This window comes from Bradyrhizobium sp. ORS 86 (genome assembly GCF_045571475.1).
In the GTDB taxonomy this organism is placed as follows: domain Bacteria; phylum Pseudomonadota; class Alphaproteobacteria; order Rhizobiales; family Xanthobacteraceae; genus Bradyrhizobium.
Genome location: NZ_CP120699.1, coordinates 2,340,781 through 2,571,466 on the forward strand (window position 1 = coordinate 2,340,781; position 230,686 = coordinate 2,571,466).

The following is a 230,686-nucleotide window of genomic DNA, read 5'->3' on the forward strand; positions in this document are numbered from 1 at the left end:
AGCCGATGTTGACGATATGACCCGAGCGCTGCCGACGGAAATACTCGCTTGCGGCCTTGCAGGTCAAGAACACGCCGTTCAGATTGACGTTGATCACATTGGTCCACTCATCAAGGGTCAGATCCCAAAGCCGTGCTCTTGTTGAGCCCTCTCGCTTGGGCGAGATTCCTGCCGCGTTGACCAATAGATCAAGTCTGCCCTCCCGATCAAACAGTTGCGCGAAGGCCCCGTTGACCTGATCTTCTCTGCAAGCATCTCCCGGCAAGTAGATCACCTCATCGGAGGAACGATCCCGCGATGGGGGACGTCGATCGAAAACGGCTGTGCGATAGCCCTGATCCGACAATGCGTGCACGATACTTTGTCCGATATTGCCAGAACCGCCCGTGACGATTGCAACCTGCCGGTTAGCGAGCATTAAGAAATCTCCGTTTTTGTTCCAGGCAAGCCAAATGCGGTTGCATCTGCTTGGCTGAATGGTTTCTCGATAAATATGTCCGAGCCATCCCGTCGCGCTCGATCGCGCTTTGAGAGCGTCCATCGGCGCTGGGCCATTAGCGCCCGCCCGACACATGGATCAGTGAACCGGAGACATAGTTTGCCGCATCGCTCGCGAGAAACCCGACCAAGGAGGCGACTTCCATCGACGTCGCAATTCGGCCGATCGGGATCGTTGATAGGATGCGGTCGTAAGCGTCACGCGGCAACGCATCGGCCATTCGCGTTTCCGTCATCCCAGGCAAGAGCGCATTGACCGTTATGGCGTAGGAGGCGACTTCCTTTGCCAGGCTGCGCGTAAGCCCGAGCAAGCTTGCCTTGCTTGCCGCATAGGGGCTGCCATTGGGCAAGCCTTCTGTCGCGGCTATCGAAGAAATGTTGATGATGCGACCCCAGCGTGCTTCTTTCATGGCGGGAATGACAATTTTTGTCGCGAATACAACTCCAAACACGTTGGTCGAGAAGACGTCACTCCAGGTCTGATCGTCATGCTGTTCGAACGGGCTGACCGGGCAATGGACCCCGGCATTGTTGACCAGGATATTTGCATGTCCCCAACGGACCCTGAGCATGTCGAACGCAGAACTCACCGCATGGTAATCAGAAACATCCACGCGAAGCGTCAGGAGCCGATCGCGGTGCTCCCCAACATGTTCGCGCAGCTGCTTGGCAGCCTGCTCGTCACTATGAAAGAAAGCGCACACATTGGCCCCCTGTTCCAGAAAAAGCGATGTGATGGCGCCGCCTATTCCTTGCGTGCCTCCAGTCACGACCACGGTCTTGCCCTCAAACGCGGAATGCATCCTGTTACCCTCCTTTGCCGCGGCGACCCGCAAGGACACCGCCTCCATTCGAGCGTGTGCCGGTTGGCGCGAGGCAGGCACGCGGAGCAACGGGTCGGCCCAACGACATGGAGTCTTTGATTGCCTGTATGACAGACAATGTCGACGCGGCGTCTTCCAGGGTAATTGCCGGATTGCACTGTCCCTCGATCACGGCAAGAAAGTGCTCGACCTCGCGTAAAAGAGGATTGCACGAAGCATTGTCGGTCACGTCTGCAAAGATCGAGTGTTCAAGCCGCTCCGTCCATCCCTTACCGGGCCGCTTGGTCGACCAGATCTCTCCCGATGGAAAGCAAATCGTGCCGGTTGCTCCGAACAGGAGGTAACAGTCCTTGGGGTATCTGTGAAAGACGCCGTTCTCTGCAGCGTCGTTCTCATAGCTGAACGGTGAGGGGCTTAGGTCAGAGTGGATAAAGGTGAGGTGACAGGCGCCGCCCATCCTGTTCTCGATTTTGGCCGTGATCGTACATGAATGATCGAGTTCATCCCGAGTACGTATCGTCTCCTGACCGACAGCGCTCACCTCGCAGATCGGACCAAGAAGATGCTGAAACGTATCTATCTCGTGCACGATGTTGATCATCATCATGCCGCCACCAGCAGACGGTTCAACGCGCCAGGAACCAAAATAATCGTCTGGCTTGCGTACCAGCCAAAGCGCAACGGCGCGGTTGATTGATCCTACGATCTTTTCGTCGATGGCGCGCTTCAGCCATCCAATTTGATTTGAGAATCTGCGGTGATATCCGACAAGCACCGGCGTTCGACGCAATTTGACGGCTGATTGTAGGCGTCCAATCTCCGTCACGTCTCGAGCTCCTGGTTTCTCGAGCAGGACAGGAACGCCTCGTTCAATGCATCGCTCGGCCATCTCAACCAGGCTGTCAGTCGAGGCTGCGACGATGACGCCGTCCGGCCTGGCATTGTCAAGCAAAGCCGCGATAGAGTTATAGACTGGAGCTCCAAGGTATTCGGCCTTTTGCGCGTGTTTGGACGGATCTTTAACGCATAATCCTGCCAGCATCGCCTTTCTGGTCGCGAGAACCTGCTGCGCCATCACGAAGCCATGTCCCAGACCAACGACCCCGACCCGTAACCCGCCAGTGCACCCGGCCTCACTTGGCATGCTTTTCTCGTCCTCAAGCATCGTACCTGACGCCATTTGCTCCAGGCTCTTGACCATTTGTTCATCCGGCGAGCTTTTGTGATTTCGCTCGCGGCTTGCATTGATGCGAGTCACGATGGCGCTGACAAGCTATCCAACGTCACAGGCTTGCGCGACAATCAGCGTGCGTGGAGGCTGTGCTGTTTGAAGTTTCGCCGACAATGTTGTTCGGTCTCGCACAGAACGCGCGAATGCAATTGTCATCTCGAGCCGAAACTATCGGTCGAGTCTGATCTTACTCCAAGTGCCACCCAGTCTTTTAGTGCACCGTTGGACATGACTGGCTAATTGCCGCGGGCAACTGCAAACTGCCTCGGAGTTGCACGGGACTGTCGGACGATGTCACCGACGCGGTCCTGGAAGCGGGGCTATTCGCTATTCGCCAAGTGCGGCCCCGGCAGCCGGCATGCGGCATTGGCGCCTCGCCGAACCTGACTGCGCAGCCGTGCAAGACCGATTCAAGCGCGGGGACGTGACGCTGTCGATCCTTGACAATCTGTGGGTTACCCCTCGATGATAGCGCTATACTTCTCCTCGATCTCTTCGGATTCCGGGTCGATCCGGACACCCGGTCCTCCAAAAGCTCTCGCCTCCGGCGTCCTCAGAGCTTCACATTGAAGTTGGCGTGGAGGCTGTTCTGTGCGACGCCTGAGCCGAACTGACCCTGATAGGCGACGCCAAGGGTCGTGTTGCTGGAGAGCTGGAAGTCCACACCGGTTTCTACGAGTGCCAAGTCCCTGCCAATGGATAGGCCAGAAGCTGCAAAGGCGCTAGCAGGCTGTTGAAGAAGTCGGTAGCGAAGCGCTTCGTATCGTGATTCTCTAGGACGGGGATTCCATTGGGGACGCGATGCGGGGAAGTGACGAACGGTCCGGCTCGCTATTCAGTTATGTGGACCTGGAGGCCCGGGTTCGCATCGACCATCCGCTGCGGGTAATCCGCGACTTGGCGAATGCAGCGCTGTGCGACCTTTCTGGGGAGTTCGGCGAACTCTATACGGACTTCGGTCGCCCCTCGATCGCCCCCGAGAAGTTGCTTCGGGCGATGCTCCTCCAGGCGTTTTATGGGGTTCGCTCGGAACGGCATCTGATGGAACGGATGGAGTTCGATCTTCTGTTCCGCTGGTTCGTTGGGCTCGGGGTGGACGATGCGGTTTGGAACCATTCAACCTTCTCGAAGAACCGCGACCGGCTGCTCGAAGGCGAGATTGCGGCCAAGTTCCTGAACGCGCTTTTGGCGCAGCCAAAGGTCAAGCGTCTGCTATCGAACGATCACTTCTCGGTGGATGGTACGCTGATTGAAGCCTGGGCTTCGATCAAGAGCTTCCGGAAGAAGGATGGCAGCGACAAAGACGAGGATGGTCCGGGACGCAACGCCGAGCGAGCGCAGCTTCCACAAGGAGAAGCGATCCAACGAAACGCATGCGAGCACGACCGATCCTGAGGCGCGGCTCTACAAGAAGGGTGACGGCCAGCCAGCCAAGCTGAGTTATATGGGCCATGCTCTGATGGAGAACCGCAATGGTTTAGCGGTTTTGGGCAGAGTGAGCCAAGCGACGGGTACCGCCGAACGGGAGATTGCGCTTGCCATGATCGACAGGCAGAGGCGCGCGAAGCGGATCACTCTGGGAGCGGATAAGGCCTATGATGTCACGCAGTTCGTGCAGGACCTGAGAGATCGATCGGTTACCCCGCATATCGCGATTGATGGACATCTGAGCAAGACTGGCAAGCGGCGCAAGACGGCGATCGACGCACGTACCACGCGTCACAGCGGCTACGACGTCAGCCAACGCTGCCGCAAACGCATCGAAGAAGTCTTCGGTTGGATCAAGAGTTCCGCTGGCTTGGCCAAGGTCAAGCTGCGAGGCCGCGACCGCGTGGATGCCGCCTTCGTCCTGGCGCTTGCGGCCTACAATCTGATCCGGCTTCCTAAGCTTCTGGCGGCACCGGCATGAGCATTCGGGGCAGATGGCAGGTCGTCGAGACGCCGGGCTACGACATGGCCTTGGCGGGCGCCTACATTCTGTTCGACGAGGCCGGCGGCGAATTCGCCTTCGACTGCCTCACTGGCTCCATTCATGGAGCCTGCCACGCAGATACCATCGAGTTCGGCTGGCAGAGCAACGACGAAATGGAGCCAGCCGAGGGTGATGGTTGGGCCGAACTGCAAGATGACGGCTCACTCGAAGGGGAGATCTGCCTCCTCAACGGCGACAACGTCCCATTCATCGCGCGCCGTTCAAAAACTTCTTCAACAGCCTGCTAGAACCGGCAGCGAAGCTGCCTGTTGACAGTGGAATGTAGTCCGCAAAGGCATGGCGCCAGCCAAGGTCGGTTCGTACTGTCGAGGCTACGTGCCCAAGTTGAAGGCTGTTAGTGGCTCGGATGCCGAGGGTGGAGAGGGTGGTTTCTATTGTGTCGGCGCGCATATCAAGTGTCGCTCCGCTCCATCCCTTCTCGCTAAAACCGTCTGTGTTGCCCCGAACATAGGCGAGATTGGCGTAGGGCTCGACCAAGGAATGGTCGCTGACGTGAGCCGTGTAGCCCAGCTCTCCGAAGATCTGGAAGGTGCGTGCATCGTAATCGGAGCTCAGATTGTCGCTGAAGCCCGGGAAGGCAACGTTGCGGGTCATCTGCAGATCGTGCCATGTGAAGGCCAGGCCTGAGCGGAGCGCGATAGCTCCTTTTGGCACAGCCCACTCGGTGCCGCCGTAGGTACCGACAGTGTAGTCCTCGCTGCTGCCGGACGACCGAGGAAAATTAGCCATTAAGGTAGAGCGGCTGTAGCCTGCAAGAACGCCGAAACGCCAGTCGTCATCGACGGCCGTATCGATACCAGTTAGGAAACCGCCAATGGTGGATTTGGTCTTGGCGGCATTGCTCTCACCTGATTGCGTTGACCAGCCACCAAAGGCGAAGCCCCACGCCGCGTAACGCAGCAAGTCATCGGATGGAGCGCCGGGAGGCGTCTGTCCGATCGAACCGACAGCGGTGCCGGATTTGCCGGTAGCCTGCTCAGACCCATAAGTCATCACCGCAATCGGGTGGGATGGCGCGCCGCCGAAAGCCTGCTTCAGACGGTTGTAGACCGCCGAACGGGCATAGAAGCTGTTGTTGACCTGCTCGGCTGTGGCCGACGCATAGGCCGCTGGCGAAAGCTGACCCAGCGCAGATGTAACCCCTGTACCGTCCGGCGCGGAGAAGTCGAGTGCTCCGACGAGGGTGTGCAACCCTAAAGCGGCGTTGCCCGCGACTTGATCAAGTGCCGCTCCCACCTGCCGGCTGTTGGCATCGGCGGCATAGCGAGAGTAAGCCTCGGGTGGACGCGAGAACGTCACAGCGTACGTATTGTTGCCCTGAGCCGCGGCCACGGCTGTCAGGGTAGGTGATTGAAGAGATGTCGCCACGTTCGTGAATGAACCGGTGAGAGCTGTGGCGTTCAACCACTGATTGGATGCAAACTTGAAACCGCTGCCATACCAGCCACGCTGCGGCGCAATCGTGAACGTACCGTTGACAGCTGCATTGCCGTTCACCACGAGTCGGCTGAATGCGCCAGTATCGTTCAGTGCGACTTGCAAGCGGCCGCTAGAGGTCTGTAAGAAATCGCCTTTCACCGTTATGCTGTTGTCACGGCCATTGATTACCGGCGCGAACGTGCCGCTATTGATGAAACGGCCATCGGTGTTGAGCAGGTAACTGCCATTGCCACTAAGCGTTGCACTTTGCGCGACATTCGCGTCGTACACTTCGTGATGTCCGGTAAAAAAGAGCTGCCGCCCAGCAATTGCAATGACAGATTGTTGTGTTCGACGATATTGCCATGATAGCGAAATGCAAAGCTTGGGTCTGGTTGCCCTGTAGAGTAACCACTCGCATCGGGCGTCATGCCGAACGTCAACTTTGTTAGCCGCGGCGCACCGTTTGCATCAACCTGGGCGTAATCTGAACGGATGTCCCCTGATAGCACCGCCCCACGCATCACATTGATCTGGCCCACATAAGCGTTGTTCGACATGTACATCGCCGCATAGTTGCCAGCCAGACGTCCGGTCAGGTCGAACGTGCTGACCAGCGGACCATTGATTTCATCGAGAATTGGGGCCGGTTCATTGCGCGTGGTGTGAATGTACGAGCCACGATACTCGAAGCGATTCCCTACCACGTTGTTGCCGAAATCGAAGCTTGCGGCGATGCCATGGTTGCCGACAGCCTGCACGTCACCACGCTGGGTAAATGTGTGATCCTTGCCGTAGATGAACATGACGGCGCGCCCATTGGCGCCGTCCGCATAGACGCGAGTCCCGGGCAGGATTGTTATTGAATTGTTTCCGCCGTCGACGCGAATGCCGGCACCGCCGACGCCGCGTGAGAGCAGGTCGGCGCGCTGAACCACCGTATTATTGCTGCCATACACGTGCAATCCCAGCCCAAGCATGGCCGTATTGTAGGTATTCGGAAGGTAGGCGGTACCACCGGCGTTGCGGCTGAAGAAGGGGTTGTCGTTCACCATAGTCTGGCCACTGCCGTACAGTGAGTAGCCGAAGAAATTGCGCCGATCGATGGTGTAGCCGAGATCCTGGAGCGCTGCGAGCTCCGCCTCCATCAGATTGGTGTAGTTCCGGTATTTCTGATGGCTCATCAAACTGTTGTTGAGCTCGATATGCGACATGCCACTCGTCGATCGCAGCGGAACACCCGGCATGGCGCCGGCGAGCACTTCGCTCACGTGCCTCCCACCGAAATAGCCTTGATCGCGCCGGAGGTCGAAAACGTCGGCAGCTGGTGGGTTCAAGCATCGGGAACAATAAATCGTCTGCCCCGGCCGAGCCTGTTTGCCATTGTCATCGTACCAATGGCTCGTCCACCCATCTATCGTTTTGGAAAAAGACACCCAGTTAGTACCGTCGCCCAGCATGCCCAACGCATGTGCCATCTCGTGCACTACGACCGCTGGTAGATTCGTACTGGGTGTCATCGACACTTGGGACGGGATATACGGCTCGGATGAGAATCCCATCTGGCCGATTCCAATCACGCCATGCGCACCATCGTCAAGCTCGCCCGGATCCTGACCGGTGAGTGCCGCCTGCACCTTCGTGACGACCCCCTGATAAGCGGAAAAGCCAGACGCGTTGTCACTATGGTCTGCGACGATATTGATAATGGCCGGCGATTGACCAGGGACAACCTTGATGATTTCAGCCCAATACTGAATCCCGGCCAGCGCCTGATCTGTTTCCCATTGCGACAAATTCCGCACCGAGGACACCGGCTCCGCATTTTCGCAACAATAGGGGGCGTCGCCGGTACCGAATATTCGCGCCCGTATAAACGGCACACCGTTCGAATCCCTGACATCATAAGTTTCAATGGCCTGGCTGGGCGTGGCGAGCAACGCATAGGCCGCGACGGCCGTAGCCGTCCTTGCGAATTGTTTCGTTCTCAATTTATAGCCTCAGCTCGGGGGACCAATAGAAGCGCGCGTAGCTCAGCGTCGTCCGGAATTCGCAATTACGGGAGGCGCGTAGACATGCAGCTAGGGAGCAACAAAGCTCCGTCAGCCGCTCCCGCCTCTATCCAAAGCGGCGCGCCAGACGCTGCATATGCGTTTTGTTCGGATGCACCATGGCTGACAGGTTGGTCTTCACTGTTGTTCCTTCGAATGAGATGATCGCTCGTTGAGCTCGGGCGGCACCTGCCAAATCAAGACTCGTGCCGACTGCTGCGAAAGGCACCCCTGAAACCGTTCTGCATTTTATTCAGAGACTTAAGTGAGCGCGAAACAGCAAGGGTCGAAACACCACCTGTTGCGAACTCGACAAACCCAACAATAGTCGGCGCAGAGCTTTGAGGCGGGAGCGAACGAACGCTTCGGAGGTGACGCAGCGCAATGGCATCGGCCCGGACTGCTCACGGGAGGGCGCCGCCAGGTTGCGGCGCCGGCGGTCAAGACGCCGAGCTTCGTGCCGATCTAAATTGGTGTCGAGAGCCGCAGCGCAGCTGACGTGCGTATTTCATCGGCGAGGCCTTTGGACATCAGCGCGCGGCCGACGAAGGCCTGCGGGCTGGTCGAGATCGAGCTGAGTGCAGCGGATCGCGCCGGAGGAGCTGGCGTGGCTTTCGACCGCGGCGCTTCGGGCCATGCGTGGTTGCACTGAGCAACGAGCTCAACGTGGAGCTCGCGGCACAGTCGGTCGACCTTCGCATTCAGTGCAAGCGATCGAAATCTTTAGAGTTGAGCTTGGTTGCGCCTGAGGATGCGCGAGCCGGGCACGAGCGCGCCGCAGTCCAGCACTCTTCGATGACCCCCATTAAGCGTAGCTGGAACCGGCTCAGGTGCCCGGCGTGGGTGACGCGGAGCGCATTGCCGCGCTGGGGGAAGAGTCCGCCACCTCGAACGCGGACGTGCGCCCGGCACCTGCCCTGGGCGAGATCTCAATCGTGCGTCGAGATCGTCGAGCGGACTTCTGGCTAGTGCGTCAGATTGGTTGCGACTTGCGTGCATCGCTCCGTCGACGACAGTCGCGCATGCCTAAAAAGTACTTGGATGAGCCGGATACCAGTACCGCGCCCATAACGGTGAGTAGCAAAGCTGTGCCGCAGAACATGTGCCATCACCCGCTGATCGAGGCGGGCATGCTGCCAAGCTTTGCGGCAAGTCTCCTGGAGGTGGCAACGCTCACCAGATCGCCCAGATTGCATCCCGAAGACAGCCAATGGCGCGGTTTGGCAAGATACCAATAGGATCGCAGGATGATGAGCAGCCGCAGCGACAGCATCATGTAGCGATCGTTGCCGCCCTTGCGGGCCGTCATCAGGATCAGCATGCGCTTGCTGTCGATTGCGCTGGCGTCAGGCGGCCGACCTCGCCGACCCGTAGCCCCGGCAGCGTAGGCCGTCACCAACGCAATGCGGTCGCGCAGGATCGGGACAGCCTCCAGGAAACGGGCAACGTCCTCCGCACTCAGCGCCAGCGGTGCTTGATCGGATCGCTGGCCCATCATTGCGACGTGCCCAAGCTGCGTGAGCGCTATCGGTGTCGCGGGCGTCACGGTTGCGGCGAGTCGCCGGTCACGCGACGGACGCTGGTGACGCCACGGCGATGCTACCTTGCTTGTACTGTCTTGCTCATTCAATAGGTTGGCTCCGGATTGCGCTCTCCAGAACACCGATCTTTTGCTTTGTTGAGACGATCGTCTCGCCGCGGTCGCGTTCGCATCACCGGCGTCATGTCTATTGATAGAATGTTCTACTCGATAGCGCGCCACTCGAAATTGGTGAGAGCATTCTGGCTGCAAGGGAGGTTTCTCTTCAGTAATCGCGGCTATCGACGTCGTGCTGCGACGTTGAACTGTCTCGTTCAAGACGTCGCTTGGCTTAGGCGCGACAACAAGATGTCTGCATCCAGACAGTGCGGCGAGAGCTGTCCTTTCATCGAGAAAGCTCTCAAATGTCTTTGGCATGCCGGTTGCTTGAAGATGCGGCGAAATCCGTCGCGATCATGATCGTCGTCCAACCCTGATCGACATATTCAGATGAGACTTGCTCAATTGATCGCGGTCAGAGCTGTCCTGATGCGCTCGCGTCCAAAGCGCGCACCTGCCTCGCGACGTCTCTCATCTTCGGGTGGCGTTCAGTTTGTTGGCCGCTATCCAATTGCCCGGTACAAGGCATGGACGAATGGCGGGACTCAAAGAGATGGTGTGCACCATAGTCAAAACGTTATGCCACGAGGCAATCGACCGCGCGGCCGTTAACCTGAGGCTCAAGCGCAAGTATCGCATGGCGGCGAGATGCCGAACCTGTGTTCTTAAAGCTGACCGCCGGACACGCATCGGTAATTCTAGATAATAAGAAAGATGATGCAGGGCGATTGGGAGCTCGAAGAAATATCGAGGCGACGAGACGAGCTCAAGATAACACTCCTTCGCGCTCAATCGGTTGTAATCGAGTGCAAGGCAGAATTGGCGGACCTCGAGCAGAGGCTTGAGCGTGGGGAGGGCCTGTCGGCGCTCGGTGAACGCCAGAGCAGCGCTGCGGCAAGGGCTGCGGCACGGAGCGCGCGACCGCGCAAGCCTCGAACCGCCGCGGAGCCTATTGGCCCGCAAGCGGATGCCATGGCGTTGACGCCTCGATCGCGGACCGTTGACAGCGGCGGCCGCGCGCGTCGTCGGAGAAAGGTGGTGTCATGAGGCACAAACATCACGGAGCCATGCATCTTGGGCGCATCGCGTTGCGAACTCGGCGGCGGGATCGGGTCGGTCGCGGTGCTTGGCGATCACATGCGCGCGGATGGCAACGCAGATAGGGGTGCGATCGCCGCGTTATTTTATGGCGATGCGCCTGTTACGTGCTTTGGCTGCCTACAAAAATATGTTGTCAATCACGAATACAGAGCTATCCGCCCGGGGCAGGACCCGTTCGCTCGCGTAGATATTCTCCTTCGTTCGTGTTGCCCGCAGATGTGTTTGAATGTGTGCTCGCGAAGCGATTGTCCGCTGCGATGATCCGCTATGCGCTCTGCGGACAAGCAAGCTCTTCAAGCGACTGCCGCAGCAATGCCATATCGAATAGCGTCCTTGCGATACCTTCGATTGCACCGCAAAAATGCTGCAGCATCTTGATGACAAATGCCTGTTCCTGCCGAAAGAGGGAAGCGACCATTCGCAGGAAAGTCGCTACGCAAGGCTCATCGCCGAAAGCGGAGCATTGAATCCGCCGAGTTGGTTCGATAGGGCAACAACCGCCGTGCCCGCGCAAAGCGAACGTCCTCGGCGAACTCGCATCCTCCTTTACCGCCCTCAATGCCCCCTGCCTCGCGCGCCGTTGCGAGCCTCGGTGTCGTCTGTAGGACATCCGACATAGCGCTGTCGGAGTGGTCGTATTGCTCTGAAATGAGTTTCTCATTTGGCACGACGCCTGCAAGGCGATCCGCGAACGCGCTGTATCATGGACTGAGAACAACTCATCCCTTGGTCGGGCGCGCCGAACATACGGTTGTCAGCAGTGGCTGCGCTCCCGAGCCGACCCCGCGCATTGAGGGCCCAGTTGGAGACATCCGGCAACGCTTTATGAGGGATGCTCTTTGCGCGGGAACACGGTAGGGGCCGATAGAACGGAGCCGGTCGTCGCAAACGTGTACGCCGCATCGCGTCAATCCGTCAGGGATCGCCAACAATGCTTGTCACCTAAATCCGAGGAAAACATATGCTAATCAATCAAGGAGAACTTGCCAACCTCACTGATAAATTCCAGTGGGGGCACGCAGCGATCTCGTATGTTCTATCGAAGTTCAACAATGTGGCCGAAAACGGTCCTGGATTTCCATGTTTTTTCGGGCGGAGCGCGGTCAAGCGCGGCAAGTTGCGCTTTCTCCTCATTCCATACGATTACGGAAAATCACGGTACGAGCTTGATATTCTAGCTTGCGGCTTACGAACTTACATTGAACAGATTGATATCGACGCTCTCGATGTTAAGGGCCACCACCCACTCCTCGTGCTTTTTGAGCCAGTCGCCGCGCTCTCCACCACGGATCACTTCAAACAGGTCTTCATAGAAGCGATGCAGTTTCTCATCGATGAAGATCGGCGACCTTGGCCTGTGCACGTGGCCAAGGATCCTGCGCACCACACGTGGACGATGTGCTTTCACGGATGTGAACTCTTCGTGAATGTAAGTCATCCTGCCTACGTTCTTCGCAGAAGCAGGAACATGGGAGCCGGACTGGCCTTCGTTATCAATCCGCGAAAGATCTTCGACATTGCAGCTCCCGCCGATCAGCGAGGCAGAGCTATTACAGCGAAGATCAGACGCAGCATCGACATCTATGATGATGTCACACACAGCCCATTGCTAGGATCGTACGTTCTAGGGGAAGCGCAGTGGCCGCAGTACATGATCCCCGACAACAATGAGGACGCTCCACTCGAGTGCCCTCTGCACTTCAAGTGACTGGCGGCATATCAACGGCTTCCCTCCGTCCTTCTCTCCACCTGGATCTTGAGACCAATTTGGGTGTCAGGCAATGTGGCCGGTCGCGCTTCGCTTTTGTGGCCGTACAATGATTGAGCAGGGTCAATGGTCTTGCAAATGAGAGACGCAGCGGTGATGCCCGCTTGCGACATACTGTCGGTAGTACGCAGACGCACGACTCGGTGTGGTTACTACAGAGAATCTATTTCTCATTCCGAGGACTGGTGTGAAAGATGAAAGTCAAGGTGAGTTCAAGGGACACCTGGGACTTGCCTCAGGGATATTGCTTATAGTCACAATAATCCTTGGGTCCGGCATCCTCGTGCTCCCAGGACTTGTGTTCCAGAAAATCGGGCGGGATGGCATCTACGCTTGGCTCGCATGTTCGCTGCTCTCTGTACCGATCCTAACAACGATGGTTGTTCTCGGTAGCGCATATCCGAACACTGGCGGGGTTGCATACTATGCAAAACTTGCCTTCGGCCAGTACCCAGAGTTGCTCGTGGCACTGCTCTTTCTTGGAGCGACATTATTGGGTTTGCCATCGATCGCAATTGTGGGATCGGCCTACTTACAGAAATTAACCGGCTCCAGCGTGGATATTCATCTGCTTGCCGCGCTGTTGATTTTGCTTGCTGCCTTCTTTGCCCTGTCTGGCGGCGAGACACTCTCAAGTGGCGTGAGGCTGGTGGGCGGATCGTCGTTATTCCTTCTGGTAGGCGCTCTCGTTGCCCTCATCGTGCTAGCAGTGCGAGCCAGCGGTGTTGGGTTCAGTCGCCCCTCAGATTTCTTGTCGGTTGCGAGTCAGATCCCGTTGATCTTCTTCTCCTTCACGGGTTGGGAAATCGCGTCCCATTTGTCCGCGGATTTTCGGAATCCTAAGAATTTTGGCCGAGCAATGTTCTTCGCATTTGTTCTGGTTTGTAGTGCATACGTCGGCAGCGCGGCGCTCGTGCATATCGCTGATATTAAGGCGAATTTCAATACACCAATATTTCAGGCTGCGGCGCAAGTCGCGCCATTCGCACCAGGCTGGCTGGTTCCTTTGCTTGGTGTATCGCTGATCGTTGCCAATCTCTTCGGGTCAGTTGTGGCCGTCTCACGACTTGTTCTTTACCTGTCCGGTCGACGCTTCCTTCCTGCCAGCCTCGGATACTTGCGCGACGGTGCGCCCCGCAACAGTGTCTATTTCGTGGCTGCATCGCTGATCGTAATCGTGGTCTGCGACAAGATTGGGTTGCTCGATATTGAAATGATGTTCAGCTTGGCCGGAACGAACTTTATTGCCGTTTACGTGATTTCTGCGATTGCATTGGTTAGGCTCCGAGGAGGATTGGCTGCGTGGTTGCTCGCTGCTGCGATTTTGATTCCCTCCGGGTTGATCATATTCAGCGCCACGTCTTCTGTTTCTTATATCGCATCGACTGCCCTCATTGCCTACGTCTTAGTCCGAAACAATCGAACGAGATTGATATGAACCAGCTCCATATCAATGAGGTATTCAGGGCCATCTCGATCGAGGAGGGCCTGTTACCCGTGAAGGTCACGCCATTCTATGAAAGGAAGATCAAGGAAGAAGTTGGGGCGCTAGGCAATCATCTGGGACCGCTTCACCGGGTGTCCTTTCCAACGCGGGAAAGAATCTCATTGAGGGCCCCCAACGAGGTAAAGGACTTCGTCGACGACCGGTCAAATGCGTGTGGCCCCGCCAATAAGACCTCCGCCGTCAGAAAGTACGCCGATCGCGTGCTTTTCTTGACCACCTCGAGGTGCTTTGGGAATTGCCAGTATTGCTTCCGCACGGACGTACTTAGAGAGAACGCCGCCATTGACGGGCGATCTGAACTAGATGCAGATCTGCGTTATCTGCTCGAATACCTTCGTAGCCAACCAGAAGTCACTGAGGTGATCCTGTCGGGTGGAGATCCGTTGATCCTGCCAGGATCACGGCTGGAGGCAATCATTGAAGGAATTCGATCGGTTCCATCGGTGAAGTCAATCCGAATTCATACAAGGGCGATCGTGTATGAACCGAAGGCTTTCACTGCGGAGAAAATTGATCTCTTTGCGAAACATAACCTCCGTATCACCTTCCACATCGTGCACCCATACGAAATTTGTGACGAAGTGTCCGAAAAGATCGCAGAGCTTCGACAGCGCAAGCTTAGACTTTACAACCAATTTCCGCTGCTACGTAACACTAATGATCACCAGTTGGTCCTTTATCGACTCCTGGAAATGCTCGACGACAGGGGCGTGCGCAATCTGTCGATCTTCATTCCGGATCCCATCAACTTCTCCGCAGCCTTCCGCGTGCGTTTGAGTCGCGTCTGGCACATTTCTGATCGTCTTAACTTCATTTCACCATCATGGATCAATTCGACACGCTTTGTGTTCGATTCCAGTCGCGGGAAGGTAAGGCGAGAACATTATTCTGAAACGAATAGCGGGACTGATGTTGCCATCTTCGTACGAGACGGAAAGTCAGTTTCCTTTCCCGATTTTCCTGAGCATCTTGATGTCCCTGGCAAGATCGAATTTATGCTGTGGAAAGAAAAGTGGCCATAAGGGATGATATGTCGCCGGTTTGGCGGATGCCGATATAGGGTGATTTTCCGGCGCTCCCGCGGGTTCTTTTTGGCAAGCGGGGGGTACGATTGCTCACTTTCAGTCCAGCTTTATCGTTCGGCCGCGATCCGGGAATCTGTTCTGCAATGACGAACCCGCTTCTCCGGTGAGTTCGCGCTGGTGAGTGTTATCACTACGACCAAAAGTAAGCGTGGCGTTGAGGCCCTTGAGAATTTTGGTACTCAATCCTGAGAGCACCGCTAGAAGAGTCATCTTCTGCAAGGGTGCTCACAATGGACGACCATTCGGACGACATAAGACGACCGTTGTCACCGCGTATCGAAGTGTACGCAGGCGCAGGTCGAAAGCGCTGGCCGGACGATTTGAAGGCACAGATTGCCGCGGAAAGCCTCGAGCCGGGGGCGATTGTCACAGATGTCGCGCGTCGCCATGGGTGCCGACCCCAGCAGGTGCACGACTGGCGGCGCCGGGCGCGTTTGGGCCAGTTGGTGCTGCCGGCTTCGGCGGACACGCTGTCGTTCGTGCCGGTGGTGTCGGAATCGGCGCTACCAGCGGCCGCAGAGGCCACCGGGTCGCCGGAAGCAGCCGTAGTGACGGTTGAGCTCCAGGGGGCACGCGTGGAGGTGCGGGGGACGCCTGGCCTTGCTGTGTTGAGTGATGTTCTTGGCGCTTCGACGGACACGTTCATGCTGATGCCGCCCGCGAGCCTCATGATCTACGTGGCGACGCAACCTGTGGACTTCAGAAAAGGTGCGGAGGGCTTGGCGCTGTTGGCGAAGGAGACGCTGGGCCATGACCCGATGAAGGGCGTGGCGGTGGTGTTCCGTGCGAAGCGCGCCGATCGGGTGAAGATTGTCGTCTGGGATGGCAGCGGCCTTGTGATGTATTGGAAGCGGCTCGATGGCAGCGGCTTCAAATGGCCTCCCATCGTAGCCGGCGTGATGCGGATGAATGCCGCCCAGCTGTCCGCGCTTCTGGCCGGCATGGATTGGACGCGGATGCACGCGCCTCGAATCCTGCAGCCGAAAGCACTTGCGTAGGACGTAAAATCTTCGCTGCATCGGGGGCGCGAAGCATGGCAGACTTGGGCCAATGAGTGATTTGCCTGATGAGCTGCCGAGCGATCCGGCCGAGTTGCGTATCTTTGCCGCGGCTCTGCTGGATCGCTGCGCCAGGCTCGAGCGGTTGCTCAAGCTTGCAAAAGATGCGCAGTTCGGTCGGTCCTCGGAAAAGCTGGACGCTGATCAGCTCCAGCTTGTTCTGGAGGATATCGATCAGGCCGTCGCGGCTCTCGAAGCAGCCGAAGATAGTGCCAATCCCAAAACATGCGAGAAGAGAGCTGCCGAGCGCAGAGCCAATCGTGGTCAGTTGCCGGAGCATTTGCCGCGCATCGTCGAAACCCTGATGCCGGCTGCAACCTGCTGCCCGTGCGCCCTTTTTGAGATCGGTCACGATGAGAGCCAGAGGCTGGACGTCGTACCGGCGCAGTATCGCGTCATCGTTACCCGCCGACCCAGACTGGCCTGCCGCGCCTGTCATGGCGTCGTCCTCCAGCACGCCGCTCCCGAGCGATTGATCAGGGGAGGATTGCCCACCGAGCGGCTGGTCGCGCATGTGATCGATGCCAAGTATCATTGGCATTTGCCGCTTTACCGCCAGGCGCAGATGCTGGCGACGCACGGAATAGCGCTGGACCGTTCCACGCTCGCCTTCTGGGTCGGCTATGCTGCCCAGGAATTGAAGCCCTTGTGGCATCGTCTGCGCCAGCTTCTGCTCGTCTCTTCGAAGCTCTGTGTCGATGAGACCCCGGCGCCGGTGCTGGATCCGGGGCGCGGCAGGACCAAAACCGGCTATTTCTGGGCGCTCTCGCGCGATGACAGGCCCTGGGCCGGACCTGACCCCACCTGGGGTGATCTATGCCTATGCACCGGGCCGTGGGGCCGTTCATGGCTTGCGCTTGCTCGAGGGCTATCGCGGCATCATCCACTGCGACGGCTATCAGGCTTACAAGACCATGACCCGAGAGACGCGTGCGGACGCCCTGTCCGGGACGCTCGCCTTCTGCTGGTCGCATCTGCGGCGCCAGTTTGTGAAGATCGAGCGGGAGGCTGCGCCGGCGCCAGCTCCGGTTGCCCGCGAGGCTCTTGAGCGCATCGCCCAGCTTTACGCGGTCGAGAAAGCGCTCCGCGGCCGATCGGATGCCGAGCGCCGTGCTGGCAGGCAGACGCATGCCCGACCTCTGGCTGCAGCCTTGAAGCAGTGGTTTGAGGCCAAGCTTGATCACCTTGCACAGAAGAGCGACACGGCGAAAGGCCTTGCGTTACGCGCTGCGCCATTGGGACGGCCTGACACTCTATCTTGATGACGGGCGCATCGAGATGGACACGAATGCTGTCGAGCGTGCGATGCGGCCGATCAAGCTCAATGCCAAGAATGCCCTGTTTGCCGGGTGTGACGAGGGCGCCGAGAATTGGGCAGTCCTGGCTTCGTTAATCGAGACCTGTAAGCTCAATGGCGTCAGTGCCGAGCACTGGCTCGCTGATGTTCTCGCGAAGCTCGTCAATGGTTGGCCTGCGGCGCGACTGGACGAACTGCTCCCTTGGGCGTCGATCTACACGATGCATGCGCACGATCCGAGGCTGGCGGCATGAGCCTGAACACGACCGCGGTCCGGATCAAGGTGACCCTCAAGGACGTGAAGCCGGAGGTGATGCGATGCCTCGTCGTGCCGCTCACGCTGCGCCTTGATCGGCTGCATCTGACGCTTCAGGCGGCGTTTGGCTGGACGAACAGCCATCTCTTCGAGTTCCTGGCTGGCGAAGGACATTGGGGTATCCCTGATCCCGATGGAAATTTTGGCCCTCAGCCCATCGATGCCCGCAAGACGCGGCTCTCCAATATCGTTCAAGAGACCGACGCGAAGACGATCCATTATCTCTACGACTTCGGCGATAGCTGGGATCACGTGATCAAGCTCGAAAAGTGGTTCGACAACACGACAACAGAGGGACTTCCGTTCTTGCTCGAGGCCGCCGGCCGTTGTCCTCCGGAAGATGTCGGCGGTGCGCCAGGCTATGCCGAATACCTCGACGCCATCAGCGACCCCACCCATCCGGAGCACGAACATATGCGCCTCTGGGGCCCGCAGCAGTTCGATCCCAACGTCATCGACCGGAAGGCGCTTGCGGCCGCTGTCAATGCGTTGTCCGACATATGGAAGCCGCGCCCGCGCACCACGCGCTCAAAATAGACGTCAAGCGCCAATCAAATGGGCCTCAGAGCTACGCTTACGACCAAAACGCGAGCGTTGTCGATGCATGCGGGTCATAGGCGAATGCCGGCCTGGCCGCGTGATGATAGCGGTAGCCGTAATAGGCGAACGATAGGGGCTATGTCAGGATTACAACAACGTTCAGAGAGGGCAGTCCGCGCATCCATCAATTGCTTTCGCAGCCGCGCACCGACGCCCTGCAGGATCGCTCTTCCTCTCGCGAATAGAGTCGATCCAGCTCGACGAAAGGCACGGTGAGACGGGTCTACGAGAAAGTGCGCCCTCGCGATAGCCATCCTGAACGGGTGACCTCTTGCAGGAAAGTCTTTCTTCGCGCAGCGCTCCTGCGAGTTCGTCAAGTCCACGTCTGCTTTGCGTCTTACAATTGTCATCTTGCACGGGCCAGTGCGCCGAGCGGCGGTTGATCTGGTCTGCGCGCAGCCCCGACAGGGCAGGCCGCAAGGATGCACGCAGCAAAGCATGAAGAGGTCGATGACAAATCTGTTTCGCGACTGGATCTTGTTGTCCATAGTTGGCGTGATGACTCTTTGCCCCGCTGCCAGAGCGCAAGACCGCCGCGTGGTCGTCGAACCCGTTGCACCTCGTGCGGTCTGTGACCGGCCGGTGCCATCTGGCAACAACGATACGGCCAGGCTGCAAGACGCGATTGACCATTGTCCAGCCGGCGCAGCGGTCTATTTGGGGCGTGGTGAGTTCAGCTCGGGTCCACTCGAGATGAAATCGGGCGTAACGCTCTGGATCGGGCGTGGGGCCAGGCTTTTTGCCATTCCCGAACCAACTGCGTATGACAAGGGCTGGGGCCATTGTGGGCGCATCGCCGGCAAAGGTGACGGTTGCCGGCCGCTCATCAGCTTTTCCAAAACGCGTGGCGGCGGCATCTATGGCGAGGGCATCATCGATGGCCAAGGCGGCACAGCCATGGCCGGCAGTGCCGAAACCTGGTGGCAGCTTGCTCGCCGTGCGCAGGCAGAGGGCGGCCACCAGAACGCGCCGCGTTTGATTCAGATTGACCATGCACAAGACATTACTTTCCACGGCATCACCTTGCGCAATGCGCCCAATTTCCACGTTGCGATGAACCGCGTCGAGGGAGCCACCTTCTGGGACGTCACCATCGATACGCCCGCGGATGCCCGCAACACCGATGGCATCGATCCGGGCGCTAGCCAGGATGTCACCATCTCCCATAGCATGATCCGCACTGGAGACGACAATGTCGCGGTAAAGGCTGGCAACAACGGTTCGACCCGGTATATCTCGATCATCCATAATTATTTCGGATGGGGACACGGGATGTCGATTGGCAGCGAAGTGAACTCCGGTGTCAGCGACATCCTCGTGCGCGACCTGACCCTGGACGGCACGACATCAGGCCTGCGCATCAAGAGCGATGTCAGTCGAGGCGGCCTGGTGGAACGGGTGACCTATGAGAATGTGTGCCTGCGCGGCAACCGGTGGCCAATCATGTTCGATACAAAATACGATCCTCGCGCCGACGGTGATAGAATTCCGCTCTATCGCCAGATCGTTCTGCGTCATGTCCGCGGCGATAATGGGACGCTGTTGATGCGCGGGCTTGACCAGGCGCATGCTCTTCAGATTACGATGGACGACGTGCGCTTTGGCAAGTCAGCGGCTTGGCAGATCGAAAATGCCGACGTGACGGTGGGAAATTCCGGCGTATCGCCGCCCCTGCCGGGGCGACTGCCGGACCGCTAGCTATTGGATGGGAAGGCTGTTCGCAGACACTTCCCAATCACTAGGCCGTCGGAACAATCTGATGTCGGACGCATCCGGAAAGCGATCGCAACGCGCAAGCGGGCGTGAACCCTCGGCATCAGCGCACGGACGCGCTCAAACCCCGACTGCGACTATTGCGGCGGTTAGATGACATCTTGGGTCATCATCAACAGTAAGATTGTTGTGAGGATTTTCGCACTTTCCGCCGTCGTTCTGGCCGGATGCTTTGATCCCTCGCAAGCACATGCGCAACCACTTCTGGTCTCGCAGGTCGACGAAAACGCGTATCACTCCCTTCAAGCGGCGATCGACGCGTTGCCGGCGCGCGGCGGCGATATCCTGATAGCGCCGGGCACGTATCGCGAGAAAGTCAAAGTCGTCAAGCCTAGTGTTCATATAAGAGGCTCCGGCAAGAAGCCGGACGACACGGTTGTTGTCTACAACGACGCCGCGATCAATGTGGGGGGAACCTCCCATTCCGCGACCCTGGAGGCGTCAGGCGACGACTTTCGGCTCGACAATCTGACGGTCCAAAACGACTACTACCTGGACAAGGCCAATCCGCCCTCCCAAGCGGTGGCGTTATCCATGACCGGAGACAAGGACGTGATCACCCACGTCCGCCTGCTCGGCGCACAGGACACGCTGTTCGCCAATAAGGGGCCGAACGGCCGAATGTCGCGTCAATACTTTTCGGACTGCTACATCGAAGGGCATGTCGATTTCATCTTTGGCAATGCGAAGGCTTATTTCCATCGATGCGAGTTGCACGCCATCGCCCACCACACGGTCGTGTATACCGCGCAAAGCAAGGCCTCGCCGGACGAGGATAGCGCCTATGTGTTCGATCACTGCAGGCTGACGGCCGATCCTGCCGCGCGAGAGATCGCCCTCGGGCGCGCCTGGCGGCCCTATGCTGCGGTGATCTTCTTGTCGACTGAGATAGACGCGCCAGTGATCCCACAAGGCTGGCGCGAATGGACGCCCGGAAAGACTGACACACTGACAACGGCCTACTACGCCGAATACAAGTCCACCGGCATCGGATCCAATCCCGCAAGGCGCGAACCTTACTCCCGTCAACTGAATGGCAGCGAAGCCATGCAGTGGTCACTCAAGACGTTCTTTGCCGGCGAGACGGCGTGGCTGCCCCACTAGCCATCAAAATGGGACCCGGTGGCATATTCGAGGCTCGCCAAGATGATTCCAGACCTGCTGCTCGGTTGAGGCACGTCTCGGACGCTGTCAGCACGATCAATGTCCTCGTTGTCTGACTGCGGACAGGATTTGTCGGCATTCGTACATTGCGCGACGTCATGGCCGCTCTTCGGGAGAAGGACACGCGTGTCCTTGATCATGATCGCGTCGTCATCTATCGCGGCATGGCCCAACCATTGCAGGTAGAGCAAATGATGCAGTGGGAGATGTTCGCAAGCATGGTCATGTTCGGCCGTGATTTCACTTTGTTGAGCAGGGCTTGCGCAAGAGGAGGTCGCAGTGGCGGATAAATGTGTTAGTCACGCGCTCTGTTTGCTAGATCGAAATGAGCGAATGTGGGTAAAGCGCCTGTCGGGTCCCGTTCGGCCATGTTCGAGTCCTGCTGCCCACGGACAATCGAATTGACCCTGTTCGCCGCGCTGTTGATAGGCGTTGTCTCGCTGTTGTACGCGTCCACCGGCCTGGTCGGGGGGACAGCGTTTCTCGCTGTCATGGCCTTCGCAGGGCTTCCGGCCGAGCAGATGCGTCCGACGGCGCTTGTTTTAAACGTGCTTGCCGCCGGCTATGCGACTTTCGTGTTGCATCAGCACAAAAAGATTGAGTGGCAGCTGCTTTGGCAGCTCGCAATCCCATCGATGTTGACCGCCTTTGTCGGCGGATGGTTGGCGCTTGACGGGTCGCTGTACTGTGTCATGACCGGCGTTCTGCTGATCGCTGCCTCCATCCTGATGTTGCTCAAGCCTGGACTTGACGGCACCAGGCACCGCCAGGTGTGGCCCGCTCATGCCGCGTCGGTCGGTGCTGCCACGGGGCTGCTCTCCGGCTTGACGGGGATAGGTGGTGGTGTCTTTCTGATCCCATTGATCCTGGCGCTTGGTTGGGTCTCGCCGAGACAGGCAGCTGGACTCTCTCCTCCGTTCATCCTTGTCAATTCGGTGCTCGCACTGGCTGGAGTGCTGGTGTCCGGCCAATCGGTGAATTCCGAGGTCGCGTTCTATGCGATCGGTGCGGTATTTGGCGCAGTGCTGGGAACCTTCATTGGGCTGCGCTGGATGTCGAATTGGACCACTCGATATGTTCTGGCAACGATTTTGCTTTTTGCAGGCGTGAGATTGTTGTTGCGGTCCTGACGTTCGGCTTGGCTTGTCCGCGGCCGCTTTCGAACCAGTTGCGTGTTGCTCTCGGCAGAGCGCAATGTCGATTCGAGGGTATCGGCGATTGAGGGAACTCCGACTTCGAGATCGATGAGACGTTTGGGATGGCACCCGCGTTGCGCCAATCTCGCAATTGTTGTGTTTGGCGATCAATTCGACGGCGCTTCTATGGAGAGGCTTGATTTAAGAGGGCTTTCGCCATGAGTGCGCTTTACGCGATGCACACTTTGTTGGAAAGGGCGGAAGGGGTGGCGGTGCCGTTTATGTTGGTAATGGCAAGATCGTCGGGATCGATGTCGGAAACCTGCGCTATACAGGCACCTTTACGGAGCAGGGCGGCCGCTTGCAGGGCACTGTTGATCTTTATGCGCCGACCGGTGGCACGCTTGTAACCGACGCTCAGGTACCTGCGGGCAGCAGATGGAGCATCGCGCTCGATTGGCCGGACGATTTTGCTGATGGTAGCGTCCAGGCCCTTGTCGTCCAAGGGAGCCCAGTACACGTCGTATTTGAGAAGGTCGGGGATATCTAACGTCCTCATAGCTCGGCAGTTGTTAGCCGGCAGTCGTCATCGTTCTGTCGTTGTCCGTGCGATTGCGCCGGTGCGCCCGAATCACAATAGGCATGCCGGTTATGATAACCGATAGGGAAGCTATCCTGTTCGTACTCGCCATCTAAGGCGCGGCGCTCTCCAGTTGGAATCTGTAGAACGGTCTTTGCAATGATCGGCGCGCCGCGTCACCTTTGGTCTCGAAAATTCCGTCGACACGAGCTCGCTTAGCGCATGACGCCCGATGCTGCGGCCGAGCCTGCCGCGTGGGACATGAATGTCGACAAGCGCTCGCTGGCGGGTCGGCGTTAACAAACCTCCGGCGATCTAACCGCTGCCGGTGGACCGTGCGACGCGCTCAGGCAGCCATTGCGGGCTCGCGCCAGTTATTGGCGGCTCCTTCGAAGACGCGGGCGCGATCGCCGTTTCCGACTTGCGGCTCCCTACACTCGTCAGCTTCTCGAAAGCTAGCTCCTGCAAAAAGCACAATCTAGCTCTGACTGAAAACGCTGCTCGCTGGCACTCCAGGCCGAAGTGTAAGTCCAGATTGCGCAGCACCTACACCGTCAAGAGGAGAGCAGGATGGATCCAATCGACCCATTTTTCAATTCAGAAGCCTGGATACAGGAATACGCTGCCAGGCAGGAACGGCAGCGGGCGGGGCAGCAATCGGGCAACGCGAGCCAGCAAGGCGGCTTTGAGCAGCAGATGGAGAGTTTGCAACTCAGTTCACCTGATCGGAGTTCAGCCAGCTCAGCTTCGCCTGATGAAAGCCCCGCAGAGCGGACTGCACAGCACCAGCACGCTGGCCTCGGCGGTTCGATGCGGATGCCGCCGTATCCCCAGCTCAGGGACGAGTTATTCAGTAGCGCGCGCCACAGCGTGGACGTTCCCCGCCCTCGTCCTGGAAGTGCGGCCCAGCTGCCGCGCTCCAATTTGCGCGATAACGTGTTCAGCAGCGCGCGCTACACCTTGCCAGATGCAGAGCCTGCGATTCAATCTAAGAGCAGCAAAGGCCGCGGACTGTGGTCGCGCATCAAGTCAGGGGTCGGAAAGGCGTTCGGAGGAGGTCGCAGTGAAGGCTCGTCCGGCGCCACGATGCAGCAAGAGGCCCTTCCAACGTTTCGCGTGGATTACGCCAGGCAGCCCGGCCGGGCGCGCGGTGGCCCTGTCCCTGCGGCGGACGAGGCGCTCATGCAGGATTTCAGAAACAAAGCGGGAGGCAATCTCAGCGACGGCACCATCAAAAATGCGGCCGCAGATCTGCGTCATTTGAGCGCGCGCCTGAGCATGAACGGCAGGCCATCAATAGCAGACCGGATTCGCCGTGAGTTGGAAAACGCGCAATTGGAAAATCCGGAGGTGGACAACCATCAGCTGGAAGCCGAGCTCGATCAGGATGTGGACACCTATGCAAATGACCGCGGCAGGCGGATCAAGGCGGCCTTGAAAAAACTTCGTGAGGTTGGCGCCGGACGGGCCCTATCGGCCGATGTTCGCCGACTGAATCCCTATCCTGCAGACGCAACGCTTATCGACATGTGGGCTGCGGCGGAAAAGGCGACGCACAGGATCGAGCCGAAGACCGTCGACAGGCAGGTTCGTCGCCTTTACAGGCTGAGCGAGTGGCTGCAAGCCCGAAACCTGGAGCCCATCGCTGGCCGGCTCTTCACCGACGGGCTTTCTGGTGACGTCGAGGACTACAAGCGTGAAACACAGGAGACTAAAATTGGCCCTGATTTGATGAGGCTTGGCCAATACCAACAAGTCCTCGACGCGAATAGAGCGCTCGGGCTGTCTCCTGCCGCGGGTGCGCCCCCGTTCGCCAGGGAAGGTGCGCAGCGATCGGCGCCGCTGGAATTGCCGGCAACGCCAGCTACCCCAAGCGCGGGAGCCTGGAATTGGCTCGGGGAGCAGATCCATGGACCCTCATCATCGTCGTCCACACCGCAACGCGGCCCTCAAGGCAGCTTGTCGCAGGGCCTTCCCACAACGCCGGCCACCCCGAGCGCGGGAGCCTGGGACTGGCTCAGCGAGCAGATCCATGGATCCACGTCAGCATTGCCAGCGCCGCCACGGGACCGGCAGCCCAGTTTGTCACACGGGCTTCCGGCGACCCCAGCCACGCCGAGCACGGGAGCTTGGGATTGGCTCGGGCAACAGATGCACGAAGCCGCCTCACCATCATCTGTGAGGCGCCCGTCGTCAGACATCTACGGCAGTCTCGATCAATTGGTTAATCTGGATCCGCCCACGCCGTATGAACTGCGTGACGATGCCCAGTCCGTGCCTGCGCCTCGGTTCGCTGGACCGCCGTCGGTTGCTGGACCATCAGGGACACCGCAGGAACTACGGGACATCGGAACTATCGTTGGCGAGGACTGGCAGCACGGCTCACAACCGGCCTCAGACGTCCTGATCGACGTACTGGGCAATATCAATCTGCTGCCGAACCAATACGGGCCAAGCCAGTTTGCGATCAACGGTGAGCGCTACTCGGCTACGTTCGGACCGGGAGGACGCAGGGACGTTCGTCTCATCCACTATCCTGGCACCCGGCAGATCAATCAGTCAGCCGGGCCATCGCGGCAGCGCCATCAGCCGCCGCAGGTAAGCGACGCTGGGCCATCGCGCGAAGGCGTCGTGGATCTTGGTTATCTCATTCACGGAGGATGGCAGCACCGCGAACGCTACCTTCCGTCTTTCCTTGTCAGCGCACTGGAGGGCCAGAACCTGATGCCGGACGCCGAGAACCCGACGTATTTCAACATTCGCGGCGTGCCCTATAGAGGCGAATTGGAGGAAACAGGCGGCCGCCGGCGCGTTCGCATTCGCCCTGAACCTGGCTGAAGAATCCGCCTGGCCTGCAACCTCACAGGATCGCTGGCGCAGCTCACGCGAGCGGCGTTCTAGTCAGGCCCTAGCACGGGATCGCGATCGCTTCAGGATATCGTCAACAGCGCACGGGAGCAGCTCTTGGAGGTTCGCCACGCGTCGAGCCGGCCTTTGGCGCAATCCTGCGGTGATCGCGAGTTGAGGTCTCGCGCTTGAGCAAGAGATAGATGTCAAGATGGACCACCATCCGTGCTGAGTTAACCTTGATGCTACTCATCCTCCTCCAGGGCAGCTTTCATTTCCAGGAGGGCTTCCTTGAGCGGGCAGATCGTCCTTCACCGCCTTCCAGACAATCTGGCTATCGGCTCGCTGATACTCGTGCCGCAGGATGTTGCCGATGCTCGACTCTCGCTTTGGTTGTTTCGACGATGTCATCGTCCTTGCAGACGACGATCAAATCGAGGCCCACGCGGTTCACCGAACGTGTCGCCTTTCACGGTCACGAAAAGAGGGTGGCTTGCGCAAGAAATTGTCGAGTACGAGAAACAGACCAGCCTTTTCCGAACCATCCTACCAGAAAGCAGAGGTGCAGATTCAACGAACTCCTCTATAGGCTGCGCAGGGCGCGTTCAACCGGTCGAGCGACTTGGGCGGATCGGCCACTCGATCGGACAAGCTCGCGTGAGCGGGCTCGCCTCCGTTTTCTTCTCTCGCTCTGTTTGCGTCTCCGTCGCTGTCGTGCGGTAGATTTGATGAGTCTGGACCCCTGGCAGACTGCGTTTCGTTTACTCGGCCACCAGGGTTGGTACACGCTGCCGCGACCGGCGAAGGACATCGATGGCGAAACAGATACCCGCATTGACCGGCATCCGATTTATCGCCGCAGCAAGCGTGGCATTGTCTCACGGCGGCAGCCTGTTCCTGGAGGGCGCCAACCTGACACTCGATATCAGTATCGGGACGCTTGGCCTGCTTGGAATGTCGGTCTTCTTCGTATTGAGTGGTTTTGTTATCCAATACAACTACGGCACCACGATTGCCGACAGTCCGCGGAAAGCGATACCGGACTTCCTGGTGGCGCGCATAGCGCGAATCTATCCACTCTTTGTCGTTCTTTTCCTTGTTGAACTGCTGACCGGACCGATGGCCTGGCGCTGGCTTCTCGGAACGCCGGGACCGGCAGAGGGATTTTCGTGGCACATTGTGCCGTTTCAACTCGCAATGCTCCAAAGCTGGTTCTTCGCAAACGTCGCTGGTGTCGCGCCGATCTGGCAGTATGAGTCGATCGGAACAGTCAGTTGGTCGGTCAGCACCGAATGGTTCTTCTATCTCGCCTTTCCGATCGTTTGCCCGTTACTTTCGCGCATCAGAACCGTGCCTGACGCAATCCTGTGCGCAATCGGGGCGGTCACAATCGAACTGGGAATCGACGTTGCGATATTGACTTTTCAGAACCATATCAATCTGTTTGCGCTTCATACCTATGGGACGGAGACGGCTCTGCCGAATTGGAACAACAGCCCCATCCTTTGGCTCGTTTACTTCTCGCCCTTCTGCAGGGTATGGGAGTTTTTTCTCGGCTGCTCTTTGGCTAAACTTCACGAGCTGTGCCTGGCTCAGAATTTGAGACCATCTCGAGTTCTCCTTGACATCGTCGCAGCGATTGGTGTCGTCGCGGTAACCTCGGTGTTCTGGTTTACTGCTCATAAATCGCCATTTGGCTTGCAACTCACCCTGTTCGATATCGCGCGCTGCAACGTCGCCCTGACGGCGCCGGTTGCGTTGATCCTTGTTGCAGCCGCTCATCCCGTCAGCAGTGCAGGACGGTTGTTGTCGGCAAGATGGCTTGTCTTCCTCGGAGAAGCGAGCTTTGGCCTGTATCTTGTTCACTTCATCATCTACAAGCGCTTTCCCGTCGTGCATTGGCAGACGAGCAGCGAACTGTTCGCCCATCTCGGGGCGCTCGCATTGGCTTTCACGCTGGCTGTTTGCGTCGCCGTCCTGCTGCATTTCAGTTTTGAGGTGCCTGCACGAAGGCTGATTCGAGGATGCTTTCAAGACGCCACCGCTCAGCAGCGCAGGTCCGTGATTCGATTGTGCGGTGCAGGCTTTGTCACCCTTGCCGCCGCTGCCGTTGTGTATGCAGTCCAAGGTGCAACCGCATACGCCGTCACACAGCCGGGTATTTCAGTTGTCGCTGGCACTTATGGCGGTAATTGCCGCTGGATGTCAGCGCGCGGCAACGCCACGCGCGCGCTTGCCGCGGCCTGTAATGGCAAGAACGAGTGCACATTCCGGACAAGAATGGAGGATATTGGAGATCCGGCTCCAGACTGTGCGAAGGAGTTCACGGCAGCCTGGATCTGCAGGGGTGATCGATCGATCCGCTCTGGCTCGATTCCTGCCGGGGCCGAGCTGGGCTCGGCGCTGCAGATCTCTTGCGACCATTAAGCTCGCGCTTTTCCGCCGGAGCGCTGCGCAGGCCCTTTAGCAGAGGATCGCACGGTCAGACTTTCGCCGCAGATCGTAAACTGGACGGTCGGCGCCATCCGCCGGCGCCGTTACGAGAATTGGGACGCTGATTGATCTGAAGACATCGATGCGGATAAGTGGCCGCCATGCCGAGCAACCCGCGCTGGTACCCTTTGTCGGGCAGTCGGACATCAATGGTGGCATTGACTGATCCGGGAGCACCGACACCGGTTGAGGCCCCGACGATGCTGATTGTGAGCCGGTGCCGAACCTTCAACTGCCCCGCGGCTGGGTTGTCTACCTAGCCAGGGCCCATCATCAAGCGCCCGGACTTTGCCGATCTCGGGCCTCGGGCGACAATGGACGCCACAGTCCTCACATCGACGCCCGATCATCGAGATGTTGGATCATGTCTCGTTCCCAGTACGTCGCCATGATCTGTTTTCCAAGGTCAAGAAGCCAGCCGCAATTGCGCTATGTGAACATCGGCTTCGACCACCAGAGCAACCTTTCCGCGCGTAGTATAGGCCGGAGCCGTCACGAGGCGAGCTAACAACCTTGCCGGCCAACTACCAACCTTGGCAATTGATGGAGCAGACCGACGCATGGCAATCCTGCTCCATAAATCGTGAAGGAAGTCGCACCGGAATTGGGCTCAAGAATGAAAAAGGTCTTGCTGGGCGCCGTGGCTTTCATCGCGCTGGCCACTCCCGCCTCCGCCGCCGATCTGGAGGTGAGGGCTTCGCTGCACCGCTTGCCATGGCATGCCATCATGCGACAGGAGGCCCATTCGGCGACGAGATGGGCCTTGGTCGTCCGTGAGCTCTCGCGGGAATGGCCTCTGCAGGGACATCGACATTGGTTTGCTCCGTGCCAACGTCCACCGAAATGGCGCGGACGTCGTGACATACTGATCCTGGCATTGGATCAAGCCTTCCGCACAGCAAACAGAGGAACCGATGTCCAGAATTTTGGCTGTTGGGACGGCGCTACCGCCATTCCGACTTTCGCAGAGCGACGCCAAGCAACTGGCGGGGGGCCACTTCGGGTCCAGGGTACAGGCGCTTAAGAGGTATCTCAGCGTATTCGACCACGCGTTAGTCGATCAGCGTTTCCTTTGTGTTGCCCCCGAATGGCTTCTCCGCGAGCATCGGATAAGTGAAACAAATCAAATATATTTGGAGTGGGCAAAGCAGCTCGCGTACGAAGCGACAGTGCGCTGTCTCGACAGCGCCGGCATAAAGCCCGAGCAAGTCGATAGGGTCATATTCATTTCAACGAGCGGGATAGCGACCCCCAGTCTCGATGTGGATCTGATCTTGAAGGCAGGATTACGAACGGATGTAAAACGGACGCCCGTCTTTGGCCTCGGATGCGCGGGGGGCGCATCCGGGGTGAGTTTGGCAGGAGCGATCTGCCGCGCGGCGAACGAACGTGTTCTTCTTGTGGCTGTCGAACTGACATCGCTGACATTCCAGCCGAATGATCTCACACCGAAGAACGTTGTCGCTGCGAGCCTCTTTGGTGATGGCGCTGGCGCGGTCCTGATTGGCCCAGCTGAAATCGGTGTCGGCAAATTGGATATCGTGAGAAGTACGAGTTTGCTTTACCCCGAAACGACGTCTTTGATGGGCTGGCATTTTGGCGACACCGGATTTGAAGTCGTCGTCTCAGAGCGTATCCCATCAATGATCAGCGAATTGATGCCCAAGGCGTTGCGGTCGTTGCTAGGGGAGGATGGCATCCATCTTGATCAGGTGAAGAGCTTGATCTTTCATCCAGGCGGCAGGAGAGTCTTGGAGGTTTTTGAGCAGAGCCTGGGTAGACCGTCTAATGAATTCATGTCCAGTTATGAGACCCTTCGACGTCATGGAAATATGTCGAGCGCAACCGTATTGTTCGTTTTAGATCACGTGCTCGCGCATGCGGAGCAGGCGCCAGGATCATACGGAATCCTGGCTGCGTTCGGACCAGGGTTCTCGGCCGAACTGTCGCTACTGAAATGGGCTGAGGACGAAGGAGCCGGACGGCAGTAGCAGCTCGGCAGCACAAGATATGTTGAGCTCCGGCCAAGATGCCCTTCACTTTGGCCGGTAGCGCCGCGATGGCGTTGCAGCAAACGGAGCAACAGCAATCACCGACCAATTGTGAATCAGTCCATCAAGGATGGCGTTTGCCGCAACGGGACATCAGACGGTACGCAGTCGACCGCCCAACGGTCGTGATACCAGCATCCTGTCAAGTCATTGTCGGCGGCCGCTGCTGCGTAAGCGCGTAGGTCACCCCACGTAGCGGATGATGTTCGATTGTCGGAGAATCTCCTGGTGATTTGTCCCAGGAGTTCATGAGAGCGAACATATGTCTGATAGCAAGAATTTCGAAGTTATCACGGCTACAGCTGAGCGGCTTTCGGTCAGTCCTGGGCGGAGCTACCGCACTTGGTCGCGGGAGGAGAAGGAACGGATCGTCGGCGAAACGTTTGCACCGGGAGCGAACGTTTCGGCGATCGCGCGCTCCCACGGGCTCGATCCATCGCAGTTGTTTGCGTGGCGACGCAAGGCGCTGGCCTCGGGGCTGGTTGCGCCGGCGTCTGGGGCGCGAGCGCAAGCGGTCAAGTTCGCGCGGTTTGAAGCCGTGGCGGGCGAAATGGTGGAAATTGTCGTCGGCGATGTTGTGGTGCGCATTGGCGGAGAGGTGGAGGTAGAGCGGCTTGCCGCCGTGATCCGGACGGTTCGGCAGGCATGATCCCGGCGGGTGTTCAGGTTCACGTAGCCAGCACGCCAGTCGACTTCCGCAAGGGAGCGATGGGGCTGATGGCGCTGGTGCGGGATGGTGGCATCGATCCGTTCTCAGGGGCGCTCCACGTCTTCCGCTCGAAACGAGCGGACAAAATCAAGATCGTGTGGTTTGATGGAACTGGGGTTTGCCTTTTTGCCAAGACGCTTGAGGAAACAAAGTTCTGCTGGCCGAGGATTGCGCCGACCCGGGTGCAGCTGAACCATGCGCAATTGCTCGCGCTGATCGACGGGCTGGACTGGACGAAGGTCCGTCCGGTGGTTGTGAAGCGCCCGGAATCGGTGGGCTGACAAGCTGCGGCGAATTGAATCAGGGCGGCTGAAAGGTTTGGGAGATTGGCGGCGACTCTGCTGTGATGGCGGCGATGACGACGCCCGTTGCAGAGCTTCCGACGACCCTTGCCGAAGCCCATGCGCTGATCCTCGCTTTGGCGGAAGAGCGGGCGGTGATCGAGGCCGAAAACAGCCGCATCGCCTCTGAGATTGCAACACTGACGGCAGCCAACGCCGATCTTGCCGCGGTCAATCAGGCGGCCGACGGGCGGATCGTGGAGCTGACGGCGATCGTGAAGATGTTGGAGCGCACGCTTTACGGCACGCGCTCGGAACGCTTGCGTAGCGACACGCCGAGCGATGAGCAGATCGCCTTCGTATTTGACGAGATCGCCACCGGCGTGGCGGCCATTGAAGCCGAACTGGCCAAGGCGGGCGGCCGGGACAAATCGAAACGCGCGCCGCGGCCGCGCAAGGAGTTCGGCGCGCATCTGGAGCGGGTGGAGATCGTTGTCGAGCCCGAGGTGCCCCCTGGGTGTGAAGGGTTGGAGAAAGTCCTGATCGGCGAGGATGTGTCGAGGCGGCTGGACGTGACGCCGGCGAAGTTCCGCGTGATCGTCACGCGCCGCCCGAAATACGCGTATCGCAACCGCGATGGCGTGGCTCAGGCTCCGGCCCCCGCGCATCTGATCGAGAGCGGCCTTCCGACCGAAGCCCTTCTCGCCCAGATCGCGGTGGCCAAATATGCCGACGGGCTACCGCTCTACCGGCAGGAAGCGATCTACGCGCGTGACGGCGTCGATCTCGACCGGTCGTTGATGGCGCAATGGATGGGCAAGGTCGGTTTTGAATTGCAGCCGCTGGCCGACTATGTGCTTGAGAAGATCAAGCAGGGCGAACGGATCTTCGCCGACGAGACGACCCTGCCAACGCTCGCTCCCAGATCCGGCAAGACGCAAAAGGCCTGGTTGTGGGCCTATGCGCGCGACGATCGGCCATTTGGCGGCATCGGTCCACCGATGGTGGCTTATCGCTTTGAGGACAGTCGCGGCGGCGAATGCGTCGAGCGGCATCCGGCGGGCTTTGCCGGCATCCTGCAGGTCGATGGCTATGCCGCCTACAATCGGCTCGTCAGGTCAGCGGGTGCCAATGAGGGCGCGCGACTTGCGGCTTGCTTCGCGCATGTCAGGAGACGATTCTACGAGCTGCACGTCAATGAGAGCTCGCCCCTGGCGACGCAGACTGTCACGACTATGGCGGAGCTGTGGGCGATCGAAGCGGAAATCCGCGGCCTCGATCCTGACACGCGAGTGAAAGCGCGCCAGGAAAAAGTCCGCCGCGATCGTCGCGGCGCTCTTCGATCTGTGGGACAAGGGGCTGCCGCGCCTGTCGGGCAAATCCAAACTCGCCGAGGCGATCCGCTACGCCACATCCAGACGCGCCGCCCTCGAGCGCTTTCTAAGCGACGGCCGTATCGAGATCGACTCCAACACCGTCGAGCGGGCAATCCGGCCGCAAACCATTACAAGAAAAAATGCGCTCTTTGCGGGTAGCCATGGCGGCGGCCGGACCTGGGCGACCATCGCCACGCTTCTGCAGACCGCGAAGATGAACGATGTCGATCCGTACGCCTGGCTCACGCAAACTCTCGAACGGATCGCGCAGGGCTGGCCGATCTCTCAGATCGATGCTCTCATGCCCTGGCACTTCAAAGCATGAACGGCCTCAGCTTCGCGCTTACGCTGCTGCAACACCCATCCGCAGCGCATTCGCGTTCGAGGGGGCCGGCCCTACCACAAATTGGTCGAAAGCCGGCAGATGCGCGTCGAGCCCTGATTGGCCTGCCTTGCAGGCGAGATATTCGAGATGACGCAGGTCATGGGTCCCTGTAGGGAAGGTATTTCGCATTTCAGACGGGCCGTTAGAAGAATATAGATGTCGATACCAGGAGATTCAGGGCATGTCCTGTTTCTACCGCGTGCGTGATGCTTGTCGGGTTATGAATGTATGTCAGACCGACGCTTGCATAGATACCTGGTGCCAGATGCGCGGTATATGTTGCCGAGATCGCCGTAGTGTCGCGATGCGCAAGTTGCTGTTTGGTCAAGGCGGCATCCACTGCAAACTTGCTCCAGACCATGTTGGTGGCAACAAGAGCAATCTGATCAGTCGGCCTGCTATCAAACAGTCCCCTCGCATAAAGGCGAAGCTCGTAATACTGGCTGAGCCTACTCACGTCGGGCGGAGCGCCCATGACCGAGAAACCACCATAGATGCCATGAGATGGTGCACTCCGGGCATCACTTTGCCAGAGCTGTCTGTCGGCAGCGACATAATAGAAATGATTGTCGTTTGCCCTTGGTCGAGCCGGGTCCACGACGTTCCTGTAATGACTATTGTTGAAGCCAAAGCCTGCCCGCAGCCAAGTATCGGGTATGCCAGGAGCAGCTTTGGTCTTGTAGCCAATTTCATCGATGAGAAGAACGCCGGCGTTGGCCGTGCTCCAGTTTAAGCCCGTCGGGTTCTCGGTTATTTCCGCATATTGACCGTCCGGATTGAGCGAGCGTTGGATCGAGACTTTGTCATACAAGCGATCGTCAAAATTGTACTTCAGGTTGACGGCAGGCCTTGGCGCGGCATTGTTGCTCATGCCGGCCTGGTACAGGAGAAAAAGGGTCGCGCCCGTAATCGCTCCGGTCACTGCACCTGCGAACTCATTTTGATTCCTGAGATAACCGAGCTTGAGTTCGAGTTTTCTGTCGAAAAAGGTCTGATAGTAGGCCAGCGTATTGAGTCCCAGTCGATCCGGGCCTGGCCGCTCCCATGTCCAGTATTGCTGCTCGGCGCCCACGACAATCTGGCCATCTGAAATTCCAAAGCGGCTGAGATCGTAGGTTACGGTCACGATATTTGCGCTGTAGAACGTCGGATTCTGGCCCATGTAGAGCTGATTGGCGATGGTGCTTCGAGCCGCATTTGGAAGTTGATTGTCGACAATGGCGTTGAGCGTCCAGCCGGCGTAACCGATCCCGAGGTCGGCTAGCGCGGATCTAACGCCGCCAGTATCCTGATCTATCGTATCAGCGGGACCGGGTATATTGAGCCACATGCCTTTTTCACGAAGGTTCTCGAATTTTGCGAACGGATCGATCTGCTTTTGAGTTCTCTTCAAAGCAACGTCATGCGCGCCGTCGCGCTTTGCGGCAAGCATACTGGTGGTCGGTGCCAGCGCTAAGCTGCCGATTGGACGCGGTGCCTGGTTCAGCCGGCGGCGTCGGGGCGTCGTCGCCGGATTCGACGCCGTTTGAGCTTGTCTTTTGCTAGCTTCATGCAGAATGTCTGTTCCTGGGTTGAGCACGTTGACGCTTTGTGCCAGCGCGGGACTAGGAAGCAGACTTGCTGCCACAGACAATGCGACAACATGCGCTCGCTGTATCGGAGTCGATCGACGCTCGAGTACGGCTGCCGCAGCCGGATACATCAAAATCGATATAGCCACGAACAGGCGATCATGCATCGTGAACTCCGCGTCTGTACTGCTGGTCTTGAATGAATTGCGCTGCGGCTCGACTGGTCGTTGAGCTGCCCGGTGACTGAGGGCAGTCGGGATTTGACAGCACTTGGCCGACCAGCGAGCCGCAGCTCAGCCATCCCCGAGCTAGATCGCAGGCCGTTACGTCATGGCAGGCAAGGCGAGTACACGATGACGACCCGTTGGCGCGCATGCGGCGCGTTCCGCAGTGCTGGCCCTAAACATATCTCGTCAAAGACCTCTCCTTCGAACATATGCCAGTCGCCCAGAAGGAGGTCCTCGCCCGCCAGGACGGGACTCCAGGACGTGCCGGAGGCATCGTGTCGCCGAACGACCATGGGCCCGGAGACCAAGGACCTTTGACGCATGAGCGCCAGGCGATCGCGTCCGAATGTCCTATATGGCGTTCGAGCGGATCTGAAAGCTGCAGATGAGGAGTGGCAAACCCAACAGGTCCGTTGGTGCGGCCAGATTGATACTGCAATCCCAAGTTTCCTGACCTGTGATCCGTCCGGTATTCGCTGGCCACGATTGCCATGTCCCGGTCATCTCGATCAATTGCCAAGGTTGGCAGTTGACTGGTTCTCAAGGCGTCACCCGAGACCGTCGCGATCCCGCGCTTGGGTCGCGGCACAATGAGGAGATTCGGCAAGGCCGGCTCGTCAGTTACAAATCGAGTGTCAGTCACTCCAAAGTGCTGCTGGCTGACACCCGCTCTTATGCGCCGCTGTCTCGGCGAGGCGGCGTTGAACCGCAAAGTTCTGCATCGCGAACGCCGCGCTCTGCCGATCGAGGGCCGGATAGATAGACCCGCAACAAGCTGGTCGAGTCTGCAGTTCAGTCGAGCATCGAAGATCCGTGTCCGGGGGCGGTGAGATTGGCGAGTGATCCACATGATTGGTCTTGCGGGTTATGCCGGCTGCCGCGTTACTGCCGGGTGACCTGGCGTAAACCGGCGAGCAGCTCGTCGAGCAGCCGCGGTGCCCGATCAAGACTTTGCTGGCCATGCCAAGTGACGACGCCAGGCTGAGCTGCCGAACGGCAATCGAGGGAATTTCGGCTGGCGCGCATTCGAGCGCCCAAAAAGACGAAAGATAATCTGCAAGGTTCTTCTCAATGGCGACAAAATGCTGCGGCGGGGTCAATAGTGACGAGAACTGTTGCGTCGCGGTGGCGCTATGATGTAGAGGCGCGCGTGCGCAACGGTGTCGCATCGCGCTCCTCATCAAGTGCGCCTCATAGGGCACATGACCCAAAACGATGGGATAACGTTGCCGCTCAAGATGTTGTGGCGGCCGCGGTTCGCTGACCCGCTTCTGGGCGCGTCAACGGAGCCGATCCGGATCGGTGCGTCGGACGAGGGATGATGTAGATGATGGATCAAGCCGTGACGTCGGAGTTGCCGCCGATCTTGCGGAGGTCGTCCAGGCGCCCCCCTGTGTGTTCTGGTGCTCTTAGTGTTCTGCCTCGGGCTGGGCGCTGCGGGAGTTTATTTTGGGGCAAGCATCGAAGAGGTTGGCGAGGTAGCGGCCTCCCGTGAAGCTGTCGCACCGCTGGCCTTGTCTGGGCAGGACAAGGCAGCCCTGTCTGAAATTCAATCAGGACAACGCGAGGTCGGCGATGGGATCGCCGAGCTCAAGCTCAGCATCGATGCCCAACGGGCCGACCTAAAGCGAATCGCGGATCAGATCGCAGCCTTGGCTTTACGAATCGATTTGTTGCAGAAACTGACGTCCTCCGCTTCTTCTTCTTCTTCCTCTTTTGTTCCTCGTTCGCCAGACCAAGCCGTTGCGAACCCCGCCAAAAGAATGCCGCGGTCCGCCAAACCACAAGGGCCAGTTTCAGTCGGAGGGGCGCCGTTGACATCGAGCTCAAAGACAGACGAGCCTTGATGCTCTCAAGAGTGCGAACGGCGCAGTCCCGCCCGTGAAAGGCGCGAGAAATACACGTCGGACCGGTAGCTGATGCTGTTTGCCGGCCGAGCATCACGCGGCTTTCTACCATCAGATGCTTCGCGGGGAGCGGCACGCGTGGACTATCCCAAGAGTCATCGTGAGGTTTCTCGCGGCTCGCTTCGCTCAGTCAGCAGAGCGAATAATCAGCCGTGTGAGAGGAAGGTTGCAGCTCCATCGCACGCTTCGCCGGCAATGTTGAGCCGATGCTGTCAGCCGCACCACTGCAGAGGAGCGGTTGATGAATACCGAAGCGCCCGACCGAAGATGGAACGGAGCCGCAGCAGCCGCAATCTTATCCTGTCTGGCCCTGTTAATAGGGTGAGCGGCCGAGATAGGCGTCGAACGCGGAAGCAACCGCGCGAAGTACAAAGCGGTGCTCCTGCTTTACGCGGATGAAACCCTTATCGATGTCCACGAGGCCGTCCTCGGCGAGCATCTCCAGGCGTTCAGCCGAATCAAGAAAAGCGGCCGGGTCGAACCCGTGAGCGGCGCAGATGGCCGACACATCGACCTGCAAGTCGCACATCAGCCGCTCGATGATTGCGGCGCGGAGGCGGTCTTCGTCGGTGAGAGTGTAGCCCCTCGATATTGCCAGACGGCCGGCCCTGATGTGCTGGTTGTAGGAACCCGTCGCGATTTCGTTCTGGACGTAGCCATCACCAAGACGGCCGATGGCCGACGGGCCGAAGCCGATCACGGTCTTGCAGGTGTCAGCCGAGTAGCCCAGGGAGTTGCGTCGCAGCCGGCCGGCTTTCTGCGCCAGCGTAAGTTCGTCGTCCGGCAAGGCAAAATGGTCGAGCCCGATTTGACGGTAGCCGGCGGCAACCAGCGTATCGGCCACGGCCGCAGCTTGCTCGGCGCGAGCGGCGTTATCCGGGAGTGCTTCCTCGTCAATCAAGCGCTGTCGCTTCATATAGGACGGAACGTGCCCGTAGCCGAAAACCGCGAGCCGATCGGGGCGCATGGCAATCGCCGTTTTCGCAGACTGGACGCAGGACGGTACGGTCTGATTTGGGAGACCGAAGATCAGGTCGAAATTGATGCGGCGTATACCGTGTCGACGCAGACGTTCGACCGCGGTCGCCGTCTGAGCCTCGCTCTGGACCCGGTTGACCGCCTTTTGAACGATGGGATCGAAGCTTTGCACGCCGATGCTTGCGCGATTGACCCCGGCGGCTCCCAGGGTTTCGGCCATCTCAGCCGTCAACGCGCGCGGATCGATCTCGATTGCGATCGTTGCCATTTTGCTGAACATGAAGCAGCGGCGTAGAAGTTCCAATAGCTCCAGGAACGCCGTTGGCCCGATGCTGGTCGGTGTTCCGCCACCGAAGTGCACGTCACTCACCGGTAACGCCTGCGGCACGTGATCTGCCACCAAACGGATCTCTTCTCGCAGCATTGCCACAAAATCGAGGATCGGCTTATCCCGACACGTAAGCTGTGTCGGAAAGCCGCAGTACCAGCAAATCGATCGGCAGAACGGAACGTGGAGATAGAGCGATACAGGATCGTCACCAGGAAGACGCCTCAACCATCTCTCACAGGCGCCGGCGCTGACTGCCGCTGAGAACTCCGACACAGTTGGATAAATCGTGTACCAGGGCAGCCGAGCATCGCAGTATTTATCCAGGATTGAAGTCTGCAATGGTTTGCTGTCCCAGAGTTCTGTTGCCATTAACCTGTTCGCTGCGCGCGAACCTGTCTTTGCGCTATGTCAATCGGTCCGCCCTCGTTGCAAAGCCTGCGTTCCGTGATCTCCTTGCGAAGCGCGCGGCTTAGCGGCGGATCGCCGGCGAGGTGGCGTGAGACTAAATTTATCGATGATCAGCCTACATGCCGTGCCTACCTGCTAACCACCAACTCGACCCTGGTGTGATACGGCGCTCCTGCCAAATGGTTCACGCCGTGAATGACGCCGATCGAATAAGCCGGATCGCTCGATTAAGACACCTCTCGGACAGAGGCCTTGAACTCCACGTCGAGTTCCCGGGGTAATGAGTGCCTGAACGCGATCGTGCTCGGAGGACACCCAGCTTCGCCGCTGGAGGGTTTCGCGGAAAAAATATTTGAAAGCTTGAGGAGAGCGGACGCGTGAGGTCCGTTCTGCGGTGCATGACGACAGCGGCAATGTTGTGAGACGCTGACGATGAGAGCATCATGCCCTCCTTGATCGTTGTCGCAAGGCCCGCGCGATCACGAACGGGAAACTGTTGACGGAAGGGTGCGCCGAATTGGAAATCATACAACTTGACGCTACGTACGATTCAAGCTCCCGCACGGTTGCGCACGAATGTATTTTTGAACACCCGGGCTCACTCAAGCGCAGCGCGCCTCAATTCCGCCACGCTACTTGTTTCATTCCCGGCAATATCATCCGGATGTACTGATGATGTGGGGTGGACCCGGCGCACTTATTACCCGGCAAAGTGCGTCGGGGGCGCCTTGGTTCAGGGCCTTCGATGACCAGAGCCAAGCAGCTCATCTAGCTTTCATAAGAGTTTGGAACGTTCGATCCTGTCAGCACGCGTACGCGATGCGCTCTTGTGCGTCAGCACCTGCTGTCGTCTGCTCTCATGCAATCGCTTACTGCCCGTTAGGGCCGGAGCTTGTGTCATTCGCACAAAATCGCTCATGCTTTTCATCTCGGCATCGCGACGCCGAACATCGCCAAACGGACGTTCGATGGGTGGGACGCGCCAGGACGAACAGGCTCCCCAAGGGAGGCGAGGCGTGTGAAATGATATAGATACAATCTCTCGATGATCCAGCGCCGGTGGCGAGCGCCGGCCGATCGGTCGCCCTTGAACGCGTCCCGATTTTCGCTGTTTTGGAAACGAAGATTTGTCACGGCAGCCATGAATACTGGCCGAGCCAGTTTTGGGGCGGGGCGGTGAAGCGCGACATCGCCCCAAGCCGCCGGCTTGATCGCCAAGCGCCGTGCGCTCTTCCTAAGATCGTACTCACGTATGATTAAACTAACGGTTGCATATGGAACTGAGCGAAGGCCGACGGAAGATCGCCGCGATCAAGTTCGACCGGGATGGAACCAGGGCTCAATCACCACAATGTTGAGCAGGAAGCTGCTATTCTCACCGGAATAGGGGAGGGTCGGGTTGCTGATACCAACCTGATTCGAGGAACCACCGATGACCGATGAGATGATGAACCTCCGCACGCTCGTGGAGAAGACCCCTGATGCCGATCTGCTGCGCGAGATGATCGGCTTTGCCGCCCAGCGCCTGATGGAGCTGGAAGTGGAAGGCCAGACTGGGGCCGCCTATGGCGAGAAGAGCCCGAGCGCCTGGCGCAGCGCAACGGCTACCGCGACCGGACCTGGGAGACCCGCGCCGGCACGGTCGAGCTGCGTATCCCCAAGCTGCGCAAGGGTTCCTACTTCCCCGGCTTTCTGGAGCCGCGCCGGATGGCCGAGAAGGCGCTCACCGCCGTGGTGCAGGAAGCCTATGTGCAGGGCGTCTCCACCCGCTCGGTCGACGACCTGGTGCAGGCGATGGGCATGAGCGGCATCTCCAAGAGCCAGGTCTCGCGGCTGTGCGCGGAGATCGACGACAAGGTGAAGGCGTTCCTCGCTCGCCCGATCGAGGGCGATTGGCCGTATCTGTGGATCGACGCCACCTACGTGAAGGTGCGCCAGCAGGGGCGCATCGTGTCGGTCGCGGTGATCGTCGCGGTCGGCGTCAACAGCGATGGCCGGCGCGAAGTTCTCGGTATGGACATTGGTCCCTCGGAGGCCGAGACATTCTGGACGGCGTTCCTGCGCAAGCTCGCCCGCCGCGGCCTGCGCGGCGTCAAGCTGGTCGTCTCCGACGCCCACGAGGGCATCAAGGCGACCGTCGCCAAGGTGCTCAACGCCAGTTGGCAGCGTTGCCGCGTGCACTTCATGCGCAACGCGCTGGCCCATGCCGGCAAAAGCGGACGGCGTGTCGTCTCCGCCTTCATCGCCACTGCGTTTGCCCAGGACGATGCCGAAGCCGCACGAGCGCAATGGCGAAAGGTCGCCGATCAGCTCCGCCCCAAGCTACCCAAGCTCGCCGGCTTCCTCGACGAGGCCGAGACCGATGTGCTGGCCTACATGACGTTCCCGCCGCAGCACCGCACCAAGCTGCACTCGACCAACCCGATCGAGCGCCTCAACGGCGAGATCAAGCGCCGGACCGAGGTCGTCGGCATCTTCCCCAATGAGGACGCCATCGTCCGCCTCATCGGCGCGATCCTGCTCGAACAGAATGATGAATGGGCCGTCCAGCGCGCCCGTTACATGACGCTGGAAACCATCGCGCCGTTGAGCGATGATCCAACCGTCAGTCTCCCGGCTATCGCCAGCTGACCAGTCCGGCTCTTGCCGGCGAACGCGGTGTCCCACCGCCAGTTACACCACGCTCAGGGACACGATCCCGGGAAATCCAAGACATGGATGCCAAGGGCGGCCCAAGGCCGGCATGACGAGTTTGTGGAGTTATCCAACGTAAAAAGGGCGCATCGAAACCGCGGCACGAGCCGCATATGCGACAGCTCTGGGTAAAAGCGGGCGGCAGCCACCTAAACCGGCTGGCAATAAGAATAGTAGAGCTGCTGCGAATGAGTTGTCACAGCATCGCAGTGACCTTGGCATCGAGTAGTCTCTCGACGCGCGCTTGGGCTGAAATCCGGCCTGGAGGTGTCGTCTTACAGCGCCTTGCTTGATCGACGTCAACCAATGTCAGGCCGCACGAACGGCATTGTCGCATTTCCTCCTGATGTCGCGATTGCTTCAATCTGCAGTGCGCTGCAATCCTGGTCAAGTACTTGTCTTGATGGTCGATTTTCTCAGCTCCTGCGATTGGTACGACACTTGCTGCTGCCACCCCAGTTCTTCTCCCGCCTGGAGATGCGCATGCAAAGTGTCCTCTGCGTCAAGCAGGTCTCTCGGCTCCACGAGTGCCTGGGTAGCCCGGCCGGCATGCACTGGGGAAGCCGATCGCCATTGAGCCATACGATTTGTTCGCGCCGAACTGAGAGCTGCAGACGCCTCATAGTCGCGCAAGGAGCGCTCCATTCGCAACGATTAGGCCCGGCACCTCACCGATCGTGTGCTCGCCCGCAGCCACATACTGACGACCAGATGCGGGCCGGTAACGCCGATCTGCAGGATCGGGACGGGATATGACCCACTTGATTTCGTCTTCGCCGGCAAGCCGAGCATCAACCGCGCAACAGCCTTGGTGGTGTCCGGTGTCGCGAAGCGGGTCAGCACGCTGTAATTCACCAAAGTGGAGAACCTCGTCATCCCGGCTCTGGCCGAACGCTCCCTCGAGATGCAGCGAAGCGTCGTTGATGCCACGCCGCGACCTCGCAAGAGCAATTGTCGCCTCTAGCGACTTCCGAGGGTTTCCGGCACGCCCGGCGTGCTGTTTAAGCCTGGAAAAGCGAGCGTCGCCGCAGCGCTGCTGCTTGATCGACCCGCCCGCGATTTTGCACCTGCCGCAAAGAGTAACGGATCCGACAACAGCGGCTGCCACGGGCGGAGCGTCTAAGCGCGCAAAGAGTGGAGTCGGACAGTGCAGTTGATCGTACAGAACTTGCCTTCGCCCAGAGCAAGCTCAATAGAACGGCGCGAGGCTGACCGTTTGGCGCGCCCTCCAGAGGCGCCCATAATGGATCTTTTCAGCTTCACCGAATGCGCAAATCAAACGCAATCCCTCAGAGTGTTATTCGAGCTCCTGGTGAGCTGCGCGAGCAAGGAGGGATTCAGCGAAGTTGCCTACGGAGCGCTCAATTTCGTGGAGCCGCTTCGTTTTCCGGAGTATCCACCGCCCACAGTGGCCGTGAAATGGCCTGCAGATTGGTGCGATCGATATTTTAAACGCAAGTACCATACGATCGATCCAATCGTCCGCCGAACACCAATGCTTGCTCGGCCGTTTCTGTGGGATCAGCTCCCCGAGTACTATCAACTCCAGGCCGATGAAAGGCGGGTACTGAATGAAGCCAGAGAAGCGGGACTGAAGCACGGAATGAGTGTGCCATTGTTCGGGCCGCTTGGACGACTCTCGGTGGTATCGTTTGCATCGCCGTCCGACGATGTTGATCCTCGACATCGCATCAGCCATCTCAACGCGCTCGCTTGGCACTTTCACACCGCGTGCGTGGAGATCGTGCGTCCCTCCGACGACAGCTGCAATAGGAAAGTGACGCTCTCCGAGCGCGAATTAGAGTGTATGCGGTGGGCGGCAGAGGGCAAATCGTCGTGGGAAATGGGGGTAATATTGAAGATCAGCGAAAACACAGTTAACTTTCATCTCAAGAACGCGATGCGTAAACTGGGTGCGACAAGTCGGATCCAAGCCATCATTATTGCGATGCGTCTCAATCTTCTCTGAAACCAACTGCGTGGAAGTCGTGTTGAGCGAATGCAGATGTGACATCGGATCCTGACACGTCCAGGAAGTTGGCGCGGGACGTGTTGCAACGATCACAAAACGCCTCTGGGCATCGCGAACCAGAGTAGCCCATTGAGGACGATCGGTCCTGACGAGCCGAACCGGCTCGCCGGAAAAACGAGCCCGCGATCTCGAATCGGGGAGCTTGGAATGCGGCAGCCGCATGAATGATTGTTGCTCGCGACAGACGCACCAAAAGCAGGAGCCCCGACCAGAGGTCGGGGCTCCTCGATTCGTCGCCCCAAGCGCGCAGAGATCAGTACTTGGGCAATGCCGGGCCGAACTTGTAATTGAGCCGCGCGGTCACGAGATCGATATCCTGGCTGATACGATCGGTGGCGACCCCGCCAGCGGCCGTGGTGAAGGTGAGATTGCTGTCTGGCATGAACAGGTGGTCATACTCGACGCCAACCGACCAGCTGGGCGTCAGGCTGACTTCAAAACCGGCGCCGATCGTACCACCCCAACGAATATTGTCGCTCTTGGCAAGCTCGGTACCGGTAGACGCCGCGTTGATCTGATAGGTATTGCTGGTCACCGCAGCTCCGCCCTTTGCGTAGAGCAGAACGTTATTGAACGCGTAACCGATCTGACCGGTAAGCAGACCGAACGCATCGACCTTGGTGCGAATCGTATCTGCGGGGAAGGCAGCGCTCACATTGGAGCCGCTGAAGTCGGCCCAGTTACCTTGGGCTTCGAGACCGTAGACCGTGTTGAATATCTGCCAACGATAGCCGATCTGGCCACCGAGGGTTCCGCCAACCGCGTCATGGCAGCCCTCGGGTAGGATGCCCCCGGCGTCCCAGCAGTTGCGGCTCGAGCCCCAGCCGCCATTGATACCGATATAGTAGCCCGTCCAGTCATTGAGCGTGGCGGTTACGGGGGGCGGGGGAGCCTTGGCGATCGGCTGCGCAGCGAGGTCCGCGCCAAATGCAGGCGTCAACGCGCCAAGCGCGAGGATGCTTGCAGTCAAAAGCAGCAAATTCTTCATTCTGGTGTCGTTCCTTTCGATGTGCCCGGCGCTGCGCGTCTTAGCAAGATCGTCACGAATTGCTGTAACTTCAGCACAACATGTTTTCGGAAGAAATGGCTGCAATCGTACGCTGCGTCAGCTTGCAGAGTCGTCGTGATGATGCGTGATGACGACGGCAGCCGCTTCGTCCTGCCGCAGGCCATTGTCGAAAGCGGCAGGTGCGAGCTCCCACCGAGTATCATTTGTCGGGCGGGACGCAGGTCGTGTGCCCGCACTTACGACGTCATGATACTCGCCGAGCCGCGGACATTGGCGCGCCACCCGGATCTTATCGATCGCTCGGTCGTCGCTCGTTTTGATCTGGCAAAGAACGATCTCGACCGTCCAGTGGACTCGTGCCTCGATCATAAATGCTTATTCGGCGCTGGGCATTGCCAGACTGAGATCCTCAGACGCCCACCTTTAGTCCGGAAAGCGGTCGCTAACATCTCTCTATCCCCGCCTATCGTTTTGGTGGCCCCGCCAGTTCGGCACGTAGCTTTGCTATCGCCTCGTTTGCTAGCTTCAATGTGCTGCGTTCACCGCTCATAATTGAGCATTGCAGATGAGCTCGCAGTCGGCTGTGCAAAACTGTCTTGCGAGTGTGTGCCAAGATCGGATCGGCCTCGACAAAGCGCCACGCCTTATCAAATGCAGCGCTTACGAGAGCCTGCGGCGTTTGATCGGGCTTGGATAAAGTCTGGTCCATCTCAAATGCTCCTGCGACATGCTGATGCAGAGGGTGATGACCAATCCGGCTCCCCGATTTGCGTGCTCAGCGTGCCATAGTGGAGCATTGGATCCGTTGGCGGCATGCCCATTGAGGGAGAACGCGGCCGCTGACATTAATAGCAACGCTCGTTGAACTTGAGATGACCGCCGTCAGGTCTCGAAGTAATTTGCATTGCTTGTGGCCGAGTACTCTGCTTGCGGTGGCGGCCGTGCGACATGGACTTTGAAGTCGTAACCGGCTTTTGCGCTCTTCCGGTGCAGCGCTCCGATCGTTCAATTTAGCGCTTCCGAACTTTAGAGCGGCTTTCTGCAAATTTGTTTCCGGGACGCTCGTATTCGTGACATGCCCATCCGGATCGGGACTGTTGCCGAGGTGCCCGGATGCGGAAGTCCGGCGCGCGTGGCGCAGCGTTTGCTTCTCAGCGGAGCGAATCGTGCATGAGAGAGGAGTGGTGGTTCAATTGAGGCGATCATGCCTAGCAGCGCGGGCACGCTTGCCCGATTGTGGCTTCACGCAGCGTTCGACAGGTGCGGGGAGGTCGTTCTTGGTGGGTTGATGTAACCGTCAAAAGTTAGCGGTTCACCGGGTTGCATTGCATGCCGGCTCGCGTGCCCGCGCAAACGAACGATTCGCTGCCGTATCAGCTCTCGTCGGCACGCGGCCGTTGCGATAAGCATCTTGTCGTCGTAGCTCCGGCGGTCTGCAGCGTAAGCCAGGTCCCCGGTTGCTGCTCGGCTTTCGCTCGACAGCGGAAAGGATGCCGCTTAGTTCGTCGTCTGTGATGCTGGCCTCGCGCGACGGACGCATGGCGCCCGTGCGCCTTGCATCACGCCAGCAGGACAACGACGATTTGTGTCGAAGAGGAATTGCGGCAGGCCGGAAAGATGCTTGTTGGCAGCTCGCAATCTGAGAGAATAGTCTTCGGATAATGCGGCATCAGAGCATCTATGAACTGCACGCGCAAGGATTGGAGGTCGGCTTTATCAATCGGCAGGAGCAAAGGGCCGCAGGAGTTGGATCGGAAACATGCAGCCGACCCTCGGTAATCACGGCATGCGACAAAATGAACTTGGCGACTGTCGACCGGTTGGTTGGAGTTTGCAAGGCTTCTGGTAAGGCAGCGATCGCGAGGTCAAAAATTCTGCCGAGAAGCTGAAGGTCTTCCGGATAGTAGACAACGTTGGGTCCCTGTAATATTCGTCCGGTTTCCCGCTCGCCAACGCCATCGCTGGTTCTCGGCCTATCGAGGCTATCGCGCTCTGTTTCCGCCACTATCAGTGCGCTTGTCAGCGCGTTGAGCAACTGAATCGTTTCGCGAGCACCATTGTCTTCGCAAACGGGTCCTGCGCTGGCGTCTGCCAGCTGGTTGGCGCCGTGTTTGAAGCAGTGAGTGTTTGAATCGCAACGCTCGATGTCCACTGTATTTCTCCGGATTAATCGAAAATGAGTGATAAGTGCGGGAAGACGAGTCGTCTTCCCAATTCCGCTTGGTAGGTCTTGACCTCGCGCGGAAACCGCGGGCGGTGTCGATCAATGACCTGCGTCTTCGCAATCGACGTCCGTTGAAAGTCAGGCGCGTAGGTGCCGGACTCGGGGCCGCAGCGCCCTGGTCTTCATCATCGTTACAAATCGCACAACCTCCCCATGACGTTCCGGTATGATCGTGAACTGCTCTGATGCGCGGCGGGTGCACGGAGCGTATCTTGACGCTGAGATACGACGACATGAACCATTGGCGGGGGCGTGGAGAGCGATCACGTCATCGGACACTGGCGAACGGCTTTCCGACAAGCACACAGCGCTTGTCGCTTCCAAAAAATCGGCGAGAGCCGGGCATAAGACGCGAGCGAACTATCGGCCGTAGCGGGCAGGTCCACTGCGAGATTGCTTACTCATCGAGATTGCCAAGCAGGCGGCTTGAGAAGCGCTGTCATGAAAAGCACGAAAAAAACCGGACGAGCTGCGATGATCAAATGGCCGAACGTTCTGTCATTGGTCCGACGCAGAGGAGCAGATGCATTGCGTAAGAGCACAAACTCGTTTCGCCGGAGAGCAGCCCGGACTGATCGGCGGAAGGTGGCGGCCGTGCCGGTGGCCAGTCTGACGACCCGCGCAGGGCTGCACAAGGCGGTCCTGGCGATTGGCGACAGTTCGTTGGCTTGGCTCTCGCGCGGCGTACCCACGCGCACCAGCCGATCAAAGGAGGCGAGACCCAATCGTTCTGATTGCTCGCTTGGCGAAAGATGATTGTTATTGGCCGAGCGCGTGATCGGGCGAGGTGAACCGACTGCCACGGCTGCGCGATGATCGCAAGCTGACGGGCAGGGACCTCGATGTTGGGGCAACAGCTTGCTCGCAAAAGGTCGCTTCGGCCTGCAGGGACCGAAGATCTGGAATTGCTCGTGATGTGACATTCCGGGGATGCTTTTTAAGAATTGGCAGTTGAGTATGGGCGTTCGACTGGAACCGGTAAAATCCATTGTGTTTATGGAACGCATCCAGGCCACCGATCGGCCGTGGTCGATGCGCGGATAGCCTCATGCGTGTGCCTTGAGGCAAGTGCGGGATATGGGTCGATGGTCATGATTGGCGACTGCGTCCCTGAACCACGAGCACTCAGCATATATCCGTCATAGGTGCGATATGGGCGGACTTGGTCCGGCTTCTGCGCGCTTCGACATACGGACCGATCGTCTCAAAATCGAGGACCTAGGAGCTTGCCAATGACCAGGGCGGACTCGCCGAAGCGATAAGCAGATCCGAATCTGTATCGGCTTGGGCGAGGGAATAGCGTTGCGGGAATGTACCCCCATAGCGTCAGGCAGGCGGCCTCGGACCGGGTTTCGATGCCCTCGGCGACCGGGATAAGCGATACGAAAGCCCGCTACTGTACTGGACTTTCGGCTTCTGCAACGAGCAGGTGTCGTCAGTCCCGACATATACAAAGTGCGGCCCAGCCGGGACGATGACGATTGGTTGTGACGGTGACCATCTCCTCGAGGAGAGCGCTTGAACGTCAGCCTGCCGACGGAGCAAATTGACTTCGGCATGGAACATCGGAGAGTTGTTAATCGGACCGATCGGGAGACGAGCCCTACCAGAACTCGTAGTTGGTCCACTCTCGGGAATACGACTACCTGTGGGGCGGACTGTTCGAAGGCTGCCGAGGTTGGAGTGAAGCGTGGTCAAGGCAAAGTCGCGAGTTGAAAAGCCCACGCTCGCTGATCCAGACGATGATCCCTATCTGTGGCTGGAACAGATCGAAGGCAGAAGAGCGCTTGACTTTGTCGAGCGGCAGAAGAGTAGAACGCTGCAAGCGTTTGGCGGTGCGGCAACCGGCCGCGATCGCGACACGCTCACGGCGATCTACGACCGGCCAGACAATATTCCCTATGTCAGCCGGCGCGGTGGCTATCTCTACAATCTCTGGAAGGATGCTGACAATCCACGCGGGCTCTGGCGGCGAACCACTTTAAAGGAATTTCGCAAGCCGGAGCCGAGGTGGGAATTCCTCCTCGACATCGATCAGCTCGCCGCCGCCGAGGGTGAAGACTGGCTATTGAGGGCGACAGCCTGGCTGCCTGGGTCTCATTCGCGGACGATTTTGAGCCTGTCGCGCGGCGGCGGCGATGCGGTCACTCTGCGAGAGTTCGATACCGAGGCGAAAAGCTTTGTTCGCGGCGGCTTCCTCCTGCCGGAAGCCAAGAGCAGCGTCGATTGGCTCGACCCGGACACGCTGGTGCTGTCAAGCTCTTATGGAGACGGCATGGCGACGACCGCCGGTTATGCACGCACGGTGAGACTGTGGCGGCGCGGCACGCGAGCGAACCAAGCGACAGTCACGTTTGAGACCACAACCGATCATGTGGGCGTCCGTTGCGCAGTCGACCACACCGCTGCATCGCCAAGGATGTGGTACGTGGACGACGCGGACTTCTTCAATTCTGTCGTCTGGCTCGGCGATAGATCGGGCCCGACGACGAAGCTGGATCTGCCGAGCAGCATCCGGATACAGCCTCATCGCGACTGGCTTGCCATGAAGCCCCGCGAAACCTGGTCTCCGGCCAGGCAGACCTATGCCGCGGATACGGTCCTCGTCACCTCATTGGCGGCTTTCCTCGGAGGCAACCGTCAGTTCGACATTCTCTTCGAACCGGGCCCGCGCCGCGCGCTGCAGGGATTTTTTTGGAGCGCAGGCAGGCTTGTGCTCTCCATTCTGGACGAACTGCGGCCTGTCTTCGAAATAGCTACGCCGCACGCCGACGGTTGGACCCGCGAGCAGTTGCGTGGACTGCCCGATATCGGTGTCGCGGACGTCTGGCCTCTCGATCGCTATCCGTCCGAGAGCAATGGCGACTTGCTGGCCAACATCCAGGATCCGCTTACGCCTCCGTCACTGATGTTGATCGAGCAAGGTGTCGCCAGTCCGGCCGTGCTCAAGCGGGAGCCCAAAGCGTTTGCCGCGGATGGTCTTGTGGTCACGCGACATGAGGCCGTCTCGGTCGATGGCAAGCGCATTCCTTACGTAGAAACTGGTCCTGCGGACCAGACGGGCAAAGCGCCGGTCCATATGAGCGGCTATGGCGGCTTTGGGCTTTCGATGAAACCATATTACAATTCGGCGCTCGGCAAGCTGTGGCTGGAGCGCGGCGGCACCACGGTGCTGGCGAATTTGCGCGGTGGCGGTGAGTTCGGCACGCGCTGGCACGACGCCGGCCGCTTCGCCGGCAAGAGATTGTCGCACGATGATTTCGCAGCGGTCGCCGCCGATCTCGTCCGCCGCGGCGTGACACGGCCGAAATGCATCGTCGCCGAGGGCGGATCGAACGGCGGCCTCCTCATCGCCAACATGCTCACGCGATATCCTGAGCGCTTCGGCGCGCTGTTCTGCACGGTCCCGCTGATCGACATGCGTCGCTACACCAAGCTGCTCGCGGGAACGAGCTGGATCGCTGAATATGGCGATCCCGACAAGGCAGAAGACTGGAATTGGCTGAAAACCTATTCGGCCTATCATGCCGCAAAGCCTGGCCGGCCCTATCCGCCGATCCTGATCGCCACCACGCGGCGCGACGATCGCGTTCATCCCGGCCATGCCCGCAAGATGGTGGCGAAGCTGCAAGCGATGGGCTATGAGGCCTATCTCTACGAACTCGCCGCGGGCGGCCACAGCTATGGCAAGAACAACAAGGAGCGGGCCGGCTTTCAAGCGCTCGGTTTCAGCTTCCTGAAGAGCAAGATCGGCTGGCTGGATGATGAAAATCCAACGAGGCAAGTGTCCACGACCTCGTAAATGCCAGTGCGATTATTGAGCAATATTTCGGCAAGCTCGGCTTAGGACGAGCCAAATCTCTGTGCCATGTACAACGATGTCAGCCGCGGCCTGCGCTAATGGCCAAAGACAGGCAGAGTGCCTTCGAGGCGATATTGTTTGCCGCATCAAAAAAGGATGACAATCTGTCTGCAGAGATTGTCGCGCTACCATTTGTCGAAGTGACGATTGGAAATCTGGTCGGATCTCCAGGCGCCTTCTCTCACAGCGTAGCCTTCCAACGCGGCGGAGCGACAGCCTGGACCTCATCATTTCGCCGAACGCTGGGACCGACCTGGAGGCGCTCGTGGGGGGCGCGCAAGCGTCCTCCACGGACGTTCGTCGATTACAGGTTCATGTTCAGGATTTTTGTCAAAGACGCGGATGGTCCATGGTCACGCTCATGCTCGAACGCGGTGAAAAACCAGCGTGGCCGGAAAATCTATCCGAACGGGGCTGGAACTGAGGCTGCCCTGCCATACGATGTGATCCCAAGGGCCGCATGGCGGTCAGCATGCCCGAGCGATGATTTCGGATTGGATCGTGCTTGCGGTGTACAGCGAGACATCCAGCGGCAGATTCCCAAAAGCAAGCTGACAAAGCAGGTAGTTGGCACCTGCCTCCTCCATCTGGTTAAGAAGGTCCTGTCGCACGGAAGATGGCGTTCCGACGACGCACAACTCACTCTCAAGTGCCGCATCGAAGGTCAGCGGCAGGTTAGGTGGTGTGGGAATGGCATTGAGCTCATAAAGAAATTTGAAGCTCTCCAGCCATCGTTGGTAAGCCGTTGCCGCCAAGGAGTAGGCGTCCTGGTGGTCGCGCGCAATCACAACCATGCGGAGCAACCCAAGGAATGGCTCCCGATCGCTCGCCTCAGCGCTGTGCGTTCGATGAGCTCGGAAGGCGTCCGTGACTGTTCGCACGATTGAGGAGGGACCTACACATGCGAGATTGGCGCCGTTCGCGGCCGCCCAAGCCGCCGACTCGGCTCGATTGCTGGCGATCCATGTCGGCGGATTGGGACGCTGATGAGGCCTCAGCGTCACAGGGATGCCCCTGAGTTCAAAATGCTGCCCCTGATAGGACAGTGAATGCTGTTTCATCGCGCTCGCAAGGATTTCGCTGGCTTCGTCATAGCGGCTCGGCGCGACGTCGGCGCCAATACCGAAATAGCCCAACTCGATCGGCACCGAGCCTCGTCCGATGCCGAGCTCGAGCCGGCCGCCGCTCAATTGGTCCAACATACAGACTTCTTCAAACGCGCGTAATGGATGATAAAGATTGAGCAGCATGACCAGAGGACCAAGACGAAGGCGCCGCGTGCGCTGCGCGACACTTGACAGGAACAGATTCGGCGACGGACCTCTGCCGTGTGGGGTGCAGTGGTGCTCTGCCAGGTGATACGCGTAGAAACCAAGAGAGTCGCACTTCTCCGCCAATGTGAGACGGTCCGCGTATTGCTGAGCTGCGTCGCGGCCGTCGTCATCCAGATGGTCGAAGATGCCGCAGGTCAACTTTGAAGGAATGCCGTTGTTCATTCGAATTGTCTCCGATTGTAGGTTACTGCAGGCCGGCCCGATCCGCGCCGTCGAAGGAGCAGTGTTATCGACGTTCATGCATGCGACGGCTTGTCAGCATTCGTTGCCTCTTTGGCCGGTTGCACGATGCGCAAGCGCGAAGATGATCTCGGCCGCCCGCCGCCGTCACCCGGCGTTGGTTTCTACTTGTCGTCACTGTTTGCCGTTTGGACATCTGCACCCGCTGCATAACGTTCGCGCCTGGTTGCTGGCCGTCTTCAAGTGTGCGGAAATCGCGTGGACCGCGGCGAGAAACGCATCGATCTGGCTTGTTGTCCCGATACTAATGCGAATGCTGTTTTCCAGACCCTTGTCGGCAAAGAAGGCGACAAGGATCTTCTGCTTCTCCAGGGCTGCCTGCCACCATCTGCCGTCTTGTGGTCCCGGCACGCGGGCAAGCACGAAGTTTGCGTGGGACGGCGCCACGCAGAAGCCAAGCTGCGACAATTCGGCGCTAACTCTCTCCCGTTCTTGCTTGATATGCCGATGATTGGCTTCATAAGCGCTGCGATGTGCAAGAATGCTGATGCCAACCGCGTGAGCGATCACATTCATATTGAAGACGTTCTGGATGTTACGGAGTCTGCCAATGAGCTCGGGATGACCGATACCAAAGCCAACGCGAATGCCCGCGGCGGCATAGCTTTTCGAGAGCGTCCGCAGGATGAGAAGATTTGGATAACGGCTAAGGAGACGCAGGCCGTTGTCAGGAGCGAAGTCGACATAAGCCTCGTCCAGAACGATCAGGCGATCGGATTGGGCCAGCAGGCATTCGATATCGGCGATCGGAATGAAGAGTCCGGTCGGATTATTCGGGTTCGCCAACAGAAGAAACTTGGCAGCTGTTGCAGGCCCGGACAGAAGCTGTTCGATCGGCAAACGCTGAGGAGCTGCGCATTCGACCTCTATCAATTGGGCAGCTTGCAACATGGCGAGCTTGCGGTTGAACGTGAAGCCTGGGGCGACCATTGCGATGCGGTCGCCAGAGACAAGGAAAGCCTTGTAGATCAAGCCGAGAAGTTCAGATGATCCGTTGCCAGCGATCACATGATTCGTCGGGACGCCGTAGGCGTTGGCGGCCGCCTCCCTCAAGCGGAGGTTGTCATGCTCCGGATAGAGATGCTGCCGTTCAAGGGCCGCTAGCGCGCCTTGCATAACAATGGCGGGCATGGGGAAGGGATTCTCGTTCATATCCAGCTTCACGTAGCTTGTGTCTGGAGCCGCCCGGGCAGTTGGCAGAACTTCCAATCCGCACGCCACCGGGCTGAGGGCGGAAAGCACGCTTCGCAGTTTGTCGTCCGACATGGTGTGTTCTCCCTATGAATAGCCAAGTGCCGGCGCAGCGTATGCGGGTCGATTGAGCTGATGAGACGTTGCAGGAGATTGATGATTGTTATTCGCGGACGACGCTGCAGGTAACCAAAGCCTCGCAGCGAGGGGAGGTCGAACCAGGAGTCCTCGACGCGAAATGACCGATACCAGACAGACTGTGACGAGCTCGACTTGTCGGCGCGAAGCAAATCATGACTCGTTCCGCGAGGAAGCGCTTCCGCGCCTAATCAGCTTTGGCGTCAGTGTTCCGGGTGCGAATTCGTCGTTCGGCACATTGGCATCAGACAAGTCCGATAGCACGACAGCGAGCACAACGAACGCGATGATGATCGCGAACGCCACGACAATCGCGAGGATCGCAACGCCTAGGTCGAGAGGATGTCTCGTCATGCGATGGCCTTGCTCAATATCCAGGCGCTATTCGGATCGGGACGATCAGTTCTGCTCGGCGGCTTCGATGGCGTTATCGTGCCAGCGATAGACGACGAAGCCTGGAGACGCGTTGTCTCCATTGGGATCGAATCGGACCGGGCCGATCACCGTATCGATCGGCTGCGAACGAAGCGCAGCGGCCACCCGTGTCGCGTTGAAGGATCCGGACCGTTTCACCGCTTCGGCCCATGCTTGGACGGCTGCGTAGGCGTAAAGCGTGTAGCCTTCGACGGATGAATTCGAAGCTTTGAGCCTTGCCACGACGTCGGCTGCGCTCGCGTTCTTGGCGGGATCTGGCATGAAGGTGAACAAGGTACCGTTCCCAGCACTGCCCGTGATGGCCCAGAATTCAGAGGTCATCAGTGGATCGTTCCCCACCACCGTCAGGCCGGTACCAGCTTGTGCCGCCTGTCGCACAATCAGCCCGATTTCAGTGTGATAGCCGCCGATATAGGCAATCTGGATCCCGTCCTTTTTCAGTCTCGAGACGAGTGCCATGTAGTCCTTTTCGCCGGCCACATAGCTTTGCCGCACGACACTTGCGCTGCCGTCGCGAAGCCTTGCCTCGACAATATCGGCAATGCCCTTGCCAGCTGTACTCTTGTCGTCAAGGACAGCGATCGCCTTGTTCGGATAGTGCCGCAGGATGTATTCGGCTGCCACGATGCCTTGGTGGTCGTCGCGGCCGCAAATGCGAAAGACGGTCTTAAGTCCGCGCTCTGTCAGCCGCGGATGGGTGGATCCAGGCGAAATCTGAATAATTCCCGCCTCGGCGTAAACATCGGAGGCTGGAATCGACGAGGACGAGCAGAAGTGGCCGACGACCAGCCGGACCCGATCGATGATCAGCTTGTTTGCAACCGCGACGGCCTGTTTGGGGTCGCACGCATCATCGACGACACTCAATACGATCCTGGTGTCGGCAAGCAGGCCCGATGCGTTTAGCGCATCGACGGCCGCAGTGGCACCATCGCGCATCTGCTTACCGAATGCAGCGCTGCTTCCACTCATTGGACCAGCTACCGCAATGGAGACATCGGCGGCAGACGCTGCGGAAGCCAGGGCACAACACAGGATGGCTGCGCTTGCAGCGCAACGGGTATGCCAACTCGACATTGTGGAGCTCCCGATGTTTGCCTTGTGCTGTCAGCCTGGTCGCTCCGATCATGGGCTGGTCGGTGCGATGGGCCAGGGTTATCCCCGATCGTTCGTCGAAGACCGTGGGACCCGGGTTAGACCGTACAATTTGACGCTAGGTGCGTTTCAAGCCCCTTATCGGGAGCGCGCGATCAATAAGTCAAAAATTCGTCGGCTGATGAAGCTACAGTAGAAAGAGATATGCGATAGCTCGCTCACCCCCCCCCCGCGAAGGTCGGAAACCGGAGGTCAGTGACATCAGCATCAGGAGGCAGGTCGGCAGTCTCGTATGATCAGGCGGCGCCGCTCAGTACGGCTGATCCTCCAGGGCGGCGAGTGCGAGATCGAGATACTGCATGAGATTGGGATCCCAACCAGCAAGGCTCTGAGGCGCACTCAATCGCGCGAGCACTTTCAGGATTTTTGGGACGGTCGAATCGGCTCCTGCGATTTCGCCGATCAACTGGCGTGCCTCAAGAGCCACCGATCTTGTCCGCTCGCTGCATGGATGCTCGTCGCGATCCACACAGTCACGCAGTTCATCGCGGATTCGTCGCCACCGCTCCTCGCGATCCGCAGCCAGGGTGCACGTGCATGGTCGTGGCTCGGTGCGTTTCTCCACCCGCGCCATCGCATCCAGCGTGGCGGGCAACTCATCTACACTGACGCGAACTTCGCCATCGGTTGTCATATTGCGTAAGCGGTCTCGCAACAGAGTCGCACGAGCAACTTGCAGCTCGATACGCTCCAGATGCTTGCGCAACAAGTCAGTAAGCGAGGTGCGTCCCTCCATTGCTCTGCGGATCTCCTGAAGGGAGAAGCCAAGCTCGCGCAGCGCTCGAATCTGATGGACACGTTGCATGCTTTCGCGATCATACATGCGATGACCGCCATCCGTGCGCCCCGAGGCGGCAAGGAGTCCGGTATGCTCATAGTGATGCAGCGTGCGTACCGTTACTCCGGTAGCATCTGCAAGTTCGCCAATGCGCCATCGACGCCTTCGTTGTGTAGCTTTGGTCATGTTCTTTCGATTTCAAAGCCTACAACCTGACGTCACGTGAGATTCAAGCTATTTCAATGACCTAGCTGAATCTTCTTCCATTCCGGCGCAAGCAAGGGGACGATCTTAGGGTGCCGCTCGATCAAGCGGCAGGGGAAATAGCGTCCATCAAGCTGATCAGGGACGCCAAGCCAGCTTCGCTCGTCGCTGCTCGCTCCAGAATGAGCTTTGCGATTGCCGTTCGGTTTTCAGGAGTGCGCATCGAGGCGGGCAGCGCAGTGACGGCTTTGTCAAACATCGTTCCCAGGACTGATAGATCCTCGGGATCGAAGATACCATTGTGCTGCTGCAACGTCGGGCTCCCTATTTGTCATTGTGCGAGGCGCGCGCCCATGGCCAAGACGTTTGGCTGCGGTAGGGCCAAAAGGAGACGGGCTGGCGGCGTGCAGCGGCGATGATGCGGTATGCCCTCAAGTGATGCCGTCGAGCAACACAATCGTGCATCGCTTTGTCTTGATGTCTCGCGAGCGATTGAGCGAGCCGTTCTTCGCACAATCTATCAGCTGACGACATTGGAGTGGCCGAGCAAAGCGAGAATAGCACTATATTGCTGCCGTCGGATGTTGGGCTCTGTTTCCTGAGCAGACTCTATTGCCGGCTGAGCGCCGTTGCTCGGGCGGGCGGCTCGATAGCAATTTGCGACGGGCTGCACAATAGGGTGGTGCAAGTGGTCAGTCTGAAAGCTGTCGCGCGCGAGACGACAATAGCAATCGGCAGAGTCCAAATGTCAGGCGGTTGAGGTGGCCAAATCCGGCATCCGATTCACGGGTGTCGCGCGCTTTATGGAATTGCGCTCACGATGAATGGGAGTCCGCCCTCACGAAGTATTCGGACGGGCGCTGATTGGTGGGAAGAATGGCTGAAGCGAGGTGCCGACTGGACTTCGAGCGTTTAGATGCTCGCGCGACGTCACGAGGAGGGGACATGCATGACGCTTCCTGTAACAGTATGTCTCGCATCCATATGCTTGCTGGATCACTATTATGAAGAGCAGGCCACTGGACGGCTTCAGTGAATGCGGGAAGCGAGAACGGAAGTGTCACAATGCGCAGTGGCGTCGTTTTCTCGAAGTGCTTAACCAACCGTAGAGGCATCATTCCGATTCGGTCAGTACCTATCAGCATCGGTGGGATCATGCTGAAGCTTTGCACGACGAGGTCGACGCGGCGCTTGAGCCCATGTCTAAGCAAAAAATATTCTTCGATCGAGGGCTTTCGCGTCAGATCGCATCCAACGGCGACCTGCCCGATAGACATATATCTTTCGAGTGTAAGCCGACGCGATAGCCGCTTGTTCGTGTGACAGCCGACGCAGACGAGCCGTTCCTCGAATAGCGCTGCTTTAGGATGCCCGTTTGACATGAATGAATCCGGAAAAATCAGAAAGTCGACTTCCCCACGCCGGAGCAGCTGATCGTGGTCGTCGGCGACCGGCAGCAGTTCGAAGCTGACCGTGGGCGCTTCCTGCGCAACACGTTCCACGATCCGACGAAAAAACACCAGCGTGACGAAATCGGAAAGGCTGATCCTGAACCGGCGCTCCGATTGGGCTGGATTGAACGCCTCCCGCGAAATCACAGAAAGCTGGATGTGCAGCAAGGCCTCGCGAACGGGACCAGCAAGCGCTTCCGCTCGCGGTGTTGGGACAAGTGTTCGGCCGCTCATCGCAAACAAGTCATCGCGGAAATAGGCGCGCAGCCGGGCGACGGCAGCACTCATGGCCGGCTGACTGAGATTGATTCGGCGCGCTGCCGCGGTCAGGTTGCGCTCGGTCATCAGGGAATCGAGGGCGACGAGAAGATTCAGGTCAAGGCCCTTGAAACGCATATCTTTTCACCCCGCTGAAAGCGTTTGCGTTGCACTCCTTGAGCCGCAACGGTTAGGTCTGGAACGATCGCGCTAACCGTCCAGGAGGTCTCGATCTGGCGGCGCGATCGTGAGAAACAGCTCGCGTGTTTGGGCCAACAGGCTGATCGACCCGAGGTGGAGCGGGCGAGGAGCGTGTAACTCGGCGGTTTCGGACCTGATCGTTGCCGCACTCCGGCAACAACATCCCTCAGCGTGAAGACCATTCTAGGTAGAACGCTGGTGTTCACGCCGACAATGTCGCAAGTGCGCTATCGACATCCGTGTGACGGATCGTTGCTCACGATTGCCAGCCTACAACCTGACGCAGTGTAAGGTTCAAGCGTTTTCGTTCCACTGCTGTTGTTATGGTCCGTAAAGTGGAGCGTTCCTAGGTCTCTGCCGCCTTCGGCGAAGGCGCACGGTCGAATCCAGAGCATCACCATCGTGCAAGAGCCGATCGTGGTGCTTGCTTGGCAAGGTCTGGCAGCATCGGCAGGCGGGAGGCGCCCGCCAAAACCGGCTTGAGATCTGGATGAGTGGGACGTCGGCACCGGAAAGCTCGGCGGGCACGTTGGGTCCGCGCCGCGGCTATCGTCCGATCGAAGCCGGCCCTGCCAAGATGCCGTGAACGCGGTCCTGCTGAAACGTCGCAGGTCAGCGACCGAAGGGCCTTCGAATGCTCTCAGGCGCAAATCAGTATCCCCGCCCGCAACGGCTTGCGAAGGTTCGCGATCAACCTAGCAGCGTCTGCGACGTGGTGGCGTCTCGGGTGGCAAGGTCATGCTTGACGCTTCCTGCAGCAATATCCGCCGCATCCAGATGCTGGCCGGATCGGTATTGTGGGTGGCAGGCCATTGGATGGCTTCGGTGAAGGCGGGAAGGGCCAGCGGTGGTTCGACGATCCGTAGGGGCACCAGTTTTTCAAAGTGCCGAGCCAATCTTAAAGGCATTGTTCCGATCCGAGTGGTGTCCAATACGACCGGGGGGATGAGGCTGAAGCCCTGCACGACGACCTCGATTCGTCTCTTGAGGCCGTGCTCAAGCAAATACCACTCCTCGATATTGGGCCTCAGGGCTCTGCCGAACTTGGCCGCGACATGTCCCATCGACATGTATCTCTCGGCCGTGAACTTGCGTGCGAGCTGCTTATTTGTACGGCAGCCGACGCATACCAGTGTTTCCTCAAACAGACTGGCCTTGGGGTGCGCGCTCGACATGAACAATTCGGGCACGACAAGGAAATCGACTTCGCCACGTCTGAGAAGCTCGCCGGGTTCATCTGAGAACGGAAGCAACTCGAAGCGGACAGCGGGAGCCTCCCGAGCGACGCGGTCTATGATCTTTCGGAAGAATACGATCGTCATGAAATCGGAGAGGATAATCCGGAAGCGCCGGCTCGATTGAGCCGGGTCGAACGCGTCCCGCGAAATGATGGACAGCTGGATGTGCAGCAAGGTCTCCCGAATTGGAGCAGCGAGCCCTTCTGCGCGCGATGTTGGGACAAGTTCGCGACCCCTCATCGTAAATAGTTCGTCGCGGAAGTATGTCCGCAGCCGTGCGATCGCGGCGCTCATGGCCGGTTGACTGAGATTGATCTTGCGTGCCGCTGCAGTGAGATTGCGCTCGGTCATCAGAGCATCGAGCGCAACGAGAAGATTTAGATCAAGGCCCTTGAACCGCATCTTGTGACTCTATCCATCGTATGGATGTGTTCTATCAAAACAATCGATTTTACCCAATCATGCCGAATGTTGGATAGCAAACATCAGTTGGAGAAAGTGAATCAGGCATAGCAAGATGGCTGTCGCTCTTCGCGCCGTGGTTTCCGAAAACAGTTCCAGGGAATGCGCGCAGCGTCAGCCGGGCCACGCTGGGCCGGTCTGTCTTGCTGGACTATGCGAACTGAATTCCGTCAATTTGGTTCGGCGGGCGCTTGGAAAGCCCGACAGGCACCTACTTTCGATAAACCTTGGTATGGTTTTTTCATGCCTTTCCATACCGGCGATTTACCCGCGTACACTTGAGGCAACGATCGTCATTGACTTAGGTTCGCGACGACACGGCAGACGCGGATCGCGCGCGCAACTCTCCGTACCACCTGCGAAATGGTTCGCGCGTCCATCGCGTTCAAAGTGTATCGAAAATGCAAATGACACTCATAGATCGGCGGCCTGCGGTGCAGGAGATTGCAACCATCGCCCGTGCCGATAGCTCGTTCGACAGACCGCGAGGCCGTCGAAACGCTTCCGTGCTTTCGGCGTGTGATTGCCGGTCGGGCGGACGTGGTTGGCGGACTGCTCACGTCACCGAGGCCGCTTTCGCGCCGCTGTCGAAGGAGAGCACGCCATGAATATTGCTGTTTCAGGCTCGACGGAAGGTGTTCCCATGCGCTCTCAAGTGCAGTGGATCGTGCGCTGGGAAAACGAGCTCCAGCTCGCCGACCATATCGAGCTGTCCGAATTCTTTCGAAAGAGCTACGGCCCGACGGGCGCGTTCAACGCCCAGCCCTTCGAAGGTGGTCGAAGTTGGGCCGGTGCGCGGCCTGAGCTGCGCATAATCGGCTACGATAACCGCGGCGTGGCGGCACATCTCGGCTTGTTGCGGCGCTGCATCAAAGTCGACGAAGTCGATCTGCTCGTCGCCGAACTGGGACTCTATGCTGTACGACCGGATCTCGAAGGACTCGGCATCAGCCATTCACTGCGCGTGATGTATCCGGTCCTCCAGCAACTCGATGTCCCATTCGGCTTTGGTACGGTTCGTCCGGCGCTCGAGAAGCATCTCACAAGATTGGTCGGCCGACAAAAGCTCGCGACCCTGACCCCTGGAGTTCGCGTACGGTCGACCCGTCCAGACGTGTATCTCAATGTGCCGCCCACTCGGATCGAAGAGGTCATCCTCGTCGTGTTCCCGATTTCACGCGCGATCAGCGAGTGGCCGACAGGCACCTTCATTGATCGGAACGGGCCCGAGCTGTGAAGCGGCACGATTGCTTGTCCGTGGTGCGAAGCGAGTACCCGGACATTGACGGGAGTCGGAGCGTCTATTTGACGTTTGACGACGGCCCAAATCCGCTCTGCACACCGGCGATCCTCGACGCGCTGGCGGAGCACCAGTGTCCGGCGACGTTCTTTGTGATCGGCGTTCATGCAGCCGATCAGCCTGGGCTCGTCCGACGAATGATTGCCGAAGGGCATGAAGTAGCAAACCACACAATGACGCATCCCGACCTATCCCGATGCGAGCCCGCCGACGTGGAACATGAAATCGTCGCGACAAGCAGGCTCATCAATGCGGCGTGCCCGCAGGCTTCGGTCCGGCACGTGCGCGCGCCGTATGGCCGATGGACCGACGAGGTTCTCGCTCTGTCAGCTCAGAGCGGGCTTGCGGCCCTCCATTGGTCGGTAGATCCACTGGACTGGTCTCGACCGGGCGTTGATAGCATCGTGAACACGGTACTGGCAGCTGTCCGGCCGGGTGCAGTTGTGCTGCTGCACGACGGATGTCCGCCTGGTGAGTTGGAGCTGGACCATCAAGCTGGTGATCGCGACCAGACCCTCATTGCGCTATCGACTCTGATCCCCGCGCTGCGCACGCGCGGGTTTGCAATCCGTCCGCTTCCTCAACTCCACTGAACAGACTGGCTTCCTATGGATTTGCTCGCCGCAACCAGTACCGTCGCTGTCTCGTCTTATGCGCTGCTCTCGACGGTCTATAAGAGCGTACAGGCGCTCTATGCCACGCCGACAGAGACGCCATCTCCACCGCCCGGACTGCGGCAAACGGCTGCCGGTCTGCCGAGTGTAGATGTCATCGTGCCCTGCTTCAACGAAGACCCGCAAATCCTGTCGGCGTGCCTGCAGTCCATTGCAAATCAGGATTATGCCGGCAAGCTCCAGGTCTTTGTCGTCGATGACGGTTCGGCAAACCGGGATGCGGTTGGGGCCGTCCAGAGGATCTACGCCGATGATCCGAGGTTCAGCTTCATTCTGCTGCGCCAGAACGCCGGAAAGCGCAAAGCGCAGATCGCCGCCATACGCCGCTCATCCGGTGATCTGGTGCTCAACGTCGACTCGGACACTGTCATCGACGCCGACGTGATAACGAAACTCGCATCGAAGATGAGCGATCCTGAGATCGGTGCGTCCATGGGGCAGTTGACTGCCAGCAATCGGAATGACACCTGGCTGACCAGGCTGATTGACATGGAGTACTGGCTGGCCTGCAACGAAGAGCGGGCCGCACAGGCCCGCTTTGGCGCGGTTATGTGCTGCTGCGGCCCATGTGCGATGTATCGCAGGTCGGCGCTCGTTCTGCTGCTCGATCAGTACGAAGCGCAGTTCTTTCGCGGAAAGCCGAGTGATTTCGGTGAGGATCGCCATCTTACGATTCTCATGCTGAAGGCAGGGTTTCGAACCGAATATGTTCCTGACGCTATCGCCGCAACAGTGGTTCCGGACAGGCTTGCGCCGTATCTGCGCCAGCAACTGCGGTGGGCGCGGAGCACCTTCCGCGACACGTGGCTGGCGATGCGCCTGCTGCCCGGTCTCGATAGCTACCTGACGCTGGACGTGATCGGACAGAATCTCGGCCCCCTGCTTCTTGCTGTGTCGTTCCTGACCGCGCTCGCGCAGATCGCTGTCACGGGTACAATGCCATGGTGGACCGTGCTGACGATCGCATCGATGACCATGATTCGATGCAGCGTGGCAGCGTTTCGCGCTCGCGATATTCGATTTCTCGGCTTTTCGCTGCATACGCCGATCAATATCCTTCTCTTGCTTCCCGTGAAAGCGTACGCCCTGTGTACCTTGAGCAACAGCGATTGGCTGTCGCGTAAGGTCACCAGTCTACCGGCTGGCAGTGAAGAACGCCTCGCCGTTCATCAGGCCAACACTCGACGAAAAGCTGCAGCGGGCGCGGGCACTGACGACGCCGTTCGGCGGGCCGATCTTTCGCGCAGGCCGTCAGGCTTGGTGACGAGCGACAACGTTTGCAGCGGCGAGTGACCAAAAGACCGACAACTGGATGGGGTTTCTCGTGACGCAGGGCACAATGTACCACTTGCTGGAGCGTGAGCTCGCGGCCGATGATCCGTGGCGGCTCGACGGTAATCCGTTCGAACACGAGCGTCACGCGCAAATGCTCCGGATGTCGCTTTCCAGAGGTGCAATTGCAAACGCACTCGAGGTCGGCTGTGCAGCCGGAGCGTTCACGGAAAAGCTGGCGCCCAATTGCCAGCGGCTCACAGTGGTCGACGTCATGCCGCGTGCGATCGCGCGTGCGCGTCAACGAATGAGCAAATGGTCGCACATCACGTGGGTCACCGCCAGCATCCAACTGTTTTCACCCCCGGAGCAGTTCGATCTGATCGTGGTGGCGGAGGTTCTGTATTACCTCGAAGACATACCCCAGATGCGCGAGGCCATCGCGAAGCTGGTGAAGATGCTGGCGCCGGATGGACGTCTGGTGTTTGGGTCCGCGCGTGATGCCACGTGCCGGCGCTGGGGGCACGCGGCCGGTGCCGAGACCGTCATTGACATTTTCAAGGAGACCTTGTTCGAGGTCGAACGTCTGCACTGCCAGGGGGATCTGATCGACGAAGGCTGCCTGCTGGTCCAGTTCCGCAGTCCGATCCAATCTTCAGACCAATCGAATCGCCGCGACTAGGCAAGGGGGACGTATGCGTATCTGTGGTATCAAACTAACCCATGACGGGGCGATTGCTGTTGTCGACGACGGGCGGCTTGTCTTCTGCACCGAGCAGGAGAAGCGGAGCAACAATCCTCGCTACCAGCTCATCGACAACCTCGATGCAGTCGTGACTGCCCTCACCGAGCATGGTCTCGATCCGCGGGATATTGATCAGTTTGTCATCGACGGCTGGGACGGGGAAGTCGAGTCCAAATTCCAGGTTCTCAGCGGGGCGGTACCCATCACGCTCAAAGGGGGGCCCTATGTCGAGCGCCATGGCGAGGGACTGCTCGATTCGGTGGACGGCTTTGGCCTGATCCTGGCCAATAAGGTCTTTCCATATAAGAGCTATCCGCATGTCACGGGCCATGTCGCCTCCGCATACTGTACGAGCCCATTTGCCAAAGCCGGGCGACCCGCGTTCTGCCTGGTCTGGGACGGCTGCATCTTTCCGCGCCTTTACTATGTTGAACGCCGCGGCGCGCGCCTCATTGACTGCCTGCTTCCCATGATCGGTCACGCCTATGCTGTCGCAGGCCATCATTTCGGACCTTACAAGCAGGCGAACCGCAGCAATTGGGATTTAGGCGTCGCCGGCAAACTGATGGCTTACATCGCTCTCGGAGCCGTTGATGAAACCATCGTGGCGGTGTTTCAGGAGCTCTACGAAAAACGCTTTGCATCCGATACGGACGAAGCTCGTCGTTATCGTGCCGATATCAACAACGCGGAGTCCTCGCTTGCGGCTCTGCACGACTTCTTCGACGCATGTGCGCTGCGATTGGGCGAGAAGCGGCCGGAAGACGTACTTGCATCATTCCATGAGTTCCTCGAACGCCTGCTCGTGCGGGAAATTGCGCTTGTCTTGCTGCGGCACTCATCACTTCCGGGCGCACGAAATCTCTGCGTCGCCGGTGGATGCGGCCTCAATATCAAATGGAACAGTGCGCTACGCGCGACCGGTCTGTTCGACGATGTCTGGGTGCCGCCGTTTCCGAATGATAGCGGCTCGGCAATTGGGGCTGCTTGCGCTGCAATGGCGGCGCAGAATGGCTACGTTCCGCTCGAATGGTCAGTCTACAGTGGTCCGGCCCTGCAGGCCGGAGAGGTCGCCCCGGAATGGGAGGCCACGCCCTGCAGCATGCAGGAGCTTGCAGCCATTCTCGCCAGCAACAAGCCCGTGATCTTCCTTACCGGACGCGCCGAGCTCGGACCGCGGGCTTTGGGTGGCAGAAGCATCCTTGCAGCCGCAACGTCTCCCGAGATGAAGGATCACCTCAACGACATCAAGCGTCGCGAACACTTCCGACCGGTCGCCCCGATTTGCCTTGAGGACCGGGCACCGGAGATCTTCGATCCTGGAACGCCAGATCCGTACATGCTCTTCGATCATCAGACGCGAGCGGAATGGCGCCATAAGGTCCCCGCTATAGTCCATCTGGACGGATCTGCGCGATTGCAGACCGTTCCCAGGACATCGCAACACAAAGTCGCCGAGCTCCTTGTCGAGTACGAGCGCCTCACAGGCCTTCCTTTGCTTTGCAACACCAGCGCCAATCACCACGGACGCGGCTTTTTCCCAGACGCTGCCGCGGCCTGCCAATGGGGTCGCGTTGAACACATATGGTGCGACGGCCTGCTCTGGACCAAAGCGGTTGTCAGGAATCCGTTGTCGCCTGAACCGCTTCTTTCAGCCTAAGGTAAACATGTCGAGCGTAGCAATCGACCTTGCCGGCGTTAGAAAGTCATTCGACGACAGGATCGTTGTCAACGATCTGTCGTTCAGCGTGGCACGAGGGGAATGCTTCGGTCTGCTCGGGCCGAACGGCGCCGGCAAGAGCACGATTGCGCGGATGGTCATGGGGATGATGGCGCCCGATGCGGGAAAGATTACAGTCCTCAACGAACCTGTGCCGGCCCGCGCTCGGGTGGCACGCCTGCGTATCGGCGTGGTGCCGCAGTTCGACAACCTTGAACTCGAGTTTACGGTACGAGAAAATCTGCTGGTCTTCGGTCGCTACTTCGGCATGAGTTCACGTCAGGTCGAGGCGGCCGTGCCGGAACTGCTCGATTTCGCCCGCCTCCAGAGCAAGGCCGACGCGCGCGTCGCCCAATTGTCGGGCGGGATGAAACGGCGGCTGACGCTGGCGCGTGCGCTGATCAACGATCCGCACCTGCTGGTCATGGATGAACCAACCACCGGTCTCGATCCGCACGCGCGCCATCTGATTTGGGAACGTCTTCGAGTGCTGGTGGCACGCGGTATGACGATTCTCCTGACCACCCACTTCATGGAGGAAGCCGAGCGGTTATGCGATCGGCTGTGCGTGCTAGAAAATGGAGTCAAGCTCGTCGAGGGCAAACCCCGCTCGTTGATTGATGAGCAGATCGGGTGCGACGTGATCGAAATCTACGGCGGCGACCCACACGACCTGCGTGCGCTGATTGAACCGTATGTGCGGCACGTCGAAGCGAGCGGCGAGACGCTGTTTTGCTATGCGTCAGATCCAGGTCAGGTTCGCAGCAGACTGCAAGGTCGGGCGGGGCTTCGCCTTCTGCAGCGCCCGCCAAATCTCGAGGACGTCTTCTTGCGATTGACTGGGCGCGAGATGGAGAAATGAGGATGGTTCAAGGTTATGCGGCGACCTTGCCCGCTAACGCATATAACTGGATCGCGGTATGGCGACGCAACTTTCTGGCATGGAGGAAAGTTGCGATCGCATCCGTTCTCGGCAATCTCGCCGATCCCCTCACCAATCTGTTTGGTCTGGGCTTCGGCCTCGGCATCATCGTTGGTCGTGTCGAGGGTACCTCATACATCGCATTTCTAGCGGCCGGAATGGTCGCGACCAGCGCGATGACGTCGGCGACCTTCGAAACAATGTATGCGGCGTTCGCCCGCATGGACGCAAAGCGCACCTGGGAAGCGATCCTGTCCACGCAGCTTACGCTCGGCGACATTGTTCTGGGCGAATTGGCGTGGGCGGCGAGCAAGTCCGTCCTGGCGGGGACGGCAATCGGAATTGTCGCGGTCATGCTGGGCTATGCGCCGTGGCGCTCCGTTTTCTACGCAATGCCTGCAATTGCCTTGACCGGCGTCGTATTCGCGAGCCTAGCCATGGTCGTGATATCTCTCGCGCCCAGCTATGACTACTTCGTGTTTTACCAGACGCTCTTCATCACGCCCATGGTATTTCTGTGCGGGGCAGTCTTTCCCGCCAGCGAACTGCCGGGCGCATTACAACGCCTGGCGAGCTTATTGCCGCTGGCGCATTCGGTCGACCTCATCCGCCCGGTGATGCTTGGGCGGGCCGATGGTGGCATTGCCCTGCACATCGCAGCGCTGTGCGTATACGCGATATTGCCGTTCCTGGTTTCGACAGCACTGTTCCGTCGGCGCCTGATGCGTTGACCTCACGTGAGGCTGAAGGAAGAGGTTACAAAGGATGCAGCCTGCGGTTGGGGTCGCGGCACCTCGGAACGCCGCAGCATGACACGTCGGGCGCACACCTGTCTTCGGACGGACAATGCCAGTCAGTGCCAGGTCGCAGCCCAGGGCATGCCGTCTCGGCGCCACGAAGCAAGAGAGGCGCGATTGATTGATCGCAAGTCGCCAAGTCGGGCGAGACTTGTGAGGAGCTCGGTTGGGATGTTTGTCGCGCGGGTTTCAGGAGGACTTCGAGGGGACAGCCCAATTTATTGTGGGATAGGCAAATCCCGCTTCCGCGACGCCTTCTCTTATCCAACCCATATCCCGGAACGAGGCAAAGCAAATGCTCGCTGGTAACTCGACGAACGATCGCTTCGTTGTTTCTCGACGACGCACAGGGTTCGGTGATTGCCTATGGTCCCTGGCCGCAGCGTGGCGGTATGCGCGGCGAACCGGGCGCACGCTTGCCATTGATTGGCGGGGCTCCTGCTATCTCGATCAACCATTCACCAATGCATTTCCAGTGTTTTTTGAGCCGGTTCAGGAGATCGCCGGTGTGCCGGTCATTTGCGATGATCGGATCAATCAGTTTGCATTTCCGGGCCCGTTCTTTCCGCAGTGGTGGAATAAGCCACCGATCGAGTGCGTTTATCGGCCAGATGAGCAGATTTTCCGAGAGCGCGACGAACTGGACAAGCTGTTCCAAAGCGAAGAGGGCACCGACGCCAATACGGTAGTGTGTGACGCCTGCCTCATGTGGCGTTGCGATTCTGACGCCGAGCGGCAGATATTCCGGAGTGTCAAACCGCGATCGGAAGTGCAGACCCGGATTGACGCGATCTACCGCGAGCACTTTGAGGGGCGCAGCATCATCGGAGTTCACGTCCGTCACGGCAACGGCGAAGACATTATGGGACATACGCCCTACTGGGCGGACCCGACACTCGCTTTGCGCCAAGTCTGTGCGGCGATTGATAAAGCCAAGGCGATGCCTCACCCAAGACCCGTACGGGTGTTCGTGTGCACGGACAGTGAGCTCGTCCTTGAGAAGATAACAGGTATATTTCCTGATGTTTTCACGACCCCAAAGCGGTTCCAGGCGCCTCATGCCGGACCCTTGCATAGTGCAACACTCGGAGCAGACGGCGGCTTTTCGGCCCTCATCGAGATGTATCTCCTGGCGAGGTGCGAAACTGTGGTTCGGTTTCCGCCGACCAGCGCGTTCACCCGCTATGCCAGCCTGTTCGTCCCGCGTGTGATCGAGTTCGATCTAAATGACCCGAGCCGCTTGATCGTGATTGAACAGCCGGCGGCGGAGTGTGCCGATTGATGGCGATTACAGCTGTGCATTTGTGAGCTCGGCAGCATCCGCGTCAGTCGCCCCGGCGATCCTCCATTGCGAGAATCTGTCCCTTCACAATAGATGACGCTGGGTGCAAGTGTGATTTTTGGCGGGGCGGTAGCTTGAAAGGCGACGGCCTCATCAAGCTGACGGAGTGCGAACAAATGGTCTTGCTTATGCATGGCGCGCGGCCAACGCGTGCGTACCAAGCGAGGCCGGAAAGACCAATCGCGACCCGGCCGATCTGACGGGTCTCCATCACGAAATCTTACGCATCGCGTCCGACGCCGGCATCCAAGAGCCTCAAGCCGGAGCGTCAACGTATCAATGGCCGGTTTCCGACGCCAAATCGGGGAGCGACGCTGTGCGTGCAACGGTCGTGCACACTCGTATGAACCGACGCGCAGTGTAGAGTTGTTGCGGGCGGATCAGCTTTACGACGTCTCCCTCGTTTCGTGGTGTTAGCGGCAGACCAAACTTTGCAATGTCATATCGATGCAAAGCGCAGTCGTAGGCAAACCTGACGTAGAAGCATGTCGCGTCAGATTTGTGCTTGCGATCGTGCGCGGTTGGAAGCTGCGGCGACGCGCCTTCTTGACGCAGCACTCCGATCCGGCCAGAAGTAGCTCGTCTGCGCTCTCACAACCAGCTTGCGGATGCGATCGGGCGAGGCCAACTCTATCGGGTCAATGAGCGTGGGCCGGCAGCCTGTCGGGCACGCGCGAATTATAGATGAGTTCGATAGCGCGCGACGGGCAAGATGTGTCGGTTAACGTCGGATGGATCACATGGCGCGCGCCGCCATGCTCAAGGGGAGGGCGCGTGCCCTACGGTTTGTCATTGTCAGAATGCAAACGCGCAATGTCTGGAACAGAACAGGCTGTGCGCGAACGCGACATTGGGCTGCAAAACCGACGCGGACATCGTCTGCCTTGCCGTGGCCCAAATCCTGCAATGCATTCGGGAGCAGGCTGAAGGATGGGGAGGCGTGCTTGAATCTCAATTTCGCAAATGCCGATCCGGCAGCCACCGCGCCTTTGGTGAGGGGCGTGGCTTGCCCGTTTCATGCCGATCAAGCGCGCGTCCGACCGGGAGAACAGAAAACGCTGTTGCTGACAGGGGCATCGCGTGGCATTGGCCATGCGACCGCCAAGCTGTTTTCGGACGCGGGTTGGCGTATCATTTCCTGCGCGCGCCAACCGTTTGATGGCAGCCGGTGCCCATGGGAATCAGGGACTGACGATCATGTCCAGGCCGACCTCAGCGACCATCGGATGCTCCCGCGCGCCATCGCTGAGGTCAAGGAGCGACTTGCAGGGACACCGTTGAATGCGTTGATCAACAACGCCGGCATGTCACCGAAGACACCAGATGGCACCCGCTTGACATCATTGGCGACGTCTATCGAGACCTGGATGCAGGTGTTTCATCTCAATCTGGTGGCGCCGATCCTGCTCGTACAGGGTTTGTTTGACGAGCTGAAATCAGCGTCAGGTTCGGTCGTCAACGTGACCTCGATCGCCGGCTCACGGGTGCATCCGTTTGCGGGCAGCGCCTATGCGACGTCGAAGGCTGCGCTTGCAAGTCTCACGCGCGAAATGGCGCACGATTATGCGCCACACGGCATTCGCGTGAACGCGATCGCTCCCGGCGAAATCAGGACCGAGATGTTATCGCCGGACACGGAAGCCCAGCTTGTGCCAAACATCCCGCTACGTCGGATAGGCACGCCCGAAGAAGTCGCCAAGGTCATCTTCTTCCTATGCTCAGATGCGGCAAGCTATGTCACGGGTACCGAGGTGCCGATTAATGGCGGCCAGCATCTGTAGCCGGCAGGCTCTGGCAATTCATAACTTGATTTGAGCAGATCAATGGATCTCGCGTTCTCCGCCGATAACGTGCAGCGATCCACGAACATGAAGATGGCGGATCAACGCTTTGTGAAGTTGCTGTCGCACCATGAAAGGATGTCATCTATCTATGTCATCTCGTCAAACTGGGCGCTAGATTGAGCATGACATGCAACACGAAGCTCGCAGACCCGAACAAGATGCCAGGCAGGATGATCATAACAACGGAGACCTTCGCATGCTGCATATGGCTTGCGCGCGCGAAAGATCACAGTCAGAGACAGACCGCGAGATCTGTGTTGAGCCGCGGCGCGAGAGTGCGCTGAGCGGCATCTTTGAAATATCGAAGGTGCTCGCCGCTCCGTGCCGGCTCGAAGTCACGTTGACCAATGTCGTGGATCTGCTGCAATCGTTTGTGCAGATGCGACACGGCATCGTCTCGCTGTTCGACGATGATGGCATGCCGGATATCACGGTCGGAGCCGGCTGGAGCGAAGGCAGTGATGAGCGTTATCGGATGCGTCTGCCACAGAAGGCGATCGATCAAATTATGGCGACGGACAGGCCGCTCGTCGCTCAAAATGTGGCTGCTGAGCCGGCCTTCACTGCCGCGGACCTGGAGGTGCTTGGGGCGTCCGACAATCAGCCGGTCTCCTTCATCGGTGTGCCCATTCGCATCGACGCAAAAGTCGTCGGGACCCTGACCATCGACCGCATTCTCGACGACAGGTCGGACGTTTTGCTCGATTACGACGTACGTCTGCTGACCATGATCGCCAATCTGGTCGGGCAGACAGTGAAGCTGCATCGCCTGTTCGCCTGTGACCGCGAGCGACTGATGACGGAAAAGGACCGGCTGCAGAAGCAACTGCTCGAGCTTAAGCCGCCCGCGCGGGAACGTAAGAAGGTTCATGTTCAGGGCATCATTGGCGACAGCCCGGCTCTGCGAGGCTTGCTGGACAAGATTGCCGTGGTTGCCAAGTCTAACAGCACGGTTCTGCTGCGCGGCGAATCCGGAACGGGTAAGGAGCTGGTCGCCAAGGCTATTCACGAGCTCTCGCCGCGTGCCAAGCGGCCCTTCATCAAGCTGAATTGCGCTGCCCTCCCGGAGGCGGTGCTGGAGTCCGAGTTGTTCGGTCATGAGAAAGGTGCGTTTACCAGCGCGTTCAGTTCGCGCAAGGGACGCTTCGAGCTCGCCGACAAAGGCACTCTGTTCCTTGATGAAATCGGCGAGATCTCGCCCTCGTTTCAGGCAAAGTTACTACGCGTCCTGCAAGAGCAGGAGTTTGAGCGCCTCGGCAGCAATCAGACCATCAAAGTCGACGTTCGCGTGATTGCGGCAACCAATAAGAACCTCGAAGAGGCGGTCGTAAGGAACGAATTCCGCGCCGATCTGTATTATCGGATCAGCGTGGTTCCTCTGCTGCTGCCGGCGCTGCGCGAAAGGCGCAGTGATATTCCGCTGCTCGCCGTTGAGTTTCTCGCCGCTTTCAACAAGGAGAACGGCCGCGCGCTGACGTTCGATACCAGCGCGATTGAGGTGCTGATGAACTGCGGATTTCCTGGAAATGTCCGCGAGCTTGAAAATTGCGTCGAACGCACTGCCACTCTGGCGCCGGGACCTTCAATCGTCAGGAGTGACTTTGCATGCTGCCACGGTCAATGCCTTTCCGCGATGCTGTGGAAGAGCAAGCCGGAAGAGGCGACGCCCCAACCGGGACTTGCTGCGCCAATGTCGGTGAGGCCGGCCACGCGGCCCACTGAAGCGGCTGCGCCGCTCGTACCTGTCAGCGATGATCGGCCTCCGCTGCCTGCTGCCGGCACAGCTCTCGTGGGGGGCGGGAAGACGGCCGATCGCGAGCGCGTCATTGCCGCGATGGAACGGTCGGGCTGGGTGCAGGCAAAGGCAGCACGGCTGCTTGGACTAACGCCGCGGCAGATTGGCTATGCATTGAGGAAATATGGAGTCGAGATCAAGCGCTTCTGAACGCAAGAGCGCGTCGCGACGGCAATCAAGTGAGGCAAGCGGTCGGCACAGAGCAAGGCTCAAGGGTTCGCGCGGACTCCTGCATATGATTAGTCGCAGCGGTGAAGCGCTCGTCAAAGGCTGCCCGTAGGTAGTTAACTGGACGCTGCGAGCGCCGCCAAAGCGGCGCGATCACCAACGGCCCACCACGTCAAACCTGTCGTCCGTTGGGCGCTGCGGCCTTGCTGCCGCTGCCGGACCAGCGTCGGGATTGGCGCCAGCAACACAGATTCCATTTTGAATGGTGCGCCGTAGCTGGCAGGTCAACTCCACATCAAGCAGGCCGAACCTGCTGTCGCACCCACGACGAATGTCGGAGTTCTGTCGTCGCCGGAGCTTGGGCTGGTTATGCTGGAATCTCATAAGTCGCTGTATTAATTGATCTATTCTTGGAGTCTGCAATGGTACGACACTTGCTGTTCCCGTTGGCTGTCGAAGCCTCCGGAGAACAACATGCACACCGTCGTCTGCATCAAGCAGGTCCCCGATTCCGCGCAGATCCGCGTTCACCCAGTCACCAATACGATCATGCGCCAGGGCGTGCCGACCATCATCAACCCGTACGATCTCTTTGCGCTTGAGGCCGCACTGGAGCTGCGCGATCGACTCGGCGGTGAGATCACGGTGCTTACAATGGGGCCGCCGTCGGCGGAGGATTCGTTACGCAAGGCGTTGACCTTTGGCGCCGACCGCGCCGTTCTGCTTACCGATCGCTGTTTCGCCGGCTCCGATACGCTGGCAACGACTTACGCGCTGGCGACTGCGATCCAAAAGATTGGTCAGGAATATGGCGCGCCAGACGTCATATTTACCGGCAAGCAGACCATCGACGGAGATACCGCGCAGGTCGGGCCCGGCATCGCCAAGCGGCTCGGCGCCCTGCAGCTGACCTACGTCGCCAAGATCAGAGATCTGGATTTGACAGCGCGTACGATCGAAGCGGAGCGACGCTCCGAAGGCGGCGTCCAAGTTCTGCAGACCAAACTGCCATGTCTCATTACGATGCTCGAGGCGACCAACCAGATTCGCCGCGGTGCCATGGCCGATGCATTGCGCGCCGCTCGCGCGTCAATCGTGAAATGGAGCGCGCAGGACGCCGGCGTCGAGGACCTCTCCAAATGCGGACTCAAGGGCTCGCCGACCGTCGTCAAGCGTGTGTTCGCTCCCTCTGCGCGCGCTGAAAAGGCGGCGCTGGTGGAGGCGGCCGAGCAGCCGGCGCAAGCGTTGATCGATGCCATTTTCAAGCACCAGCCAAAGCTTGAGACCGATCTTGCGACACTCGTCCGCGATGTCTGATCCGCAGGATCGTTAGGCGATGGGCCACGTTGTCGGAGCAGCGCGTTGCCGGCGAGTGAGCATACCCTCGTCAAAAGGGCTGTTCAGTGCGTACAGCGCAGCTCGCGGGTCGCGAATATTCTTGTATCGCATGACGGCTCGCTGAACTATCTGCCCAGTCGAGCGCGTGTGGAATACCATCATATCACTTCAAGGTGGCGCGATAGTTCGGCCCCTGATGATGAGTTCGCCTGCGGATGCAGCCGGCTCGAGGCCGACCTCTGCGAGGTGAAGCGGAGCGCCTGCCAGCCGAGCCACAGTGGGGTCAGAGGCCCAGCGATACCGATCCACGAATCTCAACCGGAGCAAGTCGATGATCGCGATTATGGTCGTGTCCTCGCGGCGCGGGCGTCAGCACCAGCAGTGCGCTGATGGCGATCGCGAGCGGGGTCGAGAGTCCATCCGCCAAGACGGCCCCTGACGATTCGCGTCAGGGGCCGTCATGACGGCCAAGCGATTGGGGCTAGCGCGGTGTGGCTTGCAAAGCCCCGGTGGGTCGTTCGGGCCGCGCCGGCTTCGCAACTCTCGAGGGCTTTTTGGTTCCGGGATAGACGGTAAGTGCCGCAATGATGCCGAGCAGGGCCGCGAACATCAGCCAAAAGCCGGGCGAAGCCTTATCGTCAGTTTGATTGATGAGCCAGGTCGAGGCAAATGGCGTAAAGGTGCCAAACAGGGCGGCCGCGAGCGCAAAGGCCAGGGAGAAGCAGGTGGTGCGCACATGCGTCGGTACGATCTCAACAAGCGCGCCCAACATGGTGCCACTGTAGATGCCGAAATAGAATGAGAACATCATCGCCACTGCCAGCATCTTGGCGAACGAGGGCGCACTGACGAGCCAGGACAAGGCAGGATAGGTGGTCACCAGCGCGAGCCCCGCAATGGTCAGCAGAACCGGCTTGCGGCCGATTCGGTCAGAAACGGCGCCGCCAACCGGATTCCAGATGAAATTGGTGACGGCAACCAAGAGTGTCACCAAGAGAGCGTCCTGGCTGGACAGTTTCAAGACACTCTTGCCAAATGTAGGCGTGTAAACCGTGACGAAATAGAAGGTCGTCGTGGTCAGGATTGCGATCATCATGCCGAGAATGACCACGCGCCAGTTGGCCAGCGCCGAAGCAAACACCTCGCGGGTCGTGGGATGCTTCTTCATGGCCAGAAATTCCGGCGTTTCCTCCAGCGTCCTTCGCAGGAAGAAGATTAGCGGAATAATGAGGCAGCCGAGAAAGAACGGGATGCGCCAGCCCCAAGCGGCCACCGTTTCGGCCGGAATCGATTCGTTCAGGACGTAGCCTATGATCGCTGCGACGAAGATCGCGACCTGCTGGCTGGACGACTGGAAGGAGGTGTAGAAACCGCGCCGGCCCGGCGTTGCGATTTCCGACAGATAAACCGAAACGCCGCCAACCTCGACGCCGGCAGAAAAGCCCTGCAGCAACCGCCCGACCAGCACGATGATGGGCGCTGCGATGCCGATTGTCGCGTAAGTCGGACAGAAGGCGATAATCACGGTGCCGATTGCCATGATCGAGAGTGTGACGATCAAGCCTTGCCGACGTCCGAGCTTGTCGATATAGGCTCCGAGCACGATCGCGCCAACCGGACGCATCAGGGCGCCGAGCCAGAACACGCCGAAGGTGTTGAGCAGCGAAGCTGTTTCGCTCTCCGAGGGGAAGAACGCCTTCCCAATGGCGCTGGCGTAAAAGCCGAACAGAAAAAAGTCGAACTGCTCGAGGAAATTGCCGCTGGTCGCACGCAAGATCGCGCCGATGCGCGACTTGGCCGTTGCATGCGAATTGGACGCTTGTGACACCGCGAGTTTCCTTCCCATCTGAAATGGCCGGTTGCGGAAGACCCTCTCGCCGGCCGAGCTGTAATTCGGGCCGGGAATTGCCATGATTGGGTATTGCCGACCGGTCGGACAGCGCCTGATCTTTTCGGCATATTTTCGGCGGTTGCCGCGTGGTTACACAGATTATCAAGACCAGTTTTTTTCTGTTACGTCAGGAACCAATCGCGGAGGAAGTGGCAGCTTTGGCCGTTGGTAGGCGCACATCATCGACCGCCCGCGCAAACTTCTCGCAGCTGCGCGATCGTCAAGCTGTTTAGCCGAATCAGGCCTGCCTGAGCAGGTCAAACCTCCAAGGCGATCGTGCATCTTGTGATGGACGGCGTGGATGTGACCGTTCTCGTCGATGACGTAGCTGCACACCAAATATGGAGGTGCAACCCAAGGTTCACGTCATCAATCGGCGACGTCCTCATATCGGCGGTCGAAAATCGAGAAGCCAACGGATGCGTACAACTTCACCGCCTTCGGACTGTCGAACTCGTCGGTCCGAAGCCAAATCCGGCCTGGCTGGCGAGCCCATGCAATTGTAAGGCATTTCGACAGAAAATAACGTCCAAGTCCTTGCCCTTCCAGTTGGGCATCGATGCCGAAGAACAGGAGCTCGACTTCGCGGTCGGATTGTTGGCGGAATTCACATAGACCGCGGGCAACATCGCTGACACGCAGCACGAGCGTCATCAGGTCGTGCGCGCTGATCAGCTGCGCTACCTCGGCCTCGGATGCCTTGGTGCGAAGGTCCCATTGAACGCGATCCCCGACCAGACGGAATAGGCGCAGGTAGTCCTTCACAGCAAGTCGCCGTCCGGTAATCGAGAGCGGCAGCGCTGGCGCTGGAAATCTCATGACCTTCGATGGATCTGTCATCTCAAGATAGGTAACCCACGCCTTCATTGGCTTCGACCGTGTGAGCTGACAACAAGCGGAACCTGGTCGTTCAAGGCAGAAGGCCCATCGTGGCGAACGATCGCAACGACAAGCACCGTCGCCGGAGGTGGGTTTTCTGGACCGCCTTGCTCGTCAACAGTCACCGGCTCGCCAAGCACATGATAGTCCGTTATCGGGAGGCTGGATCGCAATCCGATCTTCAGGTCGGCACCGCGCGAACTGCCGTTATAGGCTGAGACACTGGCCGACTGCGGCACGGCCAAGACCGACGATAGATCATCCCTGATCCGATGCTGACAAAGTCTGATCCGGGAAAACGAGGTGATGTGAAATGGAAGCAGGAGCGTGGTCAGTCCGCCGACGCCTTGGACGACCAGGTTCATCTGACTTGTTCGCTTTCGGGGGAGCGGTCTTTGTGCGGGCCCAAGCGGGCTGCGCGCGTGGTGTCTTTCATCGCGCTCTGGTGGGCTGCGACGGCGTCGGGATCAATTGGGTGGGCGATTCAGTTCGTCTTGCTCTGCGGCTGTGAGCGGCTTTGCGATATTTCTCAGGATCGTGGCGCGGCACCTGGCAAGCATTTCCTTCGTGTACACCTGGCCGAAGTAGTCCAGAAGGAAGGTGCCACGATAAGTCGGATCATTGACGACGCCGCTGATCAGGCGATCGAGAATTGCGCCGGCTTCGCGAACGCGACCGCGATAGCGGGCACGGATAACATTAACAGCGTTCATCGAATGAACCGCCTCGTCGGCGATCAACTCCCTCAGCCAACAAACGAAGCTCTGGTTCTGAAATCCGGCATAGAAATCCTTATCCGCAGCGTAAGCGCGGCAAGTACACATTTCATCGAATGCGATCACGACCATCAGTGCGAATTCGTCCTTCAGAAATTCGGTGATGTGACTAAAATCATGCGGTCGAGCGTCCAGTCGCTCCCAAAGATCCCCTTCGGATCCACCAGCGACCAGTTCAATGATGCGGATGAAGCCATTGGTGTGGCGCTCCTCGTCCACCGTCCAGGCATTAAGAAACGCCTCGGCTTCGCTGGTCGCAATCAAGTGGCGATTGGATAGCTCTGCCTGCAGATACCTTGCATCATATTCCGTGTACAGGTCTGGCCACAATTTGTCCCAGCGAGCGCGGACAACTGGTGGTTCGGCGGCGAACATCTCCGGCGTCAATGAATTGAATAACCCTTTCGCATCCCAATTCCGCCGAACCGGCGTGATCATCTGATTGCTCCGAACCGGTGCAGGCGATCTGCCACACGCTTGTTATCTTGTTGAACGATCGCCGCGGATACTGTGCTACGCACAACATGCTGTCGCCTGTCGATTTGGGTGGGATGCAGCTTCGCATCGATGCTCGGTGAACGCGTCGGGCAGGCTTCCTGGATGAAGCAAGCATGCGCCAGATCGTCGCGAGCAATTTGGCGGGCACGGAACCGGTGCGGGCGTGACAGCGTCACTTCGCAAACCTGACCTACGAAGTCGTGACGTTCGATAGGGTTCAGAACCGCTTGCGAGCCGCTGCGACAGCTGCTGCTGTCCGAATGTGAACGTTCCTGATGTTTGGAATCCGCCAGGATGTTCGCGAACACGACATCAGGCAAGTCGGCCAGTTGCGTGGTCTATGGTTCTTGTAGAGGAGAAGAGTATGCAACTCAGTGGCAAAGGCCTGTCGATCCTGTTGTCCTTGCTTATGGCTGCAGCCGTGAGCCCGATCGCCAAGGCCGATGAACCATCGCCGAAATACGTTGAGGTGCTCAGTGCACTGCAAGCCGGCAAGAATGTGAAGCTGATCCTGGACCTCAGTCGTTGTGCCACCGTCGATGGGGGCAAGCCGGGGCCGGCCACGCAGGGAGGCCTGGTAATCAGTGCCTTCAGGGTGACCAGCCAGAATGGTATTAGCTTTGCCAATGCGCATCAGACCTTGGATAGTTCCGGACGCCCGGTGACGGAGTACATCCGCCACAGCCTCAGCCGCGAAGGCAGGCTCACCGTGCGGGCCGCTAAGCTGGCCGCGGGGGCGACCGAGGTCGTGAACCAGGGCGAATTCGTCTGCGAACTGCCGGACGGCGCCAAGTTTATCTGGTAATTGGAGAAGCACCGCGCACCCGACGGGTGCCGCTCTTCCAGCCTGATCCGCGAAACGTTCGTCGCAGCCATGTCTCGGTGGCCGCGATCGCAGGTACGTCCGGATAGTTTTTTGGCCTTCCTCTCGTGGCGGCTAGCCGCCACGAAGTTGGTTCAGTTTGGCGAGGCCGCACTCGACCAGGTGGTCCTCCGCATAGAGGTGTTTGTCGAGCGAGTATTGGACGGACCGCGCGGAGAGGGAGGTGGCATGAGCGTATGTCGGCTGCTGCGCCGCGGACGTCATCTGTCGCGACATCTGCGATAACTTCGGTTGGGCTCTCTCGAGCGACGAGTTCGCTTGGGGAGCGGCACCTTTTATCGGGATCTGGATCCCCTGTTGTCACTGGGAGGTGCGCGACTAGATTAATCTTGCCGCTTGCTCGCCACCAGGGCCGCTCCTCTAATCGTGCTCGTCGGCTGTGCGAGCTGCATGCCCAACAAATTGCTATTGATTGGCGGCGCCTTACAAGCGGGCGGCGACGGAAATATCCGTCGCTGCCCCATCAAATTGAAGGCAATCCGCCTCAGATCCGTGATGCCGTCAGATTGTCAAAATTGACGGAATTGCGAGGGCGCCGCGACGCTTGTGGCGGTCAGCGAAGGCAAATATCGCGCAATATACGCGCACTCTCGCAACACTGATGTCGTTTGCGGGTTCTTACTTTCCTCTTGCAAACCTGCCTTGTCCCGCGAGGTGCGCCGTATACCTATCCGGTTGATACCCGCACCAAGTCGTGCCACTGTTGTCACTGGAGACGCCGCAATGACCGAATCTGTTCGAAGCGCAGAAATGCTGCGGCTCGCGGCCAAATACGTCTGGTGGACGCCCCCCCGACATCGTCGTGTCCGAAGGAATGTCAAGGCTCGTTGCCAATGTGATGGAGATGGGTACGTGGGAAGACGGCACCGCGCTCATCGAATGCGTCGGAGTTGACGCGTTCAAGGAGGTTCTGAAATCTCCGCCAGCCGGCGTAATCTCCAATCGATCGCTCGCTTTTTGACATTTTCGATTGGGCGAATGTGGAACATCGCCGAGGTCGAGTCGCCGGTTTTCCTGAAACTGGACTTGCTCATCGTGCCACGGCGTCAGCCCGCAGCACCTGCAAGCGTGCCTCAACGAGTTCAGCTTCCGGTTCGGCTATTCTGTCCGTTTCACGGCTTCCGCGCTCTGCTCGGGGTCGCTGGTGAAGCCGGCGCGCCGGCTTACGAAGCGCCTCATTGGGGCGAGGGGCATCCTACATATCGCCAGATGAGTGAAAGAAGCTGATCGGGCTCTTGCTCGTCGTGAGGGCGCAGGCGCTAAATTCACCGTATCTTGTTTCCCCATGAATGGCGTCCCCTGCGCCAGCAAGTGGACTGTGCGTTCATGTGTCCGATTCCTCGGGCTAGTTGGTGATCTGTGAGCAGCGCTTTGAGCACCACGATTTCAACTACCTCTGGTTAGCGGAAGTGGCAAACCGTCGCTTCTTAGCCGTCGCTATTGTTCACTTTCTGACCGCCCATCAATCCTGTCGGATTCAAAACATTTGGCGTGATCGGTTAGTTGCGCACCTTCAACGCATACTCAGTGTCTTACAATGTGAGGACGGGTTGGCACGGCGGTTGCTCTGAGCATGCTACAACGCGGAATGAGGCGAGGGCATGCGGAGGCGCGCCGCTTTCCTTCATCTTAATGCGTCTCACATGCGTGCAACTTTTCGCAAAGCTGCCGATAGGAGAGTAACATTGCTGCCTGCCGCTCGTCCCGATCTGCAAACATGCGGCACACCGATAAGGAGGTCGAACTGACCAAGACGCTGGCCACGAAGCTCAGCCGCAACTCGCTGCAACGCGACAACGTCGTGAGACATGTGGACTTGCATCGCGCGATGCATGGGCCGACCGGGCGATCACAGCCGCAAGCACACATGTCGGACGACGTTCTACTGGTCTCTTTGGCTCACCACGATCTCTTGCCAACCGCCAGAGCTATTGAAAACGAAAGGCACCCATCTTGGTTAGCTCCTGTTTTGTGTCTTTGCCGCTCATCCAGGGAAAGCTCTCGTGCATAGTTGGGGGCGCATGACGTCGTCTCTCGCTTCTCACTCTAAGATGCAGCAACCTTCCGGGCTATCAGCCGGCGATCACCCGGTGCACCAAGCTCGGGCCAGGTTCGGCCCCCATCCGTTCGCTGCGGAGATGTCCAAAGAGCAGCTTGCGACCCTACTGCCTGAATACTTCGCGATGTCACAGGCGTTTCCGTATCTGCAATCGGGATCACAAAGCGATCTCATCTTCGAGGCAATGCATCGCAATCGAAGCGTGCCGAAGGACGTTGAATTAACCAGCGTGGTCGCAAATTTCATCTGCTGGGACGAGACGGGAGGCCATGGTCGCGTTCTCAAAGGCGGCAACGCTGCGTTGCCCGATATTCTGGACACAGACAGCTTTCACGCCAATCTCTTTAGAAGAGACGCGTCGCGGCTGCTCGGCCGGCCGATACAGCCTAGTTACAGCTCCACGACGCGCCGGTACCTGCGAGCGCTGTATCATGGCTTGTCATCTACAGACGCCATAGTGCGTTGCGCCTACATGGTCGCGTTTGAGCTGCACGCTGCCGAGATGATCCACGCGCTGTGGGGCAGTGTGGTTAAAACCTTTGATGTTCGCTCTGACGACCTTGAGTATTTCCGAATCCACGTCGGTGGAGAGGATCCCGCGGAGAAGTACCATGGTGAGATGACAAGCCGCCTTATCAGCGAACTGGTCCCCATCGACGCCTATAGCCGTTTCTCAGATGAGTACGATCGTGCGTACCGCCTCAACTTGGAATGGTGCCGCAACGTCGCTCGATCCGGCTCTCCTGCTGGAGACGATCGGCTCGAGATTGAGCATTACGGTCGCTGCCACTGCGGATCTGTCAAATTTTGCGTCCGTGCGCCGCAGGACGTAGCTGCAGTGAGCTGCAATTGCTCAATCTGCGATATGTCCGGATTTCTGCACCTGCTCGTTCCTGGCGACAAGTTCAGAATCGAGTGCGGCGAAGAATTCCTAACGACATACAAGTTCAACAGCAATATTGCTCATCACACCTTCTGTCGGATTTGCGGCGTAAAGCCATTTTACCGGCCGCGGTCAAATCCTGCAGGATTCAGTGTGAACGTTCGCTGCCTGGATAAGACCACCATCGAAAGCATCACAGTGGATGAGTTCGACGGTGAGAATTGGGAGCAGGCGATCCGCTCATGGCAGATACAGTAGGCTTCCCTAAATTCGAATCGTTGAATGAACCTGAAAGGCGTGCACAATGAACGATAAATCCAGCCTGCTTATAGAAGAAGCTCTCGCGAAATACCGAGGCGAGCTAAGAGATAAAGGTACCGTCCTGGTTAGTCCCGGGGTGCTGTTCACCCAAGACGACCTGGCGGAGATCAATCAGCTGCAGTCAGATATCCCTGAAGAGGTGGTTCTACAGGGAGATGCTGGAGACTCTCACAATCTGTTCGTGAGGCGGCTCCGCACAGATCACCCCGGCCGTCGTCCCAGCAACGTAAATGGGAAATCATCAGCGCGGATCATCGAACTTCTCGAAAGGAAAGACCGTAGTTTCGTGCTTAAGAAGATCTTCGGAGCATCGTCAGAATACGTCGTCCGCCGATGCCAAATGCATCGCATGCCGCCTGGGTCCTTTGTCGGCATTCATTTGGATGCTGAGAGCGACCCAGACTTCGAGTATTCTGTGATTGTTCAGCTCGCGAAAGACTTCGAGGGTGGTGAGTTCGTCGTATATCCAACCGGGCGCGAGCCCGAAATATTTCGTCCATCGCTAGGTACGGTGGTTATCACCAGGTGCAAGTTCCGCCACGAGGTCAAGCCCGTGCATAGCGGGGAACGCCGCTCATTGGTGTACTTTTGTTCGAGGCGCGGCGGTGCAAACCGCCGGATGATCGAAGACGTCGTAGTTGCCGGATAATCCAGGCCAGCTGAGAGGAACGGTCGGATTCGGATTCGGACGAGGACGATTGATGTATGCCGGCAATCTCTGGCATGCTGAATAGGCTCGAGCTGGGCCTTCAAGTCGTGCATGAACGCCGTACCGGTGTGCGAGCCACGGTTGCCCACATGCCAAGAAACGATCAGTTCGGAGTCTGGATCCATAGCGGTCCACGTCCAAACGTCGCCAGCATCGGCCGGGGCTGACTTGGCGAACTTGACATTCCTGGCCTTGGCGTAGCTGAACGACCAGATTTCATCACACTGGACGGGCTTTGAGGGCACGTTGCGCCGGTTGCGTCATACCCCTCGCGGATTTGGACGCGGGTTTGGAGCGACAGCTTGTTCATGCCCCGAGTATTTATGCTTAGCGTCAATGTGAAAATTCATTTACTTGACTTCCCGCAACTCCCTCTCTCCCGGACGGCTCTCCGGACCTGCTAGGTTCCAAATCAGTCCTTCAAGCTCATCAAGGGGCAAATGGAGGCTTTTTGCGATGTCGTTCTTCGTAGTTCTCTCGCTCCATAGCTGTGTAAGCACCTTTCGCCAAATTGCTGACGTTTCTCTTTGAATGCCATTCGGTTCTCCGTCGCGATATCCCCATTTGCCCAAGTCCATGATGATCGACTTGTAACGCCAGTCTGACAGCATGCCTAAGGCATGCAGACGATATGAGAGAGCCATCGCGGAAACGCGCCACCTGGACTTCGCTCTTAAGATCGCCTGCGTGGAGATTGGTCTTTGAACTTGGGCCCGCACATCTCTTGAAGGCATCAAAAATGCGGACGCGAAACCGTTGGCCTCTCGTTCGGCAGCTCTCGTTTCTTTAGGGTCACCGTGCTTGTGCATTACGAGATGGCCAAGCTCGTGAGCCGAGTCAAAAATACTGCTTTCCGCTGTCTTGAAATTGTTCAGGAAAATATACGGCTTATTATCTCGCCAGAATGAGAACGCATTGACCGACGCGGTGTTCTCGGCAAGGGAAAAAATCCGCACTCCTTTGGTTTCCAGAAGGGCCAGCATGTTGGCTATTGGGCGCTCGCCCAGTCCCCAGTGCTGGCGAAGCGCCGCAGCAGCGGATTCCGGCTCGGTCTCATAGCTTAGATCTATCAAACTCGGCTGGGGAAGCTGAAAGCGCTCTTCTACCCATGCGCTCAACTGCAAGCCCATCGTGCCAGCGGCAATAGCCGCATCGCGCTCCTTCGCGCTCATTTTAGTGAAGCTGCGAAAGCTAACCGCGCCTGTGTCAATTTCTTCCGGATCACGGTCGAGGAAAAACTCACGCGGAAACTCTAAAGCCTGCACAAGTTTGTCGAATGTTGCGGCATCAGGCACGTTGGTGCCCTTCTCCAGCCGAGATATTGTTAACTCGGCTAGCCCTGTCTTTTCCGCAAGCGCTCGCGCTGTCAGCCTTCTGCGCATTCGCGCAAGGCTGAGCCTCCTAGGATTGAACATCTACTTACTCAGAGCTTGCGCGCAATCTGCGGATCAAATTCGACGGGCGCGTCCGGTGTATCTTGCAGGAGCCCAGTCCCATCGTCGTCAGCTCCGTAGGATAGATAGATGCGCTCGATCATGGCTGTGAATCCACCGCCTTTCACCACAGGCCTAGATAACTCAGCCGCCCCGTTTTCATCGACCATAAGGTAAAAGAACTGCCATTCCCCTTTGGGACGCGGCGCATACTGGGGAAGCTGCTCGAACAATCCGGGCTCGGATGCTCGCTCAACACCGCTTCCTTTCTTCGTTCTTGGTTGAGGTTTATGGAAATCCACGCAGGCAAGATCGACGTTGCAGAAACTCGCCACCAGTTTGAGTCTGTCGTTCCGGATCGTTTCTACCCCATTGGTCCGATCCACTCGCCAATCGGCTCCGACGAAGCGGTGTCGGAGCGCCCAAATGCCGTGGTGATATGAGAACGTGCCGGGTGCGTTGGCGGCATGGAACGCCGTCGCATTGGCCCTTTCGTGCACTGCAATATCACGAACCTCTAGCAACTTATTCTTGTGGAGAGTTAGTTCCTGCAACCTAGGCGTCACTTCCCAAGGCTCGCGCAGTATGATGGCTTGGACGATATCCATAAAGCCCTCGATGTTGATTTTCTCGACCTACAAGTAGGTCACAAAAATCAACATTACAAGAGGCCGCCACGAAACCCACGAAAACCGTTCCCACGTTGGGAATTTTTAAATTGATCCCATACTGGGAACATGCTATGGCAATGAACGTAATAGCGAGGAGGGCGCTCAAAGTCTTTTGGGAGCGGTACCCCCAAGCAGAGACCCCTTTGGGAACTTGGTACGAAATCGTTTCCAAAGGTAACTGGGGTGGCCCAGCAGACCTGAAGACGGCATTTGGGAACAATGTGGACTTTGTTGGAGATAATCGGGCCATTTTCGATATCGGCGGCAACAAGTACCGCCTCGTGGTCCATTTCTCCTACAAGTTCAAAACCGGCCTGATCAAGTTTGTAGGCACGCACGACGAGTACAACGGAATTAATGCGGAGACTGTGTGATGATGGACGTAAGGCCTCTCCACAACGAACAGGACTACGACTGGGCGATCCGCGAAGTAACCCGTTATTTCGAGGCAGAGCCCGCTCCAGGCACGCCCGATGGTGATCGTTTCGAAGTCCTTTCCTCACTTATTAAGGAGTACGAGGATGGGCACTTTTCCACGCCTCACGGCGACCCGGTAGACGTTCTCCATTTTGCGATTGAGTCTATGGGCAAATCTCAAGCCGAACTCGGCAATCTTATCGGGCGCAATCGCGCATCTGAAATACTGAACCGAATTCGACCTCTAACGCTGGAAATGATCCGCACCATTAGCAAGGAGTGGAACATTCCAATTGATGCCCTGACGGCTCAATACGAACTAGCCCGCGCATACGCCTAAATTTTGAAGGCCCCGCTTAGGCGGCGCCCTTTTCTTAATTGGCCAAAATACTACTTGCCCCAACGCTTTGACGACCGGGGCCAGACAGATCAAGCAGGCACGACCCAGCGGTAGATACCCGATTTGTGGGCGTTCGTGCTCAACCTCGGAAAGAGTCGCCGTGATCCAAATCGGATTATCTCGGTAGTCGATACTGCAAATTGCGAGCCGACAGCCTGTCGTGCGCGATCACCAGACACTCTACCGTGCCTGCATCTTGGTCGGCGGCGAGCGGAATGAGCCCTTCCTTGCGTGTGTCGTCGAACAGCCATCCCCTCTTGGCGAAATGGTCAATTGCAGCTCGCAGGGAGCTTGATCGAACGTCCCGTACAGACGAAACCACGTAGGAATCAGAATAGTCGGAACCGAGCAGCCGGGCTGCGATGCTGTGCAACACCGAGCCTCCACCCCACCGGCCGTTCGCCTCATTGAACAGCAGTCGACCGTCCGTCGAGAAGATGGCGTCGATGTTGATCAAGCCGCGGTACCCCAAGGTCCGCGCCAACTCTGCAAATCGATAGGCGTGAGCGTGAGCGATCGAGCGTTGACGATTGCTCATGTCACTTGGAAGCTCGAGTCCGGTCCAGACGAGAGCTCTTTCCGACCGATCTTTGCTTCGACGCAGACGGATGTCTCCACTATTGACGTATGTGATTGCACCGTTTTCCTCGATCTCGAACTCGAGGTAGAACATGGACCGAGCCAGGTGGTACGATTCAACAACCAGCGTCCTGCATGACGGTGTTGTCATCTCGGACCAAACTGCATCGGGATCAAACGTCGGCCAATGGACTCGCCGAGTTTCTCTTGCGCCGGGGAGCGGCGTGGTCTTCTTGCTGGTTAGGACGATATTCCCCGCGCCGCCGGCTCCGTTGTCCAGTTTTAGGATCACGTTGCCGGTCTCAGACCTCAGGCCGGTAACGGCTGCGAGGAGTTCGTCCGAGCTCGTCGCTACGCATCCATTGGCCAGCGGAAGGGCGACACTCGTTGCCAACTGACGAAAGTGGCTCTTGCGATTCAGTAGGTCGGGCCCTCGCTGAAGAGCGAACTTGTCCCCGTCCTTGGCTATGCCGAGCACGGCGGCCAGCCGGGCAACACCTTCAGTTGCATAGCAGGCGGATATCTTCCAATATGTATTCTGACGAACGATGTGGCTTATTCGTTCGACAACAGCATCGGACTGTAGGGTGACATCACAAAGGACCGGATGGTCGTGCGCGCCCTCAGGAACAAACAGCAGCAGGCTCGCAGGATCGAACTTAAGCGTCGAGCCAACGAATGACAGCAGATCTGCTGGGATGGGGATCGGCGAGACAATCAAGTCACCCTCCCGTGCCAGCCACACCGAGCGCCAAGCCGACTTCGCGGCAAGCGAAAGCTGGATCGCCGTCAAGTCGGTCCCCGACATTTGAGCCGTACCGGCGTTCATGATGAGGATCTGAGGCATCAGCTGTCTCGCGCGCTTTTGGCTTTGTTGGCCGCAGAGGGCTGCCATCCGTGACGACAAACACCTAGCCGCAAATTCGCGTGGTCTTTTTGATCGCCGCGACTTTCATCGCGGCGAGAATGAACGTCGTCCGTGCCTGGTTGAGGGATGCCGTGCCGATTCCAGGTGACGGAGTTCAATTGTTATCGCCTTGCTGTGGTGATCGCGTACCGAGTTGCTTCAGCATGAAGTGCTGGACCTTACCCAGCGCCGTTCGCGGCAATTCTTCTGTGAAAATGATCTCGCGCGGCACCTTAAAGCCGGCGAGTTGCGATCGCAGATGGGCGATCAGCGCTTCAGCCTCAATTTGTACTCCAGCTCGTTTGATCACATAAGCGACAGGAACTTCCTCCCAGCGTGGGTCCGGACGACCGACAACGGCGCAGTCCGCGACGTCGCCATGCTCCCTGAGCACACGCTCAACTTCGGCAGGAGAGATATTCTCCCCACCGGAAATGATCAGATTCTTCTTGCGATCTTGGATCCAAAAATACCCATCACCATCGCGTCGTCCGATGTCGCCGGTGCGATACCACCCGCCATGTAGGGCCGCCTCGGTTGCTTGTTTGTCACCCCAATATCCGCAGAAGACGTTGGGGCCGCGCACCACGATCTCGCCTGGGCTATCCGGGGGCACCGTGGTGCCGGCATCATTGATGATCGCTGCTTCACAGCATAGACCGGGCAAGCCGCTCGAACCCTCGTGCGCAGGATCGCCGCCAAGCTTCGTATAGACAGCAATGGGGCAGGTCTCCGTCGAACCGTAAACCTCCAGAACCGGCACCCCCCGCGCGGCAAAACGGTCGGTAAGATGCCGCGGCACCATCGTTGAGCCGGTGCAAATTGCTTTCAGCGAGGACAAGTCCGTCGTCGGCCATGATGGATGGTTTGTGAGGGCCCGAATCGCTGCCGGCACCAATGCCGCAAGCGTCGGCCGATCGCGCTCAAATGCAGCGAGCGTCGCCTCCGGCGTAAACCGCGCGTGGAGAGTGATGGTCGCGCCATTGTGCAAGGCTGGCGTTGTCTGGATATTGAGGCCGCCAACGTGAAACAGCGGCAATACTGTCAAGACATGATCCGACGAACTGAGGTCATGCATGTGCTGACTCATGACCCCATTCCACAGCAACGCGTCCTGCCGTAGCACGGCGCCTTTCGGCCGACCGGTGGTGCCGGAGGTGTAAACAATGAGAAGCGGGCAGGAGAGGTCCGCACCCGGATTGCGACCATCGCCGGGGGCACGGTCCAGCAGGCTGTCCCACTTGCTGCCGCCGGGAGGCGCAAAATCCAACCCGACAACGGCGGTATCAGGCGATTTCTGTGCAAGTGCGGGCAGCAGACCGTCGAACGCCTGCTCGAGAAGCAGCACCTTGGCCCCGGCGTCGGACAGGATGAAGAGCTGCTCGGTGACAGCAAGGCGCCAATTCAACGGCACGACCATGGCTCCGAGCCGTGCACAGGCATAAAGCAGCGCCAGATAGTCAGGCCGGTTGAAGCTGAGAATCGCGACGCGGTCGCCTTTATCCACACCGAGCCGGCTTTTCAAGGCGCCAGCGATCTGCCCGATCCGTTGATTGAAGGCCGCATAACTTAAAGTCTCGCCCTCGAAATGGATCGCCGGCCTGTTGGGAGCGAACGCCGCATTACGCTCAATCAGTGTTGCGAGATTCATTTCCGTTCCCCTGGATCGGTCCATGCGCGATCAGGCCCTTCCTGAAATTCTTTGGAAAGTCTGTTGATGGTGATGCTATTGTGTTGATAGGCATCTCAGATGCGGACGATCGTCAGACTGTCTCAGTGAATGCCAGTCAAACGATGTTACAATCGTTTCGGTGAAGGGCCCTCGAGAGCTGGTGATCCGGACGCTTCATTTCGCGCTGAGGGTTGCTCAACGGATGTTGAGTGCATCTGTCCGTAATGATAGGCGCACCACGACGAAATCTTCTTGCCCGGCTTTCTAAGTACAGGCTCGCCGCACATATACGCCTCTCTCTCATCCTCATCTTTGAAACCGACAATGGCCCGGCATTGCCCCTCAGTATGGTCGATCAAGAGAACCTTCCTGGCGCCATCGGGTTTTTTCACTTTGCTGCTCCGATCTGCCGAGCAATCGAAGCGCCGCTTATGCGGAGCGGCCCGTTCAACCTAACTCGGTTGAAAATCTCCACAGTCAGACCGATCGTCACGGATTTGCGCGATAGCAGCACCATACCATTGCTCATCGACCGCTGTGAGCGGCATGTTCGCCAAAGTGGTTTCGAGGCGCACGTCGGCTGGCAAAGGTTCTTGCGTTCGGATGTGTGAAACGGTGGACCCGCGCAAAATCTCTCAGGCGATGCCGATCGCAGCGGGCATATGGCCTCGGTTCTGGATTGCCCTGTCTTTCACTATCGTTCGCCAATAACGGCGCCGCAGTTGACGATCGATGCATCACCATGTCGGCAAGCTCGATGTCGGGATCCAGTGTCAAGATGAGATCTCGCGGCGTCAGTCTTTCAATTTGGGGCATTCGGAATCCTTACCTCGATGCAAGTCAAAGACTGGCCACCTCAAGAACGTACAATTTAACGTTACGTGCGATTCAAGTCCCTCGGAGCTGGTCATGTGGAATATCTACAACCGGACGTGGGAAACGCGACAAGAAAGCTGGATGATCCCAACCCTTTGGCGCGAGCCCGAAGCAGTCCGTTCGCCGCTCGTGTGTGCTGGGACGGCGGTAGCGAATTCCAGGACACAACCGTGCACGATTTGCTGCGTAACCTGCGATGGTCAAAACGAGTGCTCGGCGGTCGTAAGTCAGGCTAGTCGCGACGAGCGAAAGGCACGTCGCCTTCTGGTGTTTCCCGCACTAGCGTCCGCGTTGTCCGGTCGTCCCCTGGGCGCGTCATGGTCGCCGGCATCGCGTGGTGCGGCGATCATCGCAGCGTCTGATAGAGGCGATGCAGGAGCCGCGCGCGCGGCTCGAGCGAGGAGATATAGAGCTGCTCGTAATGGGTATGCGCACCCTTGCCGTCGACGCCGAGACCGTCGAGGGTCGCGGTGTGCGGCGCGGTGAAATTGCCGTCGGAGCCGCCGCCGGTGAAGACATCGAGCAGATCGAAGCCGAGCTCGGCGGCGACCGTCCTGGCGTGCTCGTAGAGCGCGGTGCCGGAATTGCTCTTCTCATAAGGCGGACGATTGAGCTCGCCCGTCACCGTCACGGTGACGCCCTCGGTGCGAGATGTGATCCCGAGGATCTTCGACACCAACTCGTCGGCGTCGGCCATCGTCGGAACGCGCAGGTCGACTTCGGCATAGGCCTCTTCGGCGATCACGTTCGGCTTGGTGCCGCCGCGGACCACGCCGACATTGACGGTGATGCCGCGCTCGAGGTCGTTCATCGACTCTAGCGTCTGGATCACGTTGCCGAGCTCGCGGATCGCACTGCGACCTCCCTCGGGGGACGCTCCGGCATGCGCCGGCGCGCCCTTGATGAACACGTCGAACCGCGCGACGCCCTTGCGCCCGGTGACGATCTTGCCGCCGGCGCGCGCCGGTTCGGTGACCAGCACGTATTTGGCCTTGCGGCCCTCGGCCTCGATCAGCGCCCGCGAGGTCGGGCTGCCGACTTCTTCGTCGGAGACGTAGAGCTGGGTGATGCCGAGCGGCGCGCGTGCGTCATCGGCGCAGATCTGCCGGAAGGCGTGATAGGCGAGATAAGCGCCGCCCTTCATGTCGTAGATGCCGGGGCCGAACGCGCTGTCGCCGTCGATCCTGAACGGCAGACGTTCGATGAAGCCCATCGGGTGCACGGTGTCGAGGTGGCTCAGCACCAGGATGCCCGGCGCTTCCTGGCCCCAGGACGAGCGTGCGACCAGGTGATCGCCACGGCCGTCGCGCCCCGCGATACGTTCCACGGTGGCCGGCAGATCGCGATAGCTCGAGGCGACGAGGTCGGCGAGCTTGTTGACCTGATCGGGCCGTTCGGTCGGCGACTCGATCTCGACCCAGCGGCGGATGCCGTCGAGGATCGCGCCTGATTGAAACCGGTTGCTCGACATGGATGTTGTTGGCGCCTGTGAATGAGTTTGTCATCGCGCGCACGAGATCATGATGCGATTCGCCTGGTCCCAACCATGATGTCTCGCGACGATACGTTCCGCTCGCAACCCGTTACCGGCCGAGGGTGGCCCTGTCGGCGAAAACTGATGTTACTCGCTTGCCGGCAGGAACGGAGCTATCAATGTCGGTAGGTGTCGACGGAGATCATGCAGGACAGATCTGCTGCCTCGCTCTCGAAATGAGCGATAGCGTCTCCAACCTTAGGACCTTCTTTCGATGTGTGCGCGAATCGCATCTGCGTCGACGTCAATCCAGCCGTACTCGCGAGCGCTCGCCACCATCTTGCCATAGGCCACTTGCCAGGCTTTGCTTTCCTTGGGGCAACCGGACAGCGTAGGCACCAAGTCGACAGGGACAAGCGCATTGCCTTGATCAACGAGAGTAATTCCCCTCAAGGCTTGAGTGTTAGGAGAAAGTGAGCCCTTCAGCACGAGTTTGAATCCGCCAAAGTCCAAAGGATCCACCAACTGTACGCCGCTTTCGGGTGAGTATTCGATGATCATTTGGCTCCGGTCCTCATTGCGGTCTTCAAGGTGATTGAGCCGGCTGCTCGTCCGCCTCTTGCGTACAAAATGCATTCAACCTTTCGGTATGGTTCGAAGCGTTCCGCGGAAGTTGATCAACGGATCGCCTTGGCCTGGCCGGGTCGCGACAATTCGTCCGACAAAGATGGTATGCGTGCCAATCCCCTTATGGTCATGCAAGATGCACTCGAGCGTAAACATCGCGCTTTGCAAAAGCGGTACGTCGAGAATGCCCTGATTCCACTGCGCCGAAACGAAGCGGTGAACTCCTTTCGCGCCATCCCGCCCCCCAAACCGCAGCGCAAGGTCTTCCTGATCGCTGCACAGAAAACTCACTCCAAAACTGTTGTTGGCGAATATCGCGTCATGCGTCTCGGAACTGGCGTTAATGGCGACCAGAAGACAGGGAGGCTCCATGCAGATCGAAGTCACAGAACTGACTGTTAACCCGCGCCGCCTGACGGCCGCTCCAGTCGTCACAATCGCGACGCCGCTCGCCAGATTTCGCATAGCCTGGCGGAACTCGATCGCCTGGACCGACGGAATATCGTGCATCTTGAAAGGGGACCGGCAGCTCATGATGATTGGCCTGTAAAGGGGCGTCGAGTTGGCTGTCTCATTCGCCGCGCGGAGAGTGCCGTGGTGGCCGTTCTCGAACTTGCGGTTCGGCGTACGGGCTCATGACCGCCTTCTGGCGGCAATCGGCGTCAGAGCGCGCCTGCCAGGTCTGCAAGTGTTTGGCGGCGCCATGTGAGGCCGATTCCGATATTGGACCGCCGTTCGTGCTTCTCTTCGTATAAGGGGCATCATCGCACCGGTTGCGTATCCAGAACGCGCTGTTTTGCCGCGCACAGATGCTCATCGAGCGTGATGTGCAGCGTGCCCCGCAGCTCCGGCGGGATCGAGCCATCTGTATCGATCAGTTCTCGAAACTTTCGAATAATGTGTTCTATCTTCGCGATCGATCCGAGAACTTCCAGCGTTTGCCATGACATCGTCGATTGTCTCCTTTGACGCACTGCGTGTCTTTCACTAAGTTGTTATGGCTGCCATCGGCGCCAGCAGCGAACGCGTTGCGGCGCGTACATCAGCTTGCCGCATCAAGCTCTCACCGACCAGGAAGGTCGAAATCCCAACACGCGAAAGCCTCGTAAGATCGCCGGGCCCGAGTATGCCGCTTTCCGAGACGATCAGACGATCTTTCGGGATGAGCGGTGCCAGGGTCTCGCTCGTTGAGAGCGTGGTTTCGAACGTGCGCAAATTGCGATTATTGATGCCGATCATCGGTGAGCGAAGGGTGAGAGCACGGTCGAGTTCCGCGGCGTCGTGGATCTCGACCAGCACGTCCATGCCGTGCGTTAGGGCAGCGGCTTCGATATCGCGCGCGGCAGCGGCGTCCAGCGCTGCCATGATGATCAGGATGCAGTCGGCGCCATGGGCGCGTGCCTCGGCCACCTGATAGGTATCGAACATGAAGTCCTTCCGCAGCACCGGAAGAGTTGTCTGGCTACGCGCCGCCACCATGAAATCGAGATGTCCCTGGAACGATGGCGTATCGGTCAGGACAGAGAGGCAGGCTGCGCCACCCGCCTCATAGGCTTGCGCGAGCGCAGGGGCGTCGAAGTCGCCACGAATGCAACCCTTGGAAGGCGAGGCCTTCTTGATCTCGGCTATGAGAGCATGCTCGCCGGAAGCCTGCTTATTGCGGATCGCGTCGACAAAGCCGCGGGGAGCTTGCGCTCGCTTCGCGAGTGCCTCGACGTCCGGCAGCGGTAACGCCCGTTTGGCAGCTGCAATTTCCTCGCGCTTATAGGACTCGATCCTGGTCAGAATATCGGACATCGGTCAGCTCGGCGGTTAAGCGTTGGAGACCGCTATCAGACGTTTCAATCGTGCGGCGGCAGCGCCGCTGTCAAGCGAGCGCTGGCCGAGCGCAACACCCTCCTTCAAAGTCGCGGCCCGGCCGGCTACGATCAATGCCGCGGCGGCATTTAGAAGCGCGACGTCGCGATAGGAGCCTGGTTTGCCGTCGAGCACGCCTTTGAGCGCTACCGCGTTGGCGTCGGCGTCGCTGCCTTTCAGTGAATCGACGTCACAGCGGGCCAGACCAGCGTCTTCGGGCGCTACTTCGAAGGTGCGGATCGCACCCGCATCAAGCGCGGCAACAAATGTGGAGCCAGTGAGAGTGATCTCATCGAGCCCGTCTGAGCCGTGAACCACCCACACCGACGTAGCGCCGAGGGTCTGCAACACCTGCGCCAAAGGCTGCACCCACTGGCGCGAGAATACTCCGACGATCTGCCGCTTGACCCCAGCAGGATTGGATAGAGGTCCGATCAGATTAAAGATCGTGCGGGTCCCAAGTGCGGTCCGAATTTGTCTAACGCGCTGCATGGCCGGATGATGGGTCGGCGCAAACATGAAACCTATGCCGGCCTCGTGCATACAACGACCAACGGCTTTCGGCTTGAGGTCAATCTTCACGCCAAGGCGCGCCAAAACGTCCGCGGCGCCTGATCGCGAGGACACCGCGCGGTTGCCGTGCTTGGCCACCGGAACGCCGGCGCCGGCGACGATAAAGGAGGCGCATGTCGACACGTTGAGCGAGCTAGAAGCATCGCCACCCGTGCCCACGATGTCGACGGGATCGCCCGGTACGCTCACCGACAGCATTTTGCTTCGTATCGCTGACGCTGCCCCGGTGACTTCTTCCACCGTCTCGCCGCGCACCCGCATTGCCAGCAACAGTCCGCCGATCTGCGAGGGCGTCGCCTGGCCTGACATGATGATGTCGAAGGCGATCGCTGTCTCCTCGCGGGTCAGGGTGGCACCGCTGGCGACTTTGCCAATGATCGATTTGAGGACGTCCATCGTGCTCCAGAGCGTGCCTAGTTGTCCCAATTAGCCGTATGCGCATGCAGCCCCATCGACCGGCTAGCCCGCCTCATCTCCTGGTCCGAGACGGAAGTGGCGAGTTACCCGTCGCCCGAACATAGACCCAGCTGACGCGCCTTCGACGGATGCGTGGTGTTAGCTTGATCCCGGGAGCGCTGTGGAAGCTACAACCTGACGTCACGTCAGATTCAAGCCCTTCCATTCCAATCTGGCGGTGGGCCAGTGCAAAGCGCAAGGGTGGTCGCGAACGTTGCAATCTGATCCGTGGGATGGACTGGTGCCGTTCGAGTAAGTCATCATCCGACCGAGGTTGCCAAATGAAAATTGTGGTGCGCGGGCCGAAACGCAGAGGTGGATCATCAAGGCGGTGCCCGGCTTTCCGGTCTGACCGACGCCGGCTCTGCTGTGCCGGCGCGCTGCGAACGACCTCGCGACATTGCAGACAAATTGCAGGCACGTTCGACAAGCCGCGTAGGGATAGCTTGGCGACCCGTTTATCGCTGCATTCCGCCTGACGCATCGCCTCGCTGTTTCCGACTCGTGGAGCTCTCGTCAGCTCAAAGGCTGATCGAGAGCGATCCGCAACAAGACGAAATCCGGAAATTCATAGATGAGCGGTTTCGCGCTGAGGTTGGGCCGGCACTTGGCGCTACGGATCCGCCACGCTCAACTGCGGCGCAGGCGACCGGACCGCATCACTGATGATCGCGCCCTATCATGGACCGTGGCGCCCTCGCGAACCCAAGGTCGCATCCAGCTGCACCGCGTACCCAGATCCGCCGCTACATTCGGAATACGCCGTAATGCGGTGCTTCAATTGGAGCACTTAACGAAGCACTCAGGGCAACCGCGAGCGCGCTTCTGGTATCGATCGGATCAAGAATGCCGTCGTCCCAGATTTCAGAGGTTGCATAGTAGGCGCTGGAACGCTCCCGATACTCTTCGAGAATCGGTTCGCGAATGGTTTCCAGCTCCTGCTCCGACAGACGACCGCCCTCGCGGGCCAATTGCCTTGCCTTGACATGAGTGAGCACGCCGGCCGCTTGCTCGGCGCCCATCGCAGAGATCTGAGCTTGCGGCCAAGTGAACACAAAACGGGGATCGAAAGCGCGTCCCGCCATCGCGTAAGTACCTGCGCCGTGTGAGCCATTGCAAATGACGGTCAATTTTGGCACCGACGCGCCGGACATCGCCATGATGAGCTTGGCGCCATCCTTGGTAATACCGCGCCGTTCGTACTCGCGGCCGACCATGAAGCCCGTGACATTCTGCAGAAAAAGCAGGGGCGTGCGGTTGCGGTCGCACAGCTGGATGAAATGAGCACCCTTCAATGCGCTTTCGTTGAACAAAACGCCGTTGTTTGCGATTACGCCAATTTGATAGCCATGAAGCCGCGCGAAGCCGCAAACCAGCGATGTACCAAAGCGCGGCTGGTATTCGTGGAATCGGCTGCCATCAACCAGTCGGGCGACGATCTCCCGCATGTCGAACTGGACACGGGGATCCTTCGGGATGATGCCATACAGTTCGCACGGATCGTAGAGGGGCGGCTCCGGGGCAGCTCGATCAATCGACGCCTTGGCGGGACGCTTAAGGTGAGCCACGATGTCGCGGGCAATTGCAATCGCATGCATCTCGGAGCTTGCGAGGTAGTCGCTCGTGCCCGACACGCCGGTATGCATATGGGCTCCGCCAAGCTCCTCAACCGATACATTTTCGCCGGTGGCGGCCTTCACGACCGGCGGGCCGCCAAGAAAAATCGCTCCCGTTCCTTCAACGATAATGTTGTAGTCGCTGAGCGCGGGGACATAGGCGCCTCCCGCCGTGCAGTGGCCCATCGCAATGGCGACCTGCGGTACTCCCATCTTGGACAGGATCGATTGATTGCGCAGAATTCGACCAGCGTGGTAACGATCTGCAAAGAACTCGGCCTGCAACGGCAGGAATCCGCCGGCGCAGTCGCATAGATGGATCACCGGCAAGCGATTTTCGATGGCTATGTCCAACGCTCGCACGATCTTCTTGACGGAGAGCGGATACCATGCCCCGCCCTTGACGCTGGCATCATCGGCGTGAACAATCACCTCGCGACCTGCTACGATGCCGATGCCGACCACCTGGGCTGCACCGGGTACCTCGCCCTCGTAAGCCTTGTTGGCGGCTAACGTCGAAAATTCAAGGAACGGCGTGTGTGGATCGAGCAACGCTTCGACCCGATCTCGAACAAAGAGCTTATTCTGGCGACGCAAGCGCTCGAGCTCTCGCTCCGGCCTCTGGAAGCGGGCAGCACGCTGCCGCTCCTTCAATTCGTCCGCAAGGCGTCTGTTGTGGAGCTCGTTGTTGCGGAATTCGTGCGAGTTGACCTTCAGAACAGAAGTGATCCGCTGCATGTCAGCGTCCTTCCTTGGTCAGCGTGACCAGCACTGCGTCCCGCTCGAAGCTGTCCCCTTCCTCGAAGTGAATTCGATCGACGACACCGTCCTGCGGGCAGCGTATGATGGTTTCCAACTTCATGCTCTCGATCATCATCAGCGCCATGCCCGCGGAGACCGATTGGCCCGGTGATACCGTGGTCGTTACAACCACGCCCGGCATCGGCGCGCGGGCCACAAGGGAATTGTCCTGTCCAGCTACGGAAGCGAGCGTTCGCAGTGGGTCGCGGTAGCGCAAGGTACGCGTCCTGCCGCGAATGAGAACGTGAATGACATCACCGTCGACGACGAAGCGGACTGGCTCGGCTTCGCCGGCAATGGTCAGCAGACCGCAACTGTCGTTGTGATAGACGAACTTGACCGGAGCAATCACCTGGTCAGTTAGGTGAAGACGGTACCCTTGCCGGCAGGGTGAAAGCCACAGCTTGTGGTCGACGCCATCAACCTCGAAAGTGTGATACACGTCAATTTCTCCAACTGCCGATTGCTGCGTGAAGATCAGGGATAGCATCGGCCGAATCACGGACGGTTCGCGTCAAAAGGGCTGCCGATGCCAGGAAGGCGGACAAGCCGTCAGAAGTATTGCCCACTGCGATGTGCGGGTTCTGTTCAAGGTATCCGGTATGGAATTGTCCGCCGAGAAATGCTTCGTCGGCGAGAATGCGGGCGAGAAAGCCGGCATTCGTCTCGCAGCCGAGAAGCACCAGTTCCTGAACCGCCCGATGGGCCTTTGTCACGGCATCCATGCGCGTCGGAGCATGAGATATAATCTTGGCGAGCATCGGATCGAATGCCGTCGTGATGTGCTGACCTTGCAGGATACCGCTGTCGATGCGCACGCCGTGCGGGTACTCCAGAAGCAGTACCTTGCCGGTCGTCGGAACGTATCCGCGCTCGGGAGCTTCTGCATACAGCCTGACTTCGATCGCGTGTCCGTCCGAGACTATGGCCGATTGCGAGAAGTCGAGTTCTCGGCCCGCGGCCGCATAGATCTGTTGGGCAACAAGATCTATGCCGGTGGCCATCTCCGTCACAGGGTGCTCAACTTGCAGGCGGGTGTTCATCTCCAGAAAATAAAACTCACCTCGGCCGAAAATGAACTCGACGGTCCCTGCGTTCTGGTAGTTCGCGGCGCGGGCGATGCCGACCGCGGTTTCGCAGATCCGCTCCCGCAATTCTGGTGACAGCGCTGGAGAGGGCGATTCCTCGATGATTTTTTGGAAGCGACGCTGGACAGAACATTCGCGCTCGAACAAATGCACCACGTTTCCGAAGGCGTCGCCAAGCACCTGAACCTCGATGTGCCGTGGGTCTTCGACATATCGCTCGACGTAGAGCCGGCCATCGCCGAAGTATCGCCGGCCCTCGCTCCGCGACAGGTCAATAGCGTCTTCCAGGGTATCGAGATCGCGCACGATCCGCATGCCCTTGCCGCCACCGCCTGCCGACGGTTTGACCAGCAGGGGCGCGCCGATAGCCCGCGCTTTGGAAACAAACGTCGCCGGATCATCCTCCTCAATCGCAGAGGGGGCGACCGGAAATCCGTTCCGCTGCACGAAGTTGCGGGCCCGGATCTTATCGCCCATGAGTTCTATGGTCTCGGGAGTGGGTCCGATGAACGCCATTCCGGCCTGTATCACCGCCCTGGCGAACTGCGCATTTTCGGAGAGAAAGCCGTAACCCGGATGTAGCGCGCCGGCGTTCGCCTTGCGGGCCGCGGCGATGATCTGCGCGATATCCAGGTAGGCCGCGATCGGCGTGCGAGCGCTGACCTCAATCGCTACGTCGGCCATGGCGATGGCGGGAGTTTGCGCATCGACCTCGTGATAGACGATTGCGGAACGAAGTCCCAGCTTGCGTAATGTCTTGATAATTCGGACGGCGATCTCGCCCCTATTGGCGATCAGAACCGTATCGAAGGGGAGTGTGTGCATTCGCCGTTCCGAATCAATGCGTGAAATCAGATAGTCCATTGGTTGCGAGAGCGGGTCGTTCGTCCCGAACGCCCGTGCCGGCGAGCAGTCTCCGTCAGGCGTGGCTCTGGAGGAGCTCCCCGAACCGAAGGCGCCCGGAGATACGGGCTGCCCTGTCGCACTTCATCGGGAGTCAGCTTTTCCTTTGGTCGTGTCTCGCGTTGACATCACGTAGCGGCATTGGTGGCTCAGGCTCGCCTGCTTGGCCCTGAGACACGCAGTGATGGCGGCCCGATCCGGTATCTGGCTGCTGCATAGGCGGAAGACGTCCTCCATGCAGGCCTCTTTCTCATCCGCGGTCGGTGCCTGATCTCGCGCACTCACGCATCCGAAACCTAGAAAGGTTGCTGTAAGACCAGCAACAATCCCAATCGCACAGCGATTGGCCTTGGGGCGCGAAGACCCATGCGTTCGTCGTTGTTGATTCACGATATCCTCTTTGGATGGTGGTGTCTGCGGTAGCGGTTTCCTACGCGAGGCGCACTGTGACCTGACTACCGATAACAGGCCGAAGTCATTGAAGGTCTCGACCGTCGCGATCTTTCTGCGGGCTTACCGCGGTGGTGGCTCGGTTGTTGGTCGCTGCTCGGCCACGGCCGCGATTGAAGCGGAATCAGATCCGCTGGAGTTGCAGCAAGGCTCGCTGCGCAATTGATAGGGCGACCTTCCGATGTGTGCTCTTGGTTGTACCATGGCTTTGATGTGTAGCTTTTATCGTCACACGCCGGTCGCTACCGGAAATCGTCGGCGATCCGATGAGATCATCGACCGGAACGCAAAGTGAGACTTGCGGTCCCGATGGGAGACGGTCGCGACGGCGGAGAAGCGAAGGCGATTAGCGCTGGTTGCCCGCGAGGCGCCACAGGGATGGCTCGCGATTAAGCGGAGCGCCCTGAAGCAGGAGTGAACGCTCGATCGAGGGCCAATGCAGTCGGCAGTTCATGATTGACGTCGTCCAACGTCGCTCAGCATGCTTGAGAATGGTGATTGAGCTTTCAGGTGTGAGACATTCGCAATTCTCATTGGCTGTCATGAATCGTCTGGATTGTCCGGGGTGGCTCCCAATTGTCCTTGATCGTACAATCTGACGCTACGTGCGATTCAAGCCCATTCGCGATGGTCGTGCGAATATATTCGCACTTACATATGTTCGAGATGAACCTCGCACAAAGCGAGGGCGGAAGGTCACAAGCGGAATTGCGCGGCTCGCTCTCGCTCGACTGGATGGCTGAGCGATGGTGCGCGATACGCACGATAGTGCTGGCATGGCGGCTCGGCGTAAGCGATAGAGGATCTCGTGGCTTGTAGGCGTGCGATCCGGCTCATTTGCGCATGGCCGCTCACAGGTCTGTTGCTGATCGCCGGACGTGAACAACGATCCGAACGAATGCGCGTCGAATCAGCCACTCTCGTTTTGCGAGCAACCGCGCACCGCCTTGCTGGTGAGCACACGGATCGACCGTCACAACGCTGCAAGAGCGTGCAAAGCTCGGACGTCATTTCGACAATTCGTGTTGCGAGGGAAGTCGCTTACGTAATCGTACGGAGCCCACATGTCGCATTACTTTGATCCGAAGACTGCATCTTGGTCGACATGAATCCGAAGAGTAAACTCTACGATCCCGACCATTGGCGAGGCCGTGCGCGAGCAACGCGAACCAAGGCCGAATCGTTGGCGAATGGCAGGCCCCGAGACAAACTCCTCAGGGTTGCCGAAGAATACGAGAAGCTGGCCCGGCGTGCCCAAGAATGGCAAGCGCGCAGAAACGACGACGAGCCAGATCCCGGTCAGGAGTTCTGATGCTTCGCTGCGTCTGGGCTAAGTGAGAGTTGGGCGGGCCGACGCTCGGTCGGAGCCCTTTGGGAAGGCCAGCCGGCCTTGTTCGATATCGGGTTTGCGCACATGCGAGCGTGGCAGGTCGAATTCGCAAAGCCGAGAAGGGGAGCGAGCTTGATCTATTCCAGTGACAAGCGAGGCAGTTGCGCCGGAACCAAGTGCTTGGACGCTTCTTTGCAAACGAGAAGGTCGACTTGATGGTGCGGTCAAGCGATCTGCCGAATGGTTCGGCACAGCATTTGCAAAAGCAAATATGGACATCGCGATGGCCGTGCGCCGGGAAGCGCCACGATGGTTCACTGCCTCGCCGATGCCCTGAACGGCTCGACGCACATTGATCTCCTGCAATGTGCGCCGGGTCGGCTCAGCTTGCCCGAGCCAGCTCATCGCGCGCTCCCAAGCATCCCATCGGTGGGACGCATCTTCCCCACAGGTCGCCACGCGCTTGTTCGGTCGACAGCCCCACGCGCATGGATCCGTGGGCTCCGACGACAGGCTTGCATGTGCGCTGGCTTACGAGATTCGGTGTCTTGTTCCGGTCAAAAGAACACGGCAAAAGCCCAGGCGATGGCCCAGCAGATCAAAATCCAGAGTAGCGCGTTGAGTAGGAGCGCCGCAAGCGGCCAGAAGTTCCAGACTGTCCGGGCTTGCGAAGCGCTGAGGTCCGATGCGCGGTTGTCGTGTTTGATCACGGAATGTCTTGATACGCGCCAGTGTGTCATCCGTACGCTTTCTTACCCTGCCGTCGTCACGAGCCATGGCTTGGCTTATGGTCGAATAAGGTCACTCAAGGCCATACCTCGTTCCGATGCCTGGGATCAGGGTCGTGAGGACGAGGTCATGCGGTGGGCCTTGGTTCCTGCATCTTCATCTGAGCAATCGCCATGCCACGAGTGAAACGTGCCGAGCGTCGCTATAAATGAGAAACGAGCGTGTTCGCCGCGGGGCGGCGGAATGATTTAGCTGCGCAATCGTCGCATTCGCTACGACGACGTCTTAAACACAACGCGATGCGTGAGAACTGGGTGACTCCTCCCGAACAGTCCGCGGCTCTTTCGCTTGAAATGCGCATGCGCATCATGGTCTCCAGCGATGATCTCCTTTTCATAGCGGCTGCGCGACAGACAGTTCGATTGTCGGATCCGTGCGCATGGAATTAACTTTGTTCCGCGAGGGAATCATCCAGGAGCTCACGAGCAGCAGCGGCGTCGGGCGGTTCTGGGTCGGTGAACGAACAACCCATGCGCCCCGGCAAGGGCGCCGAATGAGGATCGCGGTCTGGCGCTGCGTTCTGGCCAGAGCTGAACGGGGCGCATCACGCGGGACGATATCGGTTGGCACGACTTGACTTCCAACGAGCTCGCGATGGGCGCGCTAAGGAGAGAATCGGTGTCTGCACGATGGTGAGGGGCAGCGCGAAAGCGGATACCGTTGGCGTGGGCGCAGGTGGAATGCCCAAGCGCGTCGTAGACCTGCGAAGCGGCTGGCCTGACGTTGTCGGAGGCTCCGACGGCTCGCGCTGCGCCCCGCGTTCAGGCTTTGGATTGGTTCCATGTCGTCCGAATGCCAGCATCTTGTCGCAATCCTCCCGGGATTGGCTCCCGGCTTGCGCGCGAGGTTTGCGAATGCGCCCCAGCACGGCGGAATTGGACGGGCGTGGCTCATCAGTGAGCCAGAGCGCGCCAGCCGCAGCCGAAGTTGAAATGGTCCGGATGTACCTGCGCTACCGGACGTCGTTGTGGCCGGCTCAAGATGCTCGCAGCAAGAGATGCTCGGCCCGCAGTGGGCGATCGCTGGGAAGCCAAGCCCACGCCAAAAAGTGACCCTGGCGATCACACACGCGCCAGCGTCTTGCGATCAGCTGACCAGTCCAGATTTGGACAGCCCTTTGATCAATCGCAGGCCTTAGCTACACGGCTCGTCTGCATGCGAAGCAATTTGGCTGACGGATCGGTCAATGCGACGACCACGGCTGAGGGTGTGCATACGCGTCAGCCTGCCGAACATGCGCGGCTCGCGTTGCGAGTATCTTTCGTCCAGAATGCTAGCTGGCTTTCCCTGAAATCGATTCCAACTGTGTTCAGAACACCCTTGCACGAAATATGGGAGCGGTCGGCTGCTCCGGTGCTGGCCCGAATCCTGCACCATCGTCTGCGCGTCAGAGAAGACGGCTGCGGCAATGGAACGGGAGTCGCGTTTGAGCCTCGATCTGCCAATGGACGATGCGGTTGCCGGTCAAATGCCGACTTCGCAGGCCGCCCATGCGCATGCTGGAGTGAACACCGAAGAGCCTTGCGCTCATCAAAGCATCCCGCAGCGCTGGCCTCACTGCCGGAAAGCCACTTTCGAAACTCCGTTGACACATCGTGATCGGCATATCGCGTCGCTTCGACGGCGCGCGATGTCGGTCGAATGGCGGAGCCAATCATCGGCCAGCACCAGTGGTCGCCGAGGTCATGGAGCGACCCGCGGCCGCCGCGTTACGGGCACCGATCGACAATGCCCGGATTTGGCTCCAGGCGCGGGGCGGTATCCAGCTGACGTCCTGGACGGCCTTAGCCCAAAGCTGAAAGACGCTATTCCGTCCCTGGTTGCCGACGCTGATTCTGCTCCGGGAAAAAAGCTTTCAGGTACTGAAGGCGACCTCGGAATCGGTCGTCGACAAGACTGCAGCCCACGGCTGGGGTGCCCGCCTATGGCCCGCTCACGCCAAGGCCGCTCATGCCAAGGCTGACGGTTGTTGCTCTTCTGAGGCGGGTCGTCACAATATGCTCGATGAACTGGATTTGCGAATCTTCACGCTGCATCCGCAACGCGAGGCCGCCCTCGGTGAAGTGCATGCCCGGCCTTTCATGCGCCTCGTTTCACCATTCACCGTGGTCCACTTTGCTCTCCTAGCGCAGGGCGAGGTGGCCGCTAGCGATCGTCGCCGCTTTCTTGAGTTCTGCCGGCAGAATAACCTTCCCGTGCCCGAGCTATCGGCGAAACATCATGAGATAGGGATCGGACCTATTGTGCTGCGTTGGGAGCAGCATTCGGAATTTGCGACATTCACCTTGATCTGGAGTACCGCGAACAGTCCGACCGCTCACCAATTCGACCCAGCCGGAGGTACGGTCCAGTCGCTGATGCGCGCGCTGCGGCAGGATGGACAGCTGCTGGTCGCGATCAAGTTGGAGGCGGAGCGCGACGCGTTTCCGACTAAACGTGCGGAACAGATGTTTGACAAGAATAGCCTGGCTATGGTCCGTATAAGGGGCGGTGCAGCCGTGGTGGCCTCGGACTTTCGTGTAGACGACAAGGGCTTCACCAAAATCCGCATTTGCGATCTCGGACTGACGCCGCACGACCTCGGCGCGCTGGTGCAACGGCTCCTGGAAATCGAGACCTATCGTCCGCTGGCACTGCTTGGCCTGTCGGCCGCCCTTGAGCTGTCGCCGACAGTCGATCGCATCGATAAACGTCTTGTTGAAGTGCTCGAAGAAATGCAAGGCGCGGAGGGATTGAAGCTCAACAGCCATCTGCTTGCGGAATTGACGGGTCTGGCCTCATCTTTCGAGCGAAGCGCAACCGGCAGCCTGTTTCGATTCGGCGCCAGCAGGGCCTATAACGAGCTGGTCCAATCGCGTCTGTCCATCATCGAAGGCAACGAGGTTACGGGTTATCCGACCTGGTCGTCGTTTCTGGCGCGCCGCATGGCGCCTGCGATGCGAACCTGCGCAACGGTGGAGGATCGTCAGGCGACATTGTCGATCAAGCTGGCCCGTGCTGCCGATTTGTTGCGCACCCGTGTCGATGTTGAAATCGAACGACAAAATCGTGACCTGTTGCGCGCCATCAATGATCGCACCAAGCAACAATTGCGGTTGCAATGCACGGTAGAGGGATTATCGGTTGCGGCGATCGGATACTATGTCGTCAGCCTGTTTAGCTACCTTGCCAAGGGCGCGCACGATGTCGGACTTCGTGTCGAGCCGTCGTACTTGACCGCGGTCTTCGTGCCGATCGCCGTCGGCGTGATCTGGCTGGTGAGTTACAATATCCGAAAGCGTCACCTCAAGCATGAGGACGTGCCTTCCGGCGCCGGCGACTAAACGTCCTTGTGTCGGATGTAGCAATTGAAAGCAGGCGGCGAACAGCGATCATTTCCGTTGTCGGAGCCCTGGCGCCTGGAGTTGCGCGACAGCCGCAGGCCTCAACCCATGCCTCGTTGCTGATCGGCGAGTTCTGTTGCGCTCTCAGGTCAGCGGCCATCAGGCGTCACGTGGCCAGAATCGCTGTTCACTTTGTTCGGCGAGCCCAACCGCAGTCGGACTATCGGACGATTGCGGAATAAACGATGTCCTGGACCTGCTCACGGTAATACGTCCGGATTTCTCCGGGAGCTGCCGTTCCCACGACGACGACGAGACGTTCCTTGGGATCACAGAAGAATTGCGTACCGTACGCGCCTGCCCAGGTGAACTCGCCTGGATTACCTGGCACTGCCGACAGACCCTCATTCGTCCGGACCGCCACTCCGAGCCCGAACCCGAAGCCAGCACGATGTGGCTCCACATGAGCGACGTTATTCTTGATCTCCGGCCCAAGATGATTGGAGATCATGTGATGCACCGTCCTGGGACCGAGAGTGCGCCGTCCCTCGAGTTCCCCGCCGTTTAGCAGCATTTGTGCAAAGCGCACGTAGTCACCGACCGTCGAAAATGCGCAGGCTCCCCCGCAATCGAACTTCGTTGGCGTGTCGAGCAGCTCAATCGCCTGTGGCTTGCCGGTCAGCGGATCGTGCGGAAATGGACGCGCGAGACGTTCACGTTGCCGCGCGGAAGGGTGAAACGTGGCATCGTGCATCCCGATCGGATCCCACAGGGCCTTCGTAAGGTACTCCCCCAATCGCTGTTCAGTGACCAGCTCGACGACGGCGCCCAGCACATCGATCGAGCAGCCGTATTCGAATTCCGTCCCCGGTTGGTGCGCCAGTGGAAGCCTGGTAATGCTGTCGATGAAAGCCTCTTTATCGCCTCTGATCGCTGGAGTTGCAAAATCCGGATAGAGGCGCGCGACCTGGTTCGAGCTGTCCGGCCGCCCACCATAGGCGAGGCCTGACGTGTGGCGATAGAGATCATGAATGCGGATCGGCGAGGCCTGCGATTTGAACTCCAGCGATTCGTCAAACCGCGGAACGCCCACTTTCATGTTAGCGAATGTCGGATAGTAGTCCGTAAGCTTGGCCTGCAGGGGCAGGCGGCCTTGTTCCATGAGCGTAAGCCCGGCAACCGCCACCATCGGCTTGGTCATGGAGGCAAGTGCGAACACTGCATTGAGCGGCATGGGCGTGCCTTTTGCCGGATCGAGCTGCCCGTACGCCTTGTAGTGAACCAGCTTGCCGTCTCTGGCGATGGCGACCACCGCCCCTGGCACGCGCTGGTCCGCGATCTCGCGCGCGAAGAACTCATCCAGCCTGGTGAGCCGCTGCTGCGAAACTCCGACGTCATCGGCCTTGACCTCAGGTAGAGGCGCGGCCTGCCCCGAATTGAGGCCGATTACCGCTGCCGCCGCGCCGATGATAAGCTCCTTCATGGGCATCTCCCTCACAGGATGGATGGATCTTTCGTCGTGCAACCTGTCCCTCGTGTTTGCATGATCCGATCACATTGTTGATAGCCCGGTTGTTCGCCTTAAAAACGTGCGGCCATCCGGCCCTGCGCAGAGCGCGGCCTTTACACGACGAGCCGCGTCGCATCCGCGGCGCCGTCCCTACCTGCCTTGATCCGACCGCAGGCCGGCATCTTGAGCGATGTCTGCCTTGACCATCTTTGCGCAAATGGTCCGAACATCGAACAAGCGGTCGTGGATTGATGGATGCGCGAAAGACCCCGTCTGTCGATGTTTGGCCTCGCCATCGATTGCGGAGATCGGCGCCGAAACGCTCCAGCTTCGAGGATGAATCCGGACCTTGGTGGGTCGCGGCCGAGCCGGTCTGAAGATCGCAGCCTGGCCGCCGGCTGCCACATTGAGCCCCATCAAGCCGAGATGCTGCTGCCTCGGCTGCTAGGGGCGATCCGATCCGGCGTGGGGCACCTGTCCTCAACTGCCCCTCTTTCCACAGTATTTGTCGATCACGCCTAGGCTGAGGAGCACTGCAAAGGCGAACAGCACCATGCCGCCGGCGACCCAGCTTGCTTCCTGCCAACGCGACGCTTGAACATATTCCAAAACATAGGCCGACACCACTTTGGTGCGCCCAGGAATGTTGCCGCCGATCATCATCACGACGCCAAACGTCCCGATCGTATGAGCAAAGCCTAGCACAGCTGCCTTGAGACATTCCGGCCGAGCCAACGGCAGGGCGACTGCGAAGAACGAATACATCGCAGAGGCGCGGCGAGCCGCCGCATCTTCCAGCGGGCGGTCACCCATTGCGACGAAGGCGTTTCGGATTGGCTGCACCACAAGCGGTAGCGCGGAGAAAACCGAGCCGACCACGACACCAACAAAGGTGAAGGCGAGCGTGTGCTCGCCCCACAGAGAGGCCAGAAAGCCCCCTGGACCGTTCGGACCGAGCAGGATAAGCACGCAGAATCCGAGGACGGTCGGTGGCAGAACCAGCGGAAGCGCAACAATCGTCGCGATCGCGCTGGCCAAAGCGCCTTTCGAGCGCGCCAACCACCACGCGAGCGGCGTGCCGAAAATCAAGAGAATTGCGGTCGTTATGCCCGCAAGCTCGATTGTCAGCGCGACCGACTGCCAGATCTCGGTCGAAAAGGCATCCATCCACGCTACCCCAAGGTTGACGGCAGCAAGCCGGGTCGCGCTACGACCGCCTGGACATCAAGCTCGCTGGCAAAAACGGCAAGGATGCCCATCGCCGTCGTAGCAGCGTCACTGAGCAAGGACGCGGCACCCATCCAGCTCGGATCACTAAACTGCTCTGCTTCCGTCCGGTGCGTGCTTTCGCTGCTTGGTCGTAACGGAGCGGCGGGGCCAACATCGGCGCCTGCGATCTCCACACGTCGACGAAGCTCAGTGGTGGCTGCCAGCGCAAAGAGCGTCTGCCGCTCCGCATCAGGTGTTGCGAACGCATTCATCGTCTGCATCTTGCCTGCGCCGTCATATCTCACGGCGCGGTCGCGGATACTCAATGTTGTGACAGCTGTCATGACCACTGTCCTGGCACCATCCATGACGTCGGAAATCGAACGCGACGGGCAGAGGTCGCCAAGCGTAGGCATGAAATGGACCTTCGCAGCCGTATGGGTGTTCTCGATGAGCTGGATCGGGCGGACGTCGCCAGGCGAGAGCGACACCTGAAATGCCACGGCGTTGGTGAATTCTCTGTAAGATCTCTCGCTGGAGCGCACGTTCAAGGCGATCCTTGGGCCGGTTTGCCTGCTTCGACGACCCTGCGGGCGCGTTGGCCAACACAGGAAGGTTCGGGACGACCGGTATATTGATGTCCGACGCGTCCGCGCTTCCAAGCAGGAGAGGAATCAGAACCGAATTGACAAGCATCAGTTGGGCGAGCCTCATCGAAATCTCCTGAGACAGCGTCGCCTCTAGCGCTGGGCCGCGGCGACTCATTGCTCCCCATCCAGCAATCGCCGTGCCGCTCGCGAAGCACGGCGCGTTCCGTGCCAAACGAGCACGAAACGGGGATAGATGCCCGCGCTACTCTGGAATGGACAGAACCCCGTTGTCAGGTTTCCGGCCTGCTTTGTCCTCAAACAGACGCCGATGGTAGGACGACCCCAAGTGATGCCGCTCAAGTTCGAGCATCAAGCGCAGGATCTGGACGTCGCCCCCGTGGCGGCCGCCGCGTTGCGGCTTCGGCGTGCCAGACAACCCCGGGCTCGCGGCCGATCAAGGTCGCTTGACGATCTGGCCCTCGGCGCGCCGTCAGTTTGGAGACAGTGCCAGCGAACCATCGTCGCCCTTGGCTTGCTCGCTCGGCTTGAAACTGACGTGGCGATGGCAGTCCGTCAGATACTGGAAAGCATGTGGTCTTATTCTGCAAAGCGCATCTGACAGGCTGATGCAGATCTATGGCGGGAGCTCGCCGCCGGCATGGGACATTAAAGAGGGGCGGCATCGGCGCACGTGACCGTCCACCCCGCGAATGCAGACGCTTTATCAGGCTTTCGAGCCGAACTTCGCTCATGCGGCCACATAGATGACGCATTGGCCTGTTTCAGGCTCGCCGAGGAGCGAGGGCCTAAGAATGATCGAGTACTACGGCGACAAGCGCGCATCTGACCGAGGCGGCAACGCTTGTGGAAGCCACAACCATGTGAGGGCGCCACACGGCTCGCTGGCCATGACGGAAAGTCCTGACGAAACATGCTCGATAGCATTGTATTGCGCACGCCAGTCGACGCATCGGTGATGAAGGAGACCATTTGTCAGCGGCGCAAGTCCTGTGCTGCTCATTTATTCCGCCCGCCGCCGCGACAATGCGCTATCTGCGTTCGATCAGGCCGCTCGCAATGATCGCCTCGTAGCGGAGGCTGGTCGAGACGATCACCGGTCAAGCTGTCACGGGTTCGTAGGCCTGCCCTTCGGGCGCTGTTCCGTCACGTTCAGCCGGTCCGGGTCAGTCGCGCGTCTTGCGGCCCGGATTGCGGTCGGCTCGCAAGACGGATCGTACGTGGGCAAGAGCGAGGAAAACCAAATCTGGGGCTGGCAAAGTCTTCCGGATCCCTGTCGCGCCGGGTTCTGTGAGAGCCGCTTTGCCATTAGGCGGTGATGAATCGGGAAAGCGCCATTCCGGCGCGCCGGCAAGACCGCTTGATCGAATTCTTCGAAGAGGGTCCTGAGCTTTCAAAAATGGGTAGTGGAGGGATGAATGATGACCGGCATCTGCGCCTTGCTTCGCAGATTGTTCGTGCAGCCGCTCACGCAGGCTGACCGGAATGTTGCATTGAAAACTCAGCTCGCGCCGATCAATGGGACGCGGGACAACGTAATCCACGTGGATTTCAAAAGGATCCGCGAAGCGAAGGAGGGGGCATGCGATCACGGATCATAGAAAAGCTGGAGGCTGGCCGTATACGATCCGGCCGATTCGCCAGTGTTCCGGGATCAGGTCCCTGCGGCCTGTTCTTGGTCCAAGGGCCTTGCGGCTGTGAACTCAAGATCAGCGGACTGGTTCGCCCAGGCTGGGAGCATGTCTCCGCGTCGACGGCGCGGCGCTGCCCGAACTGGGAAGAGATGTGCTTTGTCAAGGATCTGTTCTGGGATGAAGAGGAATGCGTGATGCAGCTGCATCCGCCTCATTCGCAATATGTGAATAACAGCCGCTATTGCCTGCATCTGTGGAAGCCGACATATTGGGATATTCCGATGCCACCGCCAAGCTTTGTAGGCATTGTCGGACTTGGACCGTCGGACTCTGCAACGTTGTTTGCGCAGATGACGGCGACATCGTGACTTGATCGATGATGTCGGTAACTGGTCAATGACGTCGAGCTCCCAACGCTTGCCGATAACCGGCCCGTCCGCGCCAAGCTCGCAGCGCTCGCCACTCTTATTTCGAGCGTCGGCGCGGCGATCACGACCTTCGTCGTCCCAGTCAGTTCGCTGGCGGCGAACATCTCGCGATAACGCCATCGCTCACTCCACACTTGACGTCCGTTGCTCGGAAGAGGCAAACACCACATGCATGCCACTCGAACTATAGCACAAGAGGTCGAAGCATGATCGGGAATGAGCGATGAGGCAGTTGCTGCGCCCAGTATTGCACTCGCCCTTACGACCGCAAGGCGAGAGGCTGCAATGCGCCACTGGCCCGAGCAGCAAAGCAATGCCGCCGATCTCTCTTGGCCCGCAAGCCAGGAGAGCGGCTCCGCTCGTTCTTTGGCGCCAGGGCCGTCGGGTGTGACGGCAGGAAGGACATAAGAGGATGCATATCGAACCGGGACTCGTAACGGGCACGAAGCTCGTGCTGGGCTACGCGACGGGCATGGCCGTAGGCGGGGTCGCGCTCAAGCTCGCGGTCGAAACCGTTCGTGAAAAGGGCATCGCGTCGTTTCTGGTGCGGACGGGCGTGGCGACTGCGCTCGTCTTCACGTTTTTTGAGATCTTGCCGCATTATCCGGTCGGGGTGTCCGAAGTGCACTTCATCCTCGGCTCGACACTGTTCTTGTTGTTCGGTGCAGCGCCAGCTGCGCTCGGATTGGCGCTCGGCCTTCTGGTGCAAGGCCTGTGCTTCGTGCCGACCGACCTACCGCAATATGGCATGAACGTAACCACACTTTTGGTCCCGCTGCTCGCGATTCAGGCGCTTGCCCAGCGTATCATTTCCCGCAACACCGCTTATGTCGACCTCCGATACTCGCAAACGCTGGCGCTATCGACCGCATATCAGTCGGGTATCGTGGCGTGGGTGGCCTTCTGGGCCCTGTATGGCGCCGGATTTGGCGCGGCGAACCTTTCCAACATCGTAACTTTCGCCGCATCCTATGCGATCGTCATTGTCATCGAGCCGTTCGCCGACCTTGCGGTGTTGGCGACAGCCAAGGCAGTGCGTGATCTGACCGCCGATGCGCTGGTGACGACCCGCCTCCACAACTCTGGCTAGCGATGATCGGCGGGACGGGATGTGCCGCCATTCAAGGGATGTGGCTCTGTTCCCGATTGTGTATCGGTTGCGGGAATACCGGGAAGCTGACGCTCGCCGCGGCTCGCACGGAATAGCAAACCGTCGACATTTCGTGGAGCTATAGGAGGAATGGGCCGGACTGCGCGTGAGGGCAGCTTCTCTCTTGCTCGTCGTCGATCATCGGGCAGACTGGGCGCCCACCGGCGTGGGAGCTCCTATGGCGGCGAGGAATTTGGTTCGCCACCCTCAGGCCTCCGACGCGACGGGTTGCAGCGAAGTCGGCGTCAAATCCAGTCGGCAAGCGGTGACTTCGCTATCCTGCAGTCGCTCAGCCTCGCCTTCAAGCGACTCTCTCTCGGTTATCTGGTGCCGGCGTTCATCCATCACGCTGGATTGACACCCAGCCTGCGCAGTTATGCGTGCCTGCCAGCGCGGCGCAAGCGGCGGCAACTGTGAAGAAGTGGCCCATCGCGGACGGGCGTCTGGCCTGATCGTCCCGCTGGAAGACCGGCCCAAAAAGCCCGGCCGCCAGCTACAGCGACCGGGCGAAGGCAAATACGAATTTCATGAACGCTCCAATCATATGGCAGTCCATTCGGGACGGACATCCCCTGCCAATGCGGGGCCGCACCCGGTGGGCCTGCCGGCTTACAATGAAAATTGGTATCCTCCGGGTTCGATAATTCTCGCGCCAACGTTGCGGAACGGGCCAGAGCACGCCGAACTCAACTTGGACGAATGTCACGCCGAGACATCGTCAATCGTGAGTGATGCGGTGGAATCAGCCGGATCCGTTGTGAGCGCCGCCAGATAGCGAGCGAAGAGTGAGATCGTTCGGGTGTGCGACTCGAGGGCGCTCTTGCCGCTGCGGCCTCCAAGCCAATCGTTAAACAGTCGTTTGCGGCTAGCGCCAAGGTCGGCGTTTTCGACGAGGGTATCGCGTGCTGAATAGACCCTCTCCCGCAAAGCGGATCGGCCGAGGAAGCCGCCATTCCGGCAAAGCATAATATGCGCCTCCTTGGCGGACCGCGGACCACCGTCTCTGTCCGAATGCATCCGCTGAAAAACTCTAGCCTCGATCGCAGCGAACGGACCGATGTTCAAGCGGATAGCCTCCGAGGTGTACCGCCCATTCTTGTTGTAGACATTGGTAGGCAGCTGGCGCCAATTGCGAAGTGATACGCTGGTCTGCAGGAGGTCGAGCCGGAAAAGGCAAACGGTTTCGCGGCTTCCACTACGGCGTGCGGCTCCAGCTGAGACGAGGTCAGTCTCGCCCCAGAACGTCGGAGTGGGGGACAGTCCAGGAATTGGTGCCTCGCCCCGAAGCCTGCGCACCGCGTCCGGGCCGATCTGCCGGACCTGGTCGGCCGCCGTCGCCCGGTGGATATCCAATTCGATCGCGAGGCCCCCAAAGTTATCCTCGTTGTGAGCCAGCATGCCGGAAAGAACGTCGATGTAGTGATAGCCGGAATGACAAAGCATTCCGTAGCCGTACCGGTAGGGATGGTCTTCGCGGCAGAGTATCTCCTCCTCGGTGTTCCATACCCCCGCGTGATGCTCGATACCAATATACGTGACCGGGGTACCGAGCTTGCGAGAAGCGTGGCGCGCATACCATCCAATCAGTTCGTAGACGGCATTGTAACGGCGAGGCGTCATTACGGCGCAACGCCCGCCTGTGCGCCTGCAGATCTCCTTCAGCTCCGTGATTGCATCAACGATGCGGTTGGCTGCAGGGCGCCCACACGAAGTCATGGGAAGTATGACGGGCTTATCGACCAGACAATCGAGGCCAAGTCCGAGAGCCGCTCGGAGGTAGCCTAGATGAGCCTTTGGTTCCGTTGAGATGATTACTTTCGTGGCTGGAGTTGCTCTGGCTTTGAGAACGTCCTCCCCATCACGGGAGTACCAGATTCCGTATCGGCGCAGATCGGGGACGTATGAGACGCTCGCCGGCTTGCATGCGCGACTCCGAAAGAAGGCATTCACGCCATCTCTGGCGCTCTCAAGCTCAACGACATGAAAGTCCGACGCCAGCCTGCCGGCGACGGCATTCTCGATCAGAGGAATGTACTTCGCCCGGGCGTAGGGACCAAGCCCAACGAGTATGAGATCCCCTTTCATTCGTCTATCGTCCTCTCTTCTTTATCATGGATCGGAACTTCAGGTTCGATGTCAGCAGACAGCCGGCCCCAGCGGTGAGCGTCCAGCGGCTTGCGGCCCCCAATCGTTCAATCAAGAAAGTGCTCGCTGCTTGGCATTGTTCGCAGCCGGCGTCGGCAACAGGCGCTGCCGCCGGCGTCTGCTGGTGGTTGGGGCCGACGAAGGTCCGGCAAGCGGCCGTCGGACGGATTTTGGTGATCGGTTGCTGTTGAGGCCGGACCGCCAGCCGTCAATGGCGCCGGCCACGAAGATGCCGCGTCAACGAGCATCCGTGATCGGAGTGTGAAGCGATGGGATAGACCTGCAGGTTCTCCGGTTTCTTCGATCACGCCCAGCGGTGCGTCTTCGTTGTCGATAGAAAGACCTGCAGCGACGCCAGTCTGATCTCGAAGGAGCCGAGACACGCGCAATGAAGAAGGTGGGAGAAAGATGCATCAATTCATATCTGGCGAGCGATGGTTGAATGTGGTGTCGAGGCAGATGACTTCACCTCGATCTTCTTGGTCTCGAACAAGAAGCAGGATTTGGGCCATTGCAAATGTTGAGAAATACCGACATTCCTTGTGCGGCAAATGTCGCGCAGCAGACAGCTTGGCGGACTGCAGACACCGGATGGCTTGCCTGCAGCGAGCAGCACGCGGACGCCTTGGCAGTCCAAGCCAATCGTCGAATCTCGTCAAGTATTGACGTCATCAGCCTTTTGCTTGCAGTAAAGGAGATCCGCATCATCATTCCGCCGAGAGTATCGAGCGCGCCGGCGTGCAGAAAGCTCTTCTTGCAGAGATTCGAGATCATCTGATGTGCTCGAGACGCGATCCTTCGCTGCCACCGTTTTCGGTTCTTGGAGCGTTGACCCTCCGGTGGGCAGTAGATCGCCAGGCTCGCGTGCGAGTGGCACCATCGATGCTAGCGACGCCCTGAACCATCGCCAGTTTCGGGATATCTACAATATACGTTGATATACGTTGTGCGTGGAGAGCTGCCGTGTAATTGCGCTTTTCGGACAAGGTATCAATGGACCTCCACGCCGATGGGAAAAGAGCCCATGTCTTCCGCAGAAGTGCACCGGCACATTATTTCGCTTCTCCAGAAGCCAAACCCGGTCATCCTGGATATCGGTTGCAACGACGGCACCGATACGAAACATTTTCTCAAGCTGTGCCCGCAGGCGCAGCTCTATTGCTTTGAGCCGGACCCTCGAGCGATCGCTCGTTTCAAGAACAACCTGGGACCGTGCCTCGACAAGGTGAGGCTGTTTGAGGTCGCGATCAGCGATCGAAATGGATCGATCGAATTCCACCCAAGCAATGGGGAGGGAGAGGCGAAGGAATGGGATCTCTCGGGCTCGATACGCCGGCCCAAAAACCATCTCACCGAGTACGGGTGGGTCCGGTTTGACAAGCCATTCTCGGTTGAAACGCGACGGCTGGACGACTGGTGTAGCGAAGCGAAGCTGGACAAGATCGATTTCATTTGGATGGACGTGCAGGGAGCAGAGTCCGATGTGATCGCGGGCGGCAGAAAGGCCTTCAGCAATACGCGCTTTATTTATACAGAATACAGCGACCGGGAGCTCTACGAAGGGCAGCTATCCTTGCAGGCCATTCTTGAGCTGTTGCCTTCGTTCGAAGTGGCAACCCATTATCCGGGCGCGGTAGAAGGCGATGTGCTGCTCAAGAACACGCGATTTTAGAACGATCGCCGCTTTTGGGCACGACAGGCGTGCCATCCAATGTTCGCATCGTGGCCGACCGTGAACCACAGGGTACTCGTTTTGTGATATCGACCCTGCCAGCTTCTATGCGGCACGTTGCGAAGAGGAGCGAGATGGTGCACGATTGGTTTTGATGGCGCATCCTCGCTTCAATCCCGACCGTCGCGCTTGAATGGTTGCAATCGGCGCAATCTTCAGTCCTAACGGTACTTGGCAGTCAGCACGACCCATCTTCGTCCAGCATCAGACCCGCCATGCTCCTGTCGAGCGATCTCGCGCGCGACTATTGATTCCCGGCGCCGCCTGCGACCCTGCATCGATCAACGGCATCGACCGTCTTTGCCTCGCCTCAGGCGCGGCAAAGGATCTACAGGCCAACGAGGTGAAATTCGTCGCGCCGGATCTACGCGATCGTCCCAGACGGCCGGGTTTCCCCGTCGGTTGATCTGGTTTCAGATATTACAATATGACGCCACGTGCGATTCAAGACCCTTGAACTGGCGGTCGCTCGAATATTTCAAGGCGGCCGCTTCTCACAGGCGAGAGCTCATCCGCGCACTATGTCCGAGGCGTACGCTCGCGCCGTCTTCGGATGGGCTTGTTCCGCATAAGCAGTTGAGGCACATTGCGCTCCATACTTTTTGAGTGACGTCCCATGTGTCGGCCTGCTTCAGAAGCTCGCCTATTTCTCGTTGCCCTGTAGTGGTCCATGAATCTTCAGGTGACCATTTTGAAGCTGCTTGTTAGCTATCCGAATGGCCTCGCCAAGCTCGACGATCTCAAGCGCGACATTGCCATTCTGGCCACGAGCGGCCAAGATTGGTCCGAGCGCACCAAGCGCCTCGCTGCCAGGGTACCTGATCTGAGTATATTTTCCATGAGGCTTGTCGAACGCTACTCGTTCGGATGGCACATCACGGAGAAGGGGCGTGGCGTGCTGGAATACATGGAGAGCCACGAGCGGCCGTCAGTCGTCGACACAAACACTCCAGAGCCCGAATGTGCCCTTGGTAAAATCCCGCCGATGAGGGGTAAGGCATCTCGGCGAGCTCGTGGAAGATCGCGGCAACGGCGCAGTCCACGCGCCCACATCGCCTGAATATTCGATACGCGGTCGATCAATTCTATCTCCGCGGCCGTGCGTCAGAACGTCATGGTTTCCTGGTGGTGATCAAGCCTATGGAGCGAGCCGATGGGTTCCGCCGAAAGAGCGCGTTCAGGAGCTCAATTTGTCCTGCCTGGCTCAAGAAGGTTCCGTGTTTGCCCGAGGTTCGGCAAAAGCCGTCGGTATCGACTGACGTTGCGGCCCGGGCCGAGCACGATCGGCGAGAAACCGTCCTCGGAATCGTCAATGACCAGATGATTGCGGCGTCCATGTCGTGGACGCAACGCGGGCGCTGGTTGGACGATTGGCGCAGAGCGAACGGCCTCAGCAGGAGCCGATGTACCTCGATAATCCGGCGAGGCGGATTTCGTCCTATATAATACGGCCCGCATCATGGGAGAATTCGAGCAGTTCACCAGCACTCTCTCTGGAACCAGGACATCGAGGGTCAAAATGATGGTCGTGTTGGATCGCGTAAAGGCCGGCTTTGCTGTTCCAGAGGAGACGCCATCCGACCACTGAGCGAATGCTGACATGTCGCGATCTTGCCAATCGCTGCCTTTGCGTCTTATTGCCTACATCTGCGCGACCGTTTTCTATAAGCCGATCGTGAAAGTCCTGGGTCGTCCTTCGTTGGTGACGGCGTGTTTTCGTCAATAATCCTCATTTTGATCTGAGGTGCTTTTATTCGGCCATGGACAGTCTTGCCTCGAGGTCCGCACTGATCTCGCGCTGGCCTGCAAGGGCACCAACGCTGGTACGATCCGGACGGCGCCGAAACTCGTCGGCCGCCCAGCGCCGAGCAGCGAGGTATGGCAGGCGCTGGTTTCGTCTAGGACGAGGACAAATTCCCGTAGTCTGCCAAATTTGACAGTGACAATGGCGGGTGTCTCAAGCGTCGCCCGATCTGCCTGGCATGCTTGACAGTTGCCGACGCTTTCGCAGATATGGCGGCCTCTCGCAAAATAGAGTGGATACCCGCGTCGATGATCAAGTCCGAGCTCGTTCAGCGCATCAGCGACCGCAGCCCGCATCTTTATCAGCGTGACGTCGAGAAAATCGTAAGCGCAATCCTGGACGAGATCGTCGACGCACTCGTGCGCGGCGACCGGGTCGAGTTGCGTGGCTTCGGAGTATTTTCGGTCAAGCAACGCCGGGCTCGCACGGGCCGCGACCCACGAACAGGGCGGAACGTTCACATTGACCAGAAGCGCCTTCCGTCCTTCAAGGCCGGCAAGGAAATGCGCGAGCGCCTGAAGCGCGAGATGCAATGCGAGACGGTATCCTCACCATCCGACAAGCAGCTCGACAGATGTATTTGGCCAAAAGAAACCGCGTGACCACAGGGCAACTGATCTTCGCCCGCAATCACCACAAGGCTGTCTTTTGTTTCGTCTATGCGCAATGCGGCCGTACTCGCCATGCGGCCGGCGCGGACTCAAATTGAAGCGTTTTTCTACCTGACCCATGACCGTCACCGCTGAAATCGGATGGTTAGGTTGACGACGGTGAGCGGTCAAACCACGACCGTCGACAGCGGACATTCTCTGCGGCCCTTGATATGAGGCCGGCTGCGCCGATCAGCGCGGCAATGATCCATTTCGACCGAGGGGTGAGCCATTCGAAGCTCGTGACGATCGCGCAGAAAGAAGGGCGCTTATGCGACGTCGTCCAGGACAGTCTACGTGCCTCATGCGCCTCGACGAACCCAGACATGCATATGCACGCAGTTGTGTCCGCTGTCCTGGCTGTAGGCTGCACGTGCAACGCGACGTTCTCAGCTTCCCTCGGACAACGACGGCATCAAAGTCCTTGCCGGCTTTGGGCCCCGTGGAGCGCGGTGGTTCGCCTTCACGGCGCGTGTAAAACAATCAGGACGTCCGGCTAAATGAAGGCAAGGACGAGCAGGCTCGAACAGAGCAGCGCGAAGCTGGTCGCAGTCAGTGCGAGAAGGCTGCCGGAGACAAGGTCATGATTGCGCATCAATCACCCTCGATTGCACAATTAGACAAGCCAGGAGCGGTAGTTCCAATGCCCACTTTGATATAAAACCGATAACTGATTCCGGATGCACTATTCCTGCTTCTTCGAGGACATCATGCATCTTCGCTGCGCCATTGGACTGAAGTTCGTTGAACTTTGGCGCAGGCAGGCTCTTTGAGAGCCTTCCGAAAAAGGCAGGATCTGATGCGGCGATTGTCGAGTGTTGATCGGCACGCCAGGCGAAGCTGAGACCAATGACCCGATCGCGGGCCGATGGCCAGCCTTTGAACTCGCTGTGGAACCTGCGGGAAAATCGGTGTTCGGTTGTTTAGTGTCCCAGACGGTTCAACTCTCAGCAAGCTGGTCCACCCGATCGGCCGGGGCGGCCGGCTATTGGTGCCTTTGCCGAGCTTGCGGCCGTATTATCGCGGGTCCCAGTTCGGGCGTGTCGTCCTTCCAACGGACTGAGCCGAACGGCCTCTCCAACATGCGGCGGACGCGTACCGGGGCAGGGCCGAGATGGAAGCGAATGGCCCGCTGCTCCAATTCACGTTCCCACTGGGTCGAGCGGTTGCGCCAGCGCAAGTAGTCGAACCAGGTCGGGCAGTGATAGCGCTCGGTCCACAATTCGGGATCGGCAATGTCGCGCGCGATCGACCAGCCATAGGCCCCGTTGCGCTGGCGTGACAGTTGCACGTCCTGCATCACATTATGAAACGCTCGCGCATTCTCCTGTGCAACCCGATACTCGATCTCGACGACGAGCGGTCCGCTACGCCCGGTCAAGGCGAGACGTACCTCGGGATCGCCGACAAGCGCGGCTTCTTCTCCTCTCGCGCCGACGCGGGGCATGGGCAGCCAACGGCCGATCAGTGGAGAGGCCAGCATCAAGGCGGCCGACACCATGAGCGCAGTTTCGACCCCTGCCGCGTCGGTTAGATGACCCCAACCCCAGCTGCCGACGGCAATTCCGCCTGAGCTCGCCGCCTGATAGGCTGCGAGCGAGCGTCCGGCCACCCAGCGCGGTGCCGACAACTGCACCCCAATGTTGAACACGGTCCACGCCATCATCCAGACGGCCCCGGCCAGGACCAGTGCCGCCGCGGTCAACACAGCTTCGCGGCTGAGCGCGACCGCGGCGATCGCCGCGCCCATCGTCAGCGCGCAGGCGCGGATTGCGGCCTCGCCGCTCATCCGCTTGCGGATCTCGGTGATGTTCAGTGCGCCGACCACCGCGCCCAGGCCAAAGGCGCCGAGCATGATGCCGTAGGTCTGAGCGTCACCATGCAAGAGGTCGCGCGCCACCAGCGGCATCAGCGCGGTGACTGCGCCGCCGACGACGCCGGTCACCAAAGTGCGGACGAGCACAATCTTGATCGATGGCGAATTGCTGATGTAGCGCACACCGGACACTATCGCGCGGCTGAACCCTTCAGGCGGCAGGCGTGAGGGCGCGCTGCTGCGTTTCCAAAGGAACAAGGCGATTACCAGCGGCAGATAGAGCAACGTGTTAAGCGCGAATGCGGCCACTGCGCCCGCAGTCGCCACCACGACGCCGCCGATCGCCGGACCTACGCTGCGCGCGATATTGTAGCTGATGCCGTTCAGCGCGACTGCCGCAGGCAGCTGCGCTTCCAACGGCACTTGTTCGCCAACCGACGATTGCCAAGCCGGTCCCATCAGCGCCATGCCGCTGCCGACGATGAAGCAAAGCATGAGCAAGAGGTTCGGTGTGGCTAGACTAAGCCAGGCGACCACGGTGAGGGCGGTTGCGCCGGCGCACGCGATGCCAAGCGAGATCAGTGCGACGATGCGACGGTCATACATATCGGCGATCGCGCCGGCTGGTAACGAAATCAGCATCACCGGCAGCAACAGTGCGGTCTGCACCAATGCGACCTTGTCGGCCGAGGACGTCATCTGCGTCATTGCCCAAGCCGCACCAACACCTTGAATCAGGATGCCGAGATTCGAGAGGAGGCTCGCAAGCCAGATGCGCCGGAAGGTCGCGTGCCGAAGCGGCGCCGTGATGCCGTCGGCAGCGCTACGCATCTGGACTTTGGCTCGATCGATCATATCGGTTCGTGATGATCTACCATGATTCGAGTCGGGTGCGGATCACAAGGATGTTCCCGGCGCGATGCCGCGCTCAAAAGTCTGGCATGCGTGAAGCGCTGCGTCGATCGCCTGTGACGCAGACGATGATAATGGCGGCGTGCGAAGCGGCACCCTTACCGGCGTGATATCTGCAATCTCCTATCACGACATGATGCAACGAAGATGCAACAGGGAAGCGCCGATTGCGCTCTCGCGTACGCTTTTGCTCCTCGAGCCACCTGTCGCAACTTGTCCCACAACGTCCGGCGATCGCTGAAGACGATGAAGGCACGCTATGCCACGAGAAGAAGGCGGGCGTAGAACGATCGCATTGGTCCGTTTCGTACAAAGTGCGCATCCAACTGCGAGCACAATCTGTCAATATAACCCTGCCAGCGGTGTACGAAATGTTCTGCGCCGCGAGATGCGTGGTGAACTGCGCTCTCGATCAGACGGAGCCGACACATTCCATGTCGCGGGACTTGTCCAATATCAAACTCATACAGGTGTGCGGTGATTGGTGGAGTTTGCTGTCGCCTACCGAATGGCTTCGTGCCAGTGTGTCTGGCGCGGGTTCTAACCCGTCTCAGGCGGCGATGCTAGCGAACGAGCTCCGCCGAACGCAAGATGGCGCAAGAGATCGATCTCGATTGGAGCTGCGGGACCAACGATTGTTGAGGCCGCAGAGAGCGGGTCTATCGCAGGTGGAATGAAAGTATTCGAGAATCGAAATACTGACACCGTTGCTTGATCCACCATGCAATCTTCATCCTAGGGAAGCGAACGTGACGGCATACCGTGGACCTGTCTTTGACATGGCCGTGAAGCAATTCGAGGTCATCGCAGATTATCTATGCATACCGCAGGACGCGAGAGCTCGGCTACTGATGCCAAAGCGCGCGGTCACGGTCTCTTGTCCGATTCATCGTGATGACGGCACGATGGCGGTCTTCGAGGGCTATCGCGTGCAGCATCACCTAACGCTTGGCCCAACGAAAGGTGGTACGCGCTTCGCTGCAAGCGTTGATCTCGGCGAAGTTGCGGCACTCGCCATCTGGATGAGCTGGAAGTGCGCACTGGTCGGATTGCCCTATGGTGGCGCGAAGGGAGGAATCAACGTCGATCCCTCAAGCTTGTCCAAGCGCGAACTTGAGGTGCTTTCGCGTCGCTATATGCAGGAGATGATTCCGTTCGTTGGACCGCATACAGATGTGATGGCGCCCGACATGGGAACCAACGAGCAGATCATGGCCTGGTTCATGGACACCTACTCTATGTATCAAGGGCAAACAGTCACGGAAATCGTGACGGGAAAGCCCGTCAGCGCCGGCGGAACATTGGGACGTCGTGAAGCCACAGGCAGAGGCGTCGCTCATTTGGTTCATCGTGCCGCAGATGAGCTTAAGATCCGTCTCAGTGGTGCAACCGCGGTCGTACAGGGGTTCGGAAATGTCGGTTCGATCGCCGCGCTCGAACTGCACAATATGGGTGTGAAAGTGATTGCGGTAAGCGATCACACCGGCGCGCTATATCGGCCCGCGGGCCTCGACATTCCCCAGTTGGTCAGGCATGCAGCCTCGCGAGGGAGCCTGAACGGCTACTCCAGCGAACTTGCTTTGGACTCAATGGAGATGCTGACGTTGCAGTGCGATGTGCTTGTTCCAGCCGCCGTGGAACGGGTCATCAACGGCAAAATTGCCGGTAACCTGCGTTGCCGGATACTTGCTGAAGGAGCGAATGGTCCGACCACGCCAGAGGCCGATCGAGTTCTCGAGAAGCGTCAGAAGGAGATCTTTGTGATCCCGGATATTTTGTGCAACTCAGGAGGTGTGGTGGTCAGCTACTTCGAATGGGTGCAGGACCTTCAGCGATTGTTCTGGGAGGAGGAAGAGGTGATGCGGCGAGAGTACCAAGTGCTCGATCGCGCGTTTGAGCGCGTATTGTCGCGAAGCAGGCGAGACAAGATTTTCAACCGGAGCGCCGCTATGGCAATTGGTGTGGAGCGGGTCCGTGGTGCAAAGGACACGCGTGGACTGTTTCCGTAGCGATATCCGAGCACCGAATTGACTGAGCGCGACGCAGCCGCGAGAGACTCTCAAGTGGAACGGCCAGCGACCGTGCTCGCGTGTCGTTTGGCGACCGCGATGACGGCAGGCATGTGTCGAGCGGTTACGACCGCACCAGGGCGGAGCACGGTCGCCCCGGCGCTCTGCTCCTTCAGTCCATTTGGCGGTGCGTCGGGACACAGTCAGAGCCATATTATGCTGATGCAATGTCTGGCGCATCCGTACGATACGCATGATGAATGGGTCCAGATGCGGCACGGCTCAACCCGAGTTGCCGTCGGCGACGCTTCCGCCGCCGCATGCGCTGGCTCAGGCTTCTGTTGCGGCAAATCCTGTCTCGTCCCGCCGCCGCGTCCTTAGTCGTTGCTCCGGCCTGAAATCAGGGGCTTTCGCCGACGATTGCCCAGGCGCAACCGAGGGTTGAGGTGCCGGTGCTTGTCGGAGTCGAGGAGCGCGCTCGTCGCACCAACAGAGTCCAGAACGCCTCTCAGCCAGCCTGCCGTCATCCGAGACGGCAGACCCAGCAGCGGGGGCTCACCCTTCTCCTCGCGTTAGTCAGCTTCTCGAAAGCCAACCTTCCTAGCATTCGAACCTGGTCTCTAGGTGTCGATGCCGTCCATGACTGAACTGGTCACAAACCTTGGGGTACCCGCTGGGCGGATCGGCGAGAAGCTTAGTTCTCATAACAGCGAGGAGGGCAATATGGATTCCAATCGGATAAGCGGTACCGGCTCGCCAGCGGCGCCAACGCGGTATATTGGCGCACAGGAGGATCATAGTCTTCTATTTGGGCAGGCTCTGAATGAAGCCAAGTCATCGTCTGCCACGCCTGGAAAGCCTCCGATCTGGAGTTCGAGCACTCCATACGGGAACTTCTCTCGCGATGGCTACACTTGGAACAACGACGTATGGGGCGCGGGCGCCGGACCTCAGACGATTTCTGTGCGTGCGGTCAACCAGTGGGGCGTGTGGTCGAACCAGCCTAATACCGGGGGAATCAAGAGCTATCCGCACCAGGCTTTCAATGTCGGGAAGCCGCTGAGTTCAATCAACACGCTACGCTCGAGCTTCAATCAGGGTGTTCCTGCCGGCGGCGCCTGGGACGTTGCCTACGATATCTGGGACAGCTCAAACCAGTATGAGATAATGCTATGGACAAACTACACCGGAAACTCGGACGGCGGCGGCAACGTAAAGCCCATTTCATATCATTACTCTCCTTCGCGGGCGGCGATCCCGGTCTATCGAAATATCGATGCAGGCGGGGCGACTTGGAACGTGTTTGAAGGCTTCAATGGTCACAAGGTCATCTCACTCCTTCGCACTTCGAAGACCAACAGTGGGACAGTGGACATCAAGAGTATCCTGGAGTGGATCAAGTCGAAGGGCTACTTTGGCGACATAAACGTCGGTAGCGTCCAATACGGCGTCGAGATCACCTCGTCCCCAGGCGGAATGAACTTCAATTTCAACGACTGGACCGTGACCTCAAAATGAGGATCCACGGGCCGTGAGGTGACCTGCGCTTATCCAGTCGTGACCATGCGCCGTGGCCTGCCTCGTTCTGGCTGCGGGGATCGATGCTCGCCCTTTGACTTGCCGGAGGGGTCTCCACACCGCACCCCATGCCCTCGGGCAATGCGATTTCCGTTCTTTGGCGCGAAGCCGGATTGGAGGGATCGCCGGAGTTACCTTCAACTGGCTTAACGTTTTGGCATACCGCCAAAATGAAGCCGAGCAACTCGCTTGCCATCGCCGCAACTGCAGTTGTCTTGGCGTGCCTTCCATGCGAGGTCTTTGATAATTTGCTGCGCGTCCGCTCAACGGGTCAAGAGACACTGACCAGCGCTGGCTCTGCTGTGACGACGCCACGCAGCATCCAGCAAGCTCTCAGACGGCAACGGCTCTAGCTCGTCGCAGAGCCGTTGGCGCCAGTGGCTCAGGTCCGAGCGCACCTGCGGGAACCCGTGCTGAAAGAACGTATGCTTCCGACCCCATGTCGACCAGCAACTCCCTTGCTTAGGCCGGGCCACATCGCGTCGTGAGCAAGGCCCGGCAATGCACAACTGGATCGTCCCAAGCCTGCGAGACTATGCTGTGAGTGTCTTCGGCAGGGTTTATCGCTCCCGCTGCGTGCCGTTCGATCGATCACCATTTCTGCCACGCCGTCACTTGCACATCGCTCTTGAGCGGGCCGAAGGGTCTCCATGGCCCGGCCCGCGTTATTTGATCCGCTGATGAAAGTCGAGCGCCAAGCGGCCGCAGCAGTATCGATCCATTTGCGGCGTTGGGCTTCGTGTGAACCTGTGCCGGCTCTAATCGGGAGCGGGAGCGCGGCCGCACGTGCACTGACTCTCGACTGATCGTTGCTGCAGGACCACCTGCTTGGCAGCCCTTGAGAAGCGGCAAGCGTATTCTTTAGTTCTGACGATGGAGAAATTGATGGACGCAGGACAGGCACAGCGGAGTGCAGGTTCTTCCCCGAACACGTTTGAAGAGGGGCCGCAGGAAAGTTACCTCGGCGGCTCCACCCGAGCCGTGGCGGATTGGGTCGAAGCCTTGACGGGGTATCAGACCTCCGCCTTCTCGCGCGAGCGAATCCTGAGAGACTGGGCTGGCGAGGAGGGGCTGGGCGAAGCCGAGGATCGGCAACGGGGGGGGTCACGAATTAGGGCTTCAAACAACATCGGCTCGCGTTCGGTGGATTTGTCATCTCTGTCCCTGACCGCTTTGCCCGCCGCCCTGCCGCGAAGGTTGCTGCAACTTCGCGCCACCCACAACGAGCTGAGCAGCCTGCCCGCTGGATTCCCGCCCGGTCTCCGACAACTTCTCATCAGCCACAACCGTTTGACCAGTTTGCCGGACACCCTTCCGGCGAGCCTCGTTGAGCTGGACGTGAGCGATAACATGTTGGGCAGTCTGCCGGCCACTCTGCCGGCTCAGCTCGAAATCCTGAGCGCAAATAACAACCAGCTAAGTAGCCTGCCCGCCTCTCTTCCGAGCACACTCTCCTCGCTCGCGATTAGCGGCAATCAGCTGACCGACCTGCCGTCCCTCCCATCGGGGCTCATCGAGCTCGACGTCAGCGGCAATCAATTGACCGACCTTCCCGAACCCCTTCCGAGCTGGCTTCAATCGCTCAATCTCAGCGGTAACCGCCTGACCAGCCTGCCTGAGGGGCTTCTTGAGGGCCTTCTACTTAGTTACCCGCATTTGGCGAACCTCGAGTTCGGGGATAACCCACTGCCGGCCGCCGTCCTCGCTCATCTGGCGGCTGAGGCGTTACCGCGGCTTGCGCAGCCGTCTCTGGACGAGGCGGCCGCGAACTGGCTCGGGGACGACCCGGCGGCACTGGCCGAATGGCAGCACTTTGCGGATGAGCCAGGCGCCCAGGACTACGCACGGTTTCTAGAGAGGCTACGAGGAAACCGTGAACTACCGCAATGACGCATTTCGGCAGGCAGTGGCTGATGATCTGCGGCAGGCGACGACCAATCCGAGATTGCGCGAGCTGTTTTCGCACAGGCTTCCGAGGCCAATGAGAGCTGCGAGGATCGTGTTACTTTGCACTGGAACGGTATGCGGACCGCGCGCCTTAACGCTGACGTCGAGGCCGGGGTATATGACGATCGGCTTGCCGAACTGATCCAACATGGCCGTGTTGCGTTCCGCTTGGAGGCGCTGGACCGGATCGCGCGCGACAGGGTCAACTCCGACCCGAGCATAGACGACGTCGAAGTCTACCTGGCCTATCAACATCTGCTGCGCACCCCGCTCGAGCTCAGTCACGTCGCCCCTGACATGCGTACAATCTGGATGGGAAGCGCGCGAGCAGGGGCTTGCGCAGATTTGGAGCAGCTCCCTCTTCGCGTATCGTCCTGGATGATGCCAATAGTCGGCTGACCGTCCCGGTGGCGAGCGTATCAAGCGCGTCGGCGCCTTGACTGCGTCAAGCGGGCGGACGTTCTGGCCCAAGGCAATAGTGCAGCAAGCTGTTGCACAAATTCGCCATTCGACACGCCTCAGCGAAGGCGCTCATGTCTTTAACGTTTCGGGCAGACAGCCTGGTCAAACGAGGCCGAAGTCGTCTTCGGCCGGCCTCCCTCGCTCCCCTTGCCATCTGGGATGTCAGACATACTGCACCAATTTGAGGTAATCGTCCGTGAGGACTGGTGAGCGGATGGAAGAAGCCGCGTCGTGAAGGAAGGTATTCAGAGTCCGGCGAGCGCGAATGCGGTCTTCGAAAGATAGCCGCTTCGGCGCGCGAGTACGGAGAATCGCTAATTCGGAACTGACCAGGTCCGCTGCGGCCGCCGAACAATCTGAGGCCGAGAAGCAACCGGCAGACATGACAGCTTGTGCCAGTCCGAGTGTGGTGAGCCAACCCGCATAGACGAGTACGGCGCCGTCTGTCTCATTGAGCCCAGACAGATCCTCAATTGCAGCAGCGTGGACTTGTGCCGCACCGAGAGACCGAAAGAGAGCGGCTATTTCGTCACGTGTGGCTCGAGAGAGAAGGCAGCGGCCGAGATGTGATAGCAGCGTCTCGGTCGGACCTTCGAAGATGCGGAGAATGCGTGCGTCTCGATAGATCTTAGCGACAGGCGTTCCCTCATCGTAACCACGTCCGCCCAGCAGTTGGACGCATTGATCAGCGACGAGGCCGCACCACTCCGACGACAAAACCTTCGTTGCTGACGCAAGGTGGACGTTGGGTGCGCCCTGCGTTGAGACAAGTCGGCAGGATGCAGCCAGCATTGCCTTCACGATTTCCCGCCGCAGTACCATCTGTCCAAATAACTGCTCGATATAGCTGTTCTCGAGCATGCGCAGCTTGCCTAGTCGACGATGGCTTGCATATGAGGCTGCGACCTGGATGGCGCGTTCAAGCGCTCCAAGGCCCATGGCTGCCACACCGATGCGCCCGCGGTTCATACTGGATGCTGCCGCTCCCCAGCCGTCCTGATCGCGAGAGAGCACGTAAGCACTCGGCAGCTCGACGTCGTGGAACTCCAGGGTATTCTGAATAATTCCGCGTAGACCGAGCGTGCGATGCTCGTGCGTGACCTTTAGGCCAGGAGCCTGCCTATCAACCAATACGCCAACGACCCGGCCTTTCGCATCGGGACCGGAAGCGCGCGCAAAGCAAACGATCCAACGAGCCCAGTCAGCGAGGCCGATCCAAATTTTGCGGCCAGAGACGCGAACTCTATCTTCGTGCATGAAAGCCGAAGCCTCTATATGTCGCGGGGCGGAGCCAGCTCCAGGCTCTGTTAAAGCGAAAGCGCAAAGGTCGCCGCGTGTTGCGCCCCGCATGACCTGCCTCTGTCCAGGGATATGCGGTGCCGCTTCGATGCAGGGCAAGGCCAGGAAGTTTTGGATCACGAGGGTAGAGGCAGCCGAGACATCGAAGGACGCAGTGGCGGAGATGAGGTCGATGGCGTCTTGCAGGGGAAGAGCTAGCCCGCCATGCTCTGTTGGTGTCGTGAGCCCGAATAGCCCATGCTTTGCCAATACGCTGTGCAGGGTCGGAGGGAATGCTCGACGGTCATCCGCGTCTGCGAAATTCAACTGACTGAGGTCATCGATCAAACGGGAATATAGGGCAGTAGGTGCACCAAGTTCAGACGTGCGTTCCTGCGCCTCATCGCATAAGGGATAAGCTTGAGTGTACATAGCCATAAGAGCAGAATGATTGCGTGCGCGCTTCGTGCCAATCATCCGCGTGGCTAGCTCGTATAGACATTGGTATAGATGGATGCCAGCGTAACGTAAGCAGGCTATCCCGGATCGGGATTTATCGCGAATGCTGCTGGGCTGGCTTCAAGATGCCTCTTGCACGACGAACCTCAGCGTGTTCGCGACCGCGCAGTACCGCACGGTGCGCACCAGGGGCTCGTTGTGCAGACCACCGCCAGGCTGATGGTGTGATCGCCGCGTCAAGGATCTGGGGCAGCTCAAAGACACGGATCAGTTGCCGAAGCTCACTGCAGACGTCAGATTCGGATGTCGGCGAACCAGCCGCCTGAATAACCTCGTCACCTAAGATCCCGTATAGAAACCAGCGAACTGATTGGCGGCCAGCTCAAGTGCAAGATATTTATCGCAACTTCGTGAATCGCTCGACATGCCCAATTGCCATGGAGGCCTGTGGCCACGCGAAGGTTGATTACGTCGAGCCACGTAGTATCAGAGTGATGGCAGAAGGCTGGGAGGATCCGAACTATTGGGCGAGGTGGACGTGCGTACCGTTCCTCACTCGTCAGCTTCTCGAAAGCTCCCCTTGCAAAAATCTAGCCGAAACGACCCAACTCGATCCATGCCGAGATTTCATTGACGTTATGATCTCCTGCGCGAGCAACGACTATTGGAGCAACAACCGGGTGACTTTGACGCACACTATCCGCGGGCGGCGGCCGACGCCATTCCCCCGAGCGCCTCGGCGCGCTGTCAGCGCCGCTTCGAGGTCTGCGCTGATCACCTCATCCTCCGACTTCACCTCGCCCCGAGCTGAAGTGCTGGGTTCTTCACGGACGACCAATGAGGCTGGTCAGCTGATCGACAGCTAAGCCCTCTAGCATACGAACATCTCTATCCAGACAAGGGCCAAGTTTGATGGGCTCACCAAAATCTGGAAGAGAAGGACCTGCCCCCCCCTCAACATACCGAACCGTTCGAGAAACCAGATCCGATCATTTTACAGACATTTGCGCGCGTCTCGATTTCTGACTCGTGACTCGCTCAAATCGGATCAACTTTGTTGGATTGATGTCGATAAGGCTACCAAAGGAAAAATGGAATGGACCCATTTCACAATGTCGACCCATCCGCGGCTCGGACAAATTACGTCGAGTCGCAACAGGAAGAGACAGGGCAAGCAGACTTTGAGCGGCGGCTTAGAGAGCCTCAGCCAATCCTTCGAACATCAGCTTCACCCGGGGCTGGATCGACCCGCACTGTGACGGAAGGCAATGTGAGAGCGCAGTCTATCCAGGAGAACGAGCGGTGCGCAGCTGCATCCTTTGTCAGAACGCGCGCTCAGCTTGCCGCAACGCTGACCTGCGCAAACGTTGCGGAACTCAGAAGAGAAATCGAACTTGCTGCGCAAAGATCAGCACAATGGTCAAGCGCGACTAGGCCGTCAGCCAGCGGCGTCGATAGTGGTCGCGTTTACGACGACGTAGTGGCATCGTCGTACGCGGAGCTGCAGCGCTTTCAAGACCACGCCAGCCATTGCAAGCCACATGTGCTGGACCGTCAAAGCGCGTTGGACCATTTGCGTTCCATGGCGGCTTTGCGTTTCGACGCCGCTCCCTGGAATATTTGGGGAGGCCAACAACTTGATCTGGGTCGCGCAGCGGCAGAGCACATGAGAGGGGACACCAATTCTTCACCTTTTGTATCACTGTCCGAGGACGCTTCACAACTGCTCGTTTCGCCGGACGATGACGACGGGTATGGCGCCAAAGCAATCGCGGAAAACGCGAACGAGTTGCACACTTACACGGTGCCGAGGGTCACCACTTGGACGGCCGAAGAGATCGTCAGGATTCTTGAGGACGGGACTGAGAATGATGAACCCAGTCTAGCATGGGTGAGCGATACCCCAACTGAGGAGCGGGAGGTACTGTTTCTGGGCGGGAATCTGGATGACTATCGGACCGCTAGCGAATCGAATCCATACAGAAAGTCAGAGACAAGAGGCTGAGGTAGAAGATCCAGAGAGGCGATATGTCTTGTTGCGATGCTCGAAAAAATCGGAAGCAGCGTTTGCGGCATCTATGATAGTCCGATCGAAGTGGCGAGCGGTGGAGCTGGCCGCGTACCGCACTTCGACAATCAGAGTTTCCCCCGAAGCCTGTACCGTTTTCAGATTCGCCGCGCTTGTCGTCGGACTGAAGACAGGGTATTTCGCTCGCCAAGATCCCAATATAGCACCGCTATAGTCTGCAGAGCTTCATGCGCGAGTCTGACGGCAATGCCAGCAGAGCAACAACGAGCTTCGCGCGACGGTGACGCAGTCATCATTGCACGAGGTGTCGCAGACCAATCTGACGACGGTCATGCGTGGCGACGACTATGCCGGTTCGCAGATCCTTTTCTCGTTTGAACCGATGGAGGCCGGGCCCCTGCCGCTACACGAGGGCGTCGCAGGCTGGTTGAGCAGGTCTCCAGCATGGCCGTGTCATATTCCGTTTGGGGGCGCTGGACGAAATAGCGCGCTAGTGCGCCAGAGGGTAGCCCTTGGCCGGTCCGAGCCGATCAATGATATCGAGGTCTACCTCGCCTACCAGACCCCGTTGCGCGAGCCATTGGAGCTACGTGCGCTTTCTTACTGTCTCTCACGTCGCCCGAGACGACGTTGCCGGGGCCATGGCGACGGTGCCGGGCGAGGAAGCTAGAGGCTTTGCGGACTATTTGGCTACACGTTGGCATCCTTTGGGCACCGTGCTGAGGCGCATTGCCTCGGATGACCATGCAGAGATGGAAGATCGGCTCATCGCGCGATGGGCGATGAGTTTCAAACTCGCCTGAACCAGCGGCTCGCTGAAGAGGGTCTGACGGGCGACGCCGCTGCCGAGCGGACGCTTGACCTCAAATCGTCAGTGAGATCGCCCGGGAAATCAAAAGCAAGGTCATGCTGCCGGGCGGTTGGGAGGCTTAGTGTCGAACTGTAAAGATCGGCCAGACCCATGATACAGATTGCTGTCATGAGATCGCACCCCTACGCAATGACGGCCCTGCCGAGGTGATCGGCTACGGAGGCATCGTCTATCGGCGATGCCATCGTTACTTAAAGGGTGATGGCGACTGAAAGGTACATGGCTGCGGTACGCCTATGTAAGGCTTCGTACCGCAGTTGTACCTTGGCAGGAGCGCCTCGCCATCCGCTTTGAAGAGGAGCAGCTCCGACCTCATGGGCCGAAGGAACTTAAGGAAGAACGAAAAGCCCCAGCACGTTCTGCGAGCCGTGGAAGCCAAGGTGCTGAGGCCGTCGTAGCCTTATCCAAGAGATGCAAACGGATAGGCGGCGTCATTGTGCATCGCGAAGTCGATTCATCAAACCGGCGGGGATGATTATCTCGCTGGCTTGCCAACCATCCGAAAGCCAAGTCTCGCCGGACGTTTGCCCGTTGGGTTCACGGCGGACACAACCATAGACCCTTCACGCCGAGCGCGACGACACCGTTTGGCTTCTGCCCTGAGATGAACATCCTGAACTTGTAGTCGGGTGGCGCATCGTGGTCGCGATAGCCTTTGTCGAAAACGAGGCGCTCGATGATGTTGCCGATCAGCGCCTCCATGTCCGGATCACGGTTTTGAGCGTGTGGCCGTCATAGGGGTTGCCGGGCAAGGCCTTCACATGGGTGACGAACTGGCCGCCGCAGGCCGGCGATAGCGTCGTGGCGACCGAGACCTTGACGCCGAACTCGTAGGGCCGGTGCACCTTGCCTTGCCGATGCACTCTACCTCCGGCGCGTGCAGCGAGTAGACCTTCGGTCCTCGCTGGCGCTGCTTCTGGTCAAGCACCCCTCGCGCCAGCGCCAGCATGCGGTCGAGCGCGATCTCATGAAGCAAGCCGACGCTGCCTTCGAGCTTGCGGGTGATATCGCGGATGACGCGGCCGAGATAGGTTCGCAGCGTCCTCAAGGCCCGGTTGGCGCGCTTGAACTGCTTGGCGTGGGCATCGCGCTGGTGCTTGATCAGGGCGAACTTGCCCATCGACAAACATAGTATGGTCGGTGAGCCCGCCAGCCACGGTTGAGGCGACGCCCATGGCCCCGCTGGAGCTTGCCGAACGGGTCGCCGCGAACGCGCCGCTGACAAATTTCGCGGTGCTTCAGGCGTTGCCGATGATCGCGGAGGCCAATCTGCAGACCGGGCTTTTGATACAATCCCTGCGACCGTCGCGCAGAGCGACAAGGAAGCCAAGCGGCGCATCCACGCGTTCCTTGATCGCAAGACCGCTAAGGTGAAGCCGACATGAGCGCAAAGCCTGATAGGCCTTCGCCGCTCGCCGGCGCGCATTTGCTTCGTCCGATCTCGTTCGGCAATCCCGAGATGACGGTCGAGCGTCGCGCCGACGGCACGATCTACCTTCGTCCGAGTCCCACATTCGCAAAGCCGAAACCGGAACGCTCGTGGTCTATGCCGACAAGATCATTCGCAAAGAGACGAATTCCGAGACCGGCGACGAAGCCGAACGGGCGATTCCTTTCATGAAGGGCTACACGGTCTTTAACGCTGAGCAAATCTACCAAGGGATGTGCAGGGTAGGTTCTGAACGTCGGTCGCTCTGAGGTTGGCAGTGCCGCTATTCGAATTTAGTTCTATGGGCATCGCCGCAGTCGCGTTGGCCGGCGGCGGCGGAGCAATCGCTGCCCCCCCATAGCCGGTAGTTTGTACCTGCCGCTGAATAGTTAAGATACTAGGAAGACCGTTCAATGATCAAGCGACGGTCACGCCGAGCTATCCCGCCGGAGCGCGCAATGCATTCGCGAAGGAAGCCTCTTGTCTTCGTGATCAATTGAGGGAGCGCTGATGATGCAAGTCACCGCTTTGGCTACTTCCGACGCGTGCGCGACGAACCGGGGCGATGCGCAGTTGTCCGATCGACCCGTAGCGATTCGGCATCTTGCCGTCATCCTCGACGGCAACCGGCGGTGGGCGGAACGACTCGGCCTGCAGTCGATCGAAGGCTACCGGGCAGGGGGACGCAACGTTCATGCCCTGTTATCGTGGTGCAGCGAGGCCGGCATTCCGATAGTCACTCTATGGCCGCTGTCCGCAGAAAACCTCACTCGCGATCCGGAAGAACTGCACGCACTGCTGACCGTCATCGCCGATGTTTTTGAGGAACTTGCATGCAGCCACCTCTGGCACCTGCGCGCGATCGGCGACCTGTCCCGTCTTCCGCCCGATGCGGAGCGCCGCATTCGCAACGCCGAGTGCCATACTGCAGGCATTGCCGGGCTCGACGTGAACATCGCCGTCGCATACAGCGGCCGCCTCGAATTGCTGCATGCCATCAGGACGCTGATCGCGGACCACCTCACGGCCGGCACCGTGGACACGCTGCAAACTGACCTGGGTCCTGAATCGATCGCGAGCCGGCTCTATACGGCAGGGCAATCCGATCCGGATCTCGTCATCCGGACGTCCGGAGAGCAGCGGCTGTCGAACTTTATGCTTTGGCAGTGTGCGTTCTCCGAGTTTCATTTTACGCCGGTCTGTTGGCCTGATTTCAGCCGCGCGGATTTCGAGGAGGCGCTCACGGTCTATCGGTTGCGGCATCGCAGATTCGGGCAATGACGTCTCCCTATCCCGAAGGATGGTTCGCGATCCTGGCCAGCGACAAGATCCGGCCGGGCGAAGTCGCCGCCGCGGGTCTGATGAACGAGGACGCATGCTCTATCGTACAGACGCGCGGGTATATGTGACGTAGTGTCTGCACCTCGACACGCATTTGGGCTACGGCGGTTGCGTCGACGGCGAAGATCATCTCGTCTGCCTGTTCCACGCATTCGCATACGACAAGCAAGGCGCATGCGCACGCACGGGGCGCGGCGACCGGCCGCGGCGCGTCTCGCTCGGGCACCGCCGGCCCGCGCACGAAGTCAACGGCCTGCTGTACATGTGGCATCGCCATACGGGCTCGCCGCCGGCGTAGAAGCGACAGAATCGACAGTAACGATACGTCCCGGAGATCGCATATGAATCAATCGGCACATCCGAGCAATCCCGAAAGCAGGCTCCTCCCCAACAGCACACTGCTCGGCAGCAAGCTGCGTCTTCCAGCGTTTTACTATCCGTTTCCGGAGGAGCGCGATCCGAATACCGACGCCGTGGAAGCGGAAGTCGTGGAATGGGCGGTCCGCTATGCGCTCGTCGGGCGCGGCGGCAAGGGTGAAGCCATGCTGCGCGGCCTCGGCCCAGCCGACGTATGCGGCCGGATGTATCATTGCAGGAACCGCGAAGCATTCCTGGCTGCATCGATCTGGAGTGCGTGGATGTTCCTGGTGGACGAGCACTTCTGCGAGACCGGCGCGTATCACGGTTCGCCGGGCCGACTTGCACAATTCCACCTCTGGCTAAGGGCGATCTTGACCGATCCGGGCGGATACGACTGGCGGTCGATGTACCGGGAGATTGTCCGCGGCCTTCCGGCTGAATATGCCGAACTTTGCATCAGGACGGGAGAGGCGACCACCGACATGGCGCAACGCATCGAGAAGGTGAGCAGCCCGATGCAATACGTGCGCTGGATGGAAAGTATGACGTGCTATTTTCTCAGCACCATCTGGCAGCTGGGACTCGACATGAGCGGGCCGCCGCCAAGTGTGCAGGAGTATTTGCTCGGCCGGGCCAGCTTTTCCGGCGCGCCACCTACCTACGCGCTGGCCGATATCGTCGCCGGATACGAGGTGCCGGCCAACGAGCACCAGCGCGTCGAGGTCAGACGGCTACAGACTCTCGTGGGTATCGTCCTTGGTCTATGCAACGACGTCATGTCGTTCCCCCGCGAAATCGGCGTAATCTGGAATCTGCCGAACATCCTGATCGCACAGGGCATGTCGCAACAGGAAGCTATTACGAATACGGTGCGCATTCACAATGATGTGGTCCGCGAGTATCTCGACCTGGAGGCGCGGATCACGCCTTGGTCGGGTGCCGAGCTTCGGCGTTTCCTCCACGACATGGGCACGCTGATGCGTGGTCACTACGACTGGGCACGCCAGCAGAAGCGTTATGCCGCGACTGACAACTATTTCTTCGATGCTCCGGTCGAACCAGACGAATTTCGGGCCGCCTGAACAGGCCAGCGCACGGGCGGTCGGACGTCAAAGATAATTGAGCAGGGACGGCATTGTCTGACTGCGCTGTTCAACCTGACTATTGATACGGGCGGCGACGTCACGCCGCCATCATGTCAAACTCGACATGCACGCGGTCATAGGGGAATTCCACACCCCCACTTTCGGTGCGCTCCAAAATCCCCGCAGCAGGGTCACGTCAGAGTGGAACCCCCTTGAAGTCACGATCGACCCGACGTGCGACTTCCCAGATCGTCAGGGGGCCGGTTCCGGTCATAACGCGCACAATTTCCATGCGTTTGGGCGCAAGCACTCGCCAAAGATCGCTGACGCTCTCGAACGAAATTCGGTCGTCGCCGGCTTTACGCTGCCCGTGCGCACTCGCCAGGATGCGGCGCATCACGTCGCTTTGTGTCTCGACGCTCAGGATAACCGTCCGCATGCTCTATCTCCGTTTATTCACGTCGCGCGAAAAATCCGCCAGCAGCCGCTCCAGCCCACGAAACGCATATGGGCTTTCCTTGCCATCCAGATGGCGATGATCGCCCTTGCCGCGTTCATTGTCGTAACGCACGCGTCAGACGCCGTTCACCACATAGGCGAGCTGAACTGAAGCGCTCATTCACGATGTTCCAGTCGATCAGCGCTGCCGACCGCACCCGCGGATGACCCATGTCGATGATCTGATCAAGCGGCGGAAGCAACAAGTCTTTCTGGCGATCATCCCGCGGCTTGCTCATCGCAATTCGCAATGTCGACGACGCCGTCAGGGAATCACGAATCGCCCAAAAGCAAAACCAAAAACGCAAGAAAGCGAGGTCCAATATCCCCCTTTCCTACAAAATTGAATGCTACATCAAGACCAATTCTGCTTATTTCTCAGATCAATCCGCATTCTTCACGGACGACTCATTGCTTGAAGAAAATCCAGTCCTTGCGACTGTACCGAGCGGCGAGGATTCGCGCGGGCGCGCGGCGCTTGTCGCCAACAAGGCCCGCGCGGTGCACTTCGAGCCAGGCATCCGCAACACACCGCGAATAGCCTAAGCTCACATCACTAAGGCGCCGCGCGACCGCGAGAATTGCCACCAACCCCGGTAAGGCTACGAACGATTCGAGTTGCAATGAAAACCCTCGGCGGCAAGAACCGGCGCGCCGCCGCCTCAGCTCGGAAAGACAAAATGGGCATTGGCGCTTGCAGTCAATGCGCTACAAGATCGGCCGCGCTCAACAGCTATATCGCGGCGATGGCAAGTTCTAGCCGGGAATGTAGTCCTGTTCCCTGCCAGCATGCCACCGTGCTCGAGTCGGTCGAAGCCGTGTGGTGCGGCCTGCAGCGCAGCCGAACAAAAGAATGGAATTGCAGCGATCTCCCCAGTCGCCATCTTGGACATGAAGAAATTGCTTGTCCATCTCATCACGGAAGGTGACGTAGGGCCGTTGGCAGCACACGTCGGGCCTCGAACCAATGCAACTCACTGGTCCGGTGCGGACGACATAGTCGGGGTTAACACGTGATGTTCGATGCTCCGAGAAATGCGTCGGCCATTTCGGAGCGGAGCAGACGCAGACCATAAGCAGCGTCGCTCGTTCTGCGCGACTTAAGATCAAGGCGGCCGCGATGTCCGAGCTTATCCATGCCGTAGATGGACCCAATCAAGAAAATCAATTTTACCACTTGTGGCGTAGTCATATAGTCCTTGAAGGACGGCTGGGGCCAGCCTAGGGAAGCGACTCTCGAATGAAAAGATTCGTGTTTGTGACTGCGAGCGCCCTCGCGCTTGGAACGGCGGCGGTGCCGACTTTTGTTGCGAAGGTTGCCGCGCAACGGGTCACCACCACGGTGCAGGTAGCCGATACGTCATATCCTCAATGCGCGGATGACCCGTTGGACGGTATCTGCGATCTCTTCTTTTGTTTGACCGATCCGTCGTGCGTGCAGCATTAATAACAGAAAACAAACCAAGCAGAGAATAGGATGGAGGTCTCGTGCACCGGCCGCTCGCGGGGACAGCGGCCGCGTCCTCTTCGCGTACGAGGGTGCGCTGCTAGATGGTACAAGGTGCGCCATCTTCAGTGTCTTCTCAGATGACAATTCCGCCCGACTAAGCCCACAACATAAGAGACAGCAAAGTTTGCGGATACTGCCGTTACTTGGGCATGTTGGTACTCGCCCGGCACTGCGGTCGGGCTGGCCGAGAGCGTAGGTGTGCGTAAGGACCCCTAACGTCCGGACCGTTTCCCGCGCTGGCCATTCCGATCGAGAGCGCCCGGCCTTCCCAACGATACTCGATTGTGCGCTCAATAATCATATTTAAACACCATCGAGATCGCGCGCGCTCTTGAGCGGGCTTTGCTGTGACACCGGAGGTCGGAGGCCAATGGTGCTTTCAGAAAAGGAATGGACAGCGTGAAAAGGGATTGGGCAGGCGTCACGCCCCGTACGGGCTGACTACATCAAGCGGGATCTCATCGAGCCCCGCTGGATTGGCTCCCGGCCGTAGCGCGAAGCACTGAATATGCGCCTCGCCGGGCAGGATGCCTCCCGGTATCAGACCGGGTGCTCGCCGACTCGCAAGATGAGCCGGACCTCCTGTCGCTTGCAATTGCGGCCAGCGCAGTGCTGTTGAGCGCACTCGAGTGCGCGCCAGATCGGAGCGGAATTCCCATCGAGACAGACAAAACCGTTCGATGGCCGGAATCTCAAACAGTCCAGGGCACTGCTGGATGATCAGGCACAAATCCATCCAGGACCGCCTCGATTGCCCGAAGGTTCTGGCTGGGTCTGGCGTCGGAACAGGCGCCAGGATTCGGCAGCACTAGCGCAAGATTGAAGATGCTTGTGGAGCGCGAGCTTGCCTGTGACGAGGTCCTGGTCGGCTTACTTCATCATCGCCTCGACTTCCGCACGAAAAGCCTGGCGCGAGGCGTCCCGTGAATAGAACATGTGCCCGCCCGGAAACACCATAAGTTTGACACGCGGTGTGGAGGCAAATGGCGGCAATTGATCAAGCACGATCTGTGATCCGAAATACGGCGTGACGAGGTCAAAAAGGCCATGCGCGACCAGCAATTTCATCTTGCGGTCCGTTGCCAGGATCTGGCGCAGCTCCGAAAGAGACTCCGGAGGGCTACGGCCGAAATCCCAAGCCGGCCGGACCGTGTCGTTGAGCAGCTCATAGGACCCATCCGGTCGCCAATTAAGTTTGCGCGTGAGGAGATCGACGGTGGCGCTGGTCAGAGGCGCCAGGAGCGTATCGCTCGAGGGATCGCCGGACAGCTGGAAATCGAACTCCGGATATGGATCGAGGCCACGCACTGAGGCGTCATAATTGCCGATTAACTTGCCGTTCTTACGGTCGAATTCACGGCGGAACTCGGCGAGCCCAAAGCGGCCCGCGAGCCTGCGACTGACCGCTTGGTCGATGCCGGTCAGCGCCGCGGCCTTGTCGGCCAGACGCGTGGTCGCTTCCTTATCCGCCTGGCCTTTGATGAGGTCGACCAGAAATTCGCCGCGAGCATAAGCTTCTACGTCGGCGAGATCGGCTCGCTTCACCGGGCTCTCGGCTTCACGCATGGTCGCGACATAGCTTGGTAGCCTTGCGACGTATTGCAGTAGGCTCGTGCGGGCAAACTGGCTGTAATCGAATGCTGGCGAGACCATGATCAGGCCCTTGATGCCTATGCCCTGCCGCGTCTGCAATTGGTGGGCAACCTTTGGCCCGCGAATGCCGCCATAGCTTTCACCCGCGAGATACTTCGGCGACAACAGCCGGTCATGCTTTTCGAGCCAGCGGCGAACCACCAGCGCGAGCGCGTTGACGTCGCCCTCAACGGAATAGAGCCGCTTGCGCACATCCTTGCCGGTCCCCACGAAACGGCTAAAGCCAGTGCCCACGGGATCGAGAAACACCAGATCGGTGAAATCGAGCCAAGTTTCTGCGTTTGGCCTTACTTCCGGCGATGTCGATGGCGTGACCTCGTCAGCATTGATTGGCAGCCGCCACGGTCCGGCATTGCCGAGCTGCAGCCAGGCCGATGATGAGCCCGGTCCGCCGTTGAAGAAGAATGTTACCGGGCGAGTGCCGCGATCGGTGCCGTCAAGCTGATAGGAGGTGTAGGCGATGTCGGCCTGCGGCTTGCCCTTATCGTCAAACAAGCGGATGGAGCCAGCGGTCGCGATGAAAGAAAGCGTCCGCCCAGGGAGCTCAAGCGTATGCCTGGTGCTGGAGTCCGGCGGCAGGCGATGCTGCTCGGTCGCCGACGGCATACTCGGCGTCTGGCCGGCGCCACCATTCTGGCCGTCCGCCGTCGTGATCTGGGTAGGCGGCGGCGGATCTGCGGCACGCGCGCTCCCCATTACACCGCAGGCAAACAGGATCACCGCAAGAGACGTGCGGTGCGGCGCGGTCAATTGCATCGAGTTGCTCCTGTCCCGACGCGCACTTTGGTGCGCGTGGCGTCTGTCAAACCAGCTCTAACCACTAGCTCAGGCCGGAAAGCAACAAACCTACTAGATCCAGTAGTCATCACCATCGTCAGATGCTCTATCAATCACGATGATAACCTGTCGCTGGTAGGCGACGAATCGAATGGGTGCAACGATCGAATAGGTTGGATGAGAACAGCCAGCTACAGCCGATCCGTACGAAGGTGACATTTGGACCTGGCCCGTGGATCACCATACCGGCGGACGGCTTCTGCAATCGTCGAAAGAGAAAGACCTGACAGACGACCGCGCTCGATCACAGGTCGGAGGGCTTGCACGACGGCGGCAACCGCAGAAGCGGCCTACATGAAGCACCGCTAAACCGACAACCGCCAGCGGTTAGCACCGAATCCCCGATCGCTTGTGCGAACGGCCGCCGGACCAGAAAGCGCGCCGACTATCGTCAATCTGCCGATCGTCTTGCCGACGAGCGCGGCCGTCGGGGGACCGACTACGATTGCGGAGTGTTCGTGGTGGATGGCACGCGGGCACTGGTTCGGCCGATTGGCGCAAAGACGACGGCCAGCGGTCCCACATCGACAACCTCCGCGCGATCGGCGACCACTCCAAAACCTAGTCAGGGCTCATCCGGCTTGGACTGATCGAGCTGGCTGGAACGGCTCTCGCCGATAGATCGGCAAAGCGCCGTACATAATGGTTGTAGACGCGGACCGTCTGGCAGTCGTAAACGGAAGGGGACCGGCTCGTCGAGCGGTCCGAGGCTCGGACCTGCCGGTTCAAAATTAGATCGTGAGTGCCCTGGCAATCACCGTCGAATGGACGGCGATCCTTTGGCCCATGCACAAATAACGCGACCTCATCGCGGCGAGGTCGCCCCCGATGCCGCGTCACTTGGCGAAACGATTGTCCCGTTTGGGCAAGGGCGCATGCGCCATAAAGAACGTGTACAGCAGGCAAAGATCAATCAGCATCGTGGCTGCCATGACGCTATAGGCCCATGGGCTTTCCATCAGCTTCAACTCGATCAGCACCCGCGATAAACCGAAGCCCACGACCCATGCATCGAAGCTCATGCAGATGCGGCGGAAGGTCTCCGCATCGATCCGCCGGATGATATAGGATCCCGCCGGGATACCCAGTACGACGCTAGGAACAAAAACATAAAGCAGGCTCGCGCTTTCCGAGACGAACAGGCCGAGCTTGTAATAGACGATGGCAGTCACGCTCGATTCCACCACGCGAACCAGCGCAAGGCCGGCGCGAAACTCGTTCTTGACCAAGCCCTGGTTGTTGAACAGCATCGCCAAGGGGGGGCCGGAGATAGTCGTCACGGAATAGAGGACGCCCAGCATCGAACCGAACGGCAGACCTATCAGCCAGTTCGCCCTGATCGAGCGCCGCCACCCCGCCGCCTGCAGCAAGATCAGGGGCAGAATACCTAAGTAGGTAGCGAACTTCATCCAGCCCGGCTGAAGCGAGGCCAGAACATAACCACCAATCGCAATGCCCGGTAAGAGCCCGAGCAAGATGGGAAGCACCCGTTTCCAAACCGCCCGGACACCGTTCAGATTGATCAAGAGGACGTAGAAGTTGACGAAGACCTCGATAATGACGATCGCGGGATTGAGGATACGATTGGTGTAGACAATGAGGGCAAGCGGTACTGTGAGGGACGAAAAACCATAACCGATGGCTCCGTTCACAAAGGCCGCAAAAAAGGCCGTTGCGGCCAGAAAGATCGCGGCGGCATCGAAAGGGGGCATTTCGTTAGCTTCCAGTTTCGGCGTGGCGCCGGACAATGCGTTACGCCACCAGGACGTGAGTCTTCATCAGGCTCGCAGCGGCTTCATATCACTCGCAAATCAGCTCCGGTTGGCCTTCAAAGTAGCGGGGGCTGCAGTCAAGCACCGAGCCTTAATAGGTGCGCCCGCTGCCAACTCCAGATCGATCGCAACATCCCGGGAGCCGTGCGGTGTTTCCCACTACCTGACCAGGACAACTCAGCCAATATGGGGCGATATCTTTTTTTATTGTTTGCGATCGAACCCTTTACAGCCGTCCCTCGTATCGAAATCTCCAGATCGAGCTGTTACGGCCTTCGCTGCATCGGTGACCGCTGATTTGGCTCAGCCCTCGGGATTGGTCGTCCATTCACATACGCTCCATGATGGGTCCGTCGGTCCGCTTACTGAAGGCGGGCTCTTGCCGTCCAGTGTCGGACGACCGGCCTTTAAACGGACGTATCCAAGCGCTGAGTTATACAGGCAACGTGGTCTGAGGTTGCCGAAAGCAAAAGCTTCTCCTCTGAGAGCCAATGAGGCAACGAAAGTATTGCTGTATTCGTTGAAGGAGCATGACTTCTCTCCTGGCGCGTGACCTGTCTCTTGGACCATCTCGAAGGCATCGACGTCTGCTCGCAGATCGCCGATCTGCCGATCCGCTTTCTCGTGCAGCGGGATGCCGACGCTCCGTCGGTCCCATCGCGGTGGCAATTTGGACTATCGCTCGTAGGCCAATCCTATCGGCGCGTACCAGAGCGGCGTCCATCAGCTGCGCGGGGTCGGGGATCATTTTGAGCCAATGTTCGACCTGGATTGAGAGGCCGGCCGACACCAAGTCGGCACCCGGGCTACTCTGTTCAGCCGTGTTCGGTTGGAGAGGTCTTATGTCAGAAACGATCAGGCTCGCTCTGCCGCGCCTTGCCGCGACGGCGAACAGGATTCCACGTCCGTTGGGGTTGGAGCAACCAGTATGAGTCAGGAAGACGCCGCTCCATCAGCTACCAGGATTAGTTGGGGGATCCTGCTCAGGCTCGGCGGAGGAAAATCACGTGCTGCAGGCCTGGAGGCCCCTGCATGGCCGTGTAGTTCACGCCGTGAATGGTGAGATTTGTCTGCGGCTGAGACGGGTTCGGCAGGACGTTGTGCAAGCGCATTCCTTCAATGAGGTCTGGCGGCGCCCATTGGTCGCCATGCTGCCAGGGCCCGGCGAGGCACAGTGATAGATTAGGCGGGGCAGGCGCCGCGTCAGCCGGTTGATATGGCGAGCCCAAGATCGACTCCTCGAGGCTGTGCTCCCAGCATGCCGAACTTGGTTGATTGACGCTTGGCGCTGGCAAGTGAGGCATTGAAGGGCCGCTCTGCCAGACGTTTGCCGCACCCCAGCTGTCGGCTGGCAACGGGCCGGCTTGATCCACCGCCCGCCAAAGCTCCTCTGGATCGAAACTTGCACTGGCGACGGAATGGTCTGCCCCTCCGCCTGGCCAGACCCGCCCGCACCGCGGGTAGCCTCGCCGAGCTCACGATACTCTCGAAGCGCCGTCAACGCGGCCTTCATTGGACGGTTGTTCGGGAATGACTTGTTGGCGTGAGCGAGCAGCGAGTTGTGACCGAGTGCAGCAATCGTTTGGCCGGGCCCGAGGGAATTCGCCAATCTTTGAAGAACCCCAGCATAATTCTGGGCAGACGTCGATTTCCATCCATGACGCTCAGCGCCTGCCCGGACCGCAGCGTCGATGAGGCTCTTGTCGTCCGCAGAGAGTTCATATCGCCGCTCGTCAGCGGATGCGTCGGGCTCGCGATATTTGCGAACCGCCGCCAATGCAGGCCTCATGGCTGTGACGCGCGGAAAGACCTTTTCGGCATGAGCGACCAGAAAATTGTGATCGAGCGCATCAATCGTTTGACCCCGAGAGTCGAGATCATTTCCCAATTTGCGAAGAGCAATCGCATAACCCAGGCACGTCTTTTCTTTCAGAGTCCCGTGCTCGGCCTCGGCCTTGATCGCGGCCTCGATCAGGCTCCGGTCTTGGTGAGACAGATGAGGATACCGGTCCAGAAGCGGCGGAGCCGCTGCGATGGGAGCGCTATCGGCTCGGCGCGCCCGGTCCAGGTTCTGCTCAAAGTCCTCTTGCCCGGCCTGCTGTCGTTCCAGCATGGCGTGGTACATATCCCGCCACCCCGGGTCGAATGGATTGAAATTGTGCGGGTCCATTCTCACCTCGTACGTTCGCAGCACGACTAGCCAGTCTAGTCGTGCTAGCTTTCGACAAGCTGACGAGCCCGCCCTTGCGTCCGGATTCAATTTGGCATTGTGCTACGGCAGGAGCACTTGGCGCGAGGAGACTTCGTGAGTTGGACCCGGCAGGCATTGCGCGTGAAGCGGTTGCCGAACAGGGCATCGCGCTGCAGACCGCTTCATAGCCCAGACCCGGCAACCCCGCAGGTAAATGGACAGACGATTGGGGATGCCCCCATGTTGATCTCGCAAGCGTCTTATCGCGCGAAGGGCGGAAATGTTCGCAGAAGAATGATTTTATAGAACGCCCGGCTGCGCCGGATATCCGAGCAAGAGTCGGCCAGCGCTCTGAAGTGTTCCCTCGCTGAAGACCGCATGCTGGGCCACCACGAAACTATCACACATCGCACGCGCGAGATTGCTCGTCGTGTACACCGAACCGGCTCCAGCGAGACCGCAGGCGATCTTGCAAACTTCGGCGCTCTGCCGCGCAGCGTTTGTCGCGGCTAACCGCATCAGCATCGCCGTGTTCGGATTGATCACGCCGTTGAGCGCTTCGTTCCACAGCTGATCGGTGGCCTCATAGAAGAAGGAGCGGGCGGAACGCAGCATGGCTTCAGCTCTGGCCATCTCCAGTTGAACGTAGCCACGCTCCGCCATCACCGGCGCTCCAGTGATCGAGGTACGGCTTCCGGCCATGGCAATCACGTCGTCCAGCGCGGAGCGCGCAATGCCGACGCCGACGATCGCGTGCGCCTGGGCCGCGAAAACCACGGACGGATAACGGTAGATCGGCGCATCGAGCGTCGACGGACCGCCGCGGATCAAGGTCCATTCCTCCGGCACAACGACATCTTTGACAACCAAATCGTGGCTGCCAGTGCCTTGCAGGCCGATGACGTCCCAATTGGGGCGAATTGTCACCTTCTCGGCCGGAATGACGGCGATACGAGGAAGGCCATCGACTGGATCACCTTCCACCGTGATGCCGACGCCGATCATCTCCGCACCGGGCGAGCCGCTGGCGAACGGCCACACGCCATTGACAACAAAACCGCCGATGCTCCGCTTGGCGGGCTGTAGCGGGAAAAGCGCACCTGCGTAGACCACGTCGGGGCCATTCGCATATAATTCGCCAAGCGTGTCATCCGGGAGAGCAGAGAGATAGCACGCCCCATCACCGAAGCTCGCCACCCAACCGGCGGAGCCGTCCGCCTCGGAAATGCGCTCGATCAGGCGACAAAAATCGGCCGGAGTGCGCTCCTCGCCGCCGAAACGTTTGGCGACCATGGCCCGATAGACGCCAACGCGCTTGAAGCCGTCGATGATGTCATCTGGAACCTTCTGTGCGGCGCCGAACTCGTTTCGACGCGCACGGATCTCGGCGAGGAGCGTCGACAGGGTGTCCTCGGCTGCAGCCGTAATGTCAGTCTCTCGCGTGATCGTCCCTGGCGGCGCGTTCATAGCTGGTCCTCGATGGCGTGATGCGAGTGGCGCTGCTGCACTGCGTCTTGGAGCGGCCGCGCACGTTTTGTCATGGCTTCCCAATTGGCGGTTTCACCAAGCGCCAACTACGGCAGCCCACATCTGTGAACGTCTGGTCGGTGACTGCGAGACAGCCCCAGCCTGCGGATCCTTTACAGTCCTCCAGCAAACGACGTGCCATCGTTCTGGCTGCGTTTGAACGGAGGCGGGACCACGTGGTTCGGTCTCCTCAACGGGATGCTTGCGCCTCAGTGTCTGATTCAAGGCATAACGCGTCGTCAACCGGACATCGTGAATTGAATTCGGCTGGCGTGCATCCCGGCCGGGGGATCTACGCGGCGGGGTGGATTGTAAGTTGGATCGTCGCCAGCTCCGATCTCTGGGTATTGCGGGATCACTGTGACCTGCAAAAAAGCCGTCGCCAGTGTCAAAAACCTTCGCGCGGCGCAGCGGGGTCCGGCATCTTGGCGAAAGCGTTGGCCGATCAGCCGAGGGCGGAAAATAGGCACAAAAAAGCCCCGCCGAAGCGGGGCCCAAGTCTGGGAGTGAGCAGACATCGCCCGAGCGATGCATAAGCGAGTGGGTGCGTTGTCGGTGCGCAAATTTTGTACAGAATGGACTGATGTGAAGCCGACGCCTGGCAGGCGTGTTCTGGTAGCAACATAACGGTACGGTCCGTGCCACGTCCCACGATCCAGATTTGCCGCCCCCAGCGGAGATCACTTAGGAGGAGGCCGCAGGCTCGAACTGAGCCTTGGGTGGCCGATCCGGCTGGTCATGTTACCGCAGGCGGATCGTGAAGCCTGACCAAACTCGATCATCGGTTTCCTCGTCGCGACCTCGTTGCGTGCCGTCCTCGACATCGTCCGCCTGGTCAATGAAGGCGCAGGTGTCCGACCTCAACTAGGTTGGACTTTACAAAGAGGCGTTTCTGGTGGTGGCCGTGCCAGTGGGTCGTCGTCGCACAAAAAACCTCCGGCCGCAGCGCGGCCGGAGGTTTGCGGACGTAGGCGTACGCGTTATTGGCGTTTGCCGCTTACCGGCGCGCCGCTGGTTGCGGAATCGCCAACTGTCCCCTTGTGCGTGGCGGTGCCGGCCGCACCCTTGGTGTCCTTAGTCGATTTCGTCGATTTCACGCCCATCTTTCCACCCGTGGCGTGAGGCTCAGGGGCCAAGTCCTCATCTTCGCTCATGCCGCCCTGGATGCTCTGCGCGCCATTGCGACCCTTGGTGTCGGCTGACGGACCTTGCGCAAGCACAGGGCCCGCAAGCAAAGCCGAAAGGGCGCATGCGATCACAGAGGTCTTCACTAACGTCATCCTTGTCTCCTGGATTGAGTGTTTTGCGAGGGAACGATTTGATGATTCCCCGCGCCATTCGCCTCGACAGACCCGTCACATCGCGTCAATCGTGCGAACGGCGCGGCTGTCATAACAATCTGCTTCGTGTGGTCATCGTTGAGTGATTTTCAGGCGATTTCGCGGAATTACTCATCTCACTTTGCGGCGGCACAGAAGTTTGCGTGCAGCAACGATCGAGAGCGTCTTGTCGTGATCACAGAGCATTCAGCTGGCGTTCACCTTGCATCGCGACGGATGGCCAGCGGGGACCTTCGTGAAGTCGGGCCAGGGCCGGTTTATCAAGCGGGGTCACCTGCGACCGGGCAACGTAAGCATAAATGTCCGCCCATCGATCAAGCGGACCTCGGCGCGCCGGGTGCAGGCTGAACCCGCGATGCGCTGAAAGGAAAGCTTTGACAGTTCATGGACCCCGCCAGGCAGGATGCTCGATCCGCGCCTCCGGCTACACGAGGGCGGCTGCGTTCAGATCCTGCGTGCGCCGCGCGCTTCTTGCGCAAACGTGCGGCCGGTCGAAGACCTACCAAATTCTGCGAGCGCGATCGGCTCCTTGGCGCCACGGAGGGACCAAGCCATTCTTGCCGCGGCAAACCAATAGTCGAGTGCTCACGCGGTTTTAGTGAGTTCGGTTGCCTTCACGTCACGACCGCAGCTCTTGGAGAGCAAGTCCAAGCTGGCGGCCAGCAGAGCGTTGGTACGATTCGTTCCAATCTGGAGCTGCGGAGACACGTTCGCGTAGGAAGCGGGATCTTCCGTACGTTTCGTGCGGTGCTCATCGGAGCATTTATCTTGGGATATGGCAGCAGAGTGCGTCTGAGCTGGTGTGACCAATATTTGCGCAATGAGAGGTTCAATTGCGATCCTAATCCGATTGGTCCATGACGCGCGGCACATAGTACCGAAGCCGCGGGGGTGATAACGAGCATCTTGCCCGACTTTCTTCGTCGCCGGAGCACACCCAAGAGGGTTTGGCGCCTTCCGGCGGCGGCGGAGATCGCAATCGACAGGATTTCCGATCGGCCGCTTCCTTTGAGGTTCTATGTGGACAAACATCCGATCAATAACAATACGGGCGCTAATGTTCGACCGTGACGGTGAATTCTGGCCTCAACTTGCTGTCTATCTCTACGCTGTGGGCGTGGCACTGTCTGTATTGTATGGCATTGGTCAACTTCTAACGACGAGCTCGCTTGACCTTGGATGAGCGGGCGTCAGGTACCTTTTCCGTATGGGGCGCACGCGACCTCAGCGAATGAGTGACGGAAGTGCGCAAACGGGATCTGCCAGCATCCGGGACATTGCAATGAACGTACCTCTTCCTCCGGGCTCTTGGCGGCAGGCAAGCAGCCTGTGACGAGGGCCTCGACCAAGGTTGGGAATCGGCTCCTGGCCGCACTGGCGCCTGCAGACTTCGGTTTGCTCGCGCCCCATTTTCGCAACCTGTCGTTGAAGCCAAACGCCCTGCTGGTTCGATCAGGCGAAGAGCTCGATCAGGTCTATTTTCCTCATAGCGGCGCCGTAACGTTGATGATCGATATGCCTGACGGCCAGACAGTCGCCACCACGTTGATCGGGCGGGAAGGCGCGGTCGGGCCGTTGCTGTCCATACTTGGACACTCGCAGTCTTCAGTTACCGCCATCGTTCGCGTGGCCGGCACCGTGTCGCAGATCTCCGCCGCAAAGTTTCGGTTCGCTTACGCGCGAAGTCCAGCCATCAGGCACGTTGTCGAGCTTCACACTCGCGCGCTCTTCCTTCAGCTGCAACACGTGGCTGCCTGCAACGCGCTGCACCCTGTGGAGGCTCGTATCGCACGCTGGCTTTTGCAGCTGCGCGATCGCGTTGCGGACGACGTCCTGCCTCTCACCCAGGAAGCACTCGCGCAACTGCTCGGGGTGCAGCGGACGACGGTGACGCTGGAGATGAGCAAGTTGCGGGCCGCCGGTGCCATCAGGTCTGACCGGCGGGGGATGATCGAGATCGACCGGCCGCGGCTCCAGGCCTCGGCTTGCGCATGCTACGCGCTGATGCGTCGTCGGATCGACGGGATGTATGCCGAGGAGGGGGCAACGTCGCGGTTTGAGTAGGCCTCACCACAAGGCTGCTCCAAGGCACCGCCTCTTTCGACGACTGGCGAGACGTCCCTGTAATCGGAACGTCGTTGCCGGAAGGTGAGGAGAGGCGATCAGCGGCCTGTCGCCTCACCCCGTTTGGCGCGATCCGCAGATGCTCGTCGAGCTTGGCAATCGCGCGTAACACTTTGGCCACCTCGCGCAGCTCGTTGCGCGTGGGACCCGGCTTCATCCGCCGTGCCCCTTCAAGAAAGTCCTTGGCCTGCAGCCGCCAAGTAGACATTGCGGTTGAATTTGCATGTCGGCCATGATGTCGGTTCCATCGCAATCGTTGACCAAGCAGAGGACTTTCCTCAGACGAACGACTGTTGGGGCTTGGCGGGGCGGCACGGCGGCAAGGTGTTCGGCTCGTCGACCCACGCGTCCTGCGCGAACCACATATGATCGGCGCGGCAGATCGGGCAGTGGGTTCTGCTGAAGAAAACTGCGCTACGCCGAAAACCCTCACGATCGATCGTGAGGCCAGTCGGGATCGCGCGTCCGGTCTGCGGGCATTTGACCATCACCATACCCATGTGAGCCTCCTTGGATTTGGTTCTCGTGATTGAAACCGTCCGATTGGAGCAGCGCCACTTTAGCTGGGTTGACACAGAGCCTTCGTGACGCTCTTCCTCATCGGCTCTGCGGTGTCCTTCGCAAGTTTCTGCGCAAGCTCCAGGAGTTCGCGGTTCAGTGCCGATGTGGTCTCGAACGACCTGCGCGCCTCAGTTGCGGACAGGATGAGGACGTCCGTCACTGATTTGCTCTCCAGGAGATGGGTGAAAAAATCGATCGCGGACGTGGTATTGGCGTTGGAGAGTTCGATGACCTTGAGGCCATAGTCAGTTACGCTTCTGGCGTTCCGTGAGTACGTTTCACGCAACGTCGCCGCCATCTCCTGCGATATGGCCTTGATCTTCCTGCAGGCGTCTTGAGCGCTGGCGATGCTCTGGGCGGCGTGTTCGCCAGTTGTGGCTGGCGACGTGGCTCTCGGGAGCGTGAACAACGACATCGCGAAGCCGTGTTGTCCATTTGGTTCGCTCTCACTCATGGCGCCGTACCTTTCTCAAGCGAATACACATCCCGAGATTGCGGTCGCAAGACTGTCGCGGAGGCGGACGGTAGTTCCGCTCCGATGTTCGGCTATGAGCTGAGCTTCAATCCAACACGGATGGCAGTATGCTCGGCCAAACTCACACTGTCTGTTGGGTTTCCGACGCTTGTCCGCAAATTATTCTTGGAGAAGTCAAGACATACAATCGTCATATCTACAGAATGATTCGAAATTGCAGATAACCGGCGCGACCTGGCGCATCAATTTGGGCAGTGTGGCAGCCACGGCCGCGTCGATCAGTTCATGATTGTGACGAGCGCCCGTGAGCTAAAGAGTTCATCATTCATCTCTGACGGGGGAGGCGTTCTTCAAACATGTACCGCACGTCTGGTCAGGGCTGAGCTACGGTGTTGGCAGGCCTCGCGCGCGAAACTGGCCGGCCCCGCGGCAGAAAGCTGGCCGAGCGGATCGTCATATCGATTGACGGGTGAGACTTGAGTCGCCATCTTGAGCGAGCGGTCGATCTCGGTTCAGCGAATGGCTCTGTGGCCGCCCTATCTGATCGACCAGGACAGAGGAGCTCTTCATGCGCCGTCTTCTGTTTGTATGCGCTGCTGCCGCGCTGGCAGCGGCCGGATCAACTTCCGCCGCCGCTCGAGATTATCCTTACTGCCTGCAGGGGCGGATTTGGGGTTATCCAGGCAACTGCCAATTCGCAAGCTACGCGCAATGCATGGCGACGGCTTCCGGCACGTACGCTTATTGCGGCATTAATCCGAGGTTTGCCTTTGCGCGCGAGCGTCGTGTCTATGGGCGGCCCTACTGACCCAAATGCTCAGCGGTCAAAGCTGGTCGAGGGCATGACAAGCCGGCCTGCATGCCGGCTCGCGGGGCAAAGCCATCCTAGTTCTGCCAGTTGAGCAAGGGGACATCACCCCGACCCGCTTGGCGGCCAGCGGCATAGATCTTGAACAACTCGACTCCAAACGCGCCGATCGCATCGGCGTCCGTGCGACAGCGTCACGATCGACCGCGGTATCGACGGACGAGCGACGAGTTGCCCGGAGGTCAACAGAACGAGAAGCGCTGCAGAGTTTCTCGCGCAACACAAGGTATGTCGAACCTGATCGGTGCGAAGAGTACCGTTGCCGTCGAGGAAGCCTCCAATCGGCAGGATCGTTAAGAAGCGAGCGTGCATGTGATGCACTCCACCTGGAGAGAACGATGGGTTGATCGCGGCCCGTTCTTGACGTTGATCGAGCCCGATGACGCGAGATGCCAAGCTTGGTTGCGCCTTGCAACATCAGGCAGCCCTTCGCGATTCTCTTCTAGAACGATGGCATCAACAGCCATTCGCCCTGCGAATCGCGCTCACGCTGGTGCCAGAGCGTTCTCGGTCTGTCGGACAACCCCATGCGGGCTTGGGACGCCGCGATGTCGTCGTGCCCCGATCATCTGCGGCGCCATGGAAAGCTCCTGAGATCCATCCGCCAGCTGTACGAAACGATCCAATCTGAGGCCGGGATCACACACTCCGCCCAGAAGCTCGATTGTTTGTACCCGACGTACGGTGTTCGTCGGAGCATTCTTGTCTTGCGCAGGTTTTACATCAATCATGACTGAACCATGACGACAAAGTCTCCATGAAGCATCAACAATGACAGACGAGCGCGATGAGCTGGAGCGTTGCAAGCAAGAGAATGCGCGCCTCAAAGAGCTGGTTGTATGGCTATCCGAAATTGTCTTACGCGACGTCGTAAAACGCGCGGAAGAGCCGAACTGCCGCGAGCCTATGGCGCAGCGCGATTTATCGCCTCCTGACAAGAGGGACCCGGCCCGGCCCTCGTTTCGGTAGAGGCCGGGCTACTGACTGCGTGATGCACAAAACCGCTCGGCCGGAGAGGGACCATGACCGACCACGTGTCCGCCGTCGTCGACGCGCCTGCCGGTTCCAGAAATGCAGCTCGCAAACCGGTGTACGGCGCATGGCCGATGCCGCACCGGCCCTTTGCGACGCGTAAGAAGCGGCCTTTTGTCGAGAATGCGATCCTGACGAGCCTCCCCCTGCGAGACCGTACCGCGATCGGAAAATGCCTTGAGCCGATTGTGCTGAAAGAGCGCATGATCCTGCAAGAGCCGAAAGGACATGTCGAGCACGTCTACTTCATCGACTCAGGGCTCATCTCGCTTAGGGTTGCCGCGGGGGGAAGCATGCTTGAAACGGCGGTCGTGGGCTACCGGGGTCTGGTCGGCGGTTCGTTCTTGTGGGGAGGGCGTCGTTCGACGCATCAATCGGTTGTGCTCTTTCACGGGCGCGCGCGCAGGATCCCTGTTGAGGATTTGCGCCGGGTGATAAAGGGACGTCCTGTGATCCGAGATCGCCTCTTTGAGTACGTTCAAGCGCTGACGTTTCAATGCGTTCAGACGGGATTGTGCGGAGTTCGGCATAATCGGGAACAGCGGCTCGCGTCCTGGCTCTGTTTGGCGAGCGATGCTGCCGAAGCCCGCATGCTGCCCGTGACGCGTGACTACCTTTCCAACGTCTTGGGACTGGGTCGTGCAGGCGTCACGGAGACGCTGATCCGATTCGAAGAACAAGGACTAATTCGCAAGATACGGGGCTTTCTGCAGATCGACGAGCGCAAGAAACTCGAGCAAGAAGCGTGCTGTTGTTATAAGCTTGTCTCAAGCGCCTACGTCTCGTGTCAATCTGCAATCTCGGCAGAAGAACCAGTTGGTTAATCGAGGCCAAGGCGCTCTTCTTCAATTTTTCAGTTGATTGGCTTGGGTCGCGATCCGTCTCAAATGCTTGCTTAAGCGGGCTGGTGAGCTGGGCGAAACATGCGCGGCGCGAGGACGACCTTGGTGTGGTTGACGCGCGCTCCTCGCGGACGAGCCGCCCGAAAAGCTGAGACGGGCCTGGGATTTTCCGAAAATCTCCTCGAGGCCAGCGAGGTGGCTGATAGGGTGATGTTCTTGCTGACGTGGACTCGCGACGTCGTCACGAAGTACACGTCATGCTGCACACGCGAAATCCGGCCTTTTAGCTTTTGCGGAAATCTTGCTCAAGTACGAAGCCAAAGTGCGATGCTGAATGATCCCAATCTCATCGCGCTTTAGGGGCATCCGCATTCGAACGGCGCGGGCAGGAGGCGCACCCTCGCGGTTATGGGCCACGATTGCCATCGCTCATGCGAGAGTTCGTCGCGTTCGAAGATCTTGGCGCCGGGATAGACCCGCCCGGCGTAAGCAACCACCAACCCCCGGTCCTGGGTCTCAACAAACGGCGTCCGAAGCGGAATCGACGTCGGGGATTTGTCGTGGAGCGAGAGGGGACTCCCGTCGGAGGCTTGAGATGGTGGCCGTCGCGGCCGATGCCTTAGTGATGCGGTGCCTTATTTGAGCATCTGTCCATCTGCCGGTCCTCTTGCCTGTGTTCTGGCTGATGTTGCGTGCAACCGAATTGCTCCAGGGAAGGTTTAAGGACCCAGCAAGACGATTATCGATGATGACAGTCACAATGTGGCGGACGTTTCAGCACGAAACGCGTCAAATATCCGCTGCGCCTTGGCGAGCGTCTCCTCGTATTCGGCCTCTGGATCCGACATCGCAGTTATCCCGCCACCTGCGTGAAACACGGCCAGACCATCGTCGATCGTGACAGTTCGAATCGCAATGTTCGTGTCCATCTGCCCATTGAAGCCGATGAAGCCGATTGCCCCGCAATAGACCTCTCGTGCCACTTGCTCGATTTCGGAGATGATTTCCATTGAGCGCACCTTCGGCGCCCCGGTCACGGAGCCGCCGGGAAAGCAGGCCCGAAGCAGGGCGACTGCATCCTGATTGTCTGCCAGCTCACCCGTAACGACGGACACGAGATGGTGTACTGAAGCGTAGGATTCGAGGTTGCACAGCGCCGGAACGTCTACTGAGTGCGGAAGGCAGACACGTGACAAGTCGTTACGCAGAAGATCGACAATCATAATATTTTCCGCGCGGTCCTTTTCGGACGCGAGAAGCAGTTCGGCGCGGCGCCGGTCCTCTACACAATCCGTAGACCGCGCACACGTGCCCTTGATGGGGCGCGTTTCGACCTGTCGTCCGTCAAGCTTGAGAAAACGCTCCGGCGAGCTCGATGCGATGGTCAGCTTGCCGTAACGCAGCAGAGCTGCAAAAGGCGCCGGGTTCAACGAACGTAGCTGGGAATAGAAAGTAAGTGGGTCGAATAGACGCGACACCCTGGCGCTGAAACGTTGCGCGATATTCGCTTGAAACAAGTCACCAGCCAGGATCAATTCGATAACGCGCTGTACTGCCGCAATGTATCTCGCGCGGCTGAAGTTCGAACGCCATGCGCCCGCTGTGCCAGGGAGCACAATTCGCGGCGACCGTGGCCTGGCCAGCAATGCAGCGAACTCATCGGCTCGACGGCGCGCACGTTCGGCTCGTCGCGCGGGATCCTGCTCTGGCCATCCGGTCGAGACGATCCAGCATCTCTTGTCGCGGTGATCGAAGCTGACGACCACGTCATAGAAGTGCAGCATCGATTGGGGCAAATGCTGACCGGCAATCGCCGGCGCCGGCAATCGCTCCAGTGTCCGGTTGAGATCGTAGGCAAGAAAGCCGGCTGCGCCTCCTTGAAACGGCGGCAGATCGGGATCGTGCTCCTGCGGATACTTGGCGAGAAGGCTGCGAAGCACTTCCCATGGGTCGCCATCCAGGGGCTCTCCATCGTAACTTGCCTGGCCGTTCTCGACCACGTAAGTGCTGAATGGTTCGCAGCTCAGATAAGAGTAACGTCCGAGCAAGGTATGCATCGCTGCGCTATCGAGAAACGTCAGATGCGGTCGGTGCGCCAGGCAGCGCATTGCGGTGACAGGCGCGATCCATTGCAATTCTCGGATGTGCGTTGAACGATTTGTCACGAAAATCACTGGCGACCGAGGCGCTTCCATTGTGAGTCCCATCCCAAAGCGAGAGCGCCGCTCGCCGGGATCCCGTAAGTCCTTGACGTCAATTGTCGGGTGGTCGCTCGCGTGTAGGCGCGGTGCGTCGGCAAAGTTGAATCATTCCTCCTATCGCCGCGTAGCGCGCATCTGTGGATACATTGTAGTCGGCCGCGAACCGCAGCTCCCGAAACGGCCTTACCAGCCTGATCGCCTGCTGGTACAGGCCGTGCGCTTTGTAGGCCGCGAGCTCCGTCTCGTTGTTGAACTCCGCATAGACCACGACGTCGATATCGTTGTCGAACTGGTCGGTCTTGCGATTGTGAGCAATCTCGATGCGGCGTGCATGCGGGATTGTGGTGAGTACCGCCAAGCCTTCGATGAGCTGATCAAGCCGAGCCTCATCCTTGGCAGCAAACAAGACGATGTGACGAATCATGGGTGAGGGAGCTTCTGTCGCAGATCGGTCAGATAACTATCTTGAGATCGACGGCTTCGCAACGCCGCTCCGGCCTGGCGCAACACGCGGGATGGCGGTTGGTGGTTCGAGACGACGAAGTGGGCGGTCGCGCTAGGAAAGATATAGTACGTATCGTACGTTTATGATGCGATTAGGTCACGCACCGCTAAGTGCGGGCGCATTTGTCCGTTCTGAACGAAGTTTGCGCGCGCATAGCGAAGCGCAATATGCCAACAACACGACGCGGAGTGCGGAATTGCCCGCGCTATTCTCTGGTTCTCGTTCTCTCGGCGGCATTCGGAAAAGGCCCTTTAAGGTGCGAACGATCGCGGGTGCGGACGTCTCTGCATGGCGCTGGCATTGAGGTACGCGGCGGGGGCGGCACGGCATGGGCGAGCGTGTCGATGGTTGCCTCGGCATGTTCGCCCTGCTTGCCGATCCGCTTTGTGCAACGAAGCCAATCGTATGCCGATGAGCGACGCTGCCGCTGAGTGCCTCGATCCGACCGCACCGGCACGCTTGCTCGCGACGACCCAAACCCTGACGCATCCGGGCACGCGTCCTCGTCGCCGGACGTCAGTTCATGACCGATGACGTGCAGGCGCTGCGCGTTTTGGGACGGCGCGCATTGGATCTTCTTGCAAGTTCGTCGCGTGACAGAAGCCGATCTGCACTATCAGGATTCGATCCATCGCGGTGCTCAAAGCGACAGGATACCTGATCAACAAACACGCAGAAACCGACCAATATCGAAGCGAAGCGCACCCTGTCATCGATGTAATCAAGGTGTGCCCAATGATTCCAATCAGACCCGAATGGTGGATACACGAGTTGCGGCATCCGCAGAGAGGTGAACGCGCGAGAGAGCGAAACGTGCAGGGCCCTGAGTTGTGCCGGTTGACGGAGACAATTGTGGATCTTTCATCTGTCGTTTTGCGGCCATGAGGCCGTCATCGCGATGATGGCATCGGGCGGAGTGAGCAATGAACCCAACCTACATCGGCAAGCTTAACCGCTATGTCACGGCCTTGGAGGCCCTGAAGGACGATGACCGGCTGCGCGGGCTGAAGCCGCGCACAGGACTCGATTTTGCATCGAATGATTATCTGGCACTGGCGAGCGCGCCGCGCATGAAAGAGGCTCTGTTCGCCGCGCTTGGGGCCGGCACGCCAATTGGCGCAGGTGGATCGCGGCTCCTGCGCGGCAATTGTGAAGAGCACGAAGCTCTTGAAGCTGAAGCGGCGCAGTTCTTCAGAGCCGAATCAGCCCTTTTCTTCGGCGGCGGTTACATCGCCAATTTTGCTGTTCTGACAACGCTGCCGCAGCAAGGCGACCTACTTGTTATCGATTCGCTCGTGCATGCCAGTATCCATGAAGGCGCGCGAGCCGGTCGAGCCAAGTGCCAGATAAGCGGCCATAACGAGCCCCAGTCGGTCGAAGACACGATTGGCCACTGGCGCGCCAAGGGCGGAATGGGGCGCGTCTGGATCGTGGTGGAAAGCCTGTACAGCATGGACGGCGATTTTGCGCCGCTGAAGGATCTGATGGCAATCGCCGAACGACACGAGGCGTTCCTGGTGGTGGACGAGGCTCATGCCACAGGCGTTTACGGCAAGCAGGGGCGAGGGCTCACCGAGCCCTATGAAGGGCGAGAAAATCTCGTGGTGATCCACACCTGTGGGAAGGCGCTTGGCGCAGCGGGCGCGCTTGTCACCGCCTCCGGTGTACTGCGTGACTTTATGATCAATCACTGCCGACCATTCATGTTCGCCACCGCGCCGTCACCCCTGATGGCGGTCGCCGTGCGGGAAGCACTGTTGATCCTGCAGGAGGAGCCTGAGCGGCAGAAAAAATTGGTCGATCTGATGGAGTTCACGCACCGGGAACTCGCTTTGTGCGGCCGCCCGACCACCTCGAACTCACAGATCATTCCTTACGTTGTGGGCGACAACGCGCGCGCGATGCGGCTAGCCTCTGCGCTGCAGTCGCGCGGCTTTGACATCCGTGGAATACGGCCGCCAACCGTGCCCGTGGGAACGGCCCGGTTGCGAATCTCCCTGACGCTTAACGTCGGACAAGACGATGTATCCGATATGGTTGATGCCTTGGTCGAAGAGACGTGGGGTGACGCGCGGTGAATCCGCTGATCGTGATCATGGCGCTGCCGCCAGAGCGACACATCCTTCCATACGTCCAACAGCTCATCCAATGGCGACGAGATACCCGTGACGAGGCAGCTCAATGATGAAGCCATGCGTTGCGCACCAATGTTGTCCCGTGGGCACGGTGCGATCGACGCCTTATGGGAGGCCTGGGCTGGTAAACAGCAGCGACGTCGATAGAAAACCGAAGGAAATGGCGTTTCTGCACGTCCCCTCTCACTGATCCGCATCGGACCCCGCGTCGGAGCGCGCAGACCCCAGAACTGGCGACAAAACCCAGCGGACACGTGAACGTCGCTACCGGAGTTAACGGAGCGTCCCGATAGGACTGGACCATGAGCGGTTGCTGAACCGGACCGGCAGAGGGATGACGGCAATCGTGCAGAATGCGCTCGTGGATCCGTCCGTATCGTACGCCGGGTGTGTCGCTTTCGCAACGTCGTAACTATTCCACTCGATCGCAAGCTGTTTTTACTTCACACCCGCGGAAGTTCCGAGCTTATGGCGGGTCCAAAGTCATGGCGCGAGGTGGACCAGACCGCTTTTGGCGTCGGCGGTCCCTTCGTTTGCCTGATGCGGGAGAGCCTATCCGAATGCCAACGCGAGCATCAATTTTCCTCACGTCGGTGGGCTGGGCAGCTGTCGTGGTCGTAATCCTGCTCTATCTGGTCTTCAGTCCAGGCTGACCGCTTGATCCTGAGCAGGATGATTTGTATCGACGGCAACGGCAGATGAGCCACGAGAATATTTGCCAGATTGTCTCGCGTCGGCAAGAAACTCCATGGGGACAATGGTATCGAGCTCACCCACCCGTCCGCGTCGATGGGCTATGACTGGTCGATCTGCGAGGATGAATTCAACCACGTCGCTGAATGGATGTTCCGATGGAAGGTGGTGCTCAGACTCGGGTCGATGATGCTGATTAGTTCTTCATGCGGTAACAGTTGAGGGCCGGCCCGCCGGACTGATCCGGCGCCATTCATGACGTTATGAACGAAGCGGTCTCCGCGCCGGGTCTGTCCTGCCGGGTTGGAGTGCACTCGATATTCGGCGGCCGGTCAAATCCAACGTGCCTCGGCGCAATCTGCCGCTCCAATCAACTCTGTTGGCTAGGGCGCATTGACGGCAGGTATTGACGCCGTCGGCCGTGGCGCGAATCTATCTTGGTACTGGCCCCGCGTTGCCAACATCACTACCAAGAGTACGAGGAGGATTAAGAGCCCACGCATATCAAAGCTTACTCCTGAAGCTGTACTGTAAGTGTGACGCAGCCCACGTTCGGCGCGTTGGCCTAGGTTGTGGCGAGAAGAGCCTATCGCCACACCCAATTTTGTAAGGCCCGCAACGGGCGAGGGCTCCTCGATCGAAAACTCGGAACTCGAATATCTCCTGTCTTCGCCGCAACACTGCGCCAAATCAAATGGTCGTTGTGCGTGGCGCGGGTGATCTTTGAGTGTGGTCGTTCGCAGTCGCGCGAAGCAACGTCCGATGTCCGCGTCAGTTCAGCATATCGACCCTGCCGGTGTCGAGCCGATAGAGGCCGCCTAAGACCTTCAGCTTGTTCTGATCAACTGCCGCGTTCAGGATGGGGGTTGCCGTTTTGAGCTTGTTGACGTTATCGATCACGTTTTGCCGGATCGCATTGGCGAACACATCGCCGCTTTGGTGGCGAGATGCCTCTACCGCGGGCCTCAGAGCGGTGACGAGGGACGAAATATGCCCCGGCGGTGGCTTGTTGTCCTTGAGCGAGTTGATCGCGGCGTCGACGGCGCCGCAACGGTCATGACCGAGTACGAAGATCAGCGGCGTATGCAGCACGGCCACCGCATATTCCATACTGGCGACGGTGTCGTCGTTGGCGAAATTGCCGGCGAGGCGGCAGACGAACAGATCGCCAAGTCCGCTGTCGAAGGCAAGTTCAGGTGCTATACGAGAGTCGGCGCAGCTCAGAACCGCCGCATAGGGATTTTGCCCATCGACCAATACTTCGCGCTCGTGCTTGAAATCGTCGCGGCGCGATACGCCCTGGACATAGCGGGCATTACCTTCCATGAGCCGCTTTAGGGCTGCGTCCGGCGAAAGCAAGTTATCCGGCTTTGGCGGCGCCTTTACGTCCTTCGCATCAACAATGCTGTTGCCAAGCAGCAAGCCGACAGCCGAAGCTGCGAGCAGCATCAGGGAACGACGAGAAGGGGAGATCGCGATCGGACGAGACATATTTGGGGAGAGGTCTGCACGCATATGGGTCATCTTATCGCGCGGCTTTGCGCCAACCAGTGGCCTCGGCCTCCGCTTCGCTGCAGAGCCAGCGCTCATCCGGTTTCTTCGTCATGTTGATTTGTCCGTAACTGAGTTGTCCGGGCAAGTGATAAACGCGCTTGCCCTTGCCGTCCACGGTGCCCTTTATCAGGCATTCGGGTGAGGGCGGGTCCGACAGCAAATCGGGTCCGAGCAGCAGTTCCTGAGCGTTGGTTGGTACCGAGCTCGCGCCGACGATGATCGTCGCTTTGTTGCGGTGACGCCAGTCCCAAGGCGCGATGAACGCCCCCGACCACAGGCCTGCATAGGCATTGCTCGCCACAACTTCATAAATATCGTAGCTATGGGTATATCGCCCCAATGAAAGTGCCCAGCCCGACCGTACCATCCAAGCGCTCACGTCTTCGCCTGCGATGAAGCAGTTGCCGAGTGACCTGCCGTACTGGTCGACACCTGTGGTATGACAGTCCCAGAGTTGGCCATTCGAATGCTTGATAAGTTCGTCGCGGGCCTTTATGCCACAGGCCCATTTCTGGCCATGGACGTCGAGGCAAATCTGATCTGTTTCCGGCGCGTCGATGCCCGAGAGCCGAATTTTGGTTTGCTCGATCTCGATCGTATTGCCGTCGATGACGCGCGCCGGGCCGCTGAGTTTTGCCGCGCAAACCGGAGCTGCGGTGACAGCGAGCAACGTCGTGATGACAACGCAGTGCTTCATCACAACAACGGTGTGCATTTGACCGATCCGCTAGTAAACACGTTCAATTCGGCCTTCCCATCGGGCCGCTTGATGGCACCATGTCTGTTATTCGGCTTGCGTTGCATCCCCATCCGGCGTCCTGCTTTGAAAAAGCGCGCGTATGAGTCCTACGCCCTGACGCAACGTGAGGTTCAAGGGATTTATTCCGATAAAGAAGTGGCTCCCTCTGCTCCGGAACCGCGACCTCGTGAATTTCGGCGCGTTCGCAAAAAAAACGCCCGGCCGCTGTTCGGCGGCCGGGCGGAAGTGAGCCCGGGAGGAGCGACGCTGTTACACATCGCGCCAACTTCCATCGGTAGAGGGAGGGCTACCGACGGCTCGACTACGGCGAGGGCATTCGCCGTAAACTGTGGTCGCGAAAAACCCGATGGCTGAGCGAAATCGGGCCTCGGATCAGTCTGGCCGACTTGGACAACGTCCCGTGAAAGTCAACCCGGCCTTTGCGTGCAACAAAGTCGGTAATGGAGTCTGTGTCTCCTTCGCGTAACCTTGGATGGCTGTCGCGTCCTTGGGAACGCCGACGACACGTCACGAGCCGGCCCATTGTCATCCGGACAAAATGTGACAGTGAACGAGCAGAGCATTCGCGTCAGATCCACCAAGGAGGTTGCCTTCATCGTTCAACCGACTTGACTGCATTGGACATTGGATCAGCGAGCTCGACTGTACGACCGCTTGGCGCCGGAAAATCGCTGGTCCGATAGTCGGTAGGCTAGACGCAGTTGAGACGTGGCTCAATTGCGCGGCGGTATGCGGCCAATATAGAATGGGTTTGGGAACATATACGAAGGTTTGCGACGTAAACCGTTCTTTGGCGGCGCGGTGCGCTCGACCAGCGGGCGTCGACATGGCTGACCGTGCCTGGATCGGTGCAATCGGAGCTCTTTTGCTGACAGGCTTGTTGAGTTGCTCGACGCACCTTAAGTGCGTCCGGGGACCATGAGCTCGTCCAGAATCTGCTTTGAAATGAGTGAGTGAAGCGCGAAGGTCCCCTTAACGGGGTGGGCTCTGCAGGAGCCAGGCACTTGCTTCTGCGACAGATACGATTGTCCTGCGCCGGAACGAAGTGGTCTGCTGGATGTGCGATCAATTTGTGCGCCGAGCGCCTCTTTCAGCGACTGTCTGGAGACGGTCGTCCTTCTGGACAGGACGGTGGCGAGTCGAGTTAAACCGCCCGAGTGTGGGGAGCTTCCGAACGAGGAAGATGAGCGTCGAACGCCGAGGCGACGCTTCTGACAAGGAACTGTGCACCGTCGCTGACGGTAAGGCGGTCACCGTCCATGATCACGACGCCGTCCGCGACAAGCCTGTCGAGCCGAGAACGGTCGATGATGGCCGATTCCGGATCCTGGCCATGAAGGCGAAGTATTTGAGAAAGATCGACGGACATGTCGCACATGATCCTTTCGATGATCTCGGCGCGCAAGCGATCGTCCTTCGAGAGCAGGTAACCCTTGGCGGTTGGGAGCCGATCGTCGATGATACGAGCGAGATACTCGCGTATCGCGACGGTGTTCTGGACAAATCCGTGGGGCAGGCGACCGATCGCACTGGCGCCGAGACCGATGAGAGCGTCCGCTGAATCGTCCGTATAGCCCTGGAAGTTCCTCCTCAGCGTGCCTTGCCGCCTCGCCAGAGCCAGCTTGTCGTCCGGGAGGGCAAAGTGATCGAGGCCAATGCGTACGTACCCGGCATCGACCAGAACTTCCGCGATTGTCTCGGCTTGGAGGTGCCGTGCGACGCTGTCAGGCAAAGAGGCTTCGTCGATCTTGCGCTGATGTTTCTTGAACGATGGAACATGACCATAGCCAAAAACCGAAAATCGAGCCGGCCGCAGCTCGAGGCACCTGGCTACGGTGTTCCGGCACGACGCGACGGTCTGCACGGGAAGGCCATATAACAGGTCGAAATTGATCCGGTTCACGCCGGCACGGCGCAGCCACTCGACCGAAATTGCGGTCTGTTCGAAGCTCTGCCGGCGATTGATGGCGCGCTGCACCAAAGGATCGAAGCTCTGGACGCCAAGGCTCGCTCGATTGACCCCGCAATAGCCCAGCGCCTCCGCCATCGGCTCTGTCAACGTCCGCGGATCGATCTCGACCGCGATCTCGGCACCAGGCAATACAAGGAACGAATAGCGTAGCGCGCCGACGAGATCAGCGAAGGTTTCGGGCATCATGATCGTCGGAGTGCCACCCCCGAAATGGACATGAGAGATCGACAGTTGCTGACCGATGGCTTCTGCGACGAGGTGGGCCTCAGTGCGCAGCCCTGCCGCATAGGTCGCGATCGGTTCGCTCCGCTTCATGACAGACGTGTGGCACCCGCAGTACCGGCACATCGAGCGACAGAAGGGCACGTGCAGGTAGATCGATGCCGACTGCCGGCTCCGCAGCGACTTGAGCCATACGCGGTAGTCTGATTCCCTGATCGACGACGAGAAATGCGGAGCTGTGGGATAGCTGGTGTAGCGCGGTAGCCGGTCCTGCCCGTAGGAGTTTGCCAGATCCGGTCGCATTCGGTTTCCTTTCTTTCTCTCCGGCGCGACTATCGGACTTGCGGCAGACGATCATTGCGCTTGCTCAAAAAAATTGCCCGGCGTGCCCATGCAACCATCCTCAAGTCGGGATCGGCTAGGCGATGACCACACGGCGCATAGATGAGTTCGCGGATGAACTGACAAGGTACGAGCGATATGCGCGTGCTACCAAGGTACCGCAGTTCTCGTGGCGGCCCATTCGCGCCTGTCATCGCGCAGAGTGGCCAAAGCCGTTCGCGCCCCCAGCATGTTCGGTGAGGCCTGTCCGTTGCCTGCGTCGGATCGCCTCGAGCCGCAAGTGACAGCGGTTCAAGGCAGGCCGTCTCGATCCGCCGGGATCGCTCTTCGTCCGTTCGCCGACGTCGTGGGCGTCTGTCTTGACACGCCATCCAGCCGAGGTTTGCCAACCGGCGATAAACGGGCATGTCGTGAGGAACTTGGAGGCGCCTTCGCGCATGCAGTGTGGTTATAGGCAACGATGCCCATCCGGCTTGGTGTGATGTGGTCCGGCGCGGGACCCGAATATGCACATTCTGCGACAATCGCCGAAGTCGCCGGTTTGCAGTTACTTGACATCGCCGAAGATGACCCGCCGTCAAGGCAACGGCCCGTTTGCCTCGGTGCCGCCGCGTGCGACCACCGCCATCGCGGATGAAAGCGCGGCCGAGCGTCGTTCGGCTTCAGCCTCTTGCGCGAGTTCCAGAATGTGCGCTCTTAGCGCGTCGGAAATCGCTTCGGCATCCTCACTAAATAGCGGATCTCCATGATCGTTGAGGGCGGAAGCAGCGTCCGCCCAATCCTCAGCTGATAGCACCTTGAGGGCGGTGGGAAAGAGATCCCGTTCTTCCCACGTCATGTGATGTCGCTCGTGCATTATAAAATTGCGCACAATGTTGCCGACATCTTGCCGAAGGATCTCTCGATCTGCGAGAACGCCATCGATCGCTTCAGCGAGATGATGCAAACGATCAGCGCCTTCGTGATGCTCACATGTGATGTCTCCGAGGCTTGCAGCCGCATCCGGATCACGGATCTTCAGTTTGGCGAAGATCAAATCTTCCTGCGGGTGATGGTACAGTTCCGGGTAGACTTCGAAGTAGCTGATAATCGCGCGAATAACTTCATAGTCGGGACGATCCCCACGTTCAAAAATATCCAGTTCGCGCTGAAGCGCGTTGAGGAGCAGGTCGATATTGCGATGCTCTCGACGCAAACGATCGACGATCATTGTAGTGCTCCCAGGCAAGAACCTTCGACTTAGACAATGTAAGCTGAAAGCGATTGTGCCCAATTGCGCTGGATCAAGCCCGATCCGAGCCGGGATCCACCGGGCGCTGCCAGCCTAAGTCGCAAAGAGGAGGCCGCAGTTCACCAGCCGTTCCGTCGCGCGCAGATCAGCTCAGGCCAATTGCGGTGCAGCAGGAAAACCGTCGACTTGCCGATCAAGCGAACGTTCCTTAATGCAACACGCTGCTTGGATGAGCTGATCTGGGAAAGGACCCGTCGCCTGGGTCCGCATGGCAGCATCGCAGCATCTGATCGATGGGTCTCGATCAATCGCTCGTGACGAAGAGGAAACCTGAGTACGTCCCGTCGGATCGACGGCGTCGCTGATTTGGTTCGCCGACGCTCATCGGCCATTAGCTTCAGATGCCCTCGATCGTGATGACTCATATCTGGCTGGCGCTGGGAGCATGCAGGAGGGAATGGCGGAAAATCGCATGGATGATCCCTCGCTCAGTGCGACATTAAGGTCGGGACGGTCATTGACCGAAGCAGATCGCGCCTCATACGGCCGAGGAGCTTTCCGTGCAGCCAGGAGGAGCTGCACGCGCTCATCACTATGAGATCGAAGCTATCGTCCATTGCGCGCGAGAGGATCGATTGGAGCTTCGACCGGCGCACCGGGAGGACCGAGGTGACCTTCGCCGCGAGGCCCAGCCTTGCCAGATGCGTTACCAGATGGTCGCAGGAGCTTTCGGGCGAGACAGTGCCGCGGCCGGTGACCATGATGATGGTGAGAGCATCGGCTTTGCGCAGCAGCGGCATAGCATCGTGCACCGCGCGGGCTGCCAGCCGGCTGCTGTCCCAGCAAATCCCGATTCGCTTGGCTGAAAAAGGGCTATGAAAGGCGTAAGGCATGAACAGGACTGGACCTCCGGCCCTAAAAAGGATCTCGCTTGGCATAACGTTATCATAGCTGTCGTGGTCGCTCCGCGGCTGCGTGACGATAGTCACGTCGTGGACGCGCGCGCTCGCGCAGAGGAGCGCGCGCGCCTCGGATGGGACCGCACTGACCGCGCGGGTCGCGTAGGAGATGCCGGCGTTCCTCGCCTCCCGATCAAAGACGCGAATCGCCGCCTCAGCTCGCTTCAGCGCCCGGTCGTGCTCGACTTCGAAAATCGAGGTGACCGGTGCGCCGCCGGTCGCAATGAGGGGCATGATCGTTCTCTCGTATCCGATCGCCGTAGCGTCGAGATGGGCACCCGTGCTGACGGCGAGGGAGATCGATCCGTTCAGCGCAGGACGCACCGGAAGTTCCGTGGGAATGTGGACCAGTATGGTTCCGAACATTGCCCTTCTCCTAACATGAAAGGACGCGTTGCCCGTCAGACCCTGGCCTTCGCGGGGACAGTTGGACGTTTCGCATAATCGTTTGCCGACTTCGTTTGAGCGAGATCAACTCGGCCGCGGCGTATTTCTTGCAATGCTCTGATGCCGAGTAAGGAGAACCGGCATGATGCCTGTCGCATTAGTAATCGGTGGAGCTGAGAAATCGAGACCCGTTCCCGCGCGTCATGGGTGGCGGCTCGGACGATGCCCCACGATGCCGTCAATTCAGACCATGCGATGGGCGATCGCTCGGGCAGGCGAACTCTACGGTGGCAAAATCGGTCGAGCGCAGCCACTACACGCGCAATGTCACCCCAATCTGCGGGTTCCGGCGTTGTGATCGACTGGCTGCGTCTCGTGCATGTCAACACAGGCCTGCTGGTCGCGATAGCTCGCGATTCATGCAAACCGCCATTCTGCCGCAGCACAGATCGGACAATGAGGCCGACCCGGAAAGCTCGTCGGAGCCTTCGCATTCCTAGCTGCCGACGTGTGGTCGTCACGGGCGCGCTGTTTGCCACGGAGTGTCGACGATGTGGCCGAGGCGTTAGACATCTACGGCGTTGCTCAGGTCCCGTCGTCGCCGCAGGAACCGCAATCGGTGCGTCAGCCGCAGTAAGGCTTGCGGCGGCAGTGCTCCGATTGAGGGAGTAAACCGCGAGAGGGGATATTGGAGCCAGTTCATGAGCGGAATGACAGTTCGAACGCATGTGCACTCAGTCATCTGGATCGATCACTTCATAGCCAAGATATTTTCTGTCGGAATGACAGGCGCCAGCGCAACGGCCGTGCGTGCGCGTTTGCCATCCCAGCAGCTGCATCACAAAGCGAATACGACCGGCCCTGGCTGCATCCATGAAGATCCCACATTCTTCATCAGGGTCGGCGAAGCTGTCGGCGGCTGCACTGATCTACTCATCATTGGGCCAGGTGCCGAGAAGACCGACCTTATGCACTTTCTGATAAGGGCGCGGCCGGACCTCACCGTGCACGTTGAGCCGTGCGATCGGCCGAGCGACCGGGAAATCGTGGCATTGGGACGAAAGCGATTCCACCTCGACTGAATGTAGGAGAGCAACCAGAAAGTCGGCCAAGACACGATGAGGGTGGTGCCCGAGTACATCGAGCCGATCAACCGCGAAATTTCGAATGGGGGCGGTCGGCACACTCTCGAGTGAAGCTCTCACTGGCGGGATAATGAAGAAGTTGCAGGTGGCTCGGAGGTAGCTGAGGATTGTGCCGCGAACCTCGCCGCTCTCAATTGTCCTTGGCTTGCGCCACTCGTGTTTCAAGGCCGTGGCGAGCGATCTAAATTAGCGCGGTGCTCGGAACTCGCCTGGTGCGATCGTGCCGATTGCATTGCGGCTTCCAGGGTGGCAGTCGAGCCAGCAGATGCGTCCCGATCCGCGGTGATGACATCCGATGCTATTCGCACCAGACGCGCCAATGGGTGGGCTGCACGGCGACGCGTTCTCCCGTCTGTACCTTGATCCAGCCACCGAAGCTGCGGCGGCAGGGGAAGACCAGCCGGTGAATGATGTTCCCCTCGATCACGGCAATCTCCAACACGCGATCAAAGGGCGCCGTTTCGATGCGTTCCCAAGTGAGATGGCGACCGGCTCCGCGGTGCCGTTCATCGTTGCTGGTTGACAAGATCAAGCAATCTTCCGGGCAGTGCGGTCCGCATCGCCTGTCTCGCCCGCGATGGCAAGACGCAACCGACCCATGTTGCAGGTCAACGAACGTCAAACGCGGCGTAGAATGGACGGCGGCGACGAGCCGGCGAGGCTAGCTGGATGTCTCCGCTGAATCGGCCGGGGCAGTGCAGCCATCTGAGCGGATGTGATGATAATGACCAAGATCAGACCGATCGACGCCGGGAGAATGTGTATCATGAATGGTGTGTCCTATGCGTTTTAAGCGTGCCTTCATCCCCCCGCGTGGTACCTTATCAGGCCGGTGCGCAATCGGATTGAGCGAGATCAAAATCTCGAATGCGCAATGATGTGAGGATTCTGGTGGGAAGAGAATCGAAGGAGAATCGCACTGGTTCGCTGTAGATCAGGGCGAGACGTGTGGTGACGTGGGCTGCGAAGCAGTTGGCGGATTGATTGCTTACCGCGGATTGTCGATGGTCTTTCCGGCACTGGTCGCGGCCACAGCTATGAGCACTGAAGAACCGAGTCTCGGCGGCATCGTGTAGGCTCGCATCAACCTGATCACTGGCTATGCGATCGCGGCCGCTGAGGGGCCCTCAAGAGCGACAACGCGTTGGTTTTCAGTTGCTCGCGAACATGAGATTAGGGAGACTTCTCTGTCGCCAATCCTTGTTGGCCAGCGGGGCTATCGCCACCGATAGACGGGTTTTTGTCACCAGGGAACGTAGCTAGCTCGCTGTCGCCGCAGATGCATTTCGGTGGGCGTTACCCGGGGAGTTTCTTCCCGCAAGTCGGGGTCCTATTTGATGGATGTCAAAAACCAGCCAGGCTCGGGCAGCTAAAGCAAGCTTGAGAAGTATCGCGCATGGTTACTCAACCTGCACATATTCGTGGTTCTGGACTGTTCAAAAATCTGCTCCGCAGGTTACGGGCGAGCCTCTCCCAGCAATCAGAATTGGCTTACTTGAGCCGGCAGGACATCGACTTTATCGCGCGGGAGCTTAATCTCTCCACGTCCGATTTTCGAGCGCTGGCGCAAAGTCCGAGCTTGCCCGAGCTCTTGAGCAAGCGTCTCGCGCGTGCCGGCATTTCCGAGGAATCGCTTGCCTCCGCGCAAGGCGACGTGTTGCGCGATCTTCAGCGCGTATGTGGACTGTTGCCACGTCAAGGCCCGATGTGCGGCCAGCCTTAAACGAGAGAAGCCGGCAAGTGCCGTGAAATACTGCCCGAACGAGGCGACGCTGCACGCCCTCGCTCGTGAGGCGGACAACACCTGCAGTACGTTGGGGATTGATGCCAATCCGTCGTGCTCGGGGATACGATCCGATAGCCATTGTTCGATCCGAAGATGAGCGGCCTGGCTGTGCCCCTGCATCGCCCAACTTGTGGGCCAGTGATCGCTTAACACTTTACGCCACGGGTGCTGAGCTTGCCGTTCCTTGGAGTCAGCTCTGATCGGCTCTGGGCGTCTTATAGCGCAATGGACAAACCTGGCGTTCGGCGCCAACGCAATTGTCGTGGCCTCGATATATGGGCTCCAGTCGATCTGCAGCGCCCGCTTCGTGGGGGCTCGTACTAATCTCCAAGAAGCGCGCTGAGGGGCTTGACTATTCGTAGCGCTGTTCCATCTGATCGGGCCGCACATCGACAACATCCAGCGCCGCCGGACTGTGCTCAGATCTTCGGCATCATGCTCTCGACAACGCCGTGGATACCATCGTGAATGACATGATCAACAGCGGTGCATCGGTTGCGTATCGCAAATCCGCAATCGTTTACCCCAAGGCGTCAATCCGGCCAGTGCGCACTTCCGGGTCTCGACGAACGCCATCATGGTGTGCATGTCCGCGATGTGAGCGCGCGGAAATCTTTCGGACGCGTATCAGTCGGATCCGTCCCTGCACGGTGGACGAAGGTCAGGAATCCGGTGACGAAACAAAACGCGGATCGGAATCAGATGAGGAGACGGTCCAGGCGCCCGCGGTATGCTCCGATGAGCAAAAGGATTCGTCGGCTCGCCCGGAATAGGCGGGGCTGAAGCCGAATATGTTCCGTGCGAAGGTTGAATCGGCGATACCGCATGGAAGGGCCAGTAGTCGACTGCGTGGATACTCGTGTTGTCTCCGCGCCTGTTACTTCGTCATCGCGGCGGGGAGAAGCGCTTGTTCAGCGGCACATAAGTTGTATCCATTTCGCAGAAATGTCCTGCGCTATGGTTATGATGCCTCGCATCTCGTGTGAATCGTGCCGGTCAAGTAGCTGCACACAAAGTATATCACAGCAAGGCTGCATAGTTATATGGTGTATGTGTGAGCGGTGATCCAAACTACAGCGTGCGCTCCTGTGATTCCATGAGACGGGCCCATCTCTCAAAAAGGCGTCCAACAGGATGGAAAAATGAAGGAAAGAAACAGGGAACTCCGGGGTCGGATCATTTTCAGGCGTTGTGCGATTCGTCCTCGCTCAATAGCGAGCGCTGCCCTGTTGAAGCCCGTAAACGCGGATTGCTGCGTTTGCAAATGCGTAGCCAAGTCGGGCCGAAACCTGACGAATTCACGCAACGCCGCAGCTGCCATTGATAATCGCTTTAGCTCTTGGGTCGCCAAAGCAGCGCGAGTTCCTGTGATTGATCGTCTTTTATGGGTCGTCGCTGCGGAAAAGTTGTGCTACAAGCCGCTCCTCTGAAAGGAGCATCTACTGTGAAGCAAGCAAAGAAGAAACGCGTTAAGCGGCGCGAGTGGACCAAGGCAGATATCAAGGAGCTCAAGGCCCATTCGAAGGCTCGGACTCCGGTCACAAAATTAGCAAAGATGACCAAGCGTACTGTCGGTGCGCTACGCCAGAAGGCCTTGAATCTCGGAATTGGACTCGGACATCTGCGATAGCAACTCCGTGTCGCGGAACAGAGTAGGGCGGCTCGCGAGCCGCCCTTGTGAGCGATTGGAGATTGTGTCTTAGACCTGACTGCAGACTGCGTTGTTGTCCGCCACTCGTCCTCTGCGTTGTCCCGCACCATTTTCTGTTTGAGCGGGGTAATCCTGGAAACCTGCGGACCCCCTGCCGTACATTGTTGAGTGGTCGAATTGCGAGCGAAGCAGCTTGCTTATCGGCTTCCTCACAAGCGTTTCGTTTTCTTCACATGCTGCCGAGTAATTTGCATCGCCGCGGCAATCGGAATGCTAAGGTTCACCGCGGCGGGGAGGCCGGCTTCGCTGGCCGTATCAGTGCAGCAGAGATGAGAGCATTGCTTCGCCGTCCATGCCGAGTTCGTCGTGAAATTCAGGATCGCACGAAATAGATCGATGTACCCAGTAAGCCAGTAAGAGGCTTCCGGATTCCATCCAGGAGACGCAAGCGGCGGGCGTATGACGTTCCCGCCGGGGTTCGGCGCAATAGTGCTGCACGGCCAATCCCACTTAGGCTGGAGGGCCCATATCCTCGAGGTTGAGGCGATTTGCTGATACCGCCAAGTGCGGATCCAATGGTTTCCGAAGACCCCGAAATCCGCGGCAAGGTGCCAGAATGGCGGAGCAATGTGATCGCCTGACCCGAATGCACCGGCTGTTATCTTCAGCCGATGCTTGCATCGACTCGACGGGATAGCAGCCTTCCGCGACACTAGGCCGAGGCGTAATGCGGCAAATGCTCAACAACCGTCGTCAGTCGCGCAGGCTCAAGAAGAGACAAATTCCGGAGCCGGCCATTCATCGAAGAGCCCGGTGGACCTGAAGTGTAGGTGAAAGCAAGCGCTGCGGATGGGTCTCCTGCTCGGTTTGAGTCCTCGACGTCCCGAACGATACGGTGCCCTGAGTAGCAACAAGAAAAGTGCTCGCGTGGCTTCATAGTTGGCGGCAGATCGGCTCCGTCCTGAGCATGTCATAATCGGCGCACCATCGATCGTGCAAACTGACCACAGCCAGCGTCGTCTGCGTTGCTTTAACAAAACGTCGAAAGTTGAAAGATCGGACACGGCATTTGGTCGTGTCCCCATTGGTGGTGTAGCTCGGTAGAGCAAAGCCGTCCGCACGCGCGCCCTCCCATGGCGCCGTAGCGGGCGGGCGGCTTTGCGGTGGTCACCGGCAGTTCGCCGGTAGGGTCGGGTTGCTGATACCAACCTGATTCGAGGAACCACCGATGACCGATGAGATGATGAACCTCCGCACGCTCGTGGAGAAGACCCCTGATGCCGATCTGCTGCGCGAGATGATCGGCTTTGCCGCCCAGCGCCTGATGGAGCTGGAAGTGGAAGGCCAGACTGGGGCCGCCTATGGCGAGAAGAGCCGAGCGCCTGGCGCAGCGCAACGGCTACCGCGACCGGACCTGGGAGACCCGCGCCGGCACGGTCGAGCTGCGTATCCCCAAGCTGCGCAAGGGCTCCTACTTCCCCGGCTTTCTGGAGCCGCGCCGGATGGCCGAGAAGGCGCTCACCGCCGTGGTGCAGGAAGCCTATGTGCAGGGCGTCTCCACCCGCTCGGTCGACGACCTGGTGCAGGCGATGGGCATGAGCGGCATCTCCAAGAGCCAGGTCTCGCGGCTGTGCGCGGAGATCGACGACAAGGTGAAGGCGTTCCTCGCTCGCCCGATCGAGGGCGATTGGCCGTATCTGTGGATCGACGCCACCTACGTGAAGGTGCGCCAGCAGGGGCGCATCGTGTCGGTCGCGGTGATCGTCGCGGTCGGCGTCAACAGCGATGGCCGGCGCGAAGTTCTCGGTATGGACATTGGTCCCTCGGAGGCCGAGACATTCTGGACGGCGTTCCTGCGCAAGCTCGCCCGCCGCGGCCTGCGCGGCGTCAAGCTGGTCGTCTCCGACGCCCACGAGGGCATCAAGGCGACCGTCGCCAAGGTGCTCAACGCCAGTTGGCAGCGTTGCCGCGTGCACTTCATGCGCAACGCGCTGGCCCATGCCGGCAAAAGCGGACGGCGTGTCGTCTCCGCCTTCATCGCCACTGCGTTTGCCCAGGACGATGCCGAAGCCGCACGAGCGCAATGGCGAAAGGTCGCCGATCAGCTCCGCCCCAAGCTACAAGCTCGCCGGCTTCCTCGACGAGGCCGAGACCGATGTGCTGGCCTACATGACGTTCCCGCCGCAGCACCGCACCAAGCTGCACTCGACCAACCCGATCGAGCGCCTCAACGGCGAGATCAAGCGCCGGACCGAGGTCGTCGGCATCTTCCCCAATGAGGACGCCATCGTCCGCCTCATCGGCGCGATCCTGCTCGAACAGAATGATGAATGGGCCGTCCAGCGCGCCCGTTACATGACGCTGGAAACCATCGCGCCGTTGAGCGATGATCCAACCGTCAGTCTCCCGGCTATCGCCAGCTGACCAGTCCGGCTCTTGCCGGCGAACGCGGTGTCCCACCGCCAGTTACACCACGCTCAGGGACACGATCCGGCATTTGCCCCTCGTTATTTCTGAGGATCGTGCAACTGGTCCTCAGAACTCCAGGGCGATTTTCAAGCGAGCCTTTTCCAGACGACGCCTGACGGCGGCCAGCTTGCCAGCGAACTCGGCGAACTCCGCAGCGCTGAATTCGCCGAAAATGAACTCATCCAGTGCCTTCTGTTGCGTAGCAACGTTCGCTAGATGCTTGTAAGCTGTTTCCGTCAGCGACAGCCGCACAACCCGAGCATCGCTTGTGCAGGACTTGCGACGCACCAGGCCCTTTTTCTCCAGTGCCTTTGATTGGAGCGTGACGAATGAAGCGTCGGCGTGTATCAGCTTTGATACCACATTAACGGGAACACCATTCTCTGCCTTCAAATCTGCCAAGCCGACCAAGACCATCCACTGCGGCCCGGTAATGCCAAGCGCGTGCGCCAACAGTTGACGAACGTCCTCCAGGCATCCGTTGATGGATCTGATCTCCCATGAGAACTTTCGCACCATCTCCTGATGTTCAGCAATGGTACGACCCCGCGCTTTCGCGGAGCTGGGCGGATCCGACAGCATTGTAAATCAAGATGTCCTTCTCGATTGTTCTCTTACCGCGAATTGGGCGTGTGGGTAAATGGCAGCTTGCGGAAAGCGGATCAAATGCTTGGTACGATCTGGACGGAATAAGGGGCTGAACGGCACGCGATGAAGGAGGCAGCTGTACCTGCAGGCGAGTTCGCGACGTATACTAGCATCGAGCGTGCCTGCAAGCTCCTCGTGCGTTGACCTGGAGTGGGTATCCACGCGGAAGGCGATCTCGTTCCGCCTAGGTGAGATGCTTGCGAATATCTCGCGGCACCCGGCTTGTTGGTGATGTATCGGCTGGGCCTCCCGCGTGGTGAGTTCCTTGCATCGTAGCGGCCTCGTCCACGCATCTCCGATCGTGTCGACCGTCTCTCCGTTCGACTAGCTAGCGATCTTGGAAGCAGCATCGAGGGCCGAGTCGTCCCGACAACAGATCCATGCGGATGAGCACTTGCGCGATAAACGTTCGTATAGTTTTTCGAAGCGATTCTATATCGGCTGCTTATCTTCGTAGAATTGAACTCGCCGTTCTGTCTGCGTTAGCTCTGTAGGCCGTCGGGCGATCCCGGGCCAGGACCTGAAATTGCTGACATCCGGCCAGGTCATCCGAGTTTGATGGCTCCCGGATGAAGAGTTGCAGCCGAAATCCTTCGTGCACGATGGCTCGGTCCGAGCGGTCCGCCTGTGTAGAATGCCGCGGCCACCATCATTTCTTTCCGGTGGGGAAGGGGTGGGCTGCGCTTGCGCTGTCCAAGGGGCAGAGGGAGCAGTATCATGAGCCGGGATGTTAATTGCGCACCTGCAGTCTGTTTTCTTCTCGGTCTTCCACGGTCCGGGACGACGCTGCTGGCGCATTTGCTCCAGCAGCATCCGGATATTGCGGCTCCGCCTGAACCTTGGCTCATGCTGGCGCTTGAGGCATTTGGCAGGTTGCGCCACGGTCATCCGGCTGGGTCATCACTGATTGAAGCCGCGGCCTCCGAATTCCTGGGTCGTATCGACCGCAATATGGTCAGCCGCGCTTTTGCAGATGCGGCATACGGTCAATATTTGGCTGCCGCGGGCAAGCGCATCATCATAGATAAGACCCCCCGCTATTGGATGGTGCTCGAATTTTTGGACGCGCTTTATCCGGACGCTCCGCAAATCCTCCTGATGCGCAATCCCTACGCCATTGCTGCATCCCTGAAGTCGACATGGGGAATTCCACTTCAGGCAGAAAACACTCGATCCGTCAGCGTCTCGTCTCTCGCTGATCTTATGCTCCGTCTACCCGACGGTATTGCGTCGGCGCTCGCCGACCTGGTTCTGGGCCTGCCCCGGCTTGCGGCGCACCGCGCTCGCCTACAGACGCAGGTCGTGCAGTATGAACTGCTGGTGGCACGTCCGGAGCAGGAAATACAGCGCCTGGTTGCTGGCCTCGGCTGTGAACCAATCAGCATTGGGGCGACTATGGAGCAAGCGGGCTATTTGCTGTCCAGCAGTTTTGGAGATCGAAAGATCCTGGAAAGAAGGACCATCGATGGCGGCTCCGTCCACGCGTGGCAAGCCCAGTTGAGCATCGAAGAAATGCAAACGGTAACCGATCTGGTCGGCGCCGAGCTCATGATAAAGCTCGGTTATGAGGAGGAGCTTCGGCATGCGCAACAAGCTGGAATCGTGGATAAGGGACGTGACGTAACTGAACTATATCGCCGGATATTTCGAATCTGGTGGGATTTGCGCACGTCCTCCGGCTTCCCAACCAACGCCGGCGAATTGACCTCCGTGGCTCGGCAGGCTTCAGACAATGCTTGCTCCCCGGAGTCGCAGCAAACACCCGAGACCATAGTCGAGGCGAGTGCGCGGCTGGAAGCTGCGATGGCGGCTCCGTTGCGCAACGCACTTTCAGCCTCTGAGGCCGCTCGAGGTACGCAAGTGGAGGCAATTCGCGATCGCGATGCCACGATCGCGGCGTTGCGGGCCGAGATCGTGCGGCTCGAGCAAAGCCTCAAGGGAATCGAGCGATGACCGATAGGCTTGCCATCAAACTGAACGACCTGACCTTTTGGTGATCGTTGTCTCGCGACGAAGCACGTCAACAAAACATCCGATGGGCTGGTCTTGGAGAGCAACGAAGGAGCGGCAGGACGTCCAGATAACTAGCCTTGCGACCGTCGCGGTATTTGACCCAATTGAAAGCCACGCGATATAGCACACCCGATCGCCGGAACGGCTGTGCGGATCGGAGCAAGTACGTCAATACGGGACTGAGCGAGCAGAGATCCTGCATCGAAGAAAGACATATGCTGCCGAAACATCTGCGCCGACTCGAAGCTGAATCGATCGAAATCATGCGCGACGTGGTCGCCGAGTTCAAAAAGCCGGTCATGCTCTATTCGATCGGAAAGGACTCGAGCGTCATGCTGCACATCGCGATCAAGGCCTTTTATCCCGCGAAGTTGCCGTTTCCCCTGCTTCACGTCGACACGACCTGGAAGTTCCGCGAAATGATCACGTTCCGGGATGAGACGGCCAAGCGGCTCGGCGTCGATCTGATCATCCATGTGAACAATGAAGGCATCGAACGCGGGATCAACCCGATCGTATCCGGTTCGGCTCTCCATACCCAGGTGATGAAGACCGACGCTCTGAAGCAGGCACTCGACCTCTACCAGTTCGATGCAGCCTTCGGCGGCGCACGACGTGACGAAGAAAGGAGCCGCGCAAAGGAACGAATCTTCTCTTTCCGATCAGCGCGTCATGTGTGGGACCCCCGCAATCAGCGGCCGGAGCTCTGGAATCTCTTCAACACGCGAATTCGTCAGGGCGAAACCATGCGCGTGTTCGCGCTGTCGAATTGGACCGAGCTCGACATCTGGGAGTACGTCATGTTCGAAAAGATCCCAGTCGTGCCGCTCTATTTCGCTAAGCGAAGGCCTGTCGTGCGACGAGGCAGTGCGACGATCATGGTGGACGACGAACGGTTGCCGCTTGAATGCAACGAAACCCCGGAGATGCGGATGGTCCGGTTTCGCACGTTGGGGTGCTATCCCCTGAGCGGAGCCATCGAGTCAGACGCGACCACGATCGAGGGCATCGTCGCGGAAATGCGCTCGGCAACGGCGTCGGAGCGTCAAGGACGCCTGATTGATACCGATGAGGCCGCTTCGATGGAAAAGAAGAAGCGGGAAGGCTACTTTTGATGGCTTCCACAATGACAACTGCACCCGTTGAGGCCGGAACAAAGGATCAGCTGCGATTCATCACCTGCGGTTCCGTAGACGACGGAAAGTCGACGCTGATCGGACGCCTGCTGCATGACGGCAAGATGATTCCCGGCGATCAGCTCACGGCGCTGGAACTCGATAGCGCCAAGCACGGCTCGGCCTGCAATGACATCGATTTCGCGCTGCTCGTGGACGGGCTCGAAGCCGAACGGGAGCAGGGCATCACGATCGACGTCGCCTACCGCTTCTTCACGACGTCGCGGCGCTCCTTCATGGTGGCCGACACGCCCGGGCACGAGCAGTACACCCGCAACATGGCAACCGGCGCCTCGAACGCCCAGCTCGCCATCATCCTGATCGATGCGCGCAAAGGCGTGTTGGTCCAGACCCGGCGCCACTCCTTTATCTGCTCGCTGCTCGGTATTCGCCATATCGTGCTAGCGGTGAACAAGATCGACCTCGTTGCATACAAGAAGGAGTGCTTTGATCGGATCGTCGGTGAGTACCTTGGCTTTGCCGCCGGTCTTGGCTTTACTTCGATCATTCCGATCCCGATTTCGGCCCGCTACGGCGACAACGTCGTGGACCGCTCCGCGCATACCAAGTGGTACCATGGTCCATGTCTGCTCGGGCATTTGGAGAGCGTCGATATCCAGTCCGACGCCGCAAGCCAGGCTTTCCGTTTTCCGGTCCAATGGGTGAACCGACCCGACTTGGATTTCCGTGGCTATGCCGGGTCAGTAGCCTCGGGGAGTATTTCGGCGGGAGACGAGATCGTTGTCGCCGCATCCGGACGAACGACGCGCGTCAAGCGGATCGTGACCCAGGCGGGTGACCTGCCCCGAGCCGAGGCTGGCGATGCCGTCACCCTTACGCTGGAAGATGAGATCGATATCAGCCGTGGCGATCTTCTGGCGCGGCCAGGCGAGCGGCCGAAAGTCGCTGATCACTTCGCCGCTTATCTGATCTGGATGGACGAGGAGCAACTCGTTCCGGGACGCAATTACATCCTGCGGATCGGATCGCAGACCGTGGCCGGCAACGTTACCGCAATCAGGCACCGGATCGAGGTCAACACATGTGAGCACCTCGCAGCCCGGACGCTTTCTCTCAACGAGATCGCATTCTGCAATGTTGCGACCGCATTGCCGGCCGTATTCGATCCTTACGATGTCAATCGGAAAACCGGATCATTTATCGTCATCGATCGTTACACCAATCGTACGGTTGGCGCGGGCATGATTGCGTTTCCGCTGCGGCGGGCCACCAATGTTGCCTGGCAAGCGGTTTCGGTGGGCAGGAGCGAGCGCGCCGCACTGATGAATCAGAAACCTTGCATCGTCTGGTTCACTGGCCTGTCAGGCGCGGGAAAATCGACAATTGCCAACCTCGTCGATCAAAAGCTGTTCGCAGCGTCGCGCCACACCATGCTGTTGGATGGCGACAACGTCCGCCACGGATTGAACTGCGATCTTGGCTTCAGCGAGGCTGACCGCGTGGAGAACATCCGGCGCGCCGGCGAAGCCGCCAAGCTGATGGCCGACAGCGGCTTGATCGTGTTGTGCTCGTTCATCTCGCCCCACAGGGCCGAACGAGATATGGTGCGAAACCTCGTTGCTGAGGCGGAGTTCATCGAAGTCTTCGTCGACACGCCGATCGAGGAATGCGCGCGGCGCGATCCTAAGGGTCTGTATGCAAAGGCGAGGTCCGGAAAGATCAAGAACTTCACGGGCGTCGATGCGCCCTACGAAGCGCCGACGAGGCCCGAAATTCACCTCAGGACCGTGGGGCAGACGCCCGACAAATTGGCGGAGACTGTCGTCGATTTCTTGGCGGCGCGCGGAATCATTGGCGGTCGCTAGCATCGGCACGCCCTGTAGGTCCATCACCGATTTTGCAGCACATGACTATCACCGGCATCCTGGCCCGGTCGGGTCGACTCGGGTTAAGCCGTGCTCATTGATCAGACGAACTGGCCGAAAGGAATAAAATGGTCGCACCCACCCGTGGACTGCCGACTTCCGGTTACGTGCTCGAAGTCGACGGCCAATTGAAAGCCGAATTCTCGACCCGAGATGGAGCCTGGGCACGAGCGGAGGAGCTTAAGGCGCGTCGTCCGATGCTTCAGGTCAGAATCTACAACACCCTGACAAAGGCCCGGGAGGAAGTCCGGCTTCCACGCGCTTGATTGTTCCGTAGACGTGTTTTTCCGCGCGTGCGGCTGGCGCCGCACCGGGCTCTCGAACCGAGCCACGCAGCGTCTCGGGCCAGCCGGCGTCGATCCCTCGCGCACCAATGAGGTATCCCCGTCGTGACTGGGCCCGGGCGATGACCTTCTGCCATACGCTGTGAACCACTTCGGGGAGAAGCAGTCGGTTCCGAATTCTCGCGACCGGCGGCGCCATGCTGGTCCTTTCCTCGTGGCCTCGTTTTTGCCGGCCGCTCGGCCGGAGCGCGAACAGATAGACGGTTCAAGAGGCAGGCTGCCGGTCTGCCCGCGAACAAATCGGCACCGAGGGCCGCAGCTGCAGAGCAGAGTGAGAGGAGCGCCCGCTTCGCCGTGACGGGTTTGTAGCCGCGAGAGAGTCTCGCGACGCCCGTCGCGGAGACTCGCGATGAAGCGAAATCCTTCCCGGGCGCGCGCCGGCCAGGACCGGGCCTGCCTCTATGACGAAATCACCGATAAGATCATCGCCGAACTCGAAGCCGGCCATGTGCCGTGGGTTCAGCCCTGGAGGGCGGCGACGGACGGGGCGCCGCCGGCCATGCCGAGAAACGCCGCCACCGGACGCCGCTATGGTGGCATAAACATCCTGCTTCTCTGGAGCGCAGCGACGGTGCGCGGATTCGCAGCTCAGAGCTGGATCACCTTCCGTCAGGCGCTGTCGCTTGGCGGTCACGTCCGCAAAGGCGAGCGCGGCGCTACTGTCGTTTATGCCGATCGTTTCGTTCCGGCCGACGAAAAACGCCGTGCATGCGAGGCCGGCGATGAAGCGCAGGCGATCCCGTTTCTGAAACGTTTCACTGTCTTTAACACGGATCAGTGCGACGACTTGCCCGCGGAGATTGCGACGTGCGCGACACCTCCACCGCTGGGTATGATCGAGCCGACCGTCGACAATCTGATCAAGGCGATCGGCATCGATTTTCGCATCGGCGGCGACCGCGCCTTCTACGTTCCGGCCGAAGACTACGTGCAAGTGCCGCCACCGGCGGCCTATTTCGAACCGATCAATTGGCACCGCACAGCCTTGCACGAGATCGGTCACGCCAGCGGCCACCCCTCACGCCTCAATCGTGATCTCAGTGGTTCATATGGCACCAGGAAGTATGCCTTTGAGGAACTGATCGCCGAACTGAACGCGGCTTTCTGCTGTGCCTCGCTCGGGATCACGCCGACTGTCCGGCATGCCGATTACATCGCGTCATGGTTGGAATAATGGCGAGCTCGCCATTACTCCAGTAATCAGCAGCAGATCATAATGTGAAGGAGCACCACGTTTCCGGTGTTATGCGGGGATGGTGTGCGATCTCCTCCACATTATTTCTTTGCCGCTAAAGGGTATCGAGCCAGGCGAGAACGCTCTGGTCCTGTTTCCACGATGGTCGCTTTGTCGATCGTGAGGGGCTTTCGAGGCGTTCCAGTGCCAGGCGCTTTGTTTCCAGATTTGCCTGAGCGTAGTGGTTTGTGGTGTCGAGGCTGACATGGCCGAGCCAACTTCGGATCACAGTGACGTCAACACCTGCCGCCACCAGATGCACCGCCGTCGCATGACGGAAGCTATGAGGTGTTACATGCTTCGAAGTCAGGCTGGGCGTGATCTTCGCTGCCGCTTCGACGTATTGCGCCAGTTTGAAGCGGACACCCGATGCGCCGAGCGGGACGCCATATCGATTAACGAAGATGGGCTCGTCGTCGGTCCTCGGCTGTCGCATGAGCTGCGATCTTAGCAACGACACGGTTTCTGGCCAAAGAGGGCTCAGCCGTTCCTTTCGTCCCTTGCCGTAAAGACGCACGCAGGTTGGTGAGTCGAACCGGATCGCCCGCGGGCAAACATCGAGCGCCTCCTGGATGCGCGCGCCGGTATTATAGAGGAAGGAGAAGAGCGCGTGGTCGCGTTGCCCCTCGATCGTCGAGCGATCGGGCTGCGCCAGAATGGCCTTCACCTCCTCGGGCTCCAGATAGCACGGCGCATGGATCGGCGCTTTCTTCATGGGCACGTGCAGAACCTGTGTGCATTGCTCGATGGCCGTCGGTTCGCGGTCAGCAACGAAGCTGAAGAAGCTACGTAATGCGGACAGGCGACAGTTGCGCGTGCCAATCGTATCTTCGCGGTCCTGCTCGGTGTATTGCAGGAAGCTCTTGACCTCGGAGGCCGTCAGGTCGCTCAGTGTGAGCTGGGCTATCGGCCGGCGCCGCCGTTGAGCCACGAACCTGAGGAACAGGCGCCATGTATCACGGTAGGACCGAACGGTGTGCGCAGAGGCATTTCGCTGCTGAACCATCCACTCGTAAAAGAAGGCGTGAAGCAGCCTCGGGAACGGGTCGACCGGTTTCATGGCCGCGCTCCTTCTGACGCGTGCAGGCAATGTGACGCGTACGTCCGGAAGCGTTCGTTTGCTTGCTGAAGGAGTTCCTGGGTCACCGTGATGTAAACCAGTGTCGAGTGGATATCGCGGTGCCCTAGGTATGTCGCTAGGAATGGAAGCTTGTCCTGCGGATTGATGCCGGCGCGGTACCATTCGAGAATGCGGTTCACCACAAACGAGTGACGCAGGTCGTGGATGCGAGGGCCCGTCTTGCCTTTCGCCGGCTTGAGTCCGGCACGCCGTAGGATGTCGACGAGGGAACCGGCGATCGCGTGCGACGTGTAGCGCGCATTTCCCTTATCGTGCCAGAACAGGCCAGATTCAGGGCTTTGTGGCACCTTTGCCTTGCGCCTCGCCTCAAGATATTCCCGCAGCGCCGATAGCGGGCTGTCAGCCAACGGCAGGATTCGCGACTTGAAGAACTTCGTCTCCCGGATAGTAATCGTGCCGACCTGAAGATCGATGTCAGCAAGGTTCAAGCGTGCGAGTTCGCCCAGCCGCAATCCCGCGCAATAGGTCAGGACCAGCATGGTGTAGAGACTGATCGGCCGTAACGGCGCACGGGGAGAGGGGTAGGTTCGAGCAATATCGAGGAGGCGACGAACCTCTTCCGGGCTGTAGATATAGGGTCGACGCCATTGCCGCGCGACCTGCTGTGCGGGACGCGGATCCGGACGCCTTGGTTTGCTACCAGGATCGAGATGATGCTGCGCCTTGGCTAAGGCGCGAGCGACCCTCTCACACTCGGCGGCGTGGTTGGCGGTTGATCGCGCGGCCGCCCAATGCTGCAACATGACCGATGTCGACTTACCCTCCAATTCCGGATGAGCCTGCAAGAAACGATCGAACCGCCAGAACCAGCGGGCCTGTGCTTGATAACGGTAGCCTCTAGCCCGCATCAGAGAGATGTGATTGCGCATGAGGTTGCCGAGAACGCTGCCGAACGGCGGGAACTGCCGTAGGGCTTCAAGTGCCTGATCGGGATCGGGCGCGAGCAGCGCCCGTACGATCGCCTTGTCGCTCTTCGCATGGTACTCGGCGCGCAAATCAGCAATGGGATTGCTGACGATGAACGCTTCCTCCACGAGGAAGTCGAGGAAGCGATTGACGATGCGGGCGTGGTGCAGCAGCGTGGACCGGGCCCAGATAGCAGTGCATTCGCTCAACCAGATTTCCAGGACTTTCCGATTCACCTGTGTGCATTGGTATTGCTGCCGAACGACAACATTCTGGAAGCTGCGCAAAGCCTGCCGGTAGGAGATGCGGCTGATCGGACAACGCAGCCGGAGCCGGCCGAGATAGCGAGCAATAATCTTGCCGTCGGCGTCGGGCCAAGCATTCATGAGCGCACCTCCTGTCCCGGGATCTCCAGGGCAATTGCGCGCAGGTCCTCCGTCGCCAATTTCAGGTAGGGGATCGTCGATTCCGTCGAACGATGACCCAATACGTCACCGATCAGCTTTCGCGGGACCGACGCCCGTAGCAGACTGACGGCACGCGCGTGGCGGAAGATATGCGGACCGCGTTTGCCGCTTGGGGTGATGCCCGCCGCCTCGATCCGCCGGCTGACTTCGCTATAAATTCGCACCATGGGAACGTAGGGCGCGCGCGTGCGGACAAAGATTTCTCGCACATCAGTTTCAGGGCGGCCGTGCCGGAGATAATCGATCAGCGCCTCCCCGACGGTCTCAAACAACGGCAGCAGAGAATGATCACCCGTTTTGGAGCGGCGGATGTGCAGAACATCGCCGCGCCAATCGACATCTTCCAGTCGCAACCGGATTATTTCACCGGCACGCAAGCCATAGACCGCTAGAAGCTGGAGGATGGCATGGTCGCGCAAGCCCATCGGCGACCGGTCTTTTCGGGCAAATTCCAGGACGGTCGAGATCTGATCCGAACTTAACGCGGACGGGATGCCTTCATACGCATAGAGCAGCGGAGCAATGACATGCTGGGAGAGATCGGTCGCGATGCGGCCCGTCCTATGGAGATGCCTCAGCAGCGACCGAAGCCGTTCGGCGACATCTTTCAAGGATTTCCGCGTCAGCCCGCGAGCCCGCATGTTCATGTAGATATCGAGATCGCGGACGGTCAGGCCTGCAAAATTGGCGTTCGAATGCTTGATGAGCCAGGCACAAAAATTGCGAGCTTCCCACAGCAGGGCGTCGACCGAAGCCGTAGCGAGCCCGCGTTCCTCCCGAAGCCACGTCCGATACTGTTCGCACACCTCTCGAGAGAGAAGTTCGCCAGCGGTAGTCGCAATTCGGGTGGCCAGCGCTTCAACGCGAGCTTCAGCAGCGCGTGGATTCCTGATCTGGGAATGCCTATCCAATAACGAGCTGGAGCGCGGCCATGGCGTTTACGAAATTGTCGGACCGCAAAGCGCAGATAATTCGTTACGTCTGCCGGCGTGACCGCTTCAAGAGCAACTTTACGCGCCGCCAGGTACGCAAGAAAGTAGCCGGCGTTGCGGCAATAGTTGTGAACTGCAACTCGATTATATCGTTGTCGCGTGAGCGCATCCTTAAGCTCCGCGACAAGGGTACCGTATCCATGTGGCATGAAGGCTTCCTCTACTGTGTTTGATCAACAGTCGAGGGTCTCATGCCGGAAATAATGCGCAGCAGATCGCAAGCTTTTTTAGCCGATCTCCACAAGCCGGCCGCGCTAAGAATCTTCCTTCACATTATGATCTGCTGCTGATTACTTGAAGTGCTGCGCGAGGATAATCGGGCCATCATCCGCGCGGCAAGCCAGGCCAGCAGGGCCGCGGATTACATTCTCGGCTTTTTGCCCGATTCCGACGTGGACATCGCAGCAGAAGGCACGGATTCACGTGGCTTGAAGCCTCACTTTACGGGCGAAGAGTGAGAGGAGGCGGGCGGGTTTCCGCGACGGGTCGGAGGTCGAGAGAGAGGCTCTCGGCTGCCCGTTCTGGAGAACCGAAATGATGATGGCTGTCCGAAACGACTACGGCGCGTTCGGCGTGCTGGCGCCCGGCAGGCAATATCGAAACCACGCGGCAACGGTTGTGCAAAGTTGTCAAGGAGCATCGGTAAACGGGAGGTCCGGTGATGCCGCGTGACGCTGCCGAGCTGGCGCGCCGCCTTGCCCGTGATGCCGAGGCGGTATGCCGCCATTACCTGTCCAACGGACGGCGCCAGGGCCGCTACTGGACGGTGGGCGACGTTCGCAACACGCCAGGCCGGTCGATGTTCGTCCGGCTGAGCGGACCGGAATCCGGTCCCGGCGCCGCCGGGCGCTGGACCGATTCCGCCTCGACCGAATATGGCGATCTGCTTGACGTGATCCGCGAGAGCTGCGGATTCATCGACTTCCGCGACGTCGCCGATGAGGCACGACGCTTTCTGAGTCTGCCGCGCGCCGAACCGCGCCGCAGCCCAAAGCACGTGGGCACGCCTGTCCCCGCCGGATCGCCGGAAGCAGCGCAGCGGCTCTTCGCGATATCGCAACCGATCACAGGTACGCTCGCGGCAGCGTACTTGCGCCATCGCGGCATTACGACGTTGCACGACACCGCATCGTTGCGCTTCCATCCGCGCTGTTACTACCGGCCGGATGAGCACAGCACAACCGAGACCTGGCCGGCGATGATCGCCGCCGTCACCGACCTTGAGGGCAAACTCACCGGCGCGCACCGGACCTGGCTCGACCCTGACGGATTCAGCGAGGCGACGCTCGGCAAGGCGCCGATCGACACGCCACGACGTGCCATGGGCGGTCTGCTCGGCCATGCCGTCCGCTTTGGCGCGGCCGACGACGTCCTCGCTGTCGGCGAAGGCATCGAGACGATGCTGTCGCTGCGCTGTGCGCTGCCTGCCATGCCGATGGCTGCCGCGCTCTCGGCCAACCACCTTGCCGCCTTGCTGCTTCCGCTGACGCTGCGCCGCCTCTACATCGCCCGCGATGCCGATGCCTCAGGTGACATGGCGCTCGCGGCATTGACCGAACGCGCCGAAGCGGCGGGCATCGAGGCGCTTGCCCTGTCGCCGCAGACGGACGACTTCAACGAGGACCTGCGTGCATTCGGCCTCGGCGCGCTGCAAGCGGCACTGCGCATCCAGCTCGCGCCACAGGAGGTCGTTCGTTTCATGCTCTTCACTGAGGCCGAGGCGGATTGACCGATCGGCCTCCGGCGCCGCCGGCAATTGGGCAGATCATGTCGTGTTGTAGTGTTGCGGACTGCCGTCCATATTGGACGCTGGAGCGCACAGCCGGATTTGCCCACCCCTGCCGACTTGCGCGGTGCAGCAAGTCGGCAGCTATCCGGGGTACACGGGTCGTGGCACTGACGCATTCCGGAAGGCAGCACATGACCCAATGCGGGCCTCCCTATCAATGCTATAATATGGGCATTCACTTAGACGGCGGAGTGAGCACACTGTGACGGCTCGAGAAGGCAACACGGCTAACGATAGCCTGATTGACCTTACGGCAACGGCCGCAATTGACTTGATGCGTCGAGGCGACGTCTCTGCGGAGCATTATGCGAAAGCTCTGTTGGAGCGGGCTCGAAGTTTTCTGACCTTAACGCCTTTCGAACGCTTGATCCCGAAATGTTGCTCGAAGCTGCTCGCGCTACCGACATAAGGCGCAGGGCAGGCGGCGTGCTTGGCAAGCTGCACGGACTGCCCATCCCCGTGAAAGACAGCATCAACACGCGCGACTTCCCGACCTCCAATGGCACCCGTGCCTTGCGCGATTTCAGGCCCAAACAGAACGCAGCCGTTTCGAGCCACTGCTGACCGAGGGCGCAATCGTGATGGGAAAGACAAACCTGCACGAACTCTCGTTTGGCTGGACAAGCAATAATGAAACCTTCGGCAGTGTGTGCAACCCCTATGACCGCGCGCGGATTCCGGGCGGCAGCAGCGGCGGATCGGCCGCAGCGGTCGCCGCGCGCATTGCGCCACTGGCAATCGGCGAGGATACGTTCGGGTCGATCAGGGTGCCGGCAACATGTTGCGGGCTGGCGGGCTTGCGGCCGAGCTTTGGTCGCTACCCCGGTCAGGGCATCATGGCGCTGACCGACAACAAGTTTGATCAGGTCGGTCCGCTGGCGCGCGCCGTCGTCGATCTCCTTCTGTTCGATCGCGTCGTCACCGGCGACGACACGGCGCCGACCGCGACGCCGTTGCGCGGTGTCAGAATTGGCCTGTCGTGCGATCATCTCCTCAGCGGCCTCGACCCGGAGGTCGGGCGCGTTGTCACTGAAGCGTTCGGCAAGCTCCGTGAGGCCGGCGCGACGCTGGTGGAGGTCGCCACCCCCGATGTTGTGCGGGCGGCTACGGACATTGGAGGGACGATCCTGATCAGCGAACTCGTCCAGGGGGTCGCGAGGTACTTGCAGGAGCAGGGGACTGGCCTGACCCTTCGAGGCAATGTTTGCGCAAGTCGGCCCTTCGATGAAAACATACATCGAGACTCGAGCGCTGCCACCGAGCAGACCCAGTCGTGAGGCTTATGAGGCAGCGCTGGCCAGGCGCGATCAACTGAAGGCTACCGTCCGCGATTGGTACAGCCAACACAATATTCTGATGCTTGCACATCCCGTGGTCATGGGTCTCCCACCGAAGATGTCTGACCGAAGTGAAACCGAGGTCGGCGGACAAAAGTGTCGCGATCGGGCGCAACATCGCCTTGGGAGTCTGTGCAAGCATGTCTAGCTTGGTTCTGCCAGCCGGTGAGACCCCCAGTGGTCTGCCTGTCGGATTGGAATTTGACGCATTGAGCGGACAGGACCGGGAGCTGCTGTCCGTCGGCTTATCGCTTGAGGCAACGTTGGGCCGCGCCAACCGGCCTCCTCTGTTGGGGTAGCCGCCTCGCCGCATGGATCGTTGTAAGTCTCCACGATCGACCCAACGAAATGCTATGCCAAGCGACCGGCATCACGTTGCTCCATCGGAAACAGATCGGATCTATTACTGTCGCGGCTTTACCCCGCTTCCAAGAATGGCAGGCATGGGGACCCGGAAGCGGTCCCCGTTTCGGAACAGCTGATCCACGCCTTCAGCGACGGCGACGTTGATTGCCGAGAGAGCAGCGCTGTCTTGAGCAAGAAGAAGGGCCCTTATCCTTACCCCTCCCTGCAACGCCAGATTGACCAATCCGGTCGCAGTTTTCAGCAGCAGCGTCTGAGCCACAGTAGTTGCAGCGACATCGGAGAAGTCCACTTGCGCAAGCGCGGCCTTCATATCCTCCGGATCGCCGAACTGGAAGAAATCGGGACCGTGCGGCAGGGGAACGTCAACACGCCCGTGAGCTTTCACCGTCCCCAAGATAAGGCCGAAGCCATTGGCTGGTGAGGGTCGTTCCCAAACGCTGATCGCCACGCGGCCGCCGGGACGAAGGACACGATACATTTCCGCCAAAGCGCGGTCCGGCTCGGGCACATGGAGTAAACCGTAGCCGCAAACAACGGCATCGAACATATTGTCGGGATATGGCAAATCTTGCGCGTCGCCCTTGGCGACAATCGACCGAAGGAGCGTTCCGGCGGGCGGCGGCGACCATGGCCTCTGAAAAATCGACAGCTGATACCTTCGCACCGCGCTCCGTAGCAGCCAGCGCGAGCACGCCGTGTCCCGTGCAGACATCGAGCACGTCACATCCGCGAATGACCCCAGCTGCATCGAGCGTGACATCAACCGACTGCGCCGTCAGCGGACCAAAGACAGCTTCGTAACCCTCGGATACTGCGTTCCATCCGCTTCGTTCAAAGTCTCGAAAAGCGTCCGGCTCGTTCGACACCTGAATTGGCATGTTCTGAACCCCGATCAGAGTTTCTTGGTGGCGTTTAGAAAGAGCCGCGGCAGTCGAAGATATCACCAACCAGAGGCAACGAACAGAAGCTGGGAGGTATCGGTGACTTCGGAAGGGCGACTGACCATTCCTGGCCCAACTCGGACCTCCCGAGTTGAGCGTTCCGCGCTGTGGTCCCGGCAAAGTGCCATTTGAGGCAATCGGGCTCCTGCGATTACCGCTCACATGTCGGCAACAAAATGCTAGGGTACCCCTTGTGCCAGCGGCGTGGTTAGTCTGGTCGTTTAGAGGGCGCCTTGACCGAGCAGCGGGTTCAAAGGCGATTGGCGGCGATTTTGGCCGCCGATGTGGTCGGTTACTCCGCGTTGATGCAACGCGCCGAGGAAGCCACCTATTCCGAGTTTGAGCGGCTCAAGCGGGAATTGATCGAGCCTGGCCTCTCCCGCCACGAAGGGCGGCTCATCAAGACAACGGGCGATGGTGCGCTCGCCGAGTTCGCGAGTCCCGTTGCCGCCGTGAGATGCGCGGTCGAGATCCAGGATCATCTTGCCTCAGGCAGCAGCCCCCTAAGGTTACGTATCGGGCTGAACCTCGGTGACGTTATTGTTGGGCAGGACGGAGACCTTTATGGCGACGGGATCAACATTGCTGTCCGGCTAGAGGGTGTCGCCGATCCCGGCGGCATCCTGATTTCCGAGAAGGTGTACAGCGAGGTCGAGGGTAAGCTGGACGTTGGCTTCGAGGACCGGGGTCAACAGCACCTCAAGAACATCTCCAGGCCGGTCCGCGCTTTTGCTGTGCGCGCGGGAGCGTCTGGCGGGCTGAGCGACAGGCTGAGACCGCCTCCGCCACTCGCGGACAAGCCGTCCATCGCGATCCTGCCGTTCCAGAACATGTCCGGCGATCCCGAGCAGGAGTATTTTGTCGACGGCATCGCTGAAGACTTGCTGACGACTTTGTCGAAAATCCAAGAATTGCTAGTCATCGCACGCAATTCGAGTTTCGTGTTCAAGGGACAGGCGCGGGATATCCGCGAAATCGGGCGAATACTTGGGGCTCGCTACATACTGGAGGGGAGCGTTCGCAAGGCCGGCAATCGCGTGAGATTGTCGGCACAGTTAATCGACAGCCTGAATGGCAGTCATGTGTGGGCCGACCGTTTCGAGGGCGACCTCGAGGACGTGTTCGAACTTCAGGACCGGATTACGCAGGACATCGCTGCCGCGCTCGAGGTCCGGTTGACGCTTGGCGAACAGGTGCGGGTGTGGCGCAAGCGCTCGGGCAGCCCGCTGGTTTACGAGCATTTCCTCAAAGGCCGTACCCTGTACGTCAATTTTGCCAAGCACACTCATGCACAAGCGCGCCTCGAATTTGAACGGGCCTTGGCCATCAACCTTGACTATACTCCGGTGCTTTACCTGTTGGGGCTCACATTAACCGACCAGGTTCGCTTTGGCTGGGAAAGAGACGAGGCGACAACCTACGAGGCGGCGATGGAGTGTGCTGCCCGGGCTCTGGCGGCCGACCCAGACAGCTACATGGCATACGTGGTGATAGGTTATGCGCGGTTGTTTCAACACCGGCATGATGAGGCTTTGGCAGCCGGCGACAAGGCGATTGCCCTCGGCCCGAACTGCGCGGATGCGTATCACATGGCTGGCATGTTTCACGGCTACGCTGGCGATTTCCGAAAAGCCGCTCAGTACGAGGAGCAAGCACAGCGGCTCAGCCCGCTTAGTATTAGTCAATCGATGGTCGATGAGGCACGGGCAAAGTTTCACCTTGGTAATCTTACCGCTGCACGCGACATTGCCTCGCGCGTCCTAATCGAGAGGCCACACTGGCTAACAGGGCAGGCCGTTCTTGCAGCGTCGCTCTGGAACCTCGGCAGTGAGGACGAGGCTCGAGCAATCGTCAGGAAGATGCTGACAACCCATCCCAACCTTACCGCAAGCCGCTGGGCGCAGGGATTACCTTACCGCCACCAGGAACACCTGGACGCACTGATGAAGCCACTGCGCCTTGCCGGGTTACCCGAATGATCCAGTAGCCGCGATCAGCGGACGCTCGTCTATGCCGAAGTGGTGATCGAGTCAGGCAGCAGAATTCGAAATGGTAAGGAAACGGATACAGATGCGGGAGACGTCATTGGTTAGCTTTAGCGGGTGTTTACTTTGCGCGACGGCATCAGTGAAGAAGAGTTTTTGCCAAGATTGCACGCCTTCCTCCAGCATTTCATAGATATTGGGTTTGCTACCAGCTATCGCATCATGCGCCGCGAGGCACTGACCGGTTTCGGCAGAACGCTGCCGGTTTTCATGTATCGAGGCGAACTCATCTATCCAGACCTGGAGCGGGAGCATGCCGCGTACGAATACGTCAAACAACGTGGCGAGCAGGTACACTCGCTGCATGTAACGATGAACTCGATGGTCAAACCCGACGCCGACTTCTTTTTGGAGACGCAGATCGGATAGACCGCGAATGTCTGCCTCTATGCGTCGGCTGTCGGGGATACACCGGGCAAATTGTCTCAGGGGCCGGCCGTCGTTCTTGACCCAAGCGGTCCGTAGTCGATTTTAAATCTCCAGGATCGGCCGAACAAAATACCATGCCAAGCGATCGGCGTCACGTTGCTCCATCGGTAGATGAGGGGCGCCTTTGTTCGACGTGGTGAATTGTGTTCCGAACAGGTGCGGATCGAGTCCTACACTGGTAAGCCAATCAGACAGTAGCCGTGCGTACTGGTGCGTGGTTAGGCTGCAGTTAGGTCCTCGCCGGCCGGTGAATAAGTATTCGTCCGGCTTCTTGCCCGTCGCCCTCAGATAGGCGTCGATGGCTTGGCGCGTTGACCCGGTGAGTTCGAATCTGAGCGGCCGTCCCGTCTTCTTTTGTCGGACGCTTGCACGATCGGTCGTCGACTTTCAGCGCCACGACATCGCAGCCACGAAGTTTACCGTCGATGGCCACGTTGAACAGCGCCAGATCACGGACCCGGCCTTCCTTCTTGGTAATGCGCTTCGATTCGGGACGGCCGACGAAGTGCTCGCAGCGGGAGAGGGCATCAAGACCACGCTGTCGCTGCGATGCCCAGCTCCGATGCTGCCAATCGTGCAGCGCTCTCCGCAAAGCACCTTGCTGCGCTCCAGCTTCCGGCCGGCTCTACATGGTGCGTGGTGCCGATTCGGCCGGCGATACAGCAGTGTCGGCCCTGACCAGGCGCGCCGAACAGACAGGTATCGAGGCAATCGCACTGTTGCCCGGCTCGGGGAGTTCAATGAGGAGCTGCGACATTTCGGGCTCGGTCACTTGCGCTCAGCCTTATCCGCCCAGTTCAACTCCACAGGACGCCGCGCGCTTCATCTGTCCCGTCATGACCGGGATTGGCTGAATGACGAGTTCGTGGCGTCGTCATCCGATTCCACGAGGGCGTCCTCTCCCGGCCAAATCCGCACCCCAGCCTTCTGAAGGGCGATCGGACGGCAAGCGGCTCGGCCCTTCAATGGCATGGATCGCGGCTATTTTCCGCCGGCGCTTATCAGCGCCTTTGCATCGCGAAACAAAATAGCCGCGCCTCTGCCATCCTCCGCTGACGCTTCGGCCCTTCGCTGCGCTCCGGGTTCTGGTCCATTCCGCTTGCCGTCGGGTGATCGCCACGAAGGCCGCGATGGGCGCGGCCGAGCCGGCCAAAGGAGCCCACCCATGGCAAGCGACCACGACGACAGCGACCTCGAACCGCCCCACAGTCCGTCCCCGACCGCTCACATCCTCGACGAGCTTCAGCTTTATGGCTTCCGTCCCTTGAAGGATGAACCCGACCCGAGGCCCCCTCCGGAAGGCAACGCTGTCGCCGGCGCCGTTTCCGACATTTTCGGCGCCCTGGTCTCGACCTTGCACGGCACTCGCCTCGAATCGGACCTCGAGGACCTGCTCTGGCAGACCGTCAACCTGTTTCACCGTGCAACAGGCTGGATCGAACGCGAGCTCGACGCCAACGAGCAGGCACAGCAGAGAAGCCAACACGAACAGAATGGCTCAGAGGTGCGATCCGTCGAACTCGAACGGCTCACGGCCGAGGGAATCACACTCGTCGAGCGCCGCAACGCGATGGAGCTCTTCCGCGATCAGGCCGCCGAACGATTCGAAGTCCAGATCGGTTCGCCTTGGCGCCCGCGCTCAGGTTCTGTCGTCAGCCACCGCACATTGACCGCCGCAATGATCGACTCTCGCGATTTCCTCGCCGCAAAGCGCCGCGCTGACGCCGAACTGATGCTGCCGCCCGGCCCGAAGATCGCGCTCACGGGCGGACTCGACTTCAATGATGTGTCATTCATCTGGGATCGGCTCGACAAGGTCCGCGCAAAACATCCCGACATGGTTCTGCTCCACGGCGGATCGCCGAAGGGCGTCGAATTGATCGCTGCAAGATGGGCCAGCAATCGCAAGGTACCCCAGATTGCCTTCAAACCGGACTGGACGAAACATGCCAAGGCTGCGCCATTCAAGCGCAACGATGCCATGCTGGCGGTCATGCCGATCGGCCTCATGCACTTCCCAGGCACCGGCATCCAGGAAAATCTTGCCGACAAGGCGAAGAAGCTCGGCATCCCTGTCTGGAGGTTTGGCAAGGATCGCGCATGAGCGAGAATCTCCATCCGCCTCACGTGCCTGCGGGTGTCCGAAGCGCGCAGGCCGAAGTGCCGAAACCTTGCGTCGAACTCTGAGACCCGATCCTACCGCCAGGGCTGCTGCAGCTGCGTCTTCTTCCGTCGCATGAGTGCACATGCAATTGCGCAACTGGTTTCAAGAACAGCAACCGTACGACGCCGCGGGCGCGGCTCGGTCCCGCGGTCCCTTCAATTCGGCCGCCGACTTCGACCTATTCGCCACTAGTTGAGGTGCGTGTCAGGAAATATTCACGCGACAACATCTCGGTGAGGGTTGAATCGCACCTAACGTCAAGTTGTACGGTCTCGGAATAGGCAGTGTTGGTATTCACAAACCGAAAAGCTTCGAGCGAGCAACAAAGGTACGAATGTCTCAAGTCTCAGTCTCAGTCTCATGCAAGACGAGCCCCACTGTTAGCGACACTGTAAGGCGGGCGATCTCCGGATCAGGATCGGCACGCGATGGTCTGACGGGCGCCGTTGGCCGAACGTCGACATCCTACGTAAGCAGATCGGCTGACCTGCCTCGCCTGCGATCGAAGATTGGCGGCAAGCTCAACCTGCCTGTGCGCAAGCTCAGGATCGAGCTGACCATTGTACCAATTGCGATCGGAGGCGTGGATCGTAAGCGCAATGTCCAAGAGAGCTCAATGACGTCAGCCACTGGTTTTGCGGAGATCGTTCCGCATCTGCGTAGATATGGAGGTTGTTGTTCGCGGACCTTCGAAAGGCCGACACGCGAGGCGCCATCCTGATTCCGCCGAGTGCCGTGTCGTTCAAAGCGGCCGCAATGAGGGAATCGTCGCCGGCTTCCGGGCTTGACAAAGCGCCGTTTCTCGGTCGCGCCGCAATGCTTCAGATCCGTTGAATACAACAATGAGGGGGATGGTATGACAAGGCAGCGCTCTCTGCTGACGCCTGGTCCAATGTCGCTGTCGGCGGCGGTTAAGACCCAGATGCAATTTGATCTTGCATCGCGTGATTGCGAGTTCAAGGAAGTAACCGCCCGTATGAGGCGGCTGATGCTCAATCTGTCGGGGAACCCTGAAACCTATTCTGTGGTGCCTATTCAGGGTGGCGGCTCTTTTGCCATGGAAGCCGCTCTCTGTTCGTTCGTTGCCCAGGCCGACAAGCCGCTCGTTTGCATCAACGGGATCTACGGGGAGCGCATTCTCAAGATCTTGCGGCTATGGGGCGTCGACGCGCTCCACTTTGTCAAGCGAGCCACCGAGCCTTTGGATCCCCAGGAGGTTGCTGAGCGTCTCAGTCAAAATCCAGGCATCACGCACATCTGCTTTGTCCATTGCGAGACCACGACCGGGATCGTCAACCCGCTGGAAGCGATTGTGGCGGAGGCGAAGCGGCGTGGCGTGAAGACCATTGTCGACGGGATGAGCTCGTTTGGTGCCATCAACACCGATCTGAGCCACGACGGACCGGAAGTCCTTGTCACGTCTAGCAACAAGTGCATAGAAGCGCCGCCGGGAGTCGCTTTTGTCATCGCCTCTCGCGAGCTGCTGGAGAATGCGGCTCACGAACCAAGGTCATTTGTGCTCGACGTAAGAGACCAATGGCGTTCGTTCGAGCGCACGGGAGAGTGGCGATCGACCCCTCCCACTCATATCGTTCAAGCGGTTACAAAAGCGTTGGAGATTTTGCACGCCGAAGGCATTGATGCCAGGCGCCGCAGGTATGAGAAGATAAGGGACCATCTTATCAAAGAACTCGAAGGAGTAGTGTCTCCACTTCTGCCAGCCGACCTGCAGTCGCCCATTTGCGTCGCGTTCACCGCGCCGACCGGAATCTCGGACCAGGTCGCGTTCGATGGCCTATATCGTCATCTGGCGGCTCATAACCTTTACGTCTACTCCAAGTTGCATCCTCCTACCCGCAGCTTTCGGATCGGTTGTATTGGAGAAATCCAATCCAGTTGGATCGAACGGTTGGGGTGCGCTTTTCGCACATATTTCAGGTCAGGTCCGGCGCCGTTGGCGGGGCGGATGTCACCCCAGGAGATTGCCGGCCGGCAAGGCGAGATCTCGCGTCCGGTCGCGACAACCTCCCAGCCCCCATTTTCCACCGAAACTGCCGTTCTGCATGCGGGATACCGGCGTGATCCGACAACAAAAGCTGTCGCGGTGCCGATCTATCAGAACACGGCTTATGAACTCGACGGCGATCTGAACCATATCGCCGATGTCTACAACGTAAAGGCTGATGGTTTCACCTATACCAGGATCATCAACCCAACGACCCGAGCGCTGGAACGAAGGTACGCCGCCGTCGACGTGGGAAGCGACGCGCTCGCGGTTGCATCGGGTCAAGCCGCGACATTCCTTGCGATCGTCAACCTATCAAGCGGCGAGGTGGGGGACAACGTCGTCGCCTCTCCGTATCTGTACGGCAATACCTGGAACCTGCTCCACAACACGCTAAAGCGTCTTGGTATTAGCGTCAGGACAGCGGATCCTCGTAGGCCCGAGACCTTCGAACGTGCAATCGATGATCGCACGATATGTCTGTTCGGAGAGGTGATCTCGAACCCATGCCTTATTCCGCTCCCTGTCAAGCAACTGGCGGAGATCGGCAGAAAGCACGGCGTCCCCCTGGTCGTGGACAATACGACGACACCCTTGGTGTGTCGGCCGTCAGTGCTCGGTGCGGCGATCACGACGTACTCTGCAACCAAATACATATGCGGCCACGGCACGACACTAGGCGGTCTGATCGTTGACAACGGAGAGTTCGATTACCGGGGAGCGTCTCGCTTTCCCCTGTTCAATCATCCTGACGACGCGCATGGGGGAATTATCTGGCGCAACGCGCTGCGGGATGTCGAAGACCTCGGCAAGAGCGAGTTTCTACTGAAAGCGCGAATGACATGGCTGCGCGATACCGGGGCCGCCATCGCCCCCTTTGCGAGTTTTCAACTGATCCAAGGGCTCGAGACACTGCCTCTTCGCATGAAGCAGCACTGCGAGAATGCCAGGATCGTGGCCAGCGTTCTTCAGGAGCATCCAAAAGTGCGGCGCGTCTTCTACCCAGGGCTCTTTGAAGGAGCCGATCGGGAAACTGTCGATCAGACCCTCGATGTCGCGTACGGATATGGGGCGATGGTGATGTTTGAGGTGGAGGACGAACAGGCAGGGCGCAGGTTCATCCAGAACGTCGACTTGATGTATCACGTGTCCAATGTGGGGGATGCCCGCACGCTCGTGACGCATCCTGTGTCCACGACCCACACCACTGTCCCACGGGAAAAGCGTGAGGCCGCCGGCATATTTGGTGGCTCAGTCCGACTGTGCGTCGGCATTGAAGATGTCAACGACATCATCAAGGACTTGGACAAGGCGCTTTCCGCAATCTGACAACCTGTAAGCCCATCAGGAAGGGATTTCTCATGACACAGGCAGAGGCTTGGAAACTGAGGTCGTCGCGCTATGAGGCTGTTCAATTCAGCCGCGAGATCAACAAGCAGCTCTCCGAGCTGAGACCGGACAACATAACGGGAGCCGCCTATATCGCGAAAGATTACGCTGTCATTACAGCTTGCGCGCTCGCGACGGTCTACGTCTCATGGTGGCTCTATCCGCTCGCTGTTCTTCTGATCGGCGCCTACCAGCGGGGATTGACAACGATCGCGCACGATGCGGCTCACCGCACCCTCGCGAAAAACACGACCTGGAACTATGTCCTTGGCATTCTGTTCGCCGCCTATCCCTTGTTTCAGCGCCACTGGGCTTACCGGATTTCACATGTCTACCAACATCATCCCTATCTCGGCGACCCGGAGAAGGACCCTGATCTGAAGTTCTTCCTGGCCAGCGGCGTCTACGACGTCCAGCCCCCGGGACGCTACGCCTTCAACATGATCTGGAAGCCGATATTGGGTGGCGCGACAGTCGCGTACCTGAAGTATCTCTGGACCAACCGGTTTTCGATAACAGATGCCGACGACGCGAGCCGGTCGGGCATACTTATCGACAAGTATGGCTTCTATCTTTTCTGGACGACCATCTTGGTCGGATCATATGCCCTTGGACTGCTCCACATCGTCGTGCTGTTCTGGATCGTGCCCTATCTCTCCACGTTTCAGGTCCTCGGCTGGTTTATCGAGCTCGCCGAACACTCCCCCATGTGCGAGACGGAGACGCAGAACGTCTATCTAACCCGGAATAGGAAAGGAAACTTCCTCGAGCGAGCCATCTTTGGTCAGAACCTGGATGAATATCACCTCGAGCATCATCTGTCGCCCGGCATTCCGTTTTGGCTCCTGCACAAGGCACAGAAGATTCGAATGCAAGATCCTCATTACGCAAGCGTTGCTGCGACCTGGGGAGGGCTCTTCGTCAAGGGACCCCAAGGTCAACCCAGCGTCATGACTCAACTAAAGGAACGAAATCGACGCCTGTATGAGCAGTCGTTGACCAGCGTCGATACGAAAGAGCAACCAGCTTGACACCGCAACGGAGACTCTCGACCCGAGCCGTCGTGGGCGTCACGTCAAATCGCCTCTTGGTGGATGGCGTGCACCGCGACTGGTTGCGCCGCAAGTATCTGCACGCCCTCGCTCACTATGCCGGCGCGACCTGTGTGATACTGCCGACCATCGATGCTGAGGATGTGAACGCCGATGCCGGACTGGCGATCATGCCCAGATTGGACGGCCTCGTGTTGACAGGAGATGAATCGAACATTGATCCTGCAATCTTGCGCGCGCCCGCTTCCCTTGCGAAGACAAGCGAGCAGGACGTTGAAGGAGGCATCCGCGACCGCCCACGCGACCGGCTGTCGGCGGCGGCCATCGAGAGGGCCGTTGCCTACGGGATGCCGATCTTGGGTATTTGCCGTGGGCTGCAGGAGCTTAACGTCTACTTCGGCGGCACGCTTCACCCGTCGCTTTCGCAGTGGAAGTCCGAAAGTGGTCAGATGCATGCCGAGAAAGCAGATCTTCCAAGGGATCGGCAATACGATGTGGCACATAGCGTAAGGATATGTCCTGACGGCGCGCTCTTTCCGATCGCCGGCGCGATCGAAGCGCAAGTGAACTCCTTGCATAATCAAGGCATCGAACAGCTTGCCGCTGCGCTGAAGCCAGAGGCCTGGGCGTCCGACGGTCTGGTTGAAGCGGCGTCTGTCATTGGCGCGCCGACGCTGCAGATTGGCGTGCAATGGCACCCCGAATGGCACGTGGCAACCGACCGCGTGAGCAAGCACCTCTTCAGCGCATTTGGCGACGCGTGCGCTGCGTACTGCCAAAGCAAGACATACTAGGGGCGGATCGTGAAGTTCCGATCGAAATGCGGCCCTGCGGAGCCGAACGGAGAATCCCGCAGGTCCGGTTCGCCGCAAGCCGCGCCCGGGCTGCTGACCAATCGCTTCGCCGCGGGAGTGGTCTTTGTGGCCCTCTACGTCACCGTGAGTGCCGCAGGTGAGGTCTATGCTGCTTCATATTTCCAGCAGGCAGACGCGGCCATCGCTCTTCTGCTGTCCTTTGGTGTGGTATGTATGACCTTCAACGTCTTGGCTCGCGGGGCAGGCGGACGAGTGGAAGTCACGAAGTCGTCGCTTCCGGTCTTTGTCTCACTCAATTTCGTGACCGCGATAAGCTGGGTTGGGCTGTTCGTCGGACTGACGTACGCCGAACCTGCCATCATCGTCGCGTTCATGGTGGCGTTGGGGCCTTCCGCAACAGTGTGGCTAAACGCGCTGATCAGAAAGCAGGGCATTCCCCCAAGGTCAGATATTGTCGTGAGCCTTCTGATTGCGGTCGTTGGCAGTTACATGATCTGGATTTCGGCGACCGGAAACGCCGGCGTCGCGTGGGGACCTCAATCGTCCTTTGGCATCTTCCTGGCAGTCGTGGCCGGTCTATCGCTTGCCCTTACCAATATCCTCGTGAAAATGCTGTTCGATCGTGGATTCTCCGGTCGTCAAGTGCTGGCCCATCGCTTCTACGGGGCGATCCTCCTGCTGCTTGCGCTGAGCGATCATTCCTCTATCGCGTCGGAGATCGCGCAGCATTGGTGCGCAATCGTAGTGATCGCGCTATCGACAATCATTGTGCCGTTGCTCTTGATACAGGAGGGCATTCGCCGCGTGGAGCCGTTCACGGTGAACATGGTCCTGTCCACGGCTCCGATCATCACATTTTTGTTCCAGTATTTCGACGCTCGCATCGTGCCGTCTTCATACACGTTCGTTGGAAATCTTCTCATCACGGCTATCGCCCTGTGCAACATCTACTTGCAGTATCGGAGATCCGCATGAAGGAACGGCATTGTGTAATAGTGGACGCATATTCAACCGGCCGATACCTGCCGGAGGAGTTCAAGCGGTATGGAATTGGAACGGTGCATGTGATGTCGTCTGCACAGATTCCAGCCATCTTTCGCTCGCATTTCGACGATCGGTTATATGATGATGTCATTCGTCCGAGCGAATGCATGGCTGACGATCGGCTTGTCGAGCATCACCTGCAAGCCCTTAGAGGTCGAGAATTCGACTTCGTGATAGCCGGATGTGAGACAGGAGTTGAGCTGGCCGACTGCCTGTCCGAACGGCTGGGCTTGCCGACGAACGGGACCGCCATGTCGTCTGCAAGACGAGACAAATCGCGCCTGGCTGAGGCGTTGAGGTCTGCAGGGGTACGATCGATCAGTCAACTGGTGTCTGATAATGCGGAGGACGTCATAAGTTGGATGCGTCAGGAACATTTCGACGAAATCGTCATCAAGCCGGTGAACAGCACCGGTACGGAGGATGTATTTTTCTGCGCGACTGATGCGGATGTCCGGCGAGCGTTAAGTGTCATCGTCGGAAAGACGAACCGGGTCGGATCGTTGAACCGCGTTGCCCTTGCTCAGGAGAAGATAAACGGTCAACAGTACACCGTAAATGCAGTCTCGATCGAGGGGGAAACGTTCGTCAGCGAGGTGTGGACCTATGACACCGTTCCCATAAAAGGGGCGGGGTCGGTCTGCTCGCTCGAGCGACTGTTGGGAGGTAAGGAGCCCGTCGTTCAAGAGCTGTCCGACTATTTGGTCCAAGCATTGCAGGCGCTGAAGATCGTCAACGGACCCGCTCATGCCGAGATCTTCGTTGATGATCGGGGAGCGGTTTTGGTGGACTTTGGAGCAAGGCTTCAAGGGACAATGTCGACAAAGGCCCGGACGATGGCTTTGGGTCACAATCATATGACGCTGACTGCGTGGCGCTATGCAGATCCCGTCGGCTTTGCGGAGTATATGAGGCGGCGCGGGCCGTACATGCGGCGCGCTCACGCGCTGTGTGTCTCGCTCATCTCCGATGTGGGCGGTGTTGTTGCTGGATATCCGGGACTCGAGGCAATCCGCGGACTGCCGAGCTTTGCGGACGCGATTGCATTCGTTCCGATTGGGCAGAACCTGGTACCGACGATTGACTTGGCGTCAACACCGGGCATCGTGTATCTCGTCAACAATAACTTGATCCAGCTCGAGGATGACTATCGAGCGTTGCGCGCCATGCGTATGGACCAGGTGTTCGAATTGAAGACGCAAGGACAGCATTGATGTCGGGCGAAGTACGGGGGAGCGCCGCGAATGGAGCCCGTGCGGCAATGATTGGCGTGTGCGACTTTGACGGCGTCCTTCGAGGCAAGCACGTGATGGCCGACGATGTCCTTGATGGAGACAAGCTCATCAAATTCTCGGAGGCCGTGCTCGCCTGGGACTGCGCAGACCAGGTGATCCCGGCGACTGTTACACAAAAGCCGACATCAGCATTCGCAGATGCCGACCTGCGGATTCTCTCACGCACTGGTCGCCCGGTGTCTCCTGATCGTCGTCAGTACCTCTATCTTGCTGAGTTTGTGGGAGCGCATGAGAGCATCTGCCCGCGTGGCGTCTTGCGTAAAGTCCTACGAAGAGCTGCCGATCACGGATATGGCTGCACAGCCGGATTCGAGTTCGAGTTTGTGCTATTCAAGGAAACCGCCGAGACAATTGACGGCAAGCCATTTGACCAATGGACTCCTTTGACGCACGGGCCGTTCGGCTATTCAGTCGCACGCGCCGTCGCACACAATGAGCTGTTCGACGAAATCCGCGTGCTTTGCAAGAACGCTGGAATACCTCTCAGCGGGCTTCATTTTGAAACGGGGCCTGGCGTTATTGAAGCGGCACTTCGCCATTGCGATGCCCTGGATGCTGCCGACCGTGCCGTGATATTCAAGTCGATGATAAAATCGTGGGCGCAGACGCGAGGCCTGATGGCGACCTTCATGGCCAAGGTGTCCGAGAACTGGCCGGGCCAGTCGGGCCATATTCATATCTCGATGTCGTCGGGCGGCGAGAATCTATTCTACGACCGCGAAACCAACCGTAACGTCTCGAAAGCCATGCGTCAGTTCGTCGGCGGACAGCTGAAGTACATGAAAGAGTTTTGTGTGCTCGCCGCGCCCAACGTGAACAGCTATAAACGGCTAAGGCCCGGCTATTGGGCTCCAACCTGCCCGAGCTGGGGGCTCGACAACCGCTCCTGCGCAGTACGCGTCATTCCGGGAGAGCCAGCCGCGCACCGCATCGAATACAGGCTGAGTGGCGCCGACGTGAACCCCTATCTCGCCCTCTCATGTGCTATCGGCTCCGGCCTGCTGGGGATCGAGGAGGACGTTGGCTTGACAGCTCCAGTTGCCGGTGATGCAAGCGCACTAAACTGCGCTGCGGCCGAGCGTCTTCCCCAAGATCTATCGGAGGCGACAGGTCGGTTTGTACAATCTCCAGAGGCGGTTGACCTTTTTGGAGGCGAGTTTGTCGAAGCTTTTTCGTCGTCCCGCCGCTGGGAGTGGGAAGCGGTTCAGCACCGAGTCACTGACTTTGAACGTCAGCGGTACTTCGAAATCATTTAGAGCAGGCAGCACGTACGGTCAGCGAACCAGTCGGACGACGGCTCAAGCGCCGGACGATGCTCTCGTCTGCATCTGAGTGGTTCCGGACAGCTGGTACGACCGCCTGCCTCTGTGCGGCCGTCAGTGTCGGCATAGCGCGGATGCGGATTATTGTTCTGGACACGCGCCCAGGCCGGAGGGCGTTCTGTATCTATGCCTCGGCCGGTTCCGAGTGCCGACGCGAGAGGGATCGTCTTGCCGTCTCCTTGTCGACGGAATCCTTTCCATTATCGCGCTGACCAGCTTGTCCGGATGACGTGTCGGCGAACGCGCGGCCTGGGTCGCACTGAGCGTGCCGAGCGTCATTGGGCCCATGATGTGCCGGCGGCAGGCGCGTCGTTGCGGCATTGTGCCATTCGACGATTGCGCCTTTTCTTCGCATGCTCTTTCCTTCTCTACGCCCAGCCCAGACGACCCCTTGTGTTGGACAACGACGTCCGCCAAGTCTTGCTCTCCAGAGTGTTCAGCGCTCGGACGCACCTGACCTCGTTGGCTCGATCTGGCCGACGACCGGCTGCGCCTCGATCGTCTGAGCCGCAACGCCGGCAATCAAAACTTTCTTCCCCTGGGCTGACGCCCATTCCTCGCGAGACAAGAAAGTTTCTCGCCGGCGTCCTTCGCTGCGCTCCGGCCCAGAAGCGGGTGCGCCGCCGATCGTCGTCGGCCTGTAGATCGCCATCGAGGCTGCGGTGGTCGCGGGCTCGAACAACAGAAGGAGAAGAGACATGGCTAACATCGGTTCTTTCAAGAAGGTCGGCAACGATTTTCAGGGAGAGATCATCACGCTGAGCCTGCAGGCCAAGGGTGTCCGAATCGTCGCCGAGGCCAGCCGCGGAAACGAGAACGCTCCGAGCCATCGCGTCTATGTGGGTCGAGCGGAGATCGGAGCGGCCTGGTCAAAGCGCTCCGAGGAGGGCCGGGATTACCTGTCACTCAAGCTCGATGATCCGTCGTTCAACGCGCCGATCTATGCGAATTTGTTCGACGATGAAGCCGGCGAAGGCTATACGCTGCTCTGGTCGCGGCCGCGCAAGAACGGCGACTGAGGTCGATCCGTCGAAGCCCCGCCCGGTTCATCGGGCGGGGCGCTTCGTTGTTTTGTCCACTGGTCAGCGAGTATCCGTCGTCGCCGGATGACCCGCTCGCATCGACTACTCGATCTGCGCCCGAGGCGCTCGCTCGGCGTCCCATGCGATACAGTTGCGACCGCCAGGGCGATCGCGGTCGCGACTTTGCTATGAATCAGGGCGGGCTGGTTCGCAGCTGGCGTACGCGCCGGCTGTTCGGGGAAACTCCAGATACGCGCGATCTCGGGCGACGGTTCGCCGTCGGCAGCCGACAATGGGCCCCCTCTGTAGTCGTCGTGCTGACTCCCATCGAGGCGCGGCGTGCAATCCCGCCTCGTTCTGAAAACGGTGCAGCTGCATAGCACGATGCCAGCACCGTCTTGAAAACGCTGTCGGTATCCACACTGCTGACGAGCGATCCGGTCATTGCAGGCCACCGTGTTGATCGTTGCTCAGCCAGCCCGATCTCACTCCTGAGCACCTCGACATTCGCCCCGGCCAGCGATGCAGCAAGTTCGGCGCACCCCCTGACATATGATATCGCCAGGCAGCGATCGGCTTCTCGGACAGGGGGCACTCGCGCATCGCGGCTCGTCATTGCAGTCGGCCCAGTCTCCGAATCTGTCAAAATGGTAACGGGATCCAATGTTTGCTGGATTGGCCGCAACTCACTTAGCTGATACTCGAAGGCTGGTTGATTGGCGGACGCGTGCGCTGGTGAGCTGGTTTGTGCACTCGGGGCAACGGCCAGCCGACTTCAATGCTTCGTGGATCGATCTTTATTCTGTCCCCAACGTAGGCCGTTCAAGGTTTCTTCAGTATTCCAGGCGCGGCTTTCGAAAAGCGGACCTGACGGAAAGGAAAGCCATAGAGGCTCAAATTCGTTTGACTGTGGCCGGCTCGACCTCCATCGCTGAGCAGGAGAATGCCGCGCGAATGCAGCATGCGCCGGGTAAACCCCGCCCTTCGGCGCATCTAAAAGCTCCCGTTTGCCCCGTTTCGGTGCGCCCCAGTGGCCAGCGAACAGATGAGAGCGCCGACGGGGCCTGGCACTGATGCAGGGTGGATATGGCTGACTTCCATGAGCTGGACGTAGAGAGCTAGCGCTATCAGCTTGGGGTATCGAAAATCGGCCCCTCAATATTCGGCATCCCGCTCCGAAAACAAGCTCCTCCATAATGACCACACGCACGGCGGCGCTGCCGTGCGCAGCGTGCTGTCATCCAGGAGCTATCTAATGCCCGATCCAATGGCCGGCCTACCCCCACGCTTTCTGCGTACGGCAGAAGCGGCGCGTTATCTCGGCCTGTCCGGTCGCACGCTTGAAAAGCACCGTACATACGGCACTGGCCCGACCTATCGCAAGATTGGCGGTCGCGTCGTCTACGCCTTGGATGATCTGAAAGCTTGGGCCGATCTCGGCTCCCGGACATCAACTTCCGATCCCGGCAAGGGGGCTGTACTGCCGGCCAAGAAGCACCCGACCCTGCGCCCGTATGCGGGACAAGAACGCCGGTGAGCATCGGGGGAGCTTGCGATGCGACTTAAACATCACTCCGAGCGAGACCAACTCCAGCTGTTTCGAGCGCTGCCTGGCGATCTCGCGCCCCGGGACACCCAGGATCTTATGGCGTATCCATTCTTTTCGCTCGCGAAAACGAAGCGGATCGTGCCTATCGATTTCCGCGCCGGCACAATAGCAATTCGCGTTGAAGCCGTGCCGGAGCACGGTATGGCCACCATCTGGGATGCGGATGTTCTGATCTGGGCAGCTTCCCAGATCGTCGAAGCACGCGACGCGGGCTTGAAGACTTCACGCCTCATGGCTGCAACGCCTTACGAGATTCTGACGTTTGCCGGCCGCGGGACAGGCGCGCGAGACTATGATCGGCTGAAGGCGGGCCTCGACAGGTTGCAGTCAACGACGGTGCTGACATCGATCCGTCAACCTGCTGAGCGGCGGCGACATCGTTTTTCATGGATCAACGAGTGGAAAGAAACTGCCGATGCAAACGGGCGCGCACGCGGGCTGGAGTTGATCCTCCCCGATTGGTTCTATGCAGGCGTTATCGACGACTCGCTCGTGCTCACGATCGATCGCACTTACTTCGATCTGACAGGCGGACTTGAGCGCTGGCTTTATCGGCTCGTGCGCAAGCACGGTGGCCGCCAGGTCGGCGGCTGGAGTTTTGACCTTGTGCACCTCCATGCCAAGTCCGGCAGCCTCTCGCCGCTCAAGCATTTTGCATACGACGTACGGCAGATTGTCCAGCGTCAGACATTGCCCGGCTACCGGCTCTTGCTCACCCGCGATCGGACCGGCGCTGAGCGGTTGAAGTTCGCGTGCACCCCGATCGGCCCGCTCACCCAAGGACTTCGCGGGCGCGGTATCACTCCAAACTCGGAGGACGGCCTGTGAATCAGCTCGTGCTATCGGGGACTGCGCCCCTCGTGCTATCGAGGACCGAATCCTCGTGCTATCGAGGACCGAAATCGAGCTCAAGTGCCTGTTTTTCAGCGCTTTGCGGTCGCTGTAACGTTACTAACATACTGACACTAACTTCTTGTTGTGAATCAGTGCGTTGTGAACAAGTCGTGCGCCGCTCTGGTGAGGATGCCTCATGCACGTTCTCTCTCTCGCGCGCCGCCCTTCTGCAATCCGATTCTCCTGTCGAAGCCACGCGTGCCTTCGCAGTCGCACGCAAGCGCTCGCGATCATCAGTATCGACATCGCTGCGTCGTGTTCGTCACTTTCCCTTGCGGCAGCTCACGCGGCGAGAAGAACTCTGCAATATCCGTGGTGGGCACGATGCCCGCAGCATGCCGGAAGCTGCAAAATGGGCACTCACGCTAAGCTGCGCCGTTCGTGATGACCTCAATGAGGGGCTCAAAGCCGCCGGCAACAAAAGTTCCGGTCTCACCCACAGCTCCGCCTCCTCGAAAGACGCCGCTCCGCCGTGGCGGAAGGCGAAGGCCCTCATGGAAGGGGCCGGGTCGCGGAGGTCCTTGAGCGGACGCCGCGACCCGGCGGCGCCTGTTGCCGGCGTCAAACTGGAAGGTCGTGCCGCCGATCCAGACCTTGAGCAGCAGTATGGTGTGCGGCCGCGCCATCAGCGCCGGGCGCTGCAGTTCGGCCAATCGCGGCGGCATCGCGTTTCGGGCGTGGACCAGCGACGCGATAACCGCCTCCGGTTTCTTCTTCCCGGCCATGATCTCGTGCACCCGCGCGTCAAGGCGGTCGACCGAGATCCTGCCGACTTTGAGGCAAAACGGGCGCAACAGGCCGCGGATCATGTTCTCCATGGGCAGCACCCTGCCGAGCATTGCCCTGCGCCGGACCAGCAGCGCCTGCAGGGTCTGTACGTCCTCCGACTTGACGTGCACAGCCCGGAACCAGCCGGTCCGTGCCTGTACGATGTCTTTTGCGTCGTTCCGATCGACAGACAACGGCGGTCGACGAACCGTACCAAGATTTACATCTCTGCCCCGCCGCCGCACTGGTCCGCATCCAGGGCTTCGACGGATAGCGCTTGCCTCCACAACGGAAGAGCTGACGCATGAGCGATCTCACGCAAGTGGAAGTCCTGTGGCTTGAGAGGCGCATCGAAAACCGTATCCGGTTCGGTCGCATCATCGAAGAAAAAAAGGTCGATCGTCACCGCCGTATCCTGTCATTTGCGCCGCACAGCATCTTCGCCTTTGTCCGCTGGACATCGAACGACTTTGGAACGGTCGTCTCACGAATTGACATCTTGCGCGCAGTTGCACCGGGGCAGCGCTGCTCAACCGTACCCTATGTGAAGCCTGGAGGGGAAATCCTGCTACGGCTTTCCGGTTGGCTGAGGGTCGAGCGGGTGTTGCAGATGATTGATGCGATTGAGGCGCTCGACATTGATCCAGCCGATGTTGCTCCTGATCATTGGCATCACGTTCACAACCGCCTCTCTGTGAATGAGAGCCCGCGTCCGTACACGAAAGCGCGACATCAGGCTTGGCTTCACCGGCGGAGAGTCATGCGATGATCAGCAAGCTGAAGATCATGATAGCGATGTGTGGGGCCGCTGCTGCGCTGATAACGACAATGGTGCTCGAATCAAATCCACTCTACATCTGGAACGGGTCTGCGAGTGTCCCGATCGGCCTCTATCGCTTGCGGCCCCTGGAAAAGCTCTTCGTCACGGAGCTGGTCGCCGTTCTGCCGCCGGAGCCGCTCGCGACCTTTCTCGACCTGAACGGCTATCTGCCCTCGGGCGTCCCGATGCTCAAACGCGTGCTAGCGGTTCCAGGACAGACGGTCTGCAGAACCGGACTCACGATTTCGGTCGACGGGATTGCGGTGGGCGAGGCGAGGGATCGCGACAGGCGCGGCCGACCGCTGCCCAAGTGGGACGGGTGCCGCGTGGTCGGGGACGCCGAACTCTTTCTCATGAATTGGCAGTCGGATGATTCACTCGATGGCCGGTATTTTCGTTTTCTGCCCGCATCGGCTGTCATCGGCCGTGCCTTTCCCATGTGGACGTGGGAGGAGTGATCGTGCGTGTTTCATGTGGCCAGCGCGCCATTCCTCTGTTCGATCAATTGAGGGACCATTCCTCCATCCCGACCAATGTCTGCAAGGCCGACGTGCGCAGCGGCGGTCCAGGGCGGCCGAACGGCCGGCGCGAAGCAGCTTTACCCTGGACGGGCGTGAGCACGGTGGCATGCTTGGCTGGGTCGGGAGCGCTCGTCTGGGCTGTCGAGCCGCTGCTGTTCGTTTTCACGGTCTGCGGCAATGCCGCTGTTGCCGGAGAAGAATCTGCTAGCCAGCCAGCCGAGGAACAGGTCAGCAATGCGTTTGCGCTATTCATTGTAGAAGCCTCACAACGGTTCGCAGTGCCCGTGCGCTGGATCAGATCCGTGATCCGGCTGGAGAGCGCCGGCGACGTGCGTGCCAAATCGTCGAAAGGCGCAATGGGATTGATGCAAATCACGCCAAAGACCTGGGCGGATCTTCGTCGGCGGCACGATCTCGGCAACGATCCCTACGACGCTCGCGACAATATTGTGGCCGGCACGGCATATCTGGCGGAACTGCGCGACAGGTATGGCATGCCCGGTGCGCTTGCAGCATACAATGCTGGGCCAGCACGCTACGAAAGGCATCTCGCCGGCGCCCCATTGCCAGTCGAGACTCAAGCCTATGTCAGCCATCTCGCAAATTTGTTGGCAGTTGAGCTCGCTTCCCGTCGCTCCTGTCGCGAGGTCCTTTGGACCACCGCCCCGTTCTTTGTTAGGCGATCGGAACACAAGAGTCGTCCGGATTGGGAGCAGGCTAGAAGCGTCGCGAACGGGGCACTCGCTTCTTCAGGTGTTCACCCTCTATCGTCCATGATTCCCACAGGGACCGGTCTGTTCATCGTGAGATCCGATGTTGGAGGCACACGATGAGCAACTGCGTGAATCGACGAGCGATGGGAAGCGGTAGAGGGAAGTTGGCGGAAACGAGAGGACAGGAGCACGACAGCACGACAGCACGACGGCAAGATAAAAGGGGCTCGCCCGTCAAGCCGCAAGCCATTGTCATGGCATGCGTTCTTCCGTGCCGGCCGGTCGTGACGCGTGCCGCGCCTTTCGAATTCACGAGCAAATTCAAGACTGCCTTCGGCACTCCTGGCTTTCTTGCATCGGCGGAGGACCTGACATGATTGCGCGCGATAGCGATCTCCGCATCCGACCGGGACGAATCCGCAGCACACGGGCGCCAAAGCAGAAGAGCTTCATCAACCAGGTGCTGCGTGCGGCAATGAGGGCTGGCCACACCTCGACTCACGCAGGGGTCTATCGGTGCGCTTCAGGTCGCGGACGCTCGACGTTCGGGCGCGGCCGAACCCATTTCAGCCGTGATCGCCTGTTCAGCCCGACGCGTCGCGTCACAGTGAAAGCGCGCGTGGTGCGTCATCAGGGACGTGCGTTCCGATCTGCGTCGCTGAACGCTCATCTCGTCTATTTGAAGCGCGACGGCGTGAGCCGAAGCGGGCAAGAGGCCGCGATGTTCGATGCGCAGAGCGATCACGTCGATGGTGCTAGCTTCGCTGCCCGATGCAAGGAGGACCGGCATCATTTTCGCTTCATCATCTCGCCGGAGGACGCCAGCGACCTGACCGACCTCAAATCATTCACGCGTGACCTGGCCAAGCATATGGAACCGGATTTAGGCACCCGGCTCGAATGGATCGCCGTCGATCACTGGAACACAGACAATCCTCACATCCATCTGCTTATTCGTGGGGTGGACGAGACAGGCGGCGATCTCGTGATCTCCCGCGACTACATCAGTCGCGGTTTGCGCTCGCGTGCCGAAGAGCTGGTCTCGATTGAGCTCGGACCCAAACCGGAGCACGAGGTTCGCAATGCTCTTGAACGGGAGGTTTCCGCCGAGCGCTGGACGCGGCTTGATCGCGAAATTCGCCTCGCCGCCGATGAAACGGGCTACATCGACCTCCGTCCTGACAATCCTGCTACCTTCGATCCCGAAGTCCGTCGCCTCATGATCGGGCGCCTCCAGCATCTCCAAAAAATGGGGCTGGCCTCCTCGGCCTCCCCCGGCGAATGGATGGTGGGGCTTGAAGTCGAGCGCCACCTCCGCGATCTCGGCATGCGCGGTGACATCATCAAGACCATGCATCGCGCCTATGTGGAGCGTGGGCAAGAGCGCAGCGTTGCCGACTTCGTTATCGAGGGCGAAAAATCTTCAGCGCCGATCCTCGGACGGCTGGTCGGAACGGGACTTCACAACGAGCTGACCGGTGAGGCATATGCGTTGATCGATGCCACTGACGGCCGTGTCCATCACGTTCGTTTTAGAGGTGTTGAGGCCTTCGAACATGCGCCGCCAGTCGGAGGGATTGTCGAGATCCGGGAATTTGGAGCTGCCGAGGAACTGCAGCCGACGCGACTGCTTGCGAACCGATCGGATTTCGACCTCGCGGCTCAGATCAAGGCGCAAGGTGCGACCTGGCTTGACCATCGCCTTGTCGAGCGAGAACCCATGCCACTTGCGCTCAGTGGGTTCGGCCGCGAGACGCGGGACGCGATGCAGGCCAGAGCTGAGCATCTCGCCGCAACAGTGTTAGGAAGACGGCAGGGCCAACGCATCATTTTCCAGCGCGATCTCTTGAATACCTTGCGCCGTCGAGAACTCGATGCAGTCGGATCTAGGATCGCTGCCGAGACGGGATTGCCGCAACGGAAGGCGGCCGTCGGTGAGCAAGTGTCGGGCACGTACCGGCAGCGTGTGACGATGACCTCAGGCCGCTTTGCAATGATCGACGACGGGTTGGGCTTTCAGCTCGTGCCTTGGTCGCGCGAGCTCGAGAAAAGGATCGGCCGACATGTCACCGGTACCGCCAAAGACGCCGGTGGCATCGAATGGAGCTTCGGTCGGAAACGAGATCTTGGACTCTAGTCCGACGTGATCCGGCCCGAACAGAAGTAAGAGCACTCAGCATGTCCGGAACCAAGATTCTATGGGGACAGATCATCATCGTGGGAACGATCGTGCTCCTCGCAATCTGGGGAGCCACACAGTGGACCGCCTGGCGGTTGGCCTACCAGCCAGAGCTGGGGCAACCGTGGTTCACGGTACATGGCTTTCCGCTCTACTACCCACATGCCTTCTTCTGGTGGTGGTTTGTCTACGATGCCTATGCGCCCAGCATCTTCGTGGAAGGCGCCTACATCGCCGCGTCGGGGAGTCTTTTTTCGATCGCGGTCGCCATCGGGATGTCGGTCTGGCGGGCACGCGAAGCCAAGGATGTAGAGACCTATGGATCGGCGCGGTGGGCGGACCCGAACGAGGTGAGGAAGGCCGGGCTGGTAGGTGTTGACGGGGTCGTTCTCGGTAGGCTTGCCAAGGACTACCTCCGCCACGACGGACCGGAACACGTGCTTTGCTTTGCGCCGACCCGTTCGGGCAAGGGCGTCGGCCTCGTAGTTCCATCGCTGCTGACCTGGCCAGAGTCAGTGATCGTACACGACATTAAGGGCGAAAACTGGCAACTGACGGCTGGCTTTCGGTCGCGCCATGGCCGGGTACTGTTGTTCGATCCGACGAACGCCAGATCTTCAGCCTATAACCCGCTCCTCGAGGTTCGCCGCGGAGAGTGGGAGGTCCGGGACGTCCAGAATGTCGCCGACGTTCTTGTTGATCCCGAAGGCTCTCTCGACAAGCGGAACCACTGGGAGAAGACCAGCCACTCTTTGCTGGTCGGAGCAATCCTGCATGTGCTCTACGCAGAGCGCGACAAGACGCTGGCCGGCGTCGCCGCCTTTCTGTCGGATCCTAGGCGGCCGATCGAGGCAACCTTGAAGGCGATGATGACGACGCCGCATTTGGGCGAGGAGGGACCGCACCCGGTCGTTGCCTCAACGGCGCGGGAGCTCCTGAACAAATCCGAGAATGAGCGCTCTGGGGTGCTCTCGACCGCGATGTCGTTCCTCGGGCTCTATCGGGATCCGGTCGTCGCCGAGGTGACAAGCCGATGCGATTGGCGGATTGCGGACCTGATCGCAGATCATCGTCCGACCACGCTATACCTTGTGGTACCGCCATCCGACATCTCCCGAACGAAGCCGCTGATCCGTCTGGTGTTGAATCAAATTGGCCGCCGCATCACGGAAGAGCTGCAGGCCAAGGTCCGCCGGCATCGTGTTCTCATGATGCTGGACGAGTTTCCGGCATTGGGGCGCCTCGACTTCTTCGAATCTGCACTCGCCTTCATGGCCGGATACGGGATCAAGGCCTTCCTGATCGCGCAATCGCTGAATCAGATTGAGAAAGCCTACGGTCCAAACAACGCAATCCTGGACAATTGCCATGTCCGTGTGAGTTTCGCGACGAACGACGAAAGGACAGCAAGGCGTGTCTCGGACGCGCTCGGTACCGCGACCGAGATGCGAGCCATGAAGAACTATGCTGGTCACCGCCTCAATCCCTGGCTTGGGCACCTGATGGTCTCCCGGCAAGAGACCGCAAGGCCGCTGCTGACGCCTGGCGAGGTGATGCAGCTTCCTCCGACCGATGAGATTGTGATGGTGGCGGGCACGCCACCGATCCGAGCCAAGAAGGTACGTTACTACGAAGACAGACGCCTCACGGAACGAGTTCTCGCGCCGCCAGATTCGGCCGGGTTGCCGCGGTCTCCGCGCGAGGACGGTTGGTCTAATCTTAGGCCGCTCGTGCCGACCAACTTGGCTGTGGAGGCCGAGCAGACCCAATCGGATGCCGCCAACACTGGTCTTCGCCGCGAGCCTGAGCTTCCAGATCATATCGCCATCGTCAAGGAGACGACTGACGTGACGCCAGCGGAAGAGTTCGCCGTTCTCGAGGACGACGATGACGCCGTTCGTCAATCCCGGCTTCTCTGCCAACAGATGCGCGGTGTCGTCCGCCAAGTAGCTCTCGACCCGAACGACGGTATCGATCTGTGAGGTTCCATGCGCAATCGCATGAACGTGTATTTCCCGCCCGAGTTACTGAAGCAGATTTCCGATCTTGCGGATCGCAAGGATCTCTCTCGTTCGGCAATCGTCGAGGCGGCTGTCAACTCCTTTCTGTCGCCCGACGGAGCTGACCGAAGAGAAGCGGCCTTCGTCCGCCGTCTTGACCGATTGTCGCGTCAAATGCAGAGGCTCGAGCGTGACGTCGGTGTGACGGCCGAGACTTTGGCCCTGTTCGTGCGCTTTTGGCTGACGATCACACCGCCCTTGCCGAACGAGGCTCAGACAGCCGCACAGATCAAGGGCCGCGAGCGGTTTGAGGGATTCGTTGAGACCTTGGGGCGTCGCCTGCAGAAGGGCCAGAGTTATTTGCGCGAGATCCCTGCGGACATTTTGCGCGGCGCATCGGATGATGTCGCCGACTGATGGACCTGGGCATTTCCTTTCACGTCAGCTGTTCTTATCCCGCCAGAAAACTGGCCGATCCTTTCTTTCCTCACGCCCGCCTACGATGAGGGGCCTTGCACTCTTGAAGCAGCGATCGCCCTGTCCTTTGTGAGGCGCCGTATCAACGGGGCAATTCATCCAGTCCGAGTGATAGCTAGGTTTGCACTCTGCGCGACCGTGCAGAGACCGCAATTCTGCGCTCGACGGAGCTACTCGCGCAAACAGCTGACGAGATGCGCTCCTTAGTGAGGTTCGCAATGACAAGAAAGGTATGCGTCCAGCTTTCCGAGCAGCTGTTCGAACAGCTTAAGGCCACAATGGAGCACTCGAGCGCAGGTAAGAGGATGGTCGTAGAGGCGGCTCTTGAACGGTACCTTGATCCAGTGCCAAGCGGCGAAGACATCGCCCATGGGCATCTCGATCGGATCAGCAAACAGCTTGAGCGTCTTGAACACGAGCTCCGCATCATCGGCGAAACTGCCGCTCTTCACGTCCGGTACCGCCTGACCGTCCCGCCGATGCCGCAGTCGCAGCAGCGCGAAGCGTGTCAGATCGATCATGACCGGCCCACGGTTCTCGCCGGGCAAGTCGACAGCCGCTTTCGTCTCGGCCGATCACTGATCCAGGAAACGATCAGCGGGCTAACCGTGCCCAACGTCGCGGGATCCCTGCTTGAGGGTCAGAAGGATACTTCGAAGAGTTCGAGAACAGCCGATCGAGAGACGCCTCCGATAGCCGCTGAGGTCCCGAACTCCGAGTTAACGGCTGCCGTCCGGGAGGACGGCAGCCCAATTTTCGGCACCTGCCGAACAAATTCTGCTGAGACGGCCGGTAAGGTCGAGCCTAGCGCGCCACGCGCGAAGGGCGATCGATTCGACAGTCAAATGTGGGGTATCGCGCGACGCCTTCCGACCTGGCGCCTAATCGCGGGTGTATTTCTGCCGTTCGCGGCCGGTTACTACCTTTCCTATCTATTCCGGACGATCAATACGCTGATCTCTGGTCCACTTGTCAGTGACCTCGGTCTCGATGCGGCAGAGCTCGGGCTGCTGACATCGGTGTATTTCCTGGTCTTCGCAGCTGCCCAGATTCCTGTTGGCACCCTCCTGGACCGGTTCGGACCGCGTCGGGTTCAGAGCGGGCTGATGTCAATTGCTGCCGCGGGTGCGGGCTTATTTGCCACATCAACGGCATTTGTCCCGCTCTTGCTCGCCCGCGCGTTGATCGCACTCGGCGTTGCGGCCTCCTTGATGGCCGGGCTGAAGGCGATTATCGTATGGTTTCCGAGAGAGCGGGTCGCGCTGGTCAATGGCTACATGGTCATGCTGGGCTCGCTCGGGGCCGTAACCGCGACCGCGCCTGCCGACGTCCTGCTGGGCTGGATAGGTTGGCGGGGGTTGTTCGAACTCCTGGCCGTGGCAACTGGCGGGGTGGCCGCGCTGATCTACCTGTTGGTTCCTGACAGTCCACCGGCTCAGAGCCAGCACTCTCACTCGCGCGCTCTCAAAGAAATCTATCTGAATCGGCGCTTCTGGCGAATAGCGCCTCTCTCTGCATCCTGCGTCGGATCAGCCTGGGCCCTCCAGGCCTTGTGGGCGGCGCCCTGGCTTACAGACGTGGAAGGACTGGATCGGCCGAGCTTGGCCACGCACCTTTTCGTTATGGCGCTAGGGATCAGCGTTGGTGCGTCGCTTTTAGGCATCGTCGCGGATCGGTTGCGTCGACGTAGGGTCCAAACCGAAGTCTTGTTTGCCGCACTGGCGGTGGTGTTTGTTGCGGCGGAGCTTGCGCTGATTCTGCGTCTGCCGTTCCCTTCGCTGTTACCATGGTCTGTCGTGTCAGTCGTGGGAGCGGCCTCCGTCCTCAGCTACGCGATCATAGCCGACTATTTCCCAACTGAACTTGGCGCCCGTGCCAATGGCGGCTTAAACCTTCTTCATTTTGGATGGGCCTTCGTGGTCCAATGGAGCACTGGCCTCATCCTTGGGCAATGGTTGCCGCAGGATGGCCATTACCCAGTGGTCGCCTACCGGATGGCATTTGGTGCCAGTGTTGGCTTCCAGGTGCTGGCGTTGGCATGGTTCATTTGGCCCAGTATCCGTCGTCTTGGCCGGACGACGACACCGTCGTTCGTGCGAGAGCCTTCAGGCGACTGGCACGAGTCAATGGTGCCGTCGGCGGACACCGCCATCCTGGAGCCACTTGAAGGAGCGGAATGGTGACGCCGATCTTTTGCGGTTCATGTCACATTCGAGGATGATCGTATACGGCATGGGTCCGGAACCTGCTGTGAGCCACTCCCAACCTTTCTTTTCATACGCCAGGCTACGAACGCGGCAACACCCTTGTTGATCCCGGTCTATTTCTGCCTTTTCTAATCATCCCCATCTGAGGGCGCTGCTTGTTCTGCCCTCGGTCGGCGGGGGCGGCAGTGGCAATCCATTCGTTTCAATCGGAGGTGACCTCGCGCGGTGCGCGAATGCTCCGCAGTGCACTAGGGCCCGCTATCGCTCGTTACCTTGAAGACGAGGCAATCGTCGAGGTGATGCTGAATCCCGATGGACGGCTATGGATCGACCGGCTGCCAGGCGGCCTGACCGAAACCGGTGAGCAGCTCTCCGCGACAGATGGAGAGCGTATCATCCGCCTGGTGGCGCATCATGTCGGTGCCGAGGTCCATGCCGCTGCGCCGCGCATTTCTGCGGAACTACCCGAAACTGGAGAGCGGTTCGAAGGACTCTTGCCGCCTGTCGTGGTCGCGCCAGCCTTCGCTATCCGCAAGCCCGCGGTCGCGGTATTCACGCTCGACGATTATACTGCCGCGGGCATCATAATGCCTGAGCAGGCAGTTGCTCTGCGTCTGGCTGTCGGCGCACGCAAGAACATCTTGGTCGCCGGCGGTACTTCGACGGGAAAAACGACGCTTACCAATGCCTTGCTTGCGGAGGTCGCGAAGACCAGCGATCGCGTGGTTCTAATCGAGGACACTCGCGAATTGCAATGCAAGGCGCCGAACCTCGTCGCGCTGCGCACCAAGGACGGGGTGGTCACGCTTTCGGATCTTGTGCGCTCCTCCCTTCGACTGCGCCCAGATCGTATTCCTATCGGCGAGGTTAGAGGCGCTGAAGCGCTCGATCTGCTCAAAGCCTGGGGAACGGGGCACCCCGGCGGCATCGGCACCATCCATGCGGGCACCGCCCTCGGCGCGTTGCGCCGGCTCGAGCAGCTCATTCAGGAAGTCGTCGTCACGGTACCGCGCGCGCTGATCGCCGAGACCATCAACGTCATTGCTGTCCTTTCCGGGCGCGGCGCCGCCCGCCGGCTCACCGAGCTTGCACGTGTCGACGGCCTTGGGGCGACCGGCGATTACAGCCTCTCACCAGCAGGAGACTTGACATGAGCTTTCCATTTTCAATCTCGCCGCGCGCGACTTGGCTGCTCGCAGCGGCGATGGGTATGCTTGCGAGCTCACCTGTCCGAGCTGCGGGCTCCAACATGCCATGGGAGCAACCGCTGAACCAAATCCTGCAGTCGGTTGAAGGACCGGTCGCGAAGATCATCGCTGTCATTATCATCGTGGTCACAGGCCTAACGCTGGCGTTTGGCGATACGTCCGGCGGCTTTCGCAGGCTCATTCAGATCGTATTCGGGCTTTCGATTGCCTTCGCAGCCTCGAGCTTCTTCCTGTCGTTCTTCTCCTTCGGCGGCGGCATGGTGATCTGATGGACGAGCCAGTTGCAGGGTTCGTCACGCCAGTGCGCCGTGCGTTGACCGAACCGATCCTGATGGGGGGAGCGCCTCGCGCGGTCGCCATCGTGAATGGGACCCTTGCCGCGGCTCTTGGACTCGGACTGCGTCTGTGGATCGCGGGCCTGCTGTTCTGGGCCATCGGCCATGCCGCAGCCGTCTGGGCCGCCAAACGCGATCCCGCCTTCGTCGAGGTCGTGCGCCGCCATCTGCGGGTTCCGGCTCATCTCAGCCTTTAGAGCCTTCCATGATGAATCTTGCCGAATATCGCCGATCGAATACGCGGCTTGCCGATTTTCTGCCGTGGGCGGCCCTGGTCAATGAGGGGATCGTCCTGAACAAGGATGGCTCATTCCAGCGGACAGCCAGATTCCGCGGACCGGATCTCGACAGTGCTGTACCGGCCGAACTCGTCGCCGTCGCGGGCCGGCTGAACAACGTGTTGCGTCGTCTGGGTTCCGGCTGGGCGGTGTTCGTGGAGGCGCAGCGCCATTCCGCTGGAGTCTATCCGCTGAACTCGTTTCCGGATGTGGCGTCCGCGCTGGTCGATGCGGAGCGGAAGGCGCAGTTCGATGAGGAGGGCGCCCATTACCAGTCGAGCTATTACCTGACGTTTCTGTACCTGCCACCGGTAGAGGACGCGGCGAGAGCCGAACGGCTTCTATATGAAGGCAGTAATCGCGCTCCGAGCAGCGACGCGCGCGAGGTTCTCGGTGGGTTCGTCGATCGAACCGATCGCATTCTGCAACTCGTCGAGGGGTTCATGCCGGAATGCGCTTGGCTCGATGACTCGGAGACGCTGACTTACCTCCACTCGACGATTTCCTCGAAAAGGCATCGGGTTCGTGTGCCGGAAGTCCCGATGTATCTGGACGTGCTGCTTGCGGACCAGCCGATGACGGGCGGGCTCGAGCCAATGCTGGGCGCGGCACACCTGCGTGTGTTGACAGTCGTCGGATTTCCGACCGCGACAACGCCCGGCATTCTTGACGACCTCAACCGTCTGGCATTTCCGTACCGATGGTCGACGCGGGCTATCATGCTCGACAAAACCGATGCCACAAAACTACTGACGAAAATCAGGCGCCAATGGTTCGCCAAGCGCAAATCGATCGCGGCGATCCTCAAAGAAGTGATGACCAACGAGGCGTCCTCGCTTCTCGATACCGACGCCCAGAACAAGGCTATGGATGCCGACGCTGCGCTCCAGGAGCTGGGGGCTGACCAGATTGGTGAAGCCCTCATCACGGCAACCGTGACGGTTTGGAGCCAAGACCCGCGTTCGGCCGATGAGAGACTACGGCTGGTCGAAAAGGTGATTCAGGGGCGCGATTTCACCTGCATGATCGAGACGATCAATGCTGTCGAGGCTTGGCTCGGCAGCTTGCCCGGACATGTGTACGCGAACGTCCGGCAGCCGCCGATCTCGACACTTAATCTCGCGCATATGATTCCCCTATCAGCCGTGTGGGCCGGCGAGGCGAGGGACCATCATCTCAAGGGTCCGCCCCTGTTTTATGGCAAAACAGAGGGAGCGAACCCCTTCCGTTTCTCGCTTCACGTCGGAGACGTCGGACACACTTTGATTGTGGGCCCGACCGGTGCCGGAAAATCGGTTCTGCTGGCGCTCATGGCGCTGCAGTTCCGCCGCTACCCCAACGCCCAAGTCTTCGCGTTCGATTTCGGCGGTTCGATCCGCGCTGCCGCGATCGCGATGGATGGAGATTGGCACGACCTTGGTGGAGTGCTGTCGCAAGATGCGACGGGGCCGGTCGCGCTGCAGCCATTGGCCTGGATCGACGATCCGGCCGAAAGAGGCTGGGCCACCGAATGGGTTGCTTCAATCCTCACCCGCGAGAAGGTCGACATTACGCCGGAGGCGAAGGACCTTCTGTGGTCGGCGCTGACGTCCCTGGCCTCTGCACCCCGCGCGGAACGGACGTTGACGGGACTTTCAGTGCTTCTTCAGTCGACGGCTCTGAAGCGCGCCTTGCAACCATATTGCCTTGGCGGTCCCTACGGCCGACTGCTTGACGCGGAGTTCGAGCGCCTCGGCGAGGCCTCCGTCCAGGCATTCGAGACGGAAGGATTGATTGGAACTGGCGCGGCGCCCTCAGTACTTGCCTATCTATTTCACCGCATTGGCGACCGTCTCGACGGCAGTCCGACCCTCATCATCGTCGACGAAGGATGGCTTGCGCTCGATGATGTGGATTTCGCCGGTCAGCTCCGCGAGTGGTTGAAGACGTTGCGGAAAAAGAACGCGTCTGTCATCTTCGCTACCCAGTCGCTATCGGATATCGATGGGTCAGCCATTGCTCCGGCCATCATTGAGAGCTGCCCGACCCGGCTGCTTCTGCCAAACGAGCGGGCGATCGAACCTCAGATCACCGCGATCTATCGCCGCTTCGGGCTCAATGATCGCCAGATCGAGCTGTTGAGCCGAGCCACCCCGAAGCGGGACTATTACTGCCAATCTCGCCGCGGCAATCGCATGTTCGACCTCGGTCTCGGCGAGGTTGCGCTCGCCTTTACGGCCGCATCCTCCAAGACTGACCAGGCGGCGATTGAGAGGCTGATCGCAGAGCACGGCCGCGATGGCTTCGTGGCCGCCTGGCTCCGGCACCGCGAAGCGAGTTGGGCCGTGGATCTCATTCCCAGTCTCAGCAATCTGGAGAAGTCACAATGATCCGTCATAGATTCCTAGTCATCAGCATCATCGTATTGTCATTTGCAGCTACCGGACCGGCGCGGGCACTGATCGTCTTTGATCCCAACAACTACGTTCAGAATGTTCTGACCGCAGCGCGCGAGCTGCAGCAGATCAGCAATCAGATCACCTCGTTGCAGAACCAGGCACAGATGCTGATTAATCAGGCGAAGAACCTGGCGAGCCTGCCGTACTCTTCGCTGCAGCAGCTTCAGGCGTCGATTCAACGGACCCAGAAACTCCTGGCCCAGGCACAGCGTATCGCTTACGACGTGCAACAGATCGATCGGGCCTTCGCGACCAGTTACGCGCCGACGAACAGCAGCCAATCCGATTCCGCGCTCTTTGTAGGTGCACAAGCACGCTGGCAAAACTCGGTTGCGGCGTTTCAGGACGCGCTTCGTGTGCAGGCGGGTGTCGTGGGTAACCTCGATACCAACCGCATTCAGACCTCGGCCCTCGTGAGCTCAAGCCAGGGCGCAAGTGGCGCCTTGCAAGCGACGCAAGCCGGCAATCAGATCCTTGCGCTTGAGGCGGAGCAGCTCGCCGATCTGACCGCAACTGTGGCGGCGCAGGGCAGGGCTCAATCGCTTGAATCCGCGCAGCGCGCCGCTGCCCAAGACCAAGGGCGCGAGCAGCTTTGGCGGTTTCTGAGACAAGGCCAAGGTTATCAGTCCTCCAACGTCCAGATGTTTCACTGATGACCGACCTCAAGGCCTTTAGAGCACTATCGCTGGCTATTTCGGCGATCGCCGGACTGGCAGCCATCGTTGCCTGCACGATCCAACTGCGTGAGCCTCACAAGGTTGCGGGGCCGACGCAATCGAACGAGAAGGCGAACACTGCGCTCGAGTCGGATCTGGCACGTTGCCGTTCGGTGACGTCGGAGCAAGCACCCGCTTACGAGCGCTGCCAAAGGGCTTGGGCCGAAAACCGACGGCGATTCTTTGGTCACAAGGCAAACTCGCCCGGTATCGCCGAAGCTGATACCGGTGGTTCGCCATCATTGTCCGCACCAAAGGATCAAAGCCGTATCCCGCAGGGCAGTCCCTCGGTCGTTGCGCCACGGGAAGGTGATCAATGACGGGCACCGGAGTCATCGACCAGTTCCTCGAAACGTTCACCCGCTACATCGACAACGGCTTTGGTCTTGTCGGAGGTGAGGTCGGCTATCTCGCGACGACGCTGGCTGCCATCGACCTTACGCTGGCAGGTCTGTTCTGGAGCTGGGGCACGGATGATGACGTAATCGCGCGGCTCATCAAGAAGATCCTCTTTGTCGGGATCTTTGCCTATCTGATCGGGAACTGGAACAGTCTCGCCAGGATCGTTTTTGAAAGCTTCGCCGGTCTTGGACTGAAGGCATCAGGGACCGGTCTTTCGGCCGGTGATTTCGTTCACCCCGGGAAGATTGCGCAGGTCGGCCTCGATGCCGGCCGGCCGATCCTGGACTCGATCTCGAATCTAATGGGCTATGTCAGCTTCTTCGAGAATTTCGTTCAGATCGCCGTTCTGCTCTTCGCTTGGGCCGTTGTTCTGATGGCCTTCTTCATCCTGGCCATTCAGCTCTTTGTCACGTTGATCGAATTCAAGTTGACGACGCTTGCTGGCTTCGTGCTGATTCCGTTCGGTCTGTTCGGCAAGACTGCATTTGCCGCCGAGCGGGTCCTCGGCAATGTCGTCTCATCCGGCATCAAGGTGCTGGTGCTGGCCGTGATCGTCGGCATTGGATCGACCTTATTCTCCCAATTTACCTCCGGCTTCAATGGCGGCCAGCCGACTATTGAAGATGCAATGACGCTGGTTCTTGCCGCGTTGTCGCTGCTGGGGCTGGGGATCTTTGGGCCTGGCATTGCCAATGGTCTGGTTTCGGGTGGCCCGCAGCTCGGGGCGGGCGCCGCAGTCGGTACGAGCCTCGCTGCCGGTGGCGTTGTTGCCGCGGGTGCCGGTCTCGCCGCCGGCGGCATGGGACTCGCCAGCGGAGCGATCGCAGGTGCTGTGCGGGGAGGCAGCGCGATCGCAAGCGGAACGGCTGCTGCCTACCGGAGCGGCGGCGTTCTCGGCGTTGCCGAAGCTGCCACCTCCGCGCCAGGGAGTCCTCTACGCCGGCTCGCTGCGGCTGTGGGCGGCAGCGCCCAATCCATCGGCCAGGTGTCAGGGGGCTCGGTCGAAAGCCCGCCGGAATGGGCACGGCACATGAAGCGCACCCAGACGATCAGTCAGGGCGTTTCGGCGGCAACACACGCTGTTCGGTCAGGTGATCCCGGGGGAAGTGGCGGCTCAGTCGATCTGTCGGAGGGCGGGCGCTAGTTGGTCAAAAACTCTGCTCTGTTGGGGAAATGCTAATGTTCAAAAGGTCTTCAGTTCACTACGGGCGAGCGCCAGCGCCAGTCACACCATATCAAAAGGCCGCCCAAGTGTGGGACGAGCGTATCGGATCGGCTCGCATACAGGCGAAGAACTGGAGGCTAATGGCATTCTGCTGCCTGGTGTTGTCGTGCGGCCTAGCCGGAGGATTGGTCTGGCAGTCGACGCAGGGAGCGATCACGCCGTGGATTGTCGAAGTCGATCACATCGGGCAAGCACAGAGAGTTGCGCCCGCCAACTCGGATTATGAGCCGACCGATCCGCAGATTGCCTATCATCTAGCCCGCTTCATCGAAGACGTTCGCGGCCTGCCGGCAGACGGCATCGTCCTTCGTCAAAATTGGCTGCGGGCTTACGATTTCACCACCGATCGCGGAGCTGCCGCGCTCAACGAGTATGCCAGGAGCAATGATCCATTTGCCAAGCTCGGCAAGGCGCAGATCTCGGTCGAAGTCTCCAGTGCGATCCGCGCCTCTATCGAAAGTTTTCGTGTCGCCTGGATCCAGCGTTCTTATGAGAACGGATCGCTGGCATCGACCGAACGCTGGACCGCTATTCTGACTGTCGTCATTCAGACGCCTCACGACGCCGATCGCTTGCGCAAGAACCCGCTCGGGATCTACGTCAACGCAATCAGCTGGTCGAAGGAGCTCGGACAATGAAGCGGCAACCTTATGAACGCCGGACCGGAGTCATCGCCCCCAGATGTGCGCTGGTCTCAATGATAGCCATCTTCGTGTGCCCGTTGGGAGGCTGCTCAACATTCATCCCGCCCGAGATCTCATACGATTCCGACGTGCCGCCGTTACCGCCCGCGCCGGCGACCTTCGACGATCGGTCGCGGCCGCTCCACGTTCCGCCGGCCTGGAAGCCAACCCTTGGCGGGAAAGCAGGAACCAAGGAAGAAGCCGAACCGGTTGGCAGGATCGAGGTCGCGAATAGTGCGGCTCGGGTCGAACCGCGGAGACGAGGATACTTCAACGCCGCACAGATCTACAGTTTCAGTGCGGGCGCGCTCTATCAGGTTTACGCGGCGCCGGGAGAGATTACCGACATTGCACTCGAGGAGGGCGAGCAACTGGTCGGTTCCGGGCCGATTGCAGCCGGTGACACCGTGCGCTGGGTCATCGGTGATACCGAGAGCGGTAGTGGTGAGGCTCGACGGGTCCATGTCCTGGTCAAGCCGACTCGTTCCTCGATCGAGACGAACCTCGTTATCAACACCGACCGGCGGACCTATCTCATTGAACTCCGCTCCCGCGAGAAGCCCTACATGCCGCTGATCTCGTGGTACTATCCGGAAGAGCAAAGAAAGGGGCAATCACTATCTCTAACGCCCACCTTGCCTGATGCCTCACAACGCCGCTTCCGTTACGCGATCGAAGGTGATCGCCCGCCTTGGCGACCGCTCGCGGCTTACGATGACGGCCGCAAGGTCTACATAGAGTTCCCCCAAGGTATCGTTCAGGGCGAGATGCCTCCACTGTTCGTGCTTGGCCCGGACGGTAAGTCCGAAATCGTCAACTATCGTGCCTACAGCAATCTGCTCATCGTCGATCGTCTGTTCGCCGCTGCCGAACTGCGCCTGGGAGGGGAGCATCAGCAGAAGGTAAGAATTGTTCGGACCGACGGGAGGCCATCATAATGAGCCAGAATCTTTCGGACGATCGTCCACCTGTTGAAATGCAAGGTCCTGCCGAAACGCCAAACGCCTTTCGGCTCAGACCGGGGTATCCACGCGTTACGCGACTCTCTCGAAAGGTTCTCCTGGCTGGCAGCGCGATGGGGTTGACGGTCGTCGCTGGCGCAGCGTTTTGGGCCCTACAGAAGAACAAGACAACGGGCCCTTCCCCGGAAGAGCTCTATAGTACCGACCATCATAGCATTGCTGATAGCATTGCGGCTCTACCACGTGACTACGCTGCCGCCCAACGTCAGGTGCCGCAACTCGGGCCGCCGCTTCCGGGCGATCTTGGTCGTCCGATTCTTTCTGCTCAAGGGCAGTCGCCAACAGTCTTTGGGACTACACTTGACCAAGATCAGCAACGGCAGAACCAGGAGAACGAAGCTGCGCGTGTCAGCCGTCTCTTCGTGTCGACAAGCGTTCGAGGGAGTCAAAATCCGACAACGAACGAATCGACCGGCGATCGCGTGATTCCATCTACGTCGCCATCCAACAATGAAGATGGACTAACGCTGAACGCGCAGGACAGAAAGCTTGCTTTCGCCAACGCCGTCGTGGATCGCCGCACCACGAACGCGGATCGCATCACGAAAGCGGCGTCAGCATTTGTGGTTCAGGCAGGAACCGTCGTTCCCGGAGCACTCATCACAGGTATTCGCTCGGATCTACCTGGCCAAATCGTGGCGCAAGTAACAGAGAACGTATATGATTCTCCAACGGGACGTTTTCTGCTGGTTCCGCAGGGAGCACGCCTGATTGGTCTTTACGATAGTCAGATCGCCTTCGGTCAGTCTCGCGTGCTGCTCGTATGGACGCGGCTGATCATGCCGAACGGACGTTCCATCGTTCTCGAGCGACAGCCTGGTGCCGACGCCGCAGGTTATGCTGGCCTCGAAGATGAAGTCGACAATCACTGGGGTGAGTTAGTCAAAGCCGCGGCGCTGTCGACCTCATTGGCAATCGGCACGGAGCTAGGTGAGGGTTCAGACGCCAATAGCAATAATGGTGCAATCGTTCAGGCGTTGCGCCACGGCGCGGCCGATTCGCTGAGCCAAACCGGACAGCAGGTGGTTCGACGCGGCCTGAATATCCAGCCTACTTTGACCATACGGCCGGGGTTCCCGGTCCGTGTCATTGTCCATCGTGATCTCGTTCTTGAACCGTACAGAGGGTGAAAACATGCCAAAGCTCAAAATTGGAGCGCTCCCAGACGACAGGTCGGTCAAAGTGAGTGTGGAATTGCCGGCGGCGGTGCACCGTGATCTCATTGCCTATGCAGAAGTCTTGACACGTCAGGGTGGTCAGCCGATCGAGGCGACCAAGCTCATCGCACCTATGTTGGCGCGCTTCATGGCCACCGATCGAGGATTTTCCAGGCTGAAGCGTGGAGCTCACGTGCCTGTCGCTGGTGAAGGATAGTCGTCCACTACCGCTTCACGAACCTGTCGACCACTGCTGAAGACATGCTCCGCATCAGCCGAAGCGGATCGCTCTCGTTGCAACGGCCGAGCCCGCCGGCATGTCGGGCGAGTGGGCGTGCGCAACTTGATCGCGGCAGCCCGACACGGAGTGCGCGTGGAGATGCCCTGTCGGGAGGTGTGCACCCGCGTCTCCCGGGATACCGCCGCGCTCACCAGGTTCTGTCGAGTTCTTAGCTTCGCGAGTGTTGAGCGACGTCGATAGGCGGCTGTTTGTTGACCTTGAGCCGCCTGACACTGTTTCGGCCGTCAACGCTGACGGGCACATCACCGTCGATTGTGGCACGTCGCACGACGCGATGCTGATCGCCATAGTCGTTGACCGCATAATGCTGTGTTGCGCGGTTATCCCATATCGCGACATCACCTTCCATCCAGTTCCAGCGCACGGTATTTTCGGGCGCGGTGATATGAGACTGGAATAGATCGAACAGCTTCTGGCCGTCATATTTGGGAACGCCGACAAAACGCTGCACCAAGGCGCCGAGCACTAGCGCCCGCTCGCCTGTCTCGGGGTGAACTCGCACGACGGGATGCTCAGTCTCGAAAATCGTTCTGGTAAAGACCTCGTCAAAATGCTTCTTGTCAATGTCGCGGACGCGAGCCATTCCGGCGTAATCGAAAACGTTGCTGTGAACGGCCCAGAGCTCGTCGGCAAGTCGTTGTAGCGGTGGCGCCAGATCGAGATAGGCTGCCGCTGTATTCGACCACACCGTATCGCCGCCGAACGGCGGCATTACAACGGCTCGTAGCACCAGAATCTTTGGATAGGCATCGGCGAATGTCCCATCCGCATGCCACACATCGGCGCGACCGCCGCCGCGGGTGGAATCCAGTTCGAGGATCGATGCCATTCCCTTGGTAACGCCGAGCATCGGATGCGGCACTAGAGTTCCTAAACGAGCGGCAAAGCGCTCCTGCTCGGCGTCATCGAGATGGCCTTGCCCACGGAAGAAGATTACTTTGTGTTCGAGCAGCAAGCTGTTGATCGCTGCAATCGTCCGGCTCGGCAAGTCCCCCGATAGCTTGATATTTTTGACCTCGGCGCCGATACGCACTGCTCGTTTTACGACGTCGGTACGCGAGATGACATCATCGATCAAATCCGTTTCGCTCATAGCGGTATTTTCCAAGCTTGCGGTTCGCTTCCTAGGCCCCTCGGTAGCGAATGATCAGCAGCAAGCATTGTGCCAGTCGCAAAGATCGAGCCTGAGTGGCTACGGACCGAGATGAGCAATAGGAATCGTGCGGTCACCGGATAGAACCGATGACTGGAACGGACAGTCAACGGGCTCGGTCGCCGGCATCATCCTTCAATATCATGGAGTCGCGAAGAAGCAGTGATTAGCAATAGTGACCAACGGCAGACCTTCGATCACTCAATTGAGAATGCGGTGTTTCTGCAAAATGGGTACTAGGTCATGGTGGTCATGTATCATGTAGTCCGGCCGTGCGGCGCGCAAGCGCGATTCGGAAACAAATCCGCCCGTGATCGACACGCTGATAAGGCCGAGATTGCGGGCGATCTCCGTTTCGATTGGCATGTCGCCGACGACGACGGTTCTTTCGGCGGACAGATCATTGGCCTGCATGTACAGGCGCAGCCGGTCCTCCTTGCTCATGCTCCTAAACTGAGTTGCGCGGCTCTCAAACGCCAAAATCTCGGTGACGCAACTCTTGATGCCAAGTCTTCGCACCTGTACGCGAATTGGTTCGACAATGTGATTGCTCAGAATGACGGTTTGAACGGCTTGGCGATGTGCAGCTAGCAAGATATTTCGTGCGCCTTTCCGTAAAAGAGCTTTACTTGCCAAGGATTCGTAGGTGTCGTGAAAGATGGCGCTGTCGTTACTATGCACGACTTCGACTTCATCTTCCGACATGTCCAGATTGCGGTAAAGAACGGAGAGCGGAAGCTCAAACTCCTCGCGGAACCTTTGCATGTCTACGGTCGCGCGACTGAACCGGCTCAAAATGGCATTGACGGTTTGCAACACCGCATTGGCATCGTCGAGCAGCGTACCATTCCAGTCGAATACGATCGCGGATTTCATGCGTGAACCTAGAGCAGTGGTGGCGCGGTAAGTCTGCTCGTGATTGTTAAAGTTTGGATCCATATGTCTGCGTCGAGCAGATCGTAAGGGTCTCATCTGAGCATACGAGCCACAAATGTGGACCTGCCTCAGTTACGTTTAGGCTCCAGTGAGGGATTGAGAGGTGCGTTGACCGCGTTGACCATTCTTCGGAGAGCTAGACACGAGGATTTAGGAAAGGAGAGATTGCCTGCCGGTTTCGTGCCTTTGGATGCTCTAGGTCGGCTTTTGCTGGAGCAATGGTCGTGCCAGCTCTGCTAGTGCGTACTAAGCGGCTGAGTATCCGTTGGAAAAATATCAACCCGTGCTTTCGCGGGGTGTACTGAAGCCGACACAACAATTGTGCCGCTGTCGGAACATGGACAAGAACCTGCACGGCGGGCGGGGCCGAGGTGTCGAACTGACGACTGGTCATGTTGTGGTATTTCGGCTGTACGTTGAATCGAGGCTCGAGTCTCGCCTGCCGAACTTGGACCGATGACCATGGATTCCATGGACACGTCCATGCATGAGGGCCAAGCTTGGAGACCCAAGATACTCACCCGACGTTGCATCAGCTGTCGTTCCTAACTGGTCTTGTACATTTTCGTTACGCTCGCCTCAGGCCTGAGCTAGAATCAGGGCAGCCACTTCCTGATCCCGTGGCTGTTTGCTCGCCGCGAGGCCGGTGGCAACACCGATGCGGTCAGCCGCGGGACGATTTTGGCTCATCTTGCGCTTGCCTTCGATCTTGGTGATGGGAATGTGCACGCCAACAATTCCACAGAGCTGGGCGGCGATGAAATCAGCGGGGGCATCGCTGACTGACCAAGGCGTCGCGCGTAACGTCTCGTGAATATTGGTCAACCGCGTAACGACCGCAAGCAGACGTTCGGGATCCTCGAAGAACTCAATCGGCCCGTGGGCGTGGACCGCGACGTAATTCCAGGTCGGCACCACACATTCAGCTTCTTGTTTGGTGACATACCAGGAGGGCGTCACATAGGCCTCCGCCCCCATGAAGATCGCCAGAGCTTCACCGATCGAGGCCGCACGCCACTGCGGATTGGCCTTCGCCAGGTGCCCGTACAGTGCTCCGTGTTCGCCTTCGGTCTCGTCTAGGAAGAGCGGGAGGGGTGTCGCAAGTGGTCCGTCTGACGTAGCCGTGATCAAATTGGCGAGACGGCCGGAGCGGATCGTCTCTCGAATGTTATCGAGATCGTCATCTCTAAAGGCCGGTGGTATGTACATGAAAGCTCTCCGGTTTGTGGTTCTGAGATAAACCCAGGTCGGCACGCTGGAAACTGCCAGTTCCGGTCGGCCCGGCAGAGGCTCGCCGGTGGATCCAGCGGCCTTGCTCATGACCTGGCCAGCCGATGATCAGGCAGAGAACGTCGCGCCCGTTGGAAAGGGATGTGGCTAAGTAAGGCGGTTGTAATGGCCCAGAGGCCGCCGGTCCGCGAACTTAAGATGGTAAAAAGTCCACGGCTGCGCGTCGGATCTTGAAGGGATCGGCTGTGGGCTCAATCACTTTGGTCGTGCCGTGGGCCGAGTGTTCGTTCCGACCGCGAGTTCGATTCTAGATCAAGCCCGAATGTGGCAGGGGACGCATGGGCCGGCGATCCGAACGGCGGCATTCGCACACGGCAGCCGCGACGGCGTGCGAGTTCGCTAACGGCGCAATCATCCGAGATGATCGCCGAAGATTGCAGCGCGGGTAGTAGCTCGTCTGACGGAGCGCTTCGCTGGCCGGAATACAACGCCTTGCGACACGGCCGTGGCCTCTGCATCATGCGGCAATTCACGCAACCGTGTTGAGCCAGCTTAGACGATCTCTTGGGTGCGTTAACGTAGGGAATCGAACAATGACGCCGGTCGATAAGCTCGATAAGCCGCCTCACAGAGCAGCAGGCGCGCGGCAAATCGACGATATATGAGTTCAGCCTCTTCGGGTATGCGCGGAGGTAGCTCGGTCTTGTTCGTTGCTCGGAACGTCTGGCTTCGTTTGAACTCTGCTGGCTGCACGGCAGCTTGCCCATCGGCCGAGCCAAGCTCCCAAATCGGAATCTTTCGTGAGCGACTTACCAAGAGCGGAGAATACAGCAGTGCTGATAGCTTGCTGCTGGCCGCGCAGGTGATCCTCGAGGAGTTTCTGTCGGGTAACGTAGCCGGCGTTCACGCCTGGAATCGAATGGTTCATAAGAAGCTTCGCATCGAATTCGGACACTCCAGCAGCCGATGCAACAGTGCGGAACGTTTGGCGAAGATCATTGCCCCATTTCGAGAGTGTACCCCGATCCTCCTTTGTTTCAGCTAGATGCCCTGACGCGCTGTCGCCGGGAAATACCCATTTCTGCGACTGCAACGGATAAATTTGTCTGCCGAATCGGATTGTCCGAATGAGACACAGGATCATTTCGCGGGAGAGCGGGATGTCAAAAGCTCGCTTCCTGCCACCCTTCGGTTTTTCGATATGCAAAGTCCGGCGGTGAAAATCGATGTGGCTTGGCTTTACTTGCTGCAACGCGGTGGTCCGGGAACCAGACAGCAGCGTGAGCAGATGAAATTCACGACGGACTGGATTCTCAAGAGCGGCCAACTCCCTGAACCATTCGGTCAGGTCGCTGATGCCCATGCCAGTATCGCGACGTTTTTCCTCATTCCAGTCGATAGCGTCTGCTGGATTGTCGCGCGGCAGTGATCTGTTGGTCTTACGAGCGTGATTGTAAATTGCGCGCAGCGTTCGCATGCTGCCATTCGCAATATAGGGACCGTTCTGCTTCGTGAGGTCGTCGTGCTTGTTCGCAACACGAGCAGGATTCATCGCAAGTTCGCTCAATGGAGTATCAAGCCACTCCGCAAAGAGACGTTCTACATGGTCGCGATAACCACTTATGGTCTTCTCACTACGCCCCTTTCGGATCAGATGGGCCACCAGATATCGCTGCCATGCTTGCCTGAGTGTAACAGTCGCGCCGACCGTATTTCCGACCGGGACGGAGCCACTGTGCCCCACTTCCTTTGTCGCCTTCGGGTGCTGTCCCTTGCTGATCTGGGCCAGATATTCCTTCGCCATCGCGCGCGCGGTTCGGGTCGTCAACTCGCGCGTATCACCGATAGAGACTCTGATGGAAGATGACCGCTTTCCTCCTTGCCGGAGGTCGCCTTGGACAGTGAAGGTCCTTTTCCTCCGCCCCACGACGACGAAGAAGCCCTTCAACTCGGTGTCGCGGGCTAGGTACCATCCGTCCTTCGGGGTAGGTAACTGAGCGATGGTCTTGTCGCTCAGGAGAATGCGAGTGTTGTTCATTGGAGGGAGCAGTCAACTAAAACGGTTTTTCAAACGGTTTTGGCAAACCGGGGTGTTTGGGGGTTCGGGTTCGACGAACTGCGAAGCTATGCGAGAAATGCCCATAAACAAAGGACTTCTCGATCATCGTCGTAGCGCGTCGTGGATTCAGAAATTGCAGCGAAGCGCTGATTTTGAACTCTTAATCAGCGGGTCCCAGGTTCGAGCCCTGGTGCGCCCACCACTCTCAAGTGATGGCCCGTCAAGGGCCTGTTTTATTTTCCGCAGATCGGAAGGTGGCTCGGTCGGTTGCCGCGCGCGAGCGTCAGTAGTGGCATCTGGTCGCGCCTTCAGGTCCGCGCCTGTCTCAACAGCGGTTCGCGAGCGTATTCCCTGGACCGCAGCAGCGCATCAACGAAGATCGGCTCCCAGGAGCGAATGTGGCTCCTCAGCAGTGTCGTCAACGCCGCGGTCTCACCGGCAAGGGCGAGCTCGATCAGCCGATAGTGCTCCGGGACCGACGCCTGCTGCCGCTCCCGGCCTGCGCGCGAGCTGATGCCGTAGAGCCGCATCTTATCGCGCAGGCCCATCACTGTCTCAGTCAGCAGATCGTTGCCGGCGGCCGCGATGAATTCGCGATGATAGTTGCGGTCGGCTTCCAGATAGAGCTGGATGTCATCGGTTTCGACGGCCTTGGCGATCTGATCGGCCCATTCGCGCACCGCTGGTAGATCCTGTGGAGGATGTGCGGCGACCAGCGCGGCCGCGTGCAGCTCAAGCACCTCGCGCATCTCGAAGAGGTTGCGCAGCTCGGTCAGCGTCGGCTCCACCACCTTGAAGCCGCGGTTGCGCATCGGTTCGACCAGCCCGCCGCGGCTGAGCTCCAGCAGCGCTTCCCGCACCGGCGTCGAGGAGACGCCAAGGCTCGCCGCCAGGCTGGGCACCGAATACATCGTGCCGGGGGCGCTTTGCCCGGAAATGATCTCGGCGCGCACGCGCTGTAGCACCTGCTCTCGCAAATTCTGGTCCATGGATGGTCGCGGCCGCCTCGCGTTGGGGAGCTCCGATTCGCCCCTGATTATTACTTAGTCTTGACCGGGCTAGTAGTGTGTGACGTAAGTGTGTAACGCATTACAAAGATGCGTTACTATAACCACGGATGGCGAGACCAACGTGAAACAACGGCTACCCGGCTATTGCACGCTTTGTCGATCGCGCTGCGGTGCAGTCAGCGTCGTCGAGGACGGGCGCCTCGTCGGTGTTGAGGTATTAAATAACCATCCGACCGGTGGAGCACTTTGCGCCAAGGGGCGAGCAGCG

At 59.2% G+C, this 230,686-nt stretch carries 172 protein-coding genes and 13 pseudogenes (2 of these 185 running past the window's edge); 106 read left to right on the plus strand and 79 right to left on the minus strand.

Going from position 1 to position 230,686, the window contains the following annotated elements; translation table 11 throughout:
• The 4 genes from P6U25_RS10590 to P6U25_RS10605 all read right to left on the minus strand — a co-directional run.
• A protein-coding gene (locus tag P6U25_RS10590; protein WP_407151207.1) for an SDR family NAD(P)-dependent oxidoreductase crosses the window boundary here: on the minus strand, positions 1-541 show its 5' portion. It extends 356 nt beyond the left edge of the window; 541 of the gene's 897 nt are visible here — the first part of the coding sequence; the start codon lies at positions 539-541; its stop codon lies off the left edge, out of view.
• A 13-nt stretch (positions 542-554) separates the two neighbouring features.
• Positions 555-1,301 carry an SDR family NAD(P)-dependent oxidoreductase gene (locus tag P6U25_RS10595; protein WP_407151208.1) on the minus strand — a complete coding sequence of 249 codons (747 nt, stop codon included), beginning with the start codon at positions 1,299-1,301 and terminating at the stop codon, positions 555-557.
• Between the two features lie 4 nt (positions 1,302-1,305).
• Positions 1,306-2,523 carry a Gfo/Idh/MocA family protein gene (locus tag P6U25_RS10600; RefSeq protein ID WP_280973127.1) on the minus strand — a complete coding sequence of 406 codons (1,218 nt, stop codon included), beginning with the start codon at positions 2,521-2,523 and terminating at the stop codon, positions 1,306-1,308.
• A 583-nt stretch (positions 2,524-3,106) separates the two neighbouring features.
• Positions 3,107-3,238 (minus strand): autotransporter outer membrane beta-barrel domain-containing protein, encoded by a 132-nt coding sequence (locus P6U25_RS10605; protein ID WP_407151209.1) that lies wholly within the window; start codon positions 3,236-3,238, stop codon positions 3,107-3,109.
• 116 nt (positions 3,239-3,354) lie between these two features.
• Between P6U25_RS10605 and P6U25_RS10610 the strand changes: the two are divergent.
• Positions 3,355-4,462 (plus strand): annotated as a pseudogene (locus tag P6U25_RS10610) (IS5 family transposase).
• Entirely contained in the window at positions 4,459-4,773 is a 315-nt protein-coding gene (locus tag P6U25_RS10615; protein WP_407151210.1) for a hypothetical protein, read from the plus strand. Before P6U25_RS10610 ends, P6U25_RS10615 begins: the two are co-directional and overlap by 4 nt.
• Here P6U25_RS10615 and P6U25_RS10620 read toward each other — a convergent pair.
• From P6U25_RS10620 to P6U25_RS10635, 4 genes are all read right to left on the minus strand, one after another.
• Positions 4,733-6,256, minus strand: a complete 1,524-nt coding sequence (locus P6U25_RS10620; RefSeq protein ID WP_407151211.1) for an autotransporter outer membrane beta-barrel domain-containing protein — start codon at positions 6,254-6,256, stop codon at positions 4,733-4,735. The genes P6U25_RS10615 and P6U25_RS10620 overlap by 41 nt on opposite strands.
• Positions 6,151-7,956: a hypothetical protein gene (locus P6U25_RS10625; RefSeq protein WP_407151212.1), complete on the minus strand. Its 1,806-nt coding sequence runs from the start codon at positions 7,954-7,956 to the stop codon at positions 6,151-6,153. The genes P6U25_RS10620 and P6U25_RS10625 overlap by 106 nt, the downstream gene beginning before the upstream one ends.
• A gap of 1,025 nt (positions 7,957-8,981) precedes the next feature.
• A complete protein-coding gene (locus P6U25_RS10630; RefSeq protein ID WP_407152489.1) occupies positions 8,982-9,212 on the minus strand; it encodes a tyrosine-type recombinase/integrase in 231 nt (76 codons plus the stop codon).
• Positions 9,125-9,973, minus strand: coding sequence for a hypothetical protein (locus P6U25_RS10635; protein WP_407152748.1), 849 nt, complete (start codon positions 9,971-9,973; stop codon positions 9,125-9,127). Before P6U25_RS10635 ends, P6U25_RS10630 begins: the two co-directional genes overlap by 88 nt.
• A 1,744-nt stretch (positions 9,974-11,717) precedes the next feature.
• Here P6U25_RS10635 and P6U25_RS10640 point away from each other — a divergent pair.
• From P6U25_RS10640 to P6U25_RS10680, 9 genes and pseudogenes are all read left to right on the plus strand, one after another.
• Positions 11,718-12,464 carry a YqcI/YcgG family protein gene (locus tag P6U25_RS10640; protein ID WP_280973124.1) on the plus strand — a complete coding sequence of 249 codons (747 nt, stop codon included), beginning with the start codon at positions 11,718-11,720 and terminating at the stop codon, positions 12,462-12,464.
• Between the two features lie 247 nt (positions 12,465-12,711).
• Positions 12,712-13,962, plus strand: a complete 1,251-nt coding sequence (locus P6U25_RS10645; protein ID WP_407151213.1) for an APC family permease — start codon at positions 12,712-12,714, stop codon at positions 13,960-13,962.
• Positions 13,959-15,053, plus strand: a complete 1,095-nt coding sequence (locus P6U25_RS10650) for a radical SAM protein (RefSeq protein WP_280973122.1) — start codon at positions 13,959-13,961, stop codon at positions 15,051-15,053. The genes P6U25_RS10645 and P6U25_RS10650 overlap by 4 nt, the downstream gene beginning before the upstream one ends.
• Before the next feature lie 293 nt (positions 15,054-15,346).
• Positions 15,347-16,114, plus strand: coding sequence for an IS66 family insertion sequence element accessory protein TnpB (tnpB, locus tag P6U25_RS10655; RefSeq protein WP_407151214.1), 768 nt, complete (start codon positions 15,347-15,349; stop codon positions 16,112-16,114).
• 52 nt (positions 16,115-16,166) lie between these two features.
• Positions 16,167-17,725 (plus strand): annotated as a pseudogene (gene tnpC / locus P6U25_RS10660) (IS66 family transposase).
• Positions 17,722-18,324 (plus strand): plasmid pRiA4b ORF-3 family protein, encoded by a 603-nt coding sequence (locus P6U25_RS10665; RefSeq protein WP_280973121.1) that lies wholly within the window; start codon positions 17,722-17,724, stop codon positions 18,322-18,324. The pseudogene tnpC (P6U25_RS10660) and the gene P6U25_RS10665 overlap by 4 nt, the downstream one beginning before the upstream one ends.
• 513 nt (positions 18,325-18,837) lie before the next feature.
• On the plus strand, positions 18,838-20,085 hold the full coding sequence (locus tag P6U25_RS10670; protein ID WP_280973120.1) for a glycoside hydrolase family 28 protein: 1,248 nt from the start codon (positions 18,838-18,840) through the stop codon (positions 20,083-20,085).
• 168 nt (positions 20,086-20,253) lie between these two features.
• Positions 20,254-21,264 (plus strand): pectinesterase family protein, encoded by a 1,011-nt coding sequence (locus tag P6U25_RS10675; RefSeq protein ID WP_407151215.1) that lies wholly within the window; start codon positions 20,254-20,256, stop codon positions 21,262-21,264.
• A 461-nt stretch (positions 21,265-21,725) separates the two neighbouring features.
• Complete coding sequence (locus tag P6U25_RS10680) at positions 21,726-22,454, plus strand: sulfite exporter TauE/SafE family protein (protein WP_280973118.1); 729 nt, start codon at positions 21,726-21,728, stop codon at positions 22,452-22,454.
• Between the two features lie 235 nt (positions 22,455-22,689).
• On the opposite strand, the gene P6U25_RS10685 is transcribed toward P6U25_RS10680, so the two are convergent.
• Complete coding sequence (locus P6U25_RS10685; RefSeq protein ID WP_280973117.1) at positions 22,690-22,965, minus strand: hypothetical protein; 276 nt, start codon at positions 22,963-22,965, stop codon at positions 22,690-22,692.
• A 645-nt stretch (positions 22,966-23,610) separates the two neighbouring features.
• Here P6U25_RS10685 and P6U25_RS10690 point away from each other — a divergent pair.
• The gene (locus tag P6U25_RS10690; protein ID WP_280973116.1) at positions 23,611-25,878 is read left to right on the plus strand and encodes a hypothetical protein; all 2,268 of its coding nucleotides are present in this window, start codon (positions 23,611-23,613) and stop codon (positions 25,876-25,878) included.
• Positions 25,879-26,136: 258 nt separating this feature from the next.
• On the opposite strand, the gene P6U25_RS10695 is transcribed toward P6U25_RS10690, so the two are convergent.
• Positions 26,137-26,298, minus strand: coding sequence for a HepT-like ribonuclease domain-containing protein (locus P6U25_RS10695; protein ID WP_407151216.1), 162 nt, complete (start codon positions 26,296-26,298; stop codon positions 26,137-26,139).
• 402 nt (positions 26,299-26,700) lie between these two features.
• On the opposite strand from P6U25_RS10695, the gene P6U25_RS10700 reads away from it, so the two are divergent.
• From P6U25_RS10700 to tnpC (P6U25_RS10720), 5 genes and pseudogenes are all read left to right on the plus strand, one after another.
• Positions 26,701-28,314 (plus strand): acyltransferase, encoded by a 1,614-nt coding sequence (locus tag P6U25_RS10700; RefSeq protein WP_280973115.1) that lies wholly within the window; start codon positions 26,701-26,703, stop codon positions 28,312-28,314.
• Positions 28,315-29,294: 980 nt separating this feature from the next.
• Positions 29,295-30,371: a type III polyketide synthase gene (locus P6U25_RS10705; RefSeq protein WP_280973114.1), complete on the plus strand. Its 1,077-nt coding sequence runs from the start codon at positions 29,295-29,297 to the stop codon at positions 30,369-30,371.
• A 322-nt stretch (positions 30,372-30,693) separates the two neighbouring features.
• Entirely contained in the window at positions 30,694-31,080 is a 387-nt protein-coding gene (locus tag P6U25_RS10710; RefSeq protein WP_407151217.1) for a transposase, read from the plus strand.
• A complete protein-coding gene (gene tnpB / locus P6U25_RS10715; protein WP_280973113.1) occupies positions 31,077-31,421 on the plus strand; it encodes an IS66 family insertion sequence element accessory protein TnpB in 345 nt (114 codons plus the stop codon). The genes P6U25_RS10710 and tnpB (P6U25_RS10715) overlap by 4 nt, the downstream gene beginning before the upstream one ends.
• Before the next feature lie 74 nt (positions 31,422-31,495).
• A pseudogene (gene tnpC / locus P6U25_RS10720) lies at positions 31,496-33,122 on the plus strand (IS66 family transposase).
• Positions 33,123-33,324: 202 nt separating this feature from the next.
• Here tnpC (P6U25_RS10720) and P6U25_RS10725 read toward each other — a convergent pair.
• Positions 33,325-34,920, minus strand: coding sequence for a carbohydrate porin (locus tag P6U25_RS10725; protein WP_407151218.1), 1,596 nt, complete (start codon positions 34,918-34,920; stop codon positions 33,325-33,327).
• A gap of 1,472 nt (positions 34,921-36,392) precedes the next feature.
• Between P6U25_RS10725 and P6U25_RS10730 the strand changes: the two genes are divergently transcribed.
• Positions 36,393-36,827, plus strand: coding sequence for a hypothetical protein (locus tag P6U25_RS10730; RefSeq protein WP_407151219.1), 435 nt, complete (start codon positions 36,393-36,395; stop codon positions 36,825-36,827).
• 373 nt (positions 36,828-37,200) lie between these two features.
• On the opposite strand, the gene hemN (P6U25_RS10735) is transcribed toward P6U25_RS10730, so the two are convergent.
• Positions 37,201-38,535, minus strand: a complete 1,335-nt coding sequence (hemN, locus tag P6U25_RS10735) for an oxygen-independent coproporphyrinogen III oxidase (RefSeq protein WP_407152490.1) — start codon at positions 38,533-38,535, stop codon at positions 37,201-37,203.
• A 1,501-nt stretch (positions 38,536-40,036) separates the two neighbouring features.
• Here hemN (P6U25_RS10735) and P6U25_RS10740 point away from each other — a divergent pair.
• A pseudogene (locus P6U25_RS10740) lies at positions 40,037-41,235 on the plus strand (IS256 family transposase).
• 717 nt (positions 41,236-41,952) lie between these two features.
• Here P6U25_RS10740 and P6U25_RS10745 read toward each other — a convergent pair.
• Entirely contained in the window at positions 41,953-42,174 is a 222-nt protein-coding gene (locus tag P6U25_RS10745) for a hypothetical protein (protein ID WP_280973110.1), read from the minus strand.
• Positions 42,175-42,541: 367 nt separating this feature from the next.
• Between P6U25_RS10745 and P6U25_RS10750 the strand changes: the two genes are divergently transcribed.
• Positions 42,542-43,267 carry a LuxR family transcriptional regulator gene (locus tag P6U25_RS10750; protein WP_280980514.1) on the plus strand — a complete coding sequence of 242 codons (726 nt, stop codon included), beginning with the start codon at positions 42,542-42,544 and terminating at the stop codon, positions 43,265-43,267.
• A gap of 316 nt (positions 43,268-43,583) precedes the next feature.
• On the opposite strand, the gene P6U25_RS10755 is transcribed toward P6U25_RS10750, so the two are convergent.
• The 4 genes from P6U25_RS10755 to P6U25_RS10770 form a co-directional block, all read right to left on the minus strand.
• Positions 43,584-44,318: an outer membrane protein gene (locus tag P6U25_RS10755; RefSeq protein ID WP_280973108.1), complete on the minus strand. Its 735-nt coding sequence runs from the start codon at positions 44,316-44,318 to the stop codon at positions 43,584-43,586.
• A 117-nt stretch (positions 44,319-44,435) separates the two neighbouring features.
• Positions 44,436-44,708 (minus strand): hypothetical protein, encoded by a 273-nt coding sequence (locus P6U25_RS10760; protein ID WP_280973107.1) that lies wholly within the window; start codon positions 44,706-44,708, stop codon positions 44,436-44,438.
• A 94-nt stretch (positions 44,709-44,802) separates the two neighbouring features.
• Positions 44,803-45,048 carry a hypothetical protein gene (locus P6U25_RS10765; protein ID WP_280973106.1) on the minus strand — a complete coding sequence of 82 codons (246 nt, stop codon included), beginning with the start codon at positions 45,046-45,048 and terminating at the stop codon, positions 44,803-44,805.
• 969 nt (positions 45,049-46,017) lie between these two features.
• Positions 46,018-46,491 carry a NolY gene (locus tag P6U25_RS10770; protein ID WP_407151220.1) on the minus strand — a complete coding sequence of 158 codons (474 nt, stop codon included), beginning with the start codon at positions 46,489-46,491 and terminating at the stop codon, positions 46,018-46,020.
• 1,762 nt (positions 46,492-48,253) lie between these two features.
• On the opposite strand from P6U25_RS10770, the gene P6U25_RS10775 reads away from it, so the two are divergent.
• Positions 48,254-50,365, plus strand: coding sequence for a prolyl oligopeptidase family serine peptidase (locus P6U25_RS10775; protein ID WP_407151221.1), 2,112 nt, complete (start codon positions 48,254-48,256; stop codon positions 50,363-50,365).
• Positions 50,366-50,892: 527 nt separating this feature from the next.
• On the opposite strand, the gene P6U25_RS10780 is transcribed toward P6U25_RS10775, so the two are convergent.
• The 7 genes from P6U25_RS10780 to nodD1 all read right to left on the minus strand — a co-directional run bounded on the left by P6U25_RS10780 (position 50,893) and on the right by nodD1 (position 59,450).
• Entirely contained in the window at positions 50,893-51,921 is a 1,029-nt protein-coding gene (locus P6U25_RS10780) for an LLM class flavin-dependent oxidoreductase (protein ID WP_407151222.1), read from the minus strand.
• Positions 51,922-52,113: 192 nt separating this feature from the next.
• Positions 52,114-53,265 carry a histidinol-phosphate transaminase gene (gene hisC / locus P6U25_RS10785; RefSeq protein ID WP_407151223.1) on the minus strand — a complete coding sequence of 384 codons (1,152 nt, stop codon included), beginning with the start codon at positions 53,263-53,265 and terminating at the stop codon, positions 52,114-52,116.
• A gap of 462 nt (positions 53,266-53,727) precedes the next feature.
• On the minus strand, positions 53,728-54,735 hold the full coding sequence (locus P6U25_RS10790; RefSeq protein WP_407151224.1) for a branched-chain amino acid ABC transporter substrate-binding protein: 1,008 nt from the start codon (positions 54,733-54,735) through the stop codon (positions 53,728-53,730).
• Between the two features lie 433 nt (positions 54,736-55,168).
• Entirely contained in the window at positions 55,169-55,882 is a 714-nt protein-coding gene (locus P6U25_RS10795; protein WP_280973099.1) for a MerR family transcriptional regulator, read from the minus strand.
• Between the two features lie 121 nt (positions 55,883-56,003).
• Positions 56,004-56,213: a hypothetical protein gene (locus tag P6U25_RS10800; RefSeq protein ID WP_280973098.1), complete on the minus strand. Its 210-nt coding sequence runs from the start codon at positions 56,211-56,213 to the stop codon at positions 56,004-56,006.
• A 502-nt stretch (positions 56,214-56,715) separates the two neighbouring features.
• Complete coding sequence (locus P6U25_RS10805; protein WP_407151225.1) at positions 56,716-57,747, minus strand: LysR family transcriptional regulator; 1,032 nt, start codon at positions 57,745-57,747, stop codon at positions 56,716-56,718.
• Positions 57,748-58,505: 758 nt separating this feature from the next.
• Entirely contained in the window at positions 58,506-59,450 is a 945-nt protein-coding gene (nodD1, locus tag P6U25_RS10810; RefSeq protein WP_280973096.1) for a transcriptional regulator NodD1, read from the minus strand.
• A 664-nt stretch (positions 59,451-60,114) separates the two neighbouring features.
• Here nodD1 and P6U25_RS10815 point away from each other — a divergent pair.
• The 11 genes from P6U25_RS10815 (at position 60,115) to P6U25_RS10865 (ending at position 73,406) form a co-directional block, all read left to right on the plus strand.
• The gene (locus tag P6U25_RS10815; RefSeq protein WP_280973095.1) at positions 60,115-60,747 is read left to right on the plus strand and encodes a NodA family N-acyltransferase; all 633 of its coding nucleotides are present in this window, start codon (positions 60,115-60,117) and stop codon (positions 60,745-60,747) included.
• A complete protein-coding gene (gene nodB, locus P6U25_RS10820) occupies positions 60,744-61,403 on the plus strand; it encodes a chitooligosaccharide deacetylase NodB (protein WP_280973094.1) in 660 nt (219 codons plus the stop codon). The genes P6U25_RS10815 and nodB overlap by 4 nt, the downstream gene beginning before the upstream one ends.
• A gap of 15 nt (positions 61,404-61,418) precedes the next feature.
• The gene (gene nodC / locus P6U25_RS10825) at positions 61,419-62,777 is read left to right on the plus strand and encodes a chitooligosaccharide synthase NodC (RefSeq protein ID WP_280973093.1); all 1,359 of its coding nucleotides are present in this window, start codon (positions 61,419-61,421) and stop codon (positions 62,775-62,777) included.
• 19 nt (positions 62,778-62,796) lie between these two features.
• Positions 62,797-63,438, plus strand: coding sequence for a nodulation methyltransferase NodS (gene nodS, locus P6U25_RS10830; RefSeq protein ID WP_407151226.1), 642 nt, complete (start codon positions 62,797-62,799; stop codon positions 63,436-63,438).
• Between the two features lie 13 nt (positions 63,439-63,451).
• On the plus strand, positions 63,452-65,161 hold the full coding sequence (gene nodU, locus P6U25_RS10835) for a nodulation protein NodU (RefSeq protein ID WP_280985599.1): 1,710 nt from the start codon (positions 63,452-63,454) through the stop codon (positions 65,159-65,161).
• Positions 65,162-65,168: 7 nt separating this feature from the next.
• Complete coding sequence (nodI, locus tag P6U25_RS10840) at positions 65,169-66,083, plus strand: nodulation factor ABC transporter ATP-binding protein NodI (protein ID WP_280973090.1); 915 nt, start codon at positions 65,169-65,171, stop codon at positions 66,081-66,083.
• Positions 66,084-66,085: 2 nt separating this feature from the next.
• Positions 66,086-66,874 carry an ABC transporter permease gene (locus P6U25_RS10845; RefSeq protein ID WP_280973089.1) on the plus strand — a complete coding sequence of 263 codons (789 nt, stop codon included), beginning with the start codon at positions 66,086-66,088 and terminating at the stop codon, positions 66,872-66,874.
• Positions 66,875-67,235: 361 nt separating this feature from the next.
• Positions 67,236-68,222 carry a nodulation protein NodZ gene (locus P6U25_RS10850; protein ID WP_407151227.1) on the plus strand — a complete coding sequence of 329 codons (987 nt, stop codon included), beginning with the start codon at positions 67,236-67,238 and terminating at the stop codon, positions 68,220-68,222.
• Positions 68,223-69,271: 1,049 nt separating this feature from the next.
• A complete protein-coding gene (locus P6U25_RS10855; RefSeq protein WP_280978199.1) occupies positions 69,272-70,063 on the plus strand; it encodes an SDR family NAD(P)-dependent oxidoreductase in 792 nt (263 codons plus the stop codon).
• A gap of 268 nt (positions 70,064-70,331) precedes the next feature.
• A complete protein-coding gene (nifA, locus tag P6U25_RS10860) occupies positions 70,332-72,071 on the plus strand; it encodes a nif-specific transcriptional activator NifA (protein ID WP_407152491.1) in 1,740 nt (579 codons plus the stop codon).
• Positions 72,072-72,563: 492 nt separating this feature from the next.
• Positions 72,564-73,406 (plus strand): electron transfer flavoprotein subunit beta/FixA family protein, encoded by an 843-nt coding sequence (locus P6U25_RS10865; protein ID WP_280973086.1) that lies wholly within the window; start codon positions 72,564-72,566, stop codon positions 73,404-73,406.
• Positions 73,407-73,908: 502 nt separating this feature from the next.
• On the opposite strand, the gene P6U25_RS10870 is transcribed toward P6U25_RS10865, so the two are convergent.
• The 5 genes from P6U25_RS10870 to P6U25_RS10890 all read right to left on the minus strand — a co-directional run bounded on the left by P6U25_RS10870 (position 73,909) and on the right by P6U25_RS10890 (position 77,791).
• Positions 73,909-75,255 (minus strand): MFS transporter, encoded by a 1,347-nt coding sequence (locus P6U25_RS10870; protein ID WP_407151228.1) that lies wholly within the window; start codon positions 75,253-75,255, stop codon positions 73,909-73,911.
• Between the two features lie 432 nt (positions 75,256-75,687).
• On the minus strand, positions 75,688-76,083 hold the full coding sequence (locus tag P6U25_RS10875; protein WP_407151229.1) for a GNAT family N-acetyltransferase: 396 nt from the start codon (positions 76,081-76,083) through the stop codon (positions 75,688-75,690).
• Between the two features lie 98 nt (positions 76,084-76,181).
• Positions 76,182-76,562 (minus strand): hypothetical protein, encoded by a 381-nt coding sequence (locus P6U25_RS10880; protein ID WP_407151230.1) that lies wholly within the window; start codon positions 76,560-76,562, stop codon positions 76,182-76,184.
• Between the two features lie 102 nt (positions 76,563-76,664).
• Positions 76,665-77,411, minus strand: coding sequence for a hypothetical protein (locus tag P6U25_RS10885; protein WP_407151231.1), 747 nt, complete (start codon positions 77,409-77,411; stop codon positions 76,665-76,667).
• A complete protein-coding gene (locus P6U25_RS10890) occupies positions 77,408-77,791 on the minus strand; it encodes a hypothetical protein (protein WP_407151232.1) in 384 nt (127 codons plus the stop codon). The genes P6U25_RS10885 and P6U25_RS10890 overlap by 4 nt, the downstream gene beginning before the upstream one ends.
• 44 nt (positions 77,792-77,835) lie before the next feature.
• Here P6U25_RS10890 and P6U25_RS10895 point away from each other — a divergent pair, with 44 nt between their 5' ends.
• The 4 genes and pseudogenes from P6U25_RS10895 (at position 77,836) to P6U25_RS10910 (ending at position 82,266) form a co-directional block, all read left to right on the plus strand.
• Positions 77,836-78,276, plus strand: coding sequence for a VirK family protein (locus P6U25_RS10895; protein ID WP_280973080.1), 441 nt, complete (start codon positions 77,836-77,838; stop codon positions 78,274-78,276).
• A 1,114-nt stretch (positions 78,277-79,390) separates the two neighbouring features.
• Positions 79,391-79,581: pseudogene (locus tag P6U25_RS10900) on the plus strand (hypothetical protein); the annotation flags it as partial.
• Positions 79,582-80,492: 911 nt separating this feature from the next.
• Positions 80,493-81,554 (plus strand): GFA family protein, encoded by a 1,062-nt coding sequence (locus P6U25_RS10905; protein ID WP_407151233.1) that lies wholly within the window; start codon positions 80,493-80,495, stop codon positions 81,552-81,554.
• Between the two features lie 46 nt (positions 81,555-81,600).
• Positions 81,601-82,266 carry a 2OG-Fe(II) oxygenase gene (locus P6U25_RS10910; protein WP_407151234.1) on the plus strand — a complete coding sequence of 222 codons (666 nt, stop codon included), beginning with the start codon at positions 81,601-81,603 and terminating at the stop codon, positions 82,264-82,266.
• A gap of 89 nt (positions 82,267-82,355) precedes the next feature.
• Here P6U25_RS10910 and P6U25_RS10915 read toward each other — a convergent pair.
• The 3 genes and pseudogenes from P6U25_RS10915 to P6U25_RS10925 all read right to left on the minus strand — a co-directional run.
• Positions 82,356-82,577 (minus strand): annotated as a pseudogene (locus P6U25_RS10915) (IS1 family transposase); the annotation flags it as partial.
• 99 nt (positions 82,578-82,676) lie between these two features.
• Positions 82,677-83,741: a helix-turn-helix domain-containing protein gene (locus tag P6U25_RS10920; protein WP_407151235.1), complete on the minus strand. Its 1,065-nt coding sequence runs from the start codon at positions 83,739-83,741 to the stop codon at positions 82,677-82,679.
• 8 nt (positions 83,742-83,749) lie between these two features.
• Positions 83,750-84,367 carry a hypothetical protein gene (locus P6U25_RS10925; RefSeq protein ID WP_407151236.1) on the minus strand — a complete coding sequence of 206 codons (618 nt, stop codon included), beginning with the start codon at positions 84,365-84,367 and terminating at the stop codon, positions 83,750-83,752.
• Between the two features lie 140 nt (positions 84,368-84,507).
• Here P6U25_RS10925 and P6U25_RS10930 point away from each other — a divergent pair, with 140 nt between their 5' ends.
• Both P6U25_RS10930 and P6U25_RS10935 read left to right on the plus strand, forming a co-directional pair.
• Entirely contained in the window at positions 84,508-84,804 is a 297-nt protein-coding gene (locus P6U25_RS10930; RefSeq protein WP_280978196.1) for a type II toxin-antitoxin system HigB family toxin, read from the plus strand.
• Entirely contained in the window at positions 84,804-85,187 is a 384-nt protein-coding gene (locus P6U25_RS10935) for a type II toxin-antitoxin system HigA family antitoxin (protein WP_407151237.1), read from the plus strand. The genes P6U25_RS10930 and P6U25_RS10935 overlap by 1 nt, the downstream gene beginning before the upstream one ends.
• A 175-nt stretch (positions 85,188-85,362) precedes the next feature.
• On the opposite strand, the gene P6U25_RS10940 is transcribed toward P6U25_RS10935, so the two are convergent.
• Together P6U25_RS10940 and P6U25_RS10945 are read right to left on the minus strand one after the other, a co-directional pair.
• Entirely contained in the window at positions 85,363-86,673 is a 1,311-nt protein-coding gene (locus P6U25_RS10940) for a hypothetical protein (protein ID WP_407151238.1), read from the minus strand.
• 175 nt (positions 86,674-86,848) lie between these two features.
• Positions 86,849-88,384 carry a class I adenylate-forming enzyme family protein gene (locus tag P6U25_RS10945; RefSeq protein ID WP_407151239.1) on the minus strand — a complete coding sequence of 512 codons (1,536 nt, stop codon included), beginning with the start codon at positions 88,382-88,384 and terminating at the stop codon, positions 86,849-86,851.
• A gap of 230 nt (positions 88,385-88,614) precedes the next feature.
• Here P6U25_RS10945 and P6U25_RS10950 point away from each other — a divergent pair, with 230 nt between their 5' ends.
• Complete coding sequence (locus tag P6U25_RS10950; protein ID WP_407151240.1) at positions 88,615-89,016, plus strand: hypothetical protein; 402 nt, start codon at positions 88,615-88,617, stop codon at positions 89,014-89,016.
• A gap of 611 nt (positions 89,017-89,627) precedes the next feature.
• Here P6U25_RS10950 and P6U25_RS10955 read toward each other — a convergent pair.
• The 9 genes from P6U25_RS10955 to P6U25_RS10995 all read right to left on the minus strand — a co-directional run bounded on the left by P6U25_RS10955 (position 89,628) and on the right by P6U25_RS10995 (position 98,637).
• Positions 89,628-90,752 carry a M20 family metallopeptidase gene (locus P6U25_RS10955; protein ID WP_407151241.1) on the minus strand — a complete coding sequence of 375 codons (1,125 nt, stop codon included), beginning with the start codon at positions 90,750-90,752 and terminating at the stop codon, positions 89,628-89,630.
• Positions 90,753-91,013: 261 nt separating this feature from the next.
• Positions 91,014-91,316, minus strand: a complete 303-nt coding sequence (locus tag P6U25_RS10960) for a hypothetical protein (protein WP_407151242.1) — start codon at positions 91,314-91,316, stop codon at positions 91,014-91,016.
• Positions 91,317-91,391: 75 nt separating this feature from the next.
• Positions 91,392-91,892 carry a flavin reductase family protein gene (locus tag P6U25_RS10965; RefSeq protein WP_407151243.1) on the minus strand — a complete coding sequence of 167 codons (501 nt, stop codon included), beginning with the start codon at positions 91,890-91,892 and terminating at the stop codon, positions 91,392-91,394.
• A 251-nt stretch (positions 91,893-92,143) separates the two neighbouring features.
• Positions 92,144-92,332 carry a hypothetical protein gene (locus P6U25_RS10970; RefSeq protein ID WP_280973071.1) on the minus strand — a complete coding sequence of 63 codons (189 nt, stop codon included), beginning with the start codon at positions 92,330-92,332 and terminating at the stop codon, positions 92,144-92,146.
• A gap of 37 nt (positions 92,333-92,369) precedes the next feature.
• Complete coding sequence (trpC, locus tag P6U25_RS10975) at positions 92,370-93,179, minus strand: indole-3-glycerol phosphate synthase TrpC (protein ID WP_407151244.1); 810 nt, start codon at positions 93,177-93,179, stop codon at positions 92,370-92,372.
• Positions 93,180-93,194: 15 nt separating this feature from the next.
• Positions 93,195-94,208 carry an anthranilate phosphoribosyltransferase gene (gene trpD / locus P6U25_RS10980; protein ID WP_407151245.1) on the minus strand — a complete coding sequence of 338 codons (1,014 nt, stop codon included), beginning with the start codon at positions 94,206-94,208 and terminating at the stop codon, positions 93,195-93,197.
• 806 nt (positions 94,209-95,014) lie between these two features.
• Complete coding sequence (locus tag P6U25_RS10985; RefSeq protein WP_407151246.1) at positions 95,015-96,622, minus strand: acyl-CoA carboxylase subunit beta; 1,608 nt, start codon at positions 96,620-96,622, stop codon at positions 95,015-95,017.
• A gap of 1 nt (position 96,623) precedes the next feature.
• A complete protein-coding gene (locus P6U25_RS10990) occupies positions 96,624-97,127 on the minus strand; it encodes a biotin/lipoyl-containing protein (protein WP_280973067.1) in 504 nt (167 codons plus the stop codon).
• Position 97,128: 1 nt separating this feature from the next.
• Complete coding sequence (locus P6U25_RS10995) at positions 97,129-98,637, minus strand: acetyl/propionyl/methylcrotonyl-CoA carboxylase subunit alpha (protein WP_407151247.1); 1,509 nt, start codon at positions 98,635-98,637, stop codon at positions 97,129-97,131.
• A 517-nt stretch (positions 98,638-99,154) separates the two neighbouring features.
• On the opposite strand from P6U25_RS10995, the gene P6U25_RS11000 reads away from it, so the two are divergent.
• On the plus strand, positions 99,155-99,292 hold the full coding sequence (locus P6U25_RS11000; RefSeq protein ID WP_280973065.1) for a hypothetical protein: 138 nt from the start codon (positions 99,155-99,157) through the stop codon (positions 99,290-99,292).
• Positions 99,293-103,242: 3,950 nt separating this feature from the next.
• Positions 103,243-104,568 carry a DUF3422 family protein gene (locus tag P6U25_RS11005; RefSeq protein ID WP_407152492.1) on the plus strand — a complete coding sequence of 442 codons (1,326 nt, stop codon included), beginning with the start codon at positions 103,243-103,245 and terminating at the stop codon, positions 104,566-104,568.
• Between the two features lie 220 nt (positions 104,569-104,788).
• On the opposite strand, the gene P6U25_RS11010 is transcribed toward P6U25_RS11005, so the two are convergent.
• The 4 genes from P6U25_RS11010 to P6U25_RS11025 all read right to left on the minus strand — a co-directional run bounded on the left by P6U25_RS11010 (position 104,789) and on the right by P6U25_RS11025 (position 109,439).
• Positions 104,789-106,051, minus strand: coding sequence for a serine hydrolase domain-containing protein (locus P6U25_RS11010; protein ID WP_407151248.1), 1,263 nt, complete (start codon positions 106,049-106,051; stop codon positions 104,789-104,791).
• Positions 106,052-106,558: 507 nt separating this feature from the next.
• Positions 106,559-107,245, minus strand: coding sequence for a molybdate ABC transporter permease subunit (gene modB / locus P6U25_RS11015; protein ID WP_280973061.1), 687 nt, complete (start codon positions 107,243-107,245; stop codon positions 106,559-106,561).
• Between the two features lie 5 nt (positions 107,246-107,250).
• A complete protein-coding gene (locus tag P6U25_RS11020; protein WP_407151249.1) occupies positions 107,251-107,838 on the minus strand; it encodes a hypothetical protein in 588 nt (195 codons plus the stop codon).
• 1,223 nt (positions 107,839-109,061) lie between these two features.
• The gene (locus P6U25_RS11025) at positions 109,062-109,439 is read right to left on the minus strand and encodes a hypothetical protein (protein WP_407151250.1); all 378 of its coding nucleotides are present in this window, start codon (positions 109,437-109,439) and stop codon (positions 109,062-109,064) included.
• Positions 109,440-109,477: 38 nt separating this feature from the next.
• On the opposite strand from P6U25_RS11025, the gene P6U25_RS11030 reads away from it, so the two are divergent.
• Together P6U25_RS11030 and P6U25_RS11035 are read left to right on the plus strand one after the other, a co-directional pair.
• On the plus strand, positions 109,478-109,897 hold the full coding sequence (locus P6U25_RS11030; protein WP_407151251.1) for a hypothetical protein: 420 nt from the start codon (positions 109,478-109,480) through the stop codon (positions 109,895-109,897).
• A 472-nt stretch (positions 109,898-110,369) separates the two neighbouring features.
• Positions 110,370-111,047: an energy-coupling factor ABC transporter permease gene (locus P6U25_RS11035; protein WP_280973057.1), complete on the plus strand. Its 678-nt coding sequence runs from the start codon at positions 110,370-110,372 to the stop codon at positions 111,045-111,047.
• Between the two features lie 762 nt (positions 111,048-111,809).
• Here P6U25_RS11035 and P6U25_RS11040 read toward each other — a convergent pair.
• Positions 111,810-112,727, minus strand: a complete 918-nt coding sequence (locus P6U25_RS11040; protein WP_407151252.1) for a hypothetical protein — start codon at positions 112,725-112,727, stop codon at positions 111,810-111,812.
• 1,549 nt (positions 112,728-114,276) lie between these two features.
• Here P6U25_RS11040 and P6U25_RS11045 point away from each other — a divergent pair.
• The 3 genes from P6U25_RS11045 (at position 114,277) to P6U25_RS11055 (ending at position 117,390) form a co-directional block, all read left to right on the plus strand.
• On the plus strand, positions 114,277-114,924 hold the full coding sequence (locus tag P6U25_RS11045; RefSeq protein ID WP_280973055.1) for an FkbM family methyltransferase: 648 nt from the start codon (positions 114,277-114,279) through the stop codon (positions 114,922-114,924).
• Between the two features lie 730 nt (positions 114,925-115,654).
• Positions 115,655-116,044: a hypothetical protein gene (locus P6U25_RS11050; RefSeq protein ID WP_280973054.1), complete on the plus strand. Its 390-nt coding sequence runs from the start codon at positions 115,655-115,657 to the stop codon at positions 116,042-116,044.
• Between the two features lie 992 nt (positions 116,045-117,036).
• Positions 117,037-117,390: an integration host factor subunit beta gene (locus tag P6U25_RS11055; RefSeq protein WP_280973053.1), complete on the plus strand. Its 354-nt coding sequence runs from the start codon at positions 117,037-117,039 to the stop codon at positions 117,388-117,390.
• A gap of 1,033 nt (positions 117,391-118,423) precedes the next feature.
• On the opposite strand, the gene P6U25_RS11060 is transcribed toward P6U25_RS11055, so the two are convergent.
• Positions 118,424-120,085: an MFS transporter gene (locus P6U25_RS11060; RefSeq protein WP_407151253.1), complete on the minus strand. Its 1,662-nt coding sequence runs from the start codon at positions 120,083-120,085 to the stop codon at positions 118,424-118,426.
• Positions 120,086-120,915: 830 nt separating this feature from the next.
• Between P6U25_RS11060 and P6U25_RS11065 the strand changes: the two genes are divergently transcribed.
• The 3 genes and pseudogenes from P6U25_RS11065 to P6U25_RS11075 all read left to right on the plus strand — a co-directional run.
• A complete protein-coding gene (locus P6U25_RS11065) occupies positions 120,916-122,175 on the plus strand; it encodes a Glu/Leu/Phe/Val dehydrogenase (protein ID WP_280973050.1) in 1,260 nt (419 codons plus the stop codon).
• 639 nt (positions 122,176-122,814) lie between these two features.
• On the plus strand, positions 122,815-123,693 hold the full coding sequence (locus P6U25_RS11070; RefSeq protein WP_407151254.1) for a glycoside hydrolase family 12 protein: 879 nt from the start codon (positions 122,815-122,817) through the stop codon (positions 123,691-123,693).
• 945 nt (positions 123,694-124,638) lie between these two features.
• Positions 124,639-126,003 (plus strand): annotated as a pseudogene (locus P6U25_RS11075) (NEL-type E3 ubiquitin ligase domain-containing protein); the annotation flags it as partial.
• Positions 126,004-126,324: 321 nt separating this feature from the next.
• Here the strand turns inward: P6U25_RS11075 and P6U25_RS11080 are convergent.
• Positions 126,325-127,917: an acyl-CoA dehydrogenase family protein gene (locus P6U25_RS11080; protein ID WP_407151255.1), complete on the minus strand. Its 1,593-nt coding sequence runs from the start codon at positions 127,915-127,917 to the stop codon at positions 126,325-126,327.
• Positions 127,918-129,379: 1,462 nt separating this feature from the next.
• On the opposite strand from P6U25_RS11080, the gene P6U25_RS11085 reads away from it, so the two are divergent.
• On the plus strand, positions 129,380-129,904 hold the full coding sequence (locus tag P6U25_RS11085; protein ID WP_407151256.1) for a hypothetical protein: 525 nt from the start codon (positions 129,380-129,382) through the stop codon (positions 129,902-129,904).
• 1,486 nt (positions 129,905-131,390) lie between these two features.
• Here the strand turns inward: P6U25_RS11085 and P6U25_RS11090 are convergent.
• Positions 131,391-131,925: pseudogene (locus tag P6U25_RS11090) on the minus strand (IS5/IS1182 family transposase); the annotation flags it as partial.
• A gap of 56 nt (positions 131,926-131,981) precedes the next feature.
• On the opposite strand from P6U25_RS11090, the pseudogene P6U25_RS11095 reads away from it, so the two are divergent.
• From P6U25_RS11095 to P6U25_RS11115, 5 genes and pseudogenes are all read left to right on the plus strand, one after another.
• Positions 131,982-132,184, plus strand: a pseudogene (locus P6U25_RS11095) (enoyl-CoA hydratase); the annotation flags it as partial.
• A 124-nt stretch (positions 132,185-132,308) separates the two neighbouring features.
• Positions 132,309-132,452, plus strand: a pseudogene (locus P6U25_RS11100) (ArdC-like ssDNA-binding domain-containing protein); the annotation flags it as partial.
• Positions 132,453-132,738: 286 nt separating this feature from the next.
• Positions 132,739-133,509 (plus strand): polyprenyl diphosphate synthase, encoded by a 771-nt coding sequence (gene uppS, locus P6U25_RS11105; RefSeq protein WP_280973044.1) that lies wholly within the window; start codon positions 132,739-132,741, stop codon positions 133,507-133,509.
• 154 nt (positions 133,510-133,663) lie between these two features.
• Positions 133,664-133,867 carry a hypothetical protein gene (locus P6U25_RS11110; RefSeq protein WP_407151257.1) on the plus strand — a complete coding sequence of 68 codons (204 nt, stop codon included), beginning with the start codon at positions 133,664-133,666 and terminating at the stop codon, positions 133,865-133,867.
• A 43-nt stretch (positions 133,868-133,910) separates the two neighbouring features.
• The gene (locus P6U25_RS11115; protein ID WP_407151258.1) at positions 133,911-135,011 is read left to right on the plus strand and encodes a terpene synthase family protein; all 1,101 of its coding nucleotides are present in this window, start codon (positions 133,911-133,913) and stop codon (positions 135,009-135,011) included.
• A 199-nt stretch (positions 135,012-135,210) separates the two neighbouring features.
• On the opposite strand, the gene P6U25_RS11120 is transcribed toward P6U25_RS11115, so the two are convergent.
• Positions 135,211-135,453 (minus strand): hypothetical protein, encoded by a 243-nt coding sequence (locus P6U25_RS11120; protein WP_407151259.1) that lies wholly within the window; start codon positions 135,451-135,453, stop codon positions 135,211-135,213.
• A 3-nt stretch (positions 135,454-135,456) separates the two neighbouring features.
• Positions 135,457-135,585 carry a DUF6516 family protein gene (locus tag P6U25_RS11125; RefSeq protein WP_280973040.1) on the minus strand — a complete coding sequence of 43 codons (129 nt, stop codon included), beginning with the start codon at positions 135,583-135,585 and terminating at the stop codon, positions 135,457-135,459.
• A gap of 158 nt (positions 135,586-135,743) precedes the next feature.
• Between P6U25_RS11125 and P6U25_RS11130 the strand changes: the two genes are divergently transcribed.
• Entirely contained in the window at positions 135,744-136,058 is a 315-nt protein-coding gene (locus tag P6U25_RS11130; protein WP_280973039.1) for a hypothetical protein, read from the plus strand.
• Positions 136,059-136,752: 694 nt separating this feature from the next.
• Entirely contained in the window at positions 136,753-136,959 is a 207-nt protein-coding gene (locus P6U25_RS11135; protein WP_407151260.1) for a hypothetical protein, read from the plus strand.
• A 933-nt stretch (positions 136,960-137,892) separates the two neighbouring features.
• Here the strand turns inward: P6U25_RS11135 and P6U25_RS11140 are convergent.
• Both P6U25_RS11140 and P6U25_RS11145 read right to left on the minus strand, forming a co-directional pair.
• A complete protein-coding gene (locus P6U25_RS11140) occupies positions 137,893-139,431 on the minus strand; it encodes a S10 family peptidase (protein ID WP_280980478.1) in 1,539 nt (512 codons plus the stop codon).
• 917 nt (positions 139,432-140,348) lie between these two features.
• Positions 140,349-141,260: a sulfite exporter TauE/SafE family protein gene (locus P6U25_RS11145; RefSeq protein WP_407151261.1), complete on the minus strand. Its 912-nt coding sequence runs from the start codon at positions 141,258-141,260 to the stop codon at positions 140,349-140,351.
• A 1,681-nt stretch (positions 141,261-142,941) separates the two neighbouring features.
• Here P6U25_RS11145 and P6U25_RS11150 point away from each other — a divergent pair.
• Positions 142,942-143,484: a hypothetical protein gene (locus tag P6U25_RS11150; RefSeq protein ID WP_407151262.1), complete on the plus strand. Its 543-nt coding sequence runs from the start codon at positions 142,942-142,944 to the stop codon at positions 143,482-143,484.
• A gap of 291 nt (positions 143,485-143,775) precedes the next feature.
• On the opposite strand, the gene P6U25_RS11155 is transcribed toward P6U25_RS11150, so the two are convergent.
• Complete coding sequence (locus tag P6U25_RS11155) at positions 143,776-144,942, minus strand: acyl-CoA dehydrogenase family protein (protein ID WP_280980475.1); 1,167 nt, start codon at positions 144,940-144,942, stop codon at positions 143,776-143,778.
• A 1,040-nt stretch (positions 144,943-145,982) separates the two neighbouring features.
• The gene (locus P6U25_RS11160; protein ID WP_280973032.1) at positions 145,983-146,282 is read right to left on the minus strand and encodes a hypothetical protein; all 300 of its coding nucleotides are present in this window, start codon (positions 146,280-146,282) and stop codon (positions 145,983-145,985) included.
• Positions 146,283-147,737: 1,455 nt separating this feature from the next.
• Here P6U25_RS11160 and P6U25_RS11165 point away from each other — a divergent pair.
• Entirely contained in the window at positions 147,738-148,406 is a 669-nt protein-coding gene (locus P6U25_RS11165; RefSeq protein ID WP_407151263.1) for a Crp/Fnr family transcriptional regulator, read from the plus strand.
• A 338-nt stretch (positions 148,407-148,744) separates the two neighbouring features.
• Here the strand turns inward: P6U25_RS11165 and P6U25_RS11170 are convergent, their stop codons facing one another.
• Both P6U25_RS11170 and P6U25_RS11175 read right to left on the minus strand, forming a co-directional pair.
• Positions 148,745-148,966 carry a hypothetical protein gene (locus P6U25_RS11170; protein WP_280973029.1) on the minus strand — a complete coding sequence of 74 codons (222 nt, stop codon included), beginning with the start codon at positions 148,964-148,966 and terminating at the stop codon, positions 148,745-148,747.
• A 59-nt stretch (positions 148,967-149,025) separates the two neighbouring features.
• Positions 149,026-149,481, minus strand: a complete 456-nt coding sequence (locus P6U25_RS11175; RefSeq protein ID WP_280980473.1) for a phasin family protein — start codon at positions 149,479-149,481, stop codon at positions 149,026-149,028.
• Between the two features lie 589 nt (positions 149,482-150,070).
• Between P6U25_RS11175 and P6U25_RS11180 the strand changes: the two genes are divergently transcribed.
• A complete protein-coding gene (locus P6U25_RS11180; protein WP_280973027.1) occupies positions 150,071-150,310 on the plus strand; it encodes a DUF3551 domain-containing protein in 240 nt (79 codons plus the stop codon).
• Positions 150,311-151,392: 1,082 nt separating this feature from the next.
• Entirely contained in the window at positions 151,393-152,226 is an 834-nt protein-coding gene (locus P6U25_RS11185) for a Crp/Fnr family transcriptional regulator (protein WP_280973026.1), read from the plus strand.
• A gap of 773 nt (positions 152,227-152,999) precedes the next feature.
• On the opposite strand, the gene pabB is transcribed toward P6U25_RS11185, so the two are convergent.
• Entirely contained in the window at positions 153,000-154,352 is a 1,353-nt protein-coding gene (gene pabB, locus P6U25_RS11190) for an aminodeoxychorismate synthase component I (protein WP_407152493.1), read from the minus strand.
• A 145-nt stretch (positions 154,353-154,497) separates the two neighbouring features.
• Positions 154,498-154,869, minus strand: a complete 372-nt coding sequence (locus tag P6U25_RS11195; protein WP_280973025.1) for a Dabb family protein — start codon at positions 154,867-154,869, stop codon at positions 154,498-154,500.
• A gap of 1,004 nt (positions 154,870-155,873) precedes the next feature.
• On the opposite strand from P6U25_RS11195, the gene P6U25_RS11200 reads away from it, so the two are divergent.
• The gene (locus P6U25_RS11200) at positions 155,874-157,028 is read left to right on the plus strand and encodes an 8-amino-7-oxononanoate synthase (RefSeq protein WP_280980469.1); all 1,155 of its coding nucleotides are present in this window, start codon (positions 155,874-155,876) and stop codon (positions 157,026-157,028) included.
• 1,521 nt (positions 157,029-158,549) lie between these two features.
• On the opposite strand, the gene P6U25_RS11205 is transcribed toward P6U25_RS11200, so the two are convergent.
• From P6U25_RS11205 to P6U25_RS11225, 5 genes are all read right to left on the minus strand, one after another.
• Complete coding sequence (locus tag P6U25_RS11205) at positions 158,550-159,293, minus strand: carbonic anhydrase (RefSeq protein WP_280980468.1); 744 nt, start codon at positions 159,291-159,293, stop codon at positions 158,550-158,552.
• A gap of 10 nt (positions 159,294-159,303) precedes the next feature.
• A complete protein-coding gene (locus P6U25_RS11210; RefSeq protein ID WP_280980467.1) occupies positions 159,304-160,047 on the minus strand; it encodes a thermonuclease family protein in 744 nt (247 codons plus the stop codon).
• Between the two features lie 1,189 nt (positions 160,048-161,236).
• Positions 161,237-162,589: an oxygen-independent coproporphyrinogen III oxidase gene (gene hemN, locus P6U25_RS11215; protein ID WP_280973020.1), complete on the minus strand. Its 1,353-nt coding sequence runs from the start codon at positions 162,587-162,589 to the stop codon at positions 161,237-161,239.
• Between the two features lie 616 nt (positions 162,590-163,205).
• Complete coding sequence (locus P6U25_RS11220; RefSeq protein ID WP_280973019.1) at positions 163,206-163,838, minus strand: hemerythrin domain-containing protein; 633 nt, start codon at positions 163,836-163,838, stop codon at positions 163,206-163,208.
• Between the two features lie 509 nt (positions 163,839-164,347).
• Complete coding sequence (locus P6U25_RS11225) at positions 164,348-165,184, minus strand: universal stress protein (protein ID WP_407151264.1); 837 nt, start codon at positions 165,182-165,184, stop codon at positions 164,348-164,350.
• Positions 165,185-165,906: 722 nt separating this feature from the next.
• Between P6U25_RS11225 and P6U25_RS11230 the strand changes: the two genes are divergently transcribed.
• The 4 genes and pseudogenes from P6U25_RS11230 (at position 165,907) to P6U25_RS11245 (ending at position 172,211) form a co-directional block, all read left to right on the plus strand.
• Positions 165,907-166,287, plus strand: a complete 381-nt coding sequence (locus P6U25_RS11230; protein ID WP_407151265.1) for a hypothetical protein — start codon at positions 165,907-165,909, stop codon at positions 166,285-166,287.
• A 382-nt stretch (positions 166,288-166,669) separates the two neighbouring features.
• Positions 166,670-166,873 (plus strand): hypothetical protein, encoded by a 204-nt coding sequence (locus P6U25_RS11235; protein ID WP_280973016.1) that lies wholly within the window; start codon positions 166,670-166,672, stop codon positions 166,871-166,873.
• A gap of 873 nt (positions 166,874-167,746) precedes the next feature.
• The gene (locus P6U25_RS11240) at positions 167,747-168,073 is read left to right on the plus strand and encodes a hypothetical protein (protein ID WP_407151266.1); all 327 of its coding nucleotides are present in this window, start codon (positions 167,747-167,749) and stop codon (positions 168,071-168,073) included.
• 2,942 nt (positions 168,074-171,015) lie between these two features.
• A pseudogene (locus P6U25_RS11245) lies at positions 171,016-172,211 on the plus strand (IS256 family transposase).
• A gap of 111 nt (positions 172,212-172,322) precedes the next feature.
• Here the strand turns inward: P6U25_RS11245 and P6U25_RS11250 are convergent.
• Positions 172,323-172,838 carry a MarR family winged helix-turn-helix transcriptional regulator gene (locus P6U25_RS11250; RefSeq protein ID WP_280973012.1) on the minus strand — a complete coding sequence of 172 codons (516 nt, stop codon included), beginning with the start codon at positions 172,836-172,838 and terminating at the stop codon, positions 172,323-172,325.
• Positions 172,839-173,621: 783 nt separating this feature from the next.
• Here P6U25_RS11250 and P6U25_RS11255 point away from each other — a divergent pair.
• The 4 genes from P6U25_RS11255 to P6U25_RS11270 all read left to right on the plus strand — a co-directional run bounded on the left by P6U25_RS11255 (position 173,622) and on the right by P6U25_RS11270 (position 179,496).
• A complete protein-coding gene (locus tag P6U25_RS11255; protein WP_407151267.1) occupies positions 173,622-174,857 on the plus strand; it encodes a sulfotransferase family protein in 1,236 nt (411 codons plus the stop codon).
• Positions 174,858-175,132: 275 nt separating this feature from the next.
• Positions 175,133-176,032, plus strand: a complete 900-nt coding sequence (gene cysD, locus P6U25_RS11260; protein WP_280978191.1) for a sulfate adenylyltransferase subunit CysD — start codon at positions 175,133-175,135, stop codon at positions 176,030-176,032.
• Positions 176,032-177,918 (plus strand): sulfate adenylyltransferase subunit CysN, encoded by a 1,887-nt coding sequence (cysN, locus tag P6U25_RS11265; RefSeq protein ID WP_280973010.1) that lies wholly within the window; start codon positions 176,032-176,034, stop codon positions 177,916-177,918. The genes cysD and cysN overlap by 1 nt, the downstream gene beginning before the upstream one ends.
• 753 nt (positions 177,919-178,671) lie before the next feature.
• The gene (locus P6U25_RS11270) at positions 178,672-179,496 is read left to right on the plus strand and encodes an ArdC family protein (RefSeq protein ID WP_407151268.1); all 825 of its coding nucleotides are present in this window, start codon (positions 178,672-178,674) and stop codon (positions 179,494-179,496) included.
• Between the two features lie 115 nt (positions 179,497-179,611).
• Here P6U25_RS11270 and P6U25_RS11275 read toward each other — a convergent pair whose 3' ends face one another.
• From P6U25_RS11275 to P6U25_RS11285, 3 genes are read right to left on the minus strand one after another with little or no spacing between them, the layout of a single operon-like run.
• A complete protein-coding gene (locus P6U25_RS11275; protein ID WP_407150473.1) occupies positions 179,612-180,616 on the minus strand; it encodes a tyrosine-type recombinase/integrase in 1,005 nt (334 codons plus the stop codon).
• Positions 180,613-181,989, minus strand: a complete 1,377-nt coding sequence (locus P6U25_RS11280; RefSeq protein WP_407151269.1) for a tyrosine-type recombinase/integrase — start codon at positions 181,987-181,989, stop codon at positions 180,613-180,615. Before P6U25_RS11280 ends, P6U25_RS11275 begins: the two co-directional genes overlap by 4 nt.
• A complete protein-coding gene (locus P6U25_RS11285) occupies positions 181,986-182,981 on the minus strand; it encodes a site-specific integrase (RefSeq protein ID WP_407151270.1) in 996 nt (331 codons plus the stop codon). The genes P6U25_RS11280 and P6U25_RS11285 overlap by 4 nt, the downstream gene beginning before the upstream one ends.
• A gap of 20 nt (positions 182,982-183,001) precedes the next feature.
• On the opposite strand from P6U25_RS11285, the gene P6U25_RS11290 reads away from it, so the two are divergent.
• The 4 genes and pseudogenes from P6U25_RS11290 (at position 183,002) to P6U25_RS11305 (ending at position 186,128) form a co-directional block, all read left to right on the plus strand.
• The gene (locus P6U25_RS11290; RefSeq protein WP_407151271.1) at positions 183,002-183,235 is read left to right on the plus strand and encodes a hypothetical protein; all 234 of its coding nucleotides are present in this window, start codon (positions 183,002-183,004) and stop codon (positions 183,233-183,235) included.
• Between the two features lie 126 nt (positions 183,236-183,361).
• Positions 183,362-183,520 carry a hypothetical protein gene (locus P6U25_RS11295; RefSeq protein WP_407151272.1) on the plus strand — a complete coding sequence of 53 codons (159 nt, stop codon included), beginning with the start codon at positions 183,362-183,364 and terminating at the stop codon, positions 183,518-183,520.
• A 203-nt stretch (positions 183,521-183,723) separates the two neighbouring features.
• Positions 183,724-184,791 (plus strand): toprim domain-containing protein, encoded by a 1,068-nt coding sequence (locus P6U25_RS11300; protein WP_280980460.1) that lies wholly within the window; start codon positions 183,724-183,726, stop codon positions 184,789-184,791.
• Between the two features lie 435 nt (positions 184,792-185,226).
• Positions 185,227-186,128: pseudogene (locus tag P6U25_RS11305) on the plus strand (amidase family protein).
• Between the two features lie 463 nt (positions 186,129-186,591).
• Here the strand turns inward: P6U25_RS11305 and P6U25_RS11310 are convergent.
• Both P6U25_RS11310 and P6U25_RS11315 read right to left on the minus strand, forming a co-directional pair.
• Positions 186,592-187,302, minus strand: a complete 711-nt coding sequence (locus tag P6U25_RS11310) for a class I SAM-dependent methyltransferase (protein ID WP_407152494.1) — start codon at positions 187,300-187,302, stop codon at positions 186,592-186,594.
• A pseudogene (locus P6U25_RS11315) lies at positions 187,184-187,432 on the minus strand (hypothetical protein); the annotation flags it as partial. The gene P6U25_RS11310 and the pseudogene P6U25_RS11315, both read right to left, overlap by 119 nt.
• 296 nt (positions 187,433-187,728) lie before the next feature.
• On the opposite strand from P6U25_RS11315, the gene P6U25_RS11320 reads away from it, so the two are divergent.
• The 10 genes from P6U25_RS11320 (at position 187,729) to P6U25_RS11365 (ending at position 200,989) form a co-directional block, all read left to right on the plus strand.
• Positions 187,729-189,474 carry an adenylate/guanylate cyclase domain-containing protein gene (locus tag P6U25_RS11320; protein ID WP_280973005.1) on the plus strand — a complete coding sequence of 582 codons (1,746 nt, stop codon included), beginning with the start codon at positions 187,729-187,731 and terminating at the stop codon, positions 189,472-189,474.
• Positions 189,475-189,606: 132 nt separating this feature from the next.
• The gene (locus P6U25_RS11325; protein WP_280973004.1) at positions 189,607-189,909 is read left to right on the plus strand and encodes a DUF6614 family protein; all 303 of its coding nucleotides are present in this window, start codon (positions 189,607-189,609) and stop codon (positions 189,907-189,909) included.
• Between the two features lie 358 nt (positions 189,910-190,267).
• The gene (locus P6U25_RS11330) at positions 190,268-190,900 is read left to right on the plus strand and encodes a hypothetical protein (protein WP_348637513.1); all 633 of its coding nucleotides are present in this window, start codon (positions 190,268-190,270) and stop codon (positions 190,898-190,900) included.
• A gap of 234 nt (positions 190,901-191,134) precedes the next feature.
• Entirely contained in the window at positions 191,135-192,073 is a 939-nt protein-coding gene (locus P6U25_RS11335; protein WP_407151273.1) for a DUF2493 domain-containing protein, read from the plus strand.
• Between the two features lie 916 nt (positions 192,074-192,989).
• Positions 192,990-195,467, plus strand: a complete 2,478-nt coding sequence (locus P6U25_RS11340) for a 2-aminoethylphosphonate--pyruvate transaminase (RefSeq protein WP_407151274.1) — start codon at positions 192,990-192,992, stop codon at positions 195,465-195,467.
• Positions 195,468-195,499: 32 nt separating this feature from the next.
• Positions 195,500-196,558, plus strand: a complete 1,059-nt coding sequence (gene rtxC, locus P6U25_RS11345) for a dhydrorhizobitoxine desaturase (RefSeq protein WP_407151275.1) — start codon at positions 195,500-195,502, stop codon at positions 196,556-196,558.
• A gap of 32 nt (positions 196,559-196,590) precedes the next feature.
• Complete coding sequence (locus P6U25_RS11350) at positions 196,591-197,373, plus strand: gamma-glutamyl-gamma-aminobutyrate hydrolase family protein (RefSeq protein ID WP_280973002.1); 783 nt, start codon at positions 196,591-196,593, stop codon at positions 197,371-197,373.
• 9 nt (positions 197,374-197,382) lie between these two features.
• On the plus strand, positions 197,383-198,369 hold the full coding sequence (locus tag P6U25_RS11355; RefSeq protein WP_280973001.1) for a DMT family transporter: 987 nt from the start codon (positions 197,383-197,385) through the stop codon (positions 198,367-198,369).
• On the plus strand, positions 198,366-199,652 hold the full coding sequence (locus P6U25_RS11360) for an ATP-grasp domain-containing protein (RefSeq protein ID WP_407151276.1): 1,287 nt from the start codon (positions 198,366-198,368) through the stop codon (positions 199,650-199,652). The genes P6U25_RS11355 and P6U25_RS11360 overlap by 4 nt, the downstream gene beginning before the upstream one ends.
• Positions 199,652-200,989: a glutamine synthetase family protein gene (locus P6U25_RS11365; protein WP_407151277.1), complete on the plus strand. Its 1,338-nt coding sequence runs from the start codon at positions 199,652-199,654 to the stop codon at positions 200,987-200,989. Before P6U25_RS11360 ends, P6U25_RS11365 begins: the two co-directional genes overlap by 1 nt.
• A 502-nt stretch (positions 200,990-201,491) precedes the next feature.
• Here the strand turns inward: P6U25_RS11365 and P6U25_RS11370 are convergent.
• Entirely contained in the window at positions 201,492-201,755 is a 264-nt protein-coding gene (locus P6U25_RS11370) for a hypothetical protein (RefSeq protein WP_280972998.1), read from the minus strand.
• Between P6U25_RS11370 and P6U25_RS11375 the strand changes: the two genes are divergently transcribed.
• The 3 genes from P6U25_RS11375 (at position 201,754) to P6U25_RS11385 (ending at position 204,514) form a co-directional block, all read left to right on the plus strand.
• The gene (locus tag P6U25_RS11375; RefSeq protein WP_280972997.1) at positions 201,754-202,074 is read left to right on the plus strand and encodes a DUF736 domain-containing protein; all 321 of its coding nucleotides are present in this window, start codon (positions 201,754-201,756) and stop codon (positions 202,072-202,074) included. The genes P6U25_RS11370 and P6U25_RS11375 overlap by 2 nt on opposite strands.
• Before the next feature lie 1,258 nt (positions 202,075-203,332).
• The gene (locus P6U25_RS11380; RefSeq protein ID WP_280972996.1) at positions 203,333-203,614 is read left to right on the plus strand and encodes an AlpA family transcriptional regulator; all 282 of its coding nucleotides are present in this window, start codon (positions 203,333-203,335) and stop codon (positions 203,612-203,614) included.
• An 18-nt stretch (positions 203,615-203,632) separates the two neighbouring features.
• Positions 203,633-204,514 carry a replication initiator protein A gene (locus tag P6U25_RS11385; RefSeq protein WP_280972994.1) on the plus strand — a complete coding sequence of 294 codons (882 nt, stop codon included), beginning with the start codon at positions 203,633-203,635 and terminating at the stop codon, positions 204,512-204,514.
• A 431-nt stretch (positions 204,515-204,945) separates the two neighbouring features.
• On the opposite strand, the gene P6U25_RS11390 is transcribed toward P6U25_RS11385, so the two are convergent.
• Positions 204,946-205,593: a hypothetical protein gene (locus P6U25_RS11390; protein ID WP_280972993.1), complete on the minus strand. Its 648-nt coding sequence runs from the start codon at positions 205,591-205,593 to the stop codon at positions 204,946-204,948.
• Between the two features lie 59 nt (positions 205,594-205,652).
• On the opposite strand from P6U25_RS11390, the gene P6U25_RS11395 reads away from it, so the two are divergent.
• The 18 genes from P6U25_RS11395 (at position 205,653) to P6U25_RS11480 (ending at position 223,946) form a co-directional block, all read left to right on the plus strand.
• A complete protein-coding gene (locus P6U25_RS11395) occupies positions 205,653-206,117 on the plus strand; it encodes a DUF2840 domain-containing protein (RefSeq protein ID WP_280972992.1) in 465 nt (154 codons plus the stop codon).
• Positions 206,114-206,626 carry a S26 family signal peptidase gene (locus P6U25_RS11400; protein ID WP_280972990.1) on the plus strand — a complete coding sequence of 171 codons (513 nt, stop codon included), beginning with the start codon at positions 206,114-206,116 and terminating at the stop codon, positions 206,624-206,626. The genes P6U25_RS11395 and P6U25_RS11400 overlap by 4 nt, the downstream gene beginning before the upstream one ends.
• The gene (locus tag P6U25_RS11405) at positions 206,623-207,522 is read left to right on the plus strand and encodes a lytic transglycosylase domain-containing protein (RefSeq protein ID WP_280972989.1); all 900 of its coding nucleotides are present in this window, start codon (positions 206,623-206,625) and stop codon (positions 207,520-207,522) included. Before P6U25_RS11400 ends, P6U25_RS11405 begins: the two co-directional genes overlap by 4 nt.
• 253 nt (positions 207,523-207,775) lie before the next feature.
• The gene (locus tag P6U25_RS11410; RefSeq protein ID WP_407151278.1) at positions 207,776-209,539 is read left to right on the plus strand and encodes a relaxase/mobilization nuclease domain-containing protein; all 1,764 of its coding nucleotides are present in this window, start codon (positions 207,776-207,778) and stop codon (positions 209,537-209,539) included.
• Between the two features lie 41 nt (positions 209,540-209,580).
• Positions 209,581-211,563: a conjugal transfer protein TraG gene (locus tag P6U25_RS11415; protein ID WP_407151279.1), complete on the plus strand. Its 1,983-nt coding sequence runs from the start codon at positions 209,581-209,583 to the stop codon at positions 211,561-211,563.
• 6 nt (positions 211,564-211,569) lie between these two features.
• Positions 211,570-211,998: a CopG family transcriptional regulator gene (locus tag P6U25_RS11420; protein WP_280972986.1), complete on the plus strand. Its 429-nt coding sequence runs from the start codon at positions 211,570-211,572 to the stop codon at positions 211,996-211,998.
• A gap of 278 nt (positions 211,999-212,276) precedes the next feature.
• Positions 212,277-214,241, plus strand: a complete 1,965-nt coding sequence (locus P6U25_RS11425) for a nitrate/nitrite transporter (RefSeq protein WP_407151280.1) — start codon at positions 212,277-212,279, stop codon at positions 214,239-214,241.
• A 209-nt stretch (positions 214,242-214,450) separates the two neighbouring features.
• The gene (gene trbB, locus P6U25_RS11430; RefSeq protein ID WP_280972985.1) at positions 214,451-215,419 is read left to right on the plus strand and encodes a P-type conjugative transfer ATPase TrbB; all 969 of its coding nucleotides are present in this window, start codon (positions 214,451-214,453) and stop codon (positions 215,417-215,419) included.
• A gap of 50 nt (positions 215,420-215,469) precedes the next feature.
• Positions 215,470-215,742 carry a TrbC/VirB2 family protein gene (locus tag P6U25_RS11435; RefSeq protein WP_280978186.1) on the plus strand — a complete coding sequence of 91 codons (273 nt, stop codon included), beginning with the start codon at positions 215,470-215,472 and terminating at the stop codon, positions 215,740-215,742.
• Positions 215,742-216,005 carry a VirB3 family type IV secretion system protein gene (locus tag P6U25_RS11440; protein ID WP_280972983.1) on the plus strand — a complete coding sequence of 88 codons (264 nt, stop codon included), beginning with the start codon at positions 215,742-215,744 and terminating at the stop codon, positions 216,003-216,005. The genes P6U25_RS11435 and P6U25_RS11440 overlap by 1 nt, the downstream gene beginning before the upstream one ends.
• Before the next feature lie 8 nt (positions 216,006-216,013).
• Entirely contained in the window at positions 216,014-218,455 is a 2,442-nt protein-coding gene (gene trbE / locus P6U25_RS11445; RefSeq protein WP_407151281.1) for a conjugal transfer protein TrbE, read from the plus strand.
• Positions 218,452-219,177 carry a P-type conjugative transfer protein TrbJ gene (gene trbJ, locus P6U25_RS11450; protein ID WP_280972979.1) on the plus strand — a complete coding sequence of 242 codons (726 nt, stop codon included), beginning with the start codon at positions 218,452-218,454 and terminating at the stop codon, positions 219,175-219,177. The genes trbE and trbJ overlap by 4 nt, the downstream gene beginning before the upstream one ends.
• Complete coding sequence (trbK-alt, locus tag P6U25_RS11455; protein ID WP_280980453.1) at positions 219,177-219,560, plus strand: putative entry exclusion protein TrbK-alt; 384 nt, start codon at positions 219,177-219,179, stop codon at positions 219,558-219,560. The genes trbJ and trbK-alt overlap by 1 nt, the downstream gene beginning before the upstream one ends.
• The gene (gene trbL / locus P6U25_RS11460) at positions 219,557-220,786 is read left to right on the plus strand and encodes a P-type conjugative transfer protein TrbL (protein WP_407151282.1); all 1,230 of its coding nucleotides are present in this window, start codon (positions 219,557-219,559) and stop codon (positions 220,784-220,786) included. The genes trbK-alt and trbL overlap by 4 nt, the downstream gene beginning before the upstream one ends.
• A 35-nt stretch (positions 220,787-220,821) precedes the next feature.
• Positions 220,822-221,505, plus strand: a complete 684-nt coding sequence (gene trbF / locus P6U25_RS11465; protein ID WP_280972976.1) for a conjugal transfer protein TrbF — start codon at positions 220,822-220,824, stop codon at positions 221,503-221,505.
• A 59-nt stretch (positions 221,506-221,564) separates the two neighbouring features.
• Positions 221,565-222,488, plus strand: a complete 924-nt coding sequence (trbG, locus tag P6U25_RS11470) for a P-type conjugative transfer protein TrbG (protein WP_280978185.1) — start codon at positions 221,565-221,567, stop codon at positions 222,486-222,488.
• Positions 222,488-223,702, plus strand: coding sequence for a TrbI/VirB10 family protein (locus P6U25_RS11475; protein ID WP_407151283.1), 1,215 nt, complete (start codon positions 222,488-222,490; stop codon positions 223,700-223,702). The genes trbG and P6U25_RS11475 overlap by 1 nt, the downstream gene beginning before the upstream one ends.
• Before the next feature lie 4 nt (positions 223,703-223,706).
• The gene (locus P6U25_RS11480; RefSeq protein ID WP_280972975.1) at positions 223,707-223,946 is read left to right on the plus strand and encodes a DUF2274 domain-containing protein; all 240 of its coding nucleotides are present in this window, start codon (positions 223,707-223,709) and stop codon (positions 223,944-223,946) included.
• A 232-nt stretch (positions 223,947-224,178) separates the two neighbouring features.
• On the opposite strand, the gene P6U25_RS11485 is transcribed toward P6U25_RS11480, so the two are convergent.
• The 5 genes from P6U25_RS11485 to P6U25_RS11505 form a co-directional block, all read right to left on the minus strand.
• On the minus strand, positions 224,179-225,123 hold the full coding sequence (locus P6U25_RS11485; protein ID WP_280972974.1) for a TauD/TfdA family dioxygenase: 945 nt from the start codon (positions 225,121-225,123) through the stop codon (positions 224,179-224,181).
• A 261-nt stretch (positions 225,124-225,384) separates the two neighbouring features.
• Entirely contained in the window at positions 225,385-226,122 is a 738-nt protein-coding gene (locus P6U25_RS11490) for an HAD family hydrolase (RefSeq protein WP_280972973.1), read from the minus strand.
• Positions 226,123-226,698: 576 nt separating this feature from the next.
• Positions 226,699-227,328 carry an FMN-binding negative transcriptional regulator gene (locus P6U25_RS11495; RefSeq protein WP_280972972.1) on the minus strand — a complete coding sequence of 210 codons (630 nt, stop codon included), beginning with the start codon at positions 227,326-227,328 and terminating at the stop codon, positions 226,699-226,701.
• Between the two features lie 688 nt (positions 227,329-228,016).
• A complete protein-coding gene (locus P6U25_RS11500) occupies positions 228,017-229,387 on the minus strand; it encodes an integrase arm-type DNA-binding domain-containing protein (RefSeq protein ID WP_280972971.1) in 1,371 nt (456 codons plus the stop codon).
• A gap of 329 nt (positions 229,388-229,716) precedes the next feature.
• The gene (locus P6U25_RS11505) at positions 229,717-230,397 is read right to left on the minus strand and encodes a GntR family transcriptional regulator (protein ID WP_407151284.1); all 681 of its coding nucleotides are present in this window, start codon (positions 230,395-230,397) and stop codon (positions 229,717-229,719) included.
• 88 nt (positions 230,398-230,485) lie between these two features.
• Here P6U25_RS11505 and P6U25_RS11510 point away from each other — a divergent pair, with 88 nt between their 5' ends.
• Positions 230,486-230,686: the start of a molybdopterin-dependent oxidoreductase gene (locus P6U25_RS11510; protein ID WP_407151285.1), read on the plus strand. 3,252 nt of this gene lie beyond the right edge of the window; 201 of the gene's 3,453 nt are visible here — the first part of the coding sequence; the start codon lies at positions 230,486-230,488; its stop codon lies beyond the right edge, outside the window.

Bases quoted from the DNA above. Each gene is read 5' to 3' on its own strand.
- P6U25_RS10595 (WP_407151208.1), bottom strand. From the start codon at position 1,301: ATGCATTCCGCGTTTGAGGGCAAGACCGTGGTCGTGACTGGAGGCACG.
- P6U25_RS10600 (WP_280973127.1), bottom strand. From the start codon at position 2,523: ATGGTCAAGAGCCTGGAGCAAATGGCGTCAGGTACGATGCTTGAGGAC.
- P6U25_RS10615 (WP_407151210.1), top strand. From the start codon at position 4,459: ATGAGCATTCGGGGCAGATGGCAGGTCGTCGAGACGCCGGGCTACGAC.
- P6U25_RS10630 (WP_407152489.1), bottom strand. From the start codon at position 9,212: ATGCAATCTGGGCGATCTGGTGAGCGTTGCCACCTCCAGGAGACTTGC.
- P6U25_RS10635 (WP_407152748.1), bottom strand. From the start codon at position 9,973: ATGCCAAAGACATTTGAGAGCTTTCTCGATGAAAGGACAGCTCTCGCC.
- P6U25_RS10640 (WP_280973124.1), top strand. From the start codon at position 11,718: ATGCTAATCAATCAAGGAGAACTTGCCAACCTCACTGATAAATTCCAG.
- P6U25_RS10650 (WP_280973122.1), top strand. From the start codon at position 13,959: ATGAACCAGCTCCATATCAATGAGGTATTCAGGGCCATCTCGATCGAG.
- tnpB (WP_407151214.1), top strand. From the start codon at position 15,347: ATGGACGACCATTCGGACGACATAAGACGACCGTTGTCACCGCGTATC.
- P6U25_RS10665 (WP_280973121.1), top strand. From the start codon at position 17,722: ATGAGCCTGAACACGACCGCGGTCCGGATCAAGGTGACCCTCAAGGAC.
- P6U25_RS10670 (WP_280973120.1), top strand. From the start codon at position 18,838: ATGACAAATCTGTTTCGCGACTGGATCTTGTTGTCCATAGTTGGCGTG.
- P6U25_RS10675 (WP_407151215.1), top strand. From the start codon at position 20,254: ATGACATCTTGGGTCATCATCAACAGTAAGATTGTTGTGAGGATTTTC.
- P6U25_RS10690 (WP_280973116.1), top strand. From the start codon at position 23,611: ATGGATCCAATCGACCCATTTTTCAATTCAGAAGCCTGGATACAGGAA.
- P6U25_RS10695 (WP_407151216.1), bottom strand. From the start codon at position 26,298: ATGACATCGTCGAAACAACCAAAGCGAGAGTCGAGCATCGGCAACATC.
- P6U25_RS10700 (WP_280973115.1), top strand. From the start codon at position 26,701: ATGGCGAAACAGATACCCGCATTGACCGGCATCCGATTTATCGCCGCA.
- P6U25_RS10705 (WP_280973114.1), top strand. From the start codon at position 29,295: ATGTCCAGAATTTTGGCTGTTGGGACGGCGCTACCGCCATTCCGACTT.
- P6U25_RS10710 (WP_407151217.1), top strand. From the start codon at position 30,694: ATGTCTGATAGCAAGAATTTCGAAGTTATCACGGCTACAGCTGAGCGG.
- tnpB (WP_280973113.1), top strand. From the start codon at position 31,077: ATGATCCCGGCGGGTGTTCAGGTTCACGTAGCCAGCACGCCAGTCGAC.
- P6U25_RS10725 (WP_407151218.1), bottom strand. From the start codon at position 34,920: ATGCATGATCGCCTGTTCGTGGCTATATCGATTTTGATGTATCCGGCT.
- P6U25_RS10745 (WP_280973110.1), bottom strand. From the start codon at position 42,174: ATGACGAGGTTCTCCACTTTGGTGAATTACAGCGTGCTGACCCGCTTC.
- P6U25_RS10750 (WP_280980514.1), top strand. From the start codon at position 42,542: ATGGATCTTTTCAGCTTCACCGAATGCGCAAATCAAACGCAATCCCTC.
- P6U25_RS10755 (WP_280973108.1), bottom strand. From the start codon at position 44,318: ATGAAGAATTTGCTGCTTTTGACTGCAAGCATCCTCGCGCTTGGCGCG.
- P6U25_RS10760 (WP_280973107.1), bottom strand. From the start codon at position 44,708: ATGATCGAGGCACGAGTCCACTGGACGGTCGAGATCGTTCTTTGCCAG.
- P6U25_RS10765 (WP_280973106.1), bottom strand. From the start codon at position 45,048: ATGGACCAGACTTTATCCAAGCCCGATCAAACGCCGCAGGCTCTCGTA.
- P6U25_RS10780 (WP_407151222.1), bottom strand. From the start codon at position 51,921: ATGAACAACGGCATTCCTTCAAAGTTGACCTGCGGCATCTTCGACCAT.
- hisC (WP_407151223.1), bottom strand. From the start codon at position 53,265: ATGTCGGACGACAAACTGCGAAGCGTGCTTTCCGCCCTCAGCCCGGTG.
- P6U25_RS10790 (WP_407151224.1), bottom strand. From the start codon at position 54,735: ATGAGTGGAAGCAGCGCTGCATTCGGTAAGCAGATGCGCGATGGTGCC.
- P6U25_RS10795 (WP_280973099.1), bottom strand. From the start codon at position 55,882: ATGACCAAAGCTACACAACGAAGGCGTCGATGGCGCATTGGCGAACTT.
- P6U25_RS10805 (WP_407151225.1), bottom strand. From the start codon at position 57,747: ATGCGTTTCAAGGGCCTTGACCTGAATCTTCTCGTCGCCCTCGATTCC.
- nodD1 (WP_280973096.1), bottom strand. From the start codon at position 59,450: ATGCGGTTCAAGGGCCTTGATCTAAATCTTCTCGTTGCGCTCGATGCT.
- P6U25_RS10815 (WP_280973095.1), top strand. From the start codon at position 60,115: ATGAATATTGCTGTTTCAGGCTCGACGGAAGGTGTTCCCATGCGCTCT.
- nodC (WP_280973093.1), top strand. From the start codon at position 61,419: ATGGATTTGCTCGCCGCAACCAGTACCGTCGCTGTCTCGTCTTATGCG.
- nodS (WP_407151226.1), top strand. From the start codon at position 62,797: ATGGGGTTTCTCGTGACGCAGGGCACAATGTACCACTTGCTGGAGCGT.
- nodU (WP_280985599.1), top strand. From the start codon at position 63,452: ATGCGTATCTGTGGTATCAAACTAACCCATGACGGGGCGATTGCTGTT.
- nodI (WP_280973090.1), top strand. From the start codon at position 65,169: ATGTCGAGCGTAGCAATCGACCTTGCCGGCGTTAGAAAGTCATTCGAC.
- P6U25_RS10845 (WP_280973089.1), top strand. From the start codon at position 66,086: ATGGTTCAAGGTTATGCGGCGACCTTGCCCGCTAACGCATATAACTGG.
- P6U25_RS10850 (WP_407151227.1), top strand. From the start codon at position 67,236: ATGCTCGCTGGTAACTCGACGAACGATCGCTTCGTTGTTTCTCGACGA.
- nifA (WP_407152491.1), top strand. From the start codon at position 70,332: ATGGCTTGCGCGCGCGAAAGATCACAGTCAGAGACAGACCGCGAGATC.
- P6U25_RS10865 (WP_280973086.1), top strand. From the start codon at position 72,564: ATGCACACCGTCGTCTGCATCAAGCAGGTCCCCGATTCCGCGCAGATC.
- P6U25_RS10880 (WP_407151230.1), bottom strand. From the start codon at position 76,562: ATGAACCTGGTCGTCCAAGGCGTCGGCGGACTGACCACGCTCCTGCTT.
- P6U25_RS10885 (WP_407151231.1), bottom strand. From the start codon at position 77,411: ATGATCACGCCGGTTCGGCGGAATTGGGATGCGAAAGGGTTATTCAAT.
- P6U25_RS10895 (WP_280973080.1), top strand. From the start codon at position 77,836: ATGCAACTCAGTGGCAAAGGCCTGTCGATCCTGTTGTCCTTGCTTATG.
- P6U25_RS10905 (WP_407151233.1), top strand. From the start codon at position 80,493: ATGTCCAAAGAGCAGCTTGCGACCCTACTGCCTGAATACTTCGCGATG.
- P6U25_RS10910 (WP_407151234.1), top strand. From the start codon at position 81,601: ATGAACGATAAATCCAGCCTGCTTATAGAAGAAGCTCTCGCGAAATAC.
- P6U25_RS10920 (WP_407151235.1), bottom strand. From the start codon at position 83,741: ATGTTCAATCCTAGGAGGCTCAGCCTTGCGCGAATGCGCAGAAGGCTG.
- P6U25_RS10925 (WP_407151236.1), bottom strand. From the start codon at position 84,367: ATGGATATCGTCCAAGCCATCATACTGCGCGAGCCTTGGGAAGTGACG.
- P6U25_RS10930 (WP_280978196.1), top strand. From the start codon at position 84,508: ATGAACGTAATAGCGAGGAGGGCGCTCAAAGTCTTTTGGGAGCGGTAC.
- P6U25_RS10935 (WP_407151237.1), top strand. From the start codon at position 84,804: ATGATGGACGTAAGGCCTCTCCACAACGAACAGGACTACGACTGGGCG.
- P6U25_RS10940 (WP_407151238.1), bottom strand. From the start codon at position 86,673: ATGCCTCAGATCCTCATCATGAACGCCGGTACGGCTCAAATGTCGGGG.
- P6U25_RS10945 (WP_407151239.1), bottom strand. From the start codon at position 88,384: ATGAATCTCGCAACACTGATTGAGCGTAATGCGGCGTTCGCTCCCAAC.
- P6U25_RS10955 (WP_407151241.1), bottom strand. From the start codon at position 90,752: ATGTCGAGCAACCGGTTTCAATCAGGCGCGATCCTCGACGGCATCCGC.
- P6U25_RS10960 (WP_407151242.1), bottom strand. From the start codon at position 91,316: ATGATCATCGAATACTCACCCGAAAGCGGCGTACAGTTGGTGGATCCT.
- P6U25_RS10965 (WP_407151243.1), bottom strand. From the start codon at position 91,892: ATGCACGATATTCCGTCGGTCCAGGCGATCGAGTTCCGCCAGGCTATG.
- P6U25_RS10970 (WP_280973071.1), bottom strand. From the start codon at position 92,332: ATGTCATGGCAAACGCTGGAAGTTCTCGGATCGATCGCGAAGATAGAA.
- trpC (WP_407151244.1), bottom strand. From the start codon at position 93,179: ATGTCCGATATTCTGACCAGGATCGAGTCCTATAAGCGCGAGGAAATT.
- trpD (WP_407151245.1), bottom strand. From the start codon at position 94,208: ATGGACGTCCTCAAATCGATCATTGGCAAAGTCGCCAGCGGTGCCACC.
- P6U25_RS10985 (WP_407151246.1), bottom strand. From the start codon at position 96,622: ATGCAGCGGATCACTTCTGTTCTGAAGGTCAACTCGCACGAATTCCGC.
- P6U25_RS10995 (WP_407151247.1), bottom strand. From the start codon at position 98,637: ATGGACTATCTGATTTCACGCATTGATTCGGAACGGCGAATGCACACA.
- P6U25_RS11005 (WP_407152492.1), top strand. From the start codon at position 103,243: ATGCTCGATGAACTGGATTTGCGAATCTTCACGCTGCATCCGCAACGC.
- P6U25_RS11010 (WP_407151248.1), bottom strand. From the start codon at position 106,051: ATGAAGGAGCTTATCATCGGCGCGGCGGCAGCGGTAATCGGCCTCAAT.
- modB (WP_280973061.1), bottom strand. From the start codon at position 107,245: ATGGATGCCTTTTCGACCGAGATCTGGCAGTCGGTCGCGCTGACAATC.
- P6U25_RS11030 (WP_407151251.1), top strand. From the start codon at position 109,478: ATGCGATCACGGATCATAGAAAAGCTGGAGGCTGGCCGTATACGATCC.
- P6U25_RS11035 (WP_280973057.1), top strand. From the start codon at position 110,370: ATGCATATCGAACCGGGACTCGTAACGGGCACGAAGCTCGTGCTGGGC.
- P6U25_RS11040 (WP_407151252.1), bottom strand. From the start codon at position 112,727: ATGACGCCTCGCCGTTACAATGCCGTCTACGAACTGATTGGATGGTAT.
- P6U25_RS11045 (WP_280973055.1), top strand. From the start codon at position 114,277: ATGTCTTCCGCAGAAGTGCACCGGCACATTATTTCGCTTCTCCAGAAG.
- P6U25_RS11050 (WP_280973054.1), top strand. From the start codon at position 115,655: ATGAATCTTCAGGTGACCATTTTGAAGCTGCTTGTTAGCTATCCGAAT.
- P6U25_RS11055 (WP_280973053.1), top strand. From the start codon at position 117,037: ATGATCAAGTCCGAGCTCGTTCAGCGCATCAGCGACCGCAGCCCGCAT.
- P6U25_RS11060 (WP_407151253.1), bottom strand. From the start codon at position 120,085: ATGCGTAGCGCTGCCGACGGCATCACGGCGCCGCTTCGGCACGCGACC.
- P6U25_RS11070 (WP_407151254.1), top strand. From the start codon at position 122,815: ATGACTGAACTGGTCACAAACCTTGGGGTACCCGCTGGGCGGATCGGC.
- P6U25_RS11080 (WP_407151255.1), bottom strand. From the start codon at position 127,917: ATGATTGGCACGAAGCGCGCACGCAATCATTCTGCTCTTATGGCTATG.
- uppS (WP_280973044.1), top strand. From the start codon at position 132,739: ATGATGCAAGTCACCGCTTTGGCTACTTCCGACGCGTGCGCGACGAAC.
- P6U25_RS11115 (WP_407151258.1), top strand. From the start codon at position 133,911: ATGAATCAATCGGCACATCCGAGCAATCCCGAAAGCAGGCTCCTCCCC.
- P6U25_RS11120 (WP_407151259.1), bottom strand. From the start codon at position 135,453: ATGCGGACGGTTATCCTGAGCGTCGAGACACAAAGCGACGTGATGCGC.
- P6U25_RS11135 (WP_407151260.1), top strand. From the start codon at position 136,753: ATGAAAAGATTCGTGTTTGTGACTGCGAGCGCCCTCGCGCTTGGAACG.
- P6U25_RS11140 (WP_280980478.1), bottom strand. From the start codon at position 139,431: ATGCAATTGACCGCGCCGCACCGCACGTCTCTTGCGGTGATCCTGTTT.
- P6U25_RS11150 (WP_407151262.1), top strand. From the start codon at position 142,942: ATGACGCTCAGCGCCTGCCCGGACCGCAGCGTCGATGAGGCTCTTGTC.
- P6U25_RS11155 (WP_280980475.1), bottom strand. From the start codon at position 144,942: ATGAACGCGCCGCCAGGGACGATCACGCGAGAGACTGACATTACGGCT.
- P6U25_RS11160 (WP_280973032.1), bottom strand. From the start codon at position 146,282: ATGACGTTAGTGAAGACCTCTGTGATCGCATGCGCCCTTTCGGCTTTG.
- P6U25_RS11170 (WP_280973029.1), bottom strand. From the start codon at position 148,966: ATGGGTATGGTGATGGTCAAATGCCCGCAGACCGGACGCGCGATCCCG.
- P6U25_RS11175 (WP_280980473.1), bottom strand. From the start codon at position 149,481: ATGAGTGAGAGCGAACCAAATGGACAACACGGCTTCGCGATGTCGTTG.
- P6U25_RS11180 (WP_280973027.1), top strand. From the start codon at position 150,071: ATGCGCCGTCTTCTGTTTGTATGCGCTGCTGCCGCGCTGGCAGCGGCC.
- P6U25_RS11185 (WP_280973026.1), top strand. From the start codon at position 151,393: ATGACCGACCACGTGTCCGCCGTCGTCGACGCGCCTGCCGGTTCCAGA.
- pabB (WP_407152493.1), bottom strand. From the start codon at position 154,352: ATGCGCTGCCTGGCGCACCGACCGCATCTGACGTTTCTCGATAGCGCA.
- P6U25_RS11195 (WP_280973025.1), bottom strand. From the start codon at position 154,869: ATGATTCGTCACATCGTCTTGTTTGCTGCCAAGGATGAGGCTCGGCTT.
- P6U25_RS11200 (WP_280980469.1), top strand. From the start codon at position 155,874: ATGAACCCAACCTACATCGGCAAGCTTAACCGCTATGTCACGGCCTTG.
- P6U25_RS11205 (WP_280980468.1), bottom strand. From the start codon at position 159,293: ATGCGTGCAGACCTCTCCCCAAATATGTCTCGTCCGATCGCGATCTCC.
- P6U25_RS11210 (WP_280980467.1), bottom strand. From the start codon at position 160,047: ATGCACACCGTTGTTGTGATGAAGCACTGCGTTGTCATCACGACGTTG.
- hemN (WP_280973020.1), bottom strand. From the start codon at position 162,589: ATGCGACCGGATCTGGCAAACTCCTACGGGCAGGACCGGCTACCGCGC.
- P6U25_RS11220 (WP_280973019.1), bottom strand. From the start codon at position 163,838: ATGATCGTCGATCGTTTGCGTCGAGAGCATCGCAATATCGACCTGCTC.
- P6U25_RS11225 (WP_407151264.1), bottom strand. From the start codon at position 165,184: ATGTTCGGAACCATACTGGTCCACATTCCCACGGAACTTCCGGTGCGT.
- P6U25_RS11230 (WP_407151265.1), top strand. From the start codon at position 165,907: ATGAGCGGAATGACAGTTCGAACGCATGTGCACTCAGTCATCTGGATC.
- P6U25_RS11235 (WP_280973016.1), top strand. From the start codon at position 166,670: ATGGGTGGGCTGCACGGCGACGCGTTCTCCCGTCTGTACCTTGATCCA.
- P6U25_RS11240 (WP_407151266.1), top strand. From the start codon at position 167,747: ATGGTTACTCAACCTGCACATATTCGTGGTTCTGGACTGTTCAAAAAT.
- P6U25_RS11250 (WP_280973012.1), bottom strand. From the start codon at position 172,838: ATGCTGTCGGATCCGCCCAGCTCCGCGAAAGCGCGGGGTCGTACCATT.
- P6U25_RS11255 (WP_407151267.1), top strand. From the start codon at position 173,622: ATGAGCCGGGATGTTAATTGCGCACCTGCAGTCTGTTTTCTTCTCGGT.
- cysD (WP_280978191.1), top strand. From the start codon at position 175,133: ATGCTGCCGAAACATCTGCGCCGACTCGAAGCTGAATCGATCGAAATC.
- cysN (WP_280973010.1), top strand. From the start codon at position 176,032: ATGGCTTCCACAATGACAACTGCACCCGTTGAGGCCGGAACAAAGGAT.
- P6U25_RS11270 (WP_407151268.1), top strand. From the start codon at position 178,672: ATGAAGCGAAATCCTTCCCGGGCGCGCGCCGGCCAGGACCGGGCCTGC.
- P6U25_RS11275 (WP_407150473.1), bottom strand. From the start codon at position 180,616: ATGAAACCGGTCGACCCGTTCCCGAGGCTGCTTCACGCCTTCTTTTAC.
- P6U25_RS11280 (WP_407151269.1), bottom strand. From the start codon at position 181,989: ATGAATGCTTGGCCCGACGCCGACGGCAAGATTATTGCTCGCTATCTC.
- P6U25_RS11290 (WP_407151271.1), top strand. From the start codon at position 183,002: ATGGCGTTTACGAAATTGTCGGACCGCAAAGCGCAGATAATTCGTTAC.
- P6U25_RS11300 (WP_280980460.1), top strand. From the start codon at position 183,724: ATGCCGCGTGACGCTGCCGAGCTGGCGCGCCGCCTTGCCCGTGATGCC.
- P6U25_RS11310 (WP_407152494.1), bottom strand. From the start codon at position 187,302: ATGCAGCTGGGGTCATTCGCGGATGTGACGTGCTCGATGTCTGCACGG.
- P6U25_RS11330 (WP_348637513.1), top strand. From the start codon at position 190,268: ATGGCTTGGCGCGTTGACCCGGTGAGTTCGAATCTGAGCGGCCGTCCC.
- P6U25_RS11335 (WP_407151273.1), top strand. From the start codon at position 191,135: ATGGCAAGCGACCACGACGACAGCGACCTCGAACCGCCCCACAGTCCG.
- P6U25_RS11340 (WP_407151274.1), top strand. From the start codon at position 192,990: ATGACAAGGCAGCGCTCTCTGCTGACGCCTGGTCCAATGTCGCTGTCG.
- rtxC (WP_407151275.1), top strand. From the start codon at position 195,500: ATGACACAGGCAGAGGCTTGGAAACTGAGGTCGTCGCGCTATGAGGCT.
- P6U25_RS11360 (WP_407151276.1), top strand. From the start codon at position 198,366: ATGAAGGAACGGCATTGTGTAATAGTGGACGCATATTCAACCGGCCGA.
- P6U25_RS11365 (WP_407151277.1), top strand. From the start codon at position 199,652: ATGTCGGGCGAAGTACGGGGGAGCGCCGCGAATGGAGCCCGTGCGGCA.
- P6U25_RS11375 (WP_280972997.1), top strand. From the start codon at position 201,754: ATGGCTAACATCGGTTCTTTCAAGAAGGTCGGCAACGATTTTCAGGGA.
- P6U25_RS11370 (WP_280972998.1), bottom strand. From the start codon at position 201,755: ATGTCTCTTCTCCTTCTGTTGTTCGAGCCCGCGACCACCGCAGCCTCG.
- P6U25_RS11380 (WP_280972996.1), top strand. From the start codon at position 203,333: ATGCCCGATCCAATGGCCGGCCTACCCCCACGCTTTCTGCGTACGGCA.
- P6U25_RS11385 (WP_280972994.1), top strand. From the start codon at position 203,633: ATGCGACTTAAACATCACTCCGAGCGAGACCAACTCCAGCTGTTTCGA.
- P6U25_RS11395 (WP_280972992.1), top strand. From the start codon at position 205,653: ATGAGCGATCTCACGCAAGTGGAAGTCCTGTGGCTTGAGAGGCGCATC.
- P6U25_RS11400 (WP_280972990.1), top strand. From the start codon at position 206,114: ATGATCAGCAAGCTGAAGATCATGATAGCGATGTGTGGGGCCGCTGCT.
- P6U25_RS11410 (WP_407151278.1), top strand. From the start codon at position 207,776: ATGATTGCGCGCGATAGCGATCTCCGCATCCGACCGGGACGAATCCGC.
- P6U25_RS11415 (WP_407151279.1), top strand. From the start codon at position 209,581: ATGTCCGGAACCAAGATTCTATGGGGACAGATCATCATCGTGGGAACG.
- P6U25_RS11420 (WP_280972986.1), top strand. From the start codon at position 211,570: ATGCGCAATCGCATGAACGTGTATTTCCCGCCCGAGTTACTGAAGCAG.
- P6U25_RS11425 (WP_407151280.1), top strand. From the start codon at position 212,277: ATGACAAGAAAGGTATGCGTCCAGCTTTCCGAGCAGCTGTTCGAACAG.
- P6U25_RS11435 (WP_280978186.1), top strand. From the start codon at position 215,470: ATGGGTATGCTTGCGAGCTCACCTGTCCGAGCTGCGGGCTCCAACATG.
- P6U25_RS11440 (WP_280972983.1), top strand. From the start codon at position 215,742: ATGGACGAGCCAGTTGCAGGGTTCGTCACGCCAGTGCGCCGTGCGTTG.
- trbE (WP_407151281.1), top strand. From the start codon at position 216,014: ATGATGAATCTTGCCGAATATCGCCGATCGAATACGCGGCTTGCCGAT.
- trbJ (WP_280972979.1), top strand. From the start codon at position 218,452: ATGATCCGTCATAGATTCCTAGTCATCAGCATCATCGTATTGTCATTT.
- trbK-alt (WP_280980453.1), top strand. From the start codon at position 219,177: ATGACCGACCTCAAGGCCTTTAGAGCACTATCGCTGGCTATTTCGGCG.
- trbL (WP_407151282.1), top strand. From the start codon at position 219,557: ATGACGGGCACCGGAGTCATCGACCAGTTCCTCGAAACGTTCACCCGC.
- trbF (WP_280972976.1), top strand. From the start codon at position 220,822: ATGTTCAAAAGGTCTTCAGTTCACTACGGGCGAGCGCCAGCGCCAGTC.
- trbG (WP_280978185.1), top strand. From the start codon at position 221,565: ATGATAGCCATCTTCGTGTGCCCGTTGGGAGGCTGCTCAACATTCATC.
- P6U25_RS11475 (WP_407151283.1), top strand. From the start codon at position 222,488: ATGAGCCAGAATCTTTCGGACGATCGTCCACCTGTTGAAATGCAAGGT.
- P6U25_RS11480 (WP_280972975.1), top strand. From the start codon at position 223,707: ATGCCAAAGCTCAAAATTGGAGCGCTCCCAGACGACAGGTCGGTCAAA.
- P6U25_RS11485 (WP_280972974.1), bottom strand. From the start codon at position 225,123: ATGAGCGAAACGGATTTGATCGATGATGTCATCTCGCGTACCGACGTC.
- P6U25_RS11490 (WP_280972973.1), bottom strand. From the start codon at position 226,122: ATGGATCCAAACTTTAACAATCACGAGCAGACTTACCGCGCCACCACT.
- P6U25_RS11495 (WP_280972972.1), bottom strand. From the start codon at position 227,328: ATGTACATACCACCGGCCTTTAGAGATGACGATCTCGATAACATTCGA.
- P6U25_RS11500 (WP_280972971.1), bottom strand. From the start codon at position 229,387: ATGAACAACACTCGCATTCTCCTGAGCGACAAGACCATCGCTCAGTTA.
- P6U25_RS11505 (WP_407151284.1), bottom strand. From the start codon at position 230,397: ATGGACCAGAATTTGCGAGAGCAGGTGCTACAGCGCGTGCGCGCCGAG.